The organism is Rhizobium sp. PvP014, assembly GCF_017876855.1.
GTDB classification, from domain to species: Bacteria; Pseudomonadota; Alphaproteobacteria; order Rhizobiales; family Rhizobiaceae; genus Neorhizobium; species Neorhizobium soli.
In genome coordinates this window covers 542,843-773,528 of sequence record NZ_JAGIOT010000001.1, presented here as the reverse complement: position 1 = coordinate 773,528, position 230,686 = coordinate 542,843, and the positions used below count along the sequence as shown (strand labels likewise).

Annotated in this window: 208 protein-coding genes and 1 riboswitch (2 of these 209 cut by a window edge); of the genes, 123 read left to right on the top strand and 85 right to left on the bottom strand. The window is 60.2% G+C overall.

Annotated features, from left to right (window positions below; translation table 11 throughout):
- Positions 1–450, bottom strand: partial view of an extracellular solute-binding protein gene (locus J3A65_RS23295; protein ID WP_209899453.1) — the 5' portion only. It extends 1,248 nt beyond the left edge of the window; the window shows 450 of its 1,698 coding nt (coding positions 1–450); the start codon lies at positions 448–450; its stop codon lies beyond the left edge, outside the window.
- A gap of 93 nt (positions 451–543) precedes the next feature.
- Positions 544–1,446, bottom strand: coding sequence for an NAD(P)-dependent oxidoreductase (locus J3A65_RS03520; RefSeq protein WP_062459871.1), 903 nt, complete (start codon positions 1,444–1,446; stop codon positions 544–546).
- A 506-nt stretch (positions 1,447–1,952) separates the two neighbouring features.
- Between J3A65_RS03520 and J3A65_RS03515 the strand changes: the two genes are divergently transcribed.
- From J3A65_RS03515 to arsB, 17 genes are all read left to right on the top strand, one after another.
- A complete protein-coding gene (locus J3A65_RS03515) occupies positions 1,953–3,026 on the top strand; it encodes a 2,3-butanediol dehydrogenase (RefSeq protein ID WP_062459869.1) in 1,074 nt (357 codons plus the stop codon).
- Between the two features lie 116 nt (positions 3,027–3,142).
- Positions 3,143–3,427: a YciI family protein gene (locus tag J3A65_RS03510; protein ID WP_209899450.1), complete on the top strand. Its 285-nt coding sequence runs from the start codon at positions 3,143–3,145 to the stop codon at positions 3,425–3,427.
- Positions 3,424–4,437, top strand: coding sequence for a Gfo/Idh/MocA family oxidoreductase (locus tag J3A65_RS03505; RefSeq protein WP_209899447.1), 1,014 nt, complete (start codon positions 3,424–3,426; stop codon positions 4,435–4,437). Before J3A65_RS03510 ends, J3A65_RS03505 begins: the two co-directional genes overlap by 4 nt.
- 22 nt (positions 4,438–4,459) lie before the next feature.
- On the top strand, positions 4,460–5,443 hold the full coding sequence (locus J3A65_RS03500) for a zinc-binding dehydrogenase (RefSeq protein ID WP_174197753.1): 984 nt from the start codon (positions 4,460–4,462) through the stop codon (positions 5,441–5,443).
- A gap of 4 nt (positions 5,444–5,447) precedes the next feature.
- A complete protein-coding gene (locus J3A65_RS03495) occupies positions 5,448–6,506 on the top strand; it encodes an SDR family oxidoreductase (protein WP_209899444.1) in 1,059 nt (352 codons plus the stop codon).
- A 38-nt stretch (positions 6,507–6,544) separates the two neighbouring features.
- Positions 6,545–7,402, top strand: a complete 858-nt coding sequence (locus J3A65_RS03490; protein WP_209899440.1) for an intradiol ring-cleavage dioxygenase — start codon at positions 6,545–6,547, stop codon at positions 7,400–7,402.
- 9 nt (positions 7,403–7,411) lie between these two features.
- Positions 7,412–8,470, top strand: a complete 1,059-nt coding sequence (locus J3A65_RS03485; protein ID WP_209899437.1) for a maleylacetate reductase — start codon at positions 7,412–7,414, stop codon at positions 8,468–8,470.
- A gap of 144 nt (positions 8,471–8,614) precedes the next feature.
- Entirely contained in the window at positions 8,615–8,914 is a 300-nt protein-coding gene (locus J3A65_RS03480; RefSeq protein ID WP_062459857.1) for a Dabb family protein, read from the top strand.
- A gap of 72 nt (positions 8,915–8,986) precedes the next feature.
- Positions 8,987–10,048 carry a 2-dehydropantoate 2-reductase gene (locus J3A65_RS03475; protein WP_209899434.1) on the top strand — a complete coding sequence of 354 codons (1,062 nt, stop codon included), beginning with the start codon at positions 8,987–8,989 and terminating at the stop codon, positions 10,046–10,048.
- 276 nt (positions 10,049–10,324) lie between these two features.
- Entirely contained in the window at positions 10,325–10,561 is a 237-nt protein-coding gene (locus J3A65_RS03470; RefSeq protein WP_062577932.1) for a hypothetical protein, read from the top strand.
- Entirely contained in the window at positions 10,558–11,553 is a 996-nt protein-coding gene (locus J3A65_RS03465) for an ABC transporter permease (RefSeq protein ID WP_209899431.1), read from the top strand. Before J3A65_RS03470 ends, J3A65_RS03465 begins: the two co-directional genes overlap by 4 nt.
- Positions 11,554–11,576: 23 nt before the next feature.
- Entirely contained in the window at positions 11,577–12,644 is a 1,068-nt protein-coding gene (locus J3A65_RS03460) for a substrate-binding domain-containing protein (protein WP_062459847.1), read from the top strand.
- 72 nt (positions 12,645–12,716) lie between these two features.
- Positions 12,717–15,218 (top strand): ATP-binding cassette domain-containing protein, encoded by a 2,502-nt coding sequence (locus tag J3A65_RS03455; RefSeq protein ID WP_209899428.1) that lies wholly within the window; start codon positions 12,717–12,719, stop codon positions 15,216–15,218.
- Between the two features lie 97 nt (positions 15,219–15,315).
- Complete coding sequence (locus J3A65_RS03450; RefSeq protein WP_092662990.1) at positions 15,316–15,669, top strand: metalloregulator ArsR/SmtB family transcription factor; 354 nt, start codon at positions 15,316–15,318, stop codon at positions 15,667–15,669.
- A complete protein-coding gene (locus J3A65_RS03445) occupies positions 15,666–16,193 on the top strand; it encodes an arsenate reductase ArsC (protein WP_209899425.1) in 528 nt (175 codons plus the stop codon). Before J3A65_RS03450 ends, J3A65_RS03445 begins: the two co-directional genes overlap by 4 nt.
- A complete protein-coding gene (gene arsC / locus J3A65_RS03440; RefSeq protein ID WP_062577944.1) occupies positions 16,190–16,624 on the top strand; it encodes an arsenate reductase (glutaredoxin) in 435 nt (144 codons plus the stop codon). Before J3A65_RS03445 ends, arsC begins: the two co-directional genes overlap by 4 nt.
- A gap of 83 nt (positions 16,625–16,707) precedes the next feature.
- Positions 16,708–17,778, top strand: coding sequence for an ACR3 family arsenite efflux transporter (gene arsB, locus J3A65_RS03435; RefSeq protein ID WP_209899422.1), 1,071 nt, complete (start codon positions 16,708–16,710; stop codon positions 17,776–17,778).
- Positions 17,779–17,824: 46 nt separating this feature from the next.
- Here arsB and arsK read toward each other — a convergent pair whose 3' ends face one another.
- The 4 genes from arsK to J3A65_RS03415 all read right to left on the bottom strand — a co-directional run bounded on the left by arsK (position 17,825) and on the right by J3A65_RS03415 (position 20,962).
- Positions 17,825–19,045: an arsenite efflux MFS transporter ArsK gene (gene arsK / locus J3A65_RS03430; RefSeq protein ID WP_062459834.1), complete on the bottom strand. Its 1,221-nt coding sequence runs from the start codon at positions 19,043–19,045 to the stop codon at positions 17,825–17,827.
- Positions 19,042–19,749: an arsenical resistance protein ArsH gene (arsH, locus tag J3A65_RS03425; RefSeq protein ID WP_209899418.1), complete on the bottom strand. Its 708-nt coding sequence runs from the start codon at positions 19,747–19,749 to the stop codon at positions 19,042–19,044. The genes arsK and arsH overlap by 4 nt, the downstream gene beginning before the upstream one ends.
- A gap of 46 nt (positions 19,750–19,795) precedes the next feature.
- Positions 19,796–20,128, bottom strand: coding sequence for a metalloregulator ArsR/SmtB family transcription factor (locus J3A65_RS03420; RefSeq protein WP_209899415.1), 333 nt, complete (start codon positions 20,126–20,128; stop codon positions 19,796–19,798).
- Positions 20,129–20,428: 300 nt separating this feature from the next.
- On the bottom strand, positions 20,429–20,962 hold the full coding sequence (locus tag J3A65_RS03415; protein ID WP_174197742.1) for a lipocalin family protein: 534 nt from the start codon (positions 20,960–20,962) through the stop codon (positions 20,429–20,431).
- Positions 20,963–21,428: 466 nt separating this feature from the next.
- Between J3A65_RS03415 and J3A65_RS03410 the strand changes: the two genes are divergently transcribed.
- Both J3A65_RS03410 and J3A65_RS03405 read left to right on the top strand, forming a co-directional pair.
- Positions 21,429–22,301, top strand: a complete 873-nt coding sequence (locus tag J3A65_RS03410; protein WP_174197741.1) for an MBL fold metallo-hydrolase — start codon at positions 21,429–21,431, stop codon at positions 22,299–22,301.
- A 151-nt stretch (positions 22,302–22,452) separates the two neighbouring features.
- Entirely contained in the window at positions 22,453–22,824 is a 372-nt protein-coding gene (locus J3A65_RS03405) for a hypothetical protein (protein ID WP_062459825.1), read from the top strand.
- 21 nt (positions 22,825–22,845) lie between these two features.
- Here J3A65_RS03405 and fliQ read toward each other — a convergent pair whose 3' ends face one another.
- Positions 22,846–23,112 carry a flagellar biosynthesis protein FliQ gene (gene fliQ, locus J3A65_RS03400; RefSeq protein WP_062459823.1) on the bottom strand — a complete coding sequence of 89 codons (267 nt, stop codon included), beginning with the start codon at positions 23,110–23,112 and terminating at the stop codon, positions 22,846–22,848.
- A gap of 281 nt (positions 23,113–23,393) precedes the next feature.
- Between fliQ and J3A65_RS03395 the strand changes: the two genes are divergently transcribed.
- The 4 genes from J3A65_RS03395 (at position 23,394) to J3A65_RS03380 (ending at position 27,286) form a co-directional block, all read left to right on the top strand.
- The gene (locus J3A65_RS03395) at positions 23,394–23,738 is read left to right on the top strand and encodes a metalloregulator ArsR/SmtB family transcription factor (RefSeq protein ID WP_092663462.1); all 345 of its coding nucleotides are present in this window, start codon (positions 23,394–23,396) and stop codon (positions 23,736–23,738) included.
- A 520-nt stretch (positions 23,739–24,258) separates the two neighbouring features.
- A complete protein-coding gene (locus J3A65_RS03390) occupies positions 24,259–25,848 on the top strand; it encodes a globin-coupled sensor protein (protein WP_092663004.1) in 1,590 nt (529 codons plus the stop codon).
- Positions 25,849–25,887: 39 nt separating this feature from the next.
- Positions 25,888–26,307 carry a hypothetical protein gene (locus tag J3A65_RS03385; RefSeq protein ID WP_209899412.1) on the top strand — a complete coding sequence of 140 codons (420 nt, stop codon included), beginning with the start codon at positions 25,888–25,890 and terminating at the stop codon, positions 26,305–26,307.
- A 4-nt stretch (positions 26,308–26,311) separates the two neighbouring features.
- A complete protein-coding gene (locus tag J3A65_RS03380; protein WP_209899409.1) occupies positions 26,312–27,286 on the top strand; it encodes a sensor domain-containing diguanylate cyclase in 975 nt (324 codons plus the stop codon).
- Positions 27,287–27,350: 64 nt separating this feature from the next.
- Here J3A65_RS03380 and J3A65_RS03375 read toward each other — a convergent pair whose 3' ends face one another.
- From J3A65_RS03375 to J3A65_RS03360, 4 genes are all read right to left on the bottom strand, one after another.
- Positions 27,351–28,667 (bottom strand): cytochrome c, encoded by a 1,317-nt coding sequence (locus J3A65_RS03375; RefSeq protein WP_209899406.1) that lies wholly within the window; start codon positions 28,665–28,667, stop codon positions 27,351–27,353.
- An 11-nt stretch (positions 28,668–28,678) separates the two neighbouring features.
- The gene (locus tag J3A65_RS03370; RefSeq protein WP_209899403.1) at positions 28,679–30,448 is read right to left on the bottom strand and encodes a GMC family oxidoreductase; all 1,770 of its coding nucleotides are present in this window, start codon (positions 30,446–30,448) and stop codon (positions 28,679–28,681) included.
- Between the two features lie 2 nt (positions 30,449–30,450).
- The gene (locus J3A65_RS03365) at positions 30,451–31,152 is read right to left on the bottom strand and encodes a gluconate 2-dehydrogenase subunit 3 family protein (RefSeq protein WP_062577964.1); all 702 of its coding nucleotides are present in this window, start codon (positions 31,150–31,152) and stop codon (positions 30,451–30,453) included.
- A 359-nt stretch (positions 31,153–31,511) separates the two neighbouring features.
- Complete coding sequence (locus J3A65_RS03360) at positions 31,512–31,760, bottom strand: hypothetical protein (protein ID WP_062459810.1); 249 nt, start codon at positions 31,758–31,760, stop codon at positions 31,512–31,514.
- 266 nt (positions 31,761–32,026) lie between these two features.
- Between J3A65_RS03360 and J3A65_RS03355 the strand changes: the two genes are divergently transcribed.
- The 8 genes from J3A65_RS03355 (at position 32,027) to J3A65_RS03320 (ending at position 43,567) form a co-directional block, all read left to right on the top strand.
- Positions 32,027–34,129, top strand: coding sequence for a PAS domain S-box protein (locus J3A65_RS03355; protein ID WP_245341427.1), 2,103 nt, complete (start codon positions 32,027–32,029; stop codon positions 34,127–34,129).
- A 3-nt stretch (positions 34,130–34,132) separates the two neighbouring features.
- Positions 34,133–35,590 (top strand): chemotaxis protein CheW, encoded by a 1,458-nt coding sequence (locus tag J3A65_RS03350; RefSeq protein WP_092663013.1) that lies wholly within the window; start codon positions 34,133–34,135, stop codon positions 35,588–35,590.
- A gap of 102 nt (positions 35,591–35,692) precedes the next feature.
- The gene (locus J3A65_RS03345) at positions 35,693–36,427 is read left to right on the top strand and encodes an autoinducer binding domain-containing protein (RefSeq protein ID WP_062459805.1); all 735 of its coding nucleotides are present in this window, start codon (positions 35,693–35,695) and stop codon (positions 36,425–36,427) included.
- A gap of 342 nt (positions 36,428–36,769) precedes the next feature.
- A complete protein-coding gene (locus J3A65_RS03340) occupies positions 36,770–37,279 on the top strand; it encodes a molybdopterin-dependent oxidoreductase (RefSeq protein WP_348635237.1) in 510 nt (169 codons plus the stop codon).
- Positions 37,276–39,468 (top strand): ATP-binding protein, encoded by a 2,193-nt coding sequence (locus tag J3A65_RS03335; RefSeq protein ID WP_174197732.1) that lies wholly within the window; start codon positions 37,276–37,278, stop codon positions 39,466–39,468. The genes J3A65_RS03340 and J3A65_RS03335 overlap by 4 nt, the downstream gene beginning before the upstream one ends.
- A gap of 11 nt (positions 39,469–39,479) precedes the next feature.
- Positions 39,480–40,715, top strand: coding sequence for an HD domain-containing phosphohydrolase (locus J3A65_RS03330; protein WP_209899397.1), 1,236 nt, complete (start codon positions 39,480–39,482; stop codon positions 40,713–40,715).
- Between the two features lies 1 nt (position 40,716).
- Complete coding sequence (locus J3A65_RS03325; RefSeq protein WP_062459796.1) at positions 40,717–41,202, top strand: chemotaxis protein CheW; 486 nt, start codon at positions 40,717–40,719, stop codon at positions 41,200–41,202.
- Between the two features lie 436 nt (positions 41,203–41,638).
- On the top strand, positions 41,639–43,567 hold the full coding sequence (locus J3A65_RS03320; protein WP_113111446.1) for a methyl-accepting chemotaxis protein: 1,929 nt from the start codon (positions 41,639–41,641) through the stop codon (positions 43,565–43,567).
- Between the two features lie 468 nt (positions 43,568–44,035).
- Here J3A65_RS03320 and J3A65_RS03315 read toward each other — a convergent pair whose 3' ends face one another.
- Positions 44,036–46,144, bottom strand: a complete 2,109-nt coding sequence (locus J3A65_RS03315) for a carboxy terminal-processing peptidase (RefSeq protein WP_209899394.1) — start codon at positions 46,142–46,144, stop codon at positions 44,036–44,038.
- Between the two features lie 184 nt (positions 46,145–46,328).
- Positions 46,329–47,558 carry a Xaa-Pro peptidase family protein gene (locus J3A65_RS03310; RefSeq protein WP_113111448.1) on the bottom strand — a complete coding sequence of 410 codons (1,230 nt, stop codon included), beginning with the start codon at positions 47,556–47,558 and terminating at the stop codon, positions 46,329–46,331.
- A gap of 355 nt (positions 47,559–47,913) precedes the next feature.
- Between J3A65_RS03310 and J3A65_RS03305 the strand changes: the two genes are divergently transcribed.
- The 3 genes from J3A65_RS03305 to J3A65_RS03295 all read left to right on the top strand — a co-directional run bounded on the left by J3A65_RS03305 (position 47,914) and on the right by J3A65_RS03295 (position 51,812).
- Positions 47,914–49,614: a phosphoethanolamine--lipid A transferase gene (locus J3A65_RS03305; protein ID WP_348635236.1), complete on the top strand. Its 1,701-nt coding sequence runs from the start codon at positions 47,914–47,916 to the stop codon at positions 49,612–49,614.
- A 181-nt stretch (positions 49,615–49,795) separates the two neighbouring features.
- Positions 49,796–50,449: a response regulator gene (locus tag J3A65_RS03300; protein WP_062577980.1), complete on the top strand. Its 654-nt coding sequence runs from the start codon at positions 49,796–49,798 to the stop codon at positions 50,447–50,449.
- 10 nt (positions 50,450–50,459) lie between these two features.
- Entirely contained in the window at positions 50,460–51,812 is a 1,353-nt protein-coding gene (locus tag J3A65_RS03295; protein WP_062578411.1) for an ATP-binding protein, read from the top strand.
- A gap of 17 nt (positions 51,813–51,829) precedes the next feature.
- Here the strand turns inward: J3A65_RS03295 and J3A65_RS03290 are convergent, their stop codons facing one another.
- The 4 genes from J3A65_RS03290 to J3A65_RS03275 all read right to left on the bottom strand — a co-directional run bounded on the left by J3A65_RS03290 (position 51,830) and on the right by J3A65_RS03275 (position 55,316).
- A complete protein-coding gene (locus tag J3A65_RS03290; RefSeq protein WP_209899391.1) occupies positions 51,830–52,447 on the bottom strand; it encodes a hypothetical protein in 618 nt (205 codons plus the stop codon).
- A gap of 128 nt (positions 52,448–52,575) precedes the next feature.
- Positions 52,576–53,019 carry a DoxX family protein gene (locus J3A65_RS03285; RefSeq protein ID WP_209899387.1) on the bottom strand — a complete coding sequence of 148 codons (444 nt, stop codon included), beginning with the start codon at positions 53,017–53,019 and terminating at the stop codon, positions 52,576–52,578.
- Entirely contained in the window at positions 53,006–53,956 is a 951-nt protein-coding gene (locus tag J3A65_RS03280) for an alpha/beta hydrolase (protein ID WP_348635815.1), read from the bottom strand. The genes J3A65_RS03285 and J3A65_RS03280 overlap by 14 nt, the downstream gene beginning before the upstream one ends.
- A 115-nt stretch (positions 53,957–54,071) precedes the next feature.
- Positions 54,072–55,316 carry an amidohydrolase family protein gene (locus J3A65_RS03275; protein ID WP_192087341.1) on the bottom strand — a complete coding sequence of 415 codons (1,245 nt, stop codon included), beginning with the start codon at positions 55,314–55,316 and terminating at the stop codon, positions 54,072–54,074.
- A 645-nt stretch (positions 55,317–55,961) separates the two neighbouring features.
- On the opposite strand from J3A65_RS03275, the gene proV reads away from it, so the two are divergent.
- The 4 genes from proV (at position 55,962) to J3A65_RS03255 (ending at position 59,452) form a co-directional block, all read left to right on the top strand.
- Positions 55,962–57,194, top strand: a complete 1,233-nt coding sequence (gene proV, locus J3A65_RS03270) for a glycine betaine/L-proline ABC transporter ATP-binding protein ProV (RefSeq protein ID WP_209899380.1) — start codon at positions 55,962–55,964, stop codon at positions 57,192–57,194.
- An 88-nt stretch (positions 57,195–57,282) separates the two neighbouring features.
- Positions 57,283–58,173 (top strand): proline/glycine betaine ABC transporter permease, encoded by an 891-nt coding sequence (locus tag J3A65_RS03265; protein WP_062459766.1) that lies wholly within the window; start codon positions 57,283–57,285, stop codon positions 58,171–58,173.
- Positions 58,174–58,240: 67 nt separating this feature from the next.
- Entirely contained in the window at positions 58,241–59,113 is an 873-nt protein-coding gene (locus J3A65_RS03260; protein WP_062577989.1) for a glycine betaine ABC transporter substrate-binding protein, read from the top strand.
- Positions 59,114–59,191: 78 nt separating this feature from the next.
- A complete protein-coding gene (locus tag J3A65_RS03255) occupies positions 59,192–59,452 on the top strand; it encodes a helix-turn-helix transcriptional regulator (protein WP_209899377.1) in 261 nt (86 codons plus the stop codon).
- Between the two features lie 33 nt (positions 59,453–59,485).
- On the opposite strand, the gene J3A65_RS03250 is transcribed toward J3A65_RS03255, so the two are convergent.
- The 4 genes from J3A65_RS03250 to J3A65_RS03235 form a co-directional block, all read right to left on the bottom strand.
- Positions 59,486–60,235 (bottom strand): ABC transporter permease, encoded by a 750-nt coding sequence (locus J3A65_RS03250; protein ID WP_209899374.1) that lies wholly within the window; start codon positions 60,233–60,235, stop codon positions 59,486–59,488.
- On the bottom strand, positions 60,232–61,170 hold the full coding sequence (locus J3A65_RS03245; RefSeq protein ID WP_209899371.1) for an ABC transporter ATP-binding protein: 939 nt from the start codon (positions 61,168–61,170) through the stop codon (positions 60,232–60,234). The genes J3A65_RS03250 and J3A65_RS03245 overlap by 4 nt, the downstream gene beginning before the upstream one ends.
- The gene (locus tag J3A65_RS03240; protein WP_245341425.1) at positions 61,167–62,333 is read right to left on the bottom strand and encodes an ABC transporter permease; all 1,167 of its coding nucleotides are present in this window, start codon (positions 62,331–62,333) and stop codon (positions 61,167–61,169) included. Before J3A65_RS03240 ends, J3A65_RS03245 begins: the two co-directional genes overlap by 4 nt.
- 68 nt (positions 62,334–62,401) lie before the next feature.
- Positions 62,402–63,298 carry an ABC transporter substrate-binding protein gene (locus J3A65_RS03235; RefSeq protein ID WP_348635243.1) on the bottom strand — a complete coding sequence of 299 codons (897 nt, stop codon included), beginning with the start codon at positions 63,296–63,298 and terminating at the stop codon, positions 62,402–62,404.
- 298 nt (positions 63,299–63,596) lie between these two features.
- Here J3A65_RS03235 and J3A65_RS03230 point away from each other — a divergent pair, with 298 nt between their 5' ends.
- Entirely contained in the window at positions 63,597–65,876 is a 2,280-nt protein-coding gene (locus J3A65_RS03230) for an FdhF/YdeP family oxidoreductase (RefSeq protein ID WP_209899365.1), read from the top strand.
- A 78-nt stretch (positions 65,877–65,954) separates the two neighbouring features.
- Here J3A65_RS03230 and J3A65_RS03225 read toward each other — a convergent pair whose 3' ends face one another.
- On the bottom strand, positions 65,955–66,875 hold the full coding sequence (locus tag J3A65_RS03225) for a LysR family transcriptional regulator (RefSeq protein ID WP_113165393.1): 921 nt from the start codon (positions 66,873–66,875) through the stop codon (positions 65,955–65,957).
- 212 nt (positions 66,876–67,087) lie between these two features.
- Here J3A65_RS03225 and J3A65_RS03220 point away from each other — a divergent pair, with 212 nt between their 5' ends.
- The 7 genes from J3A65_RS03220 to mmsB all read left to right on the top strand — a co-directional run bounded on the left by J3A65_RS03220 (position 67,088) and on the right by mmsB (position 74,297).
- On the top strand, positions 67,088–68,302 hold the full coding sequence (locus tag J3A65_RS03220; RefSeq protein ID WP_062459739.1) for an ABC transporter substrate-binding protein: 1,215 nt from the start codon (positions 67,088–67,090) through the stop codon (positions 68,300–68,302).
- A gap of 3 nt (positions 68,303–68,305) precedes the next feature.
- A complete protein-coding gene (locus J3A65_RS03215; protein WP_209899361.1) occupies positions 68,306–69,088 on the top strand; it encodes an ABC transporter ATP-binding protein in 783 nt (260 codons plus the stop codon).
- On the top strand, positions 69,088–69,792 hold the full coding sequence (locus J3A65_RS03210) for an ABC transporter ATP-binding protein (RefSeq protein WP_062459733.1): 705 nt from the start codon (positions 69,088–69,090) through the stop codon (positions 69,790–69,792). The genes J3A65_RS03215 and J3A65_RS03210 overlap by 1 nt, the downstream gene beginning before the upstream one ends.
- Positions 69,793–69,889: 97 nt before the next feature.
- Positions 69,890–70,777 (top strand): branched-chain amino acid ABC transporter permease, encoded by an 888-nt coding sequence (locus J3A65_RS03205; RefSeq protein WP_062459730.1) that lies wholly within the window; start codon positions 69,890–69,892, stop codon positions 70,775–70,777.
- Between the two features lie 15 nt (positions 70,778–70,792).
- Positions 70,793–71,791 (top strand): branched-chain amino acid ABC transporter permease, encoded by a 999-nt coding sequence (locus tag J3A65_RS03200; protein WP_062459725.1) that lies wholly within the window; start codon positions 70,793–70,795, stop codon positions 71,789–71,791.
- A gap of 13 nt (positions 71,792–71,804) precedes the next feature.
- A complete protein-coding gene (locus tag J3A65_RS03195) occupies positions 71,805–73,400 on the top strand; it encodes a GMC family oxidoreductase N-terminal domain-containing protein (RefSeq protein WP_209899941.1) in 1,596 nt (531 codons plus the stop codon).
- 9 nt (positions 73,401–73,409) lie between these two features.
- The gene (gene mmsB / locus J3A65_RS03190) at positions 73,410–74,297 is read left to right on the top strand and encodes a 3-hydroxyisobutyrate dehydrogenase (protein ID WP_062459718.1); all 888 of its coding nucleotides are present in this window, start codon (positions 73,410–73,412) and stop codon (positions 74,295–74,297) included.
- Positions 74,298–74,336: 39 nt separating this feature from the next.
- On the opposite strand, the gene J3A65_RS03185 is transcribed toward mmsB, so the two are convergent.
- Entirely contained in the window at positions 74,337–75,098 is a 762-nt protein-coding gene (locus J3A65_RS03185; RefSeq protein WP_209899358.1) for an IclR family transcriptional regulator, read from the bottom strand.
- A gap of 117 nt (positions 75,099–75,215) precedes the next feature.
- Here J3A65_RS03185 and J3A65_RS03180 point away from each other — a divergent pair, with 117 nt between their 5' ends.
- The 4 genes from J3A65_RS03180 (at position 75,216) to J3A65_RS03165 (ending at position 78,409) form a co-directional block, all read left to right on the top strand.
- On the top strand, positions 75,216–75,938 hold the full coding sequence (locus J3A65_RS03180) for a 3-oxoacid CoA-transferase subunit A (RefSeq protein ID WP_174197697.1): 723 nt from the start codon (positions 75,216–75,218) through the stop codon (positions 75,936–75,938).
- Entirely contained in the window at positions 75,935–76,639 is a 705-nt protein-coding gene (locus J3A65_RS03175; protein ID WP_209899355.1) for a CoA transferase subunit B, read from the top strand. The genes J3A65_RS03180 and J3A65_RS03175 overlap by 4 nt, the downstream gene beginning before the upstream one ends.
- Before the next feature lie 10 nt (positions 76,640–76,649).
- A complete protein-coding gene (gene pcaF / locus J3A65_RS03170) occupies positions 76,650–77,855 on the top strand; it encodes a 3-oxoadipyl-CoA thiolase (RefSeq protein ID WP_192087331.1) in 1,206 nt (401 codons plus the stop codon).
- A gap of 131 nt (positions 77,856–77,986) precedes the next feature.
- Entirely contained in the window at positions 77,987–78,409 is a 423-nt protein-coding gene (locus J3A65_RS03165) for a hypothetical protein (protein ID WP_192087528.1), read from the top strand.
- Positions 78,410–78,504: 95 nt separating this feature from the next.
- Here the strand turns inward: J3A65_RS03165 and J3A65_RS03160 are convergent, their stop codons facing one another.
- Positions 78,505–78,729 (bottom strand): hypothetical protein, encoded by a 225-nt coding sequence (locus tag J3A65_RS03160; RefSeq protein ID WP_062459699.1) that lies wholly within the window; start codon positions 78,727–78,729, stop codon positions 78,505–78,507.
- 121 nt (positions 78,730–78,850) lie between these two features.
- Entirely contained in the window at positions 78,851–79,060 is a 210-nt protein-coding gene (locus J3A65_RS03155; protein WP_062459695.1) for a cold-shock protein, read from the bottom strand.
- 291 nt (positions 79,061–79,351) lie between these two features.
- Here J3A65_RS03155 and J3A65_RS03150 point away from each other — a divergent pair, with 291 nt between their 5' ends.
- The 3 genes from J3A65_RS03150 (at position 79,352) to J3A65_RS03140 (ending at position 81,313) form a co-directional block, all read left to right on the top strand.
- A complete protein-coding gene (locus J3A65_RS03150) occupies positions 79,352–80,215 on the top strand; it encodes an SDR family oxidoreductase (RefSeq protein ID WP_209899352.1) in 864 nt (287 codons plus the stop codon).
- 140 nt (positions 80,216–80,355) lie between these two features.
- Positions 80,356–80,796, top strand: coding sequence for a hypothetical protein (locus J3A65_RS03145; RefSeq protein WP_062459686.1), 441 nt, complete (start codon positions 80,356–80,358; stop codon positions 80,794–80,796).
- 106 nt (positions 80,797–80,902) lie between these two features.
- Positions 80,903–81,313 (top strand): response regulator, encoded by a 411-nt coding sequence (locus J3A65_RS03140; protein WP_082471777.1) that lies wholly within the window; start codon positions 80,903–80,905, stop codon positions 81,311–81,313.
- 66 nt (positions 81,314–81,379) lie between these two features.
- On the opposite strand, the gene recQ is transcribed toward J3A65_RS03140, so the two are convergent.
- A complete protein-coding gene (gene recQ, locus J3A65_RS03135) occupies positions 81,380–83,239 on the bottom strand; it encodes a DNA helicase RecQ (RefSeq protein ID WP_209899349.1) in 1,860 nt (619 codons plus the stop codon).
- A gap of 542 nt (positions 83,240–83,781) precedes the next feature.
- Between recQ and J3A65_RS03130 the strand changes: the two genes are divergently transcribed.
- Genes J3A65_RS03130 through J3A65_RS03115 form a run of 4 tightly spaced genes read left to right on the top strand, consistent with a single transcriptional unit; the run spans position 83,782 to position 89,689 of the window.
- Positions 83,782–84,981, top strand: coding sequence for an efflux RND transporter periplasmic adaptor subunit (locus J3A65_RS03130; protein ID WP_209899346.1), 1,200 nt, complete (start codon positions 83,782–83,784; stop codon positions 84,979–84,981).
- Complete coding sequence (locus J3A65_RS03125; RefSeq protein WP_245341424.1) at positions 84,978–88,142, top strand: efflux RND transporter permease subunit; 3,165 nt, start codon at positions 84,978–84,980, stop codon at positions 88,140–88,142. Before J3A65_RS03130 ends, J3A65_RS03125 begins: the two co-directional genes overlap by 4 nt.
- A gap of 58 nt (positions 88,143–88,200) precedes the next feature.
- Positions 88,201–88,743, top strand: coding sequence for a metallophosphoesterase family protein (locus tag J3A65_RS03120; RefSeq protein WP_209899343.1), 543 nt, complete (start codon positions 88,201–88,203; stop codon positions 88,741–88,743).
- Between the two features lie 16 nt (positions 88,744–88,759).
- On the top strand, positions 88,760–89,689 hold the full coding sequence (locus J3A65_RS03115) for a lytic transglycosylase domain-containing protein (protein WP_245341423.1): 930 nt from the start codon (positions 88,760–88,762) through the stop codon (positions 89,687–89,689).
- A 57-nt stretch (positions 89,690–89,746) separates the two neighbouring features.
- On the opposite strand, the gene J3A65_RS03110 is transcribed toward J3A65_RS03115, so the two are convergent.
- The 11 genes from J3A65_RS03110 to J3A65_RS03060 form a co-directional block, all read right to left on the bottom strand.
- Complete coding sequence (locus tag J3A65_RS03110) at positions 89,747–91,750, bottom strand: acetyl/propionyl/methylcrotonyl-CoA carboxylase subunit alpha (RefSeq protein ID WP_209899340.1); 2,004 nt, start codon at positions 91,748–91,750, stop codon at positions 89,747–89,749.
- Positions 91,751–91,760: 10 nt separating this feature from the next.
- Complete coding sequence (locus tag J3A65_RS03105) at positions 91,761–93,293, bottom strand: acyl-CoA carboxylase subunit beta (RefSeq protein WP_209899338.1); 1,533 nt, start codon at positions 93,291–93,293, stop codon at positions 91,761–91,763.
- A gap of 214 nt (positions 93,294–93,507) precedes the next feature.
- Positions 93,508–94,401, bottom strand: a complete 894-nt coding sequence (locus tag J3A65_RS03100) for an NAD(P)-dependent oxidoreductase (RefSeq protein WP_062459663.1) — start codon at positions 94,399–94,401, stop codon at positions 93,508–93,510.
- A gap of 95 nt (positions 94,402–94,496) precedes the next feature.
- Positions 94,497–94,706 (bottom strand): hypothetical protein, encoded by a 210-nt coding sequence (locus J3A65_RS03095; RefSeq protein ID WP_113165411.1) that lies wholly within the window; start codon positions 94,704–94,706, stop codon positions 94,497–94,499.
- Positions 94,706–95,500, bottom strand: a complete 795-nt coding sequence (gene xth, locus J3A65_RS03090) for an exodeoxyribonuclease III (protein ID WP_209899335.1) — start codon at positions 95,498–95,500, stop codon at positions 94,706–94,708. The genes J3A65_RS03095 and xth overlap by 1 nt, the downstream gene beginning before the upstream one ends.
- Positions 95,501–95,674: 174 nt before the next feature.
- Positions 95,675–96,286 carry a general stress protein gene (locus tag J3A65_RS03085; RefSeq protein WP_209899332.1) on the bottom strand — a complete coding sequence of 204 codons (612 nt, stop codon included), beginning with the start codon at positions 96,284–96,286 and terminating at the stop codon, positions 95,675–95,677.
- Positions 96,287–96,331: 45 nt separating this feature from the next.
- Entirely contained in the window at positions 96,332–96,646 is a 315-nt protein-coding gene (locus tag J3A65_RS03080; protein ID WP_209899330.1) for a PepSY domain-containing protein, read from the bottom strand.
- 148 nt (positions 96,647–96,794) lie between these two features.
- Positions 96,795–97,946, bottom strand: coding sequence for a mandelate racemase/muconate lactonizing enzyme family protein (locus tag J3A65_RS03075; protein WP_209899327.1), 1,152 nt, complete (start codon positions 97,944–97,946; stop codon positions 96,795–96,797).
- Positions 97,947–97,999: 53 nt separating this feature from the next.
- On the bottom strand, positions 98,000–98,641 hold the full coding sequence (locus tag J3A65_RS03070) for a ThuA domain-containing protein (RefSeq protein WP_062459644.1): 642 nt from the start codon (positions 98,639–98,641) through the stop codon (positions 98,000–98,002).
- A gap of 22 nt (positions 98,642–98,663) precedes the next feature.
- Positions 98,664–99,764 carry a Gfo/Idh/MocA family oxidoreductase gene (locus J3A65_RS03065; protein WP_184655397.1) on the bottom strand — a complete coding sequence of 367 codons (1,101 nt, stop codon included), beginning with the start codon at positions 99,762–99,764 and terminating at the stop codon, positions 98,664–98,666.
- A gap of 39 nt (positions 99,765–99,803) precedes the next feature.
- Entirely contained in the window at positions 99,804–101,009 is a 1,206-nt protein-coding gene (locus J3A65_RS03060; RefSeq protein ID WP_062459637.1) for an ROK family transcriptional regulator, read from the bottom strand.
- Positions 101,010–101,215: 206 nt separating this feature from the next.
- On the opposite strand from J3A65_RS03060, the gene J3A65_RS03055 reads away from it, so the two are divergent.
- The 8 genes from J3A65_RS03055 to J3A65_RS03020 all read left to right on the top strand — a co-directional run bounded on the left by J3A65_RS03055 (position 101,216) and on the right by J3A65_RS03020 (position 109,900).
- Positions 101,216–102,523: an extracellular solute-binding protein gene (locus tag J3A65_RS03055; RefSeq protein ID WP_092663087.1), complete on the top strand. Its 1,308-nt coding sequence runs from the start codon at positions 101,216–101,218 to the stop codon at positions 102,521–102,523.
- A 112-nt stretch (positions 102,524–102,635) separates the two neighbouring features.
- Positions 102,636–103,535, top strand: coding sequence for a sugar ABC transporter permease (locus J3A65_RS03050; protein ID WP_245341462.1), 900 nt, complete (start codon positions 102,636–102,638; stop codon positions 103,533–103,535).
- Positions 103,528–104,376 carry a carbohydrate ABC transporter permease gene (locus J3A65_RS03045; RefSeq protein WP_092663089.1) on the top strand — a complete coding sequence of 283 codons (849 nt, stop codon included), beginning with the start codon at positions 103,528–103,530 and terminating at the stop codon, positions 104,374–104,376. The genes J3A65_RS03050 and J3A65_RS03045 overlap by 8 nt, the downstream gene beginning before the upstream one ends.
- 17 nt (positions 104,377–104,393) lie before the next feature.
- Positions 104,394–105,458 carry a sn-glycerol-3-phosphate ABC transporter ATP-binding protein UgpC gene (ugpC, locus tag J3A65_RS03040; RefSeq protein WP_062578050.1) on the top strand — a complete coding sequence of 355 codons (1,065 nt, stop codon included), beginning with the start codon at positions 104,394–104,396 and terminating at the stop codon, positions 105,456–105,458.
- 75 nt (positions 105,459–105,533) lie between these two features.
- Positions 105,534–105,998 carry a hypothetical protein gene (locus J3A65_RS03035; protein WP_209899324.1) on the top strand — a complete coding sequence of 155 codons (465 nt, stop codon included), beginning with the start codon at positions 105,534–105,536 and terminating at the stop codon, positions 105,996–105,998.
- 44 nt (positions 105,999–106,042) lie between these two features.
- On the top strand, positions 106,043–106,540 hold the full coding sequence (locus J3A65_RS03030; RefSeq protein ID WP_062459619.1) for a copper chaperone PCu(A)C: 498 nt from the start codon (positions 106,043–106,045) through the stop codon (positions 106,538–106,540).
- Positions 106,540–107,124: an SCO family protein gene (locus J3A65_RS03025; protein WP_245341422.1), complete on the top strand. Its 585-nt coding sequence runs from the start codon at positions 106,540–106,542 to the stop codon at positions 107,122–107,124. The genes J3A65_RS03030 and J3A65_RS03025 overlap by 1 nt, the downstream gene beginning before the upstream one ends.
- 232 nt (positions 107,125–107,356) lie before the next feature.
- Entirely contained in the window at positions 107,357–109,900 is a 2,544-nt protein-coding gene (locus J3A65_RS03020) for an EAL domain-containing protein (protein WP_209899321.1), read from the top strand.
- Positions 109,901–110,006: 106 nt separating this feature from the next.
- Here J3A65_RS03020 and J3A65_RS03015 read toward each other — a convergent pair whose 3' ends face one another.
- Entirely contained in the window at positions 110,007–110,252 is a 246-nt protein-coding gene (locus tag J3A65_RS03015) for a DUF2934 domain-containing protein (RefSeq protein WP_209899318.1), read from the bottom strand.
- Between the two features lie 160 nt (positions 110,253–110,412).
- A riboswitch (TPP riboswitch) is annotated at positions 110,413–110,515 on the top strand.
- Between the two features lie 133 nt (positions 110,516–110,648).
- Between J3A65_RS03015 and J3A65_RS03010 the strand changes: the two genes are divergently transcribed.
- Genes J3A65_RS03010 through J3A65_RS02975 form a run of 8 tightly spaced genes read left to right on the top strand, consistent with a single transcriptional unit; the run spans position 110,649 to position 117,039 of the window.
- Complete coding sequence (locus J3A65_RS03010; protein ID WP_209899315.1) at positions 110,649–111,413, top strand: ABC transporter permease; 765 nt, start codon at positions 110,649–110,651, stop codon at positions 111,411–111,413.
- A 16-nt stretch (positions 111,414–111,429) separates the two neighbouring features.
- Positions 111,430–112,374 carry an ABC transporter substrate-binding protein gene (locus tag J3A65_RS03005; RefSeq protein WP_209899312.1) on the top strand — a complete coding sequence of 315 codons (945 nt, stop codon included), beginning with the start codon at positions 111,430–111,432 and terminating at the stop codon, positions 112,372–112,374.
- On the top strand, positions 112,374–113,114 hold the full coding sequence (locus J3A65_RS03000; RefSeq protein WP_209899309.1) for a hydroxyethylthiazole kinase: 741 nt from the start codon (positions 112,374–112,376) through the stop codon (positions 113,112–113,114). Before J3A65_RS03005 ends, J3A65_RS03000 begins: the two co-directional genes overlap by 1 nt.
- On the top strand, positions 113,104–113,763 hold the full coding sequence (thiE, locus tag J3A65_RS02995) for a thiamine phosphate synthase (protein WP_209899306.1): 660 nt from the start codon (positions 113,104–113,106) through the stop codon (positions 113,761–113,763). Before J3A65_RS03000 ends, thiE begins: the two co-directional genes overlap by 11 nt.
- Positions 113,760–114,560: a bifunctional hydroxymethylpyrimidine kinase/phosphomethylpyrimidine kinase gene (gene thiD / locus J3A65_RS02990; RefSeq protein ID WP_209899303.1), complete on the top strand. Its 801-nt coding sequence runs from the start codon at positions 113,760–113,762 to the stop codon at positions 114,558–114,560. The genes thiE and thiD overlap by 4 nt, the downstream gene beginning before the upstream one ends.
- Positions 114,557–115,351, top strand: a complete 795-nt coding sequence (locus J3A65_RS02985) for an ABC transporter permease subunit (protein WP_245341421.1) — start codon at positions 114,557–114,559, stop codon at positions 115,349–115,351. Before thiD ends, J3A65_RS02985 begins: the two co-directional genes overlap by 4 nt.
- Positions 115,348–116,052: an ABC transporter ATP-binding protein gene (locus tag J3A65_RS02980; RefSeq protein WP_209899297.1), complete on the top strand. Its 705-nt coding sequence runs from the start codon at positions 115,348–115,350 to the stop codon at positions 116,050–116,052. Before J3A65_RS02985 ends, J3A65_RS02980 begins: the two co-directional genes overlap by 4 nt.
- 33 nt (positions 116,053–116,085) lie before the next feature.
- Positions 116,086–117,039, top strand: a complete 954-nt coding sequence (locus J3A65_RS02975; RefSeq protein WP_209899294.1) for an aliphatic sulfonate ABC transporter substrate-binding protein — start codon at positions 116,086–116,088, stop codon at positions 117,037–117,039.
- Between the two features lie 166 nt (positions 117,040–117,205).
- Here the strand turns inward: J3A65_RS02975 and J3A65_RS02970 are convergent, their stop codons facing one another.
- The 6 genes from J3A65_RS02970 to J3A65_RS02945 are packed head-to-tail and all read right to left on the bottom strand — an operon-like array spanning position 117,206 to position 124,782.
- A complete protein-coding gene (locus J3A65_RS02970) occupies positions 117,206–118,426 on the bottom strand; it encodes a M20/M25/M40 family metallo-hydrolase (RefSeq protein WP_209899291.1) in 1,221 nt (406 codons plus the stop codon).
- A 22-nt stretch (positions 118,427–118,448) separates the two neighbouring features.
- The gene (locus J3A65_RS02965) at positions 118,449–120,092 is read right to left on the bottom strand and encodes an ABC transporter ATP-binding protein (RefSeq protein WP_209899288.1); all 1,644 of its coding nucleotides are present in this window, start codon (positions 120,090–120,092) and stop codon (positions 118,449–118,451) included.
- 10 nt (positions 120,093–120,102) lie between these two features.
- Positions 120,103–120,927 (bottom strand): ABC transporter permease, encoded by an 825-nt coding sequence (locus J3A65_RS02960; protein WP_062459577.1) that lies wholly within the window; start codon positions 120,925–120,927, stop codon positions 120,103–120,105.
- Positions 120,920–121,867, bottom strand: a complete 948-nt coding sequence (locus J3A65_RS02955) for an ABC transporter permease (protein ID WP_092663122.1) — start codon at positions 121,865–121,867, stop codon at positions 120,920–120,922. The genes J3A65_RS02960 and J3A65_RS02955 overlap by 8 nt, the downstream gene beginning before the upstream one ends.
- A gap of 58 nt (positions 121,868–121,925) precedes the next feature.
- Positions 121,926–123,476 carry an ABC transporter substrate-binding protein gene (locus tag J3A65_RS02950; protein ID WP_209899283.1) on the bottom strand — a complete coding sequence of 517 codons (1,551 nt, stop codon included), beginning with the start codon at positions 123,474–123,476 and terminating at the stop codon, positions 121,926–121,928.
- 40 nt (positions 123,477–123,516) lie between these two features.
- Positions 123,517–124,782 carry a M20/M25/M40 family metallo-hydrolase gene (locus J3A65_RS02945; protein ID WP_245341420.1) on the bottom strand — a complete coding sequence of 422 codons (1,266 nt, stop codon included), beginning with the start codon at positions 124,780–124,782 and terminating at the stop codon, positions 123,517–123,519.
- A 162-nt stretch (positions 124,783–124,944) separates the two neighbouring features.
- Between J3A65_RS02945 and J3A65_RS02940 the strand changes: the two genes are divergently transcribed.
- On the top strand, positions 124,945–125,700 hold the full coding sequence (locus J3A65_RS02940) for a GntR family transcriptional regulator (RefSeq protein WP_062578077.1): 756 nt from the start codon (positions 124,945–124,947) through the stop codon (positions 125,698–125,700).
- Positions 125,701–125,862: 162 nt separating this feature from the next.
- Here the strand turns inward: J3A65_RS02940 and J3A65_RS02935 are convergent, their stop codons facing one another.
- Positions 125,863–127,680, bottom strand: coding sequence for a PAS domain-containing methyl-accepting chemotaxis protein (locus J3A65_RS02935; RefSeq protein WP_209899277.1), 1,818 nt, complete (start codon positions 127,678–127,680; stop codon positions 125,863–125,865).
- Between the two features lie 344 nt (positions 127,681–128,024).
- Between J3A65_RS02935 and J3A65_RS02930 the strand changes: the two genes are divergently transcribed.
- Positions 128,025–129,641 (top strand): EAL domain-containing protein, encoded by a 1,617-nt coding sequence (locus tag J3A65_RS02930; protein ID WP_209899274.1) that lies wholly within the window; start codon positions 128,025–128,027, stop codon positions 129,639–129,641.
- Between the two features lie 13 nt (positions 129,642–129,654).
- Positions 129,655–130,092, top strand: a complete 438-nt coding sequence (locus J3A65_RS02925; RefSeq protein WP_209899271.1) for a BLUF domain-containing protein — start codon at positions 129,655–129,657, stop codon at positions 130,090–130,092.
- Positions 130,093–130,166: 74 nt separating this feature from the next.
- Here J3A65_RS02925 and J3A65_RS02920 read toward each other — a convergent pair whose 3' ends face one another.
- The 3 genes from J3A65_RS02920 to J3A65_RS02910 form a co-directional block, all read right to left on the bottom strand.
- Positions 130,167–131,960 (bottom strand): YbhB/YbcL family Raf kinase inhibitor-like protein, encoded by a 1,794-nt coding sequence (locus tag J3A65_RS02920; protein WP_209899268.1) that lies wholly within the window; start codon positions 131,958–131,960, stop codon positions 130,167–130,169.
- 121 nt (positions 131,961–132,081) lie between these two features.
- Positions 132,082–132,351, bottom strand: coding sequence for a hypothetical protein (locus tag J3A65_RS02915; RefSeq protein ID WP_062459549.1), 270 nt, complete (start codon positions 132,349–132,351; stop codon positions 132,082–132,084).
- A 24-nt stretch (positions 132,352–132,375) separates the two neighbouring features.
- Positions 132,376–132,780: a gamma-glutamylcyclotransferase family protein gene (locus J3A65_RS02910; protein ID WP_062459546.1), complete on the bottom strand. Its 405-nt coding sequence runs from the start codon at positions 132,778–132,780 to the stop codon at positions 132,376–132,378.
- 493 nt (positions 132,781–133,273) lie between these two features.
- Here J3A65_RS02910 and J3A65_RS02905 point away from each other — a divergent pair, with 493 nt between their 5' ends.
- The 11 genes from J3A65_RS02905 (at position 133,274) to J3A65_RS02855 (ending at position 145,793) form a co-directional block, all read left to right on the top strand.
- On the top strand, positions 133,274–136,276 hold the full coding sequence (locus J3A65_RS02905) for a DEAD/DEAH box helicase (RefSeq protein ID WP_245341419.1): 3,003 nt from the start codon (positions 133,274–133,276) through the stop codon (positions 136,274–136,276).
- Positions 136,277–136,581: 305 nt separating this feature from the next.
- Positions 136,582–137,637: an HWE histidine kinase domain-containing protein gene (locus tag J3A65_RS02900; protein ID WP_092663140.1), complete on the top strand. Its 1,056-nt coding sequence runs from the start codon at positions 136,582–136,584 to the stop codon at positions 137,635–137,637.
- A 179-nt stretch (positions 137,638–137,816) separates the two neighbouring features.
- The gene (locus tag J3A65_RS02895; RefSeq protein ID WP_209899265.1) at positions 137,817–138,668 is read left to right on the top strand and encodes a transporter substrate-binding domain-containing protein; all 852 of its coding nucleotides are present in this window, start codon (positions 137,817–137,819) and stop codon (positions 138,666–138,668) included.
- Between the two features lie 161 nt (positions 138,669–138,829).
- Positions 138,830–139,558, top strand: coding sequence for an amino acid ABC transporter ATP-binding protein (locus J3A65_RS02890; RefSeq protein WP_209899931.1), 729 nt, complete (start codon positions 138,830–138,832; stop codon positions 139,556–139,558).
- Positions 139,559–139,563: 5 nt separating this feature from the next.
- Positions 139,564–140,238: an amino acid ABC transporter permease gene (locus tag J3A65_RS02885; protein WP_062578094.1), complete on the top strand. Its 675-nt coding sequence runs from the start codon at positions 139,564–139,566 to the stop codon at positions 140,236–140,238.
- 9 nt (positions 140,239–140,247) lie between these two features.
- Positions 140,248–140,913, top strand: a complete 666-nt coding sequence (locus tag J3A65_RS02880; protein ID WP_209899261.1) for an amino acid ABC transporter permease — start codon at positions 140,248–140,250, stop codon at positions 140,911–140,913.
- A 22-nt stretch (positions 140,914–140,935) separates the two neighbouring features.
- Complete coding sequence (locus tag J3A65_RS02875; protein ID WP_209899258.1) at positions 140,936–141,862, top strand: N-carbamoyl-D-amino-acid hydrolase; 927 nt, start codon at positions 140,936–140,938, stop codon at positions 141,860–141,862.
- 12 nt (positions 141,863–141,874) lie between these two features.
- On the top strand, positions 141,875–143,335 hold the full coding sequence (gene hydA, locus J3A65_RS02870) for a dihydropyrimidinase (protein WP_209899255.1): 1,461 nt from the start codon (positions 141,875–141,877) through the stop codon (positions 143,333–143,335).
- Complete coding sequence (locus J3A65_RS02865) at positions 143,332–143,991, top strand: aspartate/glutamate racemase family protein (RefSeq protein WP_174197657.1); 660 nt, start codon at positions 143,332–143,334, stop codon at positions 143,989–143,991. The genes hydA and J3A65_RS02865 overlap by 4 nt, the downstream gene beginning before the upstream one ends.
- Before the next feature lie 5 nt (positions 143,992–143,996).
- Positions 143,997–144,911: a LysR family transcriptional regulator gene (locus tag J3A65_RS02860; protein WP_209899252.1), complete on the top strand. Its 915-nt coding sequence runs from the start codon at positions 143,997–143,999 to the stop codon at positions 144,909–144,911.
- A gap of 27 nt (positions 144,912–144,938) precedes the next feature.
- Complete coding sequence (locus J3A65_RS02855; protein ID WP_209899249.1) at positions 144,939–145,793, top strand: D-amino-acid transaminase; 855 nt, start codon at positions 144,939–144,941, stop codon at positions 145,791–145,793.
- Positions 145,794–145,841: 48 nt separating this feature from the next.
- On the opposite strand, the gene J3A65_RS02850 is transcribed toward J3A65_RS02855, so the two are convergent.
- From J3A65_RS02850 to J3A65_RS02840, 3 genes are all read right to left on the bottom strand, one after another.
- On the bottom strand, positions 145,842–146,789 hold the full coding sequence (locus tag J3A65_RS02850) for an isoaspartyl peptidase/L-asparaginase (protein WP_209899245.1): 948 nt from the start codon (positions 146,787–146,789) through the stop codon (positions 145,842–145,844).
- Between the two features lie 77 nt (positions 146,790–146,866).
- A complete protein-coding gene (locus J3A65_RS02845) occupies positions 146,867–148,459 on the bottom strand; it encodes an ABC transporter substrate-binding protein (protein ID WP_209899242.1) in 1,593 nt (530 codons plus the stop codon).
- Positions 148,456–149,019, bottom strand: a complete 564-nt coding sequence (locus J3A65_RS02840; RefSeq protein WP_082476359.1) for a MarR family transcriptional regulator — start codon at positions 149,017–149,019, stop codon at positions 148,456–148,458. Before J3A65_RS02840 ends, J3A65_RS02845 begins: the two co-directional genes overlap by 4 nt.
- 207 nt (positions 149,020–149,226) lie before the next feature.
- Here J3A65_RS02840 and J3A65_RS02835 point away from each other — a divergent pair, with 207 nt between their 5' ends.
- From J3A65_RS02835 to J3A65_RS02805, 7 genes are all read left to right on the top strand, one after another.
- Positions 149,227–149,928 (top strand): creatininase family protein, encoded by a 702-nt coding sequence (locus J3A65_RS02835; RefSeq protein ID WP_209899240.1) that lies wholly within the window; start codon positions 149,227–149,229, stop codon positions 149,926–149,928.
- Between the two features lie 60 nt (positions 149,929–149,988).
- Complete coding sequence (locus tag J3A65_RS02830; RefSeq protein ID WP_062578112.1) at positions 149,989–150,960, top strand: ABC transporter permease; 972 nt, start codon at positions 149,989–149,991, stop codon at positions 150,958–150,960.
- Positions 150,960–151,835 carry an ABC transporter permease gene (locus J3A65_RS02825; RefSeq protein ID WP_062459221.1) on the top strand — a complete coding sequence of 292 codons (876 nt, stop codon included), beginning with the start codon at positions 150,960–150,962 and terminating at the stop codon, positions 151,833–151,835. The genes J3A65_RS02830 and J3A65_RS02825 overlap by 1 nt, the downstream gene beginning before the upstream one ends.
- Complete coding sequence (locus tag J3A65_RS02820; protein ID WP_209899236.1) at positions 151,832–153,556, top strand: ABC transporter ATP-binding protein; 1,725 nt, start codon at positions 151,832–151,834, stop codon at positions 153,554–153,556. Before J3A65_RS02825 ends, J3A65_RS02820 begins: the two co-directional genes overlap by 4 nt.
- Before the next feature lie 19 nt (positions 153,557–153,575).
- A complete protein-coding gene (locus tag J3A65_RS02815; protein WP_209899233.1) occupies positions 153,576–154,460 on the top strand; it encodes a polysaccharide deacetylase in 885 nt (294 codons plus the stop codon).
- Positions 154,453–155,208, top strand: coding sequence for an SDR family NAD(P)-dependent oxidoreductase (locus J3A65_RS02810; RefSeq protein ID WP_209899230.1), 756 nt, complete (start codon positions 154,453–154,455; stop codon positions 155,206–155,208). The genes J3A65_RS02815 and J3A65_RS02810 overlap by 8 nt, the downstream gene beginning before the upstream one ends.
- A 285-nt stretch (positions 155,209–155,493) precedes the next feature.
- On the top strand, positions 155,494–156,423 hold the full coding sequence (locus J3A65_RS02805) for a LysR family transcriptional regulator (RefSeq protein WP_062578122.1): 930 nt from the start codon (positions 155,494–155,496) through the stop codon (positions 156,421–156,423).
- Positions 156,424–156,429: 6 nt separating this feature from the next.
- On the opposite strand, the gene J3A65_RS02800 is transcribed toward J3A65_RS02805, so the two are convergent.
- The 11 genes from J3A65_RS02800 to zwf form a co-directional block, all read right to left on the bottom strand.
- Complete coding sequence (locus tag J3A65_RS02800; protein ID WP_062578124.1) at positions 156,430–157,788, bottom strand: MmgE/PrpD family protein; 1,359 nt, start codon at positions 157,786–157,788, stop codon at positions 156,430–156,432.
- 96 nt (positions 157,789–157,884) lie between these two features.
- Positions 157,885–158,895, bottom strand: a complete 1,011-nt coding sequence (locus tag J3A65_RS02795; protein ID WP_209899227.1) for a serine hydrolase domain-containing protein — start codon at positions 158,893–158,895, stop codon at positions 157,885–157,887.
- The gene (locus J3A65_RS02790) at positions 158,892–159,677 is read right to left on the bottom strand and encodes an ABC transporter ATP-binding protein (RefSeq protein ID WP_209899224.1); all 786 of its coding nucleotides are present in this window, start codon (positions 159,675–159,677) and stop codon (positions 158,892–158,894) included. Before J3A65_RS02790 ends, J3A65_RS02795 begins: the two co-directional genes overlap by 4 nt.
- Positions 159,674–160,540, bottom strand: coding sequence for an ABC transporter ATP-binding protein (locus tag J3A65_RS02785; RefSeq protein ID WP_062578130.1), 867 nt, complete (start codon positions 160,538–160,540; stop codon positions 159,674–159,676). The genes J3A65_RS02790 and J3A65_RS02785 overlap by 4 nt, the downstream gene beginning before the upstream one ends.
- Entirely contained in the window at positions 160,533–161,477 is a 945-nt protein-coding gene (nikC, locus tag J3A65_RS02780; protein ID WP_062578132.1) for a nickel transporter permease, read from the bottom strand. The genes J3A65_RS02785 and nikC overlap by 8 nt, the downstream gene beginning before the upstream one ends.
- Positions 161,478–161,484: 7 nt before the next feature.
- Complete coding sequence (locus J3A65_RS02775; RefSeq protein ID WP_209899221.1) at positions 161,485–162,561, bottom strand: ABC transporter permease; 1,077 nt, start codon at positions 162,559–162,561, stop codon at positions 161,485–161,487.
- Between the two features lie 11 nt (positions 162,562–162,572).
- Entirely contained in the window at positions 162,573–164,189 is a 1,617-nt protein-coding gene (locus tag J3A65_RS02770) for an ABC transporter substrate-binding protein (RefSeq protein ID WP_209899218.1), read from the bottom strand.
- 78 nt (positions 164,190–164,267) lie between these two features.
- Complete coding sequence (locus J3A65_RS02765; protein ID WP_209899215.1) at positions 164,268–165,698, bottom strand: M20 family metallopeptidase; 1,431 nt, start codon at positions 165,696–165,698, stop codon at positions 164,268–164,270.
- Positions 165,699–165,725: 27 nt separating this feature from the next.
- Positions 165,726–167,534: a S9 family peptidase gene (locus tag J3A65_RS02760; RefSeq protein WP_209899212.1), complete on the bottom strand. Its 1,809-nt coding sequence runs from the start codon at positions 167,532–167,534 to the stop codon at positions 165,726–165,728.
- Positions 167,531–168,517: a prolyl aminopeptidase gene (pip, locus tag J3A65_RS02755; RefSeq protein ID WP_348635235.1), complete on the bottom strand. Its 987-nt coding sequence runs from the start codon at positions 168,515–168,517 to the stop codon at positions 167,531–167,533. The genes J3A65_RS02760 and pip overlap by 4 nt, the downstream gene beginning before the upstream one ends.
- 334 nt (positions 168,518–168,851) lie before the next feature.
- Positions 168,852–170,363 (bottom strand): glucose-6-phosphate dehydrogenase, encoded by a 1,512-nt coding sequence (gene zwf, locus J3A65_RS02750; protein ID WP_209899209.1) that lies wholly within the window; start codon positions 170,361–170,363, stop codon positions 168,852–168,854.
- A 249-nt stretch (positions 170,364–170,612) separates the two neighbouring features.
- On the opposite strand from zwf, the gene J3A65_RS02745 reads away from it, so the two are divergent.
- The 4 genes from J3A65_RS02745 (at position 170,613) to J3A65_RS02730 (ending at position 173,529) form a co-directional block, all read left to right on the top strand.
- On the top strand, positions 170,613–171,911 hold the full coding sequence (locus tag J3A65_RS02745) for a Gfo/Idh/MocA family oxidoreductase (protein WP_209899206.1): 1,299 nt from the start codon (positions 170,613–170,615) through the stop codon (positions 171,909–171,911).
- 112 nt (positions 171,912–172,023) lie between these two features.
- On the top strand, positions 172,024–172,461 hold the full coding sequence (locus tag J3A65_RS02740; protein WP_113166085.1) for a BA14K family protein: 438 nt from the start codon (positions 172,024–172,026) through the stop codon (positions 172,459–172,461).
- 252 nt (positions 172,462–172,713) lie between these two features.
- On the top strand, positions 172,714–173,232 hold the full coding sequence (locus J3A65_RS02735; protein ID WP_113166086.1) for a YidB family protein: 519 nt from the start codon (positions 172,714–172,716) through the stop codon (positions 173,230–173,232).
- 48 nt (positions 173,233–173,280) lie between these two features.
- Positions 173,281–173,529, top strand: coding sequence for a hypothetical protein (locus J3A65_RS02730; RefSeq protein WP_062578146.1), 249 nt, complete (start codon positions 173,281–173,283; stop codon positions 173,527–173,529).
- A gap of 453 nt (positions 173,530–173,982) precedes the next feature.
- Here the strand turns inward: J3A65_RS02730 and J3A65_RS02725 are convergent, their stop codons facing one another.
- Positions 173,983–175,680 (bottom strand): FAD/NAD(P)-binding protein, encoded by a 1,698-nt coding sequence (locus J3A65_RS02725; RefSeq protein WP_209899202.1) that lies wholly within the window; start codon positions 175,678–175,680, stop codon positions 173,983–173,985.
- Between the two features lie 284 nt (positions 175,681–175,964).
- On the opposite strand from J3A65_RS02725, the gene J3A65_RS02720 reads away from it, so the two are divergent.
- The 6 genes from J3A65_RS02720 (at position 175,965) to J3A65_RS02695 (ending at position 178,801) form a co-directional block, all read left to right on the top strand.
- Positions 175,965–176,120, top strand: a complete 156-nt coding sequence (locus J3A65_RS02720) for a hypothetical protein (RefSeq protein ID WP_245341418.1) — start codon at positions 175,965–175,967, stop codon at positions 176,118–176,120.
- 59 nt (positions 176,121–176,179) lie between these two features.
- Positions 176,180–176,749, top strand: coding sequence for a type 1 glutamine amidotransferase domain-containing protein (locus tag J3A65_RS02715; protein ID WP_209899199.1), 570 nt, complete (start codon positions 176,180–176,182; stop codon positions 176,747–176,749).
- A gap of 117 nt (positions 176,750–176,866) precedes the next feature.
- Positions 176,867–177,943, top strand: coding sequence for a catalase family protein (locus J3A65_RS02710; protein WP_209899196.1), 1,077 nt, complete (start codon positions 176,867–176,869; stop codon positions 177,941–177,943).
- A gap of 183 nt (positions 177,944–178,126) precedes the next feature.
- The gene (locus J3A65_RS02705) at positions 178,127–178,297 is read left to right on the top strand and encodes a hypothetical protein (RefSeq protein WP_156461775.1); all 171 of its coding nucleotides are present in this window, start codon (positions 178,127–178,129) and stop codon (positions 178,295–178,297) included.
- A 14-nt stretch (positions 178,298–178,311) separates the two neighbouring features.
- Positions 178,312–178,479 carry a hypothetical protein gene (locus J3A65_RS02700; protein ID WP_156466531.1) on the top strand — a complete coding sequence of 56 codons (168 nt, stop codon included), beginning with the start codon at positions 178,312–178,314 and terminating at the stop codon, positions 178,477–178,479.
- A 184-nt stretch (positions 178,480–178,663) separates the two neighbouring features.
- Entirely contained in the window at positions 178,664–178,801 is a 138-nt protein-coding gene (locus J3A65_RS02695; protein ID WP_156461778.1) for a hypothetical protein, read from the top strand.
- 54 nt (positions 178,802–178,855) lie between these two features.
- Here J3A65_RS02695 and J3A65_RS02690 read toward each other — a convergent pair whose 3' ends face one another.
- The 5 genes from J3A65_RS02690 to J3A65_RS02670 form a co-directional block, all read right to left on the bottom strand.
- Complete coding sequence (locus J3A65_RS02690) at positions 178,856–179,611, bottom strand: porin family protein (protein WP_062578150.1); 756 nt, start codon at positions 179,609–179,611, stop codon at positions 178,856–178,858.
- Between the two features lie 151 nt (positions 179,612–179,762).
- Entirely contained in the window at positions 179,763–180,344 is a 582-nt protein-coding gene (locus J3A65_RS02685; RefSeq protein WP_348635814.1) for an RNase H family protein, read from the bottom strand.
- A gap of 5 nt (positions 180,345–180,349) precedes the next feature.
- Entirely contained in the window at positions 180,350–180,961 is a 612-nt protein-coding gene (locus J3A65_RS02680; protein WP_062459490.1) for a TetR family transcriptional regulator, read from the bottom strand.
- Between the two features lie 26 nt (positions 180,962–180,987).
- Positions 180,988–184,122, bottom strand: coding sequence for an efflux RND transporter permease subunit (locus J3A65_RS02675; RefSeq protein WP_209899193.1), 3,135 nt, complete (start codon positions 184,120–184,122; stop codon positions 180,988–180,990).
- Between the two features lie 12 nt (positions 184,123–184,134).
- On the bottom strand, positions 184,135–185,334 hold the full coding sequence (locus J3A65_RS02670) for an efflux RND transporter periplasmic adaptor subunit (protein WP_092663201.1): 1,200 nt from the start codon (positions 185,332–185,334) through the stop codon (positions 184,135–184,137).
- 753 nt (positions 185,335–186,087) lie between these two features.
- On the opposite strand from J3A65_RS02670, the gene J3A65_RS02665 reads away from it, so the two are divergent.
- Positions 186,088–188,181: a catalase gene (locus tag J3A65_RS02665; protein ID WP_092663203.1), complete on the top strand. Its 2,094-nt coding sequence runs from the start codon at positions 186,088–186,090 to the stop codon at positions 188,179–188,181.
- Between the two features lie 157 nt (positions 188,182–188,338).
- Here J3A65_RS02665 and J3A65_RS02660 read toward each other — a convergent pair whose 3' ends face one another.
- Positions 188,339–189,160 (bottom strand): DUF1206 domain-containing protein, encoded by an 822-nt coding sequence (locus J3A65_RS02660; RefSeq protein ID WP_062459479.1) that lies wholly within the window; start codon positions 189,158–189,160, stop codon positions 188,339–188,341.
- 465 nt (positions 189,161–189,625) lie between these two features.
- Complete coding sequence (locus tag J3A65_RS02655) at positions 189,626–189,928, bottom strand: hypothetical protein (protein ID WP_156461779.1); 303 nt, start codon at positions 189,926–189,928, stop codon at positions 189,626–189,628.
- A 376-nt stretch (positions 189,929–190,304) separates the two neighbouring features.
- On the opposite strand from J3A65_RS02655, the gene J3A65_RS02650 reads away from it, so the two are divergent.
- The 3 genes from J3A65_RS02650 to J3A65_RS02640 all read left to right on the top strand — a co-directional run bounded on the left by J3A65_RS02650 (position 190,305) and on the right by J3A65_RS02640 (position 193,769).
- A complete protein-coding gene (locus J3A65_RS02650; protein WP_209899190.1) occupies positions 190,305–191,414 on the top strand; it encodes a PAS domain-containing protein in 1,110 nt (369 codons plus the stop codon).
- Positions 191,415–191,427: 13 nt separating this feature from the next.
- Complete coding sequence (locus tag J3A65_RS02645) at positions 191,428–191,835, top strand: response regulator (RefSeq protein WP_062459470.1); 408 nt, start codon at positions 191,428–191,430, stop codon at positions 191,833–191,835.
- Between the two features lie 137 nt (positions 191,836–191,972).
- Complete coding sequence (locus J3A65_RS02640) at positions 191,973–193,769, top strand: PAS domain-containing sensor histidine kinase (RefSeq protein WP_209899186.1); 1,797 nt, start codon at positions 191,973–191,975, stop codon at positions 193,767–193,769.
- A 30-nt stretch (positions 193,770–193,799) separates the two neighbouring features.
- Here J3A65_RS02640 and J3A65_RS02635 read toward each other — a convergent pair whose 3' ends face one another.
- Genes J3A65_RS02635 through J3A65_RS02620 form a run of 4 tightly spaced genes read right to left on the bottom strand, consistent with a single transcriptional unit; the run spans position 193,800 to position 198,513 of the window.
- Positions 193,800–194,447 carry a hypothetical protein gene (locus J3A65_RS02635; protein WP_209899183.1) on the bottom strand — a complete coding sequence of 216 codons (648 nt, stop codon included), beginning with the start codon at positions 194,445–194,447 and terminating at the stop codon, positions 193,800–193,802.
- A 2-nt stretch (positions 194,448–194,449) separates the two neighbouring features.
- The gene (locus J3A65_RS02630; protein WP_209899180.1) at positions 194,450–195,586 is read right to left on the bottom strand and encodes a glycosyltransferase; all 1,137 of its coding nucleotides are present in this window, start codon (positions 195,584–195,586) and stop codon (positions 194,450–194,452) included.
- 12 nt (positions 195,587–195,598) lie between these two features.
- Positions 195,599–196,465, bottom strand: coding sequence for a galactosyltransferase-related protein (locus tag J3A65_RS02625; RefSeq protein ID WP_209899177.1), 867 nt, complete (start codon positions 196,463–196,465; stop codon positions 195,599–195,601).
- Entirely contained in the window at positions 196,447–198,513 is a 2,067-nt protein-coding gene (locus tag J3A65_RS02620) for an HAD-IIB family hydrolase (RefSeq protein ID WP_209899174.1), read from the bottom strand. The genes J3A65_RS02625 and J3A65_RS02620 overlap by 19 nt, the downstream gene beginning before the upstream one ends.
- A 31-nt stretch (positions 198,514–198,544) precedes the next feature.
- Here J3A65_RS02620 and J3A65_RS02615 point away from each other — a divergent pair, with 31 nt between their 5' ends.
- From J3A65_RS02615 to J3A65_RS02600, 4 genes are all read left to right on the top strand, one after another.
- Positions 198,545–199,615, top strand: coding sequence for a glycosyltransferase family 4 protein (locus J3A65_RS02615; RefSeq protein WP_209899171.1), 1,071 nt, complete (start codon positions 198,545–198,547; stop codon positions 199,613–199,615).
- On the top strand, positions 199,615–200,805 hold the full coding sequence (locus J3A65_RS02610; RefSeq protein ID WP_209899925.1) for a glycosyltransferase family 4 protein: 1,191 nt from the start codon (positions 199,615–199,617) through the stop codon (positions 200,803–200,805). Before J3A65_RS02615 ends, J3A65_RS02610 begins: the two co-directional genes overlap by 1 nt.
- Complete coding sequence (locus tag J3A65_RS02605) at positions 200,802–201,398, top strand: hypothetical protein (RefSeq protein ID WP_209899166.1); 597 nt, start codon at positions 200,802–200,804, stop codon at positions 201,396–201,398. The genes J3A65_RS02610 and J3A65_RS02605 overlap by 4 nt, the downstream gene beginning before the upstream one ends.
- A 109-nt stretch (positions 201,399–201,507) precedes the next feature.
- Positions 201,508–202,488 carry a L,D-transpeptidase gene (locus tag J3A65_RS02600; RefSeq protein ID WP_209899162.1) on the top strand — a complete coding sequence of 327 codons (981 nt, stop codon included), beginning with the start codon at positions 201,508–201,510 and terminating at the stop codon, positions 202,486–202,488.
- 4 nt (positions 202,489–202,492) lie between these two features.
- Here the strand turns inward: J3A65_RS02600 and J3A65_RS02595 are convergent, their stop codons facing one another.
- Complete coding sequence (locus J3A65_RS02595; RefSeq protein ID WP_200943527.1) at positions 202,493–203,152, bottom strand: GntR family transcriptional regulator; 660 nt, start codon at positions 203,150–203,152, stop codon at positions 202,493–202,495.
- 312 nt (positions 203,153–203,464) lie between these two features.
- On the opposite strand from J3A65_RS02595, the gene J3A65_RS02590 reads away from it, so the two are divergent.
- From J3A65_RS02590 to J3A65_RS02555, 8 genes are all read left to right on the top strand, one after another.
- The gene (locus J3A65_RS02590; RefSeq protein WP_209899157.1) at positions 203,465–204,232 is read left to right on the top strand and encodes a 5-oxoprolinase subunit PxpA; all 768 of its coding nucleotides are present in this window, start codon (positions 203,465–203,467) and stop codon (positions 204,230–204,232) included.
- Between the two features lie 45 nt (positions 204,233–204,277).
- Positions 204,278–205,876, top strand: coding sequence for an urea amidolyase family protein (locus tag J3A65_RS02585; RefSeq protein ID WP_209899153.1), 1,599 nt, complete (start codon positions 204,278–204,280; stop codon positions 205,874–205,876).
- On the top strand, positions 205,873–207,639 hold the full coding sequence (locus tag J3A65_RS02580) for a biotin carboxylase N-terminal domain-containing protein (RefSeq protein WP_209899149.1): 1,767 nt from the start codon (positions 205,873–205,875) through the stop codon (positions 207,637–207,639). The genes J3A65_RS02585 and J3A65_RS02580 overlap by 4 nt, the downstream gene beginning before the upstream one ends.
- A complete protein-coding gene (locus J3A65_RS02575) occupies positions 207,636–209,459 on the top strand; it encodes an ABC transporter ATP-binding protein (protein WP_209899146.1) in 1,824 nt (607 codons plus the stop codon). The genes J3A65_RS02580 and J3A65_RS02575 overlap by 4 nt, the downstream gene beginning before the upstream one ends.
- Positions 209,460–209,501: 42 nt before the next feature.
- Entirely contained in the window at positions 209,502–211,034 is a 1,533-nt protein-coding gene (locus tag J3A65_RS02570; RefSeq protein WP_209899142.1) for an ABC transporter substrate-binding protein, read from the top strand.
- Positions 211,035–211,101: 67 nt separating this feature from the next.
- A complete protein-coding gene (locus J3A65_RS02565) occupies positions 211,102–212,025 on the top strand; it encodes an ABC transporter permease (protein WP_209899138.1) in 924 nt (307 codons plus the stop codon).
- A 6-nt stretch (positions 212,026–212,031) separates the two neighbouring features.
- Entirely contained in the window at positions 212,032–212,880 is an 849-nt protein-coding gene (locus J3A65_RS02560) for an ABC transporter permease (RefSeq protein ID WP_062459423.1), read from the top strand.
- 31 nt (positions 212,881–212,911) lie between these two features.
- Complete coding sequence (locus J3A65_RS02555; RefSeq protein ID WP_209899134.1) at positions 212,912–214,639, top strand: M14 family metallopeptidase; 1,728 nt, start codon at positions 212,912–212,914, stop codon at positions 214,637–214,639.
- A 25-nt stretch (positions 214,640–214,664) separates the two neighbouring features.
- Here the strand turns inward: J3A65_RS02555 and J3A65_RS02550 are convergent, their stop codons facing one another.
- From J3A65_RS02550 to J3A65_RS02530, 5 genes are all read right to left on the bottom strand, one after another.
- Positions 214,665–215,678 (bottom strand): DUF4105 domain-containing protein, encoded by a 1,014-nt coding sequence (locus J3A65_RS02550; RefSeq protein WP_209899131.1) that lies wholly within the window; start codon positions 215,676–215,678, stop codon positions 214,665–214,667.
- A 127-nt stretch (positions 215,679–215,805) separates the two neighbouring features.
- Positions 215,806–216,927, bottom strand: a complete 1,122-nt coding sequence (locus J3A65_RS02545; RefSeq protein ID WP_209899128.1) for an alpha/beta fold hydrolase — start codon at positions 216,925–216,927, stop codon at positions 215,806–215,808.
- 251 nt (positions 216,928–217,178) lie between these two features.
- Positions 217,179–218,192: an NADP-dependent oxidoreductase gene (locus tag J3A65_RS02540; protein WP_062578200.1), complete on the bottom strand. Its 1,014-nt coding sequence runs from the start codon at positions 218,190–218,192 to the stop codon at positions 217,179–217,181.
- Between the two features lie 83 nt (positions 218,193–218,275).
- Positions 218,276–219,568 (bottom strand): ATP-binding protein, encoded by a 1,293-nt coding sequence (locus tag J3A65_RS02535; RefSeq protein ID WP_113166109.1) that lies wholly within the window; start codon positions 219,566–219,568, stop codon positions 218,276–218,278.
- A 2-nt stretch (positions 219,569–219,570) separates the two neighbouring features.
- Positions 219,571–220,257 carry a response regulator transcription factor gene (locus tag J3A65_RS02530; RefSeq protein ID WP_062459393.1) on the bottom strand — a complete coding sequence of 229 codons (687 nt, stop codon included), beginning with the start codon at positions 220,255–220,257 and terminating at the stop codon, positions 219,571–219,573.
- Positions 220,258–220,402: 145 nt separating this feature from the next.
- Here J3A65_RS02530 and J3A65_RS02525 point away from each other — a divergent pair, with 145 nt between their 5' ends.
- Genes J3A65_RS02525 through J3A65_RS02515 form a run of 3 tightly spaced genes read left to right on the top strand, consistent with a single transcriptional unit; the run spans position 220,403 to position 226,022 of the window.
- Positions 220,403–221,827: an efflux transporter outer membrane subunit gene (locus J3A65_RS02525; RefSeq protein WP_209899125.1), complete on the top strand. Its 1,425-nt coding sequence runs from the start codon at positions 220,403–220,405 to the stop codon at positions 221,825–221,827.
- Positions 221,827–222,957, top strand: coding sequence for an efflux RND transporter periplasmic adaptor subunit (locus J3A65_RS02520; protein WP_209899122.1), 1,131 nt, complete (start codon positions 221,827–221,829; stop codon positions 222,955–222,957). Before J3A65_RS02525 ends, J3A65_RS02520 begins: the two co-directional genes overlap by 1 nt.
- A complete protein-coding gene (locus J3A65_RS02515) occupies positions 222,954–226,022 on the top strand; it encodes an efflux RND transporter permease subunit (protein ID WP_092663247.1) in 3,069 nt (1,022 codons plus the stop codon). Before J3A65_RS02520 ends, J3A65_RS02515 begins: the two co-directional genes overlap by 4 nt.
- Before the next feature lie 54 nt (positions 226,023–226,076).
- On the opposite strand, the gene J3A65_RS02510 is transcribed toward J3A65_RS02515, so the two are convergent.
- The 5 genes from J3A65_RS02510 to J3A65_RS02490 form a co-directional block, all read right to left on the bottom strand.
- A complete protein-coding gene (locus J3A65_RS02510; protein ID WP_209899117.1) occupies positions 226,077–226,556 on the bottom strand; it encodes a pyridoxamine 5'-phosphate oxidase family protein in 480 nt (159 codons plus the stop codon).
- Between the two features lie 77 nt (positions 226,557–226,633).
- On the bottom strand, positions 226,634–227,965 hold the full coding sequence (gene hemN, locus J3A65_RS02505) for an oxygen-independent coproporphyrinogen III oxidase (protein ID WP_209899113.1): 1,332 nt from the start codon (positions 227,963–227,965) through the stop codon (positions 226,634–226,636).
- The gene (gene cydX / locus J3A65_RS02500) at positions 227,962–228,120 is read right to left on the bottom strand and encodes a cytochrome bd-I oxidase subunit CydX (RefSeq protein ID WP_062459376.1); all 159 of its coding nucleotides are present in this window, start codon (positions 228,118–228,120) and stop codon (positions 227,962–227,964) included. The genes hemN and cydX overlap by 4 nt, the downstream gene beginning before the upstream one ends.
- Positions 228,121–228,132: 12 nt before the next feature.
- The gene (gene cydB, locus J3A65_RS02495) at positions 228,133–229,281 is read right to left on the bottom strand and encodes a cytochrome d ubiquinol oxidase subunit II (protein WP_209899110.1); all 1,149 of its coding nucleotides are present in this window, start codon (positions 229,279–229,281) and stop codon (positions 228,133–228,135) included.
- Between the two features lie 24 nt (positions 229,282–229,305).
- Positions 229,306–230,686, bottom strand: partial view of a cytochrome ubiquinol oxidase subunit I gene (locus J3A65_RS02490; protein WP_209899923.1) — the 3' portion only. It continues 200 nt past the right edge of the window; 1,381 of the gene's 1,581 nt are visible here — the last part of the coding sequence; the start codon falls outside the window, past its right edge; the stop codon is at positions 229,306–229,308.

The following is a 230,686-nucleotide window of genomic DNA, read 5'->3' as shown; positions in this document are numbered from 1 at the left end:
GACCCGCTTCTGCACCAGTCGCATGGGCGGGATGATCTGCGAGCCCAACGGGGTCCCGCCAAAGTAATAGTCTTCCTCCTGCTCGCCGCCGCGCAGGCCGAGCGTCTGGGCAAGCAGGGACTTCGTCTTTCCGGCATAAGCCTGGAAGGACTGCAGGAGCTTTTCGCTCGGTTGCAGGGAAAAGGTCTTGGCGCCGGGCCCCTTGGGGACTTTCAAAATGTAGCCGCTGTCCACCATGCGATTGATCAGCCGCATGGAGGTTGCGTAGGGCAGACCGGATTCCTGGCCGAGCGTTGAGATGGCGACAGTCTGGCTGTGGATATGGGCCTTGATGAGGAAGACCACGATTTTCCAGCCGGGGTCTTCGTCGAATCCGCCGATCACGTCGCCGAAGGGCCGCCGGGTCTTGTCCAGGAACTCAATCACCCGCAGCATTTCGTAGTCGTTCACGTCGGCCCCCGTCCGTCGCGTCACTAGACGATGTTCGTAGCCATTGCAGTGCCTCTTGGCTAGGCGCTCCAGGTGCTGACGCGAATGTGGTGATTATTTTTCCGCCGGCGGCAGCAGACCCGCGCGGCGTTCGGACTGCTCGAACAGCACAAAGAAGTCCTTTTCAGCCAGCCCTTCCGTAAAGGCGGTCTCGTATTGCTGACGGATCATCGATGCCATGTACATCGGGATATGGTCTGCCCGGGCCGCGTCGAGGATCAGGTCGAAGTCCTTCATCATCTGCGACACCGAAAATGCCGGGTCGAAATTGCGCTGGACCAGAAGGTCACGCTTATAGGCGATCAAAGGCGACGCGACTGCACTTTCGCAAATGACATTGAGCATGGTCTCAACCGAGAGGTTTCCCTTGAGGCCGAGCGTCAGCGCTTCGCCCAGCAGCGCCGATGTGGCGCCCACCAGGGCGTTGAGGACGAGCTTCAGATAGCGGGCCTCCTCGGCCTGGCCGACATAGAAGCGACGCGAGGCAAAGCAACCAAAGATAGGATCGAGGCGCTTGTAGGCGTCTTCCGGACCTGACGCCATGACCGAAAGGGTTCCCGCAGACGCGGTCGCCGTGCTGCCCGAGACCGGTGCGCGCAGGTAATGGACGCCGCATGCGCTCATGGCTTCATTCACTTCGGCGGAGATCGCGGGCGACACAGTGCTCATTTCCACCAGCGTCTGGCCGGTTTTCATGACGCTCGCAAGGCCGCCCTTGCCGAAGATGAGGTCGCGCAAAACGGCGTCGTTGGGAATAGTCAGGATCACGACGTCGGATTTTGCGGCCAGATCCTCAAGCGTGTGGGCGACATTGGCGCCTTCCGCAACGATCGTCGCCCGATTTTCGGGCAAGGGTTCATAGACGTGAAGCCGGTAACCGGCTTCCAGCACCCGGCGGCTCATTGGAGCGCCCATCTTGCCTATGCCAGCCCAGCCGACTGAAATTTCTTCGTTCATTGCGTCCTCCCGTCCCAATCGACAACAGGCTGTGACGGACCACCGATCTGGCCATCGCCTGGGGATCCATACGCCCAGCGCGCGCATCGATCAGCGCGGACCAGACATTTCCTCCCTCCAAAACACTAGGGCGACAGCCTATCGAATGCTCTCTGCAAAATATCCATTCTGGACAAAAGGGGAGCTGTGACAGGTTCCGTTATCTACTAGCCTGAAGTCGGACCGTTCAGCTTTCCGTGGGAGGAACTTAGCTGACAACAAGGATCATGGTGTGCGCGCTGTCGAGCGTCGTTCCCCTGTGCCGTGTGTTTCGCAGGATATGTCGAGGATCGGAGGAGGATCCGCCATGCAAGACGATCATTTCAGAAATTTGGATATTCGCCGCTAGCAAACCTCGGCAATGCGTTGGTGAGGCCCCTGCCGCCATGTCGCCTCGTGACATCGGAGATTGGCGGGGCGCGGCTGGCAGCGCAGGCAGATGCAGTTATTTCGGGAAGGACAGTCAGATGAAAGCCGTTCGCTACTACACACAGAAAGACATCCGGGTGGAGGATGTCCCGGCGCCTTCGGGTCCGCTCGGGGACGACATGGTGCTGATCGAGCCGCTGGTCTGTGGCATTTGCGGGACCGACCTGCATGAATACATTGCCGGACCGATCGTCACGCCGAGCACGCCTCATGTCTATTCGGGCGCAACGCTGCCACAGATTCTCGGCCACGAATTCTCGGCGCGCGTCCTCGAAGTCGGGCGCAACGTCACGCATGTTTCGCCCGGAACCCGCGTGTCGGTGCAGCCGCTCATCTCCCCACGCGACGACTATTACGGGCGCCGCGGTCAATATCATCTCAGCGAGAAAATGGCCTGCGTCGGCCTGTCCTGGGACTGGGGCGGCATGGGCGAGCGCGCTGTCGTCAACAGCTACAACGTGTTTCCGGTCCCTGACAGCGTCAGCGACGTTCAGGCGGCGATGATCGAACCGGCGGCGGTCGCGCTCTATGGCGTCGATCGCGGCGGTGTCGAGGCCGGAAGCACGGTCCTCGTGTCCGGTGTCGGGCCGATCGGAGCGCTGGTCCTTCTGGCGACCCGCGCAGCCGGTGCGACGACGATCTTCGTTTCCGAACTCAATCCAAACCGCCGCGCGCTGGCTCAGAAGCTGGTCCCGGAGGCGATCGTCTTCGACCCGCGCGAAACGGATACGGAAAGCCTTTTCCGGCAGCATACCGAAGACGGCGTCGGCGTCGATGTGGCGCTCGAATGCGTCGGCGCGGAGGCCTCTCTCAATCTCTGCGTCAAGGCCGTCAAGCGCCGAGGCACGGTCGTCCAGGTCGGCCTGCATGTCAAACCTGCCTCGATCGACGCCATGCTCTGGGCCTTGAAGGACATCACAGTGGAGGCGACGTGGTGCTATCCGGTGACGATCTGGCCACGCATAGCCCAGATGATCGGCGCCGGCATCTTTCCGGTTGAGCAGATTGTGACCGCGCAGATCTCGCCGGAGGATGTGGTCGAGAAGGGTTTCGAGGCTCTGCTCGATCCCAATGCGTCACACATGAAGATTCTGGTCAACATGCAGGGCTGACACCCTGCGCTTGCCGCGGACCGTGACAAGCGCGGCCGCCACGCAGATCCGTCCGACCAAAGGTGATTTGCGGGCGGTCTGCAGCACTTGAAACAGCCTGATCCAAGAGGGTTATCATGCATTACATCGTTCATTGCCTCGACCATCCCGGCGCCGTTGACAAGCGCCTCGCCCATTACGATGCCCATAAGGCCTATCTGTCATCTGCCAAGACAAAGACCGTAATCTCCGGTCCTCTTCTCGCCGACGACAACGAGACGATGATCGGCTCGCTGTTCCTGCTCGAGGCCGACACGAAGGACGAGGTGGTGGCCTTCAACCAGGCAGATCCGTTCAATGCTGCCGGCGTCTGGGCGTCGGTAAACATCCATCCCTTTGCCAAGCGGGTGGACAACCGATGAGCGGCTACGAGGGAAAACCCGTCCAGGCGGCCATTGTCGGCCTTGGCTGGTGGGGCAAGAAAATGGCGACGCTGGTCAATGCGGGAGGTGCTGAAATGCACTTCGTGCATGGCGTCGACCCCAACCCGGCAGAGCAGGGCTTTGCCGCGGAACGGGGCATGCGTTTCTCCTCCGAACTCGGCGAGGCGCTTGCCGATCCCGAGGTCGAGGCCGTGATTTTGGCAACGCCACATTCGCTGCACCAGAGCCAGATCGCGCAGGCGGTTGCCGCCGGCAAGCATGTCTTTTGCGAAAAGCCGCTTGCGATGACCAGGAAGGACGCCGAAGCCTCTGTCGCGCTGTGCGAGAAGGCCGGTCTGGTGCTTGGCATGGGACACGAGCGCCGCTTTGAACCGCCGATTGCCGAGATCCTTGATGCCGCAGCCACGGGCCGCCTTGGCCGCCTACTGCAGATCGAAGCCAATTTCAGCCATGACAAGTTCCTGGGGCTCGATCCGTCCAACTGGCGGCTCGATGCCGAACAGGCGCCGGCGGGCGGCATGACTGCCACCGGCATCCATCTGACGGACCTCTCCGTCAAGCTGATGGGGCCGGCGAAGGATGTCCGCGTCATCTGCGAAAACCTCGCGTCGGAAATCCCGCAGGGCGACACCATGAGTGCGCATATCCGCTTCAAGTCCGGCGGGTCGGCCTATGTGTCCGCCACACTTGCAACGCCGTTCATCTCGCGCTTTGCGGTGTTCGGCACGCTCGGCTGGATCGAGGTGCGGGACAAAGCGCATGTGGAATCGCCGGATGGGTGGATCGTCACCGAGGGCTGGAAGGGCCAGCCGATCACGACCCGCGAAGTGTCACCGGCCGAGCCGGTCCGGGACAACCTGCGGGCTTTTGCGCGCGCTGTCCGCGGCAAAGAGACCTATCCGATTAGCGGCGAAGAAATGATCGACAATATTGCGCTGCTCGAAGCGATCATCCTGTCTGCCCGCTCGGGCGCAGTCGAGCAACTTTGAGATTGGCTTTGGGAGGAGCATCATGAAAGCCTTGGTATTCGAAGCACCGGACAAGCCGGTCATTGCCGATCTGGGCATGCCGGAGATTTCCGCAAACGAGGTCCTCGTCCGAACCCGTGCCGTCGGCATCTGTCATTCGGATTACGAACTTCTGGCCGGTCGCTACATCATTCCGATCTCCTATCCGGTGACGCCCGGCCACGAGTGGAGCGGCGAGATCGTCGAGGTCGGTCGCAACGTCACGGGCTTCAAGGCGGGCGACCGTGTGGTCGGCGAATGCGTGGTGCGCACGCCCGAGCGGCTTCATCATTTCGGTTTTTCGATAAGCGGCGCCGACCGGGAGTTCTTCGCCGTCAATCCGGAATGGCTGCATAAGCTGCCGGACGCGGTGGACGACAAGAAGGCGGCGCTGATCGAGCCGTTTACCTGCGGCTTCTATGCGGTGCTGCGGTCCGGCGGCACCAATGCCAGCGAGACGGTCGTCGTTTCCGGCGGCGGAACCATCGGCCTGGTGTCGGCAGCGGCTGCGATTGGCATGGGTGCGCGCGTCATCGTCGTTGATCCGCTCGCAACCCGTCGCGATGTGGCGCTGAAACTCGGCGCAGACGCTGCGATCGATCCATCCGATGGCGGCGCGGCAGATCGGATCCGCGAGATGACCGGTGGTCATGGCGCTGATCTGGTGGTCGAAGCCTCCGGACATGATGCCTCGCTTGCGGCGGCGTTCGACTACGCAAGAGAAGACGGGCGCATGTCGATGGTCGGCATCAACATCGGCCGCAAAGTCCCTGTTGTCATCGGCCAGATCCAGATGAAGAATCTGACGGTTCGGGGCTGTATCGGCTCGCCCGGAGTCTGGCCGGCCGCGATCCGCTTCCTGGAGCGAACAGGCATCGACCTCTCGCCGATCCAGACCCATGACTATGCTCTGACCGATGCGGTGCAAGCCTTTGCCTTTGGCAAGGACGCGACCAAGAGCATCAAGATCACTCTTTTGAATGGATGAGAACATGACACATCACGCTCTCATTGTCGGTGCGACCGGCATTGCCGGCAGCAATCTTGCCGAATACCTGCTGGCCCAGGGCGGCTGGGAAATTTCCGGCCTTTCGCGGTCGCAAAGCCCGATTGCTGCCGTCCGGACCCTGTCCTGCGACCTCACCGACGCTGCTTCCGTCGCTGCCGCCCTCGAGGGTATCCGGCCCACCCATGTCTTCATCACCGCCTGGTCGCGGCAGGAGACGGAAGACGAGAACTGCAAGGTGAATGGTGCGATCGTCCGCAACGTTCTCGATGCCCTGCGTGGCCGAGGTGTGAACCATGTCGCCCTCGTTACCGGCACCAAGCATTATCTTGGGCCTTTCGAGAACTATGCGAAAGTCGCGCCACAGACGCCGTTCCGCGAAGAGCAGGAGCGCCTTCCCAACCAGAACTTCTATTACGTGCAGGAAGACGAGGTCTTTGCGGCGGCAGCCCGCGAAGGGTTCACCTGGTCAGTGCATCGGCCGCACACCCTGATCGGCTATGCGGTCGGAAACGCCATGAACATGGCGGCCACGCTCGGCGTCTATGCCTCCATCTGCAAGGAAACCGGGATACCCTTCGTGTTTCCCGGATCCGCCGAGCAATGGCAGGCGGCAACCGACGTGACGGATGCCCGCATCCTCGCAAATCACCTGTGCTGGGCCGCAACGACGCCAGCAGCTGCCGACACGGCGTTCAATGTGGTCAATGGTGACGTGTTTCGCTGGAAGTGGCTCTGGCCGCGGATCGCCGCCTATTTCGGAATCGAGGCCGCGGACTATCCGGGCTCTCCGCAGCCGCTCGAGACGAAGATGGTCGATGCCGCACCCATCTGGGACGCGCTTGTGAAGAAGCACGGCCTCCAGGAAAATTCGCTCTCGCGCGTCGCCTCCTTCTGGCACACGGATGCCGACCTCGGCCGCCAGGTGGAAACGTTCAACGACATGGCCCGCAGCCGCAAGGCTGGCTTCCTCGCCTACCAGGACACGACGGAATCGTTTACCGACGCCTTCGATCGTCTGCGCGCCGACCGGATCATTCCGTGATGGCGGGACCACGCGACCAGCAAGGAGATCGACAGGCCATGGCTGACATCGGTTACTTTACGGAGACCAACTCGGTCGACACCGTCAATGCGCGCATGGGCGCTAACGTTGATCCGCGTCTTGCGCAAGTGATGGCGAGCCTCGTGAAGCATCTGCATGACTTTGCCCGGGAGGTCCAACTGACGCAGGACGAGTGGGAGACGGCGATCGGGTTTCTCACCCGCACCGGCCAGATCTGCACGCAGGAGCGGCAGGAGTTCATTCTTTTGTCCGATACGCTCGGTCTGTCGATGCTGGTGGATGCGATCAACAACCGTCGGCCCGAGGGTGCAACGGAAAACACCGTGTTTGGGCCGTTCCATGTCGAAGGCGCCCCGGTGAGGGAGATGGGCGCGCAGATCTGTCTGGACGGGAAGGGCGAGAGCTGCCTGTTCCTCGGCCGTGTGCTCGATCTCGAGGGCAAGCCGATCGAGGGGGCGCGGATCGACGTGTGGTCCGACAATGCCGACGGCTACTATGACGTCCAGCAGCCCGACATTCAGCCGAAATGGAACAATCGCGGCGTGTTCGTCACCGGGGCCGAGGGACATTACAGCTTCATTGGCATCAAGCCGGTGTCCTACCCCATTCCCGACGACGGCCCTGTGGGGGAGATGCTGGCGCATCTGGGACGGCATCCTTATCGCCCAGCGCATATGCATTACATGGTGCGTGCCGAAGGCTACCAGAAACTGGTGACGCATACGTTTGTCGGCGGTGATGCGTATCTCGAGTCCGACGCGGTGTTTGGCGTCAAGTCGACCCTTGTGGCACCGTTCGACCGTATGGAAGATGGCGAGACGCTGTGGCGTTCGGAGTTCGATTTCATCCTCGTCCCTCCGCAACAGTCTAGATAGGAGCAAGGCGTGGATAATTTCGTCTATAATGGAAATCCGGCCCGCGTCATTTTCGGAAGCGGCACGGTATCGCGCCTGGGTGACGAAGCCGACAGGCTGGACGTCCGGCGCATCCTGGTCCTTTCGACGCCGGAGCAGGCGGAACAGGCGCAAGGGATCGCAGAGGTTCTAGGCTCCCGTTTTGCCGGGATGTATTCGAACGCGCAGATGCACACGCCCGTCGAGGTGACGCAGGATGCGATGCGAACGGTCGAGAGCCTCTCCGCCGATGCCGTGCTGTCGATCGGTGGCGGCTCGACGACAGGCCTTGGCAAAGCCATCGCATTTCGCACCGACCTGCCGCAGATCGTGGTGCCAACGACCTATGCGGGCTCGGAGGCGACGCCCATTCTGGGTGAGACCGAGAACGGACGAAAGGTCACGAAATCCGATCCGCGCATCCTGCCCGAGGTGATCGTCTACGACGTCGACCTCACTCTGACCCTTCCGGTTGCCATGTCGGTCACGAGCGGCATCAACGCGATCGCCCACGCGGTGGAAGCGCTTTATGCCCGCGAGGCCAACCCGATTGTTTCGCTGATGGCGGAGCGGGGGATTGCCGCGATTGCCCGCGCGCTTCCCATCATTGCCCGTCGACCGAATGATCCGGACGCCAGGGCGGACGCGCTCTATGGGGCCTGGCTCTGTGGCGTGTGCCTTGGATCCGTCGGGATGGCGCTGCACCACAAGCTTTGCCACACGCTCGGCGGCATGTTCAACCTGCCGCACGCACCCATGCACACGGCGCTTCTGCCGCATGCGGTCGCCTACAACGCGCCGGCCACGCCGGAAGCCATGGCCAAAATCGCCGCAGCTCTTGGTTCGGATGACGCGGCAACGGGGCTGTTCGATCTGGCCGAGGGATTGGGGGCTTCCACGGCCCTCAAAACGATGGGCATGCCGGGAGATGGGATCGATGCTGCCGTCGAACAGGCCATGGCCAATGCCTACTGGAACCCACGGGTGCTTGAGAAAGACGGCCTGCGCCAGCTTCTGGCAAGGGCATATGAGGGCCAGCGACCAGAATAACCTCTTATAATGAACGGCCCTTGGGAGGGGGTTAGCGATGAGCAAGTGGCTTGGAGACTGCTGGCACGTGATATCGGATTGGCTTCGTGAGCTGGGAGCGGCCTATGTCGTGAACGACGGCATGGGTGAGCGGGAAGACAAGCCATGATCCGGCACATCGTCATGTGGAACGTGCGCGGCGAGACGCCCGAGGAGAAACTGGCGGCTGCGCGTCTGATCAAGACCAAATTCGAAGGCCTCAAAGGACAGATCCCCGGTTTGAGTACAATTGAGGTGGGGTTGGACATCAGCCGCATCTCCTATGCATGCGACGTAGTTCTCTACTCCGAGTTCGACGACGAAGCCGCTCTCAAGCTTTACGCGGACCATCCGGCGCACGCGAAGGTGCGGGCCGAGCTCGAGGGCATCCGGATCGCCCGCCATCAGGTCGATTATATCTGCTGACCACGCGTGTCGCCTGACCGCGCGACAAGCGCGGCGCGGCCCCGCCTTCATGCCATTCAAGGAGACCATCGCATGACCTCCCATTCCACCAAGACGCCGAGAATTGCCTTTCTCGGAACCGGCGCTCAGGGCGCTTCGATCGGGGCGGACTTCGTTCTCGCCGGTCATGACGTGACTTTCATCGAGCAATGGCCCGACCATGTGAACGCGATCCGGGAAAATGGGATCACCGTCAATCTGCCGACCCGGACGATCAACGCCAGGGTCAAGGCCTTGCATCTCTGCGAAGTCGCGGAGATCAAGGAGCCGTTCGATCTCGTCTTCCTGGTGGTCAAAGCCTACGACACGAAATGGGCGACCCAGCTGATCGAGCCGGTGCTGGCCAAGGACGGCCTTGTGATCGGCCTCCAAAACGGCATGACCCACGAGGATATTGCGGCCATCGTCGGGCGGGAGCGTACTATTGGCGCCGTCATCGAAATCGCTTCCAACATGTTCGTACCCGGCGTCACCAACCGGCAGAACGACCACGATACCTCCTGGTTTGCGCTCGGCGCCCTAGACCCGCAGACCCAGGAGAGGGTGGAGTCGGTGGCCGACCTGCTGCGCTGCACCGGGACCGTCGAGGTGACGGATGATATCCGCTCCGCCAAATGGATGAAGCTCGTCGTCAACGCCGCCGAACTTATTCCGTCTGCCATCGTCAACCTGCCGCTCGGCGATGCAGCCCGCAGCACGGGAATGCTAGAGGTGATGCGGGCGGCCGGCTATGAGGCCATGCAGGCGGCGATTGCCGATGGCGCAAAGATCGTCCCGATCATCGGCATGCCACCGGTCACCACAAACCATCCGGAGCGCTACGTCGACCAGATCTTCGAGGAGGTGCTCACCGTCTTCTCGCAAGCCGATACGCTCACGACCTCGCTGCAGGACTGGCGGAAGGGCCGGCGGGCCGAGATCCAGGAGGTCAACGGCTGGGTCATCGACACGCTGAAAGCGCATGGCCGGACGGCCCCGATCAATCAGCGGGTCGTAGACCTGGCCTATGAGATCGAGGCGAACACGCTTGAGGCGAAACCAGAAAACGCCGCTTTGCTGATCGAAACCTATGCGGCCAGCATCCCGGTGGGCTGAGGGTGCACTGATATGTTTCCCGTCTCGAATACACTTATCCAAAGCGGATATTTTCAGGGTTTTCGTAGTCTTCAAAATACATACAGTTGATCGGAAGGAGTTCGGAGGAGAGAATTTCCTGACGTATTTGAAGCGCCGGATTGCGTACTTGTTTTAGCAAGAGATGCTGACCGGTCAGAGTGACAAATTCTTGGAGGAGCAAGAATTTGGGCAATCCGCAAATCATCGTGCCTTGTGAAGTTCTGACCGCGCAGCGGTTCGGAGCCAGCTACAGGCTTGCCGAAGCTTGAGGCTGAGGCCGACGATGCCAAGGATCTGTCCAGCAGATTGCTTCCTCCAGGTATGAACCATAACCGGCTCTGGGAGGAGGACGCGATGCCTGATTTTGCTGACAAACCGACGTGTCTCTTTGCAGACTTCAAGGCGGCGTCCAACGCCGCCGAAGAGATCGGTTTGCGCCGCCCGGCCATCGCCTCGGGTGAGGTGCGATCATCAAAAGGAGCCGACCGGTGAGTGCAGTCTCAACAATCCCCACACCGGCGGACAGCTATGCCCCAGGCCGGATGCAGCTGACGCGGAGTTTCGTGACCGTGGTCTTCTCAACCATGGTCCTTCTGGTCGCCTGCCTGGTCTTTGCGCCCTCAAGCGTATCCTGGGGTGCCCTGTCAGGCAGTCTTCCGTTTGCGGCGATCATTGCCATTGTCGGCCTCGGCCAGTTGATGGTGGTTCAGCAGGGCGGCTTTGACCTCTCGCTTCCCGGTGCCGTCTCTCTCGCCGTCGTGGTCTCGACCCATTACCCGCAGCAGAATGACGGATTGCTGTATCAGGCGGTGCTCTTGGCGCTGGCCTTCAATCTGACGATCGGCTTTCTCAATGGCGCGCTCGTCAGCATCTTCCGCCTGAACTCGATCATTGCGACGATTGGCACCAACGCACTGCTTTATGCGACCGTCTTTGCCATGTCGGGCGGGGTGCCGTCTGTTACGACGGGCCTGCTCGCCAATATTGCCGGCGGCGAAACCTTCGGCCTGCCCAATGCCGTCTACTTCGCCCTCGGCGCCACCGCGCTGGTCTCCTTCATGCTGAAAAAGACCGTGGGCGGCCGCCGGTTCGAGGCGATCGGCGCAAGCCCTGCTGCCGGAGAGGCCGCAGGCCTGCGCGTGCGCTCCTATCAGATGATGGCCTATGTCTATGCCCAGCTGTTCTATTGCCTGGCCGGCGTCCTGATTGCCGGCATCACCCGCGAACCCACGGCCTTCCAAGGCGATAGCCTGCTGCTGCCGTCGGTTGCCGTCGTCGTGCTGGGAGGCACGTCGCTGCTCGGCGGGCGCGGTTTTCCCATCTCGACGGTGCTGGCGGCCTTCTTCCTCAACCAGCTGAGCCAGTTCGCGCTGTCGGTCGGTGTGCCCTATTCGGCGCAAACCATCATCCAGGCCCTGGCCCTCGGTTTCGGCATCGGCGTCTACTCGCTCCGGTGGAGCGGGAAAGTCAGAAAAACAACCTAACAATAACAAGTGGAGGAGCAGACATGAACTACGCAAATTTGAAGAAGGGCCTGGCAGTCTCGGTTGCGACTGCGGTCATCGCACTGGGAGGTGCGGGTCTGGCAAAGGCGGAGACACCGTCCTGGTGCGGGCCCAAGAAGGCGACGCTCGCCCTTCTCGACGGCTACGGCGGCAACAGCTGGCGTCAGGTGACGACGGCATCCGGCAAGCAGACCGTCGAACTGTGCCCCAGTATCACCAAGTATGAGTATGCCGACGGCCAGGGCGACACCCAGAAGGCAATCTCCGACATCAAGGGTATGGCCGCCAAGGGCGTCGATGCACTGGTCGTCTTTGGCGACGCCGGCCCGGCCATGCTGCCGGCCATCACCAGCGTCTTCAAGGCCGGAAAGATCATTGTGCCCTACCGCGTCGCTGTTGGCGGCAAGGAAGGCATGAATTATTCGAAGTTCATCGGCTCGTCCTTCGAAAACGACGGCGTCACTTGGGGCAAGTGGATCAAGGGTGTGCTTCCCAAGGGTGGCAATGTCCTGTTCCTCAGCGGACCTGCCGGCAACAGCCAGGGCCTGGATGAGCTGAAAGGCCTGAAGAGCGTGCTCGGGCCTGAGTATGTCTTCGTCAATCAGGCGCCTTTTGCCGTCACCAACTGGGATCCGGCGCTGACGCAAAAGGTGCTGACCGCCGAAATCGCCAAGAACGCCAAGATCGACGTCATCGTGTCCGATTTCGGCCCGTCGCTGGTCGGTGCTCTGCCGGCCTTCACCAAGCAGGGCAAGTCCATCCCGGCGCTTGCCACGTCGGACGGCAACTCGCTCGGCTGCTTCTGGCAGGACAATCACGCCAGCAACCCGGACTTCAAGCTGTTCACCGTCGCCACCGGTAACGACAATGTCCGGTTGGCCGTGCAGTGGGCCGTCGCGCTTGCAACCGGCGGCGAAAAGCCGAAGGAGCAGATCTTCGAGGCGCCTGCTTATGAGGATTCCGTATCGGGCAAGCCCAATGCCGTTCAGTGCCGCAAGGATCTGCCGGGCGCCATCTACATGTCCTCGGCGCTGAAGCCGGAAGACCAGGCAAAGGCCGTCGGCCAGTAACTGAAACTCACGCATCGCTGACCCCGGAGGGTTTACCTTCCGGGGCTCTGTCACCAGGACGGATTGCAAATAATGTTGGCACGAAACAGTCAAGACGTGGCGCTGGACGCTCGGGATGTGGTGATCCGCCTTTCGGGCATCTCGAAATATTTCTCGGTTGTCGCGGCACTGGCCGATGTCAGTGTGGAATTCCGCACCGGCGAAGTGCATGCCCTTCTCGGCGAGAACGGCGCCGGCAAATCGACCCTGATGAACATCATTTCCGGAACGCTGCAGCCGACCGAGGGAGAGATTCACTTCGAAGGCCGCGCCGTACAGCAAATGACCCCGGAAATCGCCAAGTCCCACGGGATTGGCATCTGCTTCCAGCATCCTGCCATTCTGGACGATCTGTCGATCCTGGAAAACCTGCGCGTGGCCTTGCCAGCCTCGGTGTTTGCGGGCGCAAAGCCCGACGATGTGGGCCGGCGCGTGCTTGCCAAGGTCGGCCTGCATCTCCCCCTTGGCATGCGCGCCGACGGTCTGACGGTTGCGCAGAAGCATTTGCTGGAGATCGCCAAGGCGCTGGCGCTTGAGCCGAAGGTGCTGATCCTGGACGAACCCACTGCCTCGCTCGACCAGGATTCGACCGACATGCTGTTTGCCCGCATCCGAGAGGTTGCGGCCGCTGGCACATCGGTCATCTACATCACCCATCGCCTGGCGGAACTTCGCCAGATCGCCGATCGGGTCACCGTGCTTCGGGATGGTCGCGTGCGCGGCTCCGCCGTCATCGGCGAGATCAGCGATTCCGATCTGGTCGGGCTGATCGTCGGGCGTACTCTGGAATCGGCATTCCCGCCGAAAGCGTCATCGGCCGATACGGAGACCGGTCTGTCCGTGGTGGGCATCACCAACAGGGACCTGAAGAACATCAGCTTCGACGTGCCGCGCGGGCAGATCGTGGGGATCGCCGGTGTCGCCGGCAACGGTCAGCCGGAACTAATGCGGGTTCTTGCAGGGCTGAGGCCTGCCGAGGGGCAGATCGTCTTACGCGGGCGCGCACTCGCCCAACCGGAACTCCTCCATGAGGCAGCCTTCATGCCGTCGGATCGCCACGTCGAAGGTGTCGCCGGCAGTTTGACCGTTCGGGAAAACGCAACTTATTCCGCGCTTGAGAAGTTCGCGGTCGGTGGCGTGATGAGCCGCAAGAAGGAACTGGCGCAGGTCGGTGCGATCTTCAGTGAGCTGGCGGTCAAGACGCCCGGGATCGAAGCGCCGATTTTTGCGCTGTCGGGCGGCAACCAGCAAAAAGTGGTCATGGCCCGCGCACTTTTGTCCGAGCCGGGACTGATCATTGCCGACGAACCGACGCAAGGTGTGGATGTCGGAGCCCGGTTTGAAATCTACCGAATTCTGCGCGAAGTCTCGGAGGCAGGGACGCCGGTTGTGGTGAACTCCTCCGATGCCGTGGAGCTCGAAGGTCTGTGCGACAAGGTCGTCGTGCTGTCGCGCGGGCATGTGGTCGAGATCCTTGAAGGTGACGACGTCACCGAAGAACGCATAGTCGCTGCGGCCGTTGGAGCGGAGACGCATGGCGACAGCAGTTTGACGGTGGCACAGCCGAGTACCGGCAGCCGATGGCGCGACCTGCTGCGGTCGGACAATGCTCCGGCGGTCCCGCTTGCCATCGTGACCGTGCTCCTTGGGCTCTATGTCTATGGCCAGAACGAGAACTTCTTCTCTGTCTACAACATCTACAACATCCTGCTTTTGGCGACCGCACTCGGCTTTATTGCGATGGGCCAGACAGTGGCGCTGCTGATGGGCGGGATCGATCTTTCGGTCGGTCCTCTCGCAGGATTTCTGGTCGTGGTCGCGTCATTCTTCATTACCGACGACAATTCCACTGCGATGATGGCGGTCGGCTTCCTCCTGATGTTTGCCGGCGCCTTTGTGACCGGGGCTATCAACGGTGTGCTGATCCGATTTGCGAATTTCACCCCGATTGCCGCGACGCTCGCCATGTATATCGCGATCCAGGGCTGCAGCTTCCTGCTGCGCGACAATCCGGATGGCTATATCAGCGCGACGGTCACCGACTGGGTCAACTGGCAATTGGGTCCTTTCCCGGTCGCCTTTCTGGTACTGGTTGTTGCAGCGGTCAGCGCCGAAACGCTGTTGCGCCGGACACGTGCAGGCTGGCGTTTGCGGGCGGTCGGATCCGACGAACAATCTGCGCGCCGGGCCGGCATTCCTGTCGAACTCACCTTCATCGGCGGCTATATCGCCTGTTCGCTGCTGACCGCTGTCGGTGCCATCATGCTGATGACGCAGATCGGTGTCGGTGACCCGCGCCAGGGCGTGAACTACACGCTGGCCAGCATCACCGCAGTCGTTCTGGGCGGAACGAGCCTTTCGGGCGGGCGGGGAACCTTCATCGGAACCCTTCTCGGAGCCGTGCTTCTGACCGAAGTGCTGAACGCGGTGACATTCCTGGGGCTGACCCAGACCTACCAGTATCTCTTCCAGGGATTGCTGGTTGTGGTGGCAGCGCTGATCTACGCAAGCGCTGGCCGGCGGAAATCGCACTGACTTCCTGGTTCTGAACACGAGTACCTGCCGTCGATCGTAAGAAGACGACCCGGAACACGCATCTTGACTGATTCCATAAATCCAGTATTCTGGATATATGGAATCAGAAGTCGCTATTCTCGCCCTTGCTGCGCTTGCTCAGCCAACCCGGCTCGAAGCTTTTCGCCTGCTTGTCAGGCATGAACCGGATGGACTGCCCGCAGGTGACATAGCGCGCGCGCTCGCGGTGCCACAAAACACGATGTCTGCGCATCTCAACATCTTGTCACGCGCGGGTCTTGTTTCTTCGCAGCGCCAAAGCCGCGTCGTTACCTACCGTGTGGAGATGGAGACGTTACGGGAATTGGTGCTCTTCCTTCTCAAGGACTGCTGTGGCGGAAACGCAGAGCTCTGCGCGCCGCTGATTGCGGAACTCACCCCGTGCTGCCCTCCGGAAAAGGCGCTCTCATGACCGACAAGACATTCAACGTCCTGTTTCTGTGCACCGGCAACTCTGCGAGATCGATCCTCGCGGAAAGTGTTCTGCGAAAAATTGGCGCTGGGAAATTCAATGCTTACTCGGCGGGAAGCCAGCCTAAAGGCAACGTCAACCCAATGGCGCTCGATGTGCTTGTTGGCCACAAGTTTCCCACGGAGGGACTTCGGTCAAAAAGTTGGGACGAGTTTGCGGGTGCCGAGGCTCCGCAATTCGATTTTATCTTTACGGTCTGCGACAACGCTGCTGGCGAATCCTGCCCGGTCTGGCCGGGAAAACCAATGACCGCCCATTGGGGTATCGACGATCCTGTTGCAGTGGAGGGGACCGACGTGGAAAAGCGCATCGCCTTCACCACAGCGCTTCGCCACATGAAGTTTCGTATTGCAGCTTTCGCCGCGCTGCCTTTGGAAAGCCTCGAAAGGATAAGCTTGACCGCCAAGCTTCAGGAAATCGGTCAGCTCGAAGGATCGACAAACAAAAGGCCTGACGTTGCATGACTAACCCCATCGATATCGTCATCTACCACAACCCGGACTGCGGGACCTCGCGCAACACGCTTGCGATGATCCGCAACGCCGGCATCGAACCCCATGTGGTTGAGTATCTCAAAACCCCGCCAGCGCGCGCGCTGCTTAAGCAGTTGATCGACCGGATGGGAATTTCCGCGCGCGATCTTCTTCGCGAAAAGGGAACGCCATTTTCCGAACTCGGTTTGGGCGACCCTTCCTTGTCCGATGAGCAACTGGTCGATGCTATGATGGACCATCCCATCCTGATCAACCGCCCGATCGTCGTCACGCCTGCCGGTGTCAGGCTGTGCCGACCATCGGAAGCGGTGTTGGATATTCTTCCAGCTGGCCAGCAGGCTGCGTTTGCGAAGGAAGACGGCGAAATCGTCGTCGACCAAACCGGCCGTCGCGTCGTCTGACGCACGCCATTCAAGCCGAACCCGTGCGGCCCAGTCTTCATGGCAAGGCTGCGGACGATGTCTATCTGCCAAGGAGGCCGCAAATGCGTCCCGAAGAACCAACACTGCGTCTGTCGTTCCTCGACCGCTATCTGACCGTCTGGATTTTTGCCGCCATGGCACTGGGTGTGCTGCTCGGAACTGTCTTTACCGGCCTGCCCGCAGCGCTCGACAGCCTGTCCGTCGGCACCACCAATATTCCGATTGCAATCGGCCTCATCCTGATGATGTATCCGCCTCTGGCGAAAGTGCGCTTTGAGGAACTCCCTCAGGTGTTTGCCGACAAGTGGGTTCTGGCGATTTCTCTCCTGCAGAACTGGATTATCGGTCCGGTGCTGATGTTCGCGCTGGCGGTGACCTTCCTGCGGGACTATCCGGAATACATGACCGGCCTCATCCTGATCGGTCTTGCCCGCTGCGTTGCAATGGTTCTCGTCTGGAACCAGCTTGCCCGGGGCGACAACCAGTATGTCGCGGGTCTCGTTGCCTTCAATTCGATTTTCCAGATCCTGTTTTTCAGCGTCTATGCGTGGTTCTTCCTGTCCGTCCTGCCTCCGCTGTTTGGTCTTGAAGGCAGTGTGATTGACGTCTCGTTCTGGACGATTGCGGAAGCGGTGTTGATGTATCTCGGTATTCCGTTCCTTGCGGGATATCTGTCGCGCCGCTTGCTGACTGCGAGCAAGGGCAGGGACTGGTACGAGAATGTCTTCCTCCCGAAGATCAGCCCGATGACCCTGGCCGCCCTTCTGTTTACGATCGTCGCCATGTTCAGCCTGAAGGGCGGAGACGTGGTCCGCCTGCCGGGCGATGTGGTGATGATCGCCATTCCTCTGACGATCTACTTTCTTATCATGTTTCTTGTCAGTTTTTGGATGGCGAGGTCGGTGGGGACGGATTATCCGCGCACGACAGCGGTTGCCTTTACTGCGGCCGGCAACAACTTCGAGCTGGCTATCGCGGTTGCCATTGCCGCGTTCGGCCTGGCGTCCCCGGTCGCATTTGCGGCCGTCATCGGCCCGCTCGTCGAGGTGCCTGTGCTGATCCTTTTGGTACAGATGGCACTGTGGATGGGCCGCAGATATTTTGCCAAATCGGCAGGAAGCCCGGCCGTGTAGCGCTCCCAGCGGGCACCCAAGGACGCACGGATCCCAGCGTACTAGTTCAGGCCGGACGGCTCGCGAGATGATCGCCAGACTTGTGGCGGCGCTCCAGTCGCGCAATCCCGACGAAGGCGACAATCGCACAGGCCCCGAGCGCTGTTGTGATGGTCAGTGACCACAGCGTACCGATATGGGCCATGGCAAACGCCAGCGCAAACGGTGCGGTCGCGGACAGGATCAATCGTGCGGCCATGACCTTGCCCTGCAGCCTGCCGTAGCCAGCGCTGCCAAACAGCATCAGCGGCAGGGTGCCGGTGACGATGCTGAAAAGACCGTTGCCCAAACCGAAGACAACGGCAAACGCCATGGCGCCTGCCACCGACGGAGCGGTAAGGGTGAGGATCAATACACCCCCAGGGATCAACGTGGCAGCAATCGTTGCCAAAGCCAGCGGCGGCAGATTGCCGCCGAGCATCATATTGGCAAACCGGCTCAGCACTTGTGACGGACCAAACAGCGTGCCGACAATGGCGGCAGTGGCCCCAAGGCCAAGACCCGACAACAGCGGCACCATATGGACCAGGATCGCCGCACTGACGAGAGATTGCAGTGAAAACCCCACCACCATCAGCTTGAACCCGAACTGGCGGACGTCCGGGCTGAGGCACCCCTCGACGACTTGCGCCGTGCCGTTCTGTTTCTGCGACTTTCCTTGGGCAAGGCCGTAGGACAACCAGGCGTGCAGAGGCAGGCAGACGAGCAGATTGAGCCCGGCAAACACCAGGTAGACATTCTGCCAGGACAGATGGGCGTGCAGAGCCGTTGTGATGGGCCAGAAGATCGTCGAGGCGAAGCCGGCGATCAAGGTCAGATAGGTGATGCTGCGCTGGGCGGTGCGGGGGCTTGCCTGCACCAGCAGCGCAAAGGCCGCGCCATATTGTACCAGATTGGCGGCGATCTCGATCACGATCAGAGCGGCGACGAAGCCGCTCTTGCCCGGCGCATAGGCACAAGCGACCAGCGCTGCCGCGGCAATCGCGGATCCGGCCGTCATCACCCGTCCTGCGCCAAAATGATCAATGGCCCGGCCGAGCCATGGCGCGGTCAAGCCGCCCAGAAGAAGTGCCGCCGAAAGTGCGGCAAATATCCACTCCGTCGACCAGTTCAGGTCTCGCGCCATATCGGGTGCAAGAATGCTGAAGCTGTAATAGAGAGTTCCATAGCCGATGATCTGGGTGAGGCCCAGGGCAAGGATAGTGCCGATCGGCGGCCGCTCGCTCATATTGACTTCAGATCCACGCGCTGTTCGAGCTTTGCGGCCTCTTCCTTCCTCTCGCTATAGCGGTCTGTCAGGTAGTCGGACGCATCCCGGGTCAGCAGTGTGAATTTGACCAGTTCCTCGCAGACATCAACGACGCGATCATAGTAGGCCGAGCGTTTCATGCGGCCATCCGTGTCGAACTCCTGCCATGCCTTGGCAACCGACGACTGGTTCGGAATGGTGATCATCCGCATCCAGCGACCGAGAATGCGCAACTGATTGACCGCGTTGAAAGATTGCGAGCCACCGGAGACCTGCATGACGGCGAGCGTCTTGCCCTGCGTCGGTCGCACCGAACCGGTCGTGAGGGGGATCCAGTCGATCTGCGCTTTGATAATGCCGGTCATCGCACCGTGCCGCTCGGGGCTGACCCAGACATGGCCTTCCGACCAGAGAGAAAGCGCGCGCAATTCCTGAACCTTCGGATCCGTATCCGGTGCGCCATCTGGAAGGGGCAGACCTTCGGGATTGAAGATCTTCACCTCGCATCCAAGGTGCTCGAGGAGCCGTGCTGCCTCTTCCGCCAAAAGACGGCTGAACGAAATCTTCCGCAGCGATCCATAGAGGATCAGGATCCGCGGCTTGTGCTGCGAATAGGGTGGTCGAAGTGCCTCAAGGTCGGGCTGGGAAATGAGATCAAGCGAGGCGGCTGGCAGATCAGCCATTTGGATACTCCATCGAAAAAAATTGAAACGTTCGCATTTAGGGCTCCTATAACGCAGACCCTGCGAGTTCTGTAGGCCCGCAACCGGCGTCAAATTGGCCCGAACAACAGTTCTCCATCAGGAAATGGGCGAGGCCGTTGAGGGTCTCGAAATTCGCGCTGTAGACGATGGAGCGTGACTCCCGCTGAGCGCTGATCAGGCCCGCATGTTCCAGTTCTTTGAGATGAAAGGAAATGTTGGAAGGCGACACGTTCACAGCGTCGGCAATCATACCCGCCGCCAGTCCGCCGGGGCCGGCGACGACGAGCTTGCGAATGACCTGCAGTCGGGTCTGCTGTGACAGTGCGCCAAACGCATCAAGGACCTGTCGCTCGTTCACCAGTTCATTCCTTGTCCAATAGTGACCAGGCGCGGGCGCTTGCCCGGCTTTCAAAGCCCTGTAAAGGCTATAGAACAACAATTATTCAAGACTTCAAGGATTATTGAAATATTGGCCGAAAACAATATGCGTGACGAAGCCCGCACGCTCGATCCCATAACTCCATCCGGTCTCTCAAGCTGGTCGCAGGGTAGGGGCCGAGCTTTATAAAACCAAGGCTCGAAGCCGCAAAGAAGCTCGCGTTCCGAACGGCTGCCCTGTCGCGTGGACGCCAAACCGTTCGGACGCTGTGCGATCGGTCTAGCGGGCTGGCGGAAATTCCAGCTTCTTTACGTCGTAGCCAAGTTCGCTCGCCTTGCGCACCATGCGGTTGAGCTTGGATTTCGATGGTACGGTTCGCGAATAGATCCACAGGTCCGACATCGACGGGTTGGCGCTGATGAACCAGGATTTATCCGGCGATTTGTAGAGCACGCGGTAGGTGAAGGTAATGAGCAGTGGATAGCGGACGCGCATCGTTGCGTTCGTCGTTCCGTAATCCTGGATCTTCCCGGTCCCATTGATCGTTTTGAGGCGACCGTTTGGAGTATCGACACGACAACCGTCTTCGACCATGACCGTGTCAGGCGTTTTGCCCTTGCGGTAGGTGGAATAACCGGCAACACAGCCGTCGGTCAGGAACATCGGGGTCCTCCCGATTTCCAGCCATGTCCCCTGGTAATGATCCGGCCCGACCTTGACGACATCGGGAGCGGCGAGGGCCTGCGATACGACGCCGATCGCGAAAAGGCATGTGATAAAGTGCAAGCTGAGATGTCTGATAAGATTGTGCATATGCTCATCCTGTCGGTTGCCGATCCCGCGTGATCTCGAGGCAACCGTACTCCCCGCGGAAGTACTCGCTGTTGCCAAACGGAACCACACATCAGCCGCATTCAGGGTCGCCGAGACATGCGCCACAGGCACAACCAGTTTGTTTGCTGGCCAACGATGTGGATCTATGGCTGCGACGGGCAAAATCAAGCGCGTTGCCACGCGCGAACAACTGCTCGGCTGGTCTCGATCCAAGGGCGCGGCTTATCGGGTTGGCCCTATCGCTTGGTGAGCAAGATTGCGGCAAAGGGCTCCGAGTTGACGTTCGTGAGAGGTTGACTTAGGAGGGGCCGCCGTGACGCTTGATGTCCTCGTCTTGCCCGCTGTCACAGCGTTGCTGCGATCAGACCTGCCTCGTGGACATCCTGTGGCCAGACCATCATAAAGCCGCGCCAGTGCAGGCGTTTGACAAGCCGGATTTTACATCATGAGTGCCCAACCCGAAGTCGCTGGTTTTTACGACGCGCGTAGCGGCAGCATCCAGTATGTCGTAAGCTGCAAGGCCACGAAGAAATGCGCCATCATCGATCCGGTTCTCGACTACGACGAGAAATCCGGAAGCACGGCCACGCGTCACGCCGATGCGCTCCTTTCACATATCCAGATGCAGGGACTGGACGTCGCGTGGATCCTCGACACGCATCCCCATGCAGACCATCTCACCGCAGCAGCATACCTCAAGTCGAAGACCGGCGCGCCGACCGCTATCGGCGCCGACGTGGTCAAGGTCCAGGCGCTATGGAAGGACATCTACAATGCGCCGGCGATGCCAACCGACGGATCCCAGTGGGACCGGCTGTTTTCGGATGGCGACCGGTTCATGATCGGTGAGATCGAGGGCCGCGTCATGCATTCGCCCGGCCACACACTGGCATCGATCACGTATCTGGTCGGTGATGCGACCTTCATCCACGACACGCTGTTCATGCCCGACAGCGGTTCGGCCCGCGCCGATTTTCCCGGAGGCAGCGCTGAAGATCTGTGGTCGTCGATCGAGGCAATCCTGAACTTGCCCGACGACACCCGGCTGTTCACCGGCCACGATTATCGTCATGGCGGGCGGGAAGCGCTCTGGGAGAGCACCGTCGCGCAACAGAAGGCGCAGAACATTCACCTCCGGTCAGGGCGTGACGAGTTTATCCAGTCCCGCATCAGCCGTGACAAAACGTTGCCGTTTCCGAAACTGATGCTGCATGCCCTGCAGGTCAATCTGATGGCAGGAGAGCTGCCGCCAAAGGAGGCGAACGGCGTGAGGTACCTGAAGATCCCGATCGACGCCTTCCCTGTGGCGGCCTGGTAAGACATTTTGTCGGCGCCAAGCGCAACCTCACGAAATAGTGCGGCCGTAGGCGGTTTGATGCTTTTCAGAAGGGGATAATGTTTGCATATTGTCTCGGCAGACGACGATACAGTCGTCGGCAACCCTCGGTATAGCTTGGAGGAGCGATTACATGAAGCGGACGTGGCCTGAGGAATTTGACTTCATACTGGATGGGGCTGAGGAGGTTTCGCTGGAGGTTCCAGTGGCCCGCAAGGGAGATGTTTCGCAGGGCGAAACGGTAACGCGCCATGCTCTTAAGGTCCGTCTCACGCAACAGGATTACGAACGTGTCTGGCCGTTGGCGGAAACACGCTATCGTCTTGGCGGTAGCCGTACTGGCAAAGCGATCACGCTGATCGCCAACAATCCGCACTACCAGCAATGGCACCCGGCCGACGGAGGTTCGGACGCAGGCGATGCCGAGGGCGGCCGATCCTATGCGACCCGCTATGTGGTCGTGTTCTTCCTGCTCGACGAAGTGCGAGAGACTGCAGACGCCTGACCTCTTGAGATCGCAGCCGGCCTAGAAACCCGACTGCACATGAGAGAAAATCTCGACAACGAGAAGATTGAGTTGGCCGCCTATGAACGGGGCGGCCACTGCCAGCGCTACAAAGACAGCAACAATTTTTGGCGCAAAGCTCAGCGTGCTTTCCTGGACCTGCGTGAGAGCCTGGACAAGGCTGATAACCAGGCCGACTGCCATCGCGGTGAAAACCGCGGGCGCTGAAGCAAGGAGCATTGCCCAGACAGAGATCCGCAGGATCTCCAACGCGTCTGCTTCTGTCATTTCACACCAGCATTGAATGTATATTGGGCGGCGAGACCGCGTTTCGTATCTGCCTTAATACAGATTCGGCGGTTGTCAGAGTTAAGTATTGTTAAGATGCGTAAAACGTCTGGACTGCGATAAAATAACGTACAATTTGCGTATTGAAGCAGAGACGTAATGCGGAGATGCTTAGCCGCCGCAGCTTATATCTTGCTTGTATTACTTCTCGCTGATGTGGCGCCGGACTCGGTTCGGTCCATGAAGATACGCGATTTTATTCAATGGTGGTTGGAGGCGTTATGGACATCGGTCTGTCGGGAGAAGTTCTTCCCTTCGATGAGGGCGACGCCGCCGATCTACTGAAGGTTATGGGGCACCCCGCACGGTTCAAAGTCCTTTGTCTGGTGCAGGATCGGGAGCGCGACGTGCGTTCACTCGCAAAGGCGGTGAATCTCAGCCAATCGGCACTCTCTCAACATCTGAAGATTCTCAGGGACGCGAACCTCGTCTCGGCGCGTCGACAAGCGCAGACGGTTTTCTATCGCTCTCACGAGGAAGGTGTCCGCCAGGTTCTTGACTGTATGCAAAGCATATTCTGTCCCGTCGCAGAGACTCACGAAGCTGTGGCGGTTGCCTACGCTTAGACCCTACGCAATGACCTTGACGATGTCCCAGCTCTCTTCTGTCAATATCGACCGCTGTCTTGAGAATGCAATGAGCACGCTGCCGGTCATAGCAGCGCTTACATGCGGCATGAATTTTAAGGCAAAAACTCGTATTTTTGGCTCTATGCTTGACGATTGCCAGATTTAGCCTCGGTCAAACGATGGCGCAGCTTAAATCAAGTTCTGCTACTATAGCATAGGGCGAACTATTAACGGTTTTTTATCCCCTGAATCCTAGATTTGTGGTGCCAGATAGGCGCCGTGGCGCCGCATACCCATGAGGGTTTTATGGCCGTGAAGATCAGGAACAGCCGCCACCTGACAGTCTAACACCTGTTCGGTAGACATCTGGGTTTTTGAGCCCCCTTGCTTGCCCCGCGATGGCTTCGAAGCACGCGCGCCGGTGATGGACTGCGTTCCCGTCAGCAACAGATCGCACTCGCTTTAGCGGGCAGACCAACCATGCCTTGTTACCAAGGGACCGCAGCAGGGGACATACATGAGTACGCAGAAATCAGCACAGGCAACGCTTAACGACCGACTGGACTTCGCCGGTCTTGGTGATCCACAGCGCAGGACACTCGCAGCATTGGCGCCCATCATCAACGGGTCGCTCGATAGCGCGCTCGATGTGTTTTACGCCAAGGTCCGTCATCACCCGGAAACCTCCAAATACTTTTCCGGTGAAAATCACATCACCCAGGCAAAAGGACGACAGGCTCGACACTGGGAAACGATTTCCTCGGCAAAGTTCGACGAAGCCTATGTTGATGAAGTCACCATGATCGGCAAAGCCCATGCAAGGCTTGGGCTTCAACCGCGCTGGTACATTGGCGGCTATGCGTTGATGATCGAGAACATCGTGCGCGCCGTCATCGATAACGAGCTTGGTAGTTTTTTGGTGCGCGGCAAACGCCAAAAGATCGGAGACGACGTAACGACGGTTGTCAAAGCGGCCCTCGTGGACATGGATTATGCGATCTCCGTCTATCTCGACGTCCTTGCGGACGAGAGAGCCAAGGCTGAAGCGGAGCAGGCGACGCTGAAAGCGGAACAAGACACAGCGCTCTCAGCCCTCGAAAGTGCGTTGAGATCTCTCTCCGGCGGTGATCTGACCCGGCCCTTGGAACAGCCCCTCGCGGTCAGTTTCGACGGGCTCAAGCATAATTTCAACGATTCCGTATCGAGCCTCAACGGTGCTCTTTCCGAGATCTCAAGCACGGTCGGCTTCGTTCTCTCGCAGTCGGCCGAAATCGCCACTGCGACCGACGAAATGGCAAAGCGCACCGAACGGCAGGCCACGGCGCTTGAAGAAACAGCGGCAGCGCTGGAGCAGATCAGTTCAATCGCGCGGCAGTCTCAAACCCGGACGACAGAAGTCCAGGCGGTCGTAACGGCCTCTGCAACAGAGGCAGCAACGTCCGGAGAAATCGTAGAGCAGGCCGTCAAGGCGATGAGCGACATTGTCGAGTCATCCAAACAAATGAACGACATCATCAGCGTCATTGACGAAATCGCGTTCCAGACGAACCTCCTCGCACTCAATGCGGGGGTCGAAGCAGCCCGTGCCGGTGACCAGGGGAAAGGCTTTGCGGTGGTGGCGCAGGAGGTGCGGGAGCTCGCGCAACGCTCAGCCCGGGCCGCAAAGGAAATCAAGGATCTCATCTCGAGATCCTCGCAGGATGTCGCGCGCGGCGTCGATCTTGTGAACACAACGGGCAAGGCATTGAGAAGCATCGGCAGACAGGTGCAGACGATCGACGAACACATGGTTTCGATTGCCATGTCGTCGCGCGAACAGGCGACTGGGATAGCTGAAATCAACTCTGCCGTGGGCAGCATGGATACGATCACGCAGCAAAACGCTGCCATGGTGGAAGAGACGTCTGCGGCGACGATAAAACTCTCCAACGAGGCCGAGAGACTTTCCGAGCTTGTCGCCGGGTTCAAAACGACGCCAAGCGCGGTAGGCCAAAGCAACGGTCGGGCGCATGCGCCTGCAGCTTCGCCTGCGCGACAAATGATCCAGTCGCTTCCTGGCAAACTACAGCGGTCGAAGGCGGCCAATGAAGGCTGGTCGGAATTCTGAGCATGGCGACCCGGTACGCCACATCATGAGGGTAGTTTTGTGAAAATGCTGATCGCAATACCACTCGCACTGCTGGCTGCCGGGCTCTCCACCGCACAAGCGCTCGATAAACTGATCCTTTTGGTCAAAAGGAATCTCGAGCACCTGGACATCGGCAATACGGCGCAGTTCGATCTGAACATGCTCACGGGGTTTGCGGGTCGCCGAGGGTATAGGTCGGGATCCAAAGCGGCCGGGGCCGAATGGATAGAGATGACGGAAGTCGTCGAGTTTGTGACTCGTATTGTGGACGCAAAACTAGCTGGAGGTTTATCACCCGCGAACCTCTCCATCGGGCGAGGTTGCGGCGAGGGAATGATGACAGACAGAACCTGCGACATGCAATATCGGGTGGATCTGCGGTTCTTGCCGTCACCGGTCGTCCTGCTGTGGCAATCCCCTAAAGCGAATAAGGGTTAGGCCGATGCTTTCGGATGAACGGGCGGCAGCCTCACTCTTTTCCAATGTGACACAAGGCGGAGATGGGCTGGACGGAATGTTGCAGACGCTGTTTCACATCTCTCCGCTTGCCTATGCCATTTCGATGGCCGGGCCAAACTCCGTTTATGTGCGGGTCAACCAGGCTTACATGGACCTCGTCGGGATGAACGAAACGGCACTGGTTGGTCGCAAACTGACAGATGTCGGCCTGATCGTCGATGGCTCAGACCGTGTTGCCAGGATCAAACTCCTTGACGAGGTTGGGTATTACTCCGCGCAGTCGGGCAAGATCCGGCATCGTGACGGGCGGGAGATTTCCGTGATGATCTCCGCACGCCGGATCACGATCGGAAACGACCTCTACGATCTCGAGGCGCTGACCGATGTCACCGAACAGACGAGCGCGCAAATCAGACAGGAAGAGGCGTTGCGAGCCGCGGCCGTCACCGATAGCCTGACCGGGCTGCCGAACCGTCTTGGGTTCGAGCAACGGATCGCTCACTTTATCGAAGATCGCGCCAACCATGAGGAGTTCGGGCTCGCAATCTTCGATCTCAACAGCTTCAAGATCGTCAATGACATGCACGGTCACCCGGTCGGGGACGAGTTGCTTGCGGTTATCGGGAAAAGGCTGTTGTCGTCCCTGAGAGCGGGCGAATTCGTCTCGCGGCTGGGCGGTGACGAGTTTGCCCTCCTGTTCCAGTCAGACATGGGAGACAGTGAAATGCAGGAGCAGAGGCTCGCCGTGATGATGGACACTGTGCTGGCCGCCGTCACGATCGGAAGCAAAACGCTGCGCGTCGGTGCGGCGCTCGGTTTTGGCTTTGCAAGCGAGGTCAAGTGGTCGAGAACGGCTCTTGTCGCTCTCGTAGATCGGCGCATGTATCACGCCAAACTGACGCGGCGAAGTATTGCGATCCTCGGGCCGCCGGAGGCCTTGGCAACGGCCAACGGCTGATGCCACCCATGGCGACGTGTAAAGACCCTGCCGGTTACGAACCGGCAGGGTCTGATGTCATGGTCTAGCGGCGGACAGCCTTGACGTCTTCCGCAGAGACCGGCGGAGCGTCGTTATGCCAGGCCTGGCGCAGGAAGGTGGCAAGTGCTGCCGCTTCTTCGTCGTTGAGGCGGTCGTTATAGCCCTGCATGCGCACGCGCATGGGACGGTCCTTGGTCGAAGGCAGTTCCGCTCCGTGCAGCATGACATCCAACAGGCCCTTTGAAGACTTCGCGGTAACCAGCGAATTTCCGTCAAGCTCCGGGAAGATTTCCGCGGCACCCTTGCCGTTGACAAAGTGGCAGCCACCGCAATTGTCGAGATAGAGGCGGGGACCGAGCGGCATATCCGCTTTGGCTTCCGTCAGCATTTTCTCGGTGTCGGTAACCTCGGCCTTTTCAGGCGCCGCCGAAGGCGTTGCCGGTGCCGTGGAACCGCCAGTGCTGCCGATCTTCTTGAGGTAGGTTGCGATCGCCAGATTGTCCTCGGGCGTCATGTATTGCAGCGAATCGCGCACCACCAGCATCATCTCGCCGGTTGCCGTGGAATGCGCGTTGCGGGCAGTCGTAAGATAGGCCGCGAGCTCTTCGGTGGACCATTTCTGCGGTGCGCTTTGCGGGCCGCGCAGGTCAGGTGCCGTATAGCCGTCGATCTCGCCGCCGGTCAGGAAGGCAGCGCTGCTCTCGTCGGTACCGTCCTGCGCCATCAGCAGGTTGCGCGGGCTGTGGCAGGCGGCGCAGTGTCCGGCGCCCTGCACGAGATAGGCACCACGGTTAAACTGCTCGTCCTGCGAAACAGGTTCAAAGCCCGGCTTGCCCAGCGCCAGCCAGTTCCAGGCGCGAATGCCCCAGCGCTGGTTGAACGGGAAGGACAGTGCCGTTTCCTCGACCTTGTTGGAAACTGCAGGCACCTCGGTCATGAAATACTGGTAGAGGGCCTGGATGTCCTGTTCCGTCAGCTTGCGATAGTTTTCGTAAGGCATGGCCGGGTAGAGATGCGCACCGTCGTTGCGAACGCCGTCGTAGAGCGCCGCGCGGAAATCATCGAGCGTGTAATTGCCGATGCCGGTTTCCTTGTCCGGTGTGATGTTGGTGGCCCAGATCGTGCCCATCGGGCTGTGGATAGGCCGGCCGCCGGCGAAGGGCTTGCCGCCCTCCGCGGTATGACAGGCCATGCAGTCACCGGCCCGCATGGCGTATTCGCCACTGCCCGCCGGTGCTTTGTAATCAGCCGGGAGCTGGGCAACCGCGGCAGTGCGCTGGACCGGCACGAAGATGAAGGCGAGAAGGCCGACGACGCCGAGAACGGCGAGGATGAGAATGACGCGAAGAAAGGTTTTCATCGTTGCGCTCCTCACACCAGTGGCCGCGGATTGGACAGGTACTGCGTCCGGATCGCATGCGCCGCCCAATAGGCCAGGCCGCCGACCATGCCGGTCGGGTTGTACTGGGTGTTCTGCGGGAAGGCGCCGGCGCCCATCACGAAGATGTTGTGCTTGTCCCAGGCCTGCAGATATCGATTGATTGCCGAGGTCTTCGGATTGTCTCCCATCACAGTGCCGCCCACATTGTGCGTCGTCTGGTACGGACGCACGTCGTACATGGCGCCGTCCTTCTTGAAGCCTTCCTGCATTGAGGTCGGGTTCATCGACTTGGCGATCGGCTCCATCTTCGACTTCATGAACTGGGTCATGCGGATGTCGTTCGGCTGCCAGTTAAACGTCATGCGCATCAGCGGACGACCGTGGCGATCCTTGTAGGTCGGGTCGAGGTCGAGATAATTGCCGCGATAGGACATGTGTGAACCGTGCGAGCCGATCGACATCGAGTGGCCGTACCACTCGCCGATGCCCTTCTTCCAGCCGGCACCCCAGGTCGGCGTGCCCGCGGGGAGCGCCATGGAGCGGATCGGCTGACCGTTGGACTGGCCGGCACGCCAGTAGGCACCGCCGATAAAGCCTTCACGACCGAAGTCGATATTGTCCATGCCGAAATCATCGATCGACATGCCGTTGGCACCGGTGCCGATGAACGGATTGAACACCTCGTCCTTGAAGAACATCGTGTAGCCGCCGTTCATCTGGTAGGCATAGCTGCGACCGGTGACGCCTTCGTTCGTTGCGGGATCAAACGGCTGACCGATGCCCGAGAGCAGCATCAGATGGACGTTGTGCAACTGGTAGGCGGCCAGGATTACCAGATCCGCGGGCTGGAACACTTCTTCCCCGGCCTTTTCGTCAAAATAGGTGACGCCGGTCGCGGTTTTGCCGTCGGGCGCCATTTCGATTTTCAGCACTTCCGCATGGGTGCGGTATTCGAAATCCGGCTTGCGCTTCAACGCGTCGAGAATCGCCGTCTGCGGCGAGGATTTCGAATAGTTGTAGCAGCCGTAGCGCTCGCAGAAACCGCAGTGGTTGCAAGGGCCCATCTGCATTCCGTATTCGTTGACATAGGCCTGCGAGGCAATGCCGCCCGGGCTCGGGAACGGGTGACAGCCGGCAGCTTTCGCGGCTTCGGCAAATTTGGCTCCGTCCCAGGTCACCGGCATAGGCGGCATCGGGTATTCGCGCGAGCGCGGTGCCTCGAACGGATTGCCGCCCTCGATTTTCTTGCCATTGAGATTGCCGGCCTTGCCGGAAATCCCCGCGACATGCTCGAACCGATCGAAAAACGGCTCCAGCTCTTCGTAGCTGACGGGGTAATCCTGCAGGTTCATGTCTTCCGGAATGATGCCGGCGCCCCAGCGCTCTTCCACATGCGAGCGCAGACGGTATTCCGAGAGCTGCGGACGCCAGTTCAGACCGTTCCAGTGGGTGCCTGCACCGCCCACACCGATACCCGGCAGGAACGAGCCGAGGCTGCGATAGGGCAGGGCGGCTTCATCGACGTTGCGACGGATCGTCAGGGTCGAATTGCGCGGCTTTTGCATCATGCCGAGACGAACGCCGTATTTCAGCTCGTCGATCATGTTCGGGTACTGGAAATCCGGAACGGTGTTCTGGTCATGGCCGCGTTCAAGCGCAACGATCTCCAGACCCTCGTTGGCGAGTTCCATGCCGAGGATCGAGCCGGTCCAGCCGAGACCGACGATGACGACGTCCTTCTTCTTTGCAGTGCGTGCCATCGTTATGCCCTCTCACCGGAAATCGAAACGGGACCGAGCGGGTAGGCGACGTTGTGCTTCAACACCCACTCCTTGTAGCTGCCGCGGGCACCTGGGAAACCGATATATTTCCAGGCCTGCATGCCGTGATTGCCGCCATACATCGGGTCTGCGAAGTAGCCCTCCTTGGTGTTCTGCAAGAGGATCGTGAAGAAGTCGCGCAGTTCGGGCTTGATCTTCATCTCGTCTTTCTGGAGGGAGGTCAGGGCCTTGTCCTGAGTTGCGGCGTCAAGCTCGGCAAATATCTTGCCGTGCGTCTGCTGACACCATGCGTCGAACACCGGGATACCCTGCTGATAGATTTGCAGCGGCGTCAAAGGCGATTGCCAGCCGCGGAACGGATGGGCTGCGGCATCGTGCGGACCTTCCATGTACCAGTCTGCCGCCTCACCGAATCCACCGGCCAGTTCCTTGTCGATAAAGACGGGGACGCGGGCCTCGATGGCACCGGGACCTTCGCCTTCGGAGGGAATGAGCCGCGCCGTGGCAGCCATAACGAAGGCCCACTCAGTGGGCTTGAGACAGACCGGCTGGTATTCTTCGATCGGCGGCGGGGCCGGCGGGGTCTCCGCCTTCGCCTGCATCACCACGCCGACGACGGCCGCACTTGCCGCCGAAGCTTTCAAAAAGCTACGGCGGGACGGTAACCCCGGGACATCTCTCATTGTATCGCTCCTTGGTGTCCCGACAGGGGGCCGGAACCGAATAGGCTGGAAACGTGAGGCACCCGTCGCTGCGACATATGGCCTCATTCGTTGCTGACCTTTAAACCCGCAAGGTTTGAGTATGCAATGCTTATGAGGTACGATTTATGAGAAAAATTTTGCGTTAATTAGCGATGCTGCCATGCGTGCGCACAAATGCCTACCTCTGCGGGAAGTTCGTGGCTTGCTCGACTTCATCGAGTATTATTATCAATTGTCAATTTGCCGGCGGATCGCTGTCGGCGTTCGAAATTCAGGTGGCGGGATCCGCAGGACCGGTCCGATCAAAAAGGCGGGAGGGACACGGCCGGTTGCCGACGTCAGTGGATTGTCGGTGTTTTGCCGGAATACGCGTCCTGGAGGATCACGATCAGCCGCGAGGCAATAGCCCGTATTTCAGCTTGCTCCGATATCGAGAGATCGGCCTCGCTGCGAGCAAGAGTTTCCAGCGCTGCCGTCGTGTCGTTGACCATCCGGGCGACACCCATCCGGCTGAGTGGGCTGAGGCGCCAGTTCAGATGCCGGATGATACCGGCGAGATCGCCAAGCCGCTGAGCGCTGAAACGCATGTTCCTATCCCGTACTCACTACAATTCAGGACAAGGATGAGCGCTAACCCGTCAAAATTTGGTTACAGCGACTTGGTTACCGCGACGGCGCCAGTACGACCGGAAACGGACGCATAACGACGCGGGCTCTAATTTAGCATTAATCCTTCATTAGTTAGTTGCCTCTAAAATTCGGGTATCAGACCGTCGGGGTCGTGCCGTTGCTTCAGATGGAGGGGGTTCGTGATGAAATTCGAAGTTTGCCTGGTTACCGAAAGTGCTCTCCCATGACTTTAAAGTCTTCTGTCAGCACCCTTTCGGACCTCAACGAGATCGCCGTTCTGCGCAACAAGGCACGCGCAATCGACCGTGCGCAAGCGGTCATCGAATTTGATCTAACCGGCACGGTAAAGAACGCTAACGAGAACTTCCTTTCCCTCATGGGCTATTCGCTGGCCGAGGTGCGTGGCCGACATCACTCCATGTTCTGCGAGCCGGAGATCGTCGAAGCTCCCGAATATGCCGCGTTTTGGAGTGATCTGGCGGAGGGCAAGCTCCACGACGGAGAGTTCAAGCGCATCGGACGCGGCGGACGCGAGGTGTGGATCCGGGCGAGCTACAATCCGATCCTCGACGACAACGGCGTGACCATCGGGGTGGTCAAGTACGCGATGGATGTCACAGCGACCAAGTCGGTAGAGGCGGAACTCCTGGGAAAAGTAGCGGCGATCGACCGCGCAATGGCCGTGATCGAATTCGACCTCGAAGGCCACGTCCTCGCAGTGAACGAAAATTTCCTCACCCTGATGGGATATGCTCGGGAAGAAGTCATCGGTCAGCATCACCGGATGCTGTGCGGAGCCGACCAAACCCGAACACCCGCCTACAAGGCATTCTGGCAGAGGTTGGGGCGCGGCGACTATGAGAGCGGAGAGTACCGTCGTCTCGCCAAGGGCGGAAAGGATGTCTGGATCCAGGCGACCTACAATCCCATCTTCGATCTCAACGGCAACCCCTGCAAGGTGGTCAAGTATGCCTATGACGTGACTGCAAGCAAGATCCGGAACGCCGAGTTCGAAGGCAAGGTCAACGCGATCGGCCGGGCCCAGGCCGTCATCGAGTTCGACTTGCACGGCAATATCCTTGACGCGAACGAGAACTTTCTTGCCGCCGTCGGCTATTCACTGGAAGAAGTCCGGGGCAAACACCACCGGATGTTCTGCGACCCTGCGTTCACGCAGACAGCGGAATACGGTTCCTTCTGGGACCGGCTGGGACGTGGCCAGTTCGAAGGAGGGGAATACCGACGCCTCACCAGAAGCGGTGCCGACATATGGCTTCAGGCGACTTACAATCCGATCCTCGACCTCGCAGGCCGCCCGATCAAGATCGTAAAGTTCGCCTCTGACATTACGCAGGCGAAACTGCGCAACATCGAGTTCGAGGGAAGGGTCGACGCGATCTCGCGGGGGCAGGCGGTCGTCGAATTCGATCTCGACGGACATGTCGTTTCCGCCAACGAGAACTTCCTACGGGTCATGGGATACTCACTTCGCGAAATCACGGGGCAGCACCACAGCATGTTCTGCAGCCAGGATTACATCGTCTCGGAAGACTACCGGGATTTCTGGCTGCGTCTCAACAAGGGTGAATTCTTTTCGGGGCGTTTTGCCCGCGTTGGAAAGTATGGCCGGGAAGTGCACATTCAGGGGATCTACAGCCCGATCGTCAATCTGCGGGGCGAGACGGTGCGCGTGGTGAAGTATGCCAGCGACATCACCGATCAGGTCAAGCTCGAGCATGACATCCGTTCGAAATCGCAGCAAATGACCAGCATTGTCGGAGAACTGTCCGGATCGATCGCGGAAATCACCGCTAACACCCGCACGGCCACCACGCTTGCATCCGAGACGCAGGGCAATGCGGAACAGGGTTCAGAAGCGCTGGGCAGCGCGATCGCGGCAATCGATCTCATCCAGAAGTCCTCCACGGAAATCTCCGATATCGTCAAGGTGATTGGCGAGATCGCCAGTCAGACCAACCTTCTCGCCTTCAACGCGGCAATCGAAGCCGCAAGGGCAGGGGAACATGGGGTCGGGTTCTCGGTCGTCGCGGGCGAGGTCAGGAAACTCGCCGAGAGAAGTTCGGAAGCTGCGCACGAGATATCCAAGCTCATCCAGGAATCGACCATGCGCGTCAACCAGGGAACGGACCGGTCGCAGCATGCGAGACTTGCTTTCGAACGGATCGTCGGCAGCGTGAACAAGACCAGCGAGTCCATCCGGGAGATTGCGCAATCGACGGATGCTCAGCAGCGTGTCTCAAGGACTGTTGTCGAGCTCATCAATGACCTGACGTCATCGACGGCGCAACAGCGCAAAGTGGGTTAACCCATGAACCAGATGGTCAGATCTCTCGCGATGCCGGAAGTGCTGAGAGGCAGTCGCCCTGCAACGCAGCAGTTCGGCCTCCTGCGCATTGGCGAGGCGATGCTTGCCATCAATGTCGAGAATATCCGAGAAGTCGTTCCGGCGCCCGGTGGGCTATCGAATGCAGGCATCGCGGCAACCGGCTTGTGCGGGTTGTTCGAATTGAGAGGCAGCACCATCCCGGTTATGGATATCCGACCGATGCTCGGCCTGCCGGCGACGGAGGCCTACGGCGCCGTGATTCTGGTCCTGCGGGTAAGACAGAGGCTGATATGCATTTTTGCTGACGAAGTGCGCGGCATCGCGACAGAAGACGTCGCGGCACTCGATGAACTGGGCGTGTCGCGACCCGCTGTACAGGGACCTTTGGTCACGCATTCATTCTTCCACAGCGGAAAGGTAATCTCGGTCCTGGCAGCGGAGCGCATCTTGGCGTTGCCGGGAATTCCGTCGGTGCAAGAGCCAGTCGCGGAGGCGGTCGCAAAGACGAGCTCGAATGCGAAGCCGCTTCTGCTGTTCACGTGCGGCGCGTTTTCTTTCGGCGTTGCGGCCGGGGTGGTCGAGGCCACCGCGCCGACCGCGCAGTTGAAGGATTCGCCGATGAAGACGGAGACCTGCCTCGGTGTCATCGATCATCATGGCACCCAGGTGCCGGTTCTTGATACGCTTCGGGTGCTTGGCATGGGCGTCCTGTCGGAACGCAAGCAGTCGTCCGTCCTCGTCCTGCGTTACCCCGACGACCGGCTGCTGGGCTTTGCGCTCGATACCGTCGTCGATATACGGCCGATACCGTTGGGCGACATTATGGCGATGCCTGATAATGCCGTAGAGACCGGGTCTGTTCTCAGCGGTGTCTATTCCGTCGACGGACGGACATTGTTTCTCGTCCTCGACGAGCGCACAATGATGAGTGACGATGTCCTGCTGATGTTTTCGCGACTTTCATCCACCAAGCCCAAGACAGCGGCGGCCGGTCGAGCGCCGGGGCAGCGCGGAGACGCGTTGCTGCCATACTTGGTCTTCAGAGCAGGGGGAGACATGGCAACGCCGGTTGCCGATGTCCGGGAGATCGTCGAGATGCCGGAAGACTACGTTTCGTTGAACAATGTCGGACGCGGCACGATGGGCCTGTTTGTCCACCGTGGCACAGCTATCCCTCTCATCTCCCTTGCCAGACGGCTCCGGTTGCCTGCAGTTCCTCCCGGCCAAGAAGGTCGCGTTCTGCTCGTGTCGGACGGCCTCAAGACGACTGGCCTGGTGGTCGACAGTCTGGCACGGATCGAAATGGCCTCGAAATGTGCGACAGGACCGGACGCTACGGACTCCAGCGGGTTCGAGCACCGGATCCTGGGAGACTTCATGGTTCGGTCAGCGGACGGGCGGCTCCTCCCATATATCGACCTCAGAAAAGCCCTCGCTTGAAAGAGCCCGACTGTTGGTTGCAAAATCCAAGGTTGAGTCTTTACCTTTTGTTAACGCTGAGACGCCAAAACTCGTGTTGACGATCTTCCAACGGATTCTGATATGCCCGTCAGCGCGCTTTCCATTCTTGATCCAAACGCTCTCGACGACTATTGCGACCTGCGTTCGGTGCCGAAGCATCGTCATTTCGGAAAAAACGACATCGTTGACCGCCTGCGGTTGGCGGTTCCATTTGACTACATCTCCATCAGCGGTCTCGACGTCGACCACTACAGGTTCGGTCAGGGTTTTTCGATCGACACCGACATGCCTCCTGCATTCCTCGACGCCTATGACGCGGATCGCCTCTATCTGACCGACCCGTTCGTGCTAGCCGCGAAGGCCTCGAACGTGATCGTGGTCGAGAGCGAGGTCTACGCGGAAACTCCGCCGCCGCAGAGGCTCGTTTACCTCCAACGAACCTTCGGCCTGCACAACCGAACGCTTATCCCGATCCTCAGGAACGATGTCATTTACGGAGCGATCTGTTTTTCCCGCTCGACACCGTTTGACGAAAAAGAGTTGATCTTCCTTTCGCTGGTAGCGGAATCCATTCACACGGCTGTCACCAAGCCGCTGATGGATCGCTTCGCTGCCCACCAGCTTCGGCTTTCCAAGGGTGAAATTGCCTGCCTGACCCAGGCCAGTCTCGGGCTGACGAGCGAGGCGATTGCGGTCGCGACTGGATACCAGAACGATACGGTCAACAGTTACATAAAGTCGGCCGTGAAGAAGATCGGCGCGACCAACCGAACGCAGGCCATTGCCGAAGCTATACGCCGCCGGCTCATCGCCTGATCGCATCGCCCTAGCTAAAAAGTGATCTGCCACAGGGGGCGGTCATCTTTTCGACCGTAAGCGCCTGAGGCAACAGCAAAGAAGTAAGAATTGAGCGCTACGTCTCGTAACGTCTTTTTCTACTCCAATTCTCATTTCAAGATTCACCTAATATAAATGCCTCCGCCCTAGAATTAAGGCGTCCACAGCGTTGAACACGCAATCGGCATGACGCCGATCTGGGAGGAGCGCGCGGTGTATTCCACCACGCATGCCCCGATGGGACGCTGGCCAATAGGCACCCCCCGTTTCTGACAGCTTGTCGCGCGCGCCGCGAGTCTACTTCGTATCTTGGAGTTTCAAGTGATAAACCGCATCATGATCGCAGCCGTCATTGTCGCCGGCGCGCTGCTTCCTCTTCAGGCGACGGCGCTTGACTTGCCGAAAGGCAAGGTGGTGCTTACGGTGACTGGCACCAAGCTCGATCATCCCAACGTCGGTGGCAAAGCCCAGTTCGACATGCCTATGCTCGAAGCCCTTGCGGGCCGCACGGGTGAAATGGAGACCCCCTGGACCGAAGGCGTGGTCAAGTTCTCCGGCCCGCTTCTGCGGTCTGTACTCGAGGCAGCGGGGGCCCATGGCACCAAGCTCAAGGTCATTGCGCTTAACGATTATGCCGCTGACCTGCCGATGGAAGATGCAACCTTGCTCGACACAATGCTCGCCACCCGCATGGACGGCAAGCTGATGTCTGTCCGCGACAAGGGCCCGCTCTTCCTCGTGTATCCTTTCGATAAGGACCAAGGTCTGTTCAACGAGAAATACTTCTCCCGGTCGGTCTGGCAGATCAAGGATATCGAGGTCACTGAATGATCACTGCCGCCCAGCAGAGTGGCGATATCATCCGGAAAGCCAGCAAGGCGACCGTCGTGCTGCAGTGCTTTGCCGTGTTGCTGTTGCTGGGCCTCGTTTTTCTGTTTGCCGATATCTCAAGGAAATACTCCGCCCTGCAGGACGGCATTCGCGAGAACGCTTTGTGGTCCGTCTACCAGCTCGACCGGGAAGCGCGCCGGTTGCACGAGACCCTGCACATCATGCTCGTTGAAAACGACCTGACTCCGGAGCGCATCAAGGCTCTCGGGACGCGCTACGACATTCTGTACTCGCGAATGAACATTCTCGACAAAACCTCGTTCGAGACAAAGTTCAAGCTGGATGCGGCTGTTGCCGAGCAGGTCACTGCCATTCGCGACGCGGTGTTCGGTCGCAGCGCCGTTTTCGACAGACTGGCCGCAGGCGACCCCGTGGATCCGGTGCAGCTAGAGACAGCAGATTCAGAGTTTGAGAGGCTGGTAGAGAACACGGAAAAACTGCTTCTCTATACGAACAGCACCGTCAGCATCGAACGGGCTGAGGCTCGGGACGCAGTCCTTGACCTTCAGATGAAATCGGCGGGTCTCGTCGCACTTCTTGTCTGCTGCGTGGTATTCCTCATTCTTACGCTGCGACGTCAGCTCAAGTCAGTTCAGCTTGCCGGTCTCAGCCTGGAGGCGATTTCGAACCAGCTGAAGGAGTCATATCTCGCGGCGGAAGCCGGGAACCGCGCCAAGTCCCAGTTCATGGCGACGATGGGACACGAGATCCGCACACCTCTGAACGCCATTCTCGGAACTGCGGAACTACTGGAGTTGTCTCCGCTACCGCCGTCAGTTGCCCCTGGCCTGCAGACCATCAGGCGTTCTGGTCAGGCGCTTCTCGAGATCATCAACGAAATCCTAGACTTCGCAAAGATCGAACACGGAAAACTGGACGTCGAGACCCGCGCGGTTGACGTTCGGGCCGTCGTCACAGCCACGGTCGAAATGGTACGAGACAGGGCAACTGAACACGGAAATCGCATTGCGCTCGAACTGCCGATCTCGTTCACCACGCCGGTCATATCATCGGACCCCACCCGTCTGCGTCAGGTTCTTCTCAACCTGTTGAGCAACGCCATCAAATTCACGAGCGAGGGCACCGTCACGTTGCGCGTGCTGGAGATTGGCGATCCGCAAGACGCACAGCTGAGGTTTGAGATTGAAGATACAGGCATCGGGATCGACGGTGAAGGTCTTGGCAAGCTATTCCAGCCGTTCTCGCAGGTCGATGCGTCTATCAGCCGGAAATACGGTGGTACGGGACTGGGACTGACCATCTGCAAGCAGATCGTAGAGGCGCTGTCGGGAACAATAGGTGTCAACAGCCGCAAAGGCGAGGGCAGCATCTTTTGGTTCGTAATCCCTGCCAACCCGGCCGAGAAGGGTCTTGTCGACGCCTTGGCGGCAAAGGCCGCGCCCCAACAGTTTCAGTCATGGAATATCCTTCTTGTCGAGGATAACGTGATCAATCAGCAGGTCGCGGCGGGGTTTCTCGCCCATCTCGGCCAGTTGGTCACGATCGCGAACGACGGGCTGGAAGCCGTCAAACTGACGGAGACGACCCGCTTCGATCTCGTCCTCATGGACATGCAGATGCCGAGGCTGGACGGCATAGAGGCTACCAAGCAAATTCGCGCTTCCAACGGCCTTAGCCGGAACGCTCCCATCATCGCGATGACCGCGAATGCTTCTGACGACGACAGGCGGCTTTGCGAGGAGGCGGGGATGACGGGGTTCCAGTCGAAGCCGGTCTCGATGCATCAGCTTCGGGGTATCATCGGGTCTCTGGAGGCGGCTGCGGAAACTGCTGTGGAGCCTATCCAAAGTCCGAGCATCGATAACGCGTTCGAAACCCGGCGGTTGGAGATCGTGGAGGCACTGGGCGAAGAGACGTTCGACGAACTCCTGTCGAGCTTTTTCGAAGACGCAAGCCTACTCCTCACAGATCTTCACTCCGCCTTGGCCGTCAATGACCACCGTCATACCGATCATCTGCTGCACACTCTGAAGGGCGCAGCAAGCAGCGTCGGTCTTCAAGACGTGGCTGACCGGTCTCAGGACCTCCGTCATGCATCAATCACCGAAACCGTACTTGCAGACCTTGAAGACACAGTCACCCGCTACAGGCAGCTCCTTGTCGCATAAGGGACGTTCACATGCGCATTCTACTTGTCGACGACAATAAAACGAACCTCTCTCTCCTGACGAGACTCGTCGAGAAACTGCCGGACTGCGTCGCCATTCCCTATCTTCACCCCGAAGACGTGCTGGCATATGCCCCGGCGCTCGAATTCGACATCGCGGTCATCGATTTCCAGATGCCTGTCTACAGCGGCATCGAGCTGTTGACCGAACTTGTTCGCTTCGAGAATTACCGCGACAAGCCCGTGGTATTTGTCACGGCCGATACCGATACGGCGACGCGCATGGCGGCGCTCAATGCAGGCGCGATCGACTTTCTGACGAAACCCGTGAACCCGCTGGAGTTCCAGGCCCGGATCAAGAACCTGGTCGCCCTCGTGGACGCGCGCAACAAGCTTGCTGACAAGGCCGAGTGGCTTCGTATCGAGGTCGAGAAAGCGGTCGTCGAGCTGCGTGCCCGCGAGGAGGAAATCATTGACCGCTTGACGATTGCAGCAAGCTACAAGGACTTCGAGACGGCCCGGCACACGCGGCGCGTAGGCCTTTATTCCGAGGCAATCGCGCGGGCCTACGGCATGGAGGCGCGCGCTTGTTCCGACATCAGGCTTGCCTCGCCGATGCACGATATCGGAAAGGTCGCCATTCCCGATGCCGTCCTCCTGAAAAATGGCAAGCTGACCGAACAGGAGTTCGCGGCCATGCAGCGACATACGGTCGTCGGCTGCGATATTCTCCGGGAGTCGAAGTCGAGCCTCCTGCAGCTTGCTGCAGAAATTGCTGGCAGTCATCATGAACGCTGGGACGGGCAGGGGTACCCGTTCCGTCTTTCGGGTGAGACCATTCCGGTTTCCGGCCGCATCGTCGCCATTGCCGATAATTTCGATGCGTTGACGACCGCAAGGCCCTACAAAGAGGCGTGGAGCGTGGATCGCGCCGTGGCCCACATACGTGAAAGATCGGGGAGCCACTTCGACCCCCGCTGCGTCGATGCCTTCGACAAGGCATTGTCCGTCATTCTCGAAATCATGGAGACCGATCGCAGGGAAAGCCTGCTTTCAGTGCCTACAAGCTGCATCCCGGTTCATGCTGGGTGCTCGCAGTCGAAGGAATCCTTTGAACGCTGCCGCCGCGCCATCAGCGATGCCCGAGTGGAGAAAAATGACGGTCCACTGACTGTTGCAATGATGACGTCACCAACAACACAGAACTACGAACTCGAAAATCAACCGACCGCTTTGCAAGGACGATGAAATGAACACTTTGCATCCTTCCAATTCTGCACGTTCCGGTGAGACCCTGGAAATCATCGCGTTCCGCCTTCACGACCAGGAGTTCTGCGTCAGGACGGTGACGATCCGCGAAATCCGCGGCTGGGGCCCCGCGACGCCGATCCCGCATTCACCCAGAGAGGTTCTGGGAGTGATGAACCTCCGCGGTGCAGTGATTCCGATCATCGACCTCGCCTGCAAGCTCGGTATGCGGAGTACCGAACCCAATGAGCGGAGTGCGATCGTCGTGGCGGAAGTCCACGGAATGGCCTTTGGTCTTGTTGTCGACCGGGTCTCGGACATCCTCACGATTCCCGTCGAAAACATGCAGCCTGTGCCTGACATGAACGCGGGTGCCGCGACGAGCTATTCCGACGGCATCATCGTCCAGCCCACAGGAATGATCTGTTTTCTGAACCTGGAACGAATGTTCGAAGGTTTGAATACTGCCGGCCTCATCGCCGCCTGATAGCTGCGCCGTTCGCACTCATCCGCCTAGACGCTCCGTGACTGTCAGATGACAGTTCGGTGCACGACCAAACTCGGCTTGCAGAAGCAGGTACAACCTGAAACGCAACTTACGCCTCAATTGCACAACGTATGAGTATTTGATTAAGACGAATTGCTGATTTTCGCATCGTAACCACAGTTTAACGAATCTGCCCTACAAATCGAGGGAGTGGGTAGGCGCTCGTCTTTTGTCAGCGCGAGACCGATTTCAGGATTTGCACTGCCCGGTAAACGGCAACAATTTTAGTTTGGGCCAATCGTCTAGAATTCCTTTTCCGATCGACCCCTGCGGTACCGGCGAGCAAGACGCCTTGCCACTGCATACGGTCAGTTTTTCCAAAATCCAAAATCTGCGACCATACTGACTTCCGGCCCGTTGTGCCGGTGGCAGGTCGATGCCCGATGAGAGGTTGAAAATGTTGATACGAACAAAGCTTCTAGCCTGTCTTTTCGTCCTCGCTACGGCGCTACTGTCGATGGCTGGTTTTGCTTTCTATGCACTCGATGAAGAAGGCAAGCTTGCCAATTCCATCGTTGAAGATCGCGTCATCCCCTTGGCGCAGTTGAAGCAGGTCGCCGACAGTTACGCGGTAAACATCGTCGATACGGTCCACAAGGCCCGCGCGAGAACGTTGACAGCCCGGCAGGCGACCGAAAACATCGAGACCGCCATGAAGGTCATCGACCTGCGATGGCGCGAATATCGCAACACGAAGATGACAGCCGATGAGTCGGCGATCGCTACGACCTTCGAGGCGTCTCGCTCAGCGGCCGATGCAAAGCTGAAAGGCCTGCTGACCCTGATTGCATCCGGCGATCTGGATGCCTTGGGACGCTTCGCCGACGCCGATCTTTATCCGACAATCGATCCGCTTGGTGGTCCCATCGACGAACTGGTGAAGCTTCAGCTCCGTGTCGCAGCCGAAACGCTCGCGACAGGAAAGGAGATGAAGGCTGGCCTGACATTGGTCATGGCGATCATTGCCTTCGCGGGTCTTACCGTCGTGGTGATTTCGGTTTGGACGGTTCGTTCTGCGGTTATCCGGCCGTTGACCGAGATGACGAGGGCCATGACCGAGTTGGCGGGCGGCAAACTTGACGTGCGCATTTTCGGCGAGGGCCGCCGCGACGAGATCGGCACAATGGCAGGCGCCGTTGGTGTCTTCAGGCAAAGTGCGAAAGATCGAGCTCGTCTGGAGGCCGAGGCCGATGCAAACCGCAGCGTTTCGGAGCGGGAGCGTATTGAACGCGACCGGATCAGAGCCGCCGAAGCCGAAGCGATGGAGTTCGCTGTCGATAACCTGAAACATGGTCTCGATCAGCTTGCGAATGGGAACCTCGTGCATCGGATCGATGCAGCATTCGTTGCGCAGCTTGATGTGTTGAGGACGAACTTCAACAGCTCCATGGAACGCCTCGAGCAGACCTTGCGCACCGTCGGCCAGAACGCGCAGACGATCGCGGCGGGTTCCAACCAGATCATGTCGGCCGCCAATGATCTTTCGAAGCGCACCGAGCAACAGGCTGCCTCTGTTGAAGAAACGGCTGCGGCCCTTGAGCAGATCACGACCACCGTTGCCGGATCGAGCAAGCGTGCCGAAGCCGCTGGTCGCCTTGTCACCGAGACAAAGGACAGTGCCGAAAAGTCTGGCGACGTCGTGCGAAAAGCGATTTCGGCAATGGGCGAAATCGAGCGCTCGTCGAACGAGATCGTCAATATCATAGGGGTCATCGATGATATCGCTTTCCAGACAAATCTGCTGGCATTGAATGCCGGCGTCGAGGCGGCGCGCGCCGGGGAGGCCGGAAAGGGATTTGCCGTCGTCGCCCAGGAGGTCCGTGAACTTGCTCAACGCTCTGCAAAGGCGGCCAAGGAGATCAAAACCCTGATCAACACGTCAGGCGAGCAGGTTCGAAACGGGGTTCAGCTTGTTGCAGAAACCGGAAAATCGCTCACTGAGATCGTCTCCCGCGTCCAAGACGTCAGCGTCAATGTCACCGCCATCGTCGAAGCGGCCAAGGAGCAGGCGGTCGGGCTCAAGGAAATCAATATGGCGGTCAATACGATGGACCAGGGCACGCAACAGAATGCGGCCATGGTCGAACAATCGACTGCAGCCAGCAACAGCCTTGCCCGCGAAGCAGATAACCTTTTCACCATGATTGGTCGGTTCACGTTGAGCAAAGGACATGACCTTCAACCTCGAACCGGAAACGCCAACGGCGCGCCCCATATGCCGTCCCCAGCCAGAAAGCTGATGGCGAGAGTGAACAGCTCTTTTCCAACAAGTGCAGCTGTCGCCGAGGCGTGGGAGGAGTTTTAGCCGCGGTCTGGTAAGGCTCCCAGGTCGGCCGGGATTACAAGCTATCGATGGTCGCGGCTGAACTAGGATTTGCATTTTTCAAACCCGCGGCCACTGCTTTGTCACGCTTCGTCTCTCTCGCTTCGTCTCTCACGCGTCGGCAAAGATAGCCGGAAATGGCGTGCTGATATCGGCGCTTCAGAGGCGGCACGTTGAACCGTAGCGGACGTATCTACCGTCTCAGCCAAGGCCGCTAAGCCTGCTACTTGCCATCAATATCCGTTGGTTCCATAATGCATATTATCTGATAACTGGGTGATGCTCTCTGTCGGGTGGCTCAGGTTTTCCACGTCGCTGAAACTGCATCTCCCTTCGCTTTGACGACAGCGCACGGTATCGCTACAGCGCGCTGTCGATGTCATTCGAAGTTGCTCTAATGACCGTAATAAGGTTCACTTGAACCCCGACCACCCCGCAGCCCGCTTGTGACTAGTTTCGCTTGGCGCGCCCGGGCTGTGCATTGCTGTCTTGCAGCAAGGTCGCCTGATCGGCGACAATCGCAGACGCTTCGTTTTTCAGGACGTCCTTGGCATTCTTGCGCGCATCCTCAAGAGCGATCTCCGCACTCAAGCTACGTTCGTTTGCTTGCAGACCATCGTCTTCACTGCCGACCAGGCCATTGTTGATCTGCTCGCGAGCCTTCAGACGACTGGCGACGGCTGCGAGTTCTGCCCGGCGTTCGGCCTCGTTGAGCGAGATGACCTTTTTCTCGCGCTGCTGCTTCAGTTCGGCAGCGTCCTCGATGAACCGCTGGAAATCTGGGTCATCCTTGATTCGGGCTTCGTGCTGGGTCTGCAGTTGTGGCAGAACAGATGCGACATTTCCGACTGCGGCATATTTGGCAGGCTTGATACGTGTCCATGGCAGCGCATTGTCATAGCTCGCCTCACCCAGCGTCTTCGGGTCAGAAAGGCCCGGGAGGTTGATATCCGGCGTCACACCGCGAAGCTGGGTCGTACCGCCATCGACGCGGAAGAACTGGGCGATGGTCAGTTTCAGTTCGCCATATTTCGATTCGCTGCTGCGCGTCGCCTGATCGAGATCCACGACGGTCTGCACGGTTCCCTTGCCGAAGCTGGGCTCGCCGATCACAACGCCTCGACCATAATCCTGGATAGCTGCAGCAAAGATCTCGGAGGCCGAAGCCGAACCGCGGTTGATGAGCACGCCGACCGGGCCCGCCCAAGCGGGAGCAGACCGATCGTCTTTCAGGATTTCAACCTTACCCTTGGCATCGCGCTGCTGCACGACCGGTCCCTTGCCGACAAAGAGCCCGGTGAGTTCAATCGCTTCAGACAGGGATCCGCCTCCGTTGTCGCGCAGGTCAATCAGGACGCCATCAACGTTTTCCTGTTTGAGTTCAACGAGCAGCTTGGCGACATCGCGGCTGGCGCTCTTGTAGTTCTTCTCGCCTTTGCGTCTCGCTTCGAAGTCCTCGTAAAAGGCAGGCAGAGTGATCACGCCGATGCGGCGGGTGACACCTTTGTCCTCGACCGGAATAATGCTTTTCTGGGCTGCCTGTTTTTCGAGACTAACCCGGTCGCGCACGAGGCTGATAACCCGGTGGCTTCCGGTCTCACCGGTATCTGCAGGCAGCACGTCCAGACGGACGACAGAATCCTTCGCGCCACGGATCATCTGCACAATTTCGTCGAGGCGCGTACCCACGACGTCCTTCATCGGGCCATCTTCACCTTGCGCAACGCCTGCGATGCGATCGCCGACAGCGAGCTTGCCGGAGAGCTGCGCCGGGCCGCCAGGCACGAGTTCACGGATCGTGGTGTAACCGTCGCGTTCTTGCAGAACCGCGCCGATACCGACGAGAGACAGGCTCATGGAGATGTCGAATTCAGCCGCTGCCCTCGCCCCGAAATAGTCCGTGTGCGGGTCAACCGACGTCGTGTAGGCAGCCATGAAAGACTGGAATACATCGTCGCTCTTATAACGGTAGGTCCGATCAAGGACGTTCTGGTAGCGCTTGTCGAGCGTCTCGCGGATCGTCGCGTCTTGGGAGCCTGCCAGTTTCAGGCGCAGCCAGTCGCTTTTCACACGCTTGCGCCACAGGTCGTTGCTTTCCTGTTGCGACTGCGGCCACGGCGCGTCGTCTCGCAGCACGGAATACTCTTCCCGCTGGGTGAAGTCGAAACCCTGCTTCAGCAACTCACGTGCATAGGTCAGGCGCTCTGAAACGCGCTGCGAATAAACGTTGAAAATCGAGAAGGGAAGCTTCAGATCCTCGTCCTCGATCGCATCGTCGATCTTCTTGCTGTTCGCGGCAAAGCTGTCGATATCGGATTTGAGAAAAAAGCTCCGGTCCGGATCCAGCGACTTGATGAAGCTGTTCATGATCTTGATCGACAGCGCGTCGTCCAGCGGTACGGGCTTGTAGCTGTAGCGGCCGAGAAACTGTGCGCTGATATTGGCCGCCTGTGCCTGCCGATCGAGCGGAGCCAAGACGGGGGGTGTGCCCGGTTCCAAGGCATAGGCTGCTGGTGCGATGGCAAGAAGTAGACCAAGGAAAGAATATCTCAGACGCATTCCGCTATGTTCCAATTGCGATGTCGGTTCGTTTTGCGCAATGGTGGTGCAACAATGATCGAGTTTTGGCAACTGTCTGGGTGTGCAATATTGCGTGTCCATCGCAAGAACCAGGACGAACGGCGTGTTCAGCGGGCCTCTGATTTCTGGAGAATGCCGTTCGCGGGCGTTCGGTCGTCAGGCTTCAATGCATGATCTTCTGAAGACCGCGCGGCAATCTATTCATGCATTCCGCGCCGTCAGAGGTCACAAGGAACTGGTCCTCGATCATCAGGGCACCAAAGCCATTCCCGTAGAAGGGCGTCTCGAGCGCCACCACCATGCCCGGCTGGATCAGTTCCTCATTTCCCATCGAGAAAAAGGGCCATTCCTCGATGCCGGCACTGCCGCCGACCGAGTGCCCGAAATGCCCACGATGATATTCGCTCAATCCCCCACGACGGATGGCGGCCGTGACAACCCGATGCACCGCGCCGAATGTATTGCCGGGCCGGATGTGCTCGAGGCCCGCTTCAAATGCCTCGAGGAGGATCTTGTCGAGATCGTTCGCGAGCGGCGACGCCTCGCCATAGACAAAGGTTCGTGCGCTATCGGAAGAATATCCCTCCACCAGCGTTCCTACATCTGCCTTGATGAGCGCACCCGGAACAACCGTTGCGTTCGCGTCTGAAAGATCCGGGCCAACGGAGATGTAGTCCCATGACCCGGACAGGCTGACGCCCTTCCCGATTGCGAACGCCTTCGCGCCGGATTTCCAAGCGTCGGAAAGCGATTGGACAGAGGAGCCAGGCCGTATGGCCTCGACCATTCTGACGATGCCTGCCTCTGCCGCATTGGCCGCAAGACGCAATCGAGCGATCTCGACCGGCGTCTTCACCGAGCGCAGGCGGCGCAGAACCGCAGATCCATCTGTCAACAAGGCGCGGGGCAGATGGTGCTTTAGCGCGGCAAAATCGGCGGCGGGCATGAACTCCATGTCAACGCCAAGACGAGCCTCAGATAGACCGCGCTCGCGAAGCAGTTCTCCCAGCAGGCCGAAGGACACTTCGCGATCAAAGGTTTCAGGCCTTTCCCCCGTCGCCCCACCTCGGCGATAGCACTGGTCGATTTGCGCGATGGAGCCGGCGTCCGATGTATCGACGGTGTCGATCCAGATCCGATGACTGCGCAGCTCGACATCAGGTGCGGATTTGCGGATGCTTGTAAGGGCGTGATCGCTGACGACGGCGGCAAGCGAGAGCCCCGCATCCGCCGGAACAAAAGCGATTGCTGCCCCTGCCCTGCCCCACATCGTTGCTACGCCAGCGGGTGCGCCGATTGCGTAGCGGAATCCCTCGGGTTGGAATAGCAGCAGGCCATCAAGATCGGCCTCTTGCATCAATCGCTCTGCCCTGTCCCGATCGATATCGCCCACTGCCTGCCCCCGTCGTCCGTAAAGATGCACCCCATGACATGGCGCACCGGACGGACATCGGCCGGTCAAGATGCGGCGGCTCAACCCGTCGGCATATGTGTTTGTCGAACGTTCGATCCCGGTAGCGTCTGGGGATTGCGAACGTGCCGGGGATCGCGCAGCAGCGAGATCGAGCACACGATCAGTACGAATATGCCCACGAAAATTAGACCGGGCCGAAGACGAAAACTGTTCACCGAGTATAGGCCTTGTTGCTTCTCACTCAGGCAATGATGACGAACGAAGCTGACTCCCAGCTGAAGGGTGGCCGTTGGTCTAGGGCATTCAGGTGCGTGTCAGGATCCGATGCAAATCCGTGGCAATCGATATCGCCGAGGATCAACCAGTGCCGATCTACAGTCTGTCCAGAACCGCACCTCCTTTCTTCCGCCCGCGGATGGGTAGCGTTACCCTGGCTGTGACAGGTGCACTCTATCTGGCGGCCTTTACCAACCGGATGTTTCTCACGCGGGCTTTCGCCTATTTCGACAGTCACCTTGCCTTTGCTGCCTTCATACTCGGTCTCGCATGCCTTTTCGCAGCATTGATCGTATCGTTGTCGCTCAAGTATGTCCTGAAGCCGGTTCTGGTCTTTCTCTTCGTGAGCGCTGCTGCGGGCTCCTGGTTCATGGACAGGTTCGGAACGATCATCGACGTCGACATGATCCGCAACGCCGTCCAGACGACGTCATCCGAAGCCGGGCATCTGTTGACACCGGCCTTCGTGCTGCACATGGCCGTTTTCGGCATCCTGCCATCGCTTCTGGTCTGCTGGGTCAAGATCGAACACAGGCCGTTCTTCGGCAAAGTCTTGTGGAACAGCGCGGCAATCGTTCCACTTCTGCTGGTCGCGCTCGCCTGCGGAATGAGCAGCGCTCGCAGCATTGCCTCGGTCACGCGGCTCCACAAAGACCTGATGATGACACTTAACCCCTTCGTGCCGATCGGCAATGCCATCGGCTTTGCCATGGCGACCGGCGAGGACGAAACCGTCGTCGTGAAATCGCTCGGGACCGATGCCCGCGTCATTGCCCCGACATCCTCCGGCCGACCGCGCGTCGTGGTGATCGTTGTCGGCGAGACGGCCCGTGCCGAGAATTTTTCGCTTGGTGGCTACGGCCGCGACACCAATCCGGAGCTCGCCCGCCGAGACATTACCTACTTCAAGGAAACATCAAGCTGCGGCACGGCAACAGCGGTTTCCGTGCCCTGCATGTTTTCCAACCTGACACGGCGCGGCTATTCCCATCGTGCCGGCCTCGCGAATGAAAATCTGCTCGACGTCCTCGGTCACGCGGGTGTCAAAACGGAATGGTGGGACGACAACACCGGCAGCAAGAACGTTGCAAGCCGTACCGCCTACCACTCGTTTTCCGATGCCAACGATCCCCGCTACTGCAAAGACAGGGAGTGCCTCGACGAGGGGATGGTCGCGGCACTCGATGGCTGGCTCTCGACAGTCAAGGGCGACAGCGTCCTGGTCCTCCATCAGATGGGAAGTCATGGCCCCGCCTATTCTGAGCGCTATCCCACGTCCTTTGCCCGCTTCAAGCCGGAATGCCGCAATGCTGAACTGGGCAATTGCAAAACCGATGAGATCGTCAACGCCTATGACAACACGATCCTTTACACCGACCACATCCTCGCGTCGGTTATCGACAGTTTGAAGGCGCGTCAGGACGTCATCGCTCCAGCCATGATCTACATGTCCGATCACGGCGAGTCGCTCGGTGAGCATGGCCTTTATCTGCACGGCGCTCCGTATGTCGTTGCGCCATCGCAGCAGACCCACGTGCCCTTTGTGCTGTGGCAAGGGTCGGAGTTGAAAACCACGACCGATCCGCAATGCCTCTCTTCCCGAGCGGCTGCACCCGCCTCACATGACAATCTGTTTCACACCGTACTCGGAATGATGTCCGTTCGGACTTCGAGCTACAAGCCGGACCTTGACGTAATGGCATCATGCCGGCGGGTGAGAGACAGTAGCGGCGTTGCCAGCGCGCGTGCAGACTTCTGACCCGTTCGACACTGGTGGTAGTCCGGTCAGACAGTTCTTCTCGACATCGCTTGCTGGGTTGGCAACAGGACTCTCGTGCTTCGCTTGTGTGCGCACGATTGTCGCTCCACTTCCTGAGATTTCCGGCTATTCTCGCCTCCGGATCGCCGAAGCGAAATGGCAAAGGGATGGAGCAGACTGCTTGAGAGTTCTTCTGGTCGAGGATGACGTGACACTTGGGGAAGCAGTGCGCGACCATGTGGCGAGCGCCGACCATGCAGTCGACTGGACCAAGACGCTTGACGCTGCAGAGAGCGCCCTCTCGACGACCGGCTACGGTCTTGTCCTTCTGGATCTGCGCCTGCCGGATGGCAGCGGCATCGCGCTTTTGAAACGCCTGCGCGCCAAGGGCATCACCACGCCGGTAATCATTCTGACGGCACATGACCAGATTTCAGATCGCATCGAAGGATTGAACAGCGGTGCAGACGACTACCTTGTGAAGCCTTTCAACCTGGGTGAGCTGACGGCGCGCATGTTGGCGGTTAGTCGCCGTTACAGCGGCCGTCCGGTTTCGCTTCTTCGCGTGGGCGATCTCGAGATCGATGCGACCGACCGTCGCGTTACCGCAACGGGCGCCGTCATCGAACTTTCCAGCCGGGAATGGGCCGTGCTTGACGCGCTGTCGTCTCGTGTCGGCGCGGTCGTTTCCAAATCGCAGATCGAGGAAGCGCTTTACGCCTTCGGCTCGGAAATCGAGAGCAATACCGTCGAAGTCTATGTCAGCCGCTTGCGCAAGAAGCTTGGCCGCGACCACATCACAACACTGCGGGGAATTGGATATCGGCTAGGGTAGATCGATGAGCATGCTTCTTTCCAAGACGGCGCCTTCCATGACCCGGCGTCTGATTTTGTGGCTGACTGTGGTGATGGCGTTTCTCTGGCTGCTTGCCGTGGGCCTGGGCTTGGTTGTGATGGAAGAGGAGCTCGCCGAAATTTTCGATGGTACTCTGCAGGATACGGCCGAGAGACTGGTTCCTCTTGCCGTCGACGACCTTGAACATCGCAGCCTCGTCGGCGCCTCCCCCCAACAACTACAGACCGCGAGTTCGAGCGGCGAACGGGAGTACCTGATCTATCAGGTGAGAGACACGGCCGGGCGGATCCTGATCCGGTCCCATGATGCGCCGGCAGAACCTTTCGAGGCGCCGCTGAAGGCAGGGCTGTGGCGAAACGACACCTATCAATTTTATACCGCGGCGAATGGCGATCGGAGTGTCTTCGTGCAGGTCGCCGACGCTTTCGAAAACAGAGAAGAAGCGCTTCGCGAAGGCGCCATGGCACTGTTTCTGCCACTCCTGCTGCTTATTCCCGTCTGCGGAATGGCGATCTGGTTCGTGGTGCGTCGAGCTGTCCGTCCCGTCGGTGCGTTGCGCGAGGAGATCGAAACCAAGGACGGCGGCAACACCGAGCCGATCGACGCGACGGCGCTTCCGAAAGAGTTGATGCCGATTGCCGCATCGGTCAATCGGCTGATGCAGCGCCTGCGCACAGCACTTGATGCGGAGCGTGAATTTACCGCCAACAGCGCCCACGAGCTGAGAACGCCGATTGCGGGCGCGCTGGCGCAGACTCAGATGCTGGTCGCCGAACTTGTGGGAAACCCTCATCGCCGGCGTGCCGACCAGGTTGAAGCCTCACTGACGCGACTGAGCCACCTTGCGGAAAAGATGCTGCAACTGTCTCGCGCGGAGGCGGGCATCGGCCTCGCCGACCACGCCGTCGATCTCGGTCGTGTTCTGGACATGGTGGTGACCGATTTTCAGCGCGGCATGGCCGATCCCGACCGGCTGGTCCTCCGCCATCCAACTGGCGCGCGCCTGACCGCGCCGGTGAGCGAAGACGGGTTCGCGATCGTGCTGCGCAATCTGATCGAAAACGCACTCATTCACGGGACACCGGATAAACCGGTCGAGGTGTTTCTTGAGGATGGTGGCCCAGTGCGCATTACCAACGGATCGCCGGTTATGAGTGCGATTGAACTTGCCGCCATTCGCAAGCGCTTCGGGCGTGGCCGGACCGAAGCCGAAGGCTCCGGTCTCGGTCTTTCCATTGTGGACCGACTACTCGGTCAGATGAACGGACAGTTGATCCTCGCATCTCCGGCGACAGGACGCTCCGACGGTTTCGAAGCGCGGATAGAACTGCGCCATCTCTAGGAAATCGACGAGCTCGTTCACATCGGAGGCACGACGCCGTTGGTGCCAACAACGACCCGACCGCTCGACATGGAGCCATCGGCCGCCTTTTCCGATGGCACAAACACAGTCGCGCCTGCCTTGATATCCGCTTCGACTGCTGACGCGAACGTCACGATCGGTGTGCCGTCAGGGATCGAGATCTTTTTCTCCTGGCCATTGTAGGTCACGGTGACCGTGTGGCCATCGACGGACTTGACCGCATCGGCAACCGTCGCATTTGTCATCGAGCTGTTCGGCTTCAGATCCCAGGCGTAGCTGCCTTCGCCGGTGCCTTTCATCGCCGCCGGGAAGATCAGAACTTCAAGAGCGCCGTCACCGCCATCGGCAGTCGGCAACGAGGCGATCCCTACAAAGTCACCAGGCTTGATGTCATCGATCGAGGCCTTGGCAACGCTCGACACCTTCCAGTCATCCTTGAGCATGATCTTGGCATTCGTGCCTTCGCGGGTTTTGACAGACAGGGTCTTGCCTTGAAGGCTCTCGACTGTACCGCGGACCCGGACGGTGTCTGCCGCAAAGGCCGAAACACCGAGCGTGACGGCGATCAGTGCGCCTGAGAGTATCGTAAAGCCGGTTCTGGAAATGGAGGACATGGTCTCTTCCTTTTTGAAACCCTTGAGGTCGTGTCGTGCTGCCGGTGGATTCGGGTTGAAAACCCTCCGACCTTCGCCGAGCGCGGCACGATGCCGGCGCGGAATAGTTGTCGCGCAGAGGCGACAGATCAGCCCCTCGCCCTCATCGGCCACCTGACGATGCCCGCCGCAAACAGGGCGATCCAGATCAGAACAGGCTGCAACGGCAATCGGACCATGTGATAAAGCCACTGCCACTGGGAGGGGTCTGGCGCAGTCAGGCTGGTAACTGCGTGCTTGATATTGGCAGGAAAGACGCAGGCTGCGTAAAGCGCCAGGCCAATGCCCGCATACCGACGCGACCACGGAACAAGCAATCCGATCGCGCCTGCGATCTCGCAAAGGCCCGTTACAAGAATCACCTCCGGTGCATCAGGGACCCAGCTGGGTGTGATGCTGAGAAACGGCCGCGGCACGGTGATATGCAGGACGCCCGCTGCGGCATAGAACAGGAAGAGGCCCAACCGGCACCGACGGCGCCAGACGGTCAGGTCCTGTCCCTCGCGTTCCCTGGCGGGTTCAATCCTTTGCATCTGCCGCTATCCGTCGCTCCACCGAATTTGCAATGGAGGCTAAGTCCTTGCGTCGGCCCGCAACGCTTTCCATGGCAGCCACCGCCAGATCCCTCGCGATGTAGTCGGACTTGTGCCCGAGCTTGTGGACGACGATCAGTTTTGCGCCGCGGATATCGCGCGCCAGATGTTTGGCATGGATTTCGGGAGACACGATCTCATCGGCATCACCGGTGATGATCACGGTCGGCGCCTTGATCTTCGGATATTGTCGCGAGGCGGTACGTGCCCAGTCGCTGAGCGCCGAGATTTCCCGCGCATTATGGCGAAATGCGGTTGGGCTCAGCGCCTGAAATGCATTGGTCTCGGCAATATAGCCGGCGGGGACAGGGTTGGGAGAGAAGACTGCGCTCGCCGCACCCTTGATCGCCAGCAGCCCCACCGGTGGAACGACGAGCGCGCTGAAGACCTGGCCCGTGACAGGGGCTGTGGCTGCAGAATAATACCATGCGACGCTTCCGTCCCAGGGGTAGACCGCCGGCGACAGGAAGACGAGACCGGACACCATGTCCGGATGCCGAACTGCAAATGCTGCGGCGATGGCGCCCCCGAAGGAATGGCCGACGATAATGGCCTTGCCGATCCCCCGCTTCCTCATCAGTTGCGCGACGGCATCAGCCTGGCCATCCGGAAGGATATTCTGTTCGCCTCCGATATCGGAACTGCCATGTCCCGGTCGGTCGACGAACAGCAGTCGCGCCCTGCCCTGCAACGTCTTCCTGAACGAAAAGAGGGGATCTTTCAGGCTCGTGCTCGCACCATGGAGAAAAACGATCGGGGGAAGATCCGCTTTTTTATCCGGCTCGATCAGAACGCTGTTGAGTTTGTAACCGCCGACATCGATCCGGACCGCTTGTGGCACATGGTCATCGGCCGTCACCTGCCGCGCGCCGACGATGCCGAACGCCGCGAGCGCAAACCCCAGAAGCAAGACAATCTTTTGCATTAGTCCTCAATGCGTTTCGCCGAAATGAGCATTTCGCTCCTACTACGCGCGCGGGACAAGGAAAGTTTCAGTCCGGAATGATCAAAGGCGCAAGAGGCGCCCATAGTCGCAACACGCCGCGTTTGACAGCGGCGACGACGGGCGCGTTGCGGCGGATCGCATCTTCAGCCGTTTCTGCAGCAACAAGAATGAATTCGGCCTTCGCCCCCACAGCGATCGGTGGCGCTAGCATCCCGGTGATCTTCTCCGCATCTGTCGACACCATCTCGAAAACGCTGTGCATATCGGCTGCCGTCGAGAGCTGATCAAGATTGGCGTAGAGGCCTGCCATCCGAAGCAGTGAGGCGTCGCCGTACGGTGTGAACGGGTTTTGCACATTGTTGGTGGCGAGCGCGACATCCACCCCGAAGCGCTTCATCTGGGCTGCCGGAGCGATGCCTCGCGGCCGCATCGGGTTGTCGCGCGATCCGTTCAAAAACGCGTCTGTCGCGGGCAAGACGACGAGAGCGATACCGGCCTCGGCCATGCTCCGCGCCATCCTCTCACGCTCGTCAGGGTCGAAGGCTGCAAGCTTCGTTGCATGGCCGACAGTGACACGCCCGCCCCAGCCGAAGGCTTCGGTCTGCCTGATGATCTCGGGCAAAATGGAATTTCCGGGATCGAGATCGAAGTCGGCGTGGAAGTCGACATCAACGTTGTAATGACGGGCAAGGCCGAAGATGCGGTCGACATGGGCAACGGGATCAGGGTCCGTATAAGGACATCCGCCAATCAGATCCGCACCCATCCTCATGGCTTCGTGAAGAAGGTCGATGGTTTCAGGCTCGTTGGTCAGGCCTTCCTGCACGAAGGCGCAAAGCTGGACGTCGATGAGACCCGACCATCTGCGCTTCAGCCGCAGCAGACCTTCCAGACTTCGAAGACCTGCGCGTGGATCCACCTCGACGAAGCTCCGCATGCGCTGCGTACCCGCACGCACAGCCAATTCCAAGACTTGCGCGCCGCGCGCTTCGACATCCTCTGCGGTAAAACTGCGTTTCGCTTGCGCCGTCAGCCGAACGGCTTCAGCAAGGGTCCCCTCGCACAGCGGGCAGCGGCCAAGGATCATCGCCTTGTCGAGATGGACATGCGCATCCGTCAGTCCCGGCAGGATCAGCACCCCTCCAGCATCGAGACGCGGCGACGATAGCTGTGCGGTCTGCTCTCCGATCGCGACTATCACGCCGTTCGAAACATTGAGCGACATGCCTTGGCGACCGTCCGCCAATCTCAGATTGTCGATGATAAAAGTACTCTGCCCGACAACGCTCATGAGACCACGCTGAGTAAACCGCTTCACAAAGACCAGACGTCGTTACTCGCCCATCACCCAACAATGCAAATATCCCATGTCGCAGTGCAACGCGAGTGTTTCTCAGAGCGACTGCGGGGAGTTGCGTTGGCTGTGTAACGGTCCGGAAATCGGCTTGTTGGGACGATTGCGCGGCGCAGTCTAGCTCACTGGCTCACAAGTCTGGCCGTTCGCAATCTAGGCTAGAGCAAGATTTTCATTGTTTCACGGTTTCGTGATGGCCGGTCTGAAATCCGGGTTCGATAGGGCGAGATGCTCGTTGATGCAGTGGATCTGCGATGGATGAGCCTGCTTCGGGAGGTTTTCCGACCCATGCAAATTGGATTTTTTGATGGACATCCACATCTCTCGCTCTACAAACAGGTCATGGACGGGCTGCAGATGCGCATAACGAATGTGCGTCTGAAGCGCGCTTTTAGTGCGTGACGTCTGACTTGATACAATCCTCGCGATACGCTGATCGGATTGGTTCTTCGCCGGCGATGGCTATATCGCCCAAATAAAATACACGGACGACCTCTGGCCGGAAAGCCTATGCTTCCGCCGTAGAGTAGATCCGACTGTCTAGGAGAATGCCCGCGCTACCGAGCCCGGGCCAAATTTTTAATGGCTTATGCAACTGAAAATGACGCGCCGCTCGAAGCGACACCGACCAAGATCAGTCTAAACAACGTCTACAAAATCTTCGGCGAGCGGCCTGACAAGGCCTTGGACATGATCCGCGCCGGCAAGACAAAATCCGAAATCCATTCAGCGACCGGTTGCTCCGTCGGTGTCAACGACGCGAGCTTCGAGATCAAGGCTGGCGAGATTTTCGTGATCATGGGCCTGTCCGGCTCCGGAAAATCCACCCTCCTTCGTCTGCTGAACAGGCTCATCGAGCCGACATCCGGTGCGATAAAAATCGACGGGCGTGACATCACCCAGATGTCGCGCAGGGAACTGATCGATCTGCGGCGCCGCGATATCAGCATGGTGTTCCAGTCCTTCGCGCTTCTGCCCAACCGTACCGTGCTCAACAACGCTTCCTTCGGTCTCGAGGTCGCAGGCGTCAACGAAGCCGAGCGTCGGCAGAAGGCTCTCGTTGCTTTGAAGGCCGTGGGCCTCGACGGTTACGAGGACAGCCTTCCGGATCAGCTGTCCGGCGGCATGAAGCAGCGCGTCGGCCTTGCCCGTGCTTTGGCCAGTGAACCGACCATTCTTCTCATGGACGAAGCCTTCTCGGCACTTGACCCGCTCATCCGGACCGAGATGCAGGACGAGTTGGTCCGTCTTCAGTCCGAACAAAGCCGCACGATCGTCTTCGTCAGCCACGATCTCGACGAAGCCATGCGGATCGGCGACCGTATTTGCATCATGCAGAACGGCAGCGTCATTCAGGTCGGTACGCCGGACGAAATCGTCATGAGCCCGGCCAATGATTACGTCCGCTCCTTCTTCCGCAATGTTGATGTCAGCCATGTCTTCAAGGCCGGCGATGTTGCCCGCAAGACCCAGGTCACGATCATCGACCGTCAGGGTGTATCGGCCGCCGCCGCACTCGAACGCATGAAGCACTTCGACCGCGAATACGCGATCATTCTCGGTCGCGACAAGACCTACCAGGGAATGGTCAGCCAGACATCGCTTGTCGAAAAGCTGCGCGCCAAGGCGGATGATCCCTACCGCGGAGCGTTTCTCACCGGGATCGAGACAATCGCAGCCGACGAACCGCTGTCGAACGTTCTCGGCACGGTCGCCGCCAGCGCCTGGCCGGTCCCCGTCATCGATGACGCCAAGCGCTATCTCGGATCGATCAGCAAAACGACGCTGCTCGAAACGCTCGACCGCGCCAGCTGATTTCCATTCACGACCTTAGAATTGTTGCAGCGCCCTGCCGGCCCATGATGCAGGCGGCGCTGTAGCCGGCCAGAAACCGGAGACAGACATGAATTTCAACATCGGCGACGGCATCGATACAGCCGTCAACTACATCCTCGACAACTTCTCCCCCTTTCTCGATCTGATCGCGTCGGCGATCGGCTTTGTAACCGGGACGATCCAGGATGCGCTGCTTGCGCTCCCGATGCCCGTCGGCATTGCCATCTTTGTCGCGCTATCCCTCTGGCGGGTCGGCCTCGGCTTCGGCCTGCTGACCGGCATCGCACTTTGGCTGGTGGACCACATGGGTCTTTGGAGCGCCATGATGGAGACGCTTTCCCTGGTGATCGCGTCGACGCTGATGGCGATGATCATTGGCCTGCCGCTCGGCATTGCCATGGCGCGCAAGGATAGTGTCGCAGCCATCGTCCGGCCCATCCTCGATCTGATGCAGACCATGCCGGCCTTCGTCTACCTCATTCCGGCAGCGATGTTCTTCGGGCTTGGAGCGGTGCCGGGTGCCATCGCCACGGTGATCTTCGCAATGCCGCCCGTCGTGCGACTGACCAATCTTGGCATCCGCCAGGTACATCACGAGTTTATCGAGGCAGGCAACGCGTTTGGCTGCACCTCGACGCAGCTTCTGTTCAAGATCCAGCTTCCCAATGCCCTGCCCTCGATCATGGCCGGTATCAACCAGACGATCATGCTGTCGCTGTCGATGGTCGTCATCGCTTCGATGATCGGCGCCGGCGGGCTCGGCAACACGGTCCTGACCGGTATCCAGCGCCTGGATGTGGGCACAGGCTTCGAGGGTGGTCTTGCCGTCGTCATCCTGGCCGTCATTCTCGACCGGATCACCCAGAGCCTCGGCCAGAAATCCAGAAAGCCGAACGCCCTCTGGCGCGCGCTTTTCAAGAGAAACGAGCGTGAGGATATGGTGACGGCAACCGCCTGATCCAGTCCTTCGCCGAACCGTGCGGGTGATGAACCCGCAATTGCAAACCTCCCAAAAAGGAGACTACATGTTCAAGACCCTCGCAACCCTCGGGCTCGCCGCCACCCTCATCGGTGGATCTGTGACCGCAACGATGGCGCAGGACGCCAAGCCGGTAAAGATCGGCTGGTCCGCTTGGTCCGATGCTGAATTTGTCACCAAGCTCGCCGCCAAGCTCATCAAGGATGAACTCGGCACGGAAGTCGAGCTGGTACAGTCCGATGTCGCTCCGCTCTACCAGGGTGTCAGCCGCGGCGATCTCGACGCGATGATGATGGCCTGGTTGCCGCAGACCCATGCGGACTATTACGACAAAGTGAAAGACAAGGTCGAAACGCTCGGTACCGTCTATGATGGCGCAAAGCTGGGCTGGGTCGTTCCGGCCTATATCCCGGAAAGCGAGATCGCTTCGATCGAGGATCTGAAGAAGCCTGAAGTGCAGAAGAAGCTTTCCGGCATCGTGCAGGGCATCGATCCGGGAGCAGGTCTGACACGGTTGTCAGAAAAGGCCGTGAAGGATTACGGTCTCGACGACTACAAGCTGCAGATCTCCAGTGAGGCGGGCATGCTGACGACGGTCGATCGCGCCATGCGCAGCGAAAAGTGGTTCGTCGCCACGTCCTGGAGCCCCCATTGGATGTTCGGAAAGTACAAGCTTCGTTACCTGACCGACCCCAAGAAGTCGTTGGGTGAAGCAGAGCATGTCGACGTTCTCGCCCGCAAGGATTTCAAGACCGAAAATCCGAAGGTTGCCGGCTTCCTCTCGCGCATGAAGCTGCCGATCGCTGATCTCGAGGCGGGGATGTTTACCGCGCAGGAGACGTCCTACGACGAAGCGGTCGCAAAATACATCAAGGACCATCCGGATCAGGTCAAGGCCTGGGTTGGAGAAGACGGCTGACATAGGCCTCGGGCTTCGCGGTTATCCGCGGAGCCCTTTTGCTACTTGATGCCAGCGTCCAGTTGTTAGGAGCAGACGATGTTTATTGACGGAACGGATCTCGACCAGGCTACCGGCGATACGCTCGGCGGGCGTATCTCCCTGGCACGCGATGCGACTGATCTTTCGGTAGATGATGCTGCCCACATGTCCGGTGTGGAACGGAGTGTCTGGGAGGCCTGGGAGAACGACCGTGACGCACCGATCGCAACCGATCTCGAGATCGTCGCACGCTCCCTGCAGGTAAGCCTCGGCTGGTTGATTACCGGCCGCGGTGTCGGGCCGAAGTGGGACAGCTAGACTGTCAGCGTTGAAGCTCTACCAGAAGCGGAATTACCGCACGTTCAGGCCCGTACGACGAGCTGCAACCCGCTCGACGGCGGACAGCGTGTCGTAGATGAGGATCGCAAGAGCGCCGACGATCAGGCCGCCTTGCAGGATAAAGGCGAGGTTGTTGGCCTGCAGGCCGGCGATGATGACTTCGCCCAGGGTTTTTGCGGCAACGGTCGAACCGATCGTGGCCGTGGCGAGACTGATCACGACCGACAGACGGATACCGGCGAGGATGACGGGTGTGGCGAGCGGCAGCTCGACCTTGAACAGCCGCTGCAACCACGTCATGCCTGTCCCGCGCGCCGCCTCCATGACAGACGGCGGAAGGGTCGTCAGCCCCGTCAGTGTGTTTTCGAAAATCGGCAGCAAACCGTAGAGAAAGAGCGCGACCAGCGTCGGTTTTTCACCAAACCCCAGCGTTGGAACCGCGAGCGCCAGCACCGCTACTGGCGGGAAGGTTTGCCCGATATTCACGAGGCCCCGCGAGAGCGGCAAAAACTCGGCGCCGATCGGCCGCGTCACGAGAATTGCCATGGGAACAGCCACAAGGATCGCTGCTGTCGTGGCGATGGCGACCGTCCGCAGATGCAGAAGCGTGAGTGTCAGAAGACTTCCCTGATTGTAGATCGCGGGCGCATTCTGCTGAACCAGCGGGCGCAGGATGGGATCGAACAATTCGGGCATCAGCAGGAACGTCAGCAGAAGAACGAGCAGTAACGCCCGCAGCATGAGAGGAAGCCACGCTCTCATGCCAGACCCGCCGCGCGCTTCGAAAGTCCTTCGACCGAAACAGAGCCGATGATCCGTCCATCGGATGCGCGAACAGGCAATGCCTGCTGTCCCGTCCATAAAAGCTTTGATAGCGCTTCTCGCTGGCTCATGTCTTCGGACAGTGGTTCCCCTGTCGCTTGATTGGGCTCGAGGGCCTCACCGATAGTCTGCATCGACAGGAGCCGGAACGGCCGCTCCGTATCGCCAATCAGCGTCTCGACGAACGGGGTCGCAGGCTGTCGAACCAGCTCGACGGGCGCGCCGTATTGAACGACCTTGCCCTTGTCCATCACCGCAATCCGGTCCGCCAGATGAAAGGCCTCGTCCATATCGTGCGTGACGAGAACGATAGTCGTGCCGAGCACTTTTTGAATGCTGATAAGGTCTTGCTGCGCCTTGGCGCGAATGATCGGGTCGAGAGCGCCGAACGGCTCATCCATCAGGAGCACGTTGGGTTCAGCCGCGAGAGCGCGTGCCACGCCGACGCGCTGTTGCTGCCCGCCGGAGAGTTCATGCGGAAAACGCGACGCGAAATCGGCGGGGTCGAGCTGGAAGAGTTCGAGCAGCTCTTTTACTTTGGCGTCAATGCGGGGCCGGTCCCAGCCAAGCAGACCCGGAACAGTGGCGATATTCTGCGCGACGGTTCGATGCGGAAAAAGCCCGTGTCCCTGGATCGCGTAGCCGATCCTGCGCCGCAGTTCGAACCCCGGCAGGTCGCGATTGTCGACGCCGTCGAGCTTGATGGTTCCGGAGGTCGGTTCCACGAGCCGGTTGATCATCCGCAGAAGCGTGGTCTTGCCGGAGCCGGACGTTCCGACAATGACCGTTACCGTGCGCGGTTGGATCGTCATAGTCACTGTGTCGACAACCGTATTGTCGCCGTAACGCTTGGTGAGGGTCTCGATTTCGATCATGCGGCTTTGCCTCGAGTGCCAACAGGGGCGTTCAGTTCGACGAGTGCGTCCAATACGGTGGCTGCGGTGAAGGCGAGCACGACGGTGGGTACGGCGCCCAGGAGCACAAGATCCATTGCCGTCTGGCCGACGCCCTGGAAGACGAAGACGCCGAACCCGCCGCCGCCGATCAGGGCCGCAATGGTCGCAAGCCCGATATTCTGAACCAGAACGATGCGGATACCGGTCAGGATGACGGGCATGGCGAGCGGCAGTTCGATGCCGAACAGGCGTTGGCGCCCAGTCATGCCGACTCCGCGGGCCGCCTCGTTTGCTTCCCGGGGCACGCCTTCGAGTCCCACGACGGTGTTGGCGACAACAGGCAACAGGGAGTAGAGGAACAGCGCCACGAACGCGGGTGCAGCGCCAATGCCGCGTATGCCGATCGCGGCCGCACCCGGCACGTTGATGGCGATCCAGCCGAGCGGCGCGATGAGAATGCCGAACAGGGCAATCGACGGGATCGTCTGGACGAAGTTCAGCGTGTTGAGAATGCCGGCACGCAAGGACGTGACTCGGTGGGCAAGAACGCCGAGGGGAAGACCGACGACGACGGCAGCAATCAGCGATCCGATCGCCAATGTCACATGTTTTCCCGCTTCCTGCCAGAAGACGTCGGCGCGGCCCGCATATTCCCTGATGATGGAAAGTCCGTCCCAGAGACCCGAAGACAGGACGACCGCTATTCCCGCTAGGCTGACCGCCAGCAAGGCGATCCGAACGACGGGCGTTGGCCGCAGTCTGGCGATCGCATCGGCGGCGAGCAGAGCGAAGGCAAGCATCAACAGCCAGGCACCGGAGGCCGGCGAAACACGAGCATAGGTATTGCCGTCCGGCGTCAGAAACGACGCGGCGGAACCGATGGAGATGGCAAGTCCCGCGAGAACGGCCGCCGCAGCCGACAGCCTCAGATAAAGAGGTGTTTTGAAGAGTGTGATGAGGATCGCGACGCCGATAACGACGACGAAGGCGATCGACGTGGAGGGCGGCAGGGATTCCCAGAGAGACTTCCCCTGCCCCGGCACGATCCGGTTGGGACGGAAAATCATGAGGGGCGCGAAGAAGGCAGCGTAGACCGCCAGCAGCGCCACGACGACACCCAGCTTATCGAGGCGAAGCTTCAATCCGATCCTCCTTGGCCCCCGGGTGATGCATCCCGCCCCTGAGGGTGGAATGCATCATACAGCCAGCTTTACTTCAGAAATCCGTTCTTCTTCAGGAAGTCTTCGGCAACGGCCTTCGGCGGTTCGCCACCGAGCTGCACGCGGCCGTTCAATTCCTGAAGTGTCACAAGGTCAAGCTTTTCGAAGACAGGCTTCAAAAGCGTTTCGATCTGTGGATGCTCCTTCAGAACCGCTTCACGGATGATCGGAGCCGGCTGGTAGACCGGCTGGACGCCCTTGTCGTCTTCCAGAACGACGAGACCTGATGGCGCAATGCCACCGTCCGTGCCGTAGACCATCGCCGCATTGGCGCCGTTGGTCTGGTTTGCAGCTGCTGCGATCGTGGCAGCGGTGTCGCCGCCGGACAGCGTGATCAGCTGGTCGGACTTCAGCGTGAAGCCGTAGGTCTTCTGGAAGGCCGGAAGGGCTGCAGCCGAGTTGACGAATTCCGAGGAGGCAGCCAGAACAACCTTACCGCCGCCAGCAACATACGAGCCGAATTCGCTAAAGGTCTTGATCTTGCCTTCGTCCGCGACTTCCTTGCGGATGGCGACCGCCCAGGTGTTGTTTGCCGGAGACGGGGTCAGCCAGACAATCTTGTTTGCATCGTAATCCAGCTTCTTGGCCTCAGTATAGGCCTTTGCCTCGTCCTTCCAGGCCGGGTCTTCGGCTTTTTCGAAGAAGAACGCCGCATTGCCGGTATATTCCGGATAGATGTCGATTTCGCCGGCGGTGATCGCCTTGCGCACGACAGGTGTGGCACCGAGCTGAACGCGATCCGTCGTCTTGATGTCGTTTGCGTTCAGGATGGACAAAATGATGTTGCCGAGGACGCCGCCCTCGGTATCGATCTTTGATGATACGACGACTTGCGCCGATGCCGTGGCCGCAGATGCGGCAATGGCGAATATGGTTCCGATCACGATCTTGGGCAGGTGCACGGCCGGTATCTCCCTGTTTACAACTAGTCTTGCCTCGCGCGCCCAACCGCAATCGTCCGGACGCAAACGCCTATATATGCCGCCGGTTCAAGAAGAATAGTGGAGCAACGTCACGTCAGTCATTTGCGGTATGCCTCGTCCTGAAACCGAGGCCGTATGCCGTCTCTTGATCCGACAGCTGCTCGGAAACGACTGCCCGGCGGGAGGAACGATCGCGCCTTATTCGAGTTATGTCGATGCCGCCCCTAGCATCCCTTTCAGCGAACATTTCGGAGGCCCACCCATGGCAGACAACATCAGCAATCCTGAAGGCAAAGGCCCTGCAGGTGGTTGGGGCTCGGTAAAGTCGATCTTCCGGATCTACGGCGAGAGTTCGCCTCCACCAGCGTTTCTCGAAACGTTGTCTCGCCAAAACAAGCCGGGCGGATTCATGTGCGTCTCGTGCGCCTGGCCAAAGCCCAAAAACTATCACCCTTTCGAGTTTTGCGAGAATGGTGCCAAGGCCACCATGTGGGACCTGACCAACTCCCGTTGCGGACCTGATTTCTTCAAGAAGCATACGGTGGAGGAGCTGAAGGGCTGGAAAGACCACGATCTGGAGATGACAGGTCGCCTGACCCATCCTCTCCGCTTCGACCACGCGACCGGACAATACGTGGAGGCCACCTGGAACGAGGCGTTCCAGAAGATCGGCGCAACGCTAAAGCGCCTGGAGAAGAAGAGCGTGGTCTTCTATTCGTCCGGCCATGCCGGACTGGAAGCATCCTACCTCTATGCCTTGCTGGCACGCGCCTATGGCAACAACAACCTGCCGCAGAGCTCGAACATGTGCCACGAGACGACGTCCGTCGGCCTCACCAAGGTCATCGGTTCGCCGGTCGGAACCATAGTCTGGGAAGACCTGGAAAAGACCGACGCCTTCTTCTTCTTCGGCCAGAACCCGGGCACCAACAGTCCACGTTTCCTGCATCCGCTGCAGGAAGCCAAAAAGCGCGGCGCGAAGATCGTCACATTCAACCCTGTCATCGAGCAGGGTCTCGTGTCGTTCGTGAACCCGCAAAATCCGCTCGACATGGTCACGGGCAACGAGACCAAGATATCCGATCAGTATCTGCAGGTGCAGGCCGGTGGTGACGTCGCTGCCATGCTGGGTCTCTGTAAGACCGTCGTCGAGGCCGATGATGCAGCGGTTGCCGCTGGCCGGGCGCGCGTTCTCGATGTCGATTTCATCGCCGAGCATACGACGGGCTTCGACAAGTTCATCGAATGCGTGCGCGACACGCCTTGGTCGGACATTGTGCGCGAAAGCGGGCTCACGGAGGCTGATCTGCGCGAGGCAGGCGCGACTTATATTGCCGCCAAGCGCGTCATCGGCGTCTATGGAATGGGACTGACCCAGCACTCGCAGGGCGGCCTCAACATCGCGATGCTAGTCAACCTTCTCCTCCTGCGCGGCAATATCGGCCGCGAGGGAGCTGGTTGCTGTCCGGTGCGTGGCCACTCGAACGTTCAGGGCCAGCGGACCGTCGGCATCGCCGAAAAGACCAAGCTCATCCCGATGGACAAACTGAAGGAACTGTTCGATTTCGATCCTCCGACCGAGGACGGAACGCACATCGTCGATGCGGTCAAAGGCATGATGGCGGGAACCATTCGCGCCACGATCTCACTCGGCGGCAATCTGCTTCGCGCCGTGCCGGATCAGGTCGATATGGAGCGGGTCTGGGCCGAGCAGGAGCTGACGGTCATGGTCTCGACCAAGCTCAACCGCAGCCATCTGTTTCCGGGCAAGGAGGCCTGGATCTTGCCATGTCTCAGCCGAACCGAGATCGACATGCAGGCGACCGGAAATCAGTCCGTCACGACGGAAGACAGCTTCTCCCACATTTCCGGTTCGATCGGAAAGCGCACGCCGGCATCCAAGCAACTCCAGAGCGAACTTGCGATCGTGACCGGCATCGCCAAGGCAACCCTCGACCATAACCCGAAGCTGAAATGGGACGAATGGACGCGGGACTACAGCCTCGTTCGCAATCTCATCGAGGCAACCTACCCCGACGACTTCAAGCATTACAACCAGCGCATGTTCGAGCCCGGCGGCTTTTATCGCGGCAATGATGCACACGAACGGAAGTGGAATACCGAGGAAAAGAAAGCGGTCTTTACAACGCCGCATCAGCTCAACGCGTTGTCGTTCGAGGATGCGCCTGGTCGGTTCCGGCTGATCACGATGCGATCCAACGACCAGTTTAACACAACGATCTATGGCTATTCGGATCGATTCCGCGGCATCGAGGGTACGCGAGACGTACTTCTCATGTGTCCGGAAGACATCGCTGCAGCAGGACTTCGGGAAGGTCAGGTCGTATCGCTCGTCAGTGACTTGGAAGACGGCAAACACCGCGAACTCAGCGGGCTGACGGTCAGAGCGCACAAGCTTCCGCGCGGCACGATCGGCGGGTACTATCCCGAATGCAATGTGCTGAACGCAATCGACCATCACGACGAGATGTCCAAGACGCCGGCGTCCAAGGCAATCCCGGTGAAGATCGTCAGCCACTGATTCCGAACGCGAGTACTGTCTCGGTACAGTGCCCGCGACGCCAGGTAAACCCGGTTTGGCGGGCACATTTCGTTCTGCTCAGGCGCTTTCTATTTCGCCAAGAAAAGCATCTCGATTGTTCTGCACGACTGCCAAAAGGTAGTCGGCGACGGCACGTACACGGGGAATGCGGCTCATGTCGCGGTGGCGGACCAGGTAGTAGTGCCGGGTCAACTGCACCTCGCGGGACAGCACCAGCTCGAGATCCGGCTGACGGCGCGCAATGAAATGCGGCAGGATGCAGAGTCCCTGGCCCTGAAGCGTCGCCGTCAGTTGCGCCGAGATGCTTGAGCTCTGAAACCGCGGCCGGATTCCCGGATGGACGTCGCCAAGATAGTCCAGTCCCGGCGCAAAGATCATATCCTGGATGTAGCCGATGAACGGGTGTAGCAGCAGGTCGTCGCGGCTTTTAATCTCCGGTCGCTCGGACAGGTAGGATTTTGCGCCGTAGATGTTCAGCCGATAGTCGGTGATCTTCTCGATTTCGTAGGGTCCGCCCTTCGGCGGATCGAGCGAGATGGCAATGTCGGCCTCCTTGCGCGACAAGGACATGATCTGCTGGATCGTCACCAGCTCGAGCGAGAGATTGGGATGCTGGACGGTGAAATCGCCGATCTGATGCGCGAGGAAGAAGTTCGCAATTCCTTCCGGAGCACTGAGACGGACGACGCCCTGGTGAGCAGCGCTCCCCGAAAAGATATCCATCTGTAACCGGTCCGCTTCCGCCTCCATGCGTTCCGCCGCTTCGATGAAGCGTTGTCCAATTCCGGTTAGGACATAGCCGCGCGGATTGCGCTCGAAAAGCTTGATCCGGAGACTGAATTCCAGCCGGTCGATGCGGCGCGATACGGTGGCATGGCTGGTGCGCAATTGCCGGGCCGCGACGGAAAGCTGCCCGGTTCGGGCGACGGCCAGGAAATATTGAAGGTCGTCCCAGGTGAAGTTCGGGCTGGCTGTCATGTCGGCGGTTAGCGCTCCAATGTCCCTATCTGTTCAAACGCTGTCACGGGTCTGTTCAAAATTGAACAGAGGCTGTTTGCAATTAATAGCGCGCTCCTCCTTGCGTCAACGTTCGTTTTACTCGACCATACCCACAGGAGGGGCTGCTTTGAGGAGGGTGGCCCGCCAAATTTGAACAGATTCGCGCGCTGTTATCTCTGGGAGGAGACCTTATGCGAAAGACGTTTGTGGCGTCCGTTGTTACACCGCTGGCCGTATTGCTCGCCAGCAGCACTGCATTTTCCCAAACGGCATCCGACGGCAAGGTCAGGATCGGTATCCTGAACGACCAGTCCGGCGTGTATTCCGATTTCGGCGGCAAGTCGTCCGTTGAGGCTGCAAAGATGGCGGTCGAGGATTTTGGCGGCAAGGTTCTGGATGTTCCGATCGAGGTCATCGACGCCGATCACCAGAACAAGCCCGACATCGCCTCCAACATCGCCCGCCAGTGGTACGATACCCAGCAGGTCGATACGATCATGGACCTGACAACGTCGTCGGTCGGTCTCGCGGTCCAGGCGCTGTCCAAGGACAAGAAGAAGATCACCATCAACACCGGTGCGGCGACCACTGATCTCACGGGCAAGTCCTGCACGCCCTACGGCTTCCACTGGGCATATGATACCCATGCGCTTGCGGTCGGCACAGGCGGTGCGATGGTCAAGCAGGGCGGTGACAGCTGGTTTTTCCTGACCGCGGACTATGCTTTCGGCTATTCCCTCGAGCAGCAGACCAGCGACTACGTGAAGGCCAATGGCGGCACGGTCGTCGGTTCGGTGCGGCATCCCCTGTCGAGCCAGGATTTCTCATCCTTCCTGCTGCAGGCGCAGTCATCAGGCGCGAAGGTGATCGGGCTTGCCAATGCCGGTCTCGACACGGCCAACTCGATCAAGCAGGCGGCCGAGTTCGGTATTGTCCAAGGCGGTCAGAAATTGGCAGCGCTCCTGTTCACGCTGGCCGAAGTGCACGGGCTCGGACTTGAGGCAGCACAAGGCCTGACGCTGACGGAAGGCTATTACTGGAACCTCGACGACAAGAGCCGCGAGTTTGCCAAGAAGTTTTTTGCCCGGACCAACAAGATGCCGAACATGGTTCATGCGGGCACCTATTCTGCCGTGACGCAGTATCTCAAAGCCGTGCAGAAGGCCGGTACGGACGAGAGCGATGCGGTTTCCAAAGCTCTGCATGAAATGCCGGTCGACGACTTCTTCGCGCGCGGCGGCACGGTCGGAGCCAACGGCCGAATGATCCACGACATGTACCTTTTGCAGGTGAAGAAGCCTGATGAAAGCAAGGAGCCGTGGGACTATTACAACGTGCTTGCCACCATTCCCGGCAAGGAGGCCTATCTCGACCCGGCCAAGGCCGGTTGCGAGCTGGTGAAGTGAGCGATGGCAGTCGCATCGATCTCGACTAACGAGCAGCCACGGGTGGTCTTGTCCGCCCGTGGCCTGTCGAAGAGCTTTGGAGCATTCGCAGCCGTCAAGAATGTCGATCTCGATGTTCACGACGCCAGTGTCCATGCGCTGATCGGTCCGAACGGCGCCGGCAAGACGACGGTGTTCAATCTGCTCACCAAGTTTTTGCAGCCGACGGCCGGTTCGATCACGCTGATGGGCGCCGACATCACGAAACTGCCGCCGGACAAGGTGGCGCGCATGGGACTGGTCCGCTCCTTCCAGATATCAGCCGTGTTTCCGCATCTGACCGTGCGTGACAATGTCCGTGTCGCATTGCAGCGTCCGAGCGGATTGTCGACGCAGTTCTGGCTGCCGCTCTCCTCGCTCGACCGGCTGGATTCCCGCGCCGATGAGCTGATCGAGACGGTCGGATTGAAACGCGAGCGCAACGCGCTGGCTGCCGACCTTTCCTACGGTCGCAAGCGGGTACTGGAGATTGCCACGACTTTGGCACTCGATCCCAGAGTGCTGCTGCTCGACGAGCCGATGGCCGGCATGGGCCAGGAGGATATCGGTACCGTGTCCGCCATCATCCGCGAAGTGGCGAAAACCCGCGCGGTGCTGATGGTGGAGCACAATCTTTCCGTCGTTGCAGATATCTGCCACCACGTCACAGTACTGCAGCGCGGCGAAATTCTGGCCGAGGGCGATTACGCGACGGTGAGCCAGGATCCGCGCGTCCGCACGGCTTACATGGGCACGGAGGAGGCATGATGGCGCAACCCCTGCTTCAGGTTTCCAATCTCAATGCCTGGTATGGCGAAAGCCATGTCCTGCACGGCGTCGACATGACGGTGCACGAGGGCGAAACCATCACCATTCTCGGTCGCAACGGCGTCGGCAAGACCACGACGCTTCGCACCATCATGGGCATCATCCGGGAACGCCGCGGCGAGATCCTCTTTTCCGGCCAGGATATGTCGCGGGTTCCATTGCACAGAACCGCCCATGCGGGTCTCGGCTTTGTGCCTGAGGAGCGCGGAATCTTCTCGACGCTGACGGTCGAGGAAAACCTCATGCTGCCACCGGTCGTTGCGCAAGGGGGAATGCCGCTCAGCGAGATCTACGAACTATTCCCGAACCTTCACGAGCGCCGCTCCAGTCCCGGCACGAAACTCTCCGGCGGCGAACAGCAGATGCTGGCGATCGCCCGGATCCTGCGCACCGGGGTAAAACTGCTTATCCTCGACGAGCCGACGGAAGGGCTAGCGCCTGTCATCGTGCAGCGCATCGGCGAAGTCCTGAAGACGCTCAAGGACCGCGGCATGACGGTGTTGATGGTCGAGCAGAATTTTCGCTTCGCAAGCCGAGTCGCTGACCGGTTCTACCTGATGGACCACGGAAAAATGGTGGCCAATTTCCCCGTCGGCGAGCTGCCGGAGCGGATGGACATGCTGCATAAGGTTCTGGGGGTTTGAGCATGGTCGCAATGCAAACGGATCACCGCACGGACGACCTGGCAACGCGCTCGCGTCCAGTTTCGGTAAAATCAGACGACGCCAGGAGCGCCGCACCATGACCATGATTTTCGGCATTCCGCTCCAGGCTTTCCTCGGACAGCTCCTGATCGGCCTGATCAACGGCTCTTTCTACGCACTCTTAAGCCTCGGTCTTGCGGTCATCTTCGGGTTGCTGCGGGTCATCAACTTTGCCCACGGCGCGCAGTATATGCTCGGCGCGTTCGTTGCCATGCTGATGCTGCAGTATTTCGGCATCAACTACTGGTTTGCGCTCGTTCTCGCACCCCTCGTCGTCGGCCTGTTCGGAGCAATCACCGAACGCTTCCTGCTGTCACGGCTTTACAAACTGGACCACCTCTACGGCCTGCTCTTCACCTTCGGACTGGCGCTCACCATAGAGGGCACGTTCCGGTATCTCTACGGTTCGTCGGGCCAGCCCTATTCGGTTCCGACGCAGCTTGCCGGCGGCACCAATCTCGGCTTCATGTTCCTGCCCATCTATCGCGGCTGGGTGGTGGTCGTGTCGCTGGTCGCCTGTATCGGCACCTGGCTTTTGATCGAAAAGACCAAGCTTGGGGCCTATCTGCGGGCAGCGACGGAAAACCCGATCCTGGTGCAGGCGTTTGGCGTCAACGTGCCGGTGCTTTTGACACTGACCTACGGGCTCGGCGCGGGCCTTGCCGCCTTTGCCGGCGTTCTGGCGGCGCCGATCTACCAGGTCTCGCCGCTGATGGGGTCCAACATCATCATCGTCGTCTTTGCAGTCGTCGTGGTGGGCGGCATGGGATCGATCATGGGTGCGATCCTGACCGGCTACATGCTCGGAATCGCCGAGGGCCTGACGAAAGTGTTTTATCCGGAAGCATCGAGCATCGTGATCTTCGTGATCATGGCGATCGTGCTGCTTCTGCGGCCAGCCGGTCTTTTCGGCCGGGATGTTTAGGGAAGGATGCCAGAGATGAGCGACATCATCCACACCGCCGCCCCGCCGCGCATAGAGAGGTCGGGCACAGCCACGAAAACCTACGCGATCTTCATCGGGTTGGGACTAGTGCTGCTCCTTGTTGCACCGCTGTTCTTCTACCCGATCTTTCTGATGAAGCTTTTGTGCTTTGCGCTATTTGCCTGCGCGTTCAACCTGTTGTTGGGTTACACGGGCCTGTTGTCCTTTGGCCATGCGACGTTCTTCGGCGGAGCCGCCTATTTTACTGCCCATGTCGTGAAGGTCTGGGGTCTGTCGCCGGAACTCGGCATTCTCGTCGGTGCATTCGGAGCGGCCGTGCTTGGCCTGATCATGGGCTTCTTTGCGATACGGCGGCAGGGCATCTACTTTGCGATGATCACGCTTGCGCTTTCGCAGATGTTCTTCTTCTTCTGCCTGCAGGCGGAATTCACGCATGGCGAAGACGGCATCCAGTCCGTGCCGCGCGGCCACCTGTTCGGCTTTATCGATCTCAGCGAAACGACGAACATGTACTATTTCGTGCTGGCCGTATTTCTGATCGGCATGGCGATCATCTGGCGGTTCATCAACTCGCCCTTCGGCATGATCCTCAAATCGATCCGTGAAAACGAGCAGCGCGCCATCTCGCTCGGCTATTCCGTATCCCGCTACAAGCTCGGCGCCTTCGTCATGTCGGCGGCGCTTGCCGGGCTTGCCGGCGGAACCAAGGCGCTCGTCTTCCAGTTCGCGACGCTGACCGATGTCGGCTGGCAGATGTCCGGCGAGGTGATCCTGATGACGCTGCTTGGGGGCATCGGCACGCTGATCGGACCGATCTTTGGCGCCGGGCTTGTCGTGGCGTTGCAGAACTACCTCGCGACCTCGGAATTTCCCGTCACGATCATCACCGGCGTGGTCTTCATGGTCTGCGTCCTCCTCTTCCGGCGCGGCCTGATCGGGGAATTCTACGCCTCGCGGCTTGGCCGAAAACTGGGCTTCGAGCATCGCCGCTGATTGGCTGAAGACCATGGAAACCTACGACTACATCATCATCGGTGCCGGAAGCGCCGGCTGCGTTCTTGCGAACCGCCTTTCGGCCGATAGCCGCAACAGCGTGCTGCTGCTGGAAGCCGGCGGGACCGACAACTATCACTGGGTGCATATCCCGGTCGGCTATCTCTATTGCATCAACAACCCGCGCACCGACTGGTGTTTTGCCACCGAAAAGGAAAAAGGCCTCAACGGCCGCTCCCTGTTTTATCCGCGCGGAAAGCTGCTCGGTGGCTGCTCCTCGATCAACGGCATGATCTATATGCGCGGCCAGGCGCGCGATTACGACCTATGGCGGCAGATGGGATGTGCCGGCTGGGGCTGGGACGACGTGCTGCCGCTGTTTCGCAAGAGCCAGGACTTCTACAAGGGCGGCGACGATCTGCATGGCGAAGGCGGCGAATGGCGGGTCGAAAAGCAGCGTCTGCACTGGGCGGTGCTCGACAGTTTCCGCAAGGCGGCGGAACAGGCGGGCATCCCGATGATCGACGATTTCAACCGCGGCGACAACGAAGGCTCGAGCTATTTCGACGTCAACCAGCGTTCGGGCATTCGCTGGAACACATCGAAGGCCTTCCTGCGTCCCGCGATGAAGCGGCCAAACCTCCGCGTTCTGACGAAAGCGCATGTCCGCCGCCTGATCATCGAAAATGGTGAGGTGAAGGGCGTCGAGTTTCAACAGAATGGCGTGTCGCAGGTGGCCCATGCCCGTCGGGAAACGGTGCTTTCGGCCGGCGCGATCGGGACGCCGCACGTTCTTGAGCTTTCAGGCGTCGGACGCGGCGAGATCCTGGCGGACGCCGGGGTCGAGATGGTCAAGGAGGTGCGACAGGTCGGCGAAAACCTGCAGGATCACCTGCAGCTACGGCTGGTCTACAAGGTCACCGGCGTGCCGACGCTGAACGAGAAAGCCTCTCGCTGGCTCGGCAAGGCTGCGATCGGGCTGGAATATGCGCTGAAACGCTCAGGACCGATGTCCATGGCTCCAAGCCAGCTCGGGATTTTTACCCGGTCGGGTCCGGACAAGGAAACGGCTGATCTCGAATACCATGTCCAACCGGTCTCGCTGGACCGCTTCGGGGATCCGGTTCATGCTTTTCCGGCAATCACCGCAAGCGTATGCAATCTTCGCCCCGAAAGCCGCGGTTCCGTGCATCTGAAAGGCCCGGATTTTGCAGCAGCGCCGGCGATCCGGCCGAACTATCTTTCGACAGCTGCCGACCGCAGTGTCGCGGCAAGTTCGATCCGGCTGACCCGCAACATCGTCGCGCAGCCTGCTTTCGCCCGCTACCAGCCGGAAGAATACAAGCCGGGGCCGGCCTACGACACGGATGCGGATCTGGAGCGGGCTGCCGGCGAAATCGGCACGACGATTTTCCATCCCGTGGGCACGGCCCGGATGGGGTCGGATCCCGATAGCGTCGTCGATCCGCGACTGAAGATGAGAGCACTCGGCCGGCTGAGAATTGCCGACGCATCAATCATGCCCGCCATTACATCGGGCAACACGAATTCTCCAACGATCATGATTGCCGAAAAGGCGGCGGCGATGATCTTGGCGGACAATCGGTAAGGGGGGACTATGAGCAAGGTTGCATTCGTTGGACTTGGGAACATGGGCGGCCCGATGGCGGCCAATCTCGTCAAGGCGGGACATGACGTCTGGGGCTTCGATCTTTCGGAGGCGAGCAGGAATGCCGCAAGTGCGCATGGCGTCAACGCGGCAAGCACCCTCCCCCAGGCTGTGCTGAATGCAGACTGCATTATCACCATGCTGCCCAAGGGCCAGCATGTCCTCGCCGTCTGGTCGGATCTGGCATCCGTGATCCCCGAGGGAACGCTGCTCATCGATTGCTCGACCGTGGACGTGGAAAGCGCCCGCAAGGCGCATGCTCTGGGAAGCGCGATGGGTTGCCTCTCTCTCGATGCTCCGGTGTCCGGGGGAACGACTGGCGCGGAAGCGGGCACGCTGACATTCATGGTGGGCGGCTCGGAGAGTGCGTTTGCGTCGGGTAAGGCTATCCTCGAAGCCATGGGCCGCAAGATTGTCCACTGCGGCGGCGATGGTGCGGGTCAGGCTGCAAAGATCTGCAACAACATGATCCTCGGCATCTCGATGATCGGCGTCTGCGAAGCGTTCGGTCTGGCTGAAAAGCTGGGCCTCTCGCATCAGGCGCTGTTCGATGTCGCCTCGACCTCATCGGGCCAGTGCTGGTCGTTGACGACCTATTGCCCTGTGCCCGGTCCCGTGCCGACATCGCCTGCCAACAACGACTACCGGCCTGGTTTTGCCACGGCGCTGATGCTGAAGGACTTGCTGCTGTCGCAAGAAGCAGCACAACAATCCGGCGCCGCGACACCGCTCGGAGCCCACGCGGCCGACCTCTACGCCCAGTTCGAGGCAGCCGGACACGGCGGCGAGGACTTTTCCGCCATCATCCGGATGCTGCAGGAGATACCGCGGGAATAAGATGGTTTCGGAGTTGGAACGCCGGCATATGCCGCAAATTCAACCGGATATGCCGGTCAGCTCCTTCTGAACTTTAAGCAGTGACGGAATGTAACGGTCAGCGACAGCCTGCATCGGCTCCTCTGACGCGGCTAGCCCGATGTTCAGCGCGGCGACGACTTGGCCGCGGGGGCCGAATAGCGGGACGGCCAGAGAGCGAAGGCCGATTTCGACCTCCTGATCGATGCAGGCATAGCCGCGATCACGGATGCGGAGCAGTTCGCCCTTGAGCGTTTCGATGTCGGTCACGGTCTTTGCCGTCCTCGCCACGAGCGGCTTTAATGAAAGAAGATCTTCTGCCTCCTCCACAGGAAGTGCTGCCAGCATCACCCGCCCCATAGAGGTGCAGTAGGCTGGAAGGCGTGAGCCCGGCATCAGCGAAATCGACATGACCCTGCGCTGCGCGGCCCGCGCGACGTAGACGATGTCACTCGCATCAAGAATGGAAACGGATGTGCTTTGGCCTGTCTGTTCGGACAGGTCATCGAGCCAGGGCTGCACGATCTTCGGCAATGGCATCGCTGCCAGGCATCCCGTCCCCAGTCGCAAGACGCGGGGCGTGACGGTGAAGAATTTTCCGTCATAGGCGCAATAGCCGAGTTCGGAGAGCGTCAGGAGGCATCGTCTCACCGTCGCGCGATCATAACCGGTGAGCTGTGAGGCTTCGGCGATGCTGAGACGCGGTCGCTCCGCAGAGAAGGCTTCTATGACCTTGAGGCCCTTTGCCAGCCCGCCCATCATGTCTCTCGTCTTGACGTCCAACAGAGCCTCATTTTGTGCGATAATCGTACAAAGAGACGATATCGCACAAATGGTTTGCCGTCCATCCTTATGGGATTTAGTTGTTTCTGCAGCGGGAGCGGTTTGCGGAGGATACTGATGGATAAAACAATTCGGACTTTGGCTGATGCCGTGTCCAAGATTACCGACGGTGCCACGGTGATGATCGGTGGTTTCGGAGGCTCCGGTGCGCCGATCGAACTCATCCACGCGCTGATCGACAGCGGTCCTAAAAACCTGACCGTGATCAATAACAACGCCGGGAACGGACGCATCGGAATTGCGGCAATGATCGATGCGGGCATGATCGCAAAGATGATCTGCTCTTTCCCTCGCTCGTCCGATCCGCGGGCTTTTACCGATACCTATCTGGCCGGAAAAATCGAGTTGGAACTCGTCCCCCAGGGCACGCTCGCCGAGCGGATCCGCGCAGGTGGCGCCGGCATACCGGCCTTCTACACGCCGACGGGTTATGGAACGGAACTGGCCGAGGGCAAACCGGTCGCCGAATTTGATGGACGACATTATGTGCAGGAGCGCTGGCTCAAGGCCGACTTTGCCATCGTCAAGGCGCATCTCGGCGACACCCATGGCAACCTCACCTATCGCAAGGCCGGCCGGAACTTCAATCCTCTGATGTGCATGGCGGCGACCACCACCATCGCCCAGGTCTCGCAGATCGTTGAACCCGGCGACATCGACCCCGAACACGTGATCACGCCCGGCATCTTTGTCGATGCGGTGGTCGAGGTTTCAAACCCTCAGCAAGAAGAAGAACTCATCCGGGCCGGAGTGGCCTATGCCGGAGGAATGAGCGCATGAGCGGCGAAACTCAGACACTGGACACCCGCGAAGACATCAAACTGTCGAACACGCAGATCGCCTGGCGTGCCGCGCAGGATATCGAAGATGGCGCCTATATCAATCTCGGGATCGGTTTTCCGGAAATGGTCGCCCGCTATCAGCCGCCCGGCAGACAGGCGATCTTCCATACGGAAAACGGCATCCTCGATTTCGGCGAGCCTCCGGCAGCCGGTGAGGAAGACTGGGATCTGATCAACGCGGGCAAAAAGGCCGTCACGGTCAAGCCCGGCGCGGCTTTCTTTCATCATGCGGACAGCTTCGCCATGGTGCGGGGCGGCCATCTCGACGTTGCAATCCTCGGCGCCTATCAGGTGGCGGAAAATGGCGACCTCGCCAACTGGCGCGTTGGCTCCAAAGGCGTGCCGGCGGTCGGCGGCGCGATGGATCTGGTGCATGGTGCCAAGCAGGTTTACGTCATCACCGAGCATGTGACGAAGGACGGCAAGCCGAAACTTGTCTCCAAATGCACATTTCCCCTGACTGGCGTCGGCTGCATCACGAGGGTCTATACGAGCCATGCGGTGATCGATATCGCGGACGGCCGTTTTGTCCTGCGTGAAAAGCTCGCCGCAATGACCATCGAGGAATTGCAGGCGATGACCGGCGCGCAGCTCCATGTGGACGGCGTTGTTGCTGATCTTGTCGTACCGGCGCTTTGAGGAGAGATCGATGACCGAAGCATTTATCTGCGACTATATCCGTACCCCGATCGGTCGTTTCGGCGGCGCGCTGTCATCGGTCCGTGCGGACGATCTGGGCGCTGTACCTCTTAAGGCACTGATGGAGCGAAACGCTGCCGTCGACTGGGAAGCGGTCGGCGACGTGGTCTTTGGCTGCGCCAACCAAGCGGGCGAAGATAACCGGAATGTCGCGCGCATGTCGCTGCTGCTTGCCGGCCTACCAGTGTCCGTATCCGGCACGACGATCAACCGTCTCTGCGGATCGGGCATGGATGCCGTGATCACCGCTGCCCGCGCCATCAAGGCCGGCGAAGCCGACATCATGATTGCCGGTGGCGTGGAAAGCATGAGCCGCGCTCCGTTCGTGATGCCGAAGGCCGAGACCGCGTTTTCACGCAACGCGGAGATATACGACACCACCATTGGGTGGCGTTTCGTCAATCCGCTCATGAAGAAGCAGTACGGCGTCGATTCCATGCCGGAAACCGGCGACAATGTCGCGATCGATTACCATGTCTCTCGCGAGGATCAGGACGCGTTTGCAGTGCGCAGCCAGAACAAGGCGTCTGCCGCCCAGCAGAACGGCAGGCTAGCAAGAGAAATCAAAGCCGTCAGCGTTCCGCAAAAGAAGGGCGATAGCATCATCGTCGACAAGGACGAGCATCCCCGCGCAACCAGCTTGGAGGCATTGGCTAAACTCCGGCCGGTGAACAAAATGGAAGGCGGCACGGTCACTGCCGGCAACGCATCCGGCGTCAATGACGGGGCAGCGGCACTGATCATCGCCTCGCAGGAAGCGGCCCTAAAATATGGCCTGACGCCGATTGCACGCATCCTCGGCGGCGCTGCGGCTGGCGTTCCGCCACGGGTGATGGGCATCGGGCCTGCGCCAGCGACGCAGAAACTCTGCGCACGCCTCGGCTTGTCGCCGCAGGATTTCGGGATTGTCGAGCTAAACGAAGCCTTCGCCTCTCAGGGCATCGCCGTTTTGCGCGAGCTCGGAATCCCCGATGATGCGGAGCATGTCAACGCGAATGGCGGTGCGATCGCGCTGGGTCACCCGCTCGGCATGTCCGGAGCACGCATTGCCGGAACCGCGGCACTGGAGCTATCGCTGGGTAGTACGCGATACGCGCTTGCCACGATGTGCGTCGGCGTTGGCCAGGGGATCGCCCTCGCCCTGGAACGGGTTTAGCGGATTGCAGCCGGGCCTCGAACTCAATTCGAGGCTCTCGGCAACCATTGGCGGCTGTCGCTGTTGATAGTGGAGGCGCGCGGCGAGTCCGGATAGCGTCTCCCCCTCGAAAACTCGTAAGGATCGGCAGCATGAACGAACCGCAGGAGTTTGCGCACAGCACCAATGGAGATCGGTGGTTTATAGAGCCCGCTCCCGAGAACCAGCACCCAACAGTTATTCACCGTGGCAACTTGCCGTCCGGTGGCCACGAAACGCGGATTCCAGTGGACGTGTTCTTAAGTCAACACCCACGTGGCCCCGAGCACGACGCGCTTGAGCGGATGCTATCTGCACTTCCCGTGAGGAACTCCACGATTGAGACTGGGACTGCGTCCGGCCTGTCGATGCTGGCCCATCAGTATCTGCGTCTCGGTGGTCGTCGCAGCGCTACGCGTGCATGGGGAACCGATACCAAAGAAGCTGAGGATTTCTGGAACGAGAATATCGCTGTGCTCGACGCCGTGGGAAGGCGTGAAGTCGAGACGTATCTGCCGACGATCGGAGGTCCGTGATCTCTGGTCGACTATAGCAGTAGTCGTAGCCACGGGCATCAAACAAGATCGGCCGCGCAGGCTGCGGGCCGAGTTCATTCGATGTCGGGCTGGTGTCAGGCCTTCTTGGCGCGCTTGGCAATCAGGGCAGCAGTCGCCGAGGCGCGGTCTTCAATTTCTTTTGCAAGGCGCGCAGCCTTGAGCCGAGCCGTCTTTGAGTCACGTTCGGCGACGTGTGCGTTTAATTCTGCGACCGCTTCGACGCGGGAGAAAAACTGGGTCTGGGTCTGAGCAAATGCGGCTTCCGCACGCTCGCGCGACTTCGACATTGTTTCCGTCATTTCTTATCCAATCCTGGCGGTAGACGCCAAATAAGAAGGCCGAGCACGTATGCTCGGCCCTCACCAACTGCTACTTCGACAGTGCCAGTACATCCGTGGTCAAAGCGAAGCAAAAATCGAATTAAGCAGCCTGAAGGTTGCAGGCCGACATCTTGCCCGACTTTGCGTCGCGCTCAAGTTCGTAGCCCAGCTTCTGGCCTTCGACGATTTCGCGCATTCCGGCGCGCTCGACTGCGGAGATGTGAACGAACGCATCAGCGCCGCCATCGTCAGGCTGAATGAAGCCGAAGCCCTTAGTGGAATTAAACCATTTTACTGTGCCGGTGGTCATAGTGAACCCTTTCAAAGCATAGAGAAGGTATCTGCAAAACGAGATCTTGCAGAAGGTGATAGCGATTTGTTTTGAAGAGGAAGTTCGCTCAGGCGCTTCGTTCGAAGCGCAATAACCAAAGATCAGCAAGCAAAATATCGATAAACCACAAATAGCGGCTACGCTCCCGAAAGTCAACTTTTAGTTTCCCCGGCCCGACTGGAGCGCTTTCGAAGAGGCTGAGTGAGCGACAACGGAACCGATTGTGGATCAGCTTGTTTCTGCTCAGAACGCTAGACTGGAGATCAAACCATGCAAGAAACACGTCGCCCGACACCTCCCCATCCCGCCCAGCATCAGGACCCGCCAGGCCAGACCGCATTGATGGATCCGGCGCCGGATCATGGCGAACTCTCCTACAAGGGCAATGGTCGTCTTGAAGGCAAGGTCGCGCTGATCACCGGTGCCGATTCAGGCATCGGCAAAGCTGTGGCGATCGCATTCGCCCGCGAAGGCGCGGATATCCTCATTTCGTACCTCAGCGAACACGAAGACGCTGAAGACACGGCGAAGTGGGTGCGCGAAGCAGGCCGCAAGGCAGTGGTCGTTCCCGGCGACATCAAGTCGGAGGAGCATTGCAACGCGCTCGTAAAGCGCACGGCCGATGAGCTCGGAAAAATTGACATCCTCGTCAACAATGCCGCCTTCCAGCGCACCTATGCCACCATTACCGATATCACTGCGGAAGAGTGGGACGAGACGTTCCGGACCAACATCTACGCACCATTCTTCCTATCGAAGGCGGCTGTCCCTCTGATGAAGCCGGGTAGCTCGATCATCAACACGACGTCGATCCAGTCGCGTCAACCTTCGCCACAGCTTCTCGCCTACGCCTCGACCAAGGGTGCCATCTCCAACTTCACGGCTGGTCTTGCCGAAATGGTGGCAGAACATGGGATCCGGGTGAATGCCGTCGCGCCGGGCCCGATCTGGACGCCTCTCATTCCCTCGACCATGCCGGCTGAAAAGGCGGCGAAGTTCGGCGAGCAGACCTTGCTCGGTCGTGCGGGCCAGCCAGCCGAATTGGCAGGTGCCTATGTTCTCTTGGCGTCCGACCTTGGCAGCTACATGACTGGCGCCGTCATTCCGGTGACCGGCGGCGAGATCATGATCTGATCCGTTCATTGTCGTTCGGTTTCGGGAAGGCTCGCTCCTCTCCCGAAACCGCTCTCGAAGAGCGAGTTTCGGTACCCATAGAAACACGAGCCGGATCAGAGGATGTCTCGATCCCCAAACAAACAAGCAAGGAAAACCCAATGGCCGATCATTCCCAGTCGCCTGCTGCCGCGTCTCTTCTTCGCGAACAGGCAGCACAACGCGCCCGCACTCCAGACGAAGTCCTGCAACAGGGCCTCGAGGAGACCTTCCCGGGTTCCGATCCTGTTTCATCTTCGTCCACTGCCACAGGCTTTGGCGGCCCGAGCACGAGTTCAGACGAACCGCTTGTCGATGAAGCGCTGGCATCGGTCCACGACCGCGACAACTCGGCAACTGCCAAAGCACGAGATACGCTGACAGCCCTGCGCGCCGAGCTCGAAAGTTTGAAGGACAGAGCCGTAGAGCCGGCAACCTACCGCGAGTACGCGAACGAACCCCGCCTTATTGTGGACGACATCAAGCGCGGTATCCAAAGATCTCCAATCGGAGCCGTTGGGCTTGCGGCGGCTATCGGATTTCTGTGGGGCATCACGCGATAGCCACGTTCAACCACAAGTATTTGTGACGAAAACTGGAACACCCTGCATTTCCGCCCGTTCGTTCACTAAGAGATTACGCAAAAGTGTTCATGAACGGAGAATGGAAATGGCTTTCAATGTTCTGATTGTCGAAGATCAGCCAATTATTGCAATGGGTCTGGAAGACGCTGTCGAAGCGTTGGGGCACCATTCGATTGGCGTGGCGAGAAACAGAGCGGAAGCCACGTTGCTTGCTGCCACGGCGGATATGGCATTGGTCGATGTCAACCTCGATGACGGTCCAACCGGGCCGGGCATCGGGCGCGACCTCGCAATCGCCGACATCACCGTCTTGTTCATGACTAGCGATCCGGGCGCGCTGGGGGCGGGCGTGAAGGGAACGCTTGGCGTGATGGAGAAGCCGATCCTCGATCTCGAGGTCGTGAAAGCAATCCAGTACGTAGCGGACAGACGCGCCGGGATCGAGGGCACGTGTCCGCCGGACCGCCTCAGAACGTTTCCCGTCACAAAGCAGTAAGGACCGGCGTCGTCCCGATATAGTGTCGGGGCGACCATTAGCCGCTCGCAGCGCGTCGTCTATCAATTATCCGTCGTGTGCCCGAATAATATCGAGGAACGCGTCGCCATAGCGCTCAAGTTTCGCTTGCCCGACGCCGGATACACCAAGGAGCGCGTCGTGGGTTGTCGGCCGCTGCGTTGCAAATGCGATCAGCGTCGCATCGGCGAATACGACGTAGGGAGGGATCGCCAGATCCTTCGCAATCGTCATTCTCATCTTGCGCAATGCCTCAAACAAGACCGCGTCGGTTTCTCCCAACTGCGACCTTGGGTTTTTCGAGCCTGCCGTTTGCCCTCGTGGCGTCTTGCGGCCGGTCACCGGGTCCTTGCGGAAACGGACGGTCCGCTCGTGGCGGAAGACATCGCGTGCCGAAGGCTCCAGTTTCAAAGCCCCGAAAGCCTGGTGATCGACGCGCACCAGGCCTGCGGCCAGAAGCTGGCGATAGACGGACTGCCACGTCTTTTGCGCCAGATCCTTTCCCGCACCGAAGACCGGCATGTCCACATGGCCAAAGCGACGTGTCTTTTCGTTGTCATTGCCGAGCAGGACATCGATCAAATGGCCGGTACCGAACCGTTCCTCTGTTCGATACACGGCAGCGAGCGCCTTGATGGCGGCCTCGGTTCCGTCCCAGGTGTCCACGGGCTTGATGCAGGTATCGCAGTTTCCGCAATGCCCCGCATGCTCTTCTCCAAAATGTGCGAGGATCGCCTGTCGTCGGCAGCCGGCCGTCTCGCAGATCGCAAGCAACGCATTGAGCTTGGCGCGCTCGACCCGCTTGACGTCGTCGCCGGACGTGCCGTTGTCGATCATCCTGCCGCGCTGAATGACGTCGGCCATCCCGTAGGCCATCCAAACTTCGGACGGCAGACCGTCACGACCGGCACGGCCCGTCTCCTGATAATAGGCTTCGACTGAGCTCGGCAAATCCAGGTGCGCGACGTAGCGTACATCGGGTTTGTCGATGCCCATCCCGAAGGCGACGGTCGCGACGAGGCAGAGGTCTTCCTCTTTCAAGAAGGCGTCCTGATTGGCATCGCGAACCTCCCGGTCCATACCCGCATGGTAGGGCAACGCGCGGATGCCTTGCGCACTCAGCCACTCCGCGGTTTCCTCGACCTTCGCGCGCGACAGGCAGTAGACGATACCGCTCGATCCCTTGTGATTCTCCAGGAAGCGCAGCAACTGCTGGCGCGGCTGATCCCGCTCGACGATCTCGTAGGCAATGTTCGGGCGATCGAACGATGCGGTGAAGACCCGGGCATTGCGCAGGGTGAGCCTGTCGATGAGATCTTCCCGCGTATGCGGGTCGGCGGTCGCGGTCAGCGCCATACGCGGCACGCCCGGGTAAAGGTCGGCGAGTTCACCGAGCTGCCGATACTCCGGGCGAAAATCATGCCCCCATTGCGAGACGCAATGCGCTTCATCGATTGCAAACAGCGCGACCTTGGCGTCTCCGATCAACTCACGAAACCCTGACGTCACGATCCTCTCGGGGGTCACGTACAGCATGTCGAGCCTGCCGGCCGCCAGCGCGCGTTTGACCTCGCCGAACGTTTCCCGCGGCATGGAGGAATTGATCGAGGCGGCACGGACGCCAATCTGCTTCAACGCTTCGACCTGATCGCGCATCAGCGCAATCAGCGGCGAAACAACGATGCCGACGCCGTCCCGGCAGAGAGCCGGGATCTGAAAGCACAGAGATTTTCCTGCGCCCGTCGGAAACAGCACAACCGCGTCTCCGCCCGAAACAACATGGCGAACGACAGCCTCCTGGTCGCCGCGAAAGGAAGGGTAGCCGTAAACCTTCTGCAAAACCCCGACCGGATTCGCCTGCACACCGCTTTTGCGTTCACCATCTTGGCTGGTTGATTTCGCTTGCATGAGCTCGTTCCGCCTCCATCCTTGCTCGCGAGCCATCTCACACGGCACGACCTTTGCAAAGCCCGCCGACGCAGATATCGCCACTATCCATCAAGCGGTTCGTGCCCGAATGACATTGAGGCACGAAACAAATGACCTGATAGAAAATGTCAATCGACACACCCCTAGATTTAAGGGGGCAGCGGGATCGCGACCGCGTTGCAAAATTAGCAAACGATAATATTAGATACCGATAATATGAACACTTTAGGAACATTCTAAAAACCTGTCGGCACCGTTCAAAACGGATTCCCAGACGGTCATAGAGAATATCTATCATATTCTCGTCGAAGCAGTCACCATACAGCTACTCTGAAACTGTTTGCAGAAACTGCGGACAGGCCAGCTCTCATGGGCCAGCTTTCTCAGGCCTCTCGGACGCAAAATGTCCGGCTCGCGATTGCATCGCAACATCGTGATGAAACAGCACCGTACGATTTGCCGCCTTCCGCGTTACCTGCCGAGCAACTCATCTCGGCAGCGACGGAACAGGCCAAATTACGATGATCCCCACACAGTTCTCCTACCCGAAGAAGGGGTTGCTGCCGCGGCTTGCAGCCATCGGCTGTGCCGTTGCACTTGCCGGCTGCAATCTGCAGGCAGAGGAGGAAGCAAAGCCACCGCGCCAGCCAACGGAAGTCGGGATTGTGACGGCGATGACAGAAGACGTGCCGCTCGTGAACGAGCTTGCAGGTCGCACATCCCCGTTCGAGACTTCTGAGGTCAGGCCCCAGGTGTCAGGGATCATCGAGGCTCGCTCGTTTACCGAGGGTGCTTTGGTCAAGAAGGGCGACACGCTCTACCAGATCGATGCAAGCCTGTTCGAAGCCTCGGTTGCGGAGGCACGCGCCAATCTCGAAAGCGCAAGGGCCGGCGAAGACAACGCGCGGATCGAATTCGAACGTTTAAAGCCACTGGCGCAAAAGGGAGCGGTTAGCGAGCAGGCGTTTACGGATGCCACTGCAGCGCTCCGGTCTGCCACTGCGGCCGTCGCACAGAACAATGCGAAGCTCCAGACCGCGGAGATCAACCTGCGCTACAGCAAGGTGACCGCGCCGATCAGCGGCAGGATCGGCCGTTCGCTGGTGACGACAGGTGCGCTCGTATCGGCTCAGCAGACGCAGGCCTTGGCGACCATCCAGCGCCTCGACCCAATCTTCGTCGATATTCAGCAATCCTCGACCGCGCTTTTAAAGCTGCGAGATGCGATGGCCTCGAGCGAATTGTCCAAGGACACGGCCGAGGTGCGTTTGAAACTGGAAGACGGTCAGGAATATCCGCTTCCGGGCAAACTCCAGTTTACCGATGTCACCGTCAATCCGTCGACCGGATCTGTCACACTTCGCGCCGAGTTTCCGAACCCCGACGCCATCCTGCTGCCAGGCATGTATGTCCGCGCAGTTCTCTCACAGACTCAGGCGAAGGATGCGATCCTCGTGCCGCAGCAGAGCGTGACGAGGAGCCCTACGGGAGAGGCAAGCGCGCTCGTGGTCGGCGACGGAGATACCGTCCAGCGGCGAGCGCTCCAGGTCGCTCAGGCTGTCGGCAATCGCTGGCTCGTAACCGAAGGCCTTGCTCCTGGAGACCGGGTCATCGTTGAAGGCGTCTCCAAGGTCAAACCCGACGACAAGGTCAAGATTGTCGACGTGGGTAAGAAGCAGACCGCAGAAGCAACAGAGAACAAGGCGGTCCCCGCGCTATGATCAGCCGTATCTTTGTCGATCGTCCAATCTTTGCCTGGGTGATCGCGATCGTGATCATGTTGGGTGGTATCGGCTCCATCCTGACGCTTCCGGTCGAGCAGTATCCGGATATCGCGCCGCCGCAGGTGAACATCCGCGCCAATTACACTGGGGCTTCTGCTGCAACGCTTGAAACCAGCGTGACACAGGTGATCGAGCAGCAGCTTACCGGCATCGACGGCCTCATCTACTTCACGTCGACCTCCAGCGCCGAAGGCCAGGTCACGATCGCGGTAACATTCGACAAGGGCACCGATCCCGATATCGCACAGGTTCAGGTTCAAAACAGAGTGCAGCAGGCTCTCTCTCGTCTGCCCCAGCAGGTGCAGCAGCAAGGTCTCACCGTTACAAAGTCCAACAGTGACTTTTTGCTTGTCGCCGCAGTTTACGATGAAACCGATAAGGCGAAGGATTCCGACATTTCGGACTACATTGCCGCCAATCTCCAGGAGCGGATCGGTCGCCTTCCCGGCGTCGGCGATACCAACCTTTTCGGCTCGCAATACGCGATGCGCATCTGGCTCGACCCGGGTCGTTTGTTTTCATACGGGATGATGCCGTCGGACGTCATCACCGCGATCGAGGCGCAGAATACGCAGGTTGCGGCCGGCCAGATCGGCGCCCAACCCTCCCCCGACACGCAGATGCTGAATGCGATCGTGACCGCCCGTTCGCGCCTGACGACACCGGAGGAGTTCCAGCGGATCGTCATCCGCACGGACGAAAGCGGCGCACGTGTCACCTTGGCGGATGTCGCCCGCGTCGAACTCGGACAGGAAAGCTATACGCGCTTCACCCGTTTCAACCGTCATCCGGCATCCGGCATTGCCGTTCAGCTTGCCCCCGGCGCGGACGCGCTTGAAACGGCCGAGCTGGTGAAAGCGGCTATCGATGGCGAAGCGGCAAACATGCCGGATGGCTACCGCGTCACCTACCCTCGTGACTCCACCGAGTTCATCCGGCTTTCGATCGAGGAAGTGGTGAAGACGCTGATCGAGGCGATCGTTCTTGTCGTCATCGTCATGTTCGTCTTCCTGCGCAGCTGGCGTGCGACGCTGATTCCAGCACTTGCCGTCCCGGTCGTCGTGCTCGGCACGTTCGGCGTGCTCGCACTGTTCGGATATTCGATCAACACGCTCACCCTATTCGGACTGGTCCTTTCGATCGGTCTTCTGGTCGATGACGCGATCGTCGTCGTCGAGAATGTCGAACGAGTCATGGAGGAGGAGCCGGACTTAAGCCCCCGAGACGCGACGCTTCGCTCGATGGGTGAAATCCAGACGGCGTTGATTGCGATCGCGCTGGTCCTGTCGGCGGTGTTTGTTCCGATGGCATTCTTCGGCGGCTCAACCGGGGTCATATACCGGCAGTTCTCGGTTACTGTTATCTCCGCAATGGTTCTGTCGGTCGTGGTGGCGCTGGTGCTGACGCCGGCCCTGACCGCAACACTGATGAAACCACGCGGAAAAGAGGATGCGCCAAAGCGAACTGGCGGCCTGATCCGGCGGTTTGGGACGATGTTCGACCGCGGTTACGGCTGGGTTCAAAAGACTTATCTCGCGGCCGTCACGATCGCCATCCGCAGGATCTGGCTTTCGATCATCGCCTTTTGTACGCTGGTCGGCGCCGTCGTGTTTCTCTTCCTCCAACTTCCCGGCGGCTTTCTTCCGGTCGAGGATCAGGGTTACGGCGTGGTTCAGTACACCCTTCCTCCCGGCGCAACCCGTGTTCGCACGGTCGAGACGGCAGCCGCGATCGAAGACCACTTCCTCGGACCGGAACAGGCGAATATTGCTGGCCTGTTTACGATTTCGGGTTTCCGTTTCAGCGGTTCCGGCCAGAACGTCGGTCAGGGTTTTGTGCAGTTCAAGCCATGGGACGAACGAGTGGGCGAAGAGAATGCGGCCGCCTCGATTGTGGCGCGTGCCACAGCCGCGCTCGGGCGCTCCTTGCGCGACGCCCAGTTCTTCGCGCTGACACCGCCATCGGTGCAGGGACTGGGTCAGTCCAACGGCTTCACCATGCAACTTTTGAACAATGGCGATCTCAGCCTGACGGAGTTCAAGCAGCGGCGCGACCAGCTTCTCGCTGCGGCGACGGCGGATCCGACACTTGCGCGCGTACGTCCGAGCGGACTTGAAGACGTCCCGACGTTACAGATCGACATAGACGACGAAAAGGTCGGCGCACTCGGGATCCAGCAGTCCGATGTCGATGCAACCCTGAGCGCAGCCTGGGGTGGCGTCTATGTCAACGATTTTGTGGACCGTGGGCGCGTGAAGCGGGTCTACGTCCAGGGTGACGCCGCCCACCGCGGCGCTGTCGAGGATCTCGATGGCTGGTATGTGCGCACGGCAAGCGGCGAAATGGCACCTTTCTCTTCGTTTGCCAAGACGAGCTGGTCCCAGGCGCCGACAACGCTGACGCGGTTCAACGGGTTGCAGTCCTATGAAATCCAGGGACAAGCGGGACCGGGCCTAAGCTCCGGTCAGGCAATGGACCGTATGACGGAACTGGCCGCGGACCTGCCGGGGACGTCGGTGGCCTGGAGCAGTCTCTCGTACCAGGAAAGACTGTCCGCCGGACAAGCGCCCATCCTCTACGGGCTGTCGCTTCTCGTCATCTTCTTATGTCTTGCAGCACTTTACGAAAGCTGGTCGATCCCGTTCTCGGTCATGCTCATCATCCCGCTTGGCATCATCGGAGCGGTCTGTGCGGTCACGTTGCGCGGACTGGAGAACGACGTTTACTTCCAGATCGGCCTTCTGACCACGATGGGCCTTTCCGCAAAGAATGCGATCCTGATCGTCGAGTTCGCGGAACAGGCGGAACGGGCCGGCAAGAGCGCTTACGATTCGGCCATGGAAGCCGCCCGCCTGCGGCTAAGACCGATCCTGATGACCAGTCTTGCCTTCATCTTCGGCGTTTTGCCGCTTGCAATTTCGTCCGGCGCGGGTGCACAGAGCCGCATCGCGATCGGTACGGCGGTCATCGGCGGCATGATCACGGCGACGATCCTTGCAACGCTTTACGTCCCGCTGTTTTTCGTGCTCGTACGGCGCATCTTCAGCGGTCGCAAAGCTAAGGTAGAAAATCTGGAGGCCAAGACAGAGACCGCATAGCACCAGCATGTCCGTTATAGATGTTGCTGTTTTTTTCGCGCGGTCCGGTTAAAACCTCATGATCTACTTCACCAGCGACACTCATTTTGGCGATCCCCGCGTGTTGCGCATCGACCGGCGACCGTTCCCGGACATGGTCGCGCACGACGAGGCACTCATTCAATACTGGAATGATATAGTCGGCGCTGACGACGATGTCTGGCATCTCGGCGATTTCATGTCGGTACGCGGTGGCGATTGCGATGGGCTACTGGCGAAGCTCAACGGCCGCAAACACCTGATCATCGGCAATAACGACCCGGAGACCACGACGTCGGCCAGTGGCTGGACGTCCGTGCAGCACTATCATGAGCTTCATATCGACGATGTCCATCTGATCCTCTGCCACTACGCGTTTCGCACCTGGAACAAGATGGGCAAGAAATCGATCAACCTCCACGGCCACTCGCATGGCCGGCTCAAACCGCTGCCACGGCAGTTTGATGTTGGCGTCGATGCGCAGGGGCTTCGGCCGGTAACGCTGGAGGACGTCGTCAAGAAGAAGGCAGCGCCAAAGATCGCCTCTGTCGTGACGCAGGGCGGCGGACATGCAAACGGATAGAAGAGAGCGGTTTTTGTTGAAAAGGGAATTCCAACTTCTAGGCGCTGGCGCTTTGATGGTCGCGGCTGCCTTTGCCGACCCCGTCGCTGCCGAGACCGCACCTCCGGAACCAACCAAAGAGACGGAGTGCCTCTACGAGCGGCGCGACGGCGACGAAGCGCTCTGCATCGCCAAGGAGACGTTCAACGTCGATCTCTGTCACGCAATCGAACATTTCGCGACAGAACAGAAGATCCCGCCCGCCTTTTTCGCCCGCCTGATATGGCGTGAAAGCCTGTTTCGGCCTGAAGCAGTCAGCCCTAAGGGCGCGCAGGGTATCGCGCAGTTCATGCCCGATACCGCCCGTTTGCGCGGCTTGAACAACAGCTTCAACGTCATCGACGCGCTCGATGCTTCGGCCAAATATCTCGCTGAAATGAAAGACAAGTTTGGCAATTTTGGTCTCTCGGCAGCCGCCTACAATGCCGGAGAGGCAAGGCTTCAGCGGTTTCTTGGTTCAGGAAGCCTGCCGATGGAGACGCGGGACTACGTCTTCGCGATTACAGGCTATCCCGCGGAAGTCTGGAGAGACAATGCTCCGGCGGTTGCCGCACCCGATCTGGACCCTCAAAAACCGTTTAAGGACGCCTGCGTCGCGCTGGCGGACACTCGTCGCATCAACGATCCGGTTCTCGGTGCGTCAGCCGACTGGGCGCCCTGGGGTGTCCAGCTCGCCGCGCATTATAACCCTGGCGTTGCCGGCCGGCTGTTTGCGGCCTCGGCTGCGAAACTGCCCTCGCCGCTTAATGCCGAACGCGCACTTATCGTGCGCCAGCGCGGCGGAAATTTCGGTCGTCGTCCGCGATACGCAGCCCGCATCGGTGAGGAAAGCCGGGCCGCTGCAGTCAAGCTTTGCAATGAAATCAAAGCCCACGGCGTTTCCTGCACGGTTCTCAAGAACCGCTGAACCGTTGACCCTGTGTGTGGGCGTCGACACCGTTTCCTGAGAAATCGTCGGCGGGCCTTACTCGAATTCCATGATCAGTTCATCAACCGCGAGGCTCTGGCCGGGCAATGCTGTCACCCGCTTCACCACGCCACGACGTTCCGCCTTCAGGACATTTTCCATCTTCATCGCCTCGACAGTCGCCAGCGTCTGACCTGCTTCGACCTGATCGCCCACGCCGACCGTGACCGAGGTGATGACACCGGGCATCGGGCAGAGCAGCATTCGCGACATATCCGGCGGGACCTTGACCGGCATCAGGCGTGCAAGCTGCGCAACACGCGGTGAACGCACCCGCGCCCTGACATCCATACCGCGCCCACGTAGCCGGATGGCCGATCCGATCAGATCGATTTTCACTTCGGCAACTCTGTCACCGATGGTAAAACTGGCAAGTCGCTTGCCGGGCAGCCAGTCCGAAGAGATCGCGAAGCGACTGCCATCTGCAAATACGACGGCGCTTTCTGCCGATCCGGTCTCGATCGTGACGGTTTCCTCAGCGTCTGCCAGCGCCACGATCCAGTCCTTTGCCGTCACGCGGCCAGCGGTCGCAAGCGTTCCTGAGATCTGCAGCGCCCGCTGCCTGATCATCTGATGCGCAAACGCCGCAATCACTGCCAGCGTCCGCAACGCATCCGCATCGGGTTGCACACCGGAAAAGCCATCGGGAAACTCCTCGGCGATATAGGCCGTCGTCAAGTTGCCGGAGCGAAAACGCTCCTGGCTCATGACCGCCGAGAGGAAGGGTAGGTTGTGGCCGATGCCCTCGACCTCAAAACCGTCGAGCGCTGTCGCCATCGCATCGATCGCAGCCGTCCTGTCTTTCGCCCAGGTGCAGAGCTTGGCGACCATCGGGTCGTAGTACATCGAAATCTCGCCACCCTCGAAGACGCCGGTATCGTTGCGCACGATCGTGCCATCGTGCTTGACGCCCTCGACCGGTGGACGGTAGCGGCTGAGCCTGCCGATCGACGGCAGGAAATTGCGATAGGGATCTTCGGCATAGAGCCGGCTTTCGATCGCCCAGCCTTCAAGCTTCACGTCGTCCTGGCTGAGGGCCAGCTTTTCACCGGCCGCGATTCGGATCATCTGTTCGACGAGATCGACGCCGGTAATTAGCTCCGTCACGGGATGCTCGACCTGCAGCCGGGTGTTCATTTCGAGGAAGTAGAAATTCCTGTTGCCGTCGACGATGAATTCGACTGTTCCTGCGGAGAAATAACCAACGGCCTTTGCGAGCAAGACGGCCTGCTCGCCCATCGCTTTCCGGGTCTGCTCATCGAGGAAGGGAGACGGCGCTTCCTCAATAACCTTCTGGTTTCGCCTCTGGATCGAGCATTCGCGCTCCCCGAGATAGAGCGTGGTCCCGTGCTGGTCACCGAGCACCTGGATCTCGATGTGACGCGGTTGCGTCACGAATTTTTCGATGAAGATGCGATCGTCGCCAAAGGAAGACTTCGCCTCGTTTTTGGATGACTGGAAACCTTCCCGGGCTTCGGCATCGTTCCAGGCGATCCGCATGCCCTTGCCGCCACCGCCGGCAGACGCCTTGATCATGACCGGATAGCCGATCGAGGAGGAAATCTTTACGGCCTCATCGGCATCCGCAATGAGATCCATGTGACCCGGCACGGTCGAAACGCCCGCTTCGGCGGCGATCTTCTTCGACGTGATCTTGTCGCCCATCGCTTCGATCGCCCTGACCGGCGGACCGATGAAGATGATGCCGGCTTTCTCGAGCGCTGCTGCGAACAGGGCGTTTTCCGACAGAAACCCGTATCCAGGGTGGACGGCATCTGCGCCTGTTTTCGCGACGGCATCGAGAATACGGTCGATGACGATATAGGACTGGTCGGAAGGTGCTGGACCGATATGAACCGCCTCATCCGCCATCCTCACATGCAGCGCATCACGATCAGCGTCCGAGTAGACGGCGACGGTTGCGATACCCATCCGCTTGGCGGTCCGGATGACCCGGCAGGCAATTTCGCCGCGATTGGCGATCAGGATTTTCTTGATCATGCTTGGAGCCTCACAGCGGGATTGTGTCGTGCTTTTTCCAATGGGTCTGCACCTGCTTGTTTCGCAGTGAAGCAAATGCCCTTGCGATACGACGGCGCGACGAATGCGGCATGATCACATCGTCGATAAAGCCACGCTCTGCCGCGATAAACGGGTTGGCGAACCGCTCCTCGTATTCCCGGGTGCGGGCTGCGATCTTGTCCGGATCGTCAAGCTCCGACCTATACAGGATCTCGGTCGCACCTTTAGCGCCCATCACGGCGATCTCAGCCGTCGGCCAGGCATAGTTGATATCGGCGCCGATATGTTTGGACGCCATCACGTCATACGCGCCCCCATATGCCTTTCGGGTTATCAGCGTCACCATCGGCACGGTGGCCTGCGAATAGGCAAACAGCAGCTTTGCGCCGTGCTTGATGACGCCGCCATATTCCTGCGCCGTGCCCGGAAGGAAGCCCGGCACATCGACCAGCGTCAGCAGCGGAATGGAAAACGCATCGCAGAACCGCACAAACCGCGCTGCCTTGCGCGACGAGTCGATATCGAGGCAGCCGGCCAGCACCATCGGCTGGTTGGCAACGATGCCGATCGTCTGGCCTTCCATGCGAATGAAACCGGTGATGATGTTTTTCGCAAAGGCTTCCTGGATCTCGAAGAAGTCGCCTTCATCGGCAAGTGCGGTGATAAGCTCCTTCATGTCGTAGGGCTTGGCCGCGCTATCCGGGATCAGTGTGTCCAGGCGCATCTCCAACCGCGACGGATCGTCATGAACGGGTCGAACCGGTGGCTTCTGGCGATTGTTGAGAGGCAGAAAGTCGAACAGCTGTCTGACCGCTTCCAGCGCTTCCACGTCGTTTTCGAATGCGGCATCCGCGACCGAGGATTTCTGGGTATGGGTCGTGGCGCCCCCCAGCTCTTCGGCGCTCACGATCTCGTTCGTCACGGTCTTCACCACGTCCGGGCCCGTCACGAACATGTAGGACGTGTCACGCACCATGAAGATGAAGTCGGTCATGGCAGGCGAATAGACGGCGCCGCCGGCGCATGGTCCCATGATCACCGAGATCTGCGGGATGACGCCGGAAACCTCGGCATTGCGTCGAAACACCTCCGCATAGCCGCCCAAGGACGCAACACCTTCCTGAATGCGAGCCCCGCCGGAATCGTTGAGGCCTATGACGGGCGCCCCGACCTTCACCGCCATATCCATGATCTTGCAGATCTTCTGGGCATGGGTTTCGGACAGAGACCCGCCGAGCACTGTGAAATCCTGGCTGAAGACATAGACCTGGCGCCCGTTGATGGTGCCCCAGCCGGTCACGACACCGTCGCCGGCCACCTTCTGTGTCTCCATGCCGAAATCCGTGCAGCGATGGGTGACATACATGTCGAACTCCTCGAAGGAGCCCTCGTCCAGCAGGACCTCTAGCCGCTCGCGCGCCGTCAGCTTGCCCTTCGCGTGCTGGGCGTCGATCCGTCTTTGGCCCCCTCCGAGACGCGCCTCAGCCCTGCGTTGTTCCAGCTGTTCGATTATCTGCAGCATGCGTTGTCGTCTCCCATCCCCTCGTCCCCGTGCCCCAGCTAAGGCTGATGCGACAGCGGCGCGCCTTATGCCTTCGCGATCAAAGATGAAGCTGCGGCTTCGTCTAGAACTATTGCTAACCGCTTGCCGGAGATGACGCCAGCCCCTCCGATAGGCTGACGTCCGCATCCATTTCAAGTTCCCCCGCCCTCGCGGAAGCGGACAATCTGGCAGCTCAGCGAAGCATATATCGCCGCCAGGGATGCTCTTCGCGGAAGCCTAAAACTTCGCGGGCCTTGCGGTTCGAGAGCGGCGCTTCATCCCGACCCATCTCGCGCCAGACCGGCGTATCCGGACAATATTTGGCGAGGAATTCGGCGGTTGGCAGCTCGGCGGTGATCGTGTCGTTGACTGCGTTGAAGACCTGATAGCCAAGCCCGTCTTTCTCCAGGCAGAGATGGACGATCTGACCAAGGTCGCGCGCGTCGATGTAGCTCCACGCATTGCGTTTTCGCGACATCGGCTGTTCAAGGAAATCTGCGAAATTGTCGTATTCGTCAGGCTCGATCACGTTTCCGATGCGCAGAGCATAGACGTCGGCTCCGTAGCGCATGGCAAAGGCGCGAGCGGTTTTTTCGTTGACGACTTTCGACAATCCGTAGCTGTCCATCGGATCGCTGTCGTAATCTTCTTCCAGCGGAAACGCGTGGAAATTCTTGTCACCTTCGGCAAAGCAGACGCCGTAGGTCGTCTCGCTTGAAGCAATCACGACTTTGCGTACGCCGAGCTTCATGGCGGCTTCCAGCACGTTATAGGTGCCCATGACATTGGCTTCGAATGTTTTGTTATCAGGCTCGATCAGCACGCGTGGAACCGCTGCGAAATGGACGACCGCATCGGGTGCCGATGGCGGTGCGCCGTCTTCGAAGCCGGAGAACCCGAAATGCGTCGTCAACGCATTGAAGACCTGGCCGCTGTCGGTGATATCCGTGATCAGCGTATTCACGCCGGGCATATCGAGCGGTTTCAGATCGACATTAAGGACCGAGTATCCCTTCGCCAGAAGATACGATACCGCATGCTTGCCGGCTTTTCCGGTGCCGCCAGTGAAAACGATCCGCTTTGTCATGTTTCTGTTCCCTTCCCATATGTGAGCCATAACCGCCATGCCGGGCGGTTATGGTAGTCCGCGGCAACGTGATCGTCACGCCCCTCCGCGCAGCCTTACGTCGCAGCCGGCCAATCGTTGGCGGGTTCCTCGACAACAGCCTTGTCGCTGGCGCGATCAGGCTCATCGGTTTTCGGAAGCCGCAGATCGACCCCTGTCTTTGCTACGACATCGAGCACATCGCTCTGGGATGCTCCAGCTGCAACGTATTCGTCGACGAGTGCCTCAACCTTCTGGCGAAGTTCGTTTGTCCAATGGCCTTCCATCACTCAGCTCCTTTTTTAAGATCGTCTAACAACTCTATCCATACAGGTGCATGGTCGCTCGTGTGGGCCCAGCCCCGAACATGCATGTCGACCTCGGCTCGCGAGAGGTCGTCTGCGAGACCTGGGCTCAACAGGAAATGGTCGAGGCGAAGTCCTGCGTTTCGCCCATACGCATTCCGGATGTAGTCCCAGAAGGTGTAGATGCGCTCGTCGGCATGTAACCTGCGAATGGCATCCGTCCAGCCCTGCGCGAGAAGCTTCCTGAATGCATCGCGAACTTCGGCCCGGAACAACGCATCATCTGCCCATCGCTCAGGCTTATAGACGTCGAGATCGGTCGGTATGATGTTGTAATCACCAGCGATGATGACCGGAACGTCTAATTCTATCAGCTCGGCGGCATAGTCCTGCAGTCGCGACAGCCACGCGAGCTTGTAATCGAATTTCGGGCCGGGTGAAGGATTACCATTCGGAAGATAGACGTTGCCGACGAGGATACCGTTCACAAGGGCTTCGATATAGCGGCTTTGGACATCGTCAGGATCGCCAGGGAGGCCCTTTCGAGTCAGCAGCGGCTCTTCGCCGCGCGCTAGAATCGCCACGCCATTCCAGGATTTCTGCCCGTGCCACACGGCGCCGTAACCGGCTGATTCAATGGCTTTGATGGGAAACTTTTGATCAGGCGCTTTGAGCTCCTGCAGACACACGACATCAGGCTGCGCTTCCTCCAGCCACTGGAGGAGGATATCGATCCGCCCGTTGATGCCGTTGACGTTGTAGCTGGCTATTTTCACGCGAATTGTACCCGAGTGCGACTATCGAGTTCGCGGCCCAGCCAAAATTTGCGGTGCTGCGTGTTGGTTTTGACAAAGCACAGGTTGACAAATCGATGCCGGCTTGCGGAGTCGCCGGCAATTGCCCGGCATAAAGAAAGGGCGGCCATGAAGACCGCCCTTTCAGAATAGGGATCAGATCGGAGTGTTGGTGCGGTAGCGACCGCGCTCGGCGTCGATCTGGTCCTGTGTGTAAGGATCAGCCTTGTCGTCGAACTGCGACCAGCCATCATTGGTGTAGGCTGTGCGACGCTCGTTGAGATCGACAGAACGCGAACGGGTCAGGATCGCTTCAGAAGCCACTGCCTTGTCGTCATCGACCTTGGCGACGACCAGCGAACCGCCGCGGCGTACGCCTTCGGCATAAAGGTGTGCGTCCTTCTCGGACACACCGGATTCGATCATTGCACCGACGATGCCGCCTGCTGCGCCACCGGCCACTGCGCCAGCGACGGCACCGGCTGCCGTTGCTGCAAGCCAGCCAGCTGCTACAACCGGGCCAACGCCTGGAATTGCGAGCATTCCGAGACCGGCCAGAAGACCACCGGCGCCACCAGCGACGGCACCGATGCCAGCGCCTGTGCCCGCGCCTTCAGCAGCGTTGCTGCCCTGGCCTTCGATATCTTCTTTGCCGTTCTTGTGCGACACGATGCTGATGTCGTCGGATGACACGCCAGCATCTTCGAGAGCCTTCACCGCGGCGCGGGCGTCATCGTAGTTGTCGTAAAGTCCAGTAATGGTACGCATGGGAATTCCTCTTCGTATTCGTTATTGTTGTTGGGACGATCAGGCTTACTTCGCCATCACCACATTGCCCTGGAAGTCCAGCGACACGTTGCCGTGCTTGCCGTCCTTGGTACCCATGGCGCGCCAGATGCCCTGGTCGTCCAGCTTGAGACCGGAGACTTCCGCGTAACCGGCTTCTTCGATTCTCGATTTTGCCTGCGCCTCTGTGAAGCTGTTCTTGCCAGCAACCGGTGCGGCCGGATTTGTTTCGCCGGAGGTGCTCACCGCTGGTGTCGTCTCGGTCGTCTTAGGCTCTGTCTGAGCCAGAACGGCGGATGCCGAAAGAAGGACTGCAGCGAGGCCAAAGCTAAGTTTTTTCATGGTGTTCCTCCAAGTTCTGCATTCACTTTCGAATGCGCGGAGGACAACCCGCGGAGCCGGATTTTGTTCCGTTGAGATTAGGCACGGCGGATCAACCAAGGACGCGCATCCGCGTTCACCCACGATACGAACACGGTTGGTCCCGATCTCACCAGTTGGTGAAAGAGCCGTCATCGCGGCGCAGGTGCGGCGGCTCGCTGTATTCGAAGCTCGACGCCTGAAGAAGCGATTCATTGACATCGACACCGAGACCCGGCTCGTCCGGCACGCGGTAGAAGGCTCCATCCATCCCGATCTGTTTCGGGTAGGTTGCGGGGTCACCGAAACCCAGCTGCTCTGTCGGTGAGTTGCGGCATTCCAGCCAAGCGAAGTTGGCGACGGCTGCGGCAAGGTGGACGGAGGCCGCCGTGCATACGGCGCCAAGCGGCGCATGCGGCATGAGGTCGACGTAATGCGCCTCGCACCAACCGGCAATCTTCATCGCTTCGGTGAAACCGCCGACATTGCAGATGTCGATACGGCAGAACTGCAGGAGGTCACGTTCGACATAGGGAAGGAATTGCCATTTCGACGAAAACTCCTCGCCGATGGCAAACGGTATCTCCGTCATTCTGCGCAGTGCTTCGTAGGCACCGGGCGTCTCGTCGCGGATCGGTTCCTCGATGAAATCCAGAGTGCCCCGCGGCAGCTTTTGACAAAACGAGGCGGCCTCGGCGACGCTGAGGCGATGATGGTACTCGACGCCGAGCGTAATCTCATTGCCCACGGCCTCGCGCACGCGGGTGACCCATTCGGCTGTCGTCGCGATCGACTCGCGTGGTTCGAAACGATCGCTGTTTTCCTGGCCGGTGGCGATCATCCGGATGCACCGCCAGCCCTGGTCCTTCAGGAGCAGCGCCTGCTCCACCATCTCAGGTCCCGGTTCGGCAGAGGTCGTTGCGAAGGCCGGCACCCGCTCGCGCTGCCGGCCTCCGAGCAATTGGTACACGGGCACTCCGAGAGCCTTACCCTTGATATCGTGAAAGGCGATGTCGAGGGCAGAGATCGCGGCCGTCAACACCCGTCCGCCCTCGAAATACTGGCTTCGATACATCTCCTGCCACAGGGCGCCGCACTGCATCGGATCCCGACCGATCAGAAACCGGCTGTAGTGATCGATCGCCCCGAGAACCGCCTTCTCTCGATATGACAGGCCCGACTCGCCCCAACCATAAATCCCCTCCTCCGTTTCCACCTTGAGAAGCAGTTGGTTGCGAACACCGAGTTTGGTGACATAGGGCTTTATCGCCGAGATTTTCATGAGAGCCGAGCCATGCTTGTCGGAGATCGGGTGGACTGAGCGTCAGGCAACCATCAGCGCGCCGCCCAGTTTGCACCACGTCTGAAGATCGTCTTCATCTGCGGCACGTCGAATTCCTTCGCCACATGGCCAAGCGACGAATAGAAGACGCGCCCTTTGCCGTATTTGCGCTTCCAGACGACAGGCATGACAACGCCGTCGATCCAGTAGGCGTGATCGCCATTGAACGTGGTCGTCGCAAGCACCTCGTTCGAAGGGTCCACGTGCATGTAGTATTGCTCGGACGTGTATGGGAAATCACTGATGCCCTGCATCAACTCGTCGTCCGGGCGGGTCACATTGACGGTGTAGTCGATGATGTTGCCGGGGTGGGCCACCCACTGGCCGCCAATGATGAACTGGTATTCGACGCATTCGCGAAACGCGTCACCGGCGCCACCGTGGTAACCGGCGATGCCGACGCCGTTTTCGACGGCAGACGCGAGGTTTTTCGCCTCTTCCTTCTCGATCTTCGACATGGTCATGATCGGCACAATCAGGGACAGGTCGTGAATGGAAGGATCTGCAAACGCTTCCGTCGTGTTTTCAAGATAGACCTTGAAACCATCTTCCTGAAGAATGTCCCTTATGACATGAGCGCATTCCTGCGGTTCATGCCCGCTCCAGCCACCCCATACGATCAAAGCTTCGCGCATATCAGTCTCCTTCAGTGTGGTGTCAGCGGGCGATCTGCCCGTCTATCAAGGATTGCGAAAGCGGTGCCGGCCGCTCGGGCTTGGTAGTGATGTCAACGGTCTGCCCCTTGTCCGCCGCGGTGCCGAAGGCTTCCATGACCTCAAGGACATGCAGAGCCAGGTCGCCGCTTGCCCGATGCGGGCGGTCGGACAGGATGGCATGAGCCATGTCCGCAACGCCGAGCGACCGGTAATTGCCATCCGCATAGGGTTCCGTCGTCGGCTGCAGCTCGAAGCTGCCGCCTTTCTTCAGCAGCTGAATGTCGCCGCCGAAGTGGTTCGGATCGGGGACAATCAGCGTTCCCTCGGTACCGTAGACCTCGAGCGGCACATGCTTGTGACCCGCGACGTCGAAGCTCATGCTGATCTGCACCACGGCTCCGTTTTCAAACGCCATGACGCTCGAAACATGCGTGGGAATATGCACCGGGATCTTCTGGCCGTTGCGAGGTTCGCTGGTGATCGTGCGCTCGTTGCGCGGAGTGACCGCAAAGCCCGCGACTTTGGCAACCGGACCCAGAAGGTTGACGAGGTCGGTGATGTAGTAAGGCCCCATATCGAGCATCGGGCCGCCGCCGGCCTCATAGTAGAAATCCGGGTTTGGATGCCAACGTTCGTGGCCGGGGCACATGAAGGTGGCGGTTCCGCCAACCGGCGTTCCCAGCACGCCCGTATCGATGATCGACCGCGCCGTCTGGTGCGAGCCGCCGAGGAACGTATCGGGTGCCGCGCCGATCCGAAGACCAGTCGTCTTCGCGGTCTCTGCCAGCTTCTTGCCTTCCGCAAAGGTAATCCCGAGCGGCTTTTCGGAATAGGTATGCTTGCCATGAGCAAGGGCGCGAAGACCGACCTCCACATGCGCCTTGGGCACGGTTAGGTTGACGATCAGCTGGATCTCCGGATCGCCGAGCAACTCATCGATGCTCTTGGCCGAAAGGTTGAATTCTCCGGCGCGCTGCTCCGCCAGACCGTGATTGAGGTCGGCGATGCCGCGGATGTCGAGGACCGGGAAAGACGCCATCGCTTTCAGATAGGCTGACGATATGTTGCCGCATCCGATGATGCCGATGCCGAGTTTTTGCATAGTCTCCTCCCAAAGTTGCAAATATGTGGTTCGCCTGCGCTAGAGGCTCGAAGCGGGACCTGTCGTTCCCCAGGGCGACTCGTAAAGCTCCCGCAGAGCGACGACCGCCGCTCCCTGCGCCCAGGCTTCATCGGTCGACTGGTCGAAAACCAGTTCGGCGACTTCGCTGATCGAGCTCGGGATCGCGCGGGAATAGGATTGCTGCAGGCTGTCGGTAAACACCGCGCCGAGCCCCAGCGTCGAGCCGACGATGATGACGCGGGGCGGACCGAACAGCGTGACGATGTTGGCAATCGCCAGCCCGACAGCTTCGCCGGCCCTAATAGCGGCGCCCGACAAGGGATTGTTCTCGGAGGCGATCAGCGCCTGCGCATGCGCCATACCGCGCCCGAGCCGCACGGCTTCGGCGAAATGCCCCACCAGCTGCTGCTCGCCGAAAATGGCTGTCTCGCCGGCAACCGCCGAAAGCCTGAGCGTCTCCTCGGATGTCGCGCCGAGCACCAGGTCGCCGAGATTATGACTGAGACCGCCAGCTCCACGGAACACCTGCCCGTTGTGAAGAAGGGCGAGCCCCAACGTCTGCTCAAGCGAGACGATGACGAAATCGTCGAGGTCCCGGGCTTGACCGAACCAGTGATGCGACAAAGCGATCGCGTGCGCATCGCTTTCGACGATGGTCGGAAGGCCGAGCCGGCTCGTCATTTCCTCGGCGAAATTGATATCCGTCTCGCGAAAGATAGGGCTGGAGCGCACCTTTCCGGTGCGATGTTCGACAACCCCTGGCAGGCCTAAGCAGACTGTGTCGATGTCGCTCAACGAAAGACCGGCATCGACGATGCACCGCCGCACGCCGTCTTCGACGAGATCGCTGATCACACCGATCGGCAGCCTGTCGACGCGGACAGGGATGGTGAGCTGCGACAGAACCTCGCCGCAGAAATTCGTCAGCGCGAAAACGAGGCGGTTATTGGCGATCTTTGCGCCGACGACGCGTGCCGCATCCGGGTTGAGCTCCAGCATCACCCGCGGCCTGCCCCGTGCCGCCGTATTTCTGATATCGCCCTCGTGCCTCGTCAGGATCAGTCCGTCGTCGAGCAGAGAGGCAGTGATAGCCGAAACGGTCGTGGTCGACAGCTGCGAACGTTCGCTGATCTCGACCCGGGAAATCGGGCCGCGCCTGCGGATCTTGTCCAGCACCGTGAAACGATTGATCGCCCGCATCAATTCTGGATCTGCAGTCTTCATGGAAAGCCGGATGCCCGTATCGCTATGACGTTTGATTCCGATATTTATGTCGGATCACGAATTAAATAGCGTCGACGAACTGCCTCTTGTCAAGCCAATGTGAGCAAAACTTCAGCGAGCGCGGTTGACAATGATGCAAATGTCGTTTGAATTAATCCGCATAAGGGAAAAATTGAGGATGGTTGTTTCCCTTTGGAGGAGGAAGAATGACCTATCACCATAAGGCAACGTCCTATACGGGCGTTCGGATCACTGCGCTCGCCGCAGCCACAGCACTTTCGACGCTTTTCGGGACCCATACGGCAACTGCTGCGCAGACCGTCGTCAAATGGATGCACGTCGAAACTGTCCCCGCCTATATCAAGACGTGGGAAGACATCGCCAAGAAATATGAAACCCAGCATCCGGATGTTGATATCCAGCTGCAGTTTCTGGAAAACGAAGCGTTCAAGGCCAAGTTGCCGACGCTTCTGCAGTCTGACGCGGCGCCTGACTTCTTCTACAGCTGGGGTGGCGGCGTTCTTCGTCAGCAGTCCCAGACGGGCGCCCTGATGGACCTGACAGAGGCCATGAACGCAAACGGCGGCGAATGGGCCAAGACCTACAAGCCAGCCGCCGTCGCCGGTCTGACATTCGATGACAAGATCTATGCCGTCCCGTACCGCATGGGGACCGTCAGCTTCTTCTACAACAAGGAGTTGTTCGCCAAGGCAGGCGTCAAGGCCGAAGACATCAAGACCTGGGACGACTTCCTGGGAGCGGTCAAGACGTTGAAAGGTGCCGGCATCGCACCGATTGCGGGCGGCGGTGGTGATAAGTGGCCGCTGCATTTCTACTGGAGCTTCCTCGTCATGCGCAATGGCGGCGAAGCAGTGTTCGAAGCCGCCAAGAATAAGGAAGGCGAAGGCTTCATGCACCCTGCGGTGATCAAGGCCGGCGAGCAACTGGCAGAGCTCGGGAAGCTTCAGCCTTTCCAGAACGGCTATCTCGGCGCCAACTGGCCGCAGACGCTTGGTGCGTTCGGCGATGGACGGGCTGCAATGCTTCTCGGCTTTGAAAATACCGAGCCAAACCAGCGCAAGAATGCCGGCGACGGCAAGGGGCTTGCTGCCGACAACATCGGCCGCTTCGGGTTCCCGATTGTCGAAGGCGGCGCCGGCAAAGCCACCGATACGCTGGGCGGGCTCAACGGCTGGGGCGTCAGCAAGAACGCTTCGCCGGCGGCTGTCGATTTCCTCCGCTTCCTGACCAGCCAGGAGATGGAGCGGCAGATGGCCTCCGAAGGGATGATCATTCCTGCGGCTGTCGATGCCGAGGAAGGCTTGAAGAACCCGCTGATGCGGGAATCTGCCGACCAGCTCGCCGCATCCACCTGGCACCAGAACTTCTTCGACCAGGATCTCGGTCCATCGGTTGGCCGCGTCGTCAATGATGTCTCGGTCGAAATTCTCGCCGGGCAGATGACCGCCGAAGAGGGAGCGCAGGCAATCCAGGACGCGACCGAACTGGAGTAAGCCGACAAGCCGGTGGCGGCAGCGCCGTCACCGGCAACGGCACTTCTGAATTGGTGCGACAAGGATAGACCGGATGAACAACATGACCGCGAAGATCAGCGGCGCCTCCGTCATGGGTGTGCCGGAAAAGGTCCGCTACAAAAGCCCGACCGCGCGTGGCCGATTGCCGGCGCTGATCATCTTCCTGCCGCCTGCCCTGCTTCTGTTCACGCTCTTTGTGATCCTGCCCATGGGCGAAGCCGCGTGGTACAGTTTCTATCGCTGGAACGGCTACGGCACTCCGACCGAATTTGTGGGCGTTCGCAATTTCGAGGTGCTGTTCAACAACGCCGCTTTTTCGACGGCTTTGATCAACAATGGCCTGATCATCGTCGTGTCCCTGCTGCTGCAGGTGCCGCTGGCAATCTGGCTCGCTGTGATGCTCGGCAAGAAAATCAGGGGCGTCGTCGCATTCCGGCTGATCTTCTTTCTACCTTATGTTCTAGCCGATGTGGCCGCCGGCCTCATCTGGCGCTTCGTCTATGACGGCGACTACGGATTGTTCGCCGCAATCGCCGGCTTTCTCGGCGTCGCGACACCCTATGTTCTGGCCGACAGGGATCTTGCGATCTACGCGGTGCTGGCGGTCGTCATCTGGAAATATTTCGGCTTTCACATGATGCTGTTCATCACCGGCCTCCAGTCGATCGACAAGAGCGTCATGGAAGCGGCCGAAATCGACGGTGCCACTGGCTGGCAGAAATTCCGCTACGTCACCCTGCCCTTGCTCGGGTCGACCGTGCGTCTCTCCGTCTTCTTTGCCATCATCGGATCGCTGCAGCTGTTCGACCTGATCATGCCGCTGACCGGCGGCGGTCCGTCGAACTCGACGCAGACCATGGTCACCTTTCTCTACACCTACGGCGTCACGCGCATGCAGGTCGGATTGGGGAGCGCCGTCGGCGTCGTCCTGTTCGTCATTTGTGTAACGATCGCCTTCGGTTACAAAAGGATATTCATGCGCAATGACTGACACATCGTCCACAGTCCGCGTGTCCACAGCAACGCGCCTCTATGTCTATGTTTCGCTGTCGCTGGTCGCTGCCATCGTGCTCGTTCCGCTTGTGACCACTGCACTGGGCGGCTTCAAGACGCTTGGCGACCTCCGGCTCAATCCGTTCGGACTGCCAAGCGAATGGGTCTGGTCCAACTATGTCGATATCCTGTTTGGCGAGCGCTACTGGCGCCAGATGATGAACTCGCTGATCATCGCGGGTGTTACCGTGTTCCTGACACTGGTGGTCTCATCGATGGCGGCCTTCTGTTTTGCGCATATCCGCTTCTTCGGCTCAAACCAGCTGCTCAACTACTTCCTGATTGGGCTGATGTTTCCGGCAGCAACGGCAATTCTCCCGCTGTTCATCCGTATTCGCGATCTTGGCCTGCTCGACTCCTATTGGGGCGTGATCCTGCCGCAGGTCGCATTCGGGCTCGGTATGAGCATCCTTCTGTTCCGCAACTATTTCCGCAACCTGCCGGAAGAGCTGTTCCAGGCGGCCTTTGTCGATGGCTGCGGCTATATCCGCTTTTTCTGGTACATATCGCTGCCGCTATCGCGGCCGATCGTTGCCACGGTCGGCATCGTCACCTTCGTTAGCAGCTGGAACAGCTACATCCTGCCGCTGATCATGCTGAATACCGAAAGCAAATATCCGTGGCCTCTCGGCATCATGGTCTATCGCGGCGAGTTCGGCACCGACTGGCAACTGGTGCTTGCCTTTATCACGCTCACCATCCTGCCGACGATCATCGTCTTCTTCCTGGCCCAGAAACACATCATCGCAGGCCTCACCGCCGGCGCCGTAAAGTCTTGAAATGAGGGATTAGCATCATGGCATCGGTTGGCCTTACAAACGTTCGCAAGAGCTACGGCGCGCTTCAAGTGGTGCACGATATCTCGCTGTCGGTCGATGACGGCGAATTCATCGCCCTGGTCGGGCCGTCAGGCTGCGGAAAGTCGACGCTGCTTCGCATGATCGCCGGGCTCGAGGACATCAGCGAGGGCGAAATCACGATCGGTGGAACTGTGGTCAACGCTATGACACCGCGGGAACGCAACATCGCGATGGTCTTCCAGTCCTACGCACTCTACCCGCACATGACGGTCGGCGAGAACATGGGCTTCAACCTCAAGCTTGCCGGTGTCACCAAGCCTGACATCGCGACCCGCGTCGGAGAAGCTGCCCGCATGCTGGCGCTCGAGGATCTGCTGGACCGCAAGCCCAGCCAGCTTTCCGGCGGGCAACGGCAGCGCGTCGCGATGGGACGGGCGATCGTTCGCGATCCGGCAGTCTTTCTGTTCGACGAACCCTTGTCCAATCTCGACGCCAAACTGCGCGTGCAGATGCGCACCGAGATCAAGGCGCTGCACCAGAAGGTCGGGACGACGTCCATTTACGTGACGCATGACCAGATCGAAGCGATGACGCTTGCCGACCGGATCGTCGTTCTCAATTCCGGCCGCATCGAGCAGGTCGGCACGCCGATGGAGCTCTACCGGACGCCTGCCAACCTCTTCGTCGCGGGCTTCATCGGCTCACCCGCGATGAACCTGCTCGACGGCACGATCGACGGCGAAAACGACAGACCGGTCGTTCGTCTGGCGGAAGGATCCGCAATCGACATTTCGCCGCTGCGCAAGGTCCGTCGCGGCCAGAGCGTCAAGCTCGGGCTCCGCCCCGAACACCTGACGGCCGGCGGCGACAATATCGGTGGAGAAACGCTGCTCGTCGAACCGACGGGCGCCCAGACGCATGTGCTGTTTGAATTTGCCGGCCAGCAGATGACCGCCATCGTCGATGGAGACCATCCCGTGCGACACGGAACGCAGTTTCGCGCCGGCATCGACAAAAACCTTGTCTACGTCTTCGACCGGGAAAGCGGCGTGAGCCTCTGACGCCAATTCAGCGCTGCACGCGATCGGGCGGGTCGTCTGCCCGCGCGGCTCATCTGCGTCACAATGTCCTCGTGGTTGCAACTCATTGCATGGGTTGCCGTAACTCATTATGACCTTGGGCTGCATGATAAGCTGATAGGCGAGATGATCCGGCGTTTTGGGCAGATTAGACAGGTAGGGTTGCGCATTCTCTGCAGCCTTGCGTTTCTGTTGCTCGGATTTGCCAATTCCCATCCGACCGCCAATGCGCGCTCGATCGAGACCATCGCGATTGCGTCCTACATCCTCCCGGACGGAAGTCTGCCTGATCTTTGCCTTCCCTCGGAAGCCGGGAAAACGCATCACGATAAAGGTGAAAGCAAGATCTCCTGCGACGCCTGCCGGCATGTGACGGCATCAATACTGCCACTGCCGACAGATACGTTGGGTGCGCCGATCCTGCGCGAGATCGTGCACGCGCATTGGCAATCCAACGAAAGCCTTTCTCGGTTCGTCCTGCTGACCAGCACCTCGGCCAGAGGGCCCCCTCTTCGTAGCTGACGGAATAAGCAAAACCGATTCTGCTACATCGAAGGCGAATACCCATGTCGACAATCCGAGCGAAATTTCTTGTAGCGGCCGTGGCATTGATGCTGCCTGGCACCGCATCTTCCCAGCACATGCATGCACACGGGACCGGTAATATCACGATCGAATCCGCCTTTTCCCGCGCCATGCTGCCGGTGGCAAAGGTCGGAGGGGGTTACCTGACGATCAACAACGCCGGCGCGGCCGATCGGCTTGTCGGTGCGAAGTCTGATCGTGCCGAAGAAGTCCAGATCCACGAGATGAAGATGACCGGCGCCGTGATGGAAATGCGGGAATTGGACAACGGTATCCCCGTGCCGGCCAAGTCTACCGTCAAGCTGGAACCCGGTGGCTATCATCTCATGTTCACGAATGTCTCTAGACCTTTCAAGGAGGGCGAGACGCTGGCGGTCACGCTCATCTTTGAAAAGGCCGGGCCGATCGAGGTCGAGTTTGCCGTCGGACCGTTTGCCGGTGCGCAAAGGCCTCACGCCGCTCACGAAGGTCACGACTGATGACGAAGAACCCGTTCATGCTGGTTGCCACAACGATCTCGGCAATCTTCATCACTGTCCTCGTCGGAGTCCTCTTCTTCACGTTCAAGGATGAGCCAAGAAACACCACATTCAATACCGCGTTTTCTCTGATCAACGATCGGGGAGAAGCGGTCGATCAGTCGATCTTCAAGGGCAACCCGTCACTGGTCTATTTCGGCTACACGCATTGCCCGGAAGCCTGCCCGACGACGCTTTATGAAGTTGCTGGATACCTCAAGGAACTGGGTGAAGATGGCCTGCCGATCAAAAGCTACCTGGTCACGGTCGATCCGGAACGGGACACCCCTGACATCATGAACGGCTATGTCACCGCCTTTTCGGACCGGATCACGGGGGTGACCGGAACGCCTGAAGAGATCCGGCGGGTGGTCGCCGGATGGCGCGCATTCGCGGAAAAGAAGCCGAACAAGAGTGGCGGCTATTCCATGAGCCACACGATGGATCTGTTCCTGATCGGTGCGGATGGCCGGTTGAAGGGGCTCATTCCCTATGGCTCGGATCCCGACGTCGCCATCAGCAAGATCCGCAGCGCGCTCCTGTAGTCTCACGAGCGGGGCCATAGCTCATGGCGGCCATCGAACGAACGTAGATGCCGACAGATACGCATCGCTTCTTAAATTAAGCCATGCTAATCTATTCTTAAGCGGTCTCTGACATTGCTTTTCCGCAAGTGTGGAAAGTGCCATGATCTCTGGTCGACATATCGGTCCGGCAAATCGGAAATCTGCACCGCAGGTTTCGACAAAAAGACCCGCGTCCGCCAAAGACGGCATCTTGTCAAAGCGACGACTTTCCGACGCCCTCTCAACCGATGCGATCTGGCCGGCATTTCAGCCGCTTGTCGATCTGCAGAGCGGTGCGATCATCGGCTTTGAGGTTCTTGCGCGTTGGACCGATTCTGAAGCAGGTGCCATCGCACCTTCAGATTTCATTCCGTTCGCCGAAACCAGCAATCTGATTGGCGCTTTGACGCAAAAGATCGTCCAGGATGCCTGTCGCAAAGCTGCAAGCTGGAGGGGAGACTTTGTCCTCGCGATCAACCTGTCGCCGACGCAGTTTCAGGACCCAGACCTCTTCCACTTTCTGGCTTCGATAATCTCGGAAACCGGGTTTCCGATGAACCGAATCCATATCGAAATGACGGAAAGCGCACTGCTCGATGACGATACAGTCGTCAGGGAAAACATTGCATCGCTCAAGTCTGCCGGAATGGGTATCTCCCTCGACGACTTCGGGACCGGCTTTGCCAGCCTGACGCGGCTTCACGCGTTCCCCTTCGACAAACTGAAGATCGACACAAGCTTCGTGCGCTCCATGCAGCATGACAGCGGCAGCCGGAAAATCGTCGCCTCGGTCATTGGGCTGGGGCAAAGCCTTGGCATGACGGTTGTTGCCGAGGGCGTTGAAACCGAAGAACAGGCAGAAATGCTGAAGCGCCTTGGTTGCGACGTTGGACAGGGGTGGCTGTTTGGCAGACCTGTCGACGGTGATGCGACAGAACGGCTTCTCGCTGTCAGCAAGCAGAAGCCACTCACGGAACGCCGCGGAACCGGCTCGCTGTTCCAGCGGGTCCATCAACTGGAAACGCTCTATGAGGCGGCACCGGTCGGTCTCTGCTTTCTCGATTCAGACTTGCGCCATGTCAGTGTAAACAATCGGTTCGCTGCAATGCTGGGATTAACGCCCGAGCAGATGATCGGGCTCACCGTTCACAGTTTCATGCCGGCACGAGAGGCGCGCCGGGTCACCAAAGATCTTCAGCGAGTCCTTGCGGGCGAGCCTTTGATTGTGGACGAATATCGTCCGCCCGGAAGTGAGAACATTCTCCTCGTGGTGAACCAGCGGGTCGATGACGACGCCGGCGAGCCGATCGGCATTTCGGTCACGGCGATCGATGTTACCGGTCACAAGTCGATGGAAAAGGCGCTGACCGAGACGGAAGACCACGCACGATGGTCGATCGAACTCAGCCCCAACATTCCCTGGTCGAGCGATGCCGAAGGCATTGTCAATTTCATGGGGCCAACGCCAGACCCGACGATGTCCAGGATGCGTGACCGGATCGCGGACTGGTACGGTCGGATGCATCCGGACGACAGTTTGCGGGTTCGACGGGAATGGCTTGGATGGCTGCCATCCGGCGACCCCTTTGAAACCAGGTTTCGCATGCGTCTGCACGACGACAGCTGGCGATGGATGGTCAGTCGAGCAAAGCCTCATCGCGATGCGACCGGCAAGATCGTGAAATGGTACGGCACCATCACCGAGATCGTGCCCACGGAGGTCCCGCTGGACGGGAAAGTATCCGTGAAGGCTCCTCATGTCTGGCATGATCCGGACCAGGCTGATGTCCTGCCGACGCAACACTTGATCTCGATGCTGATGAGGATGTTTGAGTCCGCGCCCATTGCCATGGCCATCACGACGAGCGACACGAAAACCTCGAGCTACGTCAAAGTCAACGATGCCTATCTGAAGCTCACCGGCCTGAAATGGGACGAGATCAACGGAAAGAAGCTGATTTCCGAGGGTGCAGCGATCGACAATCCCGCCCGCGACAGACGGCACCGGCTATTGCGCGAGGACGGCGCCTACGAGCTCGAAGATGTTGAAATTGCGCATTCGGATGGTACGATCATCCCAACCCTGATTTCGGCGCAACGCACGATCGTCGATGGCGTTTCATTCGATGTGGAGGTCATTGTCGATGTGTCTGCCCGCGTCAGGCAGCAGCGCGCTATCGAAAGCGCTCTGAAAACCTCCGCGCAGACCGATGCCCTGTCAGGACTCCCAAACCGAGCCTGTTTCGATGAAGTTGTCGCCGGAGAGGTTGCCCGCAACCTGCTCAATGACAGAAAGCTCGCCATCGCCTACATCGATCTCAACGGCTTCAAGATCGTCAACGACAGTCTGGGGCATTCCGCAGGCGACGAAGTCCTGCGAACGATCTCGGCGAGACTTCGCGAAAGTTTCCGAGCGACGGATTTCATCGCCAGGGTCGGAGGAGACGAGTTTGCTATTCTTCTCGACATGGATCGCAAGTACGCGGGCGATATGCAGACGCATATTCAGGAAACGATGGAAAGGGTGTTCAAGCCGATCCCCATCGATGGCCAGGTGACATTCACGGGTGCCGCGGTCGGCGTTACGTTCCTCCAGGCCGAAGACACGCCGCAAACCTATGTCAAACGCGCTGACGACTATATGTATCTGGCGAAAGCCACCGGAAAACGGGTGGCCGTCGTGTGTTTCGGTCAGGTTCTCGATCGCCCGACGACGCATAAAGTGGACCGGACGAACGGTGTTCATGACGGCTGAAGTGTGTCGACGGCCGAACTATCGGCAGCCGATACTTCGAGGTGTTGTGCCAACCCCTTTCATGCAGGGCAGGTCTGGATACCTATCCAGACTGCCGCGGTCGTCGTCAGTCCGGCGCGACTGACGACGGAGGTCGGATTGTGGCGGCATCGTCGGCCGCTGCACCGTTCTCTCCACCAAACGCGGCATCAGCCTGCTGGTTGACCTTGGTCACATCGTCGCTTTCCTGATCCGACATGTCGGCTGGATGCTCGGAACGCTTCCAGTGATCGTCATGGGACCCGTCAGGACGGCCTTCTTCCTCCCACAGTCTGTAGGCCCGTTCGCGCTGTTCCTGTTCTCTATCGGTCATGGTTGCTCCTCCTAAGTTGCGAAGACATAACCAGCGGACGGGCCCCGGGTTTCCTTGAGGCGGATGACATAGAATAAAATTTTTGTCAGCTCGCCGCGCAGGCTCTGCCGGACAGCGATCGCAAGCGATTGACAAAGCCCGTTTCTTTGTCCAACCTTGGCGTCATTCCGAGGGGAGCATCGAACGGTGCTGAGATGGCGGTGAGCCGGACCCTTGAACCTGATCCGGGTCATACCGGCGTAGGAACGGAAACGGCGCAATACCGCACCTCTTTCTTATTCTCCGCTCGCCTGGATCTCCATGATGTCAAGGTCAGGAGATCAGCCATGCTTACGCTCTCGAGAGATTCCCATATAGGACGAATGCGGTTCGACGGTTTCACGCCTCAGCACTGACATGCACTCCCGGTTCGCAGCCCTCGGGCTTTTTCTGCTGCTGGTAAGCTGGCAGATAGCCGTTCAGGTCTTTTCACCGCCGCGCTATCTTTTGCCGTCACCACTCGCGGTGGTGCAGGCATTGGTGCGTCAGAGCAGCTTCCTCGCTCATCATACCGCTGTCACCATCACCGAGTTTTTTGCAGGTCTCGTCGCCGGCAGCATCTTCGGTGCGGCGGTCGCGTTTCTCGTTGTGGCATTCCCGCGCACCGGCAGGCTTGTCTGGCCGATCATTCTTATCCTGCAGACCTTTCCGGTCTTCGTGCTGGCACCCATCCTGGTGCTATGGCTCGGTTTCGGCATGGCGTCGAAAGTGATGATGACGACGCTCGTCATCTTCTTCCCGGTCGCCTCCGCCTTCGCAGATGGCCTGAGGCGGACGGAACCGGCGATCCTGGAAGCCGCCGCGCTGACAAGAGCGACGCCCTGGCAGATCCTTGTGAGGCTCAGAACACCGCTTGCGCTGCCGGCGCTCGTGTCCGGTCTGCGCGTCGCCGTGCCGCTCGCGCCGCTGGGTGCCGTGATCGGCGAATGGGTCGGGGCTTCAGCCGGGCTCGGCTTTGTCATGGTTCAGGCGAACGCCCGGATGCAGACCGACACCGTTTTCGCAGCCATGACCATCCTGGCCCTGACCAGCGTCGCGCTGCGCCTGGGTTTCGACCGTCTCGTAAAGGGACGCCCCCATTGGGCAATCGAGACCGAACAACAGACACAGTTATCATCGTGAGGAGAGACGACCACCCATGAAACGCATGCTTCTGGCCTTTGCCATTGCCCTATCCGTGAGCATGATTGCGTCCGCTAGCCAGGCGGCAGAAAAACTCACCGTCATGCTCGAATGGTTTGTGAACCCGGACCATGCGCCGCTCGTGATTGCCGCCGAAAACGGCTATTTCAAAGCCGCCGGCCTCGATGTCGAGCTGGTGCCTCCCGCCGACCCGTCGACGGTGCCTCGCCTCGTTGCCGCCGGCCAGGCCGATATCGGCATCCACTACCAGCCGAACCTGTATCTCGATCGTGCAGTCGGCCTGCCGCTCAAGCGGTTCGGCACGCTCGTCGAAACGCCCTTGAACACGGTAACGGTTCTCGCGGATGGCCCGATCAAGAGCCTCAAGGATCTGCGCGGCAAGAAGGTCGGTTTTTCGGTGACGGGTTTCGAAGATGCGATGTTGAAGCGCATGCTCGAAGGCGAAGGCGTTGCACTTACCGAGGTCCAACTGATCAACGTCAATTTCGCCCTCTCGCCGTCGCTGATCGGCGGCAAGGTCGATGCCACGCTTGGCGGTTTTAGAAACTTCGAACTGACGCAGATGCGGATCGAAGGGCACGAGGGTCGTTCCTTCTTTCCGGAAGAACACGGCGTCCCTGTTTATGACGAGCTGATCTTCGTGACGCGCGACGGGCTGGCGACAGATCCTCGCCTGCCCCGCTTTCTCGAAGCCGTCGAGAAGGCTGCAATTTTCCTGACCAATCACCCCGATGATGCCTGGAAACTGTTCATCAAGGCCTATCCCAACCTCGACGACCCGCTCAATCGTCAGGCGTTCACCGACACGCTGCCGCGTTTCGCCAAACGGCCTGCAGCGCTGGATCGGGGTCGCTACCAGCGCTTCGGTGAGTTCATGGCCGCGAGCGGCCTTATTCCGCAGGCCCCGCCGGTCGAAGACGTGGCGATCGAAATCCGGTGATGACAATGAACAATTACCCGACGCCGCAACAGGCCGGCGATCTTCTGGCACGTGTGCGGGCCCGGCGCCCACGCGTCCATTGTCTGATGAACACGGTGGTGCAGAAATTCGTCGCCGATGGTCTCACCGCGATCGGCGCCATTCCGTCGATGACCTCCTCCCCGGATGAAATCGTCGGTTTCGTCTCGAAAGCGGATGTCCTCGTCGTCAATCTCGGTACACTGGATGCAGACCGTCGCAAGGTCATCGACCTGGCCGTCGATGTTGCAATTGATCAGGGGAAACCATGGATCCTCGATCCCGTGCATAGCGATTATTCCCCGGTCCGGCTTGAGTTTGCAAAGACATTGATCGCCCGCGGGCCGACGGCCCTTCGCGGCAATAGCGCAGAGATGGCGCTGTTCGGAGACATAGGCGAAAAACTGACAATCGAGACCGGTGCTCACGACCGGCTGACCGATGGCGCGCGAACCGCCGCTGTTCGGAATGGCCATCGATGGATGGCGGATGTCACCGGGACCGGGTGCCTTTCAGGCGGCATCATCGCTGCCTTTCTTGCCATCGAACCGGATGCACTGGCTGCGGCCGCTGCGGCCTTGGCGACGACCGGTGTTGCAGCCGAACAGGCCGCCGAGCACGCGCGCGGCCCCGGCAGTTTCGCCGTTGCCTTCCTGGATGCGCTGTCAGCGCTCACGGCCGAAGAGCTCAGTTTGCACGGAAGGATCGGCCATGAGATTTGATTACCGACTGAACCCGATCGTCGATGCTGGTCTCACCGATGTCGGCGACCTCGTCGGTCTCGCGGCGCTGGCTGCGAGAAGCGGCGCGACGCTGATCCAGTACCGCGACAAGACCGGCTCCACCCGGCAGATGATCGCCATGGCCAAAAGCATCAAGGCCGCCCTTGAAGGCACCGGCGTGCCGCTTGTGATCAACGACCGTGTCGATGTGGCGCTCGCTTCAGGCGCTGACGGCGTGCATCTGGGTGCTGATGACATGGATGCCGCGATCGCACGCCAACTGCTTGGCCCCGAGGCCATCATCGGCCTCACCGTCAAGACACGTGCCGATGCGGAACGCGCCGGCCGGGCGCAAGCGAGCTATGCCTGTATCGGGGGAGTATTCGAGACCTTGTCGAAGCAGAACCCCGATCCTCCGGTCGGCCTCGATGGCTTTCGGGATCTGCGCGAAAGGTTGCGACAAATGGATCCGACCCTCCCGGTTGGCGCCATCGCGGGTATCGGGCTCGAGCAGGTGCGGAGCGTCATTGAGGCCGGAGCTGACGGTGTCGCGGTTATCTCGGCAATCTTCCGCGCACCGGATCCTGCAGACGCCTGCCGCAGTTTTCGGCGAAGGGTCGATGAAGCTCTGAGCGAGGTGAAGCGATGACATCCGTTGCCATGACCATCGCCGGTTCCGACAGTGGCGGAGGGGCCGGCATCCAGGCCGATATCAAGACATTTTCCGCCCTCGATGTGTTCGCGACCAGCGTCATTACCGCAGTGACCGCCCAGAACACGCGGGGCGTGAGCGCCGTTGAAGACATTTCGCCGACAATGATCCGGGAGCAGATGCGCGCAGTGCTTGCCGATATCGAGGTCCATGCGATCAAGATCGGCATGGTTTCACGCTGCGAAACAATCCGCGCGGTTGCCGAGGGCCTGGCAGACTATCGCGGTCCTATGGTCCTCGATCCGGTCATGGTCGCGACCTCGGGAGACCGGCTGCTGCGCGAGGACGCAATCTCCGCCCTGATTGCCAGCCTCGTTCCGAAAGCGACGATCGTGACGCCGAACCTGCCTGAAGCTGCACTGCTGACCGGCATGCCCGTTGCCGAAACCCGGTCCGACATGACCCGTCAGGCGGAGATCATCCTCAACGCCGGAGCCCGTGCCGTGCTGATGAAGGGCGGTCACGGGTGCGGCCGCGACAGCATCGATCTCCTGTTCGATCAGTCGGGCGTGACGGCGTTTTCTTCTCCCCGTGTCGATACGAAAAACGACCATGGCACCGGTTGCACGCTTGCGGCGGCCATCACCGCCGGCCTCGCCCGCGGCCTGTCGCTGCACGAGTCCGTTGGAGCTGCGAAGACCTATCTTCAGGACGCTCTCATTGCCGGAAGAAACCTCTCGATCGGCGGCGGGCATGGCCCGGTCCACCACTTCCACAAATGGTGGCCAGCATGAGCCGAGCTATCGAGGGTCCTGCAAGGGCCGGACGCCTGGCGCAGTTCGCGTCGCGGCTTGCCTCGCCGGTTGCCCTCCTTGTCATTTGGCAGATCGCCAGCATGACGGGACTGCTGTCGCCGCGCATTCTGGCCGGACCGGGCGACATCGTCGCGACAGCCAGCCGCCTCATCGCGTCCGGTGAACTGATCAACGGGCTGATCGTATCGTTCCTGCGGGTGCTTGCAGGCTTTTCGATTGCGCTCGTCGCCGGGATTGTTCTGGCTCTGATCTCCGGCCTGTCTCGGTTCGGAGAAGCGGTGATAGACCCGCCGATCCAGATGCTGAAGGCGATGCCGTTCCTGGGTCTTCTGCCACTATTCATTCTCTGGTTCGGGATCGGCGAGATGCCGAAGATCGGGCTCGTCGCCTTCGGCGCCATCTTTCCGATCTACCTCACCCTTTATGGCGGCATTCGCGGCATTGACAGGAAGCTGATCGAGGCGGGGCAGACAATCGACCTCGGCACGACAAGCATCATTCGCCATATCATCATTCCAGGCGCCCTGCCCTCGCTGCTCGTGGGCGTCCGATACGGCCTCAGCGTCGCCTGGCTCAGCCTCGTCGTCGGCGAACAAATCAATGCCGCAAGCGGCATCGGATACACCATTTCCTATGCCCGCGACTTCCTGCAGACCGATGTCATCGTCGTCTGCCTTCTGGTCTACGCGATCCTCGGCCTGCTGACCGACGGTCTCGTGCGCGTGATCGAAGCTTATGCGCTGCGCTGGCGTCCGGTGGTGTTCGGTTGATCCCCCTCGTCGACATCAGGCAACTCACCCGCTCGTTTGGCGGCGCGGCCGTTCTCGACGGCATCGACCTCGCCATGGCGCCCGGCGAATTCGTCGCCCTGCTCGGCCGCAGTGGTTCCGGAAAAACCACGCTGTTGCGCATTCTCGCCGGTCTCGATACCGCCGCGGCCGAAAGGCTGCAGCTGACCACCCGGCGTTCGGTGGTTTTCCAGGAACCGCGCCTGCTTCCATGGAAAAGCGTCATCGACAACGTCGCGCTCGGTCTGCGACACCCGGATGCCCGGACGCTCGCCACACATGCACTGGAGGAAGTCGGCCTGTCGCACAGGATCGACGCCTGGCCACTGACGCTCTCGGGCGGCGAGGCGCAGCGATCGGCGCTTGCGCGGGCTCTCGTGCGTGAACCCGAATTGCTGCTGCTGGACGAACCCTTTGCCTCGCTCGACGCGCTGACGCGGTTGCGGATGCATGAGCTCGTCCTCGCGCTGTGGCGCAAACATAGCCCGGCGGTGCTACTCGTCACCCATGATGTCTGGGAGGCCGTGGCGCTTGCAGACCGAGTCCTGGTGCTCGATCAGGGACATTTCATCCGCGAAATCAATGTCGATATCGACCGCCCCCGTCGCCGCGACGACCCCAGAACGGGCCGCATCGAAGCGGCGCTGCTGGAAGAGCTCGGCGTCCTCCCCACGCAAGACTGACTTCCATGTGAAAACCGCAGATTGGACTGAGCTATGATTTCCAAGCGTACATTCCTTGCCGCCGTCACCCTCTTCAGTGCCGCCGCCGTGTTTGCCCCTCCTGTCCAGGCAGCCGATCAGGTGGTGCGGATCGGCTGGTTGCGGGGACCCAACGACATCACGCTCGCCAAGTCGCGGGGCACGCTGGAAAAGGCGCTGTCCGAAAAGGGCATCAAGGTCGAGTGGGCCGGCCCCTTCCCGGCGGCGGCACCCGCTTTCGAAGCGCTCAACGCCGGCAGCATCGATATCGCGGCCGGCAGCTCGACATCGGCGATTGCAGCCCTTTCCGCAAAAATCCCGCTGGTAATCTTTGCCTATCAGAAGATGGCGCCAGGCTCTGAGGGCATCGTGGCGACGAAGGGTTCCGGCATCGCCGCCATCGAGGACCTCGCCGGCAAAAAGGTGGCAGTGAACCGCGGGGGAACGGGGGAATATCTGCTGATGCGCGGACTGGAGACGAACGGGATTGATCAGACGAGCGTCGAACGCGTCTATCTCAGCCCCAGCGACAGCGGCCCGAGCTTCAGCCAGGGCCATGTCGACGCCTGGGCGACCTGGGATCCGTTCCTGACCATCGCGGAAAAAGCCTATGACGGCAGGGTCATCGCCGATGGCGCCGCCATCAGGTCCGACAACGCTGTCGTTCTTGTCGCGAGCCGCGAATTCGCCAAGGCCAAGGCCGATCAGCTGCAGCTCGTCTTCGATGTCATCAAAGCGGAAAACGCCTGGGCAGTTGCCAACAAGCCGGAGGCCGGGGCGATCTGGGCGAAGGAAATGATTGTACCGGCAGAACTCGGGGCGAAGATCGGCGAAAACAATGCGGTGCCGACGACAGCCGTTTCGCAATCGGCCGTAAAGCAGATCAACGCCGTCGCTGAGTGGTACGCCAAAAGCGGAATCATTCCGGCAGTGCCCGACATTGCTGACGGCGTCGTTGAGCTGAAGTAAGTCTCGACGGGCTCGCCCGGCCCCTGCGTCGCTCGGGGTCGATTGCCGGCAAAATCGTTGCTGCCCCGTGCGCGATGAAGCCATGCATCGAAAGTCCGTATCAGATGGGAAGATGGCCTCCCGGGAGAAGGCGATATTGCGATCGTTTCACCCGGGAGACCAGGTTTCAGGCCACTTCGCAGATATCGAGGATGGTCAGCATGTAGACGCGGATCATGTCGAGGAAATCGACGATGTCGACACGCTCGTCCGGCATGGTGTTGTAACGACCACCCGGACCGCAGACGATGCCTTCCATACCGAGCTCATGGTAGAGATGCCCGGCATCGGTGCCATAGAAGCGCGTCGGCGTGATCGCGCCGGTCGGCTGCTTTTCACCGCGGACGGCCTCATAGGCCGCATTGATCGAGGTCACGATGCGGCTATCCGGCGATACTTCGAAGGGCGGCATCAACGGACGGCCTTCGATCATCTCGGGAACCAGCTTTGCCTTCAGGCCCGGGAACCGGCCCTCAAGTGCCCGCAACTCCTTGTCGAGATCGGCGAGAACGCCTTCCTGCGTCTGGCCGGGCGCATAGCGGCACGATCCTTTGAGGCGAACGAAGTCGGCCACTTGCGGCGGACGCCATTCCTCGAGGTCGCGGCCGAGCGCGCCATGGACGACACCGACATGGCCGCGGTTGATCGAGCGGTGCACATCGCTTCTGGCACCGCTGAAGGTCATCGCGTTGATGCGCGGGATGATATCGCAGGCGGCGGCAATCGCGTCGACGGATTCCTCGCGCTTCGACAGGTGGCGGGTGTCGCCGGTCAGCTCGATGACATAGCTCAGTGCTGCCGCATGCATGGTGACGGCAACGAGATCGCTCGGTTCGCTGTTGATGAAATAGTCGGCCTTCACGCCGCTTTTGATGGCAGCAAGTGTGCCGACGCCGCCCTGCAATTCGCCGACGACAAAGGTCAGGATCACGTCGCCCTTGAGCTTGACGCCCGCCTCGAGCAGCGTCTTCACCGCGCAGAAATAGGCGGCATCGCCGGCCTTCATGTTGGAAACGCCGATACCGTAAATGAATTTGTCGTCGACGAGACCGGCATAGGGGTCGACCGTCCAGCCTTCGGTGACCGGATTGGTATCGAGATGGCCGTTGAACAGCAGGCTCTTGCCGCCGCCTTGGCCTTTCAGGCGACCGATCGTGTTGAACCGCCGGCCATCGTCGAAGGGCTGCAGCTCGGCTTCGACGCCGATCTTTGCGAGCTCAGCCGCCATCCAGCGCGCCAGAACCTTCTCGCCTTCGGTTTCCGAATGGCTCTTGTGCTGAACCATCTTCGACAGAAAATCGAGGCAGGCCTTTTCGTCGATCCGATCCACGAGGGACTTCGGGTCCATTGTCATGCTCCTTGATGCGGTATTACTGGTATTGAGCGGCGGCGCGTGGCACCGCCTCGATCAGGCGGCGGGTGTATTCCGCCCGGTCGGGACTATCGATCTCGGACGCCTTCACCACCTCGATCAGATCGCCGCGATACATTACGGCAATCCGGTGGGCGATCTGGCGGATCAGGTTGAGATCGTGGGTGATGAACAGGTATGCGGTACCGCTGGCCTTTTGCAGTTCCAGCAGAAGCTCCACGACCGACGCCTGCACCGAGACGTCGAGCGCAGAGGTGATCTCGTCGCAGATGACCAGCTTCGGTTTGGAGGCGAAGGCACGGGCAATCGCCACGCGCTGCTTCTCGCCGCCCGAGAGCTGATGCGGATAGCGGTTTGCGTGGGTGCGCGGCAAGCGCACCTGCTCCAGCATGTCCCCGACCTGTCGCTCAAGATCGCTTGCATCGCCGAACAGTTTTAGCGGCCGCGAGAGGATCTCGAAAATCTTCTGACGCGGATTGAGCGAGGCATCCGGGTGCTGAAAGATGATCTGCACGTCCTTGCGATAGGCATTGTCCATATCGCCGAGATTGCGGATCTCGCGTCCTTCGAACCGGATCTTGCCCTCGAACCGGTTGAGGCCGGTCATGGCCTTGGCGAGCGTCGATTTGCCCGAGCCGGATTCTCCGACAATGCCGAGAATTTCTCCCGGACTGATGCTGAGGCTGATCGCATTGTTGCCGGTCACGCGCTCGGTCTTCCGGCCGGTCAGGGCGGAAAGGAACGGCTTGCGACCGAAATGGACGCTGACATTCTCGACCTCGACCAGCGGCTTCTCCGTCGGAGCGACATCATCGTTTACCAGCCGGCGGGCCGGATCGGGAACCGCGTTGATCAGCTCGCGGGTATAGTCCTGCTGCGGATTGGTGAAGATGTCACGCACCGTGCCCTGCTCGACGATCTCGCCGCGTTTGATGACGGCGACGCGGCCGGCGGTGCGAGCAACCAGCGCAAGGTCGTGCGAGATGTAAAGCGAGGCGACGCCTGTTTCGGCCTGCAGCTCGACGAAGAGATCGAGGATTTGTCGCGAGGTGATCACGTCGAGGGCAGTGGTCGGCTCGTCGAAGATGATGCATTCGGGATTGCAGGCAAACGCGGATGCGATGACGACGCGCTGCTTTTCGCCCCCCGATGCCTCATGCGGCATGCGGTGCATCATCTGGGCCGGCGTCTTCAGCCCGACATGGGCAAGCCGCGCCTCGCCTTCCGTCCAGGCCTGCTGCCAGGACAAGCCGCGGTGGCGAACGAGGACTTCGGCCAGCTGTTTGCCGAGCGAGAGGGTCGGATTGAGCGATGTGCTCGGATCCTGGAACACCATGCTGATCCGGCGTCCGCGAAACGTTTCCATTTCACGTTCCGCCTTTTCCAGCAGATTGTCGGAGCCCAGCAGGATGCGTCCCCCGGGCTCGCGGGCGTTCTTGGGCAGGTAGCGCATGATCGACCATGCAAGCGACGTCTTGCCGGACCCGGATTCGCCAACGAGGCCGAGGATCTCGCCACGGCTGATGGCGAGATCGATATTCTTCAGCGCGTGAAACGGGCCGTTCGCGGTCTCGTAATCGAGCGAATAGTTCTCGATTGTGAGAACTGGCGTAGCGGGCGAAGGGTGTTCAGTATTGGTCATTATTTTCACCTCAGGCCCGCGGATTGAGGGCATCGCGGAGACCGTCGCCCAGGAGGTTGAAACCGACGGCGACGATCGCGATCGCCACGCTCGGCCAGATCAGGATGCCAGCGGAAAGATGCATGTAGCGGCGCGCTTCCGATACCATCAGTCCCCATTCGGCAGCCGGTGGCTGGGCGCCGAGACCGAGAAAGCTTAAGGTCGCAAACAGCATCACCGCGAAGGACACGCGAATGGTCATCTCGACGATGATCGGTGCAATCACGTTCGGCAGCATTTCGCGGCGAATGATGTAGCCGGCACTTTCGCCCCGTGCGACGGCCGCGTTGACGTAGTCCTGCTTTCGCACCGACAGCGCAACGCTGCGGGTGATGCGGGCCATGCCCGGCGCAAAAGCGATGGCGACGGCGACCAGCGCATTGACGGTGCTGGAGCCGAGAAGGTTGACCACCAGAAGGGCAAACAGCAGGCTCGGTATCGACATGACGGCATCGATGGTGCGCATGATCAACTCGTCCGCACGACCGCCGAGAAAGGCGGAGGCGGTTCCGATCAGCGCCCCGATCAGGGTGCCGACGATGGTGGCGAGAACCGCCATGACGACGGTGGCACGCGCTCCGATCAGAAGCCGGCTGAAAATATCGCGACCATACTGGTCGGTGCCGAGCCAGTAGGTGAGGCTCGGACCTTTATAGCGTGCAAGAGGTGACAGCTTTTCCGGATCGTGCGGCGCGACCAGAGGACCGAAGACGACGACTAGCAGCACGAACACGACGAGGAAAATTCCGATCGCGCCCTGCGGCGTCTTCAACAGACGTTTCGTGAAATCAATCATACTGGATCCTCTTGTCGAGCCAGGCATAGAGGATGTCGGCGATGAAATTGACGATCGAATAGGTGGCAGCCATGATCAGTACGCCGGCCTGGATCGCCGGCAAGTCGCGGGCCTGGATGGCGACGATCAGCTGGCGTCCGATGCCCGGAATGGCAAAGATCTCTTCCACGACGATGACGCCGCCCAGAAGATAACCGACATCGAGCGCGACAATGGTGATGGTGGGAAGAAGCGCGTTGCGCAGCGCATGGCGGCGCAGAACCTGTCCGCGGGAAATCCCCTTGAGCCGTGCGGCGCGGATATAGTCGGTATGCAGCACGTCCACCAGTTCGGACCGAACCATGCGCGACACATGGGCAATCAGGATGATCGAGATGACGCAGACGGGCAGGACGAGATGGGCGATCCCGCGGGAAAAGTCCTCGGTCAGCGGCACGTAACCGGTCGGCGGCAGCCACTTCAGCCAGTCGGCGAAGAACAGCACGGCGACAGTTGCCGTCACGAATTCCGGAAGTGCGACGCCCGCATAGGAGATCAGGCTCACCACCATGTCGGCGACCTTGCCGCGACGGATGGCGGCGATGATGCCGAGCGGGATGGCGAGAACCAGCATCAGGCCGATCGACAGGAAGGCCAGAAGCAGCGAGCGACCGAGCGCTTCGAACATGACCGGGCCGACCGGCTGGCCGGTGCGCAGCGAAGTTCCGAGATCCCCCTGAACCACGTGCCACAGCCAGGTAAGATACTGCTGCCAGATCGGCGCGTTCAGGCCCATGGTTGCGCGCAGCGCGTCGAGCGCTTCCTGGGTCGCGTTTTCGCCCAACATCATGACGGCCGCGTCGGCCGGCAGGACCTGGGTTATGGCAAAGACGATCAGCGACACGACGAACAGCGTGTAGACGATCATCACCAGCCGCTTGGCTATGTAATTCGGGGACAGGGTCGTGTTCCTCGTACAAGAGAGCCGGACGCCCGGTGGCGTCCGGCAGGTTTTGAGATCAGCCGCGCTTGGGTGCGTCTGCTGTCAGCGAGACATAGTCGAGACGGAACACGGATGCGCGCGGATGCGCTTCGTAACCTGAAACCCAGCTGCGCTTGGCCGAGAGGACGTCGAAGAAGGACGGAATGATCGAGGGAACCTCCTCGTTCATGATCTCCTGCGCTTTGGTGTAGAGCTCGGTCCGCTTGTCGGTGTCGATCGTTCCGCGCGCTTCGTTGACCAGCGCATCGAACGCCTTGTTGTTCCAGCGCGTCTCGTTCCAGGATGCGTCCGACGTGTAGAGCAGCTTGAAGATGCCATCAGGTGTCGGCTGCATGTTGTAGAAGCCGACGTAGAAAGAGCCCTTCTTCCACACCTGCTCGAGGTAGGTCGCATGCGGCATCGTCTGCACGTTGATCTTGATGCCGACTTCCTTGGCCATTTCCTTCAGCGCGACGGCAAGCTGCGTGCGAACAGCGGGGCGGTCGGAGGCGACAAGGGTGGCTTCAAAACCGTTCGGGAACCCGGCTTCTGCAAGCAGCTTCTTGGCTTCCTCGATGTTCTGCTCGCGCTGCTTGACGCCCTTGAAGAACTGGTAGGAGCCGTTGAGCGGCGTGTCGTTACCCTGTGTTCCGAAACCTTCGGTGACGAAACCGACCATTGCCTCACGATCGACGGTCAGTGCGATGGCGCGGCGAACGCGCGGATCGTTGAAGGGCGCCGTATCGCAACCGAAGTTGATGTTGCAGAACTGGCCGGACGGCGTGCGCAGCACGTCGACGCCATCGCTGCCGTCGAGGCGCAGATATTCGGTCGGCTGGATGGTGGAGACGATGTCGACATCGCCAGACATCATCGCGGAACCTTCAGCGGAAATGTCCGGGAAGACCTGCACTTCGACGCGGTCAAGATAAGGACGAGCCGGGTCGTAATATTTCTCGTTGCGCTCGACGACGATCAGGCGATCGGGCTCATAGGAGACCAGCTTGAACGGACCCGTACCGACGGCTTTGGTCGACAGGCTCTTCAGGTCGCCGGTGGCGATCGAAGCCGGAATGATGCGGGCGCTTGTATAGGCCATGGAGACGGGAAGGTCGGCATAGGCGCCGGTCAGCTTGAACATGACGGTTGCATCGTCGACGGCAACGATATCGGCGATCGGACCGACATTGTTGCGGCCGGGAGATGCTGTCGCCGGATCAAGGATTGCCTTGAAGGTTGCGACGACGTCCTTGGCCGTGAACGGCGAGCCATCGTGGAAGGTAACGCCGGTGCGCAGCTTGAACGTCCATTCGGTCAGCGCCTCGTTCGGTGTCCAGCTTTCGGCCAGATCCGGCTCGACCGACATGTCGACCTTGAGACGGGTGAGGTTGCTGTAGAGCAGCTCGGTCACCAGGTATTCCGGGTTGACGCGAGTCAGAAGCGGGTGGATGACGCTGACGGCCTGGTCGACGGAGATTTTCAGCGTACCGCCCTTGGCCGGTGCTGCGGCCTGGGCAGAGCCCAGCGATGGCGTTGCGAGAATGGCGGCGGTGCCGGCCAGGAAGAAGCGGCGTTTCATTTCCAGCATGTTTATCGTTCCCTTTATGCTTCGATGCTGCTTGGTATGGTTATATGCGACTTTCGGGCATGGCCTCGGCAGCGAAATCCGCCGCGAGATAGGCGAGAATGCTTTTTGCGAGTGCGATGATGTCCTGTCGGGTCGTGTGCTCTTCCGGGCTGTGGATGCAGCTTTCCGGGCGGCCGAGGCCACCGAGCAATACTTCAGGGCCAAAGCCGGCCTTCTGGACATAGCCGAAGTCCGAACAGCTGGCGGCGCCCCATTTCTGAAAATCGTTCGGCTCGTATCCGAAGCCGAGCGAAAGCGCCTGTTGCCAGCGCGGCCAGTGCGGGCCATCGGGATCGTCGGTCGGGATCAGATGACCGACAAGATCGACTTTGAGCCCGAGCTCTGTCCCTTCGATGCAATTTCGGATCGTCGCTTCGATCTCGGCGCGTGCGTCCTCATAGCGTTCTTCCGGCGCATACCGACGGCTGACGAGGATCTTCACTTCGGCCGGAACCTGCCCGCCCGCCGTGCCGCCGTTGATGGCAGAGATGGTCAGCTGTGGCCGCAGCGGCCCGGTTGCATGCGGCGGCGGAGCGAGCTTGGATGCGCGTTTGGCCACGTCAGGCTTCAGCGCTGCGAGCGCATTCAGAACCGGCAAGGCGCCCTCGATGGCATTCACACCCGCGCCGGTGCGATTGCCCTCGCCGGCATGGACCGCATGGCCGGTAATCGTGACCTGCAGGTTGAAGATCCCGAAGCAGCCCGCCCAGATGCGTGGTGCGGCCGTTCCGTTGAAATTGAGGATATGCCCCTTGAGCATGCCCTGTTCCGCGAGATAGCGAATGCCGGGATACAGACCGCCTTCTTCATCCGTGCACAGGAGCAGCATCGGATCGTAAGCGAGAGAAACGCCGCATTCGCGTGCCGCCCGAAGCGCCAGAAGCGTCGCAGCGATTGTGCCCTTCATGTCGGCAGCACCAAGCCCGAAAAGGTCATCGCCTTCGACCGTCAGCTTCAGCGGATCGCGGCTCCAGCCCGGAGCAACCGGAACCGTATCGACATGATAGTAGAGACCGCAGACAGGCCTGTCCGTTTCGCGCCTTGCAACGAGATTGATGCGTTCGCCGGACGCCGGTCCGCCCTCGACATGCCAGAGGTCGTGAGGCACCGTCACGCGCTCGAATTCGAAGCCGAGCGGCATCAGCAACTCGGTCATCAGATCGGCAAACGCGCCATAGCCTTCGCCCGGCGGAAAGGTGGTGTCGACCGCAACCATCCGTGCAAGATCCTGCACGGCCATCTCGACATCGCGGTCAATCGCTGCCATGGCAGACGTCAGGGGCTCAGAAGTGGTGCCTGGTTGCTGTAGGCTCATCTCGGTCGTCCTCCGCATTCCGGCAGCCTTCACAACTCGGCTCATTAATATAAACTATATAGTAATACAGCGTAGATCGGCATCACGTGTCAACTCCAAAGAAGAGGCAATTCATTGCCTGATAATTCAGCAAATGCCGCCCGACTGAGCGACCTGTCTCTGCCTCTCTATGAGGTCGTGAAACGACAGATCACCGAGGCGATCATGATCGGCGCCCTGGAACCCGGCTCCGTGCTGCCGAGCGAGATCGCCCTGGCGCAAACCTATGGCGTTGCTGTCGGAACGATTCGACGCGCCCTGATGGATCTCACCAACGACGGACTTTTGAGCCGACGCCGCAAGACCGGGACCGTCGTGACCGGACGCAAACCGCAGCACGGATTGCGCCTGTTCTTCCAGTATTTTCGTCTTCACGGGCTGGACGGCTCGCTGAGCAAATCCGTTACGAAGGTCACGTCGCTGGAATTCGGCGAGGCTTCGGACGAAACAGCGGCGAAGCTGCAGATTGAAACGGGCCGGCCGATCGTGCATTTCCACCGCGTCCGCTATATCGACGCCCGGCCAATCATGCACGAAACGTTGACGCTGCCGCGCGAGCGCGTCCCCGGCTTTCCGCAGAAGCAGGAGGACATCCCGCCGCTCTTCTATCTGCATCTCCTGGAAAACTACGGGATCCGGATTTCGGCGATCCGTGAACAGATCGGCGCGGACCTGGCATCGGAGGATGATGCACGCTGGCTGAACCTGACGCTTCCAGCCGCAGTCATGACGATCGACGAAGTGGCCTACGACCAGATGGCCGTGCCGGTGCTCATCTCTGCGCACCGGGCGACGACTGCGGACCACCGCTACGTCAACGAGATACAGTAAGCGCGCGATCAAGCTTCAACGCTGAAGCATCTGACGCGATGAGCTTTGCTACATTAGCGCAACGTCTAGCAAACCAAAACGAGATGGCGAAACCGCCGCGAGCGTGATACAGGCTCGCGGCGGTAACAGCCTATTTTCAACGGCTTGGAGCCTATTGTTAACTCAGAATTCTTCCCAGTCCGCAACCGCCAGGGCAGCGGAAGACGAGGCGTTAGCGATCTTGCGCGGCATTGCGACGGCTACCGGGCGATCCGAAATGGGCTGTGCGACCGGTCTTGAAGGGACGGGGCGATGGGCGATCGGATTGCGCTTCTGCAGTGTCTGGGCCGGGGCCCGATCGTTGTCGAAATTGAACTGTTCGAGCAACTGGAACAGCGCGGCCGCTTCCCTTGCCATTTCATGGCTCGCAGCTGTCTGCTGCTCGACCATCGCGGCGTTTTGCTGTGTGCCCTGATCGACCGTGTTGATCGCACGGTTGATTTCGGTCAGCGCGGTGGACTGTTCGCGTGAGGTTTCGACGATCGCGGTGATGTCGCCGTTGATACCTTCGACATGGGTCGCGATCTCGCGCAGGGCGGCGCCTGCCTTCGTGACCAGCGAGACGCCGTTTCCGACATGCGTGCTGGAGGCCGTGATGAGTGTCTTGATTTCCTTGGCCGCTGTTGCAGAGCGCTGCGCGAGTTCACGCACTTCCTGCGCAACGACGGCAAAGCCTTTACCGGCCTCGCCTGCGCGCGCCGCTTCAACACCGGCGTTCAGCGCCAACAGGTTTGTCTGGAAGGCGATTTCATCGATCACGCCGATGATGTTCGAGATTGCCTTCGACGACGCTTCGATCTGGTCCATGGCACCAATCGCTTCACGCACCACGTCACCGGAATGGTTGGCATGCTCCTTCGTGCGGGCAACCAGTTGGCCGGCTTCCTCGGCGCGTCGGCTGGAATCCTTCACGGTCGTGGTGATCTCTTCCAGAGCAGCTGCGGTCTGCTCGACCGATGCGGCTTGCTGTTCGGTCCGCTTCGCCAGATCGTCCGCCGATGTGCGAACCTCATTGGAACCGGCCGAAATAGCCTTCGCGTTTTCGGCAACCATCACCATGGCCTGCTTCAGCTTCTGCGACGCCGCATTGAAGTCGGTCCGCAGGCGCTCCAGTGATGGAATAAACGGCTTTGCAATTTGCTGCGAAAGGTCACCATCGGCGAAACGCGTCAGGCCTTCCGCGAGGCGCTCGACGTTCTCGACCCGGCCGGTAACATCGGTGGCAAACTTGGCGACCTTGATGACCTTGCCACTGGGATCGAAAACGGGGTTGTAGGAAGCCTGGATGTAAACGCTACGGCCGTCCTTGCTGATGCGGCGGAACTCGTCGGCAACATATTCGCCGCCGCGAAGGCGCTCCCACAACTGCGTGTATTGCGGGGATGCCGCTTCGGTCGGGTCCATAAAGATCCGGTGATGCTTACCCACGATCTCGTTCAAGGAATATCCGAGCGCCGACAGGAAGTTGTCGTTGGCGGTAAGGATTTCACCCTGGGGCGTGAATTCGATGGTTGCCTGCGCGCGGGAAACAGCTGAAAGTTTGGCTGCGCTGTCGAGCCCATTCATCTTTGTTTCGCTGATGTCGTTGGCAAACTTGATGATCTTCAAGACCTTGCCGCTGCCATTCTTCACCGGATTGTAATTGCCGCGGATCCAGATTTCCTGGCCGTTTTTCGCAATGCGCTTGAATTCGCTGCACTCGAACGTGCCGCCCTGAAGCTTGCTCCAGAAGGCTTTGTATTCAGGCGTTGCAGCGTAATCTCCGTCGACAAAAATCCGGTGATGCTGACCGATAATCTCCTGCTCGCTATATCCCATCAGATCGCAGAAGTTTGTATTGGCTCGCAATATGCGTCCTTCGGTATCGAACTCGATGATCGCGAAGGACAGGTCTAAAGCTGAAAGGATTTGATTAGAGTTTGCGCCGAAAAAATCGAACATCACGAAGCCTTGCGATACAGGTGATTGGTCAACCTTCATCGCAAACAATTGTTAAATTAGTAATTAAGACTTGGCAAAAAACAAGAATAAGCCTTTGTAATAATACATTCAAGCGTTGCTCAATAATATATTCCTATTTCCTAATCTAGGTTGGGTAGTCTCACGTTCAGGTTGCCGGAAGTAGAGGCGAGCATCCTGCGCGGCGTGCCCTTCCTGCCGCCATCAGTCCATCTTTAGCAATCGATAACCCTCTCTCGACAAACAGTCATGTTCCGAGGCTTGGCATCCATTGCCTGGAAACGTTTGCGGATTACCTCTCGGTCAACTCCGAACGGTAACCGACCATGAACGCTGTGACGTCTATCCTCCACACATTGGAACCTCATCCGTTTCAGCTTCTCAACACCGAGAAAATACTAGAGATGTTGCCGCGCCCGGTCTTGGTTGTCGGATCCGATGGTCTCGTCGTCTACGCCAACAAGGCGAGCGAAGTCTCATTCGGCGCATTTCCCGGGGGCGCCGTCCACGCGCTTTTTACGGGCTTGGGCACAGACCTGCCCGACACCAGCTGCGCCCCGGTTTCAGTCACGTCCATCCATAGCGGTGAGAGCTTCGATGCCGCGTTCGTCTCTTTCGACGATGGGCAGTATCTCGTTGACCTGCGACCTGCATCGCAGAACCAGGGCATCGCCATCAAGACCGATGTCGACGAACTGACGGGCCTTGCCAAGCGGAACGCCTTGCTGTCGCACCTGTCGTCCGCTTTGAGCAACGGTTCTAAATCTTCATCGATCGCCGTCCACTGCCTCGATCTTGACCGCTTCAAGATGGTCAACGACACGCTGGGACATGCAACAGGCGACCTTCTTTTGAAAAAGGTGGCCGACCGCCTCAAGGCCGCGTGCCGCAAAAGCGATGTCGTTGCGCGTCTTGGCGGGGACGAGTTCGTGATCCTCCAGCATGATGTCGACGATCTTGCAGCGGCCGAGAAACTCGCTTCGCGGATCGTGGACCTTGTCGGCCGCACCTATGTTCTCAACGGTCATACAATCAATATCGGCGCAAGCGTCGGCGTCGCCTTTGGCGCTGATGCGCTCCAGCCAGACGACCTGCTCCGCAACGGTGATCTTGCTCTCTACGAGGCAAAGAAGGCCGGGCGCGGACGTTACCGCATGTTCGAAAGTGGGATGGACGCTCTACTCCTCGGACGTCGGGAAATGGAGATCGATCTCCGCCGCGCGCTGGCCCTGAAGCAGTTCAACCTGAACTATCAGCCGTTCCTCGATGTCTCGACCAAACGGGTGGATGGCTTCGAGGCCCTGCTCCGGTGGGAACATCCCGTCAAAGGCAACATCCCGCCTCTTTCCTTTATCTCGCTTGCGGAGGAAAACGGCCTGATCGTCAAGATCGGCGAATGGGTGTTGCGCACGGCCTGCCTGGAGGCCATGTCCTGGCCGAATGATATGATTGTCGCCGTCAACGTCTCGCCGCTTCAGTTCAAGGCGGACACACTGCTGGAAACGGTCGCATCGGCGCTAAGGCACTCGGGATTGCCAGCCCATCGCCTGGAAATCGAAATTACCGAGGGCGCCCTGCTCGATGACACGGATAACGTCATCCAGACGCTGAATGCCATGCGCGCGCTTGGCGTCAGAATCTCCATGGACGATTTCGGCACTGGCTATTCGTCCTTGAGCTACCTGCAGAAGTTTCCATTCAACAAACTGAAGATCGATCGCTCGTTTGTTGCCTGTGACGACGCAGACAGCGAGGCGATCCTGCGATCAATCGCAAGTCTCGGGACGAGCCTCGGGATGTCGATCACGGCTGAAGGCGTCGAGACGGCGGAACAGTTGGCGCGCATTCGTGGCGAACGCTGCACCCATGTGCAGGGCTATCTGACGGGACGGCCCATGGGCACGGATCAGATTCCGGCGTTCCTGGCACAACACATTTTATAAAGGGGAACTGGTAATGGATAACAGCTTGTATCGCCTGGTCTACTACAGCCGCAACCAGATCGGCGACGATGGCGCGGCGTTTATCTCAAACGTCGACGAGATCCTGGCGAAAAGCCGGGTGAACAATCTGCGTGACGAGATCACCGGGGCGCTTCTGTTCAACGCGGGCTGCTTCGCCCAGGTTCTGGAAGGTCCGCTCGAGCGGGTGGAAGCCGCATTCGAGCGCATCCAGCAGGACGAACGCCATGGCGAAGTTTCGCTGCTGGCCGTGGACCCGATCAGCCATCGGTATTTCCCGAACTGGGCAATGGGTTTTATCGGGACATCCGAAGCCCACGCAAAGCGCTTCGCCGACGTCGGCTCGTCAAGCGGTTTCGATCCGTCGCGGCTGAGCGGCGAGCAGATCCACACCCTGTTGCGAGACCTCGCAATCGAAGAAGAGGCCGCCTGATTCCAGTACGGCCTCCTCCTTCAAAGACATCGCTTACTGCGGAGCGTTGCAGCGGGGCGTGATCGGACGAAGCCTTACTTCTTCGCAGGATCGACCTTCTGCTGGTAGCGACCCACGATCTCACCCTTGCCGATCACATGACCGGCCACTGCGGCGAGAAGAGCATCCCGGTCGGATGTCGGGGGAAGAGCCAGCATCTCGTCGAGCGCAAGAACCTGGAAGTGATAGTGATGCGCCTGGTCGCCGGCCGGCGGCTTCGGTCCGAAATAGCCGTGACTGCCGGATGTGTTGCGGCCCTGAAGGACGCCTTCCGGTTCGACGAGGCGGAGCTGTTCCTGCAACCCTTCCGGCAGGGACGTCACCGTCGCCGGGATATTCCATGCCAGCCAGTGAACAAACGGCTTGGTCGGTGAGGAGCCTGGATCCTCTACGATGATCGCGTAGGACGCAGCCTTCGGGACGGTCTTCCAGCTGATCGCCGGTGAGACACTCTCGGCATATTCGCTATGACGCTGCGGCATGAGTTCGTCGTTGTCGAAAGACGAGGACGAGACGGATACGCTGCCTTCCGTCTTGGTCTCTGGGCGATCCATGGCAAGTGGCACATCGATACCATTGGCGGCCTGCGCCTTCATAGGTTCAGCTGGCGCAGCGGGCTGCGCTTGTGCCTTTTGCGCGTCGCCGGTGTAAGCCACCCTGTAGATGACACCGTTTGCATCGTCGGCCATCAGCAAGGCGCCATCCTTGGCGACGGCCAGTCCGACCGGTCGTGCGAAATGCGTCTTGCCACCATCGCTGAGGAAGCCGGTGACGAAAGGTTCGAAGGATTTCGGCTTGCCGTTTTCGAAGTGAATGCGAACAATCTCGTATCCGGATGCCGGGTTACGGTTCCAGGATCCGCGCATGGTTGCAAACGCATCGCGCGAGAACTCGGCCGGAAACGACGTCCCACTGTAGAATTTCATCTGCATGGGGGCTGCGTGTGCCGTGTAGCCGAGTTTCATCGGATCGCTCTGCGCCTTCCACTCCTCCTTGGTCACGCCGCCGACCGGTGTCGACTGCGGATAGATGTCGCCTGCTCCGTAAACATGCGGCCAGCCATATTGCTTTCCCTGTTCGATGAGGTTGAGCTCTTCTGCCTGCACCTCATCACCGAGGAGATCGATGCCATGGTCGAGCCCCCAAAGTTCACCGGTCTCGCGGTTCCAGTCGTAGCCGATCGTGTTGCGAAGGCCGGACGCGAAGATGGTTCGGCTCTTGCCATCAGGGGTCGCCCGGAGCACCGTTGCGTTTTCGGCATTGCTCTCATTGCAGGCGTTGCAGGTGGAGCCGACGCTGATGTAGAGCATGCCATCAGGACCGAATTCCATGACGCGGTTGGGATGCTGTCCGGAATCCGGCAGATCGCCAATGATCATTTCGAGTGGCCCGAGCGTGCCGTCGTCCTTGATGTCCGCGACGAACACCTCTTTGACCGTGACGAGGTACAGCCTGTTATCCTTAATTGCCAGACCGTGGGCCTGCGCACGCGCTGCCACTTTCACCGGTGCGCCGTCGGCCTTGCCGTCGCCGTTCTCGTCCTTCAGCAGCAGCACGTCGCCTTCCTCGCGGCGGCTGACATAGATATAGCCCTTATCCGACACGGCGATGATGCGGCTGTTTCCGAGACCCTGGGCGAAAGGCTCAACGGTGAAACTTTCCGGCGCCTTCAAGGTGGCGATCCGTTCCGCGGTTGCCGGAATCTTGTTCGGCTTGAACACGTTGGTCGTGATCTGGACTTCGGTTCCATCGCCCTGCTGTGCATAGGCTGCGCTGCTCAAGAATACCGCGGTCGCGACCGACGCGACGCCAAGAAGTCCAAATTTCATCACTGTATCTCTCTCGTTGACTCGCCCCGTAACCAGCAACCGGAGCCATAGTTCCTCCACCGAGACGCGGAGCGAGAGCACCGCCGTGGTTTGAGACGTCAAATCGAACGAGTGCGCAGTGTCATCCTTTCGGTGGCTTTGGCAAAGGGTTGCCAAACAGATCAACCGGATCGGGAACCGCCGACGCGCTCCCCTTCTGGTCGTCGGATAGTCTGCCACCAAAGGAGCGCGAACTGTTCGGCCTTCCGGCCCACAGCACCATTTCGATCTTTTCTCCGGCCTTGATATCTCTGTGAGCGATGAAATAGCCGCGGTGGTCCGGTGCGCGCTCGTGGCCGGCTTTTTCATTTTCGAATAGGCTGACATCGCCGGGCTTTGCCTCGTAGCGCATCGTGACGTCCCTCTTGTCTTGTCGTTACCGGTCCCATGGCGGGATAAATCTGCGGTCGTTATAGGCGGACAGGAAACCGGAATGGATGGGGTCGAGCCAGTTCTCGTCTTTCAGAAAGACAAGGGCATCATGAACGAGACCGCCACCCGATGCCTGAACCTTGAGCATTGCCCGGAAACTTCCCTCTTCACCAACGTCTTCCAGCTTATCCAGAACCGGCAGATCGTTTTCAGGGACTTCAAACAACTCCCCTGTCACCTGCAAACCGGTTCCCGGTTGTTCGAGCATCATCGGCCCGTAGAATGGTGCTGCTATCAACAGGGGGTAGGGCTCGACCGTCACTACATCCCCGATATATTCCGAATTCCCAAGCCCCTTATCGTGAAGCGCAAAGCCTCTTTTCAGGGTGCCGTAAATGAACACTTTCACATGGTTCTCCTATCCGTGAGGTCGAATAACCCGCTCGTCATCGACCTGTTCCGTGCACGGCAACGCGGCATCCGGTCGCTGATCTCTCACCGTCATGGCGGCCTGACCGCGTGAAGAGAAAACTCAAAGTTCGAAGGGAACAGGGCGCGACAAACTAAGTTCTTGCAGCCTGATAAAATCGCTGACGCGAGAATGGCAGGTTCATGTGAGTATCGTTGAGTCCCGAAATGAAAACGCCCCCTCTCCCCTCCCCGCATCGGAACAGACCCCGCATCTGAAACTACCGCCGGGTTTGGTGGCAACCCGGCTTGAGGCATCGCTCCGGAGCTCCGGTCGTTCGCTCTGCTATGTGGCATTGAGCGAAAATGCTGCGCAAAAAACAGCGGATGCCATGGCAGCGCTCTTTCCCTCGGTCCAATTCATTGTTCTGCCGCCTTGGGACTGCCTTCCCTATGATCGGGTTCCGCCCTCGCGGCACTGCATGGGTCGACGCATGGACGCATTGCGGATATGGACCAGGCCAAGCGACACGCCGCGACTGCTGCTGACATCGATCGACGCGACGCTGCAGCGCATTCCGCCGGCGGGGGTCATCGCAGATGGCCAGATCGAACTGGTGGTCGGCGAGCCATTCGATCGCGAGGCATTCCTGAATTTCGTCAGACGATCAGGCTATGTGGAAGAGGGCGTTGCCGACGATCCCGGCGAACTGGCGGTGCGCGACGGGATGATCGACATCTATCCCGCCGGCGCCCCGGGCCCAATGCGCATCGTCCTGTCGGAAGACGATCACGTGACCGAATTGCGTGGATTTGACCGCGTCTCGCAGCGAACCGAGAGCTACCTTGAACGGTTGAGCTTCGGTCCGGCATCCGAAGCCATACTCGCAGACGTCATTGCGGTAGCCCCTGCTCCAAAATCTGAGACGATGGAGCGCCAGCTTTCCCGCCTCTACCCGGACATGGTGACGGTTTTCGATATCCTCGGCAATGCCGCTTTGACTGCGGCTCCGGGCGCAGCAGACCGGGTCGTACGGAATCTGGAAATCATCGACGACGCCCGCCAGTCCCGCACGGAATTCGGTAAGACCGGAACATCCTCTCCTTGCTCGTTCTATCTTGACAGCGAGGAGTGGGAACAGCGCTTCACCGGCGTGCAGACCAGCGCACTGGATCTCGAACAAGGGGGTGAACTGCCTTCCGGGGCGTCTGATGCGGACCCGCGCAAGGCACTGGTCAAATTTGCACAGGAACGCCTGGGCGATGGAATGAAGGTTGTAATTTCCGGGCATGGCAAGGCATCAGAGGCGCTTTGCCGCCGTGTCGCGAAAGCAACTGGCGTATCGCCTCGGTTCGTCGACAGCTGGACGCAGGTGATGGACGCCGAATCCGGCGCGCTTTTGAAGCTCGCCTGCGCCCTCGATCACGGGTTCCTCGACGTCGCGCAAAATGTTGCTGTGATCGCCGCGGGCGACGAACACCGACATGTTTCAAGTGCAACTTCCTTTCTTGGCGAACCAGATCTTCGGATCGGCGACGTCGTCGTCCACGAAGATCACGGCATTGGCATTTTAAAAGATCTGGAAAGCATCGCCGTTGCAGGTGTCGCGCGTGACGCTGCCCGTCTGGAATATCGCGAAGGTGCTTCCGTGCTTGTTCCGATGGAAGAATTCGGAAAGCTGTGGCGCTACGGTTCCGAACCCGAGGCGGTCTCGCTCGATCGTCTTCACACCGACGCCTGGCAAAAGAAGCACGAGAAGATTGTCGCGGATATCAAATCGACGGCGCGTCATTTTTCGACCATCGCAAAGCACAGGCAGGCCTCGCCGGCCGAGACGTTCATTCCTCCCCGCGCCGAATTTTCAGCCTTCACCCGACGGTTCCCTTTCGCCGAAACACCAGATCAGGCCGAAGCCATCAAGGCCACGCTTTCCGATCTCGCGTCCGGGCGTGCCATGAACCGCCTTGTCTGCGGCGATGTCGGCTTCGGCAAGACAGAGATTGCACTGCGCGCCGCAGCAGCGGTAGCACTTGCGGGCGGTCAGGTGGTCGTCATCGCCCCAACGACTGTTCTCACACGTCAGCATTTCGCCACCTTCAAGCGACGCTTCGAAGGAACAGGCATCTCTGTCGGAATGTTGTCACGGCTCGTCAAGCCAAGCGAGGCGAAGCAGGTCAAGGCGGCGTTGGCCGAGGGTGAAATCGACGTTATCGTCGCGACCCATGCGATCCTTGCAAAAGACGTGGGCTTTGCGCATCTCGGGCTTTTGATCGTGGATGAGGAACATCGGTTCGGGCTCAAGGACAAACGGGCCATGAGCGCGCTCGCGCCGACCCTCCACACGCTCGCCATGTCGGCAACACCTATCCCACGCACCTTGCAGTCGGCAATGGTCGGAGTTCAGGAGGTCAGCCTCCTGACGACTCCGCCCGCCCGGCGCCGACCCGTTCGCACATCGCTTGCAGCATTCGACAACGCATCGATGCGCACCGGATTGATGCGAGAATACCGCCGGGGCGGACAAAGCTTCGTCGTGGTGCCGCGCATCGAGGATATCGAAGCCGTCGAGGCGATCCTGCGCAAAATTGTTCCCGAGCTCGCGGTTAAGGTCGCGCACGGCAAGATGCCGGCGGCGACGATCGACGAAGCGATCGTCGGTTTCGCGGACGGCGATGGCGATGTCCTTCTCGCCACCAACATTATTGAAAACGGCCTCGATGTGCCGCGCGCCAATACGATGTTCATCTGGAATGCGGAGCGGTTCGGTTTGGCCCAGCTGCACCAGTTGCGTGGACGGGTCGGCCGTGGAGGCGCGCAGGGCATGACCACGCTTCTGACGGAAGAAGGTGCAGAACTGCCCGAGGAAACGCGCTTGCGGCTTTTGACACTCGTAGAGAACGACCGCCTGGGCGCCGGGCTTGCGATCAGTCTGCGCGATCTCGATCTGCGCGGCGGGGGCGACATCGCCGGCGAGGATCAGGCTGGGCATATGAAGGTCATCGGCATTGGCCTTTACCAGAAGCTCCTCGCGCGTGCCGTCGCGAAACTGGGAAAACGACTTTCGGCCACCAGAAAGCGCGCAATCCTGCATCTCGACGTCGCGGGCACGATACCGGCGGATTACGTGCCGGATCCGGCTGTCAGGCTCAATCTCTATGCCAGACTTCTGCGGGCATCCTCACAGCGCGACGTGAATGATCTGGAAGAAGAGTTCGAGGATCGCTTCGGCGAATTGCCGCAGGAGACGCTGCTGTTGTTGCGCACAACCAGGCTGCAGCTTGCAGCAGGCCATCTCGGTATCGCCAAACTCGAAGCCGGACCGAAGGCGATTGCGATGACCATTGCCAAGATGCCGGCAAGGGTGATTTCGGCCCTGACGAAGAAGATTGCGGCAATCCGGCGGGAAGACCGGCTGATATTTGAGACGGTCGCCCAGACCTGTGACGAGCAGCTGAAGTTCTTCGAGCGACTCATTCTGGCGGCGCGAAGGCCTTGAGGCTTTACGGTTTGACTTGATCGACGATAGCGCGGGCCCGTACTGTGGGCCCGCGAATTTTTGTCAGAACCCCGCGTCGGAGGCTGACGATCTGTCAGTCTCGCGGAGCGCCTCCTGTCCCCGCATATCGCGCCTCTGATGCCTCAACGTGCTCGTCACGTTTGTTGTCCGCATACGCCGTGCTTTCACCGGTGTTGCCAAACTTGTCCCTTATCCCGTCGGACATTACGTACCTTTCTAGTTGCTGATTGACGGAACACCCCGAACAAGCCAAGAACAAGCAACGCCGCGGGAACCCACTTGGAATGAAGCCCTTACGTATGCAATTGTTCGAGATGAGCGACCACGTCCGCGCTTCCCCGGGAAAGCGCTGGGGAGTGGCGGTTGCAGCGTTCGGGCTTGCGCTCTACGCGCGGTTTCTATGCGACCATCTCCTGCCGCCGGGCTTCCCGTATCTGACCTTCTTCCCCGCGGTAATCCTGACGACGTTTCTGGCGGGCGTCTGGCCCGGGGCCGTTTGCGCCGTGGCCTGTGGCGTGGCTGCCTGGTACTGGTTTATACCGCCGTTTGCGATGTTCGAGATCAACGGGTCGGTCCTCGTTGCTCTGACCTTCTACGCGTGCGTGGTCATCGTGGACATTCTGCTGATCCAGGTCATGCACAAGGCGGTCGACGATCTTCAGGAAGAACGCCTGCGCAGCGAAGACCTGGTGCGCGAACAGCAGCGCCTTCTTGCCGAGCAAAAGGAACGGGAGCGCCAACAGCGTGTGTTGCAGCGCGAATTGTCCCACCGAATGAAGAACACGCTGGCGATGGTTCAAGCCGTCGTATCCCAGAGCCTGCGCAATGCGACAGACGTGAAGCTTGCCGGTGAAATGGCGTCGGCCCGCATCGACGCACTTGCCCGGGCACAGGATACGCTGACGGCAACGAACTGGTCCGCAGCAGATGTCGAGACGATTGTACGGACATCCGTCGAACCGCACCAGGACAGTCCCGACCGCTTCGATATCTTCGGGCCTCCGATGGTGCTCGAAGCACAACCTTCCATGGGTTTGGCACTGGCAATCCATGAACTTGCGACAAATGCCACCAAATATGGCGCGCTCAGTACGGCCGACGGCAAGGTCGAGATCCGCTGGACGGCGCCCGGCGAAAACGGCTTTGCCTTCACATGGATCGAAAGCAAGGGGCCGGCCGTGAGCGAACCGACGCGGCGCGGCTTTGGCTCCCGCCTGATGGAGCGCGTTGTGCCGACCTATTTCAACGGCGTCGCCAACGTGGACTACCGCACGGATGGTTTGCACTACCGCATCGAAGGCGAACTTCTTCCGAAAGAGCCTCAGCCTCTTCAGAGCTGACGCAATATGCGCCATTGGCCGGTTGCGACAACGACGACGATCGACCCAATCACTATTCGACAATCATATAATTCTAGTTCGATTATAATAATCAATTATATTGCAGCGCAGCAGGTTCGGTGGAACACTGGCGTCAACAAGGGCCGCAAAGGCCTGGAGCCGCCAGTAGGAGAACATCGATGAAACCATCTATCAGGGCCGGCTTTGTCGGCTTAGCCACTCTGCTTGCCTGCACGCCAGCCTACTCCCTCGGAGACACGATCAAGACCGCGATCGACGCGACCTTCGCGCCGCACGCGATGCCAACGCTCGACGGCAAGATCGAGGGTTTCAACGTCGATATGGCAAACCTGATCGGCGAACGGTTGGGCAAGAATGTCGATCTGACCGGAGCGCAGTTCTCCGGCCTCATCCCAGCACTTCAGGCCGGCACCTATGACTTCCTGGTAGCGCCCGTCACCGTGAACAAGGAGCGTGCCGCGAACCTTCTCTTTACCGAAGGCTTCATGGACACCAATTTCGGCTTCGTCGTGCCGGCCAATGCGCCTGAATACAAGACGCTGGAAGACTTCAAGGGCAAGACGATCGCCGTCAACAAGGGGTCTGCCTATGACAGCTTCCTGCGGGAGAAGGAAAAGGAATTCGGCTGGAAGGTCGAAAGCTACGGCACCAATACCGACGCCGTGGCAGCCGTCATTGCGGGACGCGCCGATGCCAACCTTGCCGGCAATACTGCCGCTGCATGGGCGGTCAAGAAGAACCCGCGCCTGAAACTCTCCTTCGAATACGAAACCGGCCTCGTCTGGGCCCTTTCCTTCCGAAAGGGAGACGAGCAGAACCGCGATCTCGTCGATCGTGCGATGGAATGCCTGAAGCTCGACGGCTCGATGGCGAAGCTTTCGGTCAAATGGTTCGGCGTCACGCCAGAAGCTGGCACGACGATCGTCACCCCGACCAAGGGTTTCGGGACGCCAGGCTTCGATGGTTACAAGGATGATGACCACAAAGCCTCCTGCGATAACCTGAAGTAACGATCTGCAGCACGGGCAGGCGCGTCAGTCGCCTGCCCTCCCCCTTGATCAGACAGGATGCGGCAGCCGGCCGCCAATCGTCTCTCCCATCGGAGATAGCGGTTGGCCGGCAATCTGCCCGCATCGTGCCTGCCGGAGGTCCCACAATGGCCAATCGCCCAATGCTCGAAGTCGTCGCGCTGGAAAAGCGCTTCGGGACCACTACCGTCCTCAAGAAGATCGACCTGAGGGTCGCCGAGGGCGAACTCGTGTTCGTCATCGGTCCATCCGGTTCCGGTAAAAGCACGATGCTGCGCTGTTGTAACCGTCTCGAGGAGCCAACATCGGGCGATATCATCGTCAATGGCCGCAACATCATGGCCGGTACCCGCCGCGATCTCGACCGTATGCGGCTGCAGATCGGCATGGTGTTCCAGGGTTTTCACCTCTACCCGCATATGAGTGTCCTCAAGAATGTCACGCTCGCTCAGCGCAAGGCGCTGAAGCGCGCCAAGGAAGAGGCCGATGCGCGGGCGATGGACATGCTCGAACAGGTTGGCCTGGCGCACAAGGCCGACGCCTATCCCGGTGAACTGTCCGGGGGCCAGCAGCAGCGCGTGGCGATCGCCCGCTCGCTGGCGCTCGACCCGAAAGTCATGCTGTTCGACGAGCCAACCTCAGCGCTTGATCCCGAACTGGTCGGTTCCGTCCTCAAGGTGATGAAGGACCTGAAATCCAAGGGCATGACGATGGTCGTCGTCAGCCACGAGATGGGCTTTGCCCGCGAGACCGCGGACCGGGTTGTCTTCATGGATGGCGGTGTCGTCGTCGAAGAAGGCGCGCCGGACGAGCTATTCGGCAACCCGAAGGCCGATCGCACCCGCGCATTCCTTTCGCGCGTTTCCGGGTAACGGCGATGGACCGGTTCCTCGAAACCTTCTTCAACCCGGTGGTGATGGCGAAATATACGCCTGACATCATTGCCGGAATCTGGGTCACCCTGCAGATTGCCTCGGCGGTGATCGTGGCTGGCATCCTGGCCGGCCTCGCGCTCGCCTGCCTGCGCAGCTATGGCGTCAAGACGCTCAATTTCTTCATCATCTGCTATGCCGATATCTTTCGCGCACTGCCGCCTCTGGTCGTCATCCTGATCCTCTATTTCGGGTTCCCGTCGATCGGCATCCAGCTGTCCGGACCAATGGTTCTGTTCCTCGTTCTGGCGGCGACCCTTGCAGCTTTTGCCGAAGAGATATTCTGGGCGGGCTTTTCGTCCGTCGAGAAAGGCCAATGGGAGGCCGGCATCGCAACCGGGCTCGGTTTTACCCGCACGCTTGCCTATGTGGCGCTGCCCCAGGCCGTCCGCCTTGCCATACCGCCGCTCGTCAACCGCGTGCTCGCCATCACCAAAATGACCGCGCTCGGCTCGGCCATTGGCGTGTCGGAAATCCTGTCGAGCGCCACGACGGCGCAGAGTTTTTCCGGCAGTGCCACGCCGCTCACCATGTCGGTTGTCGCCTATCTGGTGATTTTCCTGCCGATGGTGGTCTTCGCCCGCTGGCTGGAAAGCCGGACCGCCTGGAAGAAGCGATAGGAGGCTGCCATGGATATCTTCATCGACCAGTTCTTCAATCTCGACATCATGCGCCAGTCATTGCCGTTGATGATGTCCGGCCTCTGGATGACGCTGAAGCTGTGCAGCGCCGTGATCCTGCTCGGCCTTATCGGCGGCCTGTTCGTAGCACTCGGAAATATGAGCGAGCGCCGCTGGCTGCGCTGGATCTCGATCGCCTATACAGATCTCTTCCGCGCCCTGCCGCCGCTGGTGCTGCTCATCTTCATCTATGCCGGCCTGCCCTTTGCGGGGGTCAACATCTCGCCGTTTTACGCCGTCGTCATCGCCTTCCTGCTCAACAACTCCTCCTATTACGCCGAGGTCTATCGCGCCGGGCTCATCTCGGTTGCCAAGGGACAGTGGGAAGCGGCGCAGTCGACGGGCCTCAGCCCGGTACAGACGCTTTCCCATGTCGTCCTGCCGCAGGCCATCCGCAACGTGCTGCCGGACCTGCTGTCCAACACCGTAGAAGTCGTCAAGCTCACCTCGCTTGCCTCCGTCATCTCGCTGTCCGAGCTTCTCTACAATGCCGGCATGGCGCGCTCGGTCACCTACAATGCCTCGCCGCTGGTGCTGGCGGCTCTCATCTATCTCGTGCTGCTGTGGCCGCTGGTGCGCCTCGTCAGTAATTTCCAGCGGCGCCTGGCCGCCTGATCGCTTTCGAAAGGAAACTCCGATGACCATCATGAAGATCGCAGGTGCCCAGCTCGGCGCCATCCAGAAAGCCGATAGCCGCGAAAGCGTCGTCACGCGCATGATTGCGCTGCTCGATGAAGCCGCATTGAAGGGCGCCGACATGGTCGTCTACCCGGAGCTGGCGCTCACGACCTTCTTCCCCCGCTGGTATATGGAAGACCAAACCGAGATCGATTTCTGGTTCGAGACGGAAATGCCCAACGCCGCCACGCAGCCGCTGTTCGACCGCGCCCGCGAGCTCAACATCGCCATCACCTTCGGCTACGGCGAGAAGACGCCGGATGGACACTATTACAACACCTCCATCGTTACCGACCGGCAGGCCAATATCGTCGGCAAGTATCGCAAGGTACACCTCCCAGGCCATTCCGAATACGATACCGAGCGTGCCTTCCAGCATCTCGAAAAGCGCTATTTCGAACCCGGCGACCTCGGCTTCAACGTCTGGCGCAACGAAGGCGTCATCATGGGCATGGCGATCTGCAACGACCGCCGCTGGCTGGAAACCTTCCGTTGCCTGGGCCTGCAGGGCGTCGAGCTGGTCACGATCGGCTACAACACGCCGTCGGTGAACAGCCAGATGAGCGCCGAGGGGCTGGAGAAGCGGCTTTTCCATTCCGACCTCTCCATGCAGTCCGGCGCCTACCAGAATTCGACCTATGTCGTCGGCGTCGCCAAGGCGGGCAATGAGGACGGTCACCCGCTGATGGGCGGCTCGATCATCGTCGATCCGGACGGGTTCGTTCTCGCCCGCGCCGTGACCGAGGAGGACGAGCTCATCATCGCCGAATGCGATTTTTCCAAATGCGACTTCGGCAAGAAGACGATCTTTGATTTCGAGCGCCATCGTCGTATCGAGCATTACGGCCGTCTGACGAGCCAGACCGGCGTGATCATCGAAGTGTAAGGAAAGACCGACATGACAGCGTTTGATACGGTCATCCATGGCGGTCGCATCGTCACTGCATCCGACATATTCGATGGCGATATCGGCATCACCGATGGTCGGATTTCGGCAATCGGCGAGAAGATCTCCGGAGGCAACCGCCGGATCGATGCCGGCGGCAAGCTGGTCGTTCCCGGCGGCATCGAGGCGCATGCCCATATCGCTCAGGAAAGCTCCGCGGGCGTGATGACCGCCGACGACTACTATTCCGGTTCGGTCTCCGCCGCCTTCGGGGGCAATTCGTCGTTTATCCCGTTCGCAGCCCAGCATCGCGGCCAGTCGATTGCCGAAGTCATCGCCACCTATGACGGCCGCGCCGCGCCGCACTCGGTGCTCGACTATTCCTATCATCTGATCATTTCCGACCCTTCGGCTGATGTCCTTGCAGAGCTACCGGGCGTATTTGCGCGGGGCATCACGTCGTTCAAGGTCTTCATGACCTACGACCTGATGAATATCGGCGACGGCGGCATGCTCGATATCCTGACGATTGCCAAAACCCATGGGGCGCTCACCATGGTCCATGCCGAAAACAACGACATGGTGAAGTGGATGAACAAGCGGCTCGCGGCGGCTGGGCTGACCGCGCCAAAATACCACGCGATCAGCCGTCCGGAGCTTGCGGAGGAAGAAGCGATCAACCGGGCCGTCTCGCTGGCAAAGCTGGTCGATGCAGCACTCTTCATCGTCCACGTCTCAACGGCTGGCGGCGCTGCCATCGTCCAGCGCGAAAAGCTCGCCGGCACGAAACTGTTTGCCGAAACATGCCCGCAATATCTGGCGCTGACCCTTGATGATCTCGATCGGCCCGGCATGGAAGGGGCGAAATTCATCTGCTCTCCACCGCTCCGCGACGCGGCAACGCAGGAAGCGCTCTGGCGACATGTGCAGTCAGGCACGTTCGAAAGCGTCTCCTCCGACCACGCGCCCTACCGGTTCGACGCCAGCGGAAAGTTTGCCAATGGCGCGGATGCGCCTTACCCGAAGATCTCCAACGGCATGCCCGGCATCGCCATGCGCCTGCCCTATCTGTTCTCGGAGGGCGTCACCAAAGGCCGCATCACGCTGCAGCAATTCGTTGCGCTCTCGAGCACCACTGTGGCGAAGACATTCGGTATGGCTAAAAAGGGATCGATCGCACCCGGCTACGAAGCCGATATCTGCATCTGGGACCCGGAAGCCCGCCGCAAGGCAACGCTTGCCGATCAGCACGACAATATGGACTACACACCGTTTGAGGGCATGGAGATCGAAGGCTGGCCAGTCCTCACCATGAACCGCGGTGATGTCATCGTCGAGAACGGCGAGTTGAAGGCGGACCGTGGTCGTGGCCGTTTCATTGCCCGCAGCCCTGTCGACCTGACGGGCAAGCCCGGCTACCGCGCCAAGGAATTTGATCCGGCGCAGAACTTCGGCGTGGAGATCGCCCCATGAGAAAAGTCGGCCCGATCCTCGTCATCAACCCGAACAGTTCGGAAAGCGTCACCGAAGGCCTGCGCGTGGCGCTCTCCCCGATGCAGTTTCCGGGTGGTCCCGTCATCGAATGCGTCACGATCGATGAGGGTCCGCCCGGCGTCGTCAGCCAGCGCCATGTGGATGAAGCGTCACTGCGCACCGCCGACCTGATAGAAACCCGACCGGATGCATCAGCCTATGTGCTCGCCTGCTATTCGCAGCCCGGGCTGGACCTTGCCCGGTCGATCACCAAAAAGCCGGTCTACGGCATCCAGGATGCGGGCGTGCTGAGCGCGCTGGCGCTTGCGGATCTCTTCGGCGTCATCGCAGTCGCCGAAGGTTCGATCCCCCGTCACATGCGCAACCTTCGCCGCCTCGGCGTCGATGGCAGGCTTGCCGGCGAGGTCGCGCTTGAAGGCGCGATCAGCGTCGCCGATAGCGGCCATGGGGAGGAAAGCTACGCGGCACTCGTGAAGGCCGGGCTGAAATTGCGCCAGATGGGCGCCGGCGCGATCGTGCTGGGCTGTGCCGGCATGTCCGGCCATCGCCGCAGACTGGAAGAGGAGCTCGGCATCCGCGTGATCGACCCGACCCAGGCCGCCGTCGCGATGGCGCTTGGCGCAGTTCTCACCTGAACGCCATGACCGAAATCGAGCAGAAACCGGATATCTCCCTGCGCCTCCTCGAGATCTTCGGGGCCATGATGCGCTGCGAAACGACCGTCGAGGCCGCCGAGCAGTTGGGCATTTCCCAGCCCGCCGTTTCGAACGGCATCCGCCAGCTGGAAAACCAGCTCGGCATAACGCTGTTCGAGCGCCTGCACCGGCGGCTTGAGCCAACCGAGGAAGCGACGCTTCTGTTTGAAGAGGTGCGTCCGGTCTTCAGCATGTTGCGCAGCTTTTCCGCCCGCGCCCGCTCCATCAGGCACGGCACATCGGGACGGCTGCGCGTCATGTCGACGCCGCCGCTTGGCAATACGGTCGCACCGGTGGCGCTCGCACGGTTCCTGAAGGACCGTCCGGATGTGTCTGTCGCCTACGATGTTCGCCGGCTCGAACACGTCATCGAAGCTGTGCAGAGCGGCGCCGCCGATGTCGGTCTGGCGATCGCGCTCGAGCGTCATCCTTCCGTGAATGTAGAGATCCTGTCGCGTACCCATATGGTCGCGCTTGTGCCGAAGGACCACCCGGTCGCCAGCCGGCAGGAGGTGACGGTCAGCGATCTCTCCGAACACGGCTTCATCGGCCTCGAAGCTGAATCGCGCATGGGCCAGATGCTGCGTGACGCCTTCGATCGCGAAGGTATCGACTACGAGCCGCGGGTCGAGGTGCGCTACTGCGCAACGGCTGCGGTTCTGGCCGGAGCAGGCGTCGGGGCAGCGGTCGTCGATCCCTATAGCGCCGCCTACCAGTCATCGGAGGGCTTGGTGCAACTGCCCTTCCAGCCGCCCCGCGAAGTCGCGGCCGTCCTGATTACCCGCAAAGGCGTGCCGCGCTCGCGTCTGCTGCACGGCTTCATCGCCGAACTGAAGCGAGCCGCCGGCGATGTGTTTTGAATTCCCGACATACTGAAGGAGATTGCCTTGTCCCGTATCGTTTATTTGAATGGCGAATGGCTGCCCGAGGCCGACGCTAAGGTCTCCGTGTTCGACCGCGGGTTTCTGTTCGCAGACGCCATCTACGAAGTGACCGGCGTCATCGACGGCAAGCTTCTTGAATATGACGGCCACGCCGCCCGCCTGAAGCGCTCGATCGGGGAACTGGGTCTGGACCTGCCGATTTCGGCCAGCGAACTTCTGGAGGTTCATCGCGAGATCATCCGCCGCAATGCACTCAAGGAAGGCCTGATCTACCTCCAGCTGTCGCGCGGCCCCGCCGATCGCGACTTCGCCTTTCCGAAGGATCCGACACCGACGCTGGTTCTCTTTACCCAGGCAAAGTCGGTGATCGAGAACCCCAAGCTCGCAACCGGCCTGTCCGTCGCTCTGCTGCCCGACTGGCGCTGGGAGCGCCGCGACATCAAGACCGTGCAACTGCTTTATCCCTCGATGGCCAAGATGCAGGCGATGGAGAAAGGCGCTGATGACGCCTGGCTGGTGGAGGACGGCTTCGTCACGGAGGCAAGCTCGGCAACCGCCCATATCATCGACAAGACTGGCAGGCTGATCACCCGCCCGCTGTCGAATGCAATCCTGCACGGCATCACGCGCGCAAGCGTGCTTGATCTCGCCGAAAAAGCCGGCATTCCCTATGGCGAGCGCGCCTTCACACCCGATGAAGCGATGAATGCCTCGGAGGCCTTCATCACATCCGCCACCAACTTCGTCATGCCGGTCACCCGCATCGACGGTGAACCCGTCGGCGACGGCAAGCCGGGGACTCTGACGCTCAAACTGCGCGAACTCTACATCGCCGACAAGATCGCCAGCGCAATCTAAGCGCCGCGAGGCCGCCGTAACAGCGGCCTCCGCAATCTCCGGGTCGCCTTACTCGATCCTGAACACCACGTCGTGGGTAGCAACGAAGAATTCGCCGTCAGGTGTGACCCAGCCGCGAAACATGCCGTCGGTGTTGTAAGGTGTGGCGATCGTTCCGTCGGCTCCGACGGCCACAAGTCCGGCACCGATAGCGTGCGGCTTCAGGTCTTCCATGATCACCTTCGACGCCGCCTGCTCCACCGTCTCGTCGAGATAGCCGATGCGGCTTGCGACTTCATGGCCGACGGCATAGCGGATGAAGAACTCGCCCTTGCCGGTGCCCGACACAGCGCAGAGACCGTCGCGGGCATAGGTGCCGGCGCCGACTATCGGGGTATCGCCGATACGACCGACCGGTTTGTTGTTGTAGCCACCGGTCGAGGTTGCGGCCGCCAGATGTCCGGCACTGTCGAGCGCGACGGCCCCCACCGTGCCGTGCTTTTCGGATTCGCTCGCCGATGCAGCCGTGCCGGCCGCCGCATGCGCCTTCATCGCAGCCAGCGCTTTCACACGCTTTTCGGTGGTGAAATAATCGGGTTCGACGACGTCCAGGCCCTCGACCTTGGCAAACTCGTCGGCGGCATGGCCGCCCATCAGCACCGCTTCACCCTTTTCCATCACCCGCCGCGCCGCCTTGACGGGATTGCGGATGCGCCGCACCAGTGTCACCGCGCCTGCTTCGAGCGTCGCGCCATCCATGATCGAGGCATCGAGTTCGTGCTCGCCGGCAGCATTGAGCGCTGCGCCATAGCCGGCATTGAAATGCGGGCTGTCTTCCAGCACCACGACCGACGCCTGCACGGCATCAAGCGCCGAGCCGCCGGTGTTCAGCACCGCCCATCCGGCTTTCAACGCATGACCGAGATCGACGCGCGCCGCTTCCCATTCCGCCTCACTGAGGCCGAGCTTTGCCATCACGCCGCAGCCGCCATGGATCGCCAGTGCAATCTTGCCCATGATCTTCTCCTTCCCATGAATAAAAAAGCCGGGCAGCAGAACTGCCCGGCCAAGTTTACCTCCGGTTGGCGTGGAGGCTATTTCGCAGGCCTGATGTTCATGGCCAGTGTGTCTTCGTCCGAACGCGGCACGATGGTGATGGTCTTTTTCATGCCCCAGGCGGAAACGATCGAAGCGATCGAAAGATTGGGACGATCGGAAGCGACCAGCGCGTTGGCGTCCTTCAGGTACTGTTCGCGCTTGCCTGCATCCATCTCGACACCGGCCGCCTCGATCAGCTTGTCCATCTCAGGGTTGGAGTAACCGCGGATGTTGAAGGCGCCGAGCTTCTTGGTCGGATCGTTGGTATGGACCAGCGATGACAGCGTGTAGTTCGCCTCACCCGTCAGCGTGCCCCAGCCGGACATGGTCAGCGAATAATCGCCGCGCGTGTTGGCCGGGAAATAGACGGCGCCCGGCTGTGCATTGGCTTCCACCTGGATGCCGATCGCGGTCAGCATCTGGGCGATTGTCGTGCCGGTGTCCTTGTCTCCCGGCAGGCGGTCGTTGGTGAAGGAGAACGTCACCTTGAAACCATCGGGATAACCGGCGTCGGCAAGCAGCTGCTTTGCCTTCTCGACATCGGAAGGTGCCGGCTTCACATCCGGATTGTAGCCGAAGATGTTGGGCGTCACGAGCTGCGACTGGACGGTGCCCATGCCTTCCATGGCGATCTCGGTGATGGTTTCGCGATCGATCGCAAGATCGAAGGCTTCACGCACCCGGGGGTCGATGAAGGGGTTCTTCGGCAGCGGCGAACCGTTCTTGGCGCTCACCTGCGGCGACTTTTCGCGGAAGTCGAAAGCCATGTTGAACAGGTAGACGCTGTCCTGGCGAACGATCGTCAGCTTCGAATCCGTTTCCAGCGTCGGCACGTCGGATGCGGGAATACGGGCGATCAGATCGACCTGGCCGGCCTTCAGCTGCGCAACGCGGGCGGCGTCGTTGGGAAGCTCCTTACGGATCACCTTGTCCCACGGCTCCTTGCCGCCCCAGTAACCGTCGAAGCTCTGAAGAACCAGCTGCTCCTTCGGCGTCCAGGACACGAACTTGTAAGGACCGGTCCCGATCGCGGCCTTGCCGGAATTGAAACCTTCCGAGGCCTTTTCCGCGCTGTCGGAATAATCCTTGGCAGCGATATGCGACACCACGAACAGACGGATGAAATCGTTGGGCAGGGTTGGCGCCGGTCCGTCCGTCTTGACGCGGATCGTCAGCGGATCGACGATTTCTACGCCCTTGACGCGGCGGACGTAGATGGTTGTCGGGTTCGGGCCAGCGACTTTCGGAATACGCTCGATCGAGAATTTGACGTCCTCGGCGGTGAAGTCCGAACCGTCATGGAATTTGACGTTCGGGCGCAGCTTGAATTCCCAGGTCGTGTCGTCGATCGCGGTCCAGCTGGTGGCAAGGCCCGGCTCGAGTTCGAGATTGTTGCCCGACTTGATCAGCGAGTCGTAGATGTGCTTCATCGCCTCGGCGTGAGTGCCGGCGGCGGTGAAATCGGGATCGATCGACAGCGGACCGGCGCGCACGCCGATGGTGAGGTCGGCGGCAAGTGCTGCGCTCGAAACGCCGCCGAGCAATGCTGCGGCGAGCACGATGGTGCGGAATGTCCTGGAAGCCGTCATTCTTCGTTCTCCTCTATTGTTGTCATTGGTGGCCAGTTGGGTGAATCGACGACGACCTTGGCGAGCAGTTCCGACAACATCAGCTGTTCGGCAGGCGTCAGCGACGAGATCATGGCTCTCTCGCGCTCCACCATCGGCTGCATGGCCTGATCGACGATGCGTCTGCCCTCCTCGGTGATGTAGAGGACAAAACTTCTGAGGTCCGCCTGGTCGATTTCGCGACGGACGATGTTCTTGTCGATCAGCTTCTGGATCGCCCGGCTGATCGTGTTCTTCGGAAAGCCCGAGGAATTGCAGATGGCACTGGCCGTCAGTCCGTCGGACAGGCCGAGCGAATAGATGACGACGAATTCCGGCCGCGCCAGGCCGTGTTCCTTTTCGATCAGTCGGTAGATCGGCTCGTTGAACTGCAGCGCCAGAAAGTTGAACCGGAACGACAACCAGCAGGGGTTCTTCCACAGTTTCACGGATACCAGGTCCTCGACGCCATGCGTGCCGGCGGCGGCTTTTCCGCCCTCCCGCAGCAGGGTCTCCAGTGTCGGTCCACGCGTCTGTCGCACTCTTCGGTCGCTTTCCGGTATATCGGTCGTTAGTCCCGTATGGAACTTGACGATCGTTTAAATGGCTGTCAATTTCTTTTTTTAGTCCCGTATGGAACTTTGCTTCATGCGACACAAAGCATCGGAAAGCACAAATATTGTGCGGCCATGCGGAAAACAGAACGTTCTTTGCGCAGTTGCAAGAAGATTGAGAACGAGGGTAGCGAATTGAAGATTGCCGAGATGAACTGGATGCAGGTCGAAGAGCGCGTCGCAAAAGATGATCGCTGTATTTTACCGATCGGCAGCGTCGAGCAGCACGCCTATCTCAGTCTCGCGACCGATATGATCCTGGCTGAAAAGGTCTCGGTCGATGCTGCCGAGCCGCTCGGCATCCCGGTCTTTCCGGTCGTGCCTTATGGCCTTGCCTCCTCGTTCGCAACGTTTCCGGGAACGCTGACGCTATCGCTCGCCACCTATATTGGCGTCATCGAGGATCTGCTCGACAGCATTTACCGCTCCGGTTTCCGGCGCATCCTGATCGTCAACGGGCATGGCGGCAACACGCCGGCAACGGTGGTGATTTCCGAATGGCTGAATGCCCACCCCGACGCATCGGTCAAATTCCACGACTGGTGGCGGGCGCCCCAGACGCTCGCCAAGGTGCAGCAGACCGACCCCGCCGCATCGCACGCGTCATGGATGGAGAATTTCCCCTGGACGCGCACCACCGACGCGCGTCAGCCGACGACTGCCAAGCCACAGATCGACTACGCAGCGCTTGCACGCGTCGGCGCTGCGCAGAAGCGTGAACTGCTCGGCGACGGCAATTATCACGGTCTCTACCAACGCCCCGATGAAGACATGGCTGCGATCTGGGAGGTCGCCGTTTCCGAAACCCGCGCGCTGCTGGAAGGCGACTGGCACTGACCGCCGCCTGACGCACGACGCATTTTCGAACCCCGCACGAGACGGGAGAACAGGGAACGAATGTTTGGTTTCATCCTGCAAAGGCTGTGGCAGGCGCTGATCGTGGTCCTTGCCATGTCGGCACTGGTATTCTGCGGCGTCTATGCTGTCGGCAACCCGATCGACGTGCTGATCTCGCCGGACGCGACGCAAGACATCCGCGCCGCCGTCATCGCTCAATACGGTCTCGACCAGCCGCTGTGGCAGCAGTATTTCACCTTTGTCGGGCGTATCCTGCACGGCGATTTCGGCCGCTCCTTTGTCTACAACATGCCGGTCAGCGAACTGATCTTGACCCGGCTGCCTGCAACGCTCGAACTGACGCTGGCCGCCGTGCTGTTTGCCAGCCTCGTCGGCATTCCGATCGGCATGTATGCCGGCTACAAGCCGCACAACCCGATCTCGCGTGCCATCATGGCACTTTCCATCCTCGGCTTTTCCGTCCCCACCTTCTGGTTCGGCCTGATGCTGATCATGGTGTTTGCCGTGCAATGCGGCTGCATGCCGGCCGGCGGACGCGGCGAGACCGCCAGCCTGTTCGGCGTCGACTTCAGTTTCCTGACCGGTGATGGCCTTTCCCACATGATCCTGCCGGCGTTGAACCTCTCACTGTTCAAGTTCTCGCTGATGATCCGTCTTGCCCGCGCCGGCACTCGCGAACTGATGCTGAGCGACACGGTGAAATTCGCCCGCGCTGCCGGGCTTTCGGAGTTCACGGTGCTGAGCCGCCATGTGCTGCGGCTGATCTCCATTCCGCTGGTCACCGTGTTCGGCCTCGAACTCGGCTCGACGCTCGCCTTTGCCGTCGTCACCGAAACGATCTTTTCCTGGCCGGGCCTCGGCAAGCTGATCATCGACAGCATCACCTCGCTCGATCGACCGGTCATGGTTGCCTACCTGATGTTTGTCGCCCTCCTGTTCATCGTCATCAATTTCGTGGTCGATCTTACCTATGCGCTGCTCGATCCGCGTCTGAGAAAGGGGCGTGCCTGATGCGCGACACTCCACTCTCCCGTTTTCTAAATGAATTCCGCCGCAACAAGGTTGCCACGGGCGCTGCGGTCTTCGTGTTCGTCATCGTGTTCATCGCCCTGATTGCGCCGCTGGTGACGCCTCAGGATCCTTACGACCTCGCGCATCTGGTGCTGCGCGACGCACGGCGCCCGCCGGGCTATGTCGGGACCGGCGGCTACACCCACTGGCTTGGAACGGACTCGCAAGGCCGCGACCTTCTGTCCGCCATCATCTACGGACTGCGGATCTCGCTGCAGATGGGCATCATCGCCAGCGGCACCGCGTTCGTCATCGGTGCCGTGGTCGGCTGTGCCGCCGCCTATATCGGCGGTCGCTTCGAAAGCCTTGTCATGCGCATCGTCGACCTGCAGCTTTCGTTTCCGGCCATCCTGCTCGCCTTCGTCATCGCCGCCATTCTCGGCCAGGGCCGATACCAGCTGATCCTGGCGCTGATCTTTGCCCAGTACGCCTATTTTGCCCGGACGGCCCATGGCGCCGCGGCAGCCGAACGGCAGAAGGATTATGTCGAGGCGGCGCTCTCCATTCCGCTGTCGCCCTGGCGGGTGGTGCTGCGGCACATCCTGCCCAACTCGCTGCCACCGCTGATCGTGGTCGCCACCGTGCAGATCGCCAGCGCGATTTCGCTTGAGGCAACGCTGTCCTTCCTCGGCGTCGGCCTGCCGCCAACCGAGCCGTCGCTCGGCATGCTGATTGCCAACGGTTTCCAGTACCTGCTGTCCGGTCGCTACTGGATCTCGATCTATCCCGGCCTGGCGCTGATCATCTTCATCGTCTCGCTCAACCTCGTCGGCGACCAGATCCGCGACCAGCTCAACCCGAGGCTCCGCCGATGACCGATACAGTGACAACACCGGCGACGCCGCTTCTCGAAGTCACCAACCTCAAGACCTGGTTCCCGAGCGGACGCGGCGAGGTCAAGGCTGTCGATGGAGTCTCCTTCTCCATCGCGCCGGGAGAAGTGCTGGGGCTCGTCGGCGAATCCGGCTCGGGCAAATCGATCACCGGCTTTTCCATCATCGGCCTGATCGACGAACCAGGCCGCATCGTCGAGGGATCGATCAAACTCGAAGGCCGCGAACTGGTGGGCCTGCCATCCCATGAGCTACGCGCCATCCGCGGCAAGACCATTTCGATGGTCTTCCAGGACCCTATGATGACACTCAACCCGGTGCTGAGCATCGGCACGCAGATCAAGCTCGCGCTGGAAGCCCACGAGAACATCGGCAGCACCGATGCCCGTGAGCGCGCGATCAAGGCTCTGCGCCAAGTTCGCATCAGCGATCCGGAACGCAAGGTGGATTTCTTCCCACATCAATTTTCCGGCGGCATGCGCCAGCGTGTGGCGATTGCAATAGCACTTCTGCACCGACCGAAACTGATCATCTGCGACGAACCGACGACGGCACTTGACGTGTCGATCCAGGCGGAAATCCTCGCCGAAATGAAGGAGCTTGTCTCCGAGCTCGGCACGGCGCTGATCTGGATCAGCCACGACCTGGCTATCGTTTCCTCGATCGCCGACCGCGTCGCGGTCATGAAATCCGGCAACATCGTCGAGATCGGCCCGGCACTCGGCGTGCTGACGAAACCGCAGCACGACTATACGCGCGCGCTGCTCGACGCCCTGCCCTCGCGCGCCAAACCCGGCGAACTTCTGTTGCGCGGCAGCGGCATTGCCGACGCGGCACCACCGCCGCGCAAAACAGCAACCGCCAATCTGCCGCCGCTCGGCAGTCCCTACCTGGTCATCGACGATGTCGTGAAACGCTTCGAAAAGCCGGCCGGGTTGTTCAGGAACCTGGCGATCAAATCCGGCCTGTCACAACCGCTCAATGTCGTCCACGCCGTCGCCGGTGTCTCGCTGACGGTCAAGCGTGGCGAAGTTCTGGGCCTCGTCGGCGAATCCGGATCCGGTAAATCGACGCTCGGTCGTATGGCAGCCGGCATCACCGTGCCGACATCGGGCACGATCCGCTTGAACGGCCAGCCCGTCATGAGCACCGGCCGCGCGCCAAAAAAGATCACGACCCGCATCCAGACGATCTTCCAGGATCCGTTTGCCTCGCTCAACGGCCGCATGCGCATCGGCGACATCATCGCCGAGGGGCCGCTTGCCCACCGGCTGGTAAGCCGTGCCGAAGCGGCGCTTTATGTCGGGCAATGGCTGGCGGCCGTCGGTCTCGATCCGAGCTTTTCCAACCGCTTTCCGCACCAGTTTTCCGGCGGCCAGCGACAACGCATCGCCATTGCCCGAGCGCTCGCCATGCAGCCGGACGTGATCGTCTGCGACGAGCCGGTCGCCTCGCTCGACGTGTCGATCCAGGCGCAGATCATCAACCTCCTGATCCGACTTCGCGCCGAACTCGACCTGTCGCTGGTGTTCATCAGCCACGACCTGTCGGTGGTGCGCCACCTCTGCGACCGCGTTGCCATCATGTATCAGGGCCGGATCGTCGAGGAGGGCGAAGCCGCCGCCATCTATGCCGATCCGCAGCATGCCTACACGCAGCGACTGCTGGCGGCCGTACCGGTGCTGCCGCAGGCAGCCGAATGACTTAAACGGAGGACGGGATATGGAACCCTGGGAATGGGACGAAGCGACCTGGCGCGGCAAGGTCGACAAGGTGCGGGCCGGCCGTTCGCTGAAGCCGAAGACCTGGAAGAATGGCGCCCGCTGCGCCGTCGCACTCTCTTTCGATAGTGACCATGAGACAAACGAATTGCGTGACGGCGGCGAATCCATCGGTCGCCTGTCATGGGGCCAATATGGCAATCGCCGCGGTGTACCGCGCATCTTGGAAACGCTGAAGGCTGCCGACGTGCCCGCCACATTCTTCGTGCCGGCCGTTGCAGCCCTCCTTCATCCGGACGAGCAGAAACGCGTCATCGCCGAGGGCCACGAGATCGGCCTGCATGGTTGGATCCACGAGGTGAACACGCAGGTTCCTCCCGACAAAGAACGAGAACTGCATCTGCGCGCCGCCGACACGCTGGAAAAGATCACCGGCGTACGGGCCGTCGGCATGCGAACACCGTCCTGGGATTTCTCCGCGGTGACACTGGAGATCGAGCGCGAGCTCGGTCTGCTCTACGACTCTTCCTTGATGGCCGACGACGATCCCTACGAACTTGTCGAGAATGGCGAACCAACCGGCATGGTCGAACTGCCGGTCGAATGGATCCGCGACGACGCCGTCTATTTCAACATGAACCGGTTTACCGCCCACCGCCCCTACACGCCGCCGCCGGCCGTGCTCGATATCTTCAAGCGCGAGTTCGACCGTGCCTATCAGGAAGGCGGCCTGTTTCTCCTGACCATGCATCCGCATGTCTCCGGTTACCGCTCGCGCATCTTCATCCTTGAAGAGCTGATCCAGCACATCAAGCAGCACGACGACGTATGGTTCGGCACCCATGCCGACATTGCCCGCTTTGCCAGTGAGAATGCCGATGGCTGAAACGACACGCAAAGTGGCTCTCGTCACCGGTGGCGGCCGCGGCATCGGTCGCGCCTGCGCGCTGGATCTGGCAAAGCACGGTTTCGATATCGTGCTTGTCGACCTGATCGAGGACGATCTGGCTCGCACCGCCGGCGAAATTGCCGATCTCGGCCGCCAGGCACTGACCTTCGTCGCCGACGTGCGCGACTACCGACGCGCCGCCGAGATCGTCGCCGAGGTCGATGCGAACTGGGGCCGTATCGACGTGCTGTTCAACAATGCCGGAAAGCCGATGCCGAAGGGCATCGAGGAGATCACCGAGGACGAGTTCGACACGACGATCGATATCAATCTCAAGGGTGCCTTCAATTATATCCAGCCGACCGTACCCCTTATGCGCCGCAACGGCGGCGGCCGGATCATCAATATGTCGTCGATGAACGCCCATACCGGCGGCGTCACCAGCGCTGTCAGCAAGTTTGCGTATACGTCGGCCAAGGCCGGTATTCTCGGCATGACCCGGGCGCTCGCCAAGGAACTCGCCCACGAAATCGTCGTCAACGCCATCTGCCCGGGTGTGATCAAGACGGAACGCTCGAACGCCATGATCGACGCCCGAGAAGCCCAACTCGCCGCCGGCATTGCTATGAAGCGCGTCGGCACGCCACAGGACGTGGCAAGCGTGGTCACCTTCCTCGCGACATCGGAGCCGAACTTCCTCACGGGACAAGACATCCAGATCGACGGGATGCAGTGGGTACGGTGAGGTAGACACGCGTAGCGGCGGCTCGACTGGCCAGTAGGGTGGTGATTGTTTCTGGTCGCAGGATCGACCATGAACCGCCTTGCAAAAAGCTGGGCAGAGGCCCTTAAAGATCCGCTATCGCATCGAACATCGAATGACGGCGTCTACCTTCAATCAACTGTCAACCTTTCAGCACTTGATCGACACAGCAGATAGCGGAGGTGGCCTTGATCGCCGAATGTAACCGCTTGCCGGTCGCGAGGCGCCATGTAATGGTTTGTTTCGAAAGCAATACAGAGGTTTTCTATGGAAGTCAGATGGTTAGAGGACTTCCTGTCTCTCGGCCATTTCTTGAACTTTACGGCCGCAGCCAAGGACAGGAATATCACACAGTCAGCCCTCAGCCGCCGCATCATGCAGCTTGAGCAATGGGCGGGACTGACGCTGGTCGATCGCTCGACCTATCCGGTGCGGCTTACACCGGCCGGCGAAAGCTTTCTGCCGCGGGCTCGCAAGGCAGTCGATACAATTTCCTCGCTGCGCGAGGATACGCTGCGAACTCACAGCGCTCCGGAAGAAGTAATTTCCTTCGCAACGATGAGTACTCTGGTCCTAACATTCTTCCCGCTCTGGATGGAGAAGGTCGAGGCACTGGGGGAGCCGTTCCGGACGCGGTTTTCGGAAGCCTATTCCTCATTTTCCGGAAATGTCTCCAAGCTGCTCCGCAACGAATGCGATTTCCTTCTGACCTATGCGCATGAAAGCGTGCCGGCGATCCGCGATCTCGCGGAGCACCCCTATCTGACGCTGGGCTCGGAACGCGTGATTGCCATTTCCGCCCCGGACGAGGCAGGGCAGCCGATCCACCCACTCACGATCGGCGGGGCGCCGGTGAATTATCTCAGCTACCGGGATAGTTCCTTCTTCGCGCAGGCACTGCCACAAGCGATCTTTGAAAGAGCACCTTTCCAGCTCAACACCGTTTACGAGAACGCCATGTCTGCTGCCCTGAAAGCAATGGCCGTCGCGGGCCACGGGGTTGCGTGGATACCCGAAAGCCTTGCCGTCAACGAGCTCAAGAACAAGCAACTCGTGAGAGCTGCCGACTCCGCCTATGACATGATCGTGGAGATTAGGCTCTACCGCTCCTTCCGGCTGAGATGCAAAAGCGTCGGCCGGTTCTGGAGCCGTGCGGAAGAGGTCGGCATGCTCGCCGACCGGGTTGCCCTGCCGTAAACTGCCTCAAGCAGCAGCGGCACGGCCATCGAAAAGCACATCCAGGAAATGCAGGTCGGGTTGGTCGTCCAACTGGTTCAGCTTGGTCTGGATGAGCTCGACATCCTCCATATCATCGAGGCAATTGCTGATCTTTGCGCGACGCGCATCATCCTGGAAGGGATTGGCGAGGCCGCCGCGGGCCGCTGCGCGTTGCGTTTCCAGAATCCTTCCATCAGAAAGCGTTATTGTCAGCCTGTGCGGCAGATTGGATTTGGCGGCAGCCTCTTCCTCAGCGCTGTAATGTGTCATGGAGATCTTCGTTAGCAGCGGATCGCTTGCAAAACTCTCGATCGCGGCAGGCGTGAAATCCGACAGGACAAGCGTCTTCCTGCGAAGCGCGAGGGTTAGGCAATACTGCATGGAAAACCGCGCCTGCATCTCGTCCCTCGGCTCCGGATAGGCAAGGTTTCGATAGTTTGCGATTCCGACATGGCATTCGGCCGAGACGATCGCGTCGATATCGAATTGCTCCATCTGCATCAGGTCGAGGGCTGCATCGACGATCATGTGGGTGGAACCGCAGCATGGGTGCATTTTCGGCATCACGCCCGTCGTTTCGATCGTGTGTTCTCGGGTCTGAGCGATAGTATTGATGTCGTAGCCTAGAGGACCGATACCACCAAACATTTCGAGAAACCCCTGCTCGCCCTCGAGAATATCGAGGCGGCCGCTCAGGCCCTGCGCAGCGAGCAAAGCTGCCTCCACGGCATTTCGGGCTGCCATGCCGGCGTGGAAGGGTTTGACCGGCGTGCCGAACTGACCCTTTGTGCCAGATGCCATGCTGGCGCCGAGCGAAAGAGCGCGCGCGATACCGGCGGCATCGAGCCCCAGCAGCGTGGCAACGCCCGCAGCCGTGCCGATGCTGCCGACGGTCGAGGTCCCGTGCCAGCCGGCGGTGTAGTGGGAACCGGCAACACCGCTCCCCACAAATGCCTGCGCCTGCAGGGCAACGAGATAGGCATCCACCAGCATGCAGCCGCTTGCACTCGCGCGATTGGCAACGGCCAGCAGTGCCGGCAAGATGACCGCCGAAGCGTGGCTCATCCCGGGGCGAAAATTATCGTCGTAGTCGAGTGCGTGTGCCGCCGTCCCATTGACCAGAGCCGCGACGGATTGCGAATGCCGCCCACCGGTGACGAGCGCTGCCTCTCCGTCTGCTTGGCGGCCGAACGCATCGGCAACGGCACGGGTGCTCATGTCGTTGCGACCAGCGTAAAGGCAGGCAACGGTATCGGCGATCGCTTCTCGCGCCAGACGGCGGGCCGTATCGCTGCTGGTCGGTGGTGCCCAGCACCAGTTCGCTATGGTTTCGATGACGGTCATGTTCGAAGGCCCGTTGCTGGAAATGAAAAAGCAGTCCTTGCCGCGCCGAGGAGCCCGTTTCAGGACGAGGTATCTTGGGGCGGTGTGGGGAGGATATCAGGACGTATCGTTCATGGCCGCGAGGAGCAAACGCAACAATTTCCCCATGCCGAAACGCGTGACCTCACGCCCTTGGATTTCGGTGTCGACGCGATGGACGACCACCATGTCGAGTGCCGGGATGACGATGCAATAATGCCCGCCGGCACCCATTGCCGCATAACTCCCTCTCGGCGTCACAACGCTCGGCAGGAAGACGCCTTCCCGCTCCAGCCACCACATATAGCCATAACCACCATGCGTGCCGGCATGCGAATAGGGCATAACGCATTGCTGTGCCCAACCGGAGGGCAGAACCGAGGTACCGCTCCAGAGGCCCCGCTGCAGAAACAGCTGCCCGAAGCGTGCGAGATCTCTGCTCGACATGCGAAACGGATAGGCCCGGTGCTCGCTGATATCGAAGCTCTCGTGCCAGCCATCCGGCTCATCGCCTGCATGGGTGAAATCCTGCATGCCGATCGGTCCAGCGATCCGTCGCGCGAATGCCTGATGCACGGTTTCGCCCGTCAGCGTCTCGAAGATCGTGCCAAGTGCGTTGAAATCCCAGTTGTTGTAGCACCAGAAGGTGCCAGGCGCGTGCGAGTGGCGAGGTTCCTTGATGCGCCGCATCCAGGGCGTCTCGTATCCGGCAGGGTGATAGATGCCGGAGCGTGCCGTCAGGAGGTCATAGACCGTTGCCTGCCTTTCTATATCGCTCAGCCCTTCGCGATCGTTGATGCCGAGATTTTCCAAGGTTGCGGAAAGATCGATCCGCCCTTCCTCGACCTCGAAGCCGATCAGGGCGGCGAGAATGCTCTTGCGCATCGAATGGCAGAGGAATTTTCGATCCGGTTCACCGAGCGACAGCACCACCTTACCCTGCCTGACAACGAGAAGCATGTCGGTCGCCTGGGTCGCCGCAAAGGCACGCAGCGCGTCGAGACCGTTGCCGTCAACTCCAGCCTCGGTCTCGCTCCCGTGCCATTCCCAGTCTCTTCCGGGATTGGCAACGGATGGGGCAGCGCTCATGCCGCCACCTCCGGAGAGCGGGCAACGGCCTCGACACTCGCCTGAAGGAACTCCCGCGTATAGTCTTCCTTCGCTTCGGACTGCCGGATCTGCTGCGACGTCAGCTCCTCGAGGATACGCCCCTTGTACATCATGCCGGCGCGCTCGCAGATATGAGCGATGACGGCGAGGTCGTGGCTGACCATCAGATAGGTAAGGTTTCGCTCCGTCCGCAGACGCTTCAGGAGATTGAGGATTTCCGCCTGCACCGATACGTCGAGCGCGGAAGTCGGTTCATCGAGCAGCAGGATGTCCGGTTCGACGATCAGCGCCCGCGCGATCGCCACACGCTGGCGCTGGCCACCCGAAAGTTCGTGTGGATAGCGATACCGGAAGGACGCACCAAGCCCAACGGCATCGAGCGTCTCAGCGATGCGTTCGGACTGGCGATCGAAGCCATGGATGCGCAACGGTTCCGACAAAACCTTTTCGACGATCTTGCGCGGATGCAGCGAGCCATAGGGATCCTGAAACACCATCTGGGCGCGGCGGAAGAAATCCTTGCTGCGCTTTTTCGGCAGCTCGCGATCGGCAAGCGTCAAAGCGCCGTGGTAATCGCTGTTGAGGCCCGACAATGCCCTCAGAATGGTCGACTTGCCGCAGCCGGACTCACCGATCAGGCCATAGGCTTCGCCTTTTCCGATACGGAACGACACGTCGTCGACAACGCGATTGCAGGCATGGTGCGGGCCGAAGCTGATGGAGAGACCGATCGCCTCGATAAGGGGTCTTGCTGCGATCATGCCAGAACTCCGTTGCGATAAACAGGACCGTCGAGCCAGTCGGGATCGCGCACCGGAACCGTCAGTTCGTCGGCCTCGACATCGAGCCGCGGAAGGCTTTTGAGGAGGGCCTGCGTGTAGGGGTGCTGCGCCTTATGCAGGTCCTTCGCCGGCAGATCTTCCATGATGCGACCGGCATACATGACCAGGACCCGATCGCAGAAATCTGCCACGAGGTTGAGGTCGTGGCTGATGAACATCAGGCCGGTGCCGCGGCGCGTTACCAGTTCATCGAGAATGGTCAACACCTGGCGGCGGACCGTCACGTCGAGGGCGGAGGTCGGTTCGTCGGCGATGATCAGGTCCGGCTCGGGGATCAGCATCATGGCAATCATGACGCGCTGGCCCATGCCGCCGGACACTTCATGCGGATAGAGCTTGAAGACGCGTTCCGGATCCCGGATCTGCACGGATTCGAGCATGGCAAGCGCCTTGGCCTTCGCTTCCGCTCTCGGGGAATTGTGATGAAGGCGATAGGCTTCGACGATCTGCTGGCCGATGCGCATCAACGGGTTCAGCGAATATTTCGGGTCCTGCAGGATCATCGAAATGCGGTTGCCACGGATCTTTCGCATGTCCCTTTCGCTGGCTGCAAGCAGATCGGTATCCTTGAAGCGCATATGACTGGCGGTGATCTTAGCAACCTTGGGCGTCAGCTTCAGAAGGGCGCGACCGGTCTGCGACTTGCCGGATCCGGACTCGCCGACGATGCCGACCTTTTCACGGCCGATGGTGAAGGACAGCCCGCGCACCGCATCGAAGCTGCGTTGCGGGGTCTCGAAGCGGATCGTCAGATCCTTGACGTCGATCAGCGGCTTATCCATTGCGGGGATCCAATACGTCGCGCAGGCCATCGCCCAACAGGTTGAAGGCAAGGCTGGTGATGAGGATGGCGGTGCCGGGAATGGCAGCGATCCACCAGCTGGTCATCACGAACTCGCGGCCCGACGACAGCATCGTGCCCCATTCGGGGCTCGGTGGCTGAGCACCGAGACCGAGGAAGCCGAGGCCCGCCGCCGTCAGGATGATCGCCGCCATATTGAGGGTAACGCGCACCACGACGGAGGGAATGCACATCGGCATGATATGGCTGAAGATGATGCGAAGACTGGACGCGCCCTGAAGGCGGACGGCGGCGATATAATCCGAGTGCCGAACAGTGAGGGTTTCGGCACGGGCAAGGCGGGCGATCGGCGGCCATGAGGCAAGCGAAATGGCAATGATCGCATTCTCGATGCCAGGACCAAGCGCTGCGACAAAGGCAAGCGCGAGGATGAGGTTGGGGAAAGCGAGAAACACATCGACGATGCGCATCAGGACCGTATCGACCCAGCCGCCGAGATAGCCCGCGGTGGTGCCGACAATAAGCCCGATCGGTGCGACGATGACAGTAGTCAGAAGCGCGATGTAAAGCGTGATGCGGGCACCGAACAAAAGCCGGCTGTAGACGTCTCGGCCGAGTTCGTCGGTTCCCAGCCAGTGCTCGGCGGATGGAGCGAGCAAGCGTGCTGCGAGGTTCTGATCGTAGATGTCGTGCGTCGCGAGAAGCGGCGCAAACGTCGCCGCGATCAACAGGAAGACGATAACGCACAATCCGAACAGGGCAGAACCGTTGGCGCGCAACCGCCGCCATTGCAGCCACAGTTGCTGCATGCGGGCATGCGAGGGCGAGGTCGGAACCGGCGCGCGCAGCCAGGCGCCAAGTCCCGTTCGGGCATTGGCGGGCAGCGCGGTCGAAGGGGTGATGGCTTTGTCAGTCATGGCGGCCTCAGCGGGTTCTGGGGTCGAAGACGCGATAAAGAAGATCGCAGATCAGGTTGAGCGTCACGAAGATGACACCGACGAGAAGCGAGCAGCCAACCACGGCATTCATATCACCGACGAGAAGTGCGTTGGTGAGGTAGCGGCCGAAGCCCGGCCAGGCGAACACCGTCTCCGTCAGCACCGCGCCTTCGAGCAGGAAGGCGTAGGAGAGCGCAACGACGGTCATCACCTGAACCGCGACGTTGCGGAAGGCGTGGATCCAGACGGTACTCGCCCAGGACAGGCCTTTGACACGCGCGGTGACGATATATTCCTGGCTCAGCTGCTCGATCATGAAGCTGCGCGTCATGCGGCTGATATAGGCAAGCGCGCCAAAGCCGAGGATCGAAGCCGGCAGGATGATGTGGCCGAAGGCATTGCGAAACACTTCCCAATTGCCAGCGAGCGCCGTGTCGATCAGGTAGAAGCCCGTTATCGGCTCGATATCGAATTCGTAAATGAAATCGATGCGTCCCGGCCCGCCGATCCAGCCGAGCGTGGCGTAAAACAGTACCAATCCCATAAGGCCGAGCCAGAAATTCGGGGCCGAATAACCGATCAGGCCCGTGAAGCGGATGACGTTGTCGAGCCAGGAATTACGGTACATGGCAGACAGAACGCCAGCCGGAATCCCGAGGCCTGTCCCGAGGATGATAGACAGCGTGGCAAGCTCGATCGTTGCCGGGAAGACGCGGGCGATATCGTCGATCACAGGCTTACCCGTCGTCAGCGCATCGCCGAAGTCGAGGACGACGATGCCCTTGAGATAGACACCGAACTGGTACCAGAGCGGTTTGTCCATGCCGAGCGCCGCCGACATTTTCTCATAGGCCTCCTGCGTGGCATTATCCCCGAGGATGGAGGCAACCGGATCGATCGGCAGCATTCTGCCGATGAAAAATGTGAGCGCCGCGAGGCCGAAAAGGGTGACGAAGACCGGCAGCAGCGTCTTGCCGAGAATACTCAACACGACGAGGACCGGATTGGGCTTCGTACCGTTCCCCGCATCGCTGCGGGGAACCGAATGGGTGATATCCGCCATGGTGGCCCGCCTTACTTGGAGGCCATATCGTAGTAGACGCGGAAACCGTTCCAGGTCCAGTTCTGAACCTTATCGCTGATGCCGAGGATGTTATACATCTGGAACATGATCGCCGACGGCCCCTGCTGCATCGTGTCCTTCTGCAGCTGGTAGTAGATCTGGTTGCGCTTTTCCGGATCGCCTTCGAGAAGCGCCTCCTTGATCCGCTTGTTGAAGTCTTCGTTCTGGTAGGCTGAGCGCCAGGCCGGAATCTGCGTCAGCTTGGCTTCCGGGCGGTTGTCCGGATTGTAGATCAGGCGCGAGGCGTTGCCGTGCGCATCCGGTACACTGGTCTGCCAGGCGAGCATTCCAGTCTGGAATTCGCGGCCACGAATACGGGCAAACAACTGAGAATTGGCCATGCGCTCAAGGTTCAGTTTAACCCCGACCTTGGAGGCGTTCTGCTGGATGCTCTGCGCGATCGGCGCCGAGTGCGGCAGCGTGCCGATCAGCACGTTTGCCTCGAAGCCATTGGGATAGCCGGCTTCAGTCAGAAGCGCCTTGGCCTTTTCGATATCGAGCTTGAAGGGCTGGCCTTGTTCGGCATCGAGCGCACCGGTGGCGCCGAGCTGTGCAAAGCTTGCACGCGGCACGCCGAGATATTTCATCACCGACTTGCCAAGGCCGTCATAGTCGATCAGGTACCGCATCGCGAGGCGCACCTTCTCGTCCTTGAAAACCGGATCGAGCGCATTGAAAGTCCAGAAAAACAGCTGCGGCTTCAGGACACGTTCGACCTTCAGGCCGGGCTTGCCGTCGAGATCGGCCAGATCGTCCGGCGACAGGTCACGGGCGATATCGACGTCACCCTTCTGGAGCAGCAGGCGCTGGGTGCCCGGCTCGGCGACGTGGCGAATGAGCACGCGCTTGAGCTTGGCCGCCTTGCCGTAATAATCGTCGTTGGCTTGGAGTACGATAGATTCACCGGCATTCCATTGCACGAGTTTGTAAGGCCCGACGCAGGCGGTGTTGGTGGCAAGATACTTGTTGCCGAAATCGCCGTTGACTTCGTTCTTGGTCAGCGTCGCCTGATCCAGCAGCGCCGAAACGCGGTTCGCACCGATCGCCTGCAGGATGAGGTTGGTCGGATAGGGGTTGTCGAGCGTCAGGACCAGCGTGTTGTCATCCTTGGCGACGATCCGGTCCTTCACCGTGTCCTTGGTGAAACCGTATTCCGTCAGCGTCGCGGCGTTGCCGTAACCCAGCATCACGACGCGCTGCATCGACCAGGCGAGTTCCTTGGCTGTGGCGGCTTCGCCGCTCGGGAACTTCATGCCTTCATTGAGGTGGAAGGTGATCTGCTTGCGATCTTCGGACACGTCCCAGCTTTTCGCAAGCAGCGGTACGACCTTGGATTCATCCTTGGGGTCGAAGTCGACGAGGGAGTCACACGTGTTCTGCAGGAGCTCGTTGGTGACGACCTCGCCGACCTGAGCCGGATCGAACGTGCTGATCGCATCGACATTCCAGGCCATGACAAGTGCCGAAGCCGGCGTCGCAGCGTGGGCAGGCAGAGCAATCGAGGTGAGCAATGCAGCGGCAGTGGCGGCAATCGCCCTCTTATGCTTGGCAAAGTGTTTCGTCATCATGCTTTCAGTTCCCCTTGTTTTTCGAATCTTGAACGCTGATTTGAGGCCGAGGGCTTTTCCGCCCCCGGCAGTTGGATCTCAGGCAGCCTCTTTCGGGCGTGGCTGAAGAGGCGGATTGACGTCTTCCGGGATCGGGCAGACGTATGCCGTCTTTCCCAGGCGCGCCTGATGATCGGCCTTGGCGGCTGCCAGCAGTTCCGCGTCCTCCAGAAGTTCGATCGCCGTGCCGGCCATCATCTTGGCGGCATGGGTCATGCCCTTGTGGGCGGCCGGCATCTTGCCCTGCGCCGTCACCTGCCAGGAATGACCCGGCGTGCCGATGGCAATCGTCGCCGTATGGGCCTGGACGGTCGGCATGATCCAGCTGACATCGCCGACATCGGTGGAACCGATCATCGGCTCGCCATGAACATCGAGCGGCACGATGAAATCGCATAGCGGCGTGTCCTCGCGGCGCGGCAGGCCGGTGCGCAGATAGGCGTTGTCGATATCCTCGTCGCTCAACGTCGCCTGGATTTCAGCGGCAAACGCCTTGTCGGCGGCTTCGAAAGGCACAGGGCCAAGCCGTTCGAGAATGCGCTGCATGGCCTCTTCCAGGGGCCGGTTGCCGAGAAGGTTCGAGACCGCGCTCATGATGGAGATTTCGACTGTCGTGTCGGTCATCATCGCAGCACCATGTGCCACGCGCTTCACGCGTTCGTTGAGGTCGAGCATGCCCTTCAGATCACGCGAGCGGATGGCGTAACGCACCGCTGACTTGGCCTGCACGACATTCGGGGCGATGCCGCCGGAATCGAGCATGGCATAGTGGATACGGCTGGATTCCGGCACGTGTTCGCGCAGATAGTTGACACCGACATTCATCAGTTCGACGGCATCGAGTGCCGAGCGGCCAAGGTGAGGCGCAGCGGCGGCGTGCGAGGCGCGGCCGGTAAAGCGGAAATCCATGCGCGTATTGGCAAGCGACTGCGCGCGGGCGACTTCGGTGAAGGCACTCGGGTGCCAGGTGATCGCCGCGTCGACGCCATCGAAAGCACCTTCGCGTGCCATGAAGGACTTTGCCGCACCGCCTTCTTCAGCCGGGCAGCCGTAATACCGGACACGGCCCGGCGTGCCGGATTTCTCCAGCCAATCCTTGATCGCCGTCGCGGCAAGCATGGCGGCAGAGCCGAGGAGATTGTGACCGCAGCCATGGCCGTGACCGTTACCCGGCAGGGGTTTCGGCTCGGCGATCCCTGCTTCCTGGCTGAGGCCCGGAAGCGCATCGTATTCGCCGAGGATGGCGATGATCGGTCCACCCTCCCCCGCTTCGCCCATCACGGCCGTCGGAATGCCAGCGACATTCTCGGTGACCCGGAATCCCTGCTCGCGCAGCATGGCTGCGTGCTCGGCAACAGACGCATATTCGGTATAGGCGATTTCAGGCATTCCCCAGACGCGGTCGCTGAGCGCTTCGAATTCCGCCTTGTGTTCGTCGACGAGATCCCAGATCGGCTCACTGTTCTGCATGGTAAAAATTCTCCAAGAAGGCTGCTGTTAAAGGTGTTTCTGTAGAAAACGGGCGAAAGCGGAAAACACGGTGCGGCGGTTCTCGAGCCGGGCGAAACCATGCCCCTCGTGATCGATCCGCAGATAGTCGCAGTCATGTCCAAGGCCGCTCAGGCAGGAATAGACGTCTTCGCTCTGGCCCATCGGCACGCGCGGATCGCGGTTGGCATGGACGATCAGCAAGGGTGCCTTCATCCGGTCGATGCGGTTGATCGGCGAGAACCGCTCCAGTGTTTCGCGCATCACAGTCGGATCGCCATACTCGGCAACCCGCTGCTGCCGTCCCCAGGGGCCGGTTGCGCGCAGATGGGTGAGGAAGTTGCCGACGCCGTAAAAATCCACGCCGAGCGACCAGAGGTCCGGATCTTCCGTCAACGCCGAAAGCACCATGAACCCGCCATAGGAGCGGCCGAACACGCCGATGCGATCGTCATCGACGTGCTCGCGGGCGCCGATCGCCAGCCTGATCGCCCGCAGGTCGGACACGGTATCCATCCGGTTTTCGCGATCGTCGAGTTGATGGAAGATGCGGCCATAACCGGTGCTGCCGCGAATGTTTGGGGCAACGACCATGACGCCCTGGCTCAGCAAGAACTGGACGTCAGCGCGAAAATCCGGACGCCACTGCATCTCCGGGCCGCCATGCACGATGAACAGCACGGGGTATCCCAGCAACGGAGGCGGCGACGCCGGAACGTAGACACACGCCGGGATCAAGCGGCCATCGAAGCTCTCGAACCGCTCGACAACCGGTTCGATAAAGGCGCCGCCATCGAAGCCGTTCGTCTGCGGCGCCACCAGTTGGTCGAACTGGCCAGTCGCGAGGTCGACCTTCCAGAGAGATGAGGGCTTCGACGCACTTTCCAGGGGGAAGACGAGCGACCGACCATCAGGCGTAAAGGCGACAGAGGTAATGACGCCGGTGGGTTGGTGGTCGAAACGGATCAGATTGCCACCATCGCGATCTGCAATACCGATCCGGCTCCAGCCATCCTCGTTGACCACTAAAGCGATGCGGTCCTGGCCGGGAGACAATGCCATCGCCTCTATATCGCGCCCCGCGAACTCCAGCACCGGCGTGATCTCGCCGCCATCGGCCGAAAAACGAGAGATGGCCATGAAGTCGCGGTTCTGATCGCTGATTGTCAGTCCACCGGTGCCATCCTTGAAAAGCCGGGCGGCAAGATAGCGAGCCTTGCCGTCATGCGGCATCAGCGGCGCAAGAGAGCCGGTGGCGATATCGAGACGATAAATGTCCTGGTCGTTGCCGGAGCGCAGGGTTTCGCGCAGCAGGAGCGACTGTCCGTCAGGCATAAACGCAAGAACTTCTCGCATGCCACTGCCGACATGGACAACCTTCGTTTCGCGGCTCGCGATGTCGGTGACGTGGACGTCCATGTCATAGGGTGAACGAGCGTTGGAAGTATACGCAATACGCGTTCCCTCAGGCGACCAGACTCCCCAAAGATGCACCACGGTCGTGGCGGATGTCAGCGCAACAGGCTCTGCCGTCAGGTCCGTGAGCAGCCAGAGCTGATGACGCTCATCGCCGCCACAATCCATTGTGAAGAGGATTTGCGGTCCCTTCGGGTTGAAGGCAAAAGCCCCGATGGGTTCCGGCATTTCAGTCAGCTGACGTGCCTGCCCTCCCGCAAATGGACGGATCCAGATCTGGTGAAACCCGGTGGCGTCCGATAGGTATGCAAGCCACTGCCCATCAGGTGATACCGCCGGCGATTTGACGGAGCCGATCCCGATGAATGGCAGGATCGCGGATGCGTCGATCGTTCTCGTCATCGATGGTTATGCTCCAGATTGAGGTCTCGGTTGTCGGCCAGCTGGTGCGACAGCCTCTCGGATGCGGCCTTGAGCTCGTCGAAGAGCGGGCCTTTGGTCGACTGGTGGTTGGCTTCCGTAACGATGGTGAAGCCGGCTTCGGGCCAGGCTCGATGCAGCCGCCACGCTGAAAGCATCGGCGTCACCGTGTCGTAGCGGCCATGCACGATCTGGCAGGGAAGATGCCGGATGCGGTCGATATCGACGAGCAGCTGCCCCGGCTTCAGAAACGCACCGTTGACGCAGTAGTGGGTGAAGATGCGGGCGACGGCGAGGGCCGCCTTGGGATCCATTAGGGCGGCGACATGGGCAGGATCCGGCAGGAACGTCTGCGTCTTCGCTGAAAAGCCGCGGAGGCTCAGTGCGGCGGCGGCTTCCACCTGCGGGTTTCCGCTCGTCAGGCGGCGGTGGTATGCCGATTGCAGGTCACCGCGTTCGTTTTCCGGAATGAAGTCCGCGAACTCCTCCCATTCCTCGGGAAAGATCGAGCGGACACCGTTAAACCACCAGTCGATATCGTCCGGGCCGGCCAGGAAAATTCCGTGCAGGCGAAAGCCGAGGCACCGTTGCGGATACGCCTGTCCATAGGCAAGTGCCAGGCAGCTGCCCCAGGAACCGCCGGCGACCACCCACCGTTCGATACCGAGCGCCGTGCGGACACCCTCAATATCTTCGATCAGCGCATCGGTCGTGTTTCCGGTAAGCTCGGCATGAGGGGTAGATTTCCCTGCGCCCCGCTGATCGAAAGTGATGATGCGGAACGCAGAGGCATCGAATGTCTTGATCTGCTGTGGCGAGATGCCGGCACCTGGCCCTCCATGCAGGATGACGACCGGAACACCGTCTTTGCTCCCGAATTCCTCGACATGCAGGACATGCATTTCGTCAGCTTGCACGAGATAGGTAAGGGGCTGTTGGCTTTGAGGCATTTCGATAAGCACCACGACAACGTCCGATATGCATAAAATTTATGCATGTATAAGATTTAATCATGATGTCGCGGAGAGACAGACACGTCCAATGAAAATTGGTGATGGGCCATTCCAAAGCGGAATAGTTTTACCTCGTAAGTCTCGTGAGAAGCTGTCCTTCAACTGCGAGCACTAACGGAATTGGTCCCGTTGTGGCTGCCTCGGCCGCTACCCGCCACTCATCGTATCAACAGGATGGGTTCATCGCGCACGGCATTTGATAACTTCGAAAAATTTCGAAGACCTGTGGAAAACAAAAACCAGTCGGGCTTCTAGACACCGACGGTCTTCACACAAAATCACCGTTTCACTTCCTCTGATGCAGCACCACCCCGAGTTCATGCCACTCACGACCGTCTTTGCGGATAAGGTCATCGGCTGAGGCTGGGCCCATGCTGCCGGGGGCGTAGGGTTCTGGAACCGAGCCGTCTTCTGCCCAGGCGTCCAGGAAAGGCTGGACGGCAGCCCATCCGGCTTCGATGCTGTCGGCGCGTTGAAACAGCGCCTGATCGCCGATGAACAGGTCGTAGATCAGGGATTCGTAGCCCGTCGTGTTGCCGATGTCGAACCTGTCGGAATAGCGGAAATCCAGTGTCACCGGCACTGTCTCGACGGATTGGCCGGGGCGTTTGATCGAGATTTCCATGCTCATACCTTCATCCGGCTGAACCTGGATGACGAGCCGGTTGGGCGGCAGACGACGCGTCACGTCCGTTTCGCGAAACTGGGCAAATGGGACCTTGTTGAACGTGATGACGATTTCCGTGTCGCGGGCGGTCAAAGCCTTTCCCGTCCTCAAGTAGAACGGTACACCGGCCCAGCGCCATGTGTCGGCGTAAAGCTTGAGGGCCACATAGGTTTCGGTCCGACTGTCGGGCGCGACATCCTTGGTGTCCCGGTAGGCTGACAACGACTTGCCGCCGAGATCGCCCGAACCATAGGCGCCGCGCACGCTGTTTGCGGCAGCCTCTTCAGTCGAATAGACACGCAGCGCTTTCAGCACCTTGCCCTTCTCGTTTCTAATAGCCTCGGCATCGAAACTGTTCGGCGGTTCCATCGCGATCATGGCCAGCAACTGGAACAGGTGGTTCGGAACCATGTCGCGGAGAGCACCTGTCGCATCGTAGAATTTGCCGCGACTGCCGACATCGACAACCTCGGCCGCCGTGATCTGAACATGGTCGATATAGGTGTTGCTCCACAGGCCCTCGATGATCATGTTGGCAAAACGGGCCGTCATCAGGTTCTGCACAGTCTCCTTGCCGAGAAAATGATCCAGCCGGTAGACCTGGGTTTCCTCGACATTCGACAATATACGGGCATTGAGAGCCTTCGCCGAGGCGAGATCGATCCCGAAGGGTTTCTCGATCGCGACGCGCCGGAAGCATGTCTCGGTTTCCTGCATCAGGCCATGCACTGCCAGCTTCTCGACGATCGGTCCGAACAGAACGGGCGGGACGGCGAGGTAGAAAGCAGCATTCGCCGTCGATCCAAGCCGCGTTTCAATCGCCTTATAGATATCGTCCATGGTGAAATCGCCGCTCATATATGAAATGCGGGATCGCAGACTGAACCAGGCGTCGTCTTTGCGGGTCGGCTCTTCGCCGTCTGGGCTGAGATGGGTGAGGAACTCATCGAGCCGACCGCGCAGAAACTCGTCGTCGCCTTCATCGATCCCGACACCGAGGATAGCGAGATCGTCTCCGACCAGGCCGCTGCGTGTCAGGTTGATGATCGCCGGAATGAGCAGGCGACGCGTCAGGTCGCCGGTGGCGCCGAAGATGACGAGAGTAACGGGCGGTGCTTTTTTCGGGATCACGCATAGCTCCTTCCATGAGGTCCTTACGGGGATATAGGCTTCTCGGTGCTACCAGCAATTCTCGAAAGGGAAATAGAGGCGAGTTGCGAGAAGGGTCGGCGCCGCGACGACTTGGCATCCGCGCGCCGATGAATACTCACACCGGACCCGCATACCCAAGCCACCTTCCGCATCCGACAAACGCAGAATGCAAAGGAACATCGGCGAAACGGCGTTGTTTGTGAGGCGGCGAGCAATTTGGAGACCGGCATGGATCAGGCAAGCGCTTTCAACAGACGCAATCTTCTGAAACTTGGAGCCGCAGGCGCAACGGGGGTGGTGTTGTCCACGACGGTTGCCGGCGCTCAGAGCTACCCCGCACCGACGCAGGTGGACACCGGCATGGTCGAGGACGGCAAGGTCAAGTTCCCGGAATGGCGCGGGCCCGATGAGACCCCGAGCGGAAACCCGTCAACGCCGCTTCCTCCGGAAGATAGGGTCGGCTTTGCGGTCGTAGCTCTCGGTCGTCTCAGCCTCGCAGAAATACTACCCGCCTTTGGCGAAACGAAAAAATCGAAACTCGTGGCGCTCGTGTCCGGAACGCCGGAGAAGCTATCGGCGGTCGCGCGGCAATACGGCATCGCCGAGGATGCCTGTTACGATTACGAGAGCTTAGACGCCATCAAGGCCAATCCGGACATCAAGGCCGTCTACATCGTTCTGCCCAACAGCATGCACCGCGAATATGTCGAACGGGCAGCGCGGGCAGGCAAGCATGTCCTTTGCGAGAAGCCCATGTCGATCAGCTCGGCGGACGGGCAGGAAATGGTCAAGGTTTGCGAAGAGCAGAACGTCAAGCTGATGGTGGCCTACCGCATCCAGTACGAAGCCGCCAATCTCTACCTCGCCGAAAAAGTCCGCAGCAAAGCCTATGGCCGTCTTGTCGGCATGTCCGCGATCAACGTTCAGACGGTTGCCGAAAACGGTGCCGAGCAATGGCGGCACAAGAAGGCTCTTGCCGGTGGCGGATCACTCCCTGACATTGGGCTTTACTGCCTGAACACCGCACGCTTCCTCACAGGTGAGGAACCGGTCGAAGTCATGGCGACGCAATACAGCCCCGAAGGTGACCCTCGCTATGCCGAGGTCGAGGAAACGGTCTCGTTCACCTTGCGCTTCCCATCCAATTTCATCGCCAACTGCTTCACCAGCTATGGCGCGCGAGACGACAAGCATCAGCGGCTCAATTTCGAAAAGGCCACCGTGGATATGGCGAACGCCTACAAATACGACGGCCAGAGCCTGACTGTCACCGAACTGGACGGCGAAAAATCCGTGCAGAAAAAGGTCGAGATCGCGCTCAACAACCAGTTCGCGGCCGAGATCGACCACATGGCGACCTGCATCATCGAGGACCGCAAGCCACGAACGCCCGGCGAGGAAGGTGTGCAGGATCATGTTGTGATGGAAGCAATCTACGAGTCAGCGCGATCGGGAGCGCCCGTGAGGCTCCAGGCCCCGGACCGACTCGACGCCTTCCGCGGACCACCAGCTGCGGTCGAACTCTGACGCCGGTGTTTGCGCAAGCGCTTGTGTCGTGGACGTGTTCACAAGTTCAACCAGCGCTCTACCCATACGGGAGATTCGCCCTATCTCCGTTTTACAACAATGAAAGAGACAGATGAAAAAGCTCGCAATTATAATCATTTCGATGATGACCGCGTTTACCGGATACGTGCCCGCGCAGGCCATGCCGAAGGCAGCGATTACCGCGGCTGCACCGGCGGCTGACGTCCAGCAGGTCCAGTACCGCAACGACAACCGCCGTTACGTCCCACGTGGCGAGCGTCGATACAACAATCGATACGATCGTCGTGACCGCTATGATCGCCGCAACCGTTACAGCAACCACCGCCGCCATGACCGTCGCTACGACAACCGTCGTCGCAACAACACTGGCGCCATCATCGGCGGCTTGGCTGCAGGTGCCCTCATCGGTGGTGCGATCGCTTCGCAGAACCGCAACGGCAGCAGCAGCTGTGCAGCGCGTTACCGCTCGTATCGCGCTTCGGACAACACCTACCAGCCGAACTCGGGCCCACGCCGGGTTTGCCGCTAACATCTTCACCGGTGCGCAAATGAGAGACCCCGCCAGCAATGGCGGGGTTTTTCTTTTTTTGGACCACGGCAGCGGATCGGCGGCCGTGTCACCTTACCTTCGGAGTTATTCCGAACCGCCCCGAACCCTCTCCCCGCAGCAAATGTTCGGCCAACGGGTTCCCGTGCAGGAACCTCGCCGCCGACTGGTCGTTTGCTTTGCATGAAGCCTTAACGCCATCCCGGCTATGGCTGCGAAATCGAGGAGAACACCATGGCAAGCGGTCAATTGAAAGCACTGCTCGGCGTACTCGCCGTTGCAGGATTTCAGAACAGGGACAAAATCGCGGAGCTCCTACGGGGCGTGAACAAGACCCAACCGGCTGGAGCGAACACCGCTCCGGAGACCAGTCCCCGGCAGACAAGTGGTCTTGAGGATCTGCTCGGCAAGCTTACGGGCGGCAAGGAAGCAGGCGGCCTTGGCGGAATTCTGGGAGGACTTGCGTCCGGCGGTGTCTTGAGTGGTGGTCTGGGTGACCTCCTGAAAACCTTCCAGCAGAACGGATATGGTCAGAAGGCCGAATCTTGGGTCAAGCCCGGATCCAACGAGGACATTGATGGGGATCAGCTTGCCGAAGCGATCGGACCCGAAGTTCTCGATGAACTGGCAGCGAAAACAGGACTGTCGCGAGATGAGATACTTGCGCGGCTGAGCAAGGATCTTCCCCGCGCGGTCGATGAGCTGACCCCGGATGGCAAGGTCCCCGCAGACGACCCAACATCGACAGTGTGATTGGAAGGGGCACCATCCCTTCATCCTCAAGCAAAACGGTAGATCCCTATGAAACTTTCAGACGATGCGCGTTCCATCCTGGTGTTTGCGGCCTATCATCAACTCCTCAGCGGTGACCCCGTAAAGGAAGTCGTTCTGGACGATGGTGCTGGTCATCACGCAAGCTCGAAGGGCCAGGCAGAACTCGAAGACGGCGGCCTCATCCGCATCGACGGAAAAAGAGCGGAGATTACCGACGAAGGTCAAAACGTTCTCGCAACAGTCATCGATGCCATTCGAAACGCCACAGCCGGCTGAAGCAGAGAATAAGCTCAGCGTTTGAGGGCCTGGTTTTCTTCGACCAGCCGACTTCCATCTCAAGAAACAAGCCTCTGCTCTCAGGAATGAGACAGAGGCTTCGTTGCGTTCCCCTTCGGTCAGTCCTGAAGGTTTCTCGTCCGACACGCATCTTAGGGGAGCCCTGCTGCTCGCCATCCGCAGGTCCGGGTCACAGCCGAGAGATTGCCGGCCACGCTGACGCCGGTCGGCGCGATCGTGCTGTTATGATGCCACAGTACGTCATTGCTCAAGGTTGTAAGCGTGCCTCTCCGCTGCCGCCTAGCTAGAGTGGTTTCAGTTGGCATAATCAAAAACCCCACACCGTCAGCGAGAACCGTGTATGGTCGAGGTGAGCAGGCATTGAAAAAGAAATCCCGCCTCGAGAGGCGGGATTATCACTTCAGTCGACCAACGCTCACTAGCACGCAGATCCTACGCTGCGATCTCAGCCGGCGCCTGTGCGCGGGCGGATGACCTGACGCGGCGACTGCGGACCGGTCTTGTCACCTCGGCAATGATGGAGGCTGCAACGATCTGTCCGAGTTCGGCAGCACTTGTGATGCCCTGGATGAACGGACGTTTGTGCAGAAGATATGAGACAGCCGGGACGTACAGTCGCCTCACCGGTCGCACACCCGCGATCAGCGGTCGGCACTGGTCGTCCACGTCAATCCCGCCCGTACGGCGGTGATTGCCAATGGCTGTCATCGTCTTTGCCTCGGATATCAGCCCTCGTTCGATAAGGGATGGGAATGGCAGGTCGGTCGCCGACAGATTTTTCTGGCCCGTGGCGTCGATAAACGTATCGAAGCGCATGGTGGTACCGGCGATTTCGACAGTAGCGCCCCGTTCAAGACCTTCTTTCACGATCTCCGAGTCATCGCCAAGGGCGACGATACCAAGACAACCGCTCCGATGAAGCGCAAGTAGTCGCTCGATCGACAGGTGCGGAACGGTCGCATAGTCGTCGGCGAAAATGCTCTTGAAGTTCCGGTTGAACCGGCCAAGGTCGTCAGCGTTCATAAAGCCGACCGCCGTCTCGATGATCTCATGGGTAATGAGAATGGCGTAGCGCCACGGAACGGTGTGCTTCTGGGCATAATTCCGCTTGGCTTCGGCAAGGTTGGACGCCGCCCACTCGAACGGGTCTTCCTTGTCGCGAACCCCGTAATACGCAACGGCGAACGTGTCGACGGTCAAGCCGTCTAGACCGATGGCCTTGGAATAGTCCGGATCGGCAACAGCAAGTTCCTGGCGAAACAGCTCGAAAATGTCATCGAGCAGTCCGCTGCTGCCAAGCGCGATGCGGTCATCGACCGCCTGCTGCGTGCAGATCTTCGGCTCAAGATAGGGGATCGGAAAATAGAAATCGGCTTCGGGAAGAAGACCCTTGCGCGACATCATCACGATATCAAGAGCCTGGCCGTCCGCGTTGACGGAGTACTTAAGTTCGTCACCCTTGCTTTTGATGAATTCACCGAACTTGGTCGCGACCGTCATGACGGCATCGATCGCACTCAGCGAAGTCCCCAAAATTCCGATCTTGCCGCTCGGGATGCTCTGCAATGCGGTCGCGGGCCATGGCGCCTCAAAGAAGCCGGGCGACGTCTCAGGTTCGGACGGAAAGCTATGTCCGGTCGCAATGACGACGTAATCGAACAGCGCCTCTGCGCCGCCATGTTCAGGGCTCAGGCACAATTTGAACTGATCACCGACAGGCTGAACGTCGTCGACGGATGCGTTCTCAAACACGTCGACCGTATGCCTGGAGGCCCGCGATGCGTCGATGATCGCGTCGAACTGAGATCTGAAATAATCGCCAACCACGACACGCGGATAGAATGCACGGTCTGTGATTTCCGAGCGAGCAACACCAATCTCGTTCAGGTACTCGTCGGACTGGAGTGCCAGCCAGTCGTGGAGCATCACCGGCAGAGCCGGAACCTCGATGCTCGGTATATTCGACAGCATCGCGAGGTCGTTGATGCCCCGCTGGTAGGGTGTTCCCTTGCCGGCGACGTCGGTTCGCTCGAAAATTGCAATATCCAGAGAGGCGCTGCATTTCACAAGGTCCTGCAGTGCGAATATGGCTGTCGGACCCGATCCAATAATGGCTACGCGTTTACGCATCTAAATCTCCTGCCCCGCGGAAAGCGGCGCACATTGACAGAACAACCGACATCGAAAGATGTTCCCCATCTGTCCAGACTGAGCAAACAGCAACGAGCCGGATTTCACCCTGGCTGATATGGGGATTTCTCCGCGAACTGCGATGTCCCACGTGCCTTCGTGTCGTGTCGGTCCGCTACCGTACAGGCGCAATATGTTGATGAGGCGCTCAACGAGTCCCATGTATTGGGGAAGCAATCACAGAGATGGATACGATGGTTTCAAGGATCAGGAGAACGCTGACCATGGGCGAACGCGCGGCCGCCTTCGAGCACACCAATGCCGTTGCGCGCGAGACTGCAGATGACGAACGGCGACGTCGGGAGGAAAAAAGCGAGCGCCTCCGGAAACTTCGACTGGCGGCAGAGCAAGGTGACAAGTCGAAGTGTTCGGCTGGATGAAACTTTTCATGCCAACCGTCATTAACGCTCCTCCACATCAAGAAAAGTGAGGAAACACGATGACCCTTCAAGGCAAAAAAATCGCCATTCTAATTGCTCCGCGCGGCACTGAAGAGCCCGAGTTCAAGCAGCCGAAAGACGCGGTCGAGGCAGCCGGTGCCACGGTCACTGTCATCGGCCTTGAAAGCGGCGAGGCCCAGACGAACAACAACGACCTCGACGCCGGGAGCAGCTATACCGTTGACAAGACGGTCAGTGACGTCGCGGCTGACGAGTTCGACGGCCTCGTCATTCCGGGCGGATGCGTGGGCGCCGACAAGCTGAGAGCCGACAAGGCGACGATCGCCTTCGTGCACGCATTCTTCCAGCAGGCAAAACCCGTGGGCGTCATCTGTCACGCGCCGTGGCTTCTCGTCGAAGCAGACGTCCTGAATGGCCGGACGGTGACATCGTATCCGACAGTTCGCAAGGACATTGAGAACGCTGGTGGCATCTGGGTCGACAAGGAAGTTGTTGTCGACAAGGGGCTCGTGACGAGCCGCACCCCGAAGGATTTGCCGGCTTTCTGCGCGAAGATCGTCGAGGAATTCGAAGAGGGCAGACACCCACAGCAGGCCCGTAGCGCCTGAGTGACCACTCAGGATGCGGCTCCCCGAGGGGCCGCATCCCCCAGCCGGCGAGCTTATTAGCTTGCGCTGGAACCAGGAGCACTATTCTGGCGTTTTTGGATTTTGAAGGAGCGCCAGATGATTGCACCCACGCCCGTCCGTTATTCCCCAGACCTCGAAACAGTCAAACCTGATGAGCGCGAGACGATCTCGGGTCTAATCGATCAGTTCGACATCATTCTTGAAAAGACTGCCGAGGATTACGGCCATGCCGTTCGGTCCGTGCACGCCAAAGCACACGGCATCCTTGAGGGTACAATGACCGTCAAGGACGGGCTGCCGCCCGAGTTCGCGCAAGGTCTGTTTGCCAAACCGGGCGAACATCCGGTCTACATGCGTCTTTCCACAAACGCCGGCGACATCTTGCCCGACGCTGTCGCTCTTCCACGCGGGTTGGCGATCAAGGTTGTCGGCGTCGAGGGTACTCGCCTGCCTGGCGCGGACGGCAATAACCAGGACTTCGTGATGGTCAACGGCCCGATCTTCCAGACGCCGGATCCGAAGAAATTTCTCTCCAGCCTCAAGCTCCTTGCCAAGACCACGGACAAGCTGGAAGGCACAAAGACCGTGATGTCCAGCGTGCTTCAGACCGTCAACAAGGGCCTCGAAGCCGTCGGCGTGACGAGCCCCACCATTCAGTCCCTCGGCGGCGCGCCGAATGTCGATCCGCTCGGCGAGACCTATTTCAGTGTCACGCCGTTTCGCTATGGTGACTACGTCGCGAAGTTCCGCGTGAAGCCGATCTCACCGGATCTGACCAAGCGCACCGGAACCGTAATCGATGCCAGCGTCCGCGAGAACGCCATCCGTGAGACGGTCCAGGCGGAAATGCAGGAAACGCGGGGCCTGTGGGAATTCCAGGTCCAGCTCTGTCGCGATATCGAAGCGCAACCGATCGAGGACCCGACCGTAGAATGGAAGGAAGACGAAGCTCCGTTCGTGACCGTTGCAACTTTGAGCGCCGCTCCGCAGGATAGCTGGAGCGACGCCAAGGTGCAGAAGGTCGACGAGGAAATGCGGTTCAGCGTCTGGACCGGCCTTGCAGATCACCAGCCTCTCGGCGGCATCAACCGGGCACGTAACGAAACCTACCGCCACTCTGCCGGTTTCAGAGCCAGGTTCAACGGCTGTCCGTTCCACGAACCGCAGCAATAACCGCAGGGCAAACACTGGATTTCGGCGAGATCGACGTCTCGCCGAAATTTACGTTTAAATTTCAAAAGAAGACGGCACTGGTGGATAGGCCGCACGGATTGTCCTCACATTCCGCTGCGCCTCGAAACGGCCGGAACTATGCGGCTTGCGGACTGTTCGCCTCCTTGAATGAAAGGAAATGCGATGAAGCCCGAAGATGAACCCAGTATCGACAAAATGAGAGACCCGCCTGAAGTCCGAAAGAAGAAGGGACTGTTAGGGCGCGGAGTGATCGTCGTGCTTGGCATATACGTGCTCGGCGCCTTCAGCCTGTATATCGCAATCGTCATCTACGGGCTCATGAGCTCGTCGTGACAGGACTGGAAGGAATGACCGTGAAGAACCCACCGGTTACCGAGGACGCCGACAAAACGCTGATCGAAAATGATGGGCACCAGCGCTTCAAGGAAAGCGTCGACACGACGCGAACTCCGGAGCAGGAACGCAAAGACGCCTCGGAGAAAACAGGTACGCCCGGATACGGCACAACCAAGTGAAAGGGCGCTGATGTCACAGAGCGGAAATCAAGGCCCGGACTGGTGGTTCGCCTGGCTGGGCCGGGACAACACAGGCACTGGCATGCTGCGGTTCCTGGCGCTGCCGCTGTCGTTCATCGTGGTGGTCGGAATTATATTCTGGACCATCTGGCCATCATGAATCTCTGACCAGAAGGAGAATAAAATGAGTGACGACAAAAAGACCGGAAGCGATGCGGATCGCACGAGCGAGAATGCCGACAAGGACCGTGAGGATTTGCTGAAGAAGGCTGAAAAAGGCCTTGAAGACGCCAAGGGCGAAAAGCCCGAGGGCGAGATCTGAAACGTCTCAAGCAGAATAGGTCTGGCCGGTCGCGGAACCGGCCAGACCCTCAGATCAGAACTGGCGACGCAGGCCGAATGTCACAGCATGGCTGCGGAAGTCGGTGCTCGACGTGGATCCGTCGCGGGCCTCGAAGTTGAAATCGTCGGCAGCTGTGAAGCGATACCCGATATCGAACGTCGTGTTGTCGAACAGCGAAGTGTTCGTGAACAGACCGATAGCCTGCAGATTGATGCCGACGCCGGCATCAAGGTGGTAGGCGAACTGGGTGTCGGAATCATCCATCAGCGTGCCGGTACCGGTTCCGCTGACGCCCTGCTTGCGCAGTTCCAGGTTCATGAAACCTGCACCGCCGCCGACGTAAGGCGTGATCGCGCTGACTGCGCCTTCAGCTGCAAGCGGGATATCGAGATAGCCATTGACATAGCCCTGGAACGAGCGAGCGTCGCCGTAGGAGTCGATACCGCCAACGCCGCCAAATCCGGAAACGCTGTGTTCGTCGACAGACGCGCTGCCGTAACCAAGTTCAAGCTCGAGGCGCGGCGAAACGAAGCCCATCGATCCGAAGTTATAGCCGGCGCGCAGTGCGCTGTAGTAGCCGACGTCATACTCGGTGGACACCGACGCGGCGCCGAAATCAAAGCCTGTATCGTCAAGGAAGTTTACGGAGCTCAGCGAACCAAAGTAAAAACCAGACGTCGCCGGTGCGGCAAGCGGAGTTTCCATGGGCGCGAGATCTGCGGCAGACACCGGGACTGCGATTGCCGAGGCGAGGAGAACGGTGGCCAGGGCTTTTGAGAGAGTGTTCATGACATATCCTTTAGTGGTCCGATGCCTGATCGGTGATTCAATCCACTATCAGAGTCGCGCTGTTTGCTAACGGAAAGAGCTAATAAAGATGATCTTGCAGTAGCGACTGCACAATCATAGTTGCAAGTCCGCCACATGACTTCTGTCATGTTCAGCAGGTCTTTCGCGCTCGGGAGCCGGCAACGTGCCTTATCCCCCCCAAGGCGGATCTCGCTGCCGCATCGGCCAGGTCGTTTCCGGAGATTCCGGAATGCCCTTTGCACAATTGAATTGTGACAAGCGGGTTGCGCTCGAGGAAAGCGTCCAGTTCGCGCCAGACATCTGCATCCGGGATTGGCCGACGACGTTCGTGCGGGTTTGATCTTACCCGCTTCCAGCCGTTGCCGCGCCAGATGAACCGCCATCGACGGCACCCTTCGACGACATGGGCGGAATCGGTCCATATCACCGCAGCCATTCCCGTCGCTTCGGCTTCAAGCCAAGACGCCGCGCGCATGACAGACAGCACCTCGAACGTATTGTTCGAGCTGCCGATCGTCGTCCCCGAGGCGACATGGATCTGCACGTCGCCTTTGAAAGCGACGATCGCCCAGCCGCCAGATCGGGAAGTGGCGTCGAACGAACCGTCGGTATAGACCTGGAAGATATCGGTCATCGGGGAAAGCATAGCATCGACAGATCCGGCGACAATGTCCACTTGCTTGACCGAGCCTGCCGATTTCTCCCCATCCATCACGATCAGCGCCTGAAGGTCGCGAACAGCTTTCGGACGCTGTCTCCGCCCAAGATGACGAGGTCGAACTTCCGGCCAAACAGCAGCCACTCCCAACAGATACCCTTCATCTGCCAGTGCACGGCGCGGCTGCACGCGGCAGGAGTCCACAAGGGTGACAGCTGTCCCTTGTCTTCAGCCTTGGCAAAGATGCGCTCCATGTTTTTAGTGTGCTCAGCGCTGAGGGCGTCCATCTCCTGCAGGACAGGTTCGAACTCATGTTCGAAGTTCGTTCTCAGAAGGATCGTGAGGAGCCGCTGACGCTGGACGTCGCTTGCGAGCATCCCAAACCAGTCGAGAGCAATGGTTTCCACCGCCGAGATCGGATCAGTATCCTCGCAACCCGAGCCGGCAGCGTCGCTCATGTCGACCCGGGGAAGCTGCGCCGCGTTGTAGAGTTGGAGGAACAGGTCGCTCTTGCTGGCAAAGTGCCAGTAGACCGCTCCACGTGTGACACCAGCGGCAGCCGCGATTTCGTCCAGAGTACTGTTGGCGACGCCTTTCTCGAAAAAAAGCTGCTCGGCTGCGGTCAGGACGGCACAGCGCGTCTCGGCCGCTTCGGCTTTCGTTCGTCTCATCCTTGTCCTCCTCTTCCCGCTCTCCCCTACTCCGCCGCTTTGGGAGCTGCCTTTTCTGCTTCGTGGTTCGGCTCCTTCACGCGGAAGACTTTCATCACGAAGACGAAGAACACGGGAACGAAGAAGATGGCCAGCAAGGTCGCCGAGATCATCCCGCCGAGCACGCCGGTGCCGATCGCATTCTGACTGGCAGCACTGGCACCGGTGGCAATTGCCATCGGAACGACGCCGAGGGTGAACGCAAGCGACGTCATCAGGATCGGGCGGAAGCGCAGATGCGCTGCCTCGACCGTCGCATCAAACGTGGAGCGGCCTTCGGCGCGGAGGTCCTTGGCGAACTCGATGATCAGAATGGCGTTCTTCGCCGACAGACCGATAATGGCGATCAGACCCACGAGGAAGTAGACGTCATTCGACATTCCCCGAAGCATGACGGCCGCAACCGAACCGATGACCCCGAGCGGCACGACGAGCATGACCGAGATCGGGATCGACCAGCTTTCGTACAAGGCTGCCAGCAGCAGGAACACGAAGAGCACGCTGAGCGCGATCAGGGCGGGTGCCTGCGACCCCGACTGGATTTCCTGCAGCGACTGGCCGGTCCATTCGTAACCGAAACCGTTCGGCAGTTCGCCGGCAAGCCGTTCCATCTCGGTGATGGCGTCACCGGAGGAGAAGCCCGGTGCTGCCTGGCCGGCGATGCGGATCGACGGGTAGCCGTTATAGCCAACAACCTGCGACGGGCCCCGGACCCATTCGACCGACGCGAATGAGGCCATCGGCACCATGCCGCCATTGGCGTTGCGGACGTTGAGCCGCAGCAGGTCTTCTGTCTTCATGCGCTGCTTGCCGTCGGCCTGAACCTGCACGCGCTGCATGCGTCCCGCATTCGGGAAGTCGTTCACATAGGACGAGCCGAGGTTTGCGGTGATCGTCGAGTTGATGTCGCCGAATGTGACGCCGAACGTGTTGGCTTTCTCACGGTCGATGAGGAGGTTCACCTGTGCCGCATCCGGCATGCCTTCGATGCGAACGCCTGCGAGAACCGGGCTCTTGGCAATGGCGGCCATCAACTGGTCGCGCGCCGCGCCAAGTGCCGTCTGGCCGTTGCCGGCACGATCCTGCAATCGGAAGGTAAAGCCGGACGAGTTGCCGAGACCCTGGATCGGCGGCGGCGACAGCGAGAACGCGATCGCATCGCGGATGCCAAAGATCTGGCCGTTGATCCGCTTGGCGATCGCATCAGCCGAATCCTCAGGACCGCGATCCGACCAGTCCTTCAGGGTGATGAAGGCGAGCGCGGCATTCTGGCCGCTGCCGGAGAAGGAATAGCCGTTGATGGCGATGATGCGCTCGACGGCCTTTTCACTGAGCGCGATCTTTTCGATCTGCGCGACGACCTCGGTGGTGCGGTCGGTGCTTGCCTCGGCAGGTGCCTGAACGTCGACGATCAGGAAGCCTTGGTCTTCGTTGGGCAGGAACGAGCTCGGCAGCTGCAGATAGGCCCAGCCGAGGCCGACGAGAAGCGCGACGTAGATGACCATGAAGCGACCGGATCGCTTGATGATGCCACCGACCGTGCGGGAATAGCCATGCGAAGCCTTGTCGAAACCGCGGTTGAAAATGCCGAAGACGCCCTTCTTCTCGTGGTGATCGCCTTTGATCGGCTTGAGGAACGAACCGCACAGTGCGGGCGTGAGCGACAGGGCAAGGAAACCCGAGAACAGGATCGAGACCACCATGGTCAGCGAGAACTGCTGATAGATGATGCCGACCGCACCGGGGAAGAAGGCCATCGGGATGAACACCGCACTCAGGACGAGCGTGATGCCGATGATGGCGCCCGAAATCTGGCCCATCGCCTTGCGGGTCGCCTCCTTCGGCGACAGCTTTTCCTGTGCCATGATGCGCTCGACGTTTTCGACGACGACGATGGCGTCGTCGACGAGAATGCCGATCGCGAGCACCATCGCAAACATGGTGAGCACATTGATGGAGAAGCCGGAGACATACATCACCGCACAGGTGCCAAGCAGCGCCACCGGGACGACCAGTGTCGGGATCAGCGTGTAGCGGATGTTCTGAAGGAAGACGTACATCACCACGAAGACGAGGATCATCGCCTCGATCAGCGTATGGATGACCTTCTCGATCGAGACTTCCACGAACGGGCTGGTATCGTACGGGATCTCGTATTCGATGCCGGACGGGAAATACTGCTGCAGCTCGGTCATGACCGCGCGCACGCCTTTCGCCGTGTCGAGTGCATTGGCGGTCGGCGACAGCTGGACGCCGATGGCAGCGCTTGGCTTGCCGTTGAGGCGGCTGGAAAAGTTGTAGCTTTCGCCGCCGACCTCGATGCGGGCGACATCGCGCAACCGCACCGACGAACCATCGGGATTGGCGCGCAGCACGATCGCTCCGAACGCTTCGGGATTGGTCAGCTGGCCCTGGACATTGATGGTTGCGGAAATCTGCTGGCCGATCGGGTTCGGCGTCGCGCCGATACGACCGGCGGCGACCTGCGCGTTCTGGGCGCTGATCGCAGCCGTAACATCGGAGGCCGTCAGCTTGAGGCCGACCATCTTGTCGGGATCCATCCAGATCCGCATGGAGCGCTGGGTGGCGAACAACTGAGCACTGCCGACGCCGGGCACGCGGCGGATCTCGCCAAGCACGTTGCGGTTCAGATAGTCGCCGAGACCGATGACGTCGGTATTGCCGTCCGTGGAGGTCAGCGACACGACCATCAAGAACGATGTGCCTGCCTGCTCGACGCGCACGCCCTGCGATGTGACGGCGCCCGGCAGGCGGGGTTCGGCGCGGGCGATGCGGTTCTGCACCTCGACCTGCGCTTCGCCGATATTCGTACCGGGTGCGAAGGTGACGTTGATGGACACGCGGCCCGACGATTCAGACGTCGATTCGAAATAGATCAGCCCGGGAACGCCGTTCAGTTCTTCTTCGATCGGACGCGTCACGCCCTGGTAGATATCGTCTGGCGAAGCGCCGGGATAGTTGGTGGAGACGGTGATCTGCGGCGGTGCGACATTCGGATACTGCGCAATCGGCAGCATCGGAATTGTCAGCACGCCTGCGAGCATGATGAAGATTGCGACGACCCAGGCGAAGATCGGCCGGTCGATGAAGAAACTTGCCATGTAACCTGGTCCTTACTTCTTCGCCGGCTCTGCAGGAGCAGCCTTGGCGTCGCCCTGCGTCGATTGCTCGGTCGCGGGCTTGTCCGCAGACCAGGGCTCAGGCTTGACGGTGGCGCCGGGAGCGGTCTTCTGGAACCCCTCCGCAATCACGCGGTCGCCGGCCTTGAGGCCCTGCGAGATGACCCAGCGTTCGCCAAGCGCGCGGCCTACGGTGACGCGGCGCTGTTCGACTTTGTCTTCGGCGCCGACCACGAGCACGCTCGCCTGGCCGCCGGAATCGCGCTGCAGAGCCTGCTGCGGCACGGCGAAGGCATCGCGCTCAAGACCTTCCTCGATCTGGACGCGGACATACATGCCCGGCAGGAGATCCCCATTGGTATTGGGGAATTCACCGCGTAGGGTCACCTGCCCGGTGGTTTCATCGACGGCTGCTTCCGAAAACAGCAAACGGCCCGTTTCCGGATATTTGGTGCCGTCGTCGAGCATGAGATAGGCGTTCGCCTCGTTCGGTCCCGTCATCAGCTTGCCGTCCTGCAGCGCCTTGCGCAGGCGGATCAGATCGGCGGCCGGCTGGGTGAAGTCGGCATAGATCGGGTCGAGCTGCTGGATGGTCGCGAGGTTTTCAGAGCCAGTCGAGCTGACCAGGGCGCCTTCCGTGATCAGCGCACGGCCGATGCGGCCGCTGATTGGTGCCGTGACATTGGCGTATTGCAGGCTGAGCTCGGCCTGGGCAAGGCCGGCCTGGGCGACGGCGACTTGAGCGTCCGCCTGCGCCAGTGCAGAGATCGCGGTATCGAGGTCCTGGCGAGTGGCGACGTTCGATTTGCTGAGCTGGGTCTGACGATCGGCGGTCTGGCGAGCCTGCATCTGCGCTGCCTGCGCACTCCGAAGCGTGGCCTGCGCGCTGTCGACCTGAACCTGGAACGGTGCCGGGTCGATGCGGTAAAGCACGTCGCCCGCCTTGACGATGGAGCCCTGTTCGAAGACGCGCTCGACGATAATCCCGGAGATACGCGGGCGCACCTCGGCGAGACGGGTCGGAGCGATACGTCCGGGCAGATCGCTGGTGATCGGCAAGGTCTCGGGCTGTACCGTCACCACTCCAACGGGCGATGGCGGCGGCGCCGGAGGTGCTGCGGCTTCTTCCTTCTGGCACCCGACGAGGGCGAGGAGGCAGGTGATGGTCAGGATAGATCGCAACGCCTTAGGCATCGAGTGCTCCGCACAAGGATAGTTTACATACAGTCGGGCACGTATATAACCGCCGTCTAGTTTTGTGCAATGCACATAATCGGTGGTTCACGAAGGATTTACGGATGCTGTCAGGATTTTTCGGAGCGGTTGGAGATACACCTGTCCCTCCGTCGAAAACCGTCGTCGTTGCAATTTCGAGCGACGGCATGGCTGACGTCGCGACGGCTGAGGACGGGCGATGAATACCGTGACCTGCCATGGACACACCATCCGGATGCTGAACATCAGCGGCACTCTTTGGATCGCGGCACCTGACGCGCTTCGTGCGTTGGGCGTCGATATTGCGCGTAAGGGTGCAAGTGTTCACCTGCAGAAGCTGCCGCGAACGGAAGTGAGACTTGTTACGTCATCCCAGTATCCGGACCTTTTCGCGGGGCGCCGCGGCAACCCGAGGATGAACCTCGTGACAGAGCAAGGGCTTGCCTTGCTAAGAGAGCAATCGGGAAAGTTTTGCGCGGGATAGGCATCTCTCCCGGCCGGACCGGCGTCACCGCAACGCCTCCTCGAACGCCGGTCAGGCCACTAATGCAGGCACAGCGGACTACGAGACACCTTTACTGACCACTCTCGGGAGCTCAGCCCACAGCCACCTCCGGTGCCTGACCTGCAGCTTTGAAAGTAATCCCTTGGATAATCTCTCCGACGGACGCTTGCCGCAGCGTCGCGCGGGCATATCTGTTGCTGGATTGAATTCGAGCAAAGGACCATCCAATGGCTGACCCGACGACATATGATACGGACCGCGGTGAAGGCGGCGAGACCCACCAGCATGTTCCGTCCGATGGCTCGCATCCTGCTCAGGCCCACCTGACGACAAACCACGGCGTTCGGATCTCCGACAATCAGAACAGTCTGAAATCCGGCAATCGCGGTCCGAGCCTGCTTGAGGACTTCGTTCTCCGCGAGAAAATCTTTCATTTCGACCACGAACGCATCCCTGAGCGCATCGTGCATGCCAGAGGCTCTGCCGCACACGGTTACTTCGAGCTCACGGAATCCCTCAGTGACGTGACAAAAGCCGACGTGTTTCAGCGTGTAGGGGACAAGGTTCCGGTTTTCGTCCGCTTCTCGACCGTTGCAGGCGGCGCTGGCTCTGTCGATACCCCTCGCGACGTTCGCGGCTTCGCCGTCAAATTCTACACGCAGGAAGGCAACTGGGATCTGGTCGGCAACAACATTCCGGTCTTCTTTATCCAGGATGCAATCAAGTTTCCCGATCTCATTCACTCGGTGAAAATGGAAGCTGACCGCGCCTATCCGCAGGCCGGTAGCGCGCACGGTACCTTCTGGGATTTCGCGTCGCTGATGCCTGAGACCACCCACATGCTTCTATGGGCCATGTCGGACCGTGGCATTCCGCGCTCGCTGCGCATGATGCAGGGCTTTGGCATTCATACGTTCCGCTTCGTCAACGAAGAGGGCAAGTCGACCTTCGTGAAGTTCCACTGGAAGCCGAAGCTCGGCGTTCAGTCGACGATCTGGGATGAGGCGCTCAAGCTTCAGGCCGCCGACAACGACTACCACCGTCGCGATCTCTGGGAAGCCATCGACAGTGGTGACTTTCCGGAATGGGAGCTCGGCGTTCAGCTTTTCGACGAGGAATTCGCAAGCAAGCTCCCCTACGACGTGCTCGACTCCACCAAGATCATCCCGGAAGAGATTTTGCCGGTCAAGATCGTCGGTCGGCTTGTGCTTGATCGCAACCCCGATAACTTCTTCGCCGAAACGGAACAGGTGGCTTTCCTGCCGTCGAACGTCGTCCCGGGAATCGACTTCTCCAACGATCCGCTGTTGCAAGGCCGGTTGTTCTCCTATCTGGATACCCAGAAATCGCGTCTCGGCACGGCCAATTTCCATCAGCTGCCGATCAACGCGCCGAAGTGCCCCATGCAGAATTTCCAGCGTGACGGCATGATGCAGATGAGCGTTCCGAAGGGTCGTGCCAATTACGAACCCAACAGCCTCTCAATGGCTGGAGAAGAAGGCGGCCCACGCGAGTGTCCCGCAACTGGCTTCCGGTCGTTCGAACGGGCGACAGGTGATCAGGAACAGGGCGACAAGCTGCGGGTCCGCGCCGAGCTCTTTGCCGACCATTACAGCCAGGCACGAATGTTCTGGAAGTCTCAGACAGCGTCCGAGCAAGCGCATATCGCGTCGTCTTTCGTGTTCGAGCTTTCCAAGGTCGAGTTCGATCACGTTCCGCCGCGCGTTATTGGTAATCTCCTGAACGTTGACGAGGAGTTGGCGCAGCGGGTCGCCGATGGTCTCGGAATCGACCTTCCGGCTGCCAATCCGGCTGCACGGGAACCGGTCGATCTCGATCCGTCGCCAGCCCTGTCGATCCAGAAGAACATGGTCGAGACGGTCAAGGGTCGAAAGATCGGCATCCTTATTGCTGATGGCACCGATGCGAAGGCATTGAGTGATCTGAAGAACGCCATCAGCCAGGCTGGCGCCACCGCATTCGTCGTTGCGCCTAAGATCGGAAAGGCAAAACTGTCCGACGGCAACGTAACGAAAGCCGATGGTCAGCTCGCCGGTTCGCCGTCACAGCTCTTCGACGCGGTCGCGGTTCTCCTCTCGAAGGAAGGCAGCGACATGCTGACCCGAGAAGCAGCAGCGGTCCAGTGGGTGATGGATGCGTTCGGCCACCTCAAGGCTATCGGCCATACGAACGAGGCCCAGCCACTGCTGCAGAAAGCCGGCGTCGAAACCGATGACGGTGTTGTCGGGATGGACGGCTTCCTGAAGGCCGCTGCAAAGCGGTACTGGGATCGCGAACCCAAGGTGCGCATGCTCGCCTAACGCAATAAATAGCCCGGCGTGTCACTGCTTTCGTGGCATGCCGGATATAGCAAATGAGGGGGTGGGAACGGACCGTTCCCACCCCCTCACGCGTTTATGATGGTCGCGATTTCGATGACCAGCTGAGTGCAGGATCCCAGTCAACGGTCCCGATCGGCTAGTTGAAGGGCCGGCTGACAGTGCGCTTGACGTCTGCCATGGAGGGGCCACGGACTGTCCGGTATCTTGCGGCGACAAGGTTATAGATACCGAACGCTGCGAGCCCGGCTGCGATGACGATGAAGATGGTCGCACCGCCCGGCAGCTCGCTCAACCAGTCCATCGCGTCAGCCATGCCGCCAGCTTGATCAGGATCGACCTTGAAGCCGGCATAGGCAAACAGGATGCCGACAACGGCAAAGACGACACCGCGGGCGACGAGACCGTATACACATACATAAGTAAGCCAGCTGGCGTTGCTCGGGATGCTGATATACTTCTCGAATTTCCGCGTCAGGCCCTTTATCATGGTAACGACACCTCCTGCGAACAGTCCAATGCCGGCGATGATGGCGAGGTAGGAGCCGAAAGGTTGGGACATGATCCATGTCGCCAGGCCCTTCTCTCCAGAACCACCGCCTCCGCCGCCCGAAAAGACCGAAAGCCCGATTGCGTAGATCCCGAGACCGACATAGGTCACGGCGCTGCCGAGAAGGCTTGCTCGAATGACCATTCCTTTGGCATCGCTGCCATGTCCGTCACTGTCGGCCAGAGCCTGGGCAAGCCGCCAGGCCACAAAACAGAAAAGCCCGATGCCGATTATCCCGACCCACACCTTGCCGAACGGTTGATCCAGCAACGACGATATGGCCGACTTGCTTTCGGGACGACCGCCGCCGAAGCTCGAAAACAGCGCCAACGCCGCAACCAGAAGAAAAACGACACCTCGCGCGGCATAGCCGAACTTAGCTAGCATCTCAAAACGAAATTCCTGCGGCACGCGCTTCTCCCTGGACGACGTCGGTAAAGGATCGAAACGCTCGGTACGGCATAAGGTTGTCGAAAACTACAGGTGAACCTCAAAGAAGAACCGCATCGCCTTCGTTCACATCCCTGTTTGCCACAAAGCGCAAGCTGCAGCGCCAAAGTGCCGGCCAGTCGAACGTGCCTTGTGGCTCGCCGAAAACGAAAAAGCCTGCCGCGGGAGGAGGAGCGGCAGGCTTTTCGAAAAGATCGAACAACGGCTGGGAGGAGGAGTGCCGCTGTTCTGCCAGACGCCCATTGGGAGGAGTGGGTCGCCTGGAACACGAAGCTCTGCGGGAGGAGGTGCATTGCTTCGTTGGAAGACTGGATATTCCACTTATCCGAATGTAGAAAGGCAGCATGTTGCAGTGCAGCTATGCACAATACGCGGCACTACCTCGTTGACGGCTTGAGGATGAGTGCCCATGAGCCGCGTTCTCTCCTAGAATTTTCTGACCGGTGACGGAGCTTTGTCGGATCGGCCTGGTTTTTTCTTTGGAGCCTCAGACGCGAATGCTGCGGGCGGGTACCAGTAGCCGTCGCTGTGGCGCCGGTAGCCCTGACGGCGTTCCTTCATACCGCGGTGGCCCTTGAGCATATGCTGTTTGCCCTGTTGCTTCTGGACAAGCTGAACGTCACCCCTGGAAAGCGGCTTCGCCCCCATCATCTGGGCATTGGCAGTGGAGATCCCGGTCAGCACGAGTATGCCGACCAATCCTGTCGCGAGGTATGCAGAGTATTTCAATGTCAGCTCCTTTGATAGCAAGCGAACAACAGCAAAAGCTCCTTGCGGTTCCTATCCGGGATCTGACATTTACGTTTATTTACAGTTATTTACACTTACTGAAAATCGCCTGATCAGCAAGCGAGAGGCGCTCAGGAATATCGGCGCGAACCGATCATATGAGATGGTTGTCAGCCGAGTGCTCGTTTCCGCTGCATCGGTCTTTGGTGTTGTCCCGGTAATATCCCGCACGACGATCAAGATCTGTGCGCTGTTTAGATGCGGCGTCTGAAGCGGCCGCGTGACACAAAGCACCCAAACCGTCGTGTGGCTTTACCGCGCGGAACATTTAGCCAAGAGCACGCGTTGGAAAGCAAATTGTAAATTAGGCATGCTCATGAACGACTCGATCTCGGCGAAAAGGGGGGCACAGGACGCCGGGGACAAGCTTCTTGCAGAGCATTCTTCCAAGGATCCCTTCTCCGCAGCATTCAAAGCAACCCGGATGCCGATGATCATCACGGATCCGCGACAGTACGACAATCCGATCATCTTTTCCAACAAGGCCTTTAGTGACCTGACCGGATATCCGGCGGACGAACTGGTGGGACGCAACTGCCGTTTTTTGCAAGGACCCGAGACCGACCCAGCGGCAGTTCAGAAGATAAGGGAAGCGATCAGGGACCAGAGGTCGATCGCGATTGATATCGTCAACCACCGGAAAGACGGCTCGACGTTCTGGAACGCTCTTTTCATCAGCCCTGTGTTCGACGATCAGGGCGATCCGCTCTACTACTTCGCGTCGCAGCTTGATTTCACAGATGACAAGACGTTGGAGATGCAGTCCGCTTCGGCGCGTCGGAGAGCCGAGGCGGAGGTCGCTGCCCGAACAGCAGAACTCACCCAGGCCCTCGATGCAAAGACGACCCTCGTCCACGAGGTCGACCACCGCGTCAAGAACAACCTGCTGACCATCGCTTCGATCGTGAAACTCAAGGCCAGGAAAACACGGGACGAAACGGTCCGGCATACGCTCCTGTCGGTCCTCAACCGTGTCGAGGCCCTTAGCACGGTGCAACGCAAGCTCTTCATGTCGAACGACGTCGGTCGCTTCGATGTCGCCGACTTTGCCCGCGATCACGTTGTCGACCTCGTGGGATCGCTCGGGCGCGACGATATCCGGATCACCATGGATCTGTCACCGGTTCTTGTGCCCGCCGCCAAGGCCTCCCCACTGTCTCTGATCGTCAATGAACTCATTGGCGATGCGGTCCGACGCGGATTGAGCGTGGGCGGTGGAGAGATCCACCTCGTGGTCAATCGTCCAAACGGGCATTTCATCATCGAAGTCCGCGATACGGCCGATCCGGTCGACGTCGACGAAGAGGATAACGAATTCGGACGGCTGATGCTGGAGACGTGCTGCCGTCAGGTCGAGGCCGAGATCGAACGTGAGGTAGAGGGTCGGCGAACCACTGTCCGCATCATCTTGCCGCTAGATAGCTGATATGGAGCATAGCTTGAAAATCATGATCGTTGAAGACGAGGCCCTTCTGGCGCTTGAGCTCGAAGAAGAAGTCGAGGCGGCGGGCCATTCTGTAATCGGTCAGGCCATGAACCGGAAAAAGGCGCTGGCCATTCTGGAAGGCCAGATACCGGAATTTGCCTTTGTCGATGTGCATCTGACCGATGGCCCGACCGGACTCGAGGTCGGGCGGCACCTTGCCGACCGGGGGATCCCGTACGTATTCATCACCGGAAACCTGAAGCGCATTCCGGAAGATTTCGTGGGTGCAATCGGTGTAATCGAAAAGCCGTATACGATGAACGGCTTGAAGAATGCTCTCGAATACATCGCGCGACTTCTGCGCGGCGACATCGGGTTGAGCGTTCCACCCAGCATTATCGTCGCGCCACCTGCACCGTGACTGAGACTGATTGAACTACCGGGAACTCCCCGCAACATTCACCCACTGCCGTCTCGCGGCTACCTTGCACTCGCAGTTCAGAAACGGCCGACAATGACTTCGACACGGATATCCATACGCTTGCGATCGGATACACAATGAACACGGTATCCCAGCGACCGCACGAAGTCGCATTGGCAAACACGATGGACGTTGCTCTCATGGCGGAAATCCTGTCCGCGAGCGACGACTGTATCAAGGTTATCGACCTCGCCGGCAACATTACGTTCATGAGCGCTGGCGGCATGCGCGTCATGGAAATCGACGATTTCGAAACCATCCGCAACTGTCCTTGGCCTGATTTCTGGAAAGACGACGGGAACGCGGCAGCGCGCGAAGCGCTTGAGGCTGCGCGATCCGGACGTAGCTGTAGCTTTGTCGGGACGGCGGAAACGGCCAAAGGAAACTCGCGGTGGTGGGAAGTGAAAGTTTCCCCAATCCTTGGAGGAGACGGCAAGCCCGATCGGATCCTGTCCATCTCCCGCGACATCACAGGAACGAAAAAGGCGGAACAGGCAGCTATTCGCTCCGAGCGCCGGATGAAGGAAACTCTCGAGGCTGGAAGCCTCGGGTATTGGGAGCTCGACCTCGCGACGATGGCACTCCAGACCTCTGACGTGTGCCGGGGAAACTTCGGTCGTCACAGGGACCAGTCCCTCAGCTATGACGATCTGCAGAGCGCTATCCATCCCGACGACTTGCCCCGCATGCAAGCCGCGGTGGAGGAAACCCTGGCAGGAAGCTCGGACTACGATGTCCAGTACCGCGTCATCCGTCCCGACGGTGTTGTGGCCTGGGTGCTCGCGCGTGGCCAGCTCGTCCACGATGACCGGGGGCAAGCCGTCGCGATGTGCGGCGTATCGCTCGATATCACCGAGCTCAAATCCATGCAGGACAAGCTTTCACGAAGCGAAGAGCGCCTGCAGCTTGCTCTCGGCGCATCGACAATGGTCGGCATCTGGGATTGGGATCTGAAGACGAACCTGATCTATGCCGACCCCAACTTCGCCGAGATCTATACGGTAGAACCGGGTCGCGCAGCCGCTGGCGCGCCGCTTGAGGAATACACCCGGAATTTCCATCCCGACGACATGCCAGCGTTCGAAGCGGAACTGGGGCGGTTGTTCGAGGGACAGTCGACCTTCGATAACGAATACCGCATCATCCAGCCAGGTGGCGGTGTTCGCTGGGTCCACGCAAAGGGCCGTCTTATCCGCGACTCCTCCGGCGAGCCCGTGCGTTTTTCGGGTGCATCTGTCGAAATCACCGAGCGTAAGCAGGCCGAAGAAACACAAAAGCTGCTGATGCACGAACTCGCGCACCGGGTCAAAAACACGCTTGCCGTGGTGCAGGCCATCACCACCCAGTCTTTGCGCAATGCCCAGACGGTGGACGATGCGCGCGACAAGATCCAGTCGCGCCTCTCCGCTCTTTCCAAAGCGCATGACATGCTGACGCAAGAGGATTGGCGCGGAGCCGAATTGCGCGATGTGGTGGCCAACACTGTCTGCAATATCGGGATGCAGGACAGCGACCGCATCAAGGTTCGTGGGACGACCGTCATGCTCGGACCCCAGGCTGCCATGTCCTTCGGCCTGGTACTTCACGAGTTGATGACCAACGCCGTCAAGTACGGTGCGCTTTCCAACGAGGTTGGCCATATCGATATCGAGTGGTCTGTCGTGCCACAGGGTGGCGAGAACAGGCTTCAGTTTAGCTGGATCGAAGTGGACGGACCAATCGTCGCCGTTCCAGAGCACAAGGGTTTCGGATCAAAACTGATCAAGTCGAGCCTGGGCTCGATGGGATCTGTTGATGTCGCCTATAATCCCACAGGACTTGTGCTGAAGATGGATGCGTCAATGGCTCAAATCGGGGCCGTGCTCACAGTCTGAGGTGGCAGCAGCTAGCACTTCCCGACAGTGCTAGCTGTTCAGCCATGCGTCCTTGACGTCGGCCGTCGCGTTGTCGGGCTTGGAATCCCCAATGAAGATCAGTACCGGTCCGCTGTTCTTGCGAGCCGGATCGTAGAAATCGAGTAGATCAGGATACTCGTTTTGGATGAAGCCCGGGAACGGTTGCTGGTCGCGTAGGAAATGGTCGACCACGACCTGGTCGCCGTGCACGGAGTTGGGAACGGTTCCGCAACTGCCCGGCGCAATCCAGTGATCCGGATCGCGTTTGAACCGCTCGTACAGAAACGAGAAATCGTCTTTGTTCCAGCGCATCAACGCGGTCGACGCTCGAGACTTCAGGAAATGATCCTCCATCACAACGGCATCGCCTTTTGATGCAAGCTCGCTGGCCGAGGACATGAAGATCGTGTCCAGGTCGCAGAGTATGTTGACATCGTCGGAGAGCTCGGGACGGAAAGCCTCGAATTTCGACCACCACTTCGGCCAGTCATGGCGAAATTTGACGGTCTCGACACCGTCCATTGCCTCATTGAAATCCGTGACACAGACGATGCGATCAAGGCCTGCAATATGCCGCCTCGCCCCGCGGGCAAGGCGTTCCACCCAGATCGGCTCGTAGCGCCCCCCGGAGCGCAGGACGGTCGTCAACGTGACCATGATCAGACGACCTTGAGCAACGGGCTTGCAATACGCTGCGCACCACCCATCCAGAGCTGGTCGCAGAGCTCTTCCAGCCAGTTTGCGGCCCTGGCCGCAGCGGCCGGCTCGTGCAGAGTTGCAAGTGCTTCCGTGTCGAGCTCTTCGGCACGCTGCAGAAGCCCCCGCCATCCCTCGTAATCTCCCGGCCAGTATGGAGCGGAAACCGCTGCGCCAAGTCGGACGAGCTCGGATGCCTTGCGATGCTGTTCGGAAAAATACCGCCATTCGGGCATCACCACGAATTTCCGGGCCGCACGCGCAATCTCATGAACCGTGTTGTCGCCAGCGGAGGCCACAACGATATCGGCCGCTGCGATATGGTCCGTGACGTTGTCGACCCAGCCGAGTTCCTTCAAATTGGGGAAATCCGTCTCATGGCCTTCCCGCAGAACAGGACCGGCGACGAGCCACAGCGCATCCGGGACGGCCCGTGCGGCAATCGTCAGCGGCGCATAGGGCGTGCCGCTGCCGCCGCCACCTGTCATGACCAGCACGATCTTCTGATCCGAGGGCAGCCCAAGTCTCTGGCGTGCCTCTGCACGGGACAGAACCTGATCGCGGGTGGTGCAAAGACCACCCGTATAGAACGTCTTGTCGCGAAGATGGCGCGGATAGTCCTGCTGCTCCATACGCTCGTCGAACGGCGCCAGAATGCCGACCATCGCTTCGTAGGATCCGATATGACCGACGTCGTTGCGGTCGCCGTGGAGGCGCATCTGAACTGTTGGGGTGGAGCAGATCCGACCCAACATTCCGATCTCCGACGACACGTCCACGACAAACAGACCAATATCGCGGTCGTCGAGATGCTCGACGATGGTGCGCATCGTTTTCCGCATCGACGGCAGGCCCAAGGGAACGCAGTGCATGACCGATGGTGTAGGCTCATCGAACAGCCGCGCGGTCGGGACCGTTTCGCCGATCATGTTCGGCAGCGCGACGACCTCGACGCTTGAGCTTACGGACTCGAAATAGTCCGGCCCGGCCGTCAGAACAGAGACCTGCCTGTCCTGGCTGAAATGCTCGGCAATGGCCATAATACGGTTGGCATGTCCGCGGCCCTGATGATGGGCGAAAAACGCGATTGGCTTTTTCATACTCGATAATTCCTATGAATACAGAACGGTACCGGGCTGTCGCGCGGCCTCAATTTCAGTCGGGTCCGGAAAGCGCAGGACGTCCAGCGCATCGCCATCCTCCTCCCATCGGATCAGCCCCGCCTCGCGGAACTGGCCAAGCCAGTAGCCCATGCACCAGCGGCCATGCTTTTCCTGAAAGAGGCGGGCATTGCGAAGGATCGGGTCGAAGTTGTGCAGAGGCGGTATGAGGACCGGGTGATGCTGGTGGTAGACGCGCGCGCCACCCACCCGGTAGGTCTTCACTCCGGCCTGCTCTGCCGATGCGGCGAAGTCGGTTTCTTCCCCGCCGTAACCGACAAAGCGCTCATCCATACCGCCGATCGCTTGCCACGTGCTTTTTCGCAGCGCGAAGGACAGGCCCCAAAGCTGGCCGCCATCCGGTTCCTGCTCGACACGGCCGAATTCAGGAAACCGGGGCTTGGAGACATGCGGTTTGCCGAGCTCGTCGAGCACACCGTAGTCTCCCCGGAAATCGTTCACTTCTGCCGGCAGATACAGAACTTCGCTCAGACAGATCCCGTCATGCTCGTTCAAGGCGGCAGAGTAGGATTCAACAACCGTTGGCGACGCGATGCAGTCAACGTCGAGAAACATGAGTGTATCCCCCGAAGCCGCGTTTGCCGCCGCGTTCCGCGCCTTGGCAAGAGGCAAGTCCTCTCCCTCGACGAACACGTGCTTGACCGGAAACCGCAGGCTCGGCAGATCCTCGAAAGGCTCCGGCTGCATCCAGGCGATCACGAGTTCCGTGGGAAGGCACGACTGCTCCCCAAGGCTGCGCATCAGGTTGGCGAGATGTCGCTCGCGGCCACGAACCAGGGTCAGGACACTGAGAGACATTCAGCCTCCGCCTGTCTGCGGAAGTGGAGAACACCTTCGATTATGCCTGCCGCATGGGTTTCTGAGGCGATATAGGAATGGCTGAGTGCAGGAAGCGTGGCCAGTCCATCCGAGTAGTTGGCGACGATGATCGACTGCGGGATGGCCTGAAGCATCTCGATATCGTTGCCGGAATCGCCGGCGACGAACACCATGTTTTCAGACAGTCCAGCACCACGACGGACGTAGTCAACGGCCGTCCCTTTCGATGCCTTGAGCGGCAGGACGTCGAGGTACCGTCGATGGCTGTGGATCACCGACGCGCGCAAACCGGCCTTTTCCAGCAGTTCCTTGATGCGTGCCACGACGCCGCTCGAGCCGTCACTGAAATAGCTGAGCTTGAAATCGCGCTGTTCGAGCGACGCCTGCGGGGTGAGGAAGCCTGCCTTGCGCAGAACTCTCTCGATGCCGCTTCGGTCCCAGTTCTCGGCGATGCGCTCGGCCCAATTCCGGTCATACTCGTAGGAGACGCCGTTCTCGCTCAGGTGATAGATCTCGGATCCGACCGAGGTGATCATGACTTCCGGCCTCGGCACATCCTCCTGTTCGAGAATGGCCATGGCGCTGTGGAAGGAACGACCGGTCGCGACCCCGAAAGACAATCCACTCTGCTGTCGCCGCCAATTGCCAAAGGCATGCAGATGCGGAACCGATCCCACCAGAGTGTTGTCGATGTCGCTGATCAGTAGCTGCGAGGGCTTTTCCGTCTTGGCTGCGGGCTTGTCGATCAGCTCCGAGAGCAGGCCGTGATACCGTTCGGTATGTCGCGCCCAGTCATAACAGGCGACAGCATGTTCGCCGGCCTTGGAGTAAGTCTGCCACGTTTCGGAGCAGCCCAGGATTTTCAGCGCTGCGGAAGCAAGACCGTCCTCGTCGCGCGGGTCTATCAAGACACCGTTGCCGCAGGTCTCGACGATATCATTGGGGCCGCCGCTGTCTGTCGCGATCAAAGGCAGACCAACGGCCGAGGCTTCCAGGAGCGTCAATCCGAACGGTTCGTTGAGTGCCGGATTGACGAAAATGCCACCGCGATCGCGAGCATAGGCATAGTAGGCTGGCACCAAATCCGGTCGATGCATCTTGGGATAGGCGATCTTGCCGTACAGATCGTAGGTATCGACGAGATGAAGGATTTCGCGCAGGTTGTCCGCGAGATCCGGTTCGAGCTCGTCGATTTCGCAGCGGTTGCCGGCGAGGATCACAAGGTTCGCAGCTTCCTGGAGCGCTGGCGATTTTCCGTAGGCCCGCACAAGCCCGATCAGGTTCTTCTTGGTGACCGGGCGCGCGATGGCAAGCAACACAGGCTTTTCCGGTTCAGCGAGGAAACGAGCGAGCTGCACCTCGACAGTTTCCGATGACTGGGCGCCCTGAAAAGCATCGAGGTCGCTGCCGGGCGGAAGCACGCGGATTTTGCCGGCGTCGTAATTGTCATACCCCTTGTACTGCAGCTCAGCCTCGTCGCGCGAGGACGCAATGATCAGGGACGCCTGTTCAAGCGCGCATTCTTCCGCCGCAAGACGATGCGTCATGGATGCGTCCGATGCGATTTCCGGCATGGCCGCAATTTTCACCCTGCCGAGCGAATGCCCCGTGAAAACGAAGGGAATGCCCAACTCCGTTTTGATCCGCGCAGCGACGACCGCAGCGTCGGCGTAATGCGCATGGACAATGTCAGGAAGCCCATGTTCGCGAAGGTGAGCGATCAGCTCTTCGCTGAAGGATGCAACCTCTGCATGCATATCCTCTTTGCTGACATAATCGGGGCGGTTGGTACGCAACCGTACAATCGAAATCTGCGGGCTCACGGCCTCGGAAGGCCGCTGATAGTCCTCGCCGTGGCCTTCGAAGGCGCGCGTTGCGATCACTATTTTGGAGGCGGTGTCAGAGGCTTCACAGGCGCCGACAAGATCCATCAAGTAGCGGATATGCCCGCCGGTATCGGCCGTTAGCCCATACTCGACATTATTTCCGCGCAGACACCCTTGAAGTGCGACATGAAGAACGAACATACACAACCTTTCTGAGCAACAAGGATACAAAATGCTAGAATGCGCACCGGAACTCCCGAAGCCGATAAGGGTTGCGCAGGTTGCACCAAGTATCTTCCCCGTTCCTCCCCGCGATCATGGCGGAACGGAGCGTGTGATCCACGATCTCTGCGTAGCGATGCAACGCCAGGGTTGTGAGGTTACCCTGTTTGCGGCATCCGACAGCACCACGCCGGTCACCCGCATCGGGTCCCTGCCGAGCTTGCAGTTTCTGGAGAGCGAACACGGCACCGTGCCACCTTCGATACCGGCAGTGCTCGAAAGCGTGACGTTGGATAAGGTTCGCCAGCGGCTCGCCGAGTTCGACATCCTGCATTTCCACGGCGAGTTCTTTCACGCGACCCTGCTGGGCGATCAGCGCTCGAAATCGCTGACAACGATCCATTGGCGCGTCGACGAGCTTGACCGGAAGCTGTTCTTCAATGCCTTCCCCGACCTGCCGGTCGCGGCCATTTCAGCGTCCCAGCAACGTGGGATCCCAGAAGCCAACCGCGCCGGCGTCGTCCTTCACGGCGTCGACGGAGACCGCTTCGAGCCCTCCTTCGAGCCCGGGTCCTATCTCGCCTTCATCGGGCGCATGACCGACCAGAAGCGGCCGGACAAGGCAATCGACGTTGCGGTCGAGTGCGGTCACCCCATCAAGCTCGCCGGTACGGTTGACGTCGGCAATCCGCTCTATTTCGACACCTCTGTCCGGCCGAAGCTTGGCGATGGTGTCGAGTATGTCGGCCCGGTCGGTGATGCGGCCAAGAGCGAGTTGCTCCGCGGTGCGACAGCGCTGCTGTTTCCAATCGACTGGCCGGAACCGTTCGGTCTGGTCATGATCGAGGCGATGGCCTGCGGTACGCCCGTGATTGCGTGGAACAAGGGTTCGGTCTCCGAAGTGGTGGAAGACGGTGTCACCGGCTTTATCGTCGAAACCGAAGCCCAGGCAGTCGAGGCCGTAAACAAGGTGGGAAGCCTCGATCGCCGCCGCATCCGCGCCCGGTTCGAGGAGCGCTTTACCGCAGACCGCATGGCGCGGGACTATATCGAGATCTACAAAAGGATGCTGAAGTCGTGATGCGGACAGCGCTTCTCGCCTGGGACTACCCGCCGTCTCCAAGCGGACTTTCGACGGCGGCCAGGGAGATCGCTATGGCGCTCTCTGGCGAGGGCTGCGACGTGACTGTCTTCACGCTCGATCGCTCGGGAGCCCAGGACATAGACGGCGTTCGCGTCGTCGGTTGTGATATCCCGGATCAATCCCGTATCGGCCGCCTGCGCAAATGGGCTGCGATCGGTCACGCCGCCGCACCGCTGCGGTTCCGACAGGCCGTTTTGCGTGATCATGCGGCAAAGCCCTTCGACGTGGTGGAAGCAACCAACTGGTACGCGCCAGCGAGTTTGCTGACGGGTCGGCACGGATTTGCGCTTGTGACGCGCAATTCGACGCCCGCTGCCTGGAGCAGGATGGCTGAGCTGCCGGTTCGAGACAAGCTGGACGCGGCTGCTGCGAACTTGCTGGAAAAGAAGCAGGCAGGGTCGAGCGCCGGGCTGATCTCCAACACGGACGAACACGGTCGACGGATCGTCGACCTCTATAAGATCGATAGCCAAATACCGCATCGGACGATCGGTCTTTCGCTGCCGCCTGAATTGCTGAAGACGGCACAGTCATCGCCCTACCCGGCTGGAGAGGAACCTGTCAGAATCCTGTTCGTCGGACGTGCGGAACAGCGCAAGGGTTTTGCAGAGCTGATGGGCGCGGTAGAAATTCTGGCCGCCGAAGTCGCTTCCGGAACACTTCCTCCGTTTCACGTCAATCTGCTCGGCGTGCCGTCCGTCGATCTGCCGTCGCAGATGAGCGCTGTTGCGCGCGAACGGGTAACCGCCCTGGGCCGCCAACCCGACGAAATGCTCCACGACCTCTATCGGCAGGCTCATATCGTTGCGGCACCGTCGCGATACGAAAGCTTCGGACTGGTTTACCAGGAGGCGATTGCGTTCGGGCGGCCCGTGGTCGCATCGGCTGAAGATCCGAGCGCGCGGGAATTCGTCGGAGCGACCGGAGCCGGGCTACTCGCGGAACGAACGCTTCCCCAGGACATCGCAGCCTCCTTGCGATCCCTTATCCAGTCGCCACAGTTGCGTGAACAACTGCATCATCGCGCCGTGCTGGCAGCCGGCCGTTTCGATAGACCCTATCTCGGTCGCGAGACCATGGCGCTCTACCGGCAGGCAATAGCCAAGTCTGGAAAGGCAAGATCTTGAAGGACGAGACAAACATCCGAGACGAAAGCCATATCGCGATCATCGGCAACTGCCCTGACTTCGTCGATGCCGGGCAGATGACGGATCGCTGTGACTGGGTCACGCGCTTCAACAATACCGCTGGGTTCATGGACGTCTCGGGGACGGCGATCTCCGAACTGGTTCTCGTCAGCCGCGGCGGACAGGCGACCGAATGGCTGGCCGACCCGGAGTTCACCAATCGCCCCGCGGTGCGGAAAGCCGCACTGATTACATTGGTTTTTCCGCCGAGTTCGGATCCCGGCGACGAATGCGGCGCCTTGGAGCTGACGTCGTTGCTGGAGGGCATCGGAAGACGCGTGCGCTATATCGAGCAATCCGTTCACGATCAGGCCCGACAGGAGCTGGAGGCGCTGGGCGCGCCGCCGGACGCAGCCTTGAGCTCGGGTTTCGTCTATGCGTTCGAAACCCTCCTCAATCGACCGGAAGATGCGCCGCCTGTGATCGTGGCGGGCTTTTCGTTCGAAGGCTGGGACGGTCATGCCTGGGGCGCCGAAAAGCGCTGGTTCGGAGACATGCAACAGTCGGGACGGCTCGATATTCGCGGGCTGTAAACCCGTCGTCAGGATAACGGCTGGCGCGTTCTGTGGCTGTCTAAGCCGCTTGCCCGACCAGAATTTCTAAATGGACGGAACTTCGGTCGGACTCACGCCTTCTAACGCCATGAAAAACAAAATCCTGCTCGTCTCGCTTCTATCCTCAATCACATTCGGAGCCGCGCAAGCGCAGGAATTGACCGCTGAGGTGGTCAATAACGCGAATATTGCGGCTGTTCCGCCAGAGCCAGTCGAGCAGCAGGAGAAGCCTGCCCCGGATCCCGCGATCATTCACCTTCAGGTTCTCCTCGATCGCGCCGGCGCTTCCCCGGGCGTGATCGACGGCCTGGACGGAAACAATGTTCGCAAGGCTGTCGCGGGTTTCGAAGCTCTCCAGAGACTTCCCGTCGACGGGAAAGTCGACCCCGACGTGGTTACGCGTCTGGCAGACGATCAGCATGTCGTCGGTCCATACCAGATCGATCCCGATGATGCTGCAGACATCGTCGCCGAGATTCCGAAGGACTATGCCGAACAGGCCAAGATGGAGCATCTTGGCTTTACCAGCGTCGCTGAAAAGCTCGCCGAGCGGTTCCATATGGACGTGGACCTCGTGCATGCACTGAACCCATCGGCGAAATTCGAGGCAGGCGAAACCATCTTGGTCGCCAACATCGGTGCGCCCCGCGCCGGCGTCGTCAAACGGATAGAAGCTCGTCGCAAGGAAGGACAACTGGTCGCTTACGACGATCAGGATGCTATCATCGCGGTTTATCCGGCCACGATCGGGAGCGAGGATAATCCGTCGCCCTCCGGCAAGCATAAGGTCAACGGCGTCGCCCGTAACCCGACCTATGAATACAATCCGAAAATCAACTTCCAGCAGGGACAGAACAAGTCCAAGCTCACACTCCCGAGCGGTGCCAACAATCCTGTCGGAACGGTCTGGATCGATCTGTCGGAGCCGACCTACGGCATCCACGGAACGCCGGAGCCGTCGCTGATCGATAAGGCGGGCTCGCACGGTTGTGTGCGTCTCACGAACTGGGACGCCGAGGAACTGGCCAGCATGGTGAAGCCCGGCGTGATGGTCGAATTCGAAGACTAAAGCGTTACTTCGTCACGCGCGCATAGGCGCCCAGAATGAGCCGTTCGGCGCGCAGAAGGTAGGCCTCGAGCATGATGGATGCTTCCTGCGCGCGACCCGCTTCCAGTTCGGTGAGGATCTCGAGGTTCTGGTCGATGAACGGACCATGCAGCAGCTCCGGATCGCGCAGTAGGCCGAAGACGAGCCGCAGTTCCAGCGATATCTGTGCGTAGAAGGCCGAAAGGCGTGAACTGTCGGCGAGTTCGACGACGGCGGAATGGAATGCGATATCGGCAGTACCGACGCTCAACCAGTCCTTCGTTTCCCGCGAAAGTGCCGCCGCCTCGACGGCCGCCCGCATCTTGGCCACGCCCGGATGGCGCGGATGGGCATTGGCAATTGCCGAGCATTCGATGACCCGCCGGACGCGGTAGATATCGATGATTGTTGCCATGCTGGGCGTCGAAACGAAAACGCCCCGATTGGCTTCGTATCGCAGCAGCCCTTCCTTGGTCAGAATGCGGAATACTTCGCGCAACGTGTTGCGTGATACCTGCATCTCGTCGCTAAGCGTCAACTCTGAAAGGTGACTGCCGGGAGTAAGCCTGCCGGAGATAACCTGTTCGCGGATACGACTGGCAACGCTTTCGGCAAGCGTCTGCACCGGCTCGCCCGGACGCGCAATCACTGGACCGTTGCCGTCTGGAACAGAAAGCACGCCTCTATCAGCGCCTTGCAGTTTGCGTTCAGCCAAGCCTTTGCCCCTCGCTCCGGATCTCGTCTCAATTTTCGGTAAAGCGCTTCGAACCCCGTCACAAGCGAAATGAGCCGAACCCGAACCCGCATGGTCCACTAAACCGTGCAAAACGCGGGTGACGCATCATTATTGCGCATTTGCCTAACTGTAGAGCAACATATAAAAATTGTTCAACACTCTGGACAGCATTGTTCGCCTTTGTTAGCGTCTAGTCAACGAGGATGAGGGTGCGCTGACAGTATGCTGACCATCGACATCAACAGTGACTTGGGCGAGAGCTTCGGCGCCTGGAAGATGGGTGACGATTCTGCCATGCTCGACGTGGTGAGCAGCGCCAACGTCGCCTGTGGTTTCCACGCCGGCGATCCGGCAGGGATCCTCAAGACAGTGAAGGCCGCCGCAGAACGTGGCGTGGCGATTGGTGCGCATGTCGGCTATCGCGATCTGGCAGGCTTTGGCCGTCGCAACATGGATCCTTCGAGCGAAGAACTGATTGGCGACGTGATCTATCAGATCGGCGCCTTGCAGGGCTTGGCCAAGGCTGCCGGCACCCGCGTTACCTATGTGAAGCCGCATGGCGCGCTCTACAATACGATTGCCATCGACGCGCGGCAGGCAGCCGACGTCATCGCGGCAATCCGGGCCATCGATCCCTCGCTGGTGTTGATGGCTCTGGCCGGTTCGCAGCTGGTCGAGCAGGCTCGCACGGCCGGCCTGACGGTTGTTGCCGAGGCCTTTGCCGATCGCGCCTATACGCCGGAAGGCAACCTTGTCTCCCGCCGCGAAAAAGGCTCGGTCCTGCATGATCCCGAACTCGTGGCCCAGCGGATGCTGCGCATGGTCCGCGACGGTGTGATCGAGGCCATCGACGGAACGATGACGCAGATCGATGCGCAGTCCATCTGCGTGCATGGCGACAGCCCAGGCGCAGTCGCGATCGCGCAGCGGCTGCGCGCGCTTCTGGAAGAATCCGGCCATGCCGTCCAGCCCTTCGCGCCGGCCGTATAACCCGACATGCATATCGCTCCCCCGTCCATGCCTCGTGATACATCCATGCGCTTTCTGCCCGTGCGTGACGACAGCATTCTGGTCGAACTCGCCGATCTCGGTGAGGCGCTGGCGCTGTTCGATGCGCTCGATACCAACCCAGTCGACGGTATCCGCGAGATCATTCCGGCAGCCCGCACGCTGCTGATTGCCTTCGATCCGGGCGTGATCTCCAACGAAGCCCTGACGGATGCGGTTGCTGCACTCGCCGGCGGCCAGCGCAAGGCGGCTTCCGGCCCGCTCGTCGAGATCCCGGTTCGCTACGATGGCGAGGATCTTGGCGAAGTTGCCGGCGTCCTCGGCCTGAGCGTCGCGGACGTCATTCGCCTGCATGGCGAAAGCGAGTATGTCGCAGCCTTTACCGGCTTTGCGCCCGGTTTCGCCTATCTCTCGGGCGGCGATCCGCGGCTCAACGTACCCAGGCGCAAATCGCCCCGGACCCGGGTTCCGGCCGGAGCTGTCGGCCTTGCCGGAGAATTCAGTGGCGTCTATCCCAAGACCAGCCCGGGCGGCTGGCAGCTGATTGGCACGACGCCGCTTGCCATGTTCGATATCGATCGCACACCGGCCGCGCTTCTCCAGCCGGGAAGTCGCGTGCGCTTTCGCGATATGGCGGCCGACAAAGCCTACGAAGTTTCGGCCCCTGCGAAAACTGCGACTGCTCCTGTTGCGGCAAGCTATTCAAACTGCGCAATCGAGGTTCTGGCCGTCGGCCTGCCGGTCCTGTTTCAGGATCTCGGCCGCGCTGGTCAAGCAAACCAGGGCATCAGCGTATCTGGCGCAGTCGATCGCAGCAGTTTCAAGGCCGCCAACCGCCTCGTCGGTAATCCGGTCGGCACGCCGGCGCTGGAGATCTCGCTTGGCGGCTTCCGTTTTCGCATGCGCGGCCGCGGCGTGATTGCGGTGACGGGTGCATTCACGCCGATCACGATTGTCACCACCTTTGGCCGAAAGCTGTCGGTAGCCCATGGCGAAGCAATCGCGCTCGATGACGGCGACATCGTTTCGCTCGGGCAACCGCCAGCCGGCATGCGCTCCTATCTGGCACTGCGCGGCGGCTTTGACGTGACGCCGGTTCTCGGCAGCGCGGCGACGGATACCCTGGCGCAGATCGGGCCTGCAGCACTTGGCGCGGGCGCCGTTATCGGAATTCGCCCGCCGGTGCTGGGATCGACCGTTGCTGCGCCAGAACGACCGGCGTTCGACATGCCGGACACTGTGGAGACCGTCGTGCTCGACGTGGTCATGGGCCCGCGCACAGACTGGTTCACACAAAGCGCCGTCGAGACATTCCTGTCCCAGGAATGGTCGGTAACGCCGCAATCGAGCCGGGTCGGCATCCGTCTTTCCGGTGAAGCGCTGGAGCGCCAGAACCATAGCGAGTTGCCGAGCGAGGCAACCGTGCGCGGGGCGCTTCAGGTGCCGGCGAGCGGTCAGCCGGTCCTGTTCCTTGCCGATCATCCGCTGACCGGCGGTTATCCGGTCATTGCCAATGTCGCCCGCCATCATCTCGATCTCGCAGGCCAGATCCCTGTCGGAGCGAAGATCCGTTTCAACGCGATCAGCGCCTTCGCTCCCCGGTCCATCTTAGGAAAATACCCATGAAGAAGGTTCTGATAGCTAACCGCGGCGAGATCGCGGTGCGGATCATTCGGGCCTGCAAGGATTACGGCCTGACCTCGGTTGCCGTCTACGCGGACGCCGATGCCGATGCGATGTTCGCGGCGCAGGCCGATGAGGCCTATTCCCTGAACGGTGCCACGGCCCGGGAAACCTACCTCGACATCGAGAAGCTGATCGCCGTCGCAAAGCGCTCCGGCGCCGACGCCGTGCATCCGGGATATGGCTTTCTCTCCGAGCGCGCGGAATTCGCAAAGGCTGTCATCGATGCCGGGCTGATCTGGATCGGCCCTGCCCCTCACGTGATCGAGGCGCTCGGCGACAAGCTCCAGGCCCGCGCGATCGCCCAAAAGGTCGGCGCACCGCTGGTTGCCGGTAGCGACGGCGCAATCACCTCGCCTGCCGAGGCCCTGGCTTTCGCACGGCAATTCGGCATGCCGATCGCCATCAAGGCGGCGCATGGCGGTGGCGGACGCGGAATGAAGATCGCGCGCGATCTCGATGAGGTCGAAGAACTGTTCTCATCGGCTACGCGCGAAGCGGTCGCGGCCTTCGGTCGTGGTGAGTGCTACGTCGAGCAGTTCCTGGACCGCCCAAGACATATCGAAGCTCAGGTTCTGGCCGACAGCCACGGCAATGTGGTTGTCGTCGGTACCCGCGATTGCTCGCTGCAGCGTCGTAACCAGAAGCTCGTCGAGGAAGCGCCAGCCCCCTTCCTCTCGGACGAGCAGCGCGAAACGATCCACGCGGCCTCGCGCGATATCTGCGCGGAGGCCGGCTATACCGGTGCCGGCACAGTCGAATTCCTGCTCAGCGCCGATGGCGTCATCTCCTTCCTCGAGGTGAATACCCGCTTGCAGGTGGAACATCCGGTCACCGAAGAGACTACCGGTCTCGACCTCGTCATCGAACAGTTCCGCATTGCCGAAGGCCTGCCGATCAGCGTGACCACGATGCCGGAGCCGCGTGGCCACGCGATCGAATTCCGCATCAATATGGAAGATCCCGGTCGCGGCTTCCTGCCGTCCGCCGGCGAGATCTCGAATTTCACGGCGCCATCGGGGCCGGGCGTACGTCTCGATAGCGGCGTCACGACAGGTTCGGTCATTCCGCCGATGTTCGACTCGCTGGCTGCAAAGCTCGTCGTCTGGGGTGCGACGCGCGATCAGGCCATTGCCCGTGCCCGCCGCGCGCTCAACGAATTCACGATCGAAGGCGTGCCGTCCGTCCTGCCGTTCCACCGTGCGGTGCTCGATCATGCGGATTTCTCGAGCACGGAATTCCGCGTTCACACGCGCTGGATCGAAACGGATTTCGCCGAGACGCTCGAAGACGCTGCCCGCCCTGCCCCGGCATCCGCCAGCGGGCTTCTTCGCGGCCATGTCGAGATCGACGGCAAACGTGTCGAGATCGGCATTCCCGATAATTTCCTTCGCCTGCTAGGCCAGATGCCTGCGACGGCATCGAGCGCCGGACCGGACGCTGCCGAGAATGATGCCGGCGCTGTTCGCGCCTCGGTTCCAGGCCTGCTCGTGCAATGGAATGTCGAGGATGGCGCAGCCGTCCGTGAAGGCGAGGTTGTTGCCATGATGGACGTGATGAAGATGGAAACCGCCGTCACCGCACCCGTTAACGGTATCATCAGCCTACTGGCAAAGGCCGGATCCTCCCAGACTGCTGGCGCAGTCATTGCCCGTATCGCCCCGGACGACCCCGGAACCACTAGCAAGACGGAGACGCGGACATGAGCATGACCGAAAACAGCAAGCCGCTCCTGTCGGTCGAACGCCTGAGCGTCGAATTCGGCGCGAGCCGCGTCGTCGACGACCTATCCTTTACCGTCGAGGCCGGCCAGACGGTCGCGGTCGTCGGCGAGTCCGGTTCGGGCAAGTCGGTGACCTCGCTGTCGACCATGCGTCTCGCCGACATGATGGGTGCGAATTATGCGTCCGGTCGTATCATGTTCAACGGCCGCGACCTGTTGCAAGCTAGTCAGAAAGAGATGCGGTCGGTCCGCGGCAAGGAGATCGCCATGATCTTCCAGGAGCCGATGACCTCGCTCAACCCGGTCTTCACCATTGGCGACCAGATCTGCGAAGTGCTTGTCCTGCACGAGAAGATGAGCAAGAGCGCGGCCCTGACTGAGGCCGGCCGGCTGCTCGACATGGTGCGACTGCCCGACTCTGAAGAACTTCTGACCCGCTATCCGCACCAGCTTTCCGGTGGCATGCGGCAGCGTGTGATGATCGCGATGGCGCTTGCCTGCCGCCCGAAGCTGCTGATTGCCGACGAGCCGACGACTGCGCTTGATGTCACCATCCAGGCGCAGATCCTCAACATCATGCGCGATCTGCAGAAGACCCTCGGCATGGGCATGGTGTTCATCACCCATGACATGGGCGTCGTTGCCGAAATGGCAGACCATGTCGTCGTCATGTGGAAGGGTAAGAAAGTCGAGGAAGGCCCGGTTTGCGAGATCTTCGCCAACCCGCAGCACCCCTATACCCAGGCCCTGCTTTCCGCCGTGCCGAAGCTCGGCAGCATGACGGGAGAGGCTTTCCCCAAGCGTCTGCCGCTGACCATTTTGCAGGATGGCAAGCCGACCGTCGTCGGCGAGGAGCGGATCCAGGACACGGTCAAGAATGGCGCAACGCCGCTCCTGTCGGTCAAGGATCTCTACGTCCGCTTCGACATCAAGAAAAACCTGTTCGGCAAGGCCACCCATCGCTTGAGCGCCGTGCAGAAAGTGAGTTTCGACATCAACCCCGGTGAGACGCTGGCACTGGTTGGCGAAAGCGGATCGGGCAAGTCGACGATCGGCCGGACGATCCAGCAGCTTCAGTCTGCCATGTCCGGCGACATCGCCTTCAACGGCCGAACCTTCTCGTCCATGTCGGCTGCCGAACGCTTCCGCCTGCGCCAGGATGTCCAGTACATCTTCCAGGACCCGTTCGCCTCGCTCGATCCGCGCAAGACCGTCGGCTTCTCAATTGCAGAGCCGATCAACACCCACAGCCTGATCTCCGATGCCAAGGCCGTCCGCCGCCGCGTCGACGAACTGCTGGAGCGTGTCGGCCTAACTTCCGATGTCGCGACCCGCTATCCGCACGAGTTTTCCGGCGGCCAGCGGCAGCGCGTCTGCATTGCCCGCGCGCTTGCCTCCGATCCGAAGCTGATCATTGCCGACGAGGCGCTGTCGGCGCTCGACGTGTCGATCCAGGCACAGATCATCAACCTGTTCATGGACCTGCAGGCCGAACGCGGTCTCGCCTACCTGTTCATCAGCCATGACATGGCCGTCGTCGAGAAGATGAGCCACCGCGTCGCGGTTCTGTTTCTCGGCCAGATCATGGAACTTGGCTCACGGCGCCAGGTTTTCGAGACGCCTGCCCACGATTACACCCGTCGCCTTCTGTCCGCGGTACCGGTCGCCGATCCGACCGTTGCCCGCCAGTCGGCGATGATCGAGGGCGAAATTCCCAATCCGGTGAGGCGCGTCGGTGACGAGCCCGCCATCCTCGTGCACGAGGAAATTAATCCAGGCCACTTCGTCGCGAAGAGCGCCTGAAACCAGCGACACAATCGCAACCATCTGAAGAGGAACAGATCAATGACAACAATCAAACGGGGACTGAAGGCGACCGCAGTGGCGCTTGCGCTCTCGACTGCCTTTGCGTCGGCGCCTGCGTTCGCTGCCGGAAAGCTGACCATTTCGAGCCCGCAGGATCCGGGCAGCTGGGATCCGATCGATACGTTTCTCGTGCAGTGGGCGGCCGTTGCCACCAACATCTTCGACGGACTGACCTATCGTGGTCCGGACCTGAAGCTGGTTCCGGGTCTCGCTGAATCCTGGGAAGAACTCGACGAAGGAAAGCGGATCCGCTTCAAGCTGCGCCAGAATGTGAAGTTCCACAACGGCGAGCCCTTCAACGCGGCCGCCGTCAAGTTTACCTTCGAGCGCCTTCTCGGCGAACAGGGTGCCAAGGGTCCGCAGCGTTCGAACTACGTCTCGATCGAGAGCGTCGAGGTCATCGACGATTACACAGTCGATCTGAAGCTCAAGGCTGCCGATCCGGTTCTTCTGACCAAGCTTGCCGGTTACGGCGCGATGATCGTTCCGCCGAAATACATCCAGGAAAAGGGTGAGGACAATTTCAACCTCAACCCGATCGGCACGGGCGCGTTCAAGTTCGTGTCCTACCAGCCCAAGGTCGACATCAAGCTCGAAGCCAATGCCGACTATTGGGGCGGCGCGCCGAAACTGTCGGAACTCCAGTTCCGATTTATCGCTGAGCCAGCAACCGCTGTTGCCGAACTGCAGGCTGGCCGCGTCGATCTGGTGATCCCGCCGACCATTCCGATCGGCATGCTGCCGGTCATCGAAGGCGACAACAAGCTGGAAATCGTTTCCGTTCCCGGCCCGACTGTCGACGCGCTGCGCTTCAACACCCGCGACGGCATCACTGCCGACCCAAAGGTGCGCAAGGCGATCATCATGGCTGTCGATCGCGCCACGATCGTCAAGTCGATCCTCGCCGGCCAGGCCTCCGAGATCACCAGCTTCCAGAGCGCGCTTTCCTTCGGCTTCGATCCGGACCTCAAGGCAATCCCTTACGATCCGGCCGGTGCCAAGGAGCTGCTTGCCGAAGCCGGCGTGAAGACGGGTGCGACGCTGCAGATCGATATCCGCGGCAATGATGCGACGATGAACGAAGTGGCGCAGGTCATTTCGAGCTACCTGTCGATGGTCGGTATCACCGCCACCATCAAGCCTTACGAAACCAACGTTCTGCTGAACGACATCATCCCGCAGGGCAAGACCGGCGCGATGTTCCAGCAGAAGTGGGGCGGCTGGACGTTCGACTACGACAACACCGCCTATTCGATGTACCACTCGGGCGAAAAGTGGAACCCGTACGATAAGGACGAAAAGCTGGACAAGCTGCTGGAATCGCAGCGTCCGCTGACCGACCGTGCGGCCCGCGAAAAGATCCTGCGGGAAGTCGGCGCCTATGCGTCGGAACGCGCGCTCGAACTGCCGCTCTACAACAGCAACGCCATCTTCGGCATCAACAAGCGGGTCAAGGGCTTCATCGCGCCCCCGGACAACCGCCTGAAGCTGACCGACGTCACCGTCGAGTAGTCATCTGAAAAGCCACCCCGCCCGGGCCAACCCGGGCGGGGCCGAACTTCTCCTTAAGGACAACACAGTGGCCGGTTTCCTCATCAAGCGAATGCTACAGGCAATTTTCGTCGTCATCGCCATCACGCTCATCGTCTCGTTCGCCATTCGCCTGACCGGTGATCCGGCCGTCACGATGTTCCAGGGCGGCGGCAGCATGACGGAAGACGATCTGGCGCGCATTCGCGCAGCGCTCGGAACCGACCAGCCGTTCCTCGTCCAGTACTGGACGTTCATGAAGGGGCTGGTCACGCTCGATTTCGGCCGCAGCTTTTCCGGCGGCACGTCGGTCTCGATGCTGATCGGCAATGCCCTGCCGGCGACCCTGCTGCTCGCCTTTATCTCGATGTTCGTGTCGATCGCGCTTTCAATCCCGCTCGGCATCAAGGCTGCCACCTCGCGCGGCAAGGCTGCCGACCAGGCCATCCGCATCTTCTCGCTGATCGGCCTGTCGTTTCCGAATTTCTGGCTCGCCACCATGCTGGTCCTCTTGTTCTCCATCACGCTCGGCTGGCTGCCGCCAAGCGGCATGTCGGGCTTTTCGAGCTATGTCATGCCCGCCGTCACCATGGGCGTGATCCTGACCGCGACGAATGTGCGTCTTGTCCGCACCTCGATGCTGGAAACGCTGCAGTCGCAATACATCATGGTCGCGCGCGCCAAAGGCTTGAGCGAGAGCAAGGTTCTCTACAAGCACGCGCTGCGCAACTGCGCCATTCCGCTGATCACCTATTTCGGCCTGCAGTTCGGTGGCCTGCTCGGCGGCATCGTCGTCATCGAGCGTGTCTTCAACTGGCCGGGACTGGGCACGCTTGCCTTCGACGCCGTCGGCGCCCGCGACTTTCCCGTGCTTCAGGCCGTCATCACCGTTCTGTCGCTGATGATCGTCGGCATCAACCTTCTGGTCGACATCGCCTATGGCCTCGTCGATCCCCGCATCCGCACGGAGTAACCGGCAATGGCAACAAAAACCTCTAGCCGGTGGCGCTTCGCAAGCCTCGAATTCGTTCTCGGCATGTCCCTCACCGTCGTCATCTGCCTCGCAGTGCTGTTTTCCGACCTGCTGTTTCCGGGCGGCGCCGACAAGATCGACCTGATGGCGCGGCTCGCCAAACCCTTTGCGACCGCCGCTCACCCGTTCGGAACCGATCCGCTGGGCCGCGACGTGCTGGCGCGTGTCGTTGCCGGCGGAAAGATCTCGCTCCTGGTCGGCTTCACCTCCGTCATCGGCGCCGTCGTCTTCGGCGTGCTGGTAGGCCTGATCGCCGGCTATTACCGCGGTTTCTGGGACATGCTGGTGATGCGTTTTGCCGACCTGCAGCTCGCGATGCCGTTCATTCTGCTCGCTATCACATTCATCGCCATCGTCGGCGGAAGCCTGACCAACACGATCATCCTTCTGATTGTGTCGCAATGGGTGCAGTATGCCCGTCTGGTACGGGGCTCGGTGCTGACGCTGAGGGAGCGCGAGTTCGTCCTCTCGGCCCGCGCGATCGGGGTGAAGGACTGGCGCATTATCATCCAGCACCTTCTGCCGAACCTGATCGGACCGGTGATCGTTCTGATGACGCTCAACGTTGCCAACAACATCCTGCTCGAAAGCAGCCTGACATTCCTTGGCCTCGGCGTTGATCCGACCATTCCAAGCTGGGGCGGCATGCTGGCCGACGGCCGCACCTATCTGCAGACCGCATGGTGGGTCAGCGTCTTCCCGGGTCTTGCGATCCTGCTGACCGTGCTCGGTCTCAACCTCCTCGGCGACTGGCTGCGCGACAGCCTCGATCCGACCGGCCGCACATCCCGATAACCAGCACGGCATTCAACGAGGGTTAAGCGTCATGACTTCGATCTTTGAAACCACACTGGAGCGTACGCTCGACACGCTGGTTGCGAGCGCTGCGCCCGGCCAGTCGATCGAAGCCTGGACATTCGACGACATCAAGAGCCGCCGTGCCGCCGAACAGGCGTTGAAGGACAAGGGCGTCACGGCGCGGATCCGCAGCGCCTACAAGCCGCTTCTGTTTGCGTTTCTGGAAGAGATCGACCTTGAAGGCGTCACAGCGATCGAGGTGCGTTATCCCGTACATGCGGACGCCCCGGCCAACCGTTTCCGGCTCGAGGCCTATCCGCTTGCGGCACTTGTCGGAGACGCTGATATCGCGTTCATCGCGCGGGAAGATGACGAACTGGTCTACGACGTCACGCTCACCCGCAACGGCGAGACGGAAATGCTGAAGGTTCAGGCGCCGAACCGCGTGCATACCGATGCGGTCGGGGAAACCAATCTCTCCCCGACCGGCTGGATCAGCCGCGATGGCGCGACCGGCGAGCGCTTGGAGACGGATTACGAGCGCCTGTTCAGCCTTGCAATCGAGGCGATCGCAAACCACGACTGGGGCAACGAAGAACCCTATTTCGAAGAACTCAACATCGCCGTTTCCCATCCGGCGGAAGACATGCCGCTGGCGGTTGGCGACGAGGTCGTCAGCCTTCGCGAGGCCCTGCACGAGGACTTCTATTTCTCGCTGCTTGAATTCTTCCAGAAGAAGTCCGGACGCCCGCTTGGCGACCGTGGCCTGAAGCCCGGCCAGATCGTGCCGGAAATCGTGCGCAGCAACGGTGAGATCAGTGTTCGGGTGGAGACCCGGCCGTTGAGCACAGGTTTTCGGGATGGCCCCGAACAGGAAATCGATACGGCCAGCGAACCACCGGCCGTTGCGCAGATGTCGAGACTGCTGTCGGACATCGGTGGAGAGGAATTCGATGCCCGGTCGCGCTCCGGCCGCGTTCTCTCGGCGCGATACGTCAGAGGCAGCGACACGGCGGTCATGATCAGCGGCGGCCAGCATCCGAACGAGACGACCGGCATTGTCGGTGCCATCCGCGCTGCCCGTGCGCTGAAGCAGCGTGCCGGTGCTCATTTCACCATCTCGCCGATCGAGAACCCGGACGGCTACGCGCTGCACCAGCGCCTGCGGGTCGATAACCCGCGCCACATGCACCACGCCGCCCGCTACACCGCGCTCGGCGACGATCTTGAATACCGGACGGCGGAAAATTCCGGCCAGCATCTCAACGAAAAAGCCATCCGTTTCACAGCGCAGGAATTGAGCGGCGCACAGCTGCATATCAACCTGCACGGCTATCCATCGCACGAATGGACGCGGCCGCTATCCGGCTACGTGCCGCGCGGTTTTGGCATGTGGACGCTGCCGAAGGGTTTCTTCCTGATCATGCGCCACCACGCCGGCTGGACGCAGCAGGCGGAAGCCATCCTCGACCACGTCACCCGGCATCTCGGCGCAATTCCAGGCATTCTCGACTACAACAATCGCCAGATCGCACTCTACGAAACCCATGCCGGCGAGACGGGCTTCCGCATCATCAACGGCTTCCCGTGCCTGTCGTCGATTGACGATCGCCATACCGTACCGCTGACGCTGATCACCGAATATCCTGACGAGACTATCTACGGCGACGATTTCGTCACGGGCCATACGGCGCAGATGGAGACGGTGATCTCGGCCTATGATGTCTGGCAGACGCTTAACGCCTATACGTCGTAAGGTGACAGGCTCCCGGTAGCTGCGCCTAGTTCGTTGCAGGCAGTTCGGTTACCCGATCTCGCCTGATCGCCTCTGAAAAGTCCTCGGACATGCCCGCCGCCTTGGCTTTCTCGGCAATATGGGACTGCTTCCTGAGCACCGCCATCGGGGACCCAGTGTCGAGGATGCCCTGATCGTAGGCGTATTCGGGTAGATAGCCGTTCACATACAGCCGCCAGTCGAGAGGGACCGTGCCTCCAAGCGTTCTGACGATGGCCACAACCGCAGTCGTGCAGTTCGTCATCAGCGAGTTGTACCACTGCGGCTGGCGGGACAGCTTGTTTGCATCCTCGACATAGGCGACCAGGAGGTTGCGTGCTGTCTGCGGCAAGACGTTCACCCGGTAGAGCTGGACGTCCTCGCCGCGCACGATCGTACGAACCCCGATAATATCCCGCTCCTCTGCCGCGACGATCACAAGCGGATTGCTCTTGAAGAGATCCGCGATCGGCGAAAACGCGCCTCCGCGCTTGCGGCGGACCTCGACGGACCAGGCGACGTGCTCGCCATTCGAGAAGCCGAAGCTGACCAGCATGTGGCCCATCAGCGGTCCCGACCAGTAGGACATAAAGAGATCAACCGACGTCAGCGTCTTTAGATCATACGTCTTGGTCTTCCAGTTTTCGGTATAGTCCGTATCGCTTCTCCAGGTGAAGTCCCGCACACCGTTCAGGGTCAACGTGTCGCCCGAAATCGTTCCGGTGACCTGTCGCGCAACGTCCGGCGACCAGTCTCCTACCGCTGGGGGCGCGAGCGTGAACCACCACGAAAGCACGATCGCGAAGGCCACCGAGAACACGCCCGTCGGAGCCCGCCATCGGTGGCGGATCACAGAGACGATGGTCCAGACACCGAGAGCGGCAAACAGCGCAGCGAACACCGCTCTTGCCGGGAGCGGCAATGGCAGACGGTACCACAGTGCCAGCGATGACCACGCCGAGACGAGTAGAATGACGATGAAAACGCCCGTCAGGGCGAGGAAGTGGAATGCTCGGCGCAAATCGGTGTCTCTCGGTTCAACACACGCAACATAGGGTGACAATCGACAAGTGCGACCACGCACGGACACAAGAATGAGAGAGAAGGATCAAGCATTCTTCCCTGGTCTATCGCCAGAAACCGCAAGCTCAGCGCCCGCCGACGACCGCGCCTGCAAATCTGAACGGACTTGAAATGACCGATGCCGCGACGTCGAAGACGAAGGCACCCGCCTCCGGCACCGAAACCGCCCCGCCACCCGCCTGCGCAAGCTGCGGACCCAGTTGTGCGAGATTGGCGTACCGGTCGTGCCCGACCCCATCTGCTGCCTTGACCGACGAGATGTCGATGATCCGCAGACCATAGCGCAAGGCTGCGTCGCGCACCGAAGGGCTATCGACATTGAGCGATCCCGCGCGCGGTTTCTCCCCGCTGATGAAACTGGAGATCTTGAGCGCCTTGTCGTCCTTGGAAACAAACAGCGTGATGGGGGTACGCATCCGACCGACGACCTCCAGCTGCGACCTGAACAGATCGTCGTCAATGTCTGGAGCCGCGAGCACGACGACCAACTTGTCGAGGACGTCGCCGCGGCCTTCCAGCTTCAGCTGGCGAAGCGTTTCCATGATCAGGAACCCGCCGATGCTGTGCCCGAACAGGATGACCCGTTTCACATCGCGTTTGGCTGCCATCGATTTGACGAGCCAGACCAGGGTGTCACGCGAAGCCAGGGCCGCGTCACGATCCGCGAGATATCCGGCAAGGGATCCCTGCGACGGCCACGAGAAAAGGACTGGTTTTCCATCCGTCTTGGAATCGGCGGCGACCTGCGCGAGCCGGTACAGACCCTCCTGGAACGTGTAGTTATACCCGTGGACAAAGATGCCAACCGCCCCATCCTTGTTGGGCGCGTCCGCCAACGCCAGAAACTGTTTTTGGTCGAGAGAGCGTCTTTCGGAAACAACCATGTCCGTCGACGCGTCGGGTTTACCGACAGGCCATTCGATCTTCGGCGGGCGGTGCGAGGGCGGGATTGCGACCGTGAACGTTTCGAAGGCCGGATCTGCGTTACGGCGGGACGAGTATCCGTCGCCGTCCCGCGACCGGTTCGTCGCAGTAAGGACGGTAAGCTGACGGCTGGATGCCGGGTTGACCGCGACCGGATCGAGAACAGAGGCCGAAGGCCTGTTGGCACAGGCAACGAGCTGAGCGGACACGATCGCGATAATCGCAGCCGAGATCCATCGCCGCGTCAATACGGAATACTGCATCGTAACCAGCGACTTTCGAAAGGTGAATGGTGCCGGTTGATGCCACGAAATGTTGCCGAACTCAACTGGCTGAAACCCACGCTAAATTCGCCTGCACCACCTGGCCAGTCGACCGGAACGCGAGTGCATCATTCAAGCTGAAATTAGAGGGAGGCCTGGCTTTGAAGACCCCGGACGGTGCTGCCACGGTCCGGGGTCTAGTCTTTGTTACACATGGCGAATTCATGGCCGGATTAGGCTGCTTGAGCCAGTCAGTCAGCGATCTTCACGATCAGCTTTCCAAAATTGCCGCCGGTGAGCATGCCGATGAAAGCCTCGGGCGCACGTTCGAGGCCGTCAACGATATCTTCCCGATACTTTATGTCGCCGGACGCGACGCGCGGGCCGACCTCATCGAGGAAGTCTCCAAAGTGGCTGATGAATTCAGTCTGGATGAAGCCGCGGATGAGAAGGCTGCGCCTCAAAACCGCCGACATGGTGATCGGAAGCCTGTCCGTTTCCGCAGATCCGGCGCCATTGTAGTGCGCGACAAGCCCGCAGACGGGGACACGGGCAAACTGGTTCAGCAGCGGCAGGACGGCGTCCCAAACGTGCCCGCCGACATTTTCAAAATAGACATCGACGCCGTCAGGGCATGCAGCAGCGAGATCGGACGCAAAATCTTTCGAGCGGTGATCGACAACGGCGTCAAAGCCGAGGCCATCTTTCACATACGCACATTTGTCCGGTCCGCCGGCAATCCCGACTGCCCTCGCCCCGGCAAGTTTCGCAAGCTGGCCGACCAGCGAACCGACAGGCCCGGAGGCAGCGGCGACAACGACGGTCTCGCCTTGCTTCGGCTTCCCGATGAACTTCATTCCGCTCCAGGCGGTCGAGCCGGGCATTCCCAGCACGCCGAGTGCCGTCGTCAGCGTTGCGCCGTGCGTTTCGACACGAGTCAGGGTATCTCCGTGGACAACCGCATTGGTCGTCCATCCGGTCCGAGCACGAACGATATCGCCGGGCGAAAAGGCTGTGTGGCGAGACTTCACCACTTCGCAGATCGTTTCGCCTTCCATAACGCCATCAATGGGAACGGGCGCTGCATAAGACTTTGCGTCGCTCATGCGACCGCGCATGTAAGGGTCGAGCGAAAGATAGAGGCATCGCAAGGTGACCTCTCCTTCTGCTGCTTCCGGGAGTTCGAAATTCTCGATGCGGAAATTCTCAGCCTCGGGCTGACCGGTCGGTCGGCTTGCCAAGACGATGCGGCGAATGGCGGTCATCCTGTGTGTCTCCTTGTCGTTGTCGACTCCCGGGTGAAGTAGTCGGCGGCACCGATTTGCCAAGGCCGAACCGCGATGGGCGCTTAATTTGCTGCCACAAGCTTTCGTGGGACAGCACAGGTCGGAATTGTGATTTGGACGGACAGACCACCGGCCGGTCTGTTTTCTGCCTTTGCGCCCCCGCCGTGCCATTCCGCCGCACGCCGGGTAATGGCAAGCCCAAGGCCGAAGCCGGAACGGGTGGTGACGGTTGAACTTTGCGAAAACGGCTTGAAGATCGCCTCCAGTTCCGTCTCCGGCACACCCTCGCCGTCGTCCTCGACGGTCACGATCAGCTTCCGGTCCAAGACCTTGGACGTCACACGGACAGCGGTGCTTGGTCCCGTGTGGGTGATGGCGTTGCGGATGACATTTTCCAGCGCGCGGTAGATCAGCTCGCCGTTGACGGAAGCCACGAATGTGTCGACGCCCTCATACTGGACGGTTACCCCGCGCGCCTGTCCCTCGAAGCCGGCATCGTCCACAATCTCACGCAGGAGATCGACAAGGTCGAGCGTCTGCCGCTCGAACCTCGGTGTATCGCGATCCGACAGCCGGGCGAGAGTCAGGATTTCGCCGACCAGTTCGTCGAGCCGCTCGACCTCGCGGCTCATCCGCTCGATCATCACCGCCAGCCGTACGGGGTTCTGTTGCAAAACGCCGATAGCAGCTTGCAGACGCGATAAAGGCGAGCGCAGTTCGTGCGAAATATCGTGGAACAGCTGCTGCTGAGCCATCTGGAGCTCCTGCAACCGGGCAGCGGTGATATCCAGATCGTGCGCCAGCGACGCGATCTCGTCGCGTTTGGCGCCGATCTTGTGGGCGATCCGCACGTCCAGTTCTCCCCTGGCAAGCGAGCGCAGCCCATAGCGCAGCTGCTCGACCGGGGTAATGAAATAGCGGGCGAGCCAATAGGCCGCAGCTGCTGCCGCAAGAAGGGCTGCCAGCCACGGAACAGCCCGAGGCCAGGTTTTAGCCATCATGCTCGGCGCTGCGCCGGCAATTTCCAGGCGATAACACTCTCCGTCGCGCACGGCGGTCCGAACGAGCGCCTCCTCATTTTGTTCGGCACAATCGATCGCCGGCCCGTCGGTCGTGACGGTAACCGGGATGTCGCGACCGGTCCGCCGAACCGCCGCCACCAGCCTGGCCGTCGCCTCCAGGCCATCCGACTGGAGCACCTGGGCTGCGGTCTCCAGCGTCAGGCTAAGTTCCCGGCCAGCAACCTCCTCCTCGAACGGTGATTGGAACAGCGTGCTGATCGCAAACAGGATCGCAATCGAGCCGGCCATGGCCAACCAGACGACGGTGAAGAATTTCCAGAACAGGCGATGCATGGTCAGCCTTCCAGCAACTGGTAGCCGCGGCCGCGCACGGCCTGGATCCAGGGCTGCCCATCCGGGCGGGCGCCGAGTTTCTGCCGGATGCTGCTGATGTGGACGTCGATCCGGCGATCGAACGCGGTGAGCGGCTTGGCAAACGCCCGCAACGATATCTCCTGCTTGGAGACGAGCTGGCCGGAGGAGCGGGCAAGCACTTCCAGCAGGCTGAACTCGGTTCCGGTCAGTTCCAGGGGTGCCGCCCGCCACATCGCCCTGCGGTTCGACGGATAAAGCACCAGTTCGCCCGTCCTGATCTCGTTGACGGTGCCGTCCCGCTCGGTTCGGCCCGAGCGGCGCAGGATGGCGCGAATGCGGGCGGCCAGCTCCCCCGGCGAACAGGGCTTTGAGACGTAATCGTCTGCGCCGAGATTGAGGCCGGCGATGCGGTCGATATCGTCTCCCCGTGCCGTCAGCATCAGCACCGGCACGTCGCTCACCTGCCGGATCTTGCGCAGAACCTCGATGCCGTTCATCCGCGGCATCATGATGTCGAGCACGATCAGATCCGTCGAGGAGGACATGGCCTCGGCCACGCCGACGCGACCATCCGCGGTCGTTTCGACGGCGAAGCCTTCCTCTGTCAGATACTCGCCCAGCAGGTTGGTCAGCTCGGCATCGTCATCGATCAATAGTAGCTTGGTCATGCCCTGCTCTTGCTCCTTCGATAACTTCAGCTTTACGACCTTGAGGCTGCGAAGACAGCAGTTTTACCTAACTTAACCTGCTCTTGACCGACATTAACATGGCGATCCCTATACTGCGGCCTTCAGTTAAGGCGGTGTCCAATCGATGCGCAGCACTCTTTCTTCAGTTCTACCAGTTCTGGTCGTCGCGGCCTTGCTTAGCGGCTGCACGAGCATCGGCACTCTCAAGTCGGCGACGCCGGCTGTTGCCGCCTTCTGGCATGCGACGCTTCCGCATGGCGGTCGATCAGCCGATCTCGTGACATGGTGGGCAAGCTTCAAGGATCCCTCGCTGGAAGGCCTGCTGTATCTGGCTGACCGCGAAAACCCGACCATCGAGCAAGCGGTGGCGAATATCGACAAGGCGCGCGCCACGCTCGACAGCACCGCGTCAGGGCTATTCCCGTCGCTCGATGGCTCGGCATCGGCTAGCCGTGAGGGCAATAAGGGTAACGACAATAACAGGCTGACCGCCGGAACGACAAAGAGCGGCGGACTTGATTCCGCCTGGGAAGTCGATCTGTTTGGCAAGACCAAGAAGCAGGTGCGCGCCGCTGCATCGCGGGCCGCTGGCGAGGTCTGGTCCTGGCACGATGCCCGCGTTTCGATCGCCGCCGAAGTAGGCGATGACTACGTCCAGTACCGCGCCTGCCGCGAACTGGAGCGCCTCTACCGCGACGAGCTTGCATCGCAGACGGCCACCATCCGCGCCACGGAACGGTCGGCGCAATCAGGGTTTACCTCCACCGGAGACCTGGCGCTGGCACGGGCAAGCGCTGCTGCCTCCTCGTCAAGCCTGACGGCCCAGCGCGGCGAGTGCGAGATTTTGATCAAATCGATCACACAATTGACGGGTGGCGACGAACCAGCGGTTCGCCGGCTGCTCGACCAGGGCAAACGGCGTATTCCGCAGCCATCTGCGGTGCGGATCACTGCCGTGCCTGCCGACGTCCTGCGACAGAGGCCCGACGTCAATGCGCTGGAGGCTGAAGTCGCCGCAACGATTTCGGACGTCGGCGCGGCGAAGGCCGATCTTTACCCCAGCCTCAGCCTCAGCGGATCAATCTCGATCAGCCAGTCCACCGTGACCGGCCGATCCGTTCCCTGGTCCTTCGGACCGGCGCTGTCGGTGCCGTTGCTGGATGGCGGTGCACGACGGGCGGCTGTGCGCAGTGCGGTTGCCGACTACGATATCGCGGTTGCGAACTATAAGTCTGGCGTGCTTGGCGCCGTTGCCGAAGTCGAGACGGCGCTGTTGCGGGTCGACACGGCGCTGCGGCGGATCGCCGACGCAAAAAGCGCTGCCGACAACTATCAGCGCTATTTCCGCGCGGTGGACCAGAACTGGGCGTCCGGGGGCGTCAGCATTCTCGACCGCGAAGAAGCTCGCCGATCGGCGCAATCGGCGGCCATCACTCTCATCGAAATCAGGCGCGACGCCGTCCAATACTGGATCGCCCTCTACAAAGCGCTTGGCGGAGGCTGGTCCATTCCGACCGCCGCTGCCTCTTCTGCACGGGAACTCAACTAATGCTTAAAACATCACACCCGCTCACGACGATGGCGCTTGCCTGCGTCGTCTGTCTTGCTTTCACCCCGGCAGGCCGGGCACAGGACGCGACGCAGACGACCGCCGGCGCGGCCGCCCTCACGGTCAGCGTGACGAAACCGGAGGTTTCCCAGTGGCCGGTGCTCATTCCGGCAAGCGGGCGCCTTGCGGCTTGGCATGAAGCGGTGATCTCCGCCGAAGTCAGCGGATTGCGGATCATCGGCATCAACGCGGATGTGGGAGCGACGGTAAAAAAAGGCGAGTTGCTGGTGCAATTCGACGCCGAAACCGCGCAGGCCGAGCTCGAGCAACAGCAGGCAAGCGTCGAGCAGGCAAAGGCCGATCTCGATCAGGCGGTCGCGAATGCCGACCGTGCCCGCGGGCTGACCGGCTCCGGTGCGATCTCCGCCCAGCAGACGACGGAGTATCTGATCACGGAGCGCAAGTCGAAAGCAGCCCTTGCGTCGTCGAAGGCCGCGCTGGCATCCGCGCAGCTGACCCTTGACCGCACGAAGGTCTACGCGAACGACGATGGCGTGATCTCTGAACGGTCCGCGTCGCTTGGCAAGGTGGTGACCGCCGGCGACGAACTGTTCAAGCTGATCCGCCAGAATCGCATCGAGTGGCAGGCGGAGCTGCCGGTCAAGCGGCTGGCCGATGTCAAGGAAGGCACCAAAGCGGTCATTCCGACGCCGCTCGGCGATGTCCGTGGCGAGGTGCGGCTTGTCTCGCCCACGAGCTCGACCGCCAGCGGTCGGGTCACTGTCTATGTCGCCCTGCAGCCCGCAGTCGGAATGCCACAACCGAAGACCGGCATTCTCGTCAGCGGCAATTTCGAATTCAGCGCCACCGATGCGCTGACAGTTCCGGCAACGGCCGTCACCCTGAGGGACGGCTTTTCCTACGCGTTCGTCCTCAACGCGACAGATCAGCCGACGGTAACCCGCAAGCGTGTCGAGACCGGCCGGCGGCAAGGCGACCGGGTCGAGATCGTATCGGGGATCGACACGACCGAGGAAGTCGTCGTCTCCGGCGGCGCGTTTCTTGCGGACGGTTCCGTGGTGCGGGTGGTCGATACGGTCGCCGCAGCCGAGACGGAGGCGACGAAGTGAATTTTTCCTCCTGGTCCATCCGCAATCCCGTTCCGCCAATCCTGCTGTTCGTCCTACTGACGGCCTGCGGCCTGTGGGCGTTCAACCGTCTCGACATCCAGAACTTTCCCGACATGGATCTTCCGACGATCGAGATCAGTGCGTCGCTCGACGGGGCCGCAGCCTCACAGCTTGAGACCGAGGTCGCCCGCAAGATCGAAGACGAACTGACGGGACTGACGCGGCTCGATTCCGTGACCACGACGGTCACCGATGGTTCCGTCAGCATTTCCGTCGCCTTCGAAGTTGGAAAGAACACGCAAGAGGCACTCGACGAGGTAAAGAGCGCCGTCGATCAGGCGCAGGACGACTTACCTGAAGAAATGAACGCACCGACGGTTTCCAAACAGTCGCTGAATGCATCGCCGCTGATTACCTATGTGGTGCGGTCAGACACGCTGGATGCGGCGGAACTCTCCTGGTTCATCGACAACAATATGTCGCGTGCCCTGATGGCTGTCGAAGGCGTCGGCGAAGTCGGGCGCCTGGGTGGCGTCGACCGGGAGGTCCGCGTCGAACTCAACGCCAATCTGCTCGATGGCCTCGGTCTGTCTGCAAACGACGTCAACGGGCAGCTCGATTCAGTGCAGTCTGACCTGTCGGGCGGCAAGGGGCGGATCGGCGGCGAAAGCCAGTCTGTCCGAACGCTGGCGGCCGTCGGCAGCGTTGAACAGCTCCGCGCACTGCCGATACCATTGCCGGCGGGAAACTGGGTTCGGCTGGACGAACTCGGCACGGTCACCGATTCCCACAGCGATCTCAGCTCGCTTGCCTATATCAACGGCAAGCCGGTCATTGCCGCGCAGATCAAGCGGTCCAAGGGCTACTCGGACGTCGCCGTCACGGACAGTATCCGCGAACAGATGAAGTCGTTCGCGGCTGAAAATCCGCAAGTGACGATCGAAGAGGCCTACAACACGATCGTCCCGATCGAGCAGAACTACGAATCGTCGATGCATATGGTCTATGAGGGCGCGCTGATTGCGATCTTCGTGGTCTGGCTCTTCCTGCGTGACTGGCGGGCGACGCTTTTGGCCGCTGTTGCCTTGCCCTTGTCGATCATCCCGACGTTCCTCGTGATGTATCTCCTCGACTATACACTGAACACGATCACGCTTCTGGCGCTGTCTCTTGTGGTCGGGATCCTGGTCGACGATGCGATCGTCGAGATCGAGAATATCGAGCGACATCTCAACATGGGGAAAAGCCCCATGGATGCAGCCATGGAAGCGGCCGATGAGATCGGCCTCGCCGTGATCGCCACCACCTTCACCCTGGTCGCCGTGTTCCTGCCGACAGCCTTCATGGGCGGTATTCCCGGCATCATCTTCAAGCAGTTCGGCATCACGGCCTCCGTCGCCGTCCTCGCCTCGCTTCTCGTCGCGCGTCTGGTGACGCCGATGATGGCGGCCTACATCATGAAGCCGAGCGGCAAGACACACGAAGGCGACGGTCGCCTGATGCGGTCCTACCTCTGGGCCGTCAAAGGCGCGCTTCGTCGGCGCTGGATACCAGTGCTCGGCACGGTCGGCTTTCTGGCCTTCACGATCCTGCTGCTCAGCCATCTGTCGACCGGGTTCTTTCCGGCTTCCGATAGCAGCCAGACCCAGGTCACGATAACGACGCCTCCAAGCTCGACCATTGAATCGACCGACGAAGCGGCGCGAAAGGCGTCCGCGGTCATTGCCGGCGTCGACCACGTCACCTCGGTTTTCCAGGCAACGGGCACGGCCTCCACAGGCGGGATGAACAGCACCTCGAATGCCAGCACCAACAGTGCGACGCTCGTCGTCAACCTCACGTCGATCGACGACCGCGACGTCAAGCAATCTCAGATCGAAGCGGATTTGCGCAAGGCGCTGGAAACCTTGCCCGGCGTCCGTCTTGAGATCGGATCCGGCGGCAATGGTACGCAGCTGACGCTGACGCTGGCCGGCGACGATTCCGACCTACTGGAAAAAGCGGCCGCCAGCCTCGAATCCGATCTGCGCACGCTACCCGGCATCGGCAACGTGACCTCGTCGGCCGCGACCCAATCGCCGGAGATCACCATCCGCCCTAATCTCGCGGAAGCCGCATCTCTGGGTGTGACCTCGAAGGCGATCGCCGACGCCATTCGGGTCGCAACGGCCGGCGCCTATGATGCGGCCCTGTCGAAGCTCAACCTGCCGGAACGCCAGGTCCCCATCCGGGTCATGCTCGACACGGCGAGCCGGCAATCGCTGGATGCGCTGTCGCTCATCCCGGTCGAGGGCAAGGACGGCAATGTCGCGCTCGGCGCCATTGCCGACATATCGCTGGGATCCAGCCCCAGCCAGATCGACCGGCTTGACCGGTCGCGCAACGTCTCGCTCACGATCGAACTCAACGGCCGGAGCCTCTCGGAAGTCACGAACGAGGCAGCGCAGCTGCCCGGCTACAAGAACCTGCCACAGGGCGTGAAATTCGTCGAACAGGGAGAGTTGAAGCGCCAGAGCGAGCTGTTCAGCAGTTTCGGATTGGCGATGGCGATCGGCATTTTCTGCGTCTATGCGGTGCTGGTCCTGCTTTTCCACGACTTCCTGCAGCCGGTCACGATCCTGATGGCCCTGCCACTGGCGCTCGGCGGTGCTCTCTTGCCACTGGTGCTCACCGGGACCAGCTTCTCGATGCCCGCGGTCATCGGTTTGCTGCTGCTGATGGGTATCGTATCGAAAAACTCGATCCTGCTCGTCGAATACGCCATAGAGGCGCGCCGCGCCGGCATGTCACGCTATGACGCGCTGGTGGATGCCTGCCACAAGCGGGCGCGGCCGATCGTGATGACGACGATCGCCATGGCGGGCGGCATGCTGCCCGCCGCCCTCAGCCTCGTATCCGGCGATTCAAGCTTCCGCCAGCCGATGGGCATCGTGGTGATCGGCGGCCTCATCACCTCAACCTTCCTGAGCTTGCTGGTCATCCCGGTCGTGTTCACATTCCTGGATGATCTTTTGGTCTGGCTGAAAGCGCGGTTCCACACGCGCAAGCAGCACCCCGCAGAGTAGCGCGCGTCTAAGTCTGGCGGCAGCCGAAGCCGGACGGCTTTGATGTCGCGCGCATCAATGCGGATGCATGCCGGGCACACGTTCGCTCTCGCTCGAAAGATAAGCCTCTCTCCCCGAGACGCTTTCGATCCGAATTCCATAGTAGACGGGTTTGTTTTGCACCCCGGCCGCTGCTGTTTTCAGTCCTCCAGGCAACCAATAGGTTGCGTTGCTGGACTGCAGAAGAGACCATGCACGCGCATACTTCGCCCATTCGGCAGCCTGATCGAATTCCTTGAACTGCCCATTCGCGATAACGGTCCGCCATTGTTGCGGACTGGAGATTTCGTCTGCCAGAATGCAGACGGAGTTATTCTCGCGCATCCACGAGATCTTCTTGCCATCGAGCGAGAAGCTGTAGAACCAGTCGTCCTCAATGATGAAAGAAATCGGAACCGTGTACGGGCGGCCTTCGAGGACGCAGGACAATCTCCCCATCCGGGTTTTTGAAAGGAATGCCATGCACTCCTGATAATCAAGTTCTCTTATATTCATCCCGTCTGCCTTTCGTGAGGGCGCGCTTTCCGCTCCTCAAGCCGAAATCCTCAAATTCATTATGTCAGTGATGACGTTCATACGCTGGGGCTGAACAGATTTTGCCCCTGGCTTCTGAACCGGTCAAAGATCGCCGAAACAGTGCGAACATAGGGTCTCCCCTTTGCCGTCATCGAGATGCGGTTCGCCCGCACCGTCAACAGACCGCTCAAAGCGAACGGTCGCAGCAAGGCTAGTTCGTCGGCATAACCGGCGGCATTCTGTCCCAGATCGACGGAGAAATCGCACATCAGGCGTTCGATGATTGTCGCGCGTTCATGATCGTCCTCGACAAAGGCGTGGCCGCGTCGCGTGGGTAGAGACCCCTCCGCGATATGGCGTTTGTAAGCCTCGATACCGGATTCCGACTGCGTGTAGCCACCGGGGAGCCGCGAGATGGAAGAGCACCCGAACCCCAGCAGGGTCGGGCGATCGTCGTCCGTGTAGCCTTGAAAATTGCGGTGGAGCCGACCTTCTCTTGCGGCAGCCGCCAATCGATCGGAAGGCTTGGCAAAATGATCGATGCCGATCGCCTGATAGCCCTCGCGGTAGAAGAAAGACGCGATCGCGCTTGCCTGCTGCAAACGCTCGATGGGTCCAGGAAGCGATGCGCTATCGATCAGGCGCTGGTTGGCCCTTCGTGATGGTAGATGGGCGTATCCATAAAAGGCGATGCGATCCGGATTAAGCTCCAAGACGGAACGGCAGGTCGTCAGCAAGCTTTCCTGGGTTTGGTTCGGCAGACCATAGATCAAATCGAAATTGATGCGTGAAATGCCGGCGTCGCGCAGGTCGCGGACGGCGGCGGCCACCTTTTCTTCCGGCTGCTCCCGCCCGATCGCCTGTTGCACAACGGTGTCGAGATCCTGGACGCCGAGGCTGGCGCGGTTGATCCCGAGCCGGCCGAGCGCTTGGCAAAGATCGCGCCCGAGCATCCGCGGGTCGAGTTCGATCGAATGCTCGTAGTCGTCTTCCAGGTCGAAATGCTTCTTGAGCATACCGAGAACGGAGCTCAAGCCTGCCTCGCCCAGAATGGAGGGCGTGCCGCCGCCCCAGGCGATGCGGCCGATCTTCAGCCGGGCTGGCAGGTGAGCGGCAACCAGCGCGATCTCTGCCTCCAGCGTGGTCCGGTAGTCCTCGACCGGCTCGGCCTTCCGAACCGCCTTGGCATGGCAACCGCAATAGTGGCAAAGCTGCCGGCAATAGGGAACGTGCAGATAGACAGAGACCGGTTCGGCCGGATCAAGTTGGCCGAGCCAGGCGGCCTGTTTCTTGGGCCCCACCGCCTCGCTGAAATCCGCGGCGGTGGGGTAGGATGTGTATCGTGGAACCGGCATTTCCGCGAGACGCTCGACCATATCCGGTTTCATGCGGCCGGATCTCCGACGGAGCTGCGTTTTGGCTTGTTTGAGGGGTCCGGAAGCGCCGAGAGGCGCCGGTCTTCCTTCATCTCGAACCACATGGCGTTGAGGATGGCAAAGACGCAGGCGAGGCCGACGCCGAGGATCCAGGAAAAATACCACATGAATGATCTCCTTCAGTAAGCGTTCGGATTGCGACCGATCGAAGCCGCGTTCACTGGACCGCGCATCACGTGGTAGACCCAGGCCGTGTAGGCGAGCACGATCGGCAGGAAGACGACGGTCGCCAGCAGCATGATGAACAGGGTGAGGTGGCTGGATGACGCGTCCCAGACCGTGAGGCTCACGGCCGGATCGATCGACGATGGCAGAAGAAAGGGAAACAGCGACAGGCCGGCGGTCGAGATGATGCCGAAGATGGCAAGGCTCGATCCAGCGAGTGCGATCTTGAACCGGCGGCTGCCAAGTCCTGCCAGGGCGACGAGCGACCCGACGAAGCCGAGAACCGGCGCGGTGATCATCCAGGGATATGCATGGTAGTTGTTCAGCCATGCTCCAGCCTGCGTGACGACGGTTTTCGCCAGCGGATTGGATGGACCGGCAGCTTCCTGAACACTGGTGACGACATAACCGTCCATACCGAAGGCGACCCACAAGCCGGCGAGCGCGAAGAGAGCAACGGTGGCTGCGGCCGCCATCCGGCCAAAGCGCGTTGCACGTTCGGCGACCGGTCCGGCGCAGCGCATGGCGATGACGACGGCCCCGTGCATGACCAGCATCGACAGGCTGGTGAGGCCCGCGACCAGGGCAAAGGGACGAAGAAGCCCGAAGAAATTGCCGTCATAATGGGCCCTCATCGTACCGTCGAGGCCAAAGGGCACACCGAGCAGCACGTTACCGACCGCTACACCGAAGATCAGCGCCGGCACGAAACCGCCGACGAACAGCGCCCAGTCCCAGGTGCTTCTCCAGCGCGGATCCTTGACCTTGCCGCGGAACTTGAAACCGACCGGCCGGAGGATGAGGGCCAGCAGGATGGCGATCATGGCAAGGTAGAAGCCGGAGAAAGAAGCCGCGTAGAGCGCCGGCCAAGCGGCAAAGATGGCGCCGCCGCCCAGAACGAGCCAGACCTGGTTCCCTTCCCAGGTCGGCCCAATCAGGTTGAGCAGGATGCGCCGCTCCTCGTCCGTCTTGGCCGCAAATGGCAGGAGGGCGCCAACGCCGAGATCGTAGCCGTCGGCGATGGCAAAGCCGATCAGGAGGACGCCGAGCAGCAGCCACCAGATGATCCGCAATGTTTCATAATCGAGAGGTAAATGTGACATGGACCTTGCTTTCGAATGAGAGGGTCAGCGTTGCGGCGCAGCGGCGGCGCGTTCGGGAACCACTGCCGATCCGCGAATGCCGTCGATCAGCACGTTTCTTTCGCTCGGACCTGCCTTGATGATTTTGAGCATCAGCAGAACCATGATGACGGCAAGCGTCGTGTAGACCGTGAGGAAGAAGCCGAGGCTGATCGCCAGATCCACGAGGGTTAGGCCCGACGCGGCATAAAAGGTCGGCAGCACTCCCTCGACCACCCAGGGCTGACGCCCGTATTCGGCAACGAGCCAGCCGAATTCGATGGCAACCCATGGCAGCGGCAGGCTGAACAGGGCGATCCACAGAAGCACGCGGTTTTCACCAAGCCTGTGGCGGGAGGCCAGATAGAAAGCCACCGCGAAGAAGACGATCAGGTAGAGGCCGATCGCGACCATCAACCGGAAGCTCCAGAACAGCGTCGGCACGTCCGGCACGGTATCCCAGGCGGCCTTTTCGATCTGCTCGTCGGTCGCCGCCGGCACGTCATCGACGTAACGCTTCAACAGGAGTGCGTAACCGAGGTCACGCCACGTATCGGCAAAGGTCTGGCGGGCAGCGGCATTGTTGCGGTCGGCACGAATCTGGTCCAGCGCCGCATAGGCGGTCATGCCGTTGCGGATGCGGACTTCCGCACGCTCGACCAAGGGCAGAATGCTGGGAACCTCGGTGGAGAGTGATCGCGTGGTGATGAGGCCGAGAACGTAGGGGATTTTCACCTCATAGCTGTTCTCGCGGACGCCCGGGATGGCAAAGACATTGAGGCCGGCAGGTGCCGGTTCTGTTTCCCACATGCTTTCCATCGCAGCGATCTTCATCTGCTGGTGCTCGGTCGCGACATAGCCGCTCTCGTCACCAAGGACGACGACGGAAAGAGCCGAGGCGAGGCCGAAGCTCGCAGCGACCGCCATCGACCGCTTGGCTAGATCCAGATGGCGTCCCCGCAGCAGGAACCAGGCGCTGATCGCCATGACGAACATGGAGCCGGTGACATAGCCGGCGCTGACCGTGTGGACGAACTTTGCCTGCGCCACGGGATTAAAGATGACAGCGGCGAAATCGGTGATTTCCATGCGCATGGTATCGGGATTGAAGGTCGAGCCGACGGGGTTCTGCATCCAGCCGTTGGCGATCAGGATCCACAGGGCCGAGAAGTTGGCGCCGAGCGCCACGAGCCAGGTCACGGCCAGATGGCCGACTTTGGAAAGCCTGTCCCAGCCAAAGAAGAAGATGCCGATAAACGTGGCTTCCAGGAAGAAGGCCATCAGGCCCTCGATCGCCAGGGGCGCCCCGAAGATATCGCCGACATAGTGGCTGTAATAGCTCCAGTTCATGCCGAACTGGAACTCCATGACGATGCCGGTTGCGACG

Bases quoted from the DNA above. Each gene is read 5' to 3' on its own strand.
- J3A65_RS03520 (WP_062459871.1), bottom strand. From the start codon at position 1,446: ATGAACGAAGAAATTTCAGTCGGCTGGGCTGGCATAGGCAAGATGGGC.
- J3A65_RS03515 (WP_062459869.1), top strand. From the start codon at position 1,953: ATGAAAGCCGTTCGCTACTACACACAGAAAGACATCCGGGTGGAGGAT.
- J3A65_RS03510 (WP_209899450.1), top strand. From the start codon at position 3,143: ATGCATTACATCGTTCATTGCCTCGACCATCCCGGCGCCGTTGACAAG.
- J3A65_RS03505 (WP_209899447.1), top strand. From the start codon at position 3,424: ATGAGCGGCTACGAGGGAAAACCCGTCCAGGCGGCCATTGTCGGCCTT.
- J3A65_RS03500 (WP_174197753.1), top strand. From the start codon at position 4,460: ATGAAAGCCTTGGTATTCGAAGCACCGGACAAGCCGGTCATTGCCGAT.
- J3A65_RS03495 (WP_209899444.1), top strand. From the start codon at position 5,448: ATGACACATCACGCTCTCATTGTCGGTGCGACCGGCATTGCCGGCAGC.
- J3A65_RS03490 (WP_209899440.1), top strand. From the start codon at position 6,545: ATGGCTGACATCGGTTACTTTACGGAGACCAACTCGGTCGACACCGTC.
- J3A65_RS03480 (WP_062459857.1), top strand. From the start codon at position 8,615: ATGATCCGGCACATCGTCATGTGGAACGTGCGCGGCGAGACGCCCGAG.
- J3A65_RS03475 (WP_209899434.1), top strand. From the start codon at position 8,987: ATGACCTCCCATTCCACCAAGACGCCGAGAATTGCCTTTCTCGGAACC.
- J3A65_RS03460 (WP_062459847.1), top strand. From the start codon at position 11,577: ATGAACTACGCAAATTTGAAGAAGGGCCTGGCAGTCTCGGTTGCGACT.
- J3A65_RS03455 (WP_209899428.1), top strand. From the start codon at position 12,717: ATGTTGGCACGAAACAGTCAAGACGTGGCGCTGGACGCTCGGGATGTG.
- J3A65_RS03450 (WP_092662990.1), top strand. From the start codon at position 15,316: ATGGAATCAGAAGTCGCTATTCTCGCCCTTGCTGCGCTTGCTCAGCCA.
- J3A65_RS03445 (WP_209899425.1), top strand. From the start codon at position 15,666: ATGACCGACAAGACATTCAACGTCCTGTTTCTGTGCACCGGCAACTCT.
- arsC (WP_062577944.1), top strand. From the start codon at position 16,190: ATGACTAACCCCATCGATATCGTCATCTACCACAACCCGGACTGCGGG.
- arsB (WP_209899422.1), top strand. From the start codon at position 16,708: ATGCGTCCCGAAGAACCAACACTGCGTCTGTCGTTCCTCGACCGCTAT.
- arsK (WP_062459834.1), bottom strand. From the start codon at position 19,045: ATGAGCGAGCGGCCGCCGATCGGCACTATCCTTGCCCTGGGCCTCACC.
- arsH (WP_209899418.1), bottom strand. From the start codon at position 19,749: ATGGCTGATCTGCCAGCCGCCTCGCTTGATCTCATTTCCCAGCCCGAC.
- J3A65_RS03415 (WP_174197742.1), bottom strand. From the start codon at position 20,962: ATGCACAATCTTATCAGACATCTCAGCTTGCACTTTATCACATGCCTT.
- J3A65_RS03410 (WP_174197741.1), top strand. From the start codon at position 21,429: ATGAGTGCCCAACCCGAAGTCGCTGGTTTTTACGACGCGCGTAGCGGC.
- J3A65_RS03405 (WP_062459825.1), top strand. From the start codon at position 22,453: ATGAAGCGGACGTGGCCTGAGGAATTTGACTTCATACTGGATGGGGCT.
- fliQ (WP_062459823.1), bottom strand. From the start codon at position 23,112: ATGACAGAAGCAGACGCGTTGGAGATCCTGCGGATCTCTGTCTGGGCA.
- J3A65_RS03395 (WP_092663462.1), top strand. From the start codon at position 23,394: ATGGACATCGGTCTGTCGGGAGAAGTTCTTCCCTTCGATGAGGGCGAC.
- J3A65_RS03390 (WP_092663004.1), top strand. From the start codon at position 24,259: ATGAGTACGCAGAAATCAGCACAGGCAACGCTTAACGACCGACTGGAC.
- J3A65_RS03380 (WP_209899409.1), top strand. From the start codon at position 26,312: ATGCTTTCGGATGAACGGGCGGCAGCCTCACTCTTTTCCAATGTGACA.
- J3A65_RS03375 (WP_209899406.1), bottom strand. From the start codon at position 28,667: ATGAAAACCTTTCTTCGCGTCATTCTCATCCTCGCCGTTCTCGGCGTC.
- J3A65_RS03370 (WP_209899403.1), bottom strand. From the start codon at position 30,448: ATGGCACGCACTGCAAAGAAGAAGGACGTCGTCATCGTCGGTCTCGGC.
- J3A65_RS03365 (WP_062577964.1), bottom strand. From the start codon at position 31,152: ATGAGAGATGTCCCGGGGTTACCGTCCCGCCGTAGCTTTTTGAAAGCT.
- J3A65_RS03360 (WP_062459810.1), bottom strand. From the start codon at position 31,760: ATGCGTTTCAGCGCTCAGCGGCTTGGCGATCTCGCCGGTATCATCCGG.
- J3A65_RS03355 (WP_245341427.1), top strand. From the start codon at position 32,027: ATGACTTTAAAGTCTTCTGTCAGCACCCTTTCGGACCTCAACGAGATC.
- J3A65_RS03350 (WP_092663013.1), top strand. From the start codon at position 34,133: ATGAACCAGATGGTCAGATCTCTCGCGATGCCGGAAGTGCTGAGAGGC.
- J3A65_RS03345 (WP_062459805.1), top strand. From the start codon at position 35,693: ATGCCCGTCAGCGCGCTTTCCATTCTTGATCCAAACGCTCTCGACGAC.
- J3A65_RS03335 (WP_174197732.1), top strand. From the start codon at position 37,276: ATGATCACTGCCGCCCAGCAGAGTGGCGATATCATCCGGAAAGCCAGC.
- J3A65_RS03330 (WP_209899397.1), top strand. From the start codon at position 39,480: ATGCGCATTCTACTTGTCGACGACAATAAAACGAACCTCTCTCTCCTG.
- J3A65_RS03325 (WP_062459796.1), top strand. From the start codon at position 40,717: ATGAACACTTTGCATCCTTCCAATTCTGCACGTTCCGGTGAGACCCTG.
- J3A65_RS03320 (WP_113111446.1), top strand. From the start codon at position 41,639: ATGCCCGATGAGAGGTTGAAAATGTTGATACGAACAAAGCTTCTAGCC.
- J3A65_RS03315 (WP_209899394.1), bottom strand. From the start codon at position 46,144: ATGCGTCTGAGATATTCTTTCCTTGGTCTACTTCTTGCCATCGCACCA.
- J3A65_RS03295 (WP_062578411.1), top strand. From the start codon at position 50,460: ATGCTTCTTTCCAAGACGGCGCCTTCCATGACCCGGCGTCTGATTTTG.
- J3A65_RS03290 (WP_209899391.1), bottom strand. From the start codon at position 52,447: ATGTCCTCCATTTCCAGAACCGGCTTTACGATACTCTCAGGCGCACTG.
- J3A65_RS03285 (WP_209899387.1), bottom strand. From the start codon at position 53,019: ATGCAAAGGATTGAACCCGCCAGGGAACGCGAGGGACAGGACCTGACC.
- J3A65_RS03275 (WP_192087341.1), bottom strand. From the start codon at position 55,316: ATGAGCGTTGTCGGGCAGAGTACTTTTATCATCGACAATCTGAGATTG.
- proV (WP_209899380.1), top strand. From the start codon at position 55,962: ATGGCTTATGCAACTGAAAATGACGCGCCGCTCGAAGCGACACCGACC.
- J3A65_RS03265 (WP_062459766.1), top strand. From the start codon at position 57,283: ATGAATTTCAACATCGGCGACGGCATCGATACAGCCGTCAACTACATC.
- J3A65_RS03260 (WP_062577989.1), top strand. From the start codon at position 58,241: ATGTTCAAGACCCTCGCAACCCTCGGGCTCGCCGCCACCCTCATCGGT.
- J3A65_RS03255 (WP_209899377.1), top strand. From the start codon at position 59,192: ATGTTTATTGACGGAACGGATCTCGACCAGGCTACCGGCGATACGCTC.
- J3A65_RS03250 (WP_209899374.1), bottom strand. From the start codon at position 60,235: ATGAGAGCGTGGCTTCCTCTCATGCTGCGGGCGTTACTGCTCGTTCTT.
- J3A65_RS03245 (WP_209899371.1), bottom strand. From the start codon at position 61,170: ATGATCGAAATCGAGACCCTCACCAAGCGTTACGGCGACAATACGGTT.
- J3A65_RS03230 (WP_209899365.1), top strand. From the start codon at position 63,597: ATGGCAGACAACATCAGCAATCCTGAAGGCAAAGGCCCTGCAGGTGGT.
- J3A65_RS03225 (WP_113165393.1), bottom strand. From the start codon at position 66,875: ATGACAGCCAGCCCGAACTTCACCTGGGACGACCTTCAATATTTCCTG.
- J3A65_RS03220 (WP_062459739.1), top strand. From the start codon at position 67,088: ATGCGAAAGACGTTTGTGGCGTCCGTTGTTACACCGCTGGCCGTATTG.
- J3A65_RS03215 (WP_209899361.1), top strand. From the start codon at position 68,306: ATGGCAGTCGCATCGATCTCGACTAACGAGCAGCCACGGGTGGTCTTG.
- J3A65_RS03210 (WP_062459733.1), top strand. From the start codon at position 69,088: ATGGCGCAACCCCTGCTTCAGGTTTCCAATCTCAATGCCTGGTATGGC.
- J3A65_RS03205 (WP_062459730.1), top strand. From the start codon at position 69,890: ATGACCATGATTTTCGGCATTCCGCTCCAGGCTTTCCTCGGACAGCTC.
- J3A65_RS03200 (WP_062459725.1), top strand. From the start codon at position 70,793: ATGAGCGACATCATCCACACCGCCGCCCCGCCGCGCATAGAGAGGTCG.
- J3A65_RS03195 (WP_209899941.1), top strand. From the start codon at position 71,805: ATGGAAACCTACGACTACATCATCATCGGTGCCGGAAGCGCCGGCTGC.
- mmsB (WP_062459718.1), top strand. From the start codon at position 73,410: ATGAGCAAGGTTGCATTCGTTGGACTTGGGAACATGGGCGGCCCGATG.
- J3A65_RS03180 (WP_174197697.1), top strand. From the start codon at position 75,216: ATGGATAAAACAATTCGGACTTTGGCTGATGCCGTGTCCAAGATTACC.
- J3A65_RS03175 (WP_209899355.1), top strand. From the start codon at position 75,935: ATGAGCGGCGAAACTCAGACACTGGACACCCGCGAAGACATCAAACTG.
- pcaF (WP_192087331.1), top strand. From the start codon at position 76,650: ATGACCGAAGCATTTATCTGCGACTATATCCGTACCCCGATCGGTCGT.
- J3A65_RS03165 (WP_192087528.1), top strand. From the start codon at position 77,987: ATGAACGAACCGCAGGAGTTTGCGCACAGCACCAATGGAGATCGGTGG.
- J3A65_RS03160 (WP_062459699.1), bottom strand. From the start codon at position 78,729: ATGACGGAAACAATGTCGAAGTCGCGCGAGCGTGCGGAAGCCGCATTT.
- J3A65_RS03155 (WP_062459695.1), bottom strand. From the start codon at position 79,060: ATGACCACCGGCACAGTAAAATGGTTTAATTCCACTAAGGGCTTCGGC.
- J3A65_RS03150 (WP_209899352.1), top strand. From the start codon at position 79,352: ATGCAAGAAACACGTCGCCCGACACCTCCCCATCCCGCCCAGCATCAG.
- J3A65_RS03145 (WP_062459686.1), top strand. From the start codon at position 80,356: ATGGCCGATCATTCCCAGTCGCCTGCTGCCGCGTCTCTTCTTCGCGAA.
- J3A65_RS03140 (WP_082471777.1), top strand. From the start codon at position 80,903: ATGGCTTTCAATGTTCTGATTGTCGAAGATCAGCCAATTATTGCAATG.
- recQ (WP_209899349.1), bottom strand. From the start codon at position 83,239: ATGCAAGCGAAATCAACCAGCCAAGATGGTGAACGCAAAAGCGGTGTG.
- J3A65_RS03130 (WP_209899346.1), top strand. From the start codon at position 83,782: ATGATCCCCACACAGTTCTCCTACCCGAAGAAGGGGTTGCTGCCGCGG.
- J3A65_RS03125 (WP_245341424.1), top strand. From the start codon at position 84,978: ATGATCAGCCGTATCTTTGTCGATCGTCCAATCTTTGCCTGGGTGATC.
- J3A65_RS03120 (WP_209899343.1), top strand. From the start codon at position 88,201: ATGATCTACTTCACCAGCGACACTCATTTTGGCGATCCCCGCGTGTTG.
- J3A65_RS03110 (WP_209899340.1), bottom strand. From the start codon at position 91,750: ATGATCAAGAAAATCCTGATCGCCAATCGCGGCGAAATTGCCTGCCGG.
- J3A65_RS03105 (WP_209899338.1), bottom strand. From the start codon at position 93,293: ATGCTGCAGATAATCGAACAGCTGGAACAACGCAGGGCTGAGGCGCGT.
- J3A65_RS03100 (WP_062459663.1), bottom strand. From the start codon at position 94,401: ATGACAAAGCGGATCGTTTTCACTGGCGGCACCGGAAAAGCCGGCAAG.
- J3A65_RS03095 (WP_113165411.1), bottom strand. From the start codon at position 94,706: ATGGAAGGCCATTGGACAAACGAACTTCGCCAGAAGGTTGAGGCACTC.
- J3A65_RS03085 (WP_209899332.1), bottom strand. From the start codon at position 96,286: ATGCGTACCATTACTGGACTTTACGACAACTACGATGACGCCCGCGCC.
- J3A65_RS03080 (WP_209899330.1), bottom strand. From the start codon at position 96,646: ATGAAAAAACTTAGCTTTGGCCTCGCTGCAGTCCTTCTTTCGGCATCC.
- J3A65_RS03075 (WP_209899327.1), bottom strand. From the start codon at position 97,946: ATGAAAATCTCGGCGATAAAGCCCTATGTCACCAAACTCGGTGTTCGC.
- J3A65_RS03070 (WP_062459644.1), bottom strand. From the start codon at position 98,641: ATGCGCGAAGCTTTGATCGTATGGGGTGGCTGGAGCGGGCATGAACCG.
- J3A65_RS03065 (WP_184655397.1), bottom strand. From the start codon at position 99,764: ATGCAAAAACTCGGCATCGGCATCATCGGATGCGGCAACATATCGTCA.
- J3A65_RS03060 (WP_062459637.1), bottom strand. From the start codon at position 101,009: ATGAAGACTGCAGATCCAGAATTGATGCGGGCGATCAATCGTTTCACG.
- J3A65_RS03055 (WP_092663087.1), top strand. From the start codon at position 101,216: ATGACCTATCACCATAAGGCAACGTCCTATACGGGCGTTCGGATCACT.
- J3A65_RS03050 (WP_245341462.1), top strand. From the start codon at position 102,636: ATGGGTGTGCCGGAAAAGGTCCGCTACAAAAGCCCGACCGCGCGTGGC.
- J3A65_RS03045 (WP_092663089.1), top strand. From the start codon at position 103,528: ATGACTGACACATCGTCCACAGTCCGCGTGTCCACAGCAACGCGCCTC.
- ugpC (WP_062578050.1), top strand. From the start codon at position 104,394: ATGGCATCGGTTGGCCTTACAAACGTTCGCAAGAGCTACGGCGCGCTT.
- J3A65_RS03030 (WP_062459619.1), top strand. From the start codon at position 106,043: ATGTCGACAATCCGAGCGAAATTTCTTGTAGCGGCCGTGGCATTGATG.
- J3A65_RS03025 (WP_245341422.1), top strand. From the start codon at position 106,540: ATGACGAAGAACCCGTTCATGCTGGTTGCCACAACGATCTCGGCAATC.
- J3A65_RS03015 (WP_209899318.1), bottom strand. From the start codon at position 110,252: ATGACCGATAGAGAACAGGAACAGCGCGAACGGGCCTACAGACTGTGG.
- J3A65_RS03010 (WP_209899315.1), top strand. From the start codon at position 110,649: ATGCACTCCCGGTTCGCAGCCCTCGGGCTTTTTCTGCTGCTGGTAAGC.
- J3A65_RS03005 (WP_209899312.1), top strand. From the start codon at position 111,430: ATGAAACGCATGCTTCTGGCCTTTGCCATTGCCCTATCCGTGAGCATG.
- J3A65_RS03000 (WP_209899309.1), top strand. From the start codon at position 112,374: ATGACAATGAACAATTACCCGACGCCGCAACAGGCCGGCGATCTTCTG.
- thiE (WP_209899306.1), top strand. From the start codon at position 113,104: ATGAGATTTGATTACCGACTGAACCCGATCGTCGATGCTGGTCTCACC.
- thiD (WP_209899303.1), top strand. From the start codon at position 113,760: ATGACATCCGTTGCCATGACCATCGCCGGTTCCGACAGTGGCGGAGGG.
- J3A65_RS02985 (WP_245341421.1), top strand. From the start codon at position 114,557: ATGAGCCGAGCTATCGAGGGTCCTGCAAGGGCCGGACGCCTGGCGCAG.
- J3A65_RS02975 (WP_209899294.1), top strand. From the start codon at position 116,086: ATGATTTCCAAGCGTACATTCCTTGCCGCCGTCACCCTCTTCAGTGCC.
- J3A65_RS02970 (WP_209899291.1), bottom strand. From the start codon at position 118,426: ATGGACCCGAAGTCCCTCGTGGATCGGATCGACGAAAAGGCCTGCCTC.
- J3A65_RS02965 (WP_209899288.1), bottom strand. From the start codon at position 120,092: ATGACCAATACTGAACACCCTTCGCCCGCTACGCCAGTTCTCACAATC.
- J3A65_RS02960 (WP_062459577.1), bottom strand. From the start codon at position 120,927: ATGATTGATTTCACGAAACGTCTGTTGAAGACGCCGCAGGGCGCGATC.
- J3A65_RS02950 (WP_209899283.1), bottom strand. From the start codon at position 123,476: ATGCTGGAAATGAAACGCCGCTTCTTCCTGGCCGGCACCGCCGCCATT.
- J3A65_RS02945 (WP_245341420.1), bottom strand. From the start codon at position 124,782: ATGGCAGCGATTGACCGCGATGTCGAGATGGCCGTGCAGGATCTTGCA.
- J3A65_RS02935 (WP_209899277.1), bottom strand. From the start codon at position 127,680: ATGTTCGATTTTTTCGGCGCAAACTCTAATCAAATCCTTTCAGCTTTA.
- J3A65_RS02930 (WP_209899274.1), top strand. From the start codon at position 128,025: ATGAACGCTGTGACGTCTATCCTCCACACATTGGAACCTCATCCGTTT.
- J3A65_RS02925 (WP_209899271.1), top strand. From the start codon at position 129,655: ATGGATAACAGCTTGTATCGCCTGGTCTACTACAGCCGCAACCAGATC.
- J3A65_RS02920 (WP_209899268.1), bottom strand. From the start codon at position 131,960: ATGAAATTTGGACTTCTTGGCGTCGCGTCGGTCGCGACCGCGGTATTC.
- J3A65_RS02915 (WP_062459549.1), bottom strand. From the start codon at position 132,351: ATGCGCTACGAGGCAAAGCCCGGCGATGTCAGCCTATTCGAAAATGAA.
- J3A65_RS02905 (WP_245341419.1), top strand. From the start codon at position 133,274: ATGGACGCATTGCGGATATGGACCAGGCCAAGCGACACGCCGCGACTG.
- J3A65_RS02900 (WP_092663140.1), top strand. From the start codon at position 136,582: ATGAAGCCCTTACGTATGCAATTGTTCGAGATGAGCGACCACGTCCGC.
- J3A65_RS02895 (WP_209899265.1), top strand. From the start codon at position 137,817: ATGAAACCATCTATCAGGGCCGGCTTTGTCGGCTTAGCCACTCTGCTT.
- J3A65_RS02890 (WP_209899931.1), top strand. From the start codon at position 138,830: ATGCTCGAAGTCGTCGCGCTGGAAAAGCGCTTCGGGACCACTACCGTC.
- J3A65_RS02885 (WP_062578094.1), top strand. From the start codon at position 139,564: ATGGACCGGTTCCTCGAAACCTTCTTCAACCCGGTGGTGATGGCGAAA.
- J3A65_RS02880 (WP_209899261.1), top strand. From the start codon at position 140,248: ATGGATATCTTCATCGACCAGTTCTTCAATCTCGACATCATGCGCCAG.
- J3A65_RS02875 (WP_209899258.1), top strand. From the start codon at position 140,936: ATGACCATCATGAAGATCGCAGGTGCCCAGCTCGGCGCCATCCAGAAA.
- hydA (WP_209899255.1), top strand. From the start codon at position 141,875: ATGACAGCGTTTGATACGGTCATCCATGGCGGTCGCATCGTCACTGCA.
- J3A65_RS02865 (WP_174197657.1), top strand. From the start codon at position 143,332: ATGAGAAAAGTCGGCCCGATCCTCGTCATCAACCCGAACAGTTCGGAA.
- J3A65_RS02860 (WP_209899252.1), top strand. From the start codon at position 143,997: ATGACCGAAATCGAGCAGAAACCGGATATCTCCCTGCGCCTCCTCGAG.
- J3A65_RS02850 (WP_209899245.1), bottom strand. From the start codon at position 146,789: ATGGGCAAGATTGCACTGGCGATCCATGGCGGCTGCGGCGTGATGGCA.
- J3A65_RS02845 (WP_209899242.1), bottom strand. From the start codon at position 148,459: ATGACGGCTTCCAGGACATTCCGCACCATCGTGCTCGCCGCAGCATTG.
- J3A65_RS02830 (WP_062578112.1), top strand. From the start codon at position 149,989: ATGTTTGGTTTCATCCTGCAAAGGCTGTGGCAGGCGCTGATCGTGGTC.
- J3A65_RS02825 (WP_062459221.1), top strand. From the start codon at position 150,960: ATGCGCGACACTCCACTCTCCCGTTTTCTAAATGAATTCCGCCGCAAC.
- J3A65_RS02820 (WP_209899236.1), top strand. From the start codon at position 151,832: ATGACCGATACAGTGACAACACCGGCGACGCCGCTTCTCGAAGTCACC.
- J3A65_RS02815 (WP_209899233.1), top strand. From the start codon at position 153,576: ATGGAACCCTGGGAATGGGACGAAGCGACCTGGCGCGGCAAGGTCGAC.
- J3A65_RS02810 (WP_209899230.1), top strand. From the start codon at position 154,453: ATGGCTGAAACGACACGCAAAGTGGCTCTCGTCACCGGTGGCGGCCGC.
- J3A65_RS02805 (WP_062578122.1), top strand. From the start codon at position 155,494: ATGGAAGTCAGATGGTTAGAGGACTTCCTGTCTCTCGGCCATTTCTTG.
- J3A65_RS02800 (WP_062578124.1), bottom strand. From the start codon at position 157,788: ATGACCGTCATCGAAACCATAGCGAACTGGTGCTGGGCACCACCGACC.
- J3A65_RS02795 (WP_209899227.1), bottom strand. From the start codon at position 158,895: ATGAGCGCTGCCCCATCCGTTGCCAATCCCGGAAGAGACTGGGAATGG.
- J3A65_RS02790 (WP_209899224.1), bottom strand. From the start codon at position 159,677: ATGATCGCAGCAAGACCCCTTATCGAGGCGATCGGTCTCTCCATCAGC.
- J3A65_RS02785 (WP_062578130.1), bottom strand. From the start codon at position 160,540: ATGGATAAGCCGCTGATCGACGTCAAGGATCTGACGATCCGCTTCGAG.
- nikC (WP_062578132.1), bottom strand. From the start codon at position 161,477: ATGACTGACAAAGCCATCACCCCTTCGACCGCGCTGCCCGCCAATGCC.
- J3A65_RS02775 (WP_209899221.1), bottom strand. From the start codon at position 162,561: ATGGCGGATATCACCCATTCGGTTCCCCGCAGCGATGCGGGGAACGGT.
- J3A65_RS02770 (WP_209899218.1), bottom strand. From the start codon at position 164,189: ATGATGACGAAACACTTTGCCAAGCATAAGAGGGCGATTGCCGCCACT.
- J3A65_RS02765 (WP_209899215.1), bottom strand. From the start codon at position 165,698: ATGCAGAACAGTGAGCCGATCTGGGATCTCGTCGACGAACACAAGGCG.
- J3A65_RS02760 (WP_209899212.1), bottom strand. From the start codon at position 167,534: ATGACGAGAACGATCGACGCATCCGCGATCCTGCCATTCATCGGGATC.
- J3A65_RS02745 (WP_209899206.1), top strand. From the start codon at position 170,613: ATGGATCAGGCAAGCGCTTTCAACAGACGCAATCTTCTGAAACTTGGA.
- J3A65_RS02740 (WP_113166085.1), top strand. From the start codon at position 172,024: ATGAAAAAGCTCGCAATTATAATCATTTCGATGATGACCGCGTTTACC.
- J3A65_RS02735 (WP_113166086.1), top strand. From the start codon at position 172,714: ATGGCAAGCGGTCAATTGAAAGCACTGCTCGGCGTACTCGCCGTTGCA.
- J3A65_RS02730 (WP_062578146.1), top strand. From the start codon at position 173,281: ATGAAACTTTCAGACGATGCGCGTTCCATCCTGGTGTTTGCGGCCTAT.
- J3A65_RS02725 (WP_209899202.1), bottom strand. From the start codon at position 175,680: ATGCGTAAACGCGTAGCCATTATTGGATCGGGTCCGACAGCCATATTC.
- J3A65_RS02720 (WP_245341418.1), top strand. From the start codon at position 175,965: ATGGGCGAACGCGCGGCCGCCTTCGAGCACACCAATGCCGTTGCGCGC.
- J3A65_RS02715 (WP_209899199.1), top strand. From the start codon at position 176,180: ATGACCCTTCAAGGCAAAAAAATCGCCATTCTAATTGCTCCGCGCGGC.
- J3A65_RS02710 (WP_209899196.1), top strand. From the start codon at position 176,867: ATGATTGCACCCACGCCCGTCCGTTATTCCCCAGACCTCGAAACAGTC.
- J3A65_RS02705 (WP_156461775.1), top strand. From the start codon at position 178,127: ATGAAGCCCGAAGATGAACCCAGTATCGACAAAATGAGAGACCCGCCT.
- J3A65_RS02700 (WP_156466531.1), top strand. From the start codon at position 178,312: ATGACCGTGAAGAACCCACCGGTTACCGAGGACGCCGACAAAACGCTG.
- J3A65_RS02695 (WP_156461778.1), top strand. From the start codon at position 178,664: ATGAGTGACGACAAAAAGACCGGAAGCGATGCGGATCGCACGAGCGAG.
- J3A65_RS02690 (WP_062578150.1), bottom strand. From the start codon at position 179,611: ATGAACACTCTCTCAAAAGCCCTGGCCACCGTTCTCCTCGCCTCGGCA.
- J3A65_RS02685 (WP_348635814.1), bottom strand. From the start codon at position 180,344: ATGGATGGGGAGAAATCGGCAGGCTCGGTCAAGCAAGTGGACATTGTC.
- J3A65_RS02680 (WP_062459490.1), bottom strand. From the start codon at position 180,961: ATGAGACGAACGAAAGCCGAAGCGGCCGAGACGCGCTGTGCCGTCCTG.
- J3A65_RS02675 (WP_209899193.1), bottom strand. From the start codon at position 184,122: ATGGCAAGTTTCTTCATCGACCGGCCGATCTTCGCCTGGGTCGTCGCA.
- J3A65_RS02670 (WP_092663201.1), bottom strand. From the start codon at position 185,334: ATGCCTAAGGCGTTGCGATCTATCCTGACCATCACCTGCCTCCTCGCC.
- J3A65_RS02665 (WP_092663203.1), top strand. From the start codon at position 186,088: ATGGCTGACCCGACGACATATGATACGGACCGCGGTGAAGGCGGCGAG.
- J3A65_RS02650 (WP_209899190.1), top strand. From the start codon at position 190,305: ATGAACGACTCGATCTCGGCGAAAAGGGGGGCACAGGACGCCGGGGAC.
- J3A65_RS02640 (WP_209899186.1), top strand. From the start codon at position 191,973: ATGAACACGGTATCCCAGCGACCGCACGAAGTCGCATTGGCAAACACG.
- J3A65_RS02635 (WP_209899183.1), bottom strand. From the start codon at position 194,447: ATGGTCACGTTGACGACCGTCCTGCGCTCCGGGGGGCGCTACGAGCCG.
- J3A65_RS02630 (WP_209899180.1), bottom strand. From the start codon at position 195,586: ATGAAAAAGCCAATCGCGTTTTTCGCCCATCATCAGGGCCGCGGACAT.
- J3A65_RS02625 (WP_209899177.1), bottom strand. From the start codon at position 196,465: ATGTCTCTCAGTGTCCTGACCCTGGTTCGTGGCCGCGAGCGACATCTC.
- J3A65_RS02620 (WP_209899174.1), bottom strand. From the start codon at position 198,513: ATGTTCGTTCTTCATGTCGCACTTCAAGGGTGTCTGCGCGGAAATAAT.
- J3A65_RS02615 (WP_209899171.1), top strand. From the start codon at position 198,545: ATGCTAGAATGCGCACCGGAACTCCCGAAGCCGATAAGGGTTGCGCAG.
- J3A65_RS02610 (WP_209899925.1), top strand. From the start codon at position 199,615: ATGCGGACAGCGCTTCTCGCCTGGGACTACCCGCCGTCTCCAAGCGGA.
- J3A65_RS02600 (WP_209899162.1), top strand. From the start codon at position 201,508: ATGAAAAACAAAATCCTGCTCGTCTCGCTTCTATCCTCAATCACATTC.
- J3A65_RS02590 (WP_209899157.1), top strand. From the start codon at position 203,465: ATGCTGACCATCGACATCAACAGTGACTTGGGCGAGAGCTTCGGCGCC.
- J3A65_RS02585 (WP_209899153.1), top strand. From the start codon at position 204,278: ATGCGCTTTCTGCCCGTGCGTGACGACAGCATTCTGGTCGAACTCGCC.
- J3A65_RS02580 (WP_209899149.1), top strand. From the start codon at position 205,873: ATGAAGAAGGTTCTGATAGCTAACCGCGGCGAGATCGCGGTGCGGATC.
- J3A65_RS02575 (WP_209899146.1), top strand. From the start codon at position 207,636: ATGAGCATGACCGAAAACAGCAAGCCGCTCCTGTCGGTCGAACGCCTG.
- J3A65_RS02570 (WP_209899142.1), top strand. From the start codon at position 209,502: ATGACAACAATCAAACGGGGACTGAAGGCGACCGCAGTGGCGCTTGCG.
- J3A65_RS02560 (WP_062459423.1), top strand. From the start codon at position 212,032: ATGGCAACAAAAACCTCTAGCCGGTGGCGCTTCGCAAGCCTCGAATTC.
- J3A65_RS02555 (WP_209899134.1), top strand. From the start codon at position 212,912: ATGACTTCGATCTTTGAAACCACACTGGAGCGTACGCTCGACACGCTG.
- J3A65_RS02545 (WP_209899128.1), bottom strand. From the start codon at position 216,927: ATGCAGTATTCCGTATTGACGCGGCGATGGATCTCGGCTGCGATTATC.
- J3A65_RS02540 (WP_062578200.1), bottom strand. From the start codon at position 218,192: ATGACCGCCATTCGCCGCATCGTCTTGGCAAGCCGACCGACCGGTCAG.
- J3A65_RS02535 (WP_113166109.1), bottom strand. From the start codon at position 219,568: ATGCATCGCCTGTTCTGGAAATTCTTCACCGTCGTCTGGTTGGCCATG.
- J3A65_RS02530 (WP_062459393.1), bottom strand. From the start codon at position 220,257: ATGACCAAGCTACTATTGATCGATGACGATGCCGAGCTGACCAACCTG.
- J3A65_RS02525 (WP_209899125.1), top strand. From the start codon at position 220,403: ATGCGCAGCACTCTTTCTTCAGTTCTACCAGTTCTGGTCGTCGCGGCC.
- J3A65_RS02520 (WP_209899122.1), top strand. From the start codon at position 221,827: ATGCTTAAAACATCACACCCGCTCACGACGATGGCGCTTGCCTGCGTC.
- J3A65_RS02510 (WP_209899117.1), bottom strand. From the start codon at position 226,556: ATGAATATAAGAGAACTTGATTATCAGGAGTGCATGGCATTCCTTTCA.
- hemN (WP_209899113.1), bottom strand. From the start codon at position 227,965: ATGAAACCGGATATGGTCGAGCGTCTCGCGGAAATGCCGGTTCCACGA.
- cydX (WP_062459376.1), bottom strand. From the start codon at position 228,120: ATGTGGTATTTTTCCTGGATCCTCGGCGTCGGCCTCGCCTGCGTCTTT.
- cydB (WP_209899110.1), bottom strand. From the start codon at position 229,281: ATGTCACATTTACCTCTCGATTATGAAACATTGCGGATCATCTGGTGG.